Here is a 218016-nt window from a genome sequence, read left to right as displayed (position 1 = left end):
GGTCATATGGCCCTCGTAGCCTTCCTTGTCGGTCGCGGTGACCTTCACGTCAAAACTGCGCGCCTCGGTGGGCGTGCCTGCGATCTTGTTTCCGGTGAGGCTCAAGCCTTCCGGCAGACCTTCAACCTTGTAGGTGTAAGGTGCCGTGCCGCCGCTGACGGACAAGGTGGTCTCGGCATAGACCTGATTGATCTTGCCAGCCGGCAGCGCTTTCGGTGTAATTTCAATCGTGGGCGCGGCAGCAATGACCAGCGTATAGGTCATATGGCCCTCGTGGCCTTCCTTGTCGGTCGCGGTGACCTTCACGTCAAAACTGCCCGCCTCGGTGGGCGTGCCTGTGATGATACCGCTCGTTGCGTCAAGCGTCAGATCGGCCGGCAGCTTGTTCGCAGACCACGTGTAAGCTCCGCTGCCACCTGTGGCTGCAAGCGTGGTTGCAGGATAGGTGACACCGATCCGGCCCGGCGAAAGGCTCGCTGTCGTGATGACCACATCGGCTGGGTCAACATGAACGCCAACATATGCATATTCATTACCAAATACTTTATTTTGGAAGAAGGAAAAAAGGTAATCTCCAGCTTTTGTTGGAGTTCCTTCAATATAACCTAATTTGGAATTATCTGTGCGGTATTTCAAACCCGGAATTTCATCGCAATCATTTTTATAATTACAAGGATACCAAGTAGCACTTCCATGCTCGCCGGGAAGTATTACTTTAGTATTAACTGGTTTCCCAACCTGGAACTTGTAATCATAGTGCTCATTTTGAGCAAAAGAATTTCCAGTTGGAAATAGCAATGCCATGAAAGTTAATGAAATACCAAAAACTGAATGTATTATTTTCCGAAAAATATAATTTTTATTATATAAAAATATGTTTTGTTTTAATTCTTTCGTAAAAAATAATATAAAATTCAAAATTAAAATATCTTTAAAGACCATTTATTCCTCAGTAATAGTAAATTATAATAGAGAAATTTTCGATCTGATCGAATCAGATCGACACTCTAGCTATTTTTTAACGCACATCTTTCCAGAAAACCGTTTCACAATTTTTGTTATGCTCTCTAATTATAAAAAAATAGAAATACTATATGTTATTATATGAATACGGTATTTATTCGATAAAACTACATTACTAAAATTCATTATATATACCAAAAGGTATTTCTCAAACTCCAATAAATTGGATAAGCCACACACATATTTGATCGGACAGCTGGCATAAACAGAAGGACCTAAACACGGGCCTTTGTCTATCGATGTACTAGGAGCCTGAATCAAAAACGACATGTGTGAAAATGGAGATATTCGGGTACTGGAGCGGAGTGTACTTAAAGGTGCGCGAGCACCGGAAAGCAGACAAATCGCCCTTGCAACATAGCCTGGGTGAGCCTTAAGGCTCACCCAGTGCAGAGTGAATTCTTGCAACGGTGCTCCCCCGGAATGGTATTTTTGGGTGCATTTGCAGTGATAATGCTTGCGCACTGCGGTTTTTTGCGTTGTATCCCGAAAACGATATGACAAGAACAACCGTAGTCATTGCGGCAAATGAAATTGAGGGTGCATTTGCGGTCGGCAGGAGCAAGTTCACTCTGTGGGCATAAACCGGGGAAATGTTTCAGGTGACAGTTTCACCGGAAGCGAACTCAGAACAAAACCGGTCGTGACTGAAGCTGGCCGCGCTGAAGCGGCGATCTTTCGTTTTGGTCACGGCGAGAAACAAGGAATGACATTGTGAGTCAGATCGCCTTCTGGGGTGCGGTCGAATTGGGCCTCGTCTTCGCATTTGTAGCCATCGGCGTCTATCTGGCGTTCCGCGTCCTCGATTTCCCCGATCTGACGGTTGACGGTTCGTTTCCGCTGGGCGCTGCCGTAACCGGTGTACTGATTCTGGCGGGAATGAATGCCTGGCTGGCGGCAGCCATCGCCATGGTTGCGGGTGCTGCTGCCGGGCTTGTGACCGCGACGCTGAACGTGCGTTTCAAGATTCTCAATCTTCTCGCCTCCATTCTGACCATGATCGCGCTGTTCTCCGTCAATCTGCGCGTCATGGGGCGTCCGAACATCGCGCTCATCAATCAGGACACCATGCTGACGCCGTTCTTCGGACACGGCATTCCCGAATATTATGTACGTCCGCTGTTCCTTTTCGTGCTGGTCGCCATTGCGGTATTTGTCGTCTGGCGCTTTCTGGAAAGCGATATGGGTCTTGCCATGCGCGCAACCGGCGCCAATCCGAGAATGGCGCGTGCACAGGGCGTTCGCACCGACAGGCAGATCTATCTCGGCATGGCGCTGTCGAACGCACTGGTGGCGCTCGGTGGCTCGCTCTTCGCACAGACCAACGGCTTTGCCGATGTGACCTCCGGCGTCGGCACCATCGTGGTCGGCCTTGCAGCGGTCATCATCGGTGAAACGCTGTTGCGCAGCCGTTTCATTCTGGTGATCCTGATTGGTTGTGTACTCGGCTCGATCATCTATCGTATCGCCATCCAGTTTGCGCTTTCGAATGGTGACGTTCTTGGCCTGCAGGCATCCGATCTCAACATTGCGACCGCCCTTCTCGTTACCTTCGCCCTGATATTGCCGCGCCTGCGTCGCGGAGGAGCATCGGCATGATCGAACTTTCCAATCTCGATGTCGTGTTCGGTCGCGGCACTCCGCTCGAAAAGCAGGTCTTGAACAAGATCAACCTGACCATGGATCAGGGTTCCTTCGTCACGGTCATCGGATCGAACGGCGCAGGCAAATCCACGATGCTGGGTGTTCTTGCAGGCGATATGATCCCCACCGCTGGCAAAGTGGTCATCAGTGGCAAGGATGTGACCCGCAAGCCCACTGCCGAGCGGGCCGGTCTTGTCGCCCGCGTGTTCCAGGACCCGCTGGCAGGCAGCTGCGGTACGCTGTCAATCGAGGAAAACCTCGCGCTGGCTGCTTCGCGCGGCAAGACGCGCGGCCTCACCCACGCGCTCAATTCCAAGCGTCGCGCATGGTTTCGCGAGCGTGTGGCGAGCCTCAATCTGGGGCTGGAAAACCGTATGCAGGACCGCATGGAACTTCTCTCCGGCGGCCAGCGTCAGGCCCTGTCACTGATCATGGCGACGCTTTCCAGTTCGGAAGTACTGCTGCTCGATGAGCATACAGCAGCGCTTGATCCCGGCATGGCCGAGTTCGTGATGGAACTGACCCGGACGCTGATTGCCGAGAATAAGCTGACCGCGCTGATGGTCACCCATTCCATGCGGCAGGCGCTCGATTATGGCGACCGCACGATCATGCTGCATGGCGGCAAGATCCTGCTCGACGTGACCGGCGACAAGCGCAAGACGCTGGGTGTGGAAGACCTCATCGAAATGTTCCGCAAGGTGCGCGGCCAGACGCTCGATGACGATGCGCTGCTGATCGAATAGGAACCTCGTGTTGACGGCGCGCAGCGCAGTATTGCAACCGTTGTTCCGCTGTGCGTCGCCGACTTTTCATTTCTACATAGGCATCTGGTACAAAGATGCCTTGCTGCCAGCCATTATATGAATGGACTCGACGCCGGAAAGCATAAGGCTGGCGGCGGCTTCGGACTTGAAGCCGGACATGGAGCAGATGGGCTATTTGATACGACAGAGCTTATTGTCTATCTCACCTTGGTGATAGTCATGACGCCGGTCGTAAAACCGTTTCTCTGTACACCATTTTGAAAACTGTGATTAAATTGACTGCTATTGCCGACGTAAACGGGTTTTCCGTTAACGGAAAACGTCTTTCTGCTATCCAAGAGAGTTAACATGAATGCGTTAGCGTCAGGCATATCAATAGCAATAGTCCCTCTGGAGCTTGCACCAAAATCCAGAATTGCTTCTGGATACGGCGCCGCTTCATTCTGGGTCTGAAGAGGATCTCCTCCACTTGTCTGAGCCAGAATATTTAACTGCGGCGAACCATCGGCAAGAGAAATCCGCCATTCACTCTCGGGTGAGTTGCTTGCATAAATCCTATTCGTAGAGAGATTGAATTCCGATGTGTCATACAGTTCCGTTAGGCCAGTGTAAGGTATTACGTGTTCTTCGAAGAAATTTAGTCTGGCATTGTCATAGACAGAAAACTCTCCCCCCCAGAAAATATTGCGCCCTGAGAAAGTCAGCTGTGAAGCATCATACATTTCAACCCGTACACTACCATAATCACCGCGCGATCTCGTCTCCATTTGAACATGAGGGTGTTCTAAAACCATCGAACCTTCACGCTGTAGAGTTAAGCTGAAAGAACGCTCACTTCCCAGGCATAATGCGCCACCCGTGCGCTGGGTTAACGCAAAGTGGCCAGACAAAATGCCAAACTCTGTGACTGTGTCGATGAAAGTATCAGGATCGCTTTCGGAGTCAGGCCAGTAAACGTCAGAATTGGTACTCAGAGTTAATGATTTTCCTTCAGCATCCATGATAAATCCAGCGCCGACATTTTTACTGAAATCAGTATCTATTTCTTGATCATCTCCACACGATTGGTCATAAACTTGGGTTTCAAATGGGCTCCACTTGGTATATATTTTCATTATTTCTCTTTCTTTGAAGGAAATTTCATAATTCTTGCTGTTTTACATTAGCCATCAGATAAAAATATTCGGTATGGAATAGGTCACCCGACCGGAATATGATATTGTTCTTAATCTGTCCTAGGCTTCGATAACCATGCAGCACCAAGTCATCCGGCTTATGAGGCGGATGAAAACTATTGCTCAATTTGATCATGGTTTCGAGCTGCTAAGCGTAGCAGCTCGAAATTGGGATGTGGCAAACCCGCAATCGAGGCCGATCTCGGCCTACATTAATCGCAACAGAACTTCGAACAGACTTTAACGCCGAGCGTTTCGAAGTGACTCGACGCTGATTGCCAGCAGACATTGGCGGATGATGGGGATAGCGAGCGCCGCATTTTGGCGGCTTTCGAGAACGGCGCGCTGCAGGCGCTCCATAACGCGCGCAAGGCTTTCGCTAGTCCAGCGGCTTACTGAATTCTCGACCAGTTTCTTACGGTTGAAGAAGATTGGCGGACGAGCCGCAGCCACAACGACGGACGCGCTTTTACGCTCGGTATCGGCAATGTGGCGCAAGGTCTGTACCTGCTGAAACTGGCGCATCGCCGTGTTGAGCAGCAGAAACGGCGCGGTGCCGGATTTCACGACACGGTCGAAGGAGACTTCGAAACGCGGAAGATCGCCAGCCAAAACCGCATCGATCACCTCGTCGGTGGAAAGACCGGCAACATCGCCCACCGCTTCACGCACATCGTCTATATCGATCCGCTCCTTGCCGCGCGCATAGAGGCAGAGCTTTTCGAGTTCACCCCGCGTGGCGAGACGATCACCGCCCAGACTTGCCCGCAGCAGCTGCCGCCCGTCGAGTGTGATCTGCATCTTCCATTCCGCCAGAACGTCATCAATGACACCATCAATACCCCGGCTGTCGTCGGCATAGCAGGGCAAGGCCATACCTGCGGAAGCATTTTCGACAGCGCTGCGCAGACCCGCGCCTTTCTTGAGATCTCCGGCTTCGACCAGAACGAATGTCTCAAGTGGCGGTTCGGTCGCAAGCAGCTTGATCGCTTCCGCCAACTTCTTCTGGCCTGCGGCATTCTTGATCCAGATCAGGCGCTGGCCACCGAACATAGAGATGGTGCGAGCTTCATCGGCGAGTTTCGCCGGGTCGGCTTCGATCTCATCCGCTTCCATGCGAATGACGGCGAACGGGTCGTCCAGCGGCAGTTTGCTTGCTTCGGCAAAACGGCGCGCACGCTCGCTCACCAGCCCCTTGTCGGGGCCGTAAAGCAGCACGACCGGAAACGAACTCGTCGGCCTTGCCAGAAAACTATCGACTTCGTCTGCTTTCTTCTGCGCCATTGCCACTCACTAGCGCAATTCGCTTCCAAACGAAACAGCCACCGGTCGAACTGACGAGCGGCTGCGAAACAAAATGGTTCATAAAGTTACGAGTTATGCTGTGGGAGCGCTGTTTGACTGCGGCCTCTAACTTGAAGCGATGACGGATCATAATTGCCTTTTGACGCGGCGGTGATCCTATCTATCCATGTACTTGTTGGAACGAATAGCGGTGGGCTTTGCAGCCTGACTAAGCCAGTTCTCCGCATCGCGTTACAATATAGGTGTTGTGTTGGTTTGGCTGCTGTAAATGAAAAAGCTCGCCGCAATGAAATGCAACGAGCCTTTATGTTCAAATATTCGTATAATAGATCAGCTCTGAAGCCGGCGGCAAATCTCGTCGAGTTGCTCAAGAGAACTATATCGAATCTTGACCTCACCGCCGCGATCACGATGATTGATCTCAACCTTCATGCCAGTAACATCAGAAAGCAGCTTTTCGAGTGCTTTGGTGTCGGCATCTTTCTCAACAGGTCCTGCTTTACCGGGCTTGGCTTCCGCACCACCGCGTGCTTCCGCCTGCGCAAGCGCTTCCACCTGGCGTACCGACAGACCATCTTTGACAATCCGCTCAGCCAGTGCGGTCGGGTTTTCCATCGTGATGAGACTTCGAGCATGACCTGCCGAAAGCGCACCATCGACAATGAAATCCTGCACGGGTTGCGGCAATTTAAGCAGGCGCAACGTATTGGCGACATGGCTGCGGCTCTTGCCGATCACCTGTGCCAGATCATTCTGCGTATAGTCGTGATTATCGATAAGCTGTTGATATCCCAACGCTTCTTCGACCGCATTCAGGTCGGCGCGCTGCACGTTTTCGATGATCGCGATCTCAAGTGCGACACGATCGTCGACGTCACGAACAATAACCGGGATCGTATCGACACCGGCCCGCTGCGAAGCGCGCCAGCGACGCTCACCAGCAATCAATTCGAACCGGTCCGGCTGCCCTGGTGCCGGTCGCACGACGATCGGCTGTACGACGCCATGTTCCTTGATCGACTGCGCCAGATCCTCCAAGTCACCTTCTGAGAACATGCGACGCGGATTACGCGGATTGCGCGTAACGAATTCAATCGGAACATTCCGTTCGATGGGAACAGGTGCCTTACGCTCTTCGGCAGGGCGGTCGATTTCACCGATCAGCGCCGCTAATCCGCGGCCAAGGCGCTTTTTTGAAGGATCATCATTCATCGTTCGGCTTATTCCTGAATTGTTTCGTCGTCGAATCGATTGGTTTAAGCGGCCTGCAATTGTCGCTCGCGCTGGATAACTTCCGATGCGAGTTGCAAATAGGCCTGACTGCCGGCGCATTTCAAATCGTAGAGAATTGCCGGTTTACCGTGTGATGGTGCTTCCGAGACGCGCACATTACGCGGAATGACAGTACGATAGACCTTCTCACCCATGAAAGCGCGAACATCATCCACCACTTGCGCAGCGAGATTGTTGCGGCTGTCGAACATGGTCAGCACAATACCCTGGATCGAAAGCTCGGCATTGATCGACGACCGCACCTGATCGACCGTCTGCAAAAGCTGGCTCAAGCCTTCCAGGGCAAAGAACTCGCATTGCAGCGGCACCAGAACGGAATCGGCTGCAGCCATGGCGTTCAACGTCAGAAGATTGAGCGACGGTGGGCAATCGACAAGCACATAGGAGAATCGCTCCGACACGGAGGAATCGAACCGCAAAGCATCACGCAAGCGCCGTGTACGATCGGCCGACTGCGCAATTTCCATTTCAATGCCAAGAAGATCCAGCGTCGATGGTACGATATGCAGATTGGGAACATCGGTTGGCATTGCAGCATCAGGAACCGACGATTCCTGCGTCAGCACGTCATAGGAAGACAAAGGCCGGTTGCGGCGATCAATACCCAAACCGGTGCTGGCATTGCCCTGCGGATCGAGATCGACAATCAGTACCGTCTCGCCGATAGCCGCCAATGCCGTAGCCAGATTGATGGCGGTGGTAGTTTTACCCACGCCGCCTTTCTGGTTTGCAATGGTTATGATTCTGGACATTTTGTTCATCACCGTCGCCTTGCTGCTGCCCGCCCCTTCGAAATTTCCAGCCATCAAGCGATTTTGCGCCGAAGATTGGTAATTTCGAGTATGACCGAAGCCTGATCGATAGCACTTTGATGTTGTACCAGATCGAAACTCCAACCGACACGGCTTTCGTCTATCTCACGCTGATAATCCCGACCTTTTTGGAAGAGAGCTTTGGCGCCATTGGTCAGCCACGGCTCCGTCAGACCAAAAAGATCGTTCAGCGACGCCAACGCGCGTGCCGTAACCACTTGTGGTGTTTCAATTTTCTCCCACATCGCTTCAATACGGGCGGAATGGACCCGCGCCGGTACGTGCAAATGTCCCGCTGCAGTGCGCAGGAACGCCGCCTTTTTCCCTGCGCTCTCAATAAGATCGATAACGCCGCCTGGTTGCTCGGCGAGGAAACAGGCCGTCACAATGCCCGGAAATCCGCCGCCAGAACCAATATCCAGCCAGTGTTTGGCGTCACTCGCCAAGGGAAATAGCTGTGCACTATCCAGAATATGACGGGTCCACAACTCGTTCAGAGTAGAGGGGGAGGCAAGATTGATCGCCTTCGACCATTTGCGGAACAAGTCTTCAAAGGCGATCAGGCGGTTCGCTGTTTCACGTGAAACAGCGGGAACGATTGCTTTCAGACTTTCAAAGCGAGTATCGGCGCTCATGCAGCGCCCTGTCCTTCAGACAATTCCGATGCAGCCCGCTGGCGATATCCGAATTTCTTGATCTGTGCGATAAGGAGCGCCAGTGCTGCCGGTGTCATCCCGTCAACGCGCTGCGCCTCGGCAATTGTTTCCGGCTTACGCTGCTTGAGCTTGTGCTTCAACTCATTGGAAAGACCGGATATTCCATCAATGTCCAACCCTGCTGGAATGAGCAGTTGCTCCTCGCGCTCCATCACTGCAATGTCGCTCTTCTGCCGATCCATATAGACGGCATACTGAGCCTCGATCTCCAGCGCTTCCCGCGTTGCCGGATCGACAGCTCCGAGTTCAGGCCAGATCGACTTCAACCGATCCAGATCAATCTCCGGGTAGGACAGAAGATCATAGGCCGAACGGCGCACGCCATCCTGATTGAGACGCAGATCGTAACGGCTGGCCAGATTGGGCGTAATGGTCAGTGACTGTGTCAGTGACCGCGCCTCATCCAACGCTGTTTCCCGCGCTTCAAATCGTTCCTTGCGTGCGTTCCCCAATATACCAAGCTTGTCCGCCAAGGGCGTCAGGCGTTGATCGGCATTATCCGCGCGAAGCGACAGACGGAATTCTGCACGCGATGTAAACATGCGATAAGGTTCGCTGACACCGCGTGACGTCAGATCATCAACCATGACGCCGATATAGGCTTCCGTGCGCTGGATAATGACAGGATCGCCACCAGAAGCTCGACGCGCGGCATTGATGCCCGCGAGCAAGCCTTGTGCGCCCGCTTCTTCATAGCCAGTCGTGCCGTTGATCTGCCCCGCCAGAAACAGACCGGTAACTTTCCGGGTTTCAAGGCTGCGCTTCAACTCACGCGGATCGATGAAATCATATTCAATCGCATATCCGGGCTGCAGCATAGCGGCTTTTTCAAGCCCCGGTATGGTCTTCAATATGTCGAGCTGCACATCTTCCGGAAGCGATGTCGAAATGCCGTTTGGATAAACGGTATCGTCGTCCAGCCCTTCCGGCTCGAGGAATATCTGGTGGCCGTCACGGTCGCCGAACTTGACAATCTTATCTTCCACCGAGGGGCAGTAACGGGGACCAATGCCCTCGATCGAACCAGAATACATAGCCGAACGATGCAGATTGGCCCGAATGACAGCGTGGGTTTCCTGCGTTGTGCGGGTAATGCCACAATCAATCTGCGGTGTGGTGATCCGATCCGTCATGAGAGAGAACGGCACAGGCTCCTCATCGGCGGACTGCATGTCAAGGCTTTGCCAATCAATAGTACGCCCATCCAGTCGTGGCGGCGTGCCTGTTTTGAGACGCCCAAGCGCAAAGCCGAACGAGGTCAGGCGTTCGGAAAGACCAAGCGCTGGCTTTTCGCCCATGCGGCCGGCTGGAATCTTCTTTTCCCCAATATGGATCAACCCATTCAGGAAAGTGCCGGTGGTCAGCACCACAGCGCTACATGACAGGGTCCGCCCATCGGACAAAACAACCCCAGTGATGCGTCCGTGTTCTTCCCGAAGGTCGCGCGCGCCGCCTTCGACAACAAATAGATTGTCCTGAGCCGCGATCATCTTCTGCATTGCAAGCCGATAAAGCTTGCGGTCAGCCTGAGTTCGAGGTCCGCGAACAGCAGGCCCTTTTCGGCGGTTCAGTAGACGAAACTGGATACCGGCTTCATCGGCGACACGCCCCATCAAGCCATCGAGTGCATCGATCTCACGTACAAGATGCCCTTTTCCCAGCCCACCAATGGCAGGGTTGCAGGACATAACGCCAATAGTATCAAAGCGATGTGTTACAAGCGCAGTTCTGGCGCCGGCGCGCGCAGCCGCTGAAGCGGCCTCGCATCCCGCGTGGCCGCCGCCGATCACAATGACATCAAAGACTGTGGCTTCGGTCGAACTCATTTGGTTCATCCTGACGCAACTCGAATCCGTTTCTGAAAGATGTCTCTTTGACACGAATAGGCTTGAAACGGAAGATCAAATTGGTCGTCGACTTGATCAAATCTCGGCGACGAGCCGACTCACGGATGGAGGAGTGAGTCAATCACCTTCGCGAGATTCCACAGATGTTTCACGTGAAACAATTTTCAGGATCAATCGGCCCGTGTTTCACGTGAATCATTTTCCGATGCAGAACTGAGAGAAAATAACGTCCAAAATTTCTTCCACATCGACATCACCAGTAATACGTCCGAGATATTGGGATGCAAGGCGCATGTTCTCTGCGCGGAGTTCAAGCGGAAGGTTTGTACCGTTCATTGCTCTATCGATCTCGGTGACAGTAGATCGCAGAAGGTTGATATGTCTTTGCCGCGTGGGCACGGCATCCTCAATCTGGCCTATCTGTTCTTCCGCGAAATTCTGCAGATTCGTGAGTAATTGGTCCAGTCCTTCGCCAGTTTTTGTTGAAATGCGGTAGGTCCAGCGATCGGCAGATTCAGCATTCAGATCAGCTTTTGTACCGATTTTCCATAAAGCTTCCGGTATTTCGTCGGAAGCGACGGCTATAGGATCGTTCATATCTTCAAGCAGCAGAATCAGATCGGCATCAACCATACGCGCGCGGGCGCGTTCAATCCCGATCTTCTCGACGGAACTATCGGTCTCCCGCAAACCTGCCGTGTCTGTCACGTATACCGGGATACCGCCCAGATCGAGTTTGACCTCCAGAAGATCGCGGGTCGTTCCCGCCTCTTCCGAGATGATCGCTACTTCGCGACCAGCAAGAAAGTTTAGCAGGCTGGATTTACCGGCATTCGGTGCACCAACAATCACGACATGCAGTCCGTCGCGCAACATCGAAGCGCGCTTGCCGCTCGCTATATGGTTCTCGATCTCGCTCTTTAACAGTTCCAGTGACTGCCAGACCTGCTCCGATACGGAACCAGGAACATCGCTTTCATCGGCAAAGTCGAGTTCCGCTTCGATAAAGGCGCGTGCGCGCAACAGACGCTGACGCCATTCCGTATAAAGCTCGCGCTGCGTACCAGAAGCGACCTGCAAAGCAAGCCGCCTCTGTCCCTCGGTTTCTGCGGCGATCAGATCCGCAAAGCCTTCGGCGATCGTCAAGTCCATCTTGCCATTGGAAAAAGCACGTCGCGTAAACTCTCCAGCTTCCGCTATACGGCAACCATGCAGCTCTCCCATTTCCGACAAGAGCTTCTCAACGACTGCTTTGCCGCCATGCAAATGAAATTCGGCGCAATCTTCGCCGGTAAAACTGTTCGGTCCAGGGAAAAAGAGTACAAGTCCTCGGTCGATTGGGTCACCATTTCGGCTACGGAATAGCTTGTAGGCTGCATATCGTGGTGTCGGTATGGAGTCGACTATCGTTTCGAGTACGAATCGAACTTTGGGGCCGGAAATGCGTACCACAGCAACGCCGGATGGCAGACGCCCGCTCGATAAAGCAAAAATCGTATCTTGAAGGGAAGCGATCTCGCTCATTTCATTTCCTGACCTATAATCAATAAGGACGAAAGCAACCAAACGGATGCTGATGGAATGGCATATTCATTCGTGCAGTGAAAGAAAAGCCTTATGACAGAGTTAGACCGCAATCGCCTTGCTGAAGAACCGAGTGCCTATCTGCGCCAGCACGCCAATAATCCTGTTCACTGGCAGCCGTGGGGTAAAGAGGCGTTGGATGCTGCGAAGGAGCTCGACCGGCCCATTCTGCTTTCGGTTGGCTATGCGGCCTGCCACTGGTGTCACGTCATGGCGCATGAGTCCTTTGAAAATCCCGAAGTGGCGGAAGTAATGAATGCCTTGTTTGTCAATGTGAAAGTGGACCGCGAGGAACGGCCCGACCTAGACCAGATATATATGGCAGCGCTTGGAGCGATGGGACAACAGGGCGGCTGGCCGCTCACCATGTTTTTGAGGCCAGATGGCAAGCCCTTCTGGGGAGGAACCTACTTTCCCCCGCACAAGCGCCACAACATGCCCGGCTTTGTCGATGTGCTGCATGCGGTTAATAACCTTTGGAATAAGGATAAAGAAAAAATTAACCATAATGCGCAGGCTGTGTTCGATCATCTCGAAGGCAGGCTGGCAGCGCAGATCGCGCCGGTGGTGAACGAAGTCGAACGATTTGACGAGATTGCGACACGCATCAACAGCCTGATTGATCCGGTCCGGGGCGGAATAGAAGGAGCACCGAAATTCCCCAACGCGCCTTTCATGGACAATCTGTGGCTCTCTTGGCTCTACGGGCGTAATGAGACGCATCGGGACAATTTCCTCCTGTCTCTCAAGGTGATGCTGCAGGGCGGGATTTACGACCATCTGGGTGGTGGGCTTTGCCGCTATTCCACCGATGCCAATTGGCTGGTCCCGCATTTTGAAAAAATGCTCTACGACAATGCTCAATTCATTCGACATGCGAATTACGCTTTCGCCGAAACCGGAAATGATTTGTTTCGTTTACGAATCGAAGAAACTATCGATTGGTTGATCCGTGAAATGCGTTTGCCCGACGGAAGTTTTGCATCCAGCCTCGATGCCGACAGCGAAGGCGAAGAAGGACGGTTTTACGTCTGGAGCGAGCAGGAAATCGATCAGGCGCTTGGCAACGATAGCAAAACCTTCAAGGACTATTACGGCGTCACAGCGGGTGGAAACTGGGAAGGCCAGAACATTCTGAATCGCCTTGATGCCGTCGATGGTGATGCGATCCTGCCGCCATTGATCGAAACATCGCGGCAAAAACTGCTGGCACGTCGTGAATTGCGGGTACGGCCCGGACGCGATGAAAAAGCACTGACCGACTGGAACGGACTTGCTATCCGGGCATTGGCCGAAGCAGGTCGGAGTTTTGGAAGACAGAACTGGATCGACCTCGCGGTTGATGCCTATCGCTCCATAGCGAGCAGTTTTCGTGATGGACGCATCGCACATTGCCGCATGGAAAACTCTCTTCTCTACCCTGCCCTTTCGACCGATTATGCATCGATGATCAACGCAGCTATAGCCCTTTATGAGGCAACGAGCGAATGGGCTTATATCGATGACGCATTGAAACTCAAAAAGGCGCTCGATGACAGCCATCGCGATGGTGCCGGTAATTATCGCCTGTCGGCGCTGGACGCTGATGACGTCATCCTGCACGCTTATGGCAATTATGATGAAGCGATACCGAGCGCGACCAGCCAGATCATCGAAGCACTGACAAGACTGTTTCTGGTGACGGGCAATATCGATCTCTATCAAAGCAATGAGAAGCTGATCGAACAGGCGCTTGGCCGAGCCTTCGCACAGCAATATGGGCAAATTGGAATATTGAATGCGGCCCGTTTTGCAGCTGAACCACTTTCTCTTGTCGTGGCCTCAGACGATAACGCCGAAGAACTTGTTTCGACAGCGAATCGAAATCCAGACCCAAGACGCGTCGACAAGTTCGTGCGGTTCGAGATTGGCAAGACAGTAGAGCTACCGACCGGGGGAACTGCAGAGCCTGAGCATCCATCAGCCTGGTTCTGCAAGGGACATGTCTGTCTGCCGCCTGTCCAGAACGCTGATGCTTTGCGACTGCTCCTCGGCAAGGCATCCTGAAATAAGAAGCGCCGCAACGGTTTCCCGTGCGGCGCTTCTCAAACGGTTTGAACCGAGTAATTTTTACGTATTCATCGAATCGAAGAATTCGGAATTGCTCTTGGTCTGCTTGAGCTTGTCGATAAGGAATTCGATCGCATCGGTCGTGCCCATCGGCGCGAGGATACGGCGCAGAACAAAAATCTTCTGCAGATCGGCGCGCGGTACGAGCAGGTCTTCCTTGCGGGTGCCGGACTTGAGAATGTCCATGGCCGGGAAGATGCGCTTGTCGGCAACCTTACGGTCAAGCACGATTTCCGAGTTACCGGTGCCCTTGAATTCTTCAAAGATCACTTCGTCCATACGGCTGCCCGTATCGATCAGCGCGGTTGCGATGATGGTCAGCGAACCGCCTTCTTCGATATTGCGCGCAGCGCCGAAGAAACGCTTCGGGCGCTGCAATGCATTGGCATCCACACCACCGGTCAGAACCTTGCCGGAAGACGGCACAACCGTGTTGTAAGCGCGGCCCAGACGGGTGATCGAGTCGAGCAGAATCACAACATCGCGACCATGTTCGACAAGGCGCTTGGCCTTTTCGATGACCATTTCAGCCACCTGAACGTGACGCGCTGCCGGTTCATCGAAGGTCGAGGAAATCACTTCGCCCTTCACCGAGCGCTGCATGTCGGTCACTTCTTCCGGACGTTCGTCGATCAGAAGAACGATCAGATAGCATTCTGGATGATTTGCGGTGATCGAATGGGCGATGTTCTGGAGAAGAACAGTCTTACCGGTACGTGGCGGAGCGACGATCAGGCCGCGCTGGCCCTTGCCGAGCGGTGCCACCAGATCGATGACACGCGGCGAAAGATCCTTGGAAGTTGGAACTTCCAGTTCCATCTTGAAGCGCTCATTCGGGTAGAGCGGCGTCAGATTGTCGAAGTGAACCTTGTGCCGGATCTTTTCCGGATCTTCGAAATTGATCGAATTAACCTTGAGCAGCGCGAAATAACGTTCGCCTTCCTTGGGACCGCGGATCGGACCTTCGACCGTATCACCGGTCTTGAGAGAAAAACGACGCAGCTGCGAGGGTGAAATATAAATATCGTCTGGGCCCGGCAGGTAGTTGGCATCAGCAGAGCGCAGGAAGCCAAATCCATCCTGCAGCACCTCAACGACGCCCTCGCCGATAATTTCGACGTCCTGGGCCGCCAGCTTCTTGAGGATCGCGAACATCAGTTCCTGCTTGCGCATGGCGCTCGCGTTTTCGACCTCAAGTGTTTCGGCAAAAGCCAGCAGCTCCACCGGTGTCTTGTTCTTTAGTTCTTGTAGTTTCATTTCCTGCATGGATGAGGAACTCTTTTTAAAATGTAAGGAGAAAATGCAGTTGTTCGGAAAGGTGGCCACCTGAATGTCGTGACCGGCATCGAAGGCCTGCTGTCTTGAAGGGAAGAGGCTTCCTACATACTGACTTGCAGCATGCAGAGCAAGCCTCATGTAGGGATAGCGCGAAATTTCTGCAACAGAAAAATGGCAGAAACCCGGCGAGCGGGTTTCTTTCTCGACACTGTATTCCGATTAAAACGGCTTAACGATCACCAGTATGACGATCAGAATCATCAGAATCGTCGGCACTTCATTGATGATTCGCCAGTGTTTGGCCGAGCGCATATTGCGGTCTTCAGCAAAAAGTCGGGTCGACTTGGCGAGATAGCCGTGCAGGCCGGACATCAGCACGACCAGCAGCAGTTTTGCATGCAGCCAGCCACCCTGGAAACCGAAGATTTCCCAAGCCATCCAGAGACCGGCAATCCAGGTCACGATCATGGCCGGATTGATGATGAAGCGCAGCAACCGTTTCTCCATCACCTTGAAGGTCTCCGATGTTTCGGAACCAGGCTTTGCAGCGCAGTGATAGACGAAGAGGCGCGGCAGATAGAGCATCCCGGCCATCCATGCGATGACGGCAATCACATGCAGCGACTTGATCCAGAGATAGGCGTCGGCTGGATTCACGTGAAACAATGCCCAAACGCCAAGCGCGACCACAACCAGCGAAACAACAGTGCGAATGGCGACTGCCGAGCCGCGATTTTCCGGAGCTGTCTGGCTCATGATTTTCCTCCGCGAATACGGTCGATCATGCGCTGAACATTTTCAATCGGCGCCTGCGGTGTGATTCCGTGACCGAGATTGAAGATCAGCGGACCCTGACCGAGGCGTTCGAGAATGGTGTCCACGCCTTCATCCAGCGCATTGCCGCCTGCTACAACGCGCAGCGGATCGAGATTGCCCTGTATCGCGCCTTCTTCCTGAAGGGCGGCAGCAAAGGAAAAGGGAACAGACCAGTCGAGACCGAGCGCATCCACACCGGTCTTTTCACGATAGCCTGCATAAAGCATTCCTGCCCCTTTCGGGAAGCCGATGATGCGCGCCTCTGGATAAACCGCCCTCACCTTCTGGACGATCCGGGCAACGGGCCGGATGCAGAAACGCTCAAAGCAGTCCTCATCCAAAACGCCCGACCATGAATCGAAAATCTGAACCGCATCAGCACCGGCATCCAGCTGCTCGATAAGATATTCGGCAGAAACATCGGCAAGATCGTTCAGGAGCTTTTCAAAAGCTTCGGGGAAGCGATAGGCGAAAAGACGGGCGGGCGCCTGATCCGGCGTGCCGTGACCGGCAATCATATAGGTCGCAACGGTCCAGGGAGCGCCACAGAAGCCCAGCAGCGTGGTTTCGTCGGGCAACTGCTCGCGCAGCAGCCGAACCGTCTCGTAGACCGGCTCCAGCCTTTTGGCGACACCTTCCGTCTCAAGCCAGAAAATCTCGTCCGCATCAATCGGTGTCATCAAAGGTCCCTTGCCTTCTTCAAAGCGAAGGTCACGTCCAAGGGCGTGGGGAATGACAAGAATATCTGAAAAGAGAATGGCTGCATCAAAGCCAAACCGGCGGATCGGCTGAAGGGTCACTTCGACAGCAAGATCGGGCGAATAGCAGAGATCGAGAAAGCTCCCCGCCTTTTTCCGCGTCTCGCGATATTCGGGAAGATAGCGTCCGGCCTGGCGCATCATCCAGATGGGAGGTGGAAAGACCGTTTCACCGTCAATCACTCTCAAGACTTTGCGCTTCATCTGATTTTTATCCGCCCTGTTGGTTACCTGATCCGGTTTGGTCTGAAGTTATCCAGTCCGGCTCTCATAAAGAAAGGATGATTCAGGAATCTTTTGATTCTTAGAGTCTGTTGGAATCGGGGATTAAGGTCTGTCCCTGTTTTCCCCACAGTTCCGAATTTGCCATGTCATCCTGTGCAATCATTCACCGATAGTCTGACCAAATACAATGAAAACTCAATTCCCTCTTTTAATATAAAGGGTTACCAATTGACGCAGTTCATGAGGATTTGTGGAAAAGCTGGGAATTACGATGGGATTTCGCGTTTTCATGAGTCTTGTCCACACATGTTGATGACCACTCGCCACATGTTCGCCCGCTGTGGATGACTTGCCAAGTTTCCCACGGCCTGCCATGGCTTGTGGAAGACGTTCGGCCTTTACGCACAGCCGTCAACAGGAGGGCAACAAAACTGTGACCAGACCGCTTTCCTACTTTCATCTTCATCTTATTTCTGATGCGACGGGAGAGACTCTCCTCGCGGCGGGTCGTGCGGCAGCGGCGCAATATGCCAATGCGCGTGCCATCGAGCACATCTATCCGCTGATCCGTACCGAAAAGCAGTTGCGCAAGGTTCTTGAGGGCATCGATGCGGAACCCGGCATCGTTCTCTATACGATTGTCGACCAGAAGCTGGCGGCGATCATTGATGAATCCTGCGCGGAAATGGGCGTGCCGAGCGTTTCCGTGCTGGAGCCGGTGCTGAACACGTTTCAATCCTATCTCGGTGCGCCCGCGCATCGCCGCGCCAGCGCACAGCATGTTCTCAATGCCGATTATTTCCGGCGCATCGACGCGCTCAATTTCACAATGGAACATGATGACGGGCAATTGCCTTATGACATTGAGGAAGCCGACGTCATTCTTGTTGGCATTTCACGCACATCCAAGACACCGACAAGCATCTATCTCGCCAATCGTGGCATCAAGGCCACCAATGTTCCGATTGTGCTGGGGATTCCCTTGCCCGAAGTCCTTTTCACGGCGAAGCGTCCATTGATCGTGGGACTGGTCGCGACGGCTGAACGGATTTCGCAAATCCGCCAGAACCGGCCGCTCGGCAATGTGCCGTCGCTGGATACGGGTCTTTATACGGATCGCGTATCGATCTCGGAAGAGCTGGCCTATGCGCGTAATATATGCAACCGAAACGGCTGGCCAATCATTGATGTATCGCGCCGGTCGATCGAGGAAACCGCAGCTGCCATTCTGGCGCTGCTCCGTGCGCATAGCGAAAAGGGATAAACAAGGATTCCTGTCATGACGGACAAACTCGTTCTTGCCTCTAAAAGCCCCTTCCGTTCGGCGTTGCTGAAGAATGCCGGCATAGAGTTTTCAACAGCAAGCGCGGATATCGACGAGCGCGCGGTCGAAGCCCCGCTTTATGAAACGGGCGCTACGCCGGAAGAAGTCGCACAGGTTCTGGCCGAGGCGAAGGCGCTCGACGTAAGCGAGAAGAACCCCGGCGCGGTGGTGATCGGCTGCGATCAGACTCTGTCACTCGGTGACGAGATTTTCCACAAGCCCGCCGATATGGAAGCGGCGCGCCGCCAGCTTCTGAAATTTTCCGGAAAGACCCATCAGCTCAACAGTGCGGTTGTGCTTGTGAAGGACGGCAAAACCCTGTGGCGCCACGTTTCGATTGCCCGCATGACCATGCGCGATCTGGATCCCGGTTTTGTCGGGCGTTATCTCGGTCGTGTGGGGGACGTCGCGCTTTCGAGCGTCGGCGCCTATCAGGTCGAAGGACCGGGCATCCAGCTTTTCGACAAGATCGAAGGCGATTATTTCACGATTATCGGTCTGCCGCTGCTGCCGCTGCTGGCTGAACTGCGGAAGGAAAAACTGATCGATGGCTAAGAAGGCGTTTGTCACCGGCTTTCCGATAAAACATTCGCGGTCGCCGCTGATCCATGGTTTCTGGCTTGATGAACTTGGGATCGACGGTTCTTATGAGGCGATAGAAGTGAAGCCGGAGGATTTCGGCTTCTTTGCTTCGTCGCTTGCCGAAAACGGTTTTGCCGGTGGCAATGTCACCATTCCCCACAAGGAAGCAGCCTATGCTGCGGTGGAAAGTCTGGATGAGGCCGCGAAGGCCATCGGCGCGGTCAACACGCTTTGGCTTGAAAATGGCAGGCTCAATGGCGGCAATACCGATGCCTATGGTTTTGCCGCCAATCTCGATGCATCGGCTTCCGGCTGGGATAATGCCGACAGTGCCCTCGTTCTGGGCGCTGGTGGCGCAAGCCGGGCAATCGCCCACGCGCTGTTGTCGCGCGGCTTTAAGAAAGTCGCCATCGTCAATCGCACGGTGAGTCGGGCGCAAGATCTCGCAACCCATTTCGGACCACGTGTCTCGGCGTATGGCTGGGATGCGGCGCAAAAACTGGTCTCCGACGCCGGATTGATCGTCAACACGACATCGCTTGGCATGAGCGGCCATGACGAGCAGGAAGTATTTCCGCTCGATCTTGGCAAGGCGTCGCGAAAGGCAGTCGCCACCGATATTGTTTATGTACCGCTCAAGACGCCATTTCTGAAAAAGGCCGAAGAAGCAGGTCTGGTGACAGTGGATGGTCTTGGCATGTTGCTGCATCAGGCCGTTCCAGGTTTCGAGCGCTGGTTCGGCAAAAGGCCGCTAGTGACGAAAGCGCTGCGTGAGCATATTCTGGCGGATATGGCAAAGGCTGGCGCTCTATGATCGTGCTCGGATTAACCGGCTCCATCGGAATGGGGAAAACAACGGCGGCGAACATGTTCGCCGAAGCCGGTGTGCCGATCTATAGCGCCGACGACACCGTGCACCAGCTCTATTCCGGTCGCGCGGCCCCGCTGATCGAGGCTGCGTTTCCGGGCACTGTGGAAAACGGTGCGGTCAATCGGGAAAAACTTTCCGCTGCCGTCATCGGAAAGCCCGAAGCCCTGAAGAAACTGGAAGCCATCGTTCATCCGCTTGTGCGTGAGGAAGAAGAAGCCTTTCGCCGCAATGCGGAGCAAGCTGGCGCCGCTCTAGCACTGATCGATATTCCGCTGCTTTTTGAAACCGGCGGCGACAAGCGTGTGGACAAGATAGTGGTTGTCTCAGCCCCTGCCGAGATACAGCACATTCGCGTGCTTGCGCGACCGGGCATGACGGAAGAAAAACTCGATGCCATTCTCGCCCGTCAGACGCCGGATGCGGAAAAGCGTGCGAGAGCCGATTTCATTATCGATACGAGCGGTAGTTTCGACAATCTGCGCCGTCAGATTACCGAAATTGTTGCGGAATTGAGTGGAAAGCCGGCGGTCGCGACAGAATAATCGCGGGCGCTGTGTTACAGCTGTTCGAGATATTTTCCGAGAGGTTCTTCAATGCGTGAAATCGTTTTCGATACGGAAACCACCGGTCTGGAAAGGCTCGAGGACCGTGTGATCGAAATCGGCGGCGTGGAACTGATCAACAAGTTTCCCACAGGCCGCACTTTCCATAAATACATCAACCCGCAGGGGCGTCAGGTTCATCCCGAAGCGCTCGCGGTCCACGGCATCAGCAATGAACAATTGCTGGACAAGCCGACATTCGCGGAAGTTCTGGACGAGTTTCTCGAATTTTTCGACGGGGCCAAGCTGGTGGCACACAATGCCATGTTCGACCTTGGCTTCATCAATGCTGAACTGGCAAGGCTCGGACAGGCTGAAATCCAGTCGGAGCGCATCATCGATACATTGGCGCTTGCCCGCCGCAAGCATCCGATGGGTCCGAATTCACTCGACGCCTTGTGCAAGCGCTACGGCATCGAGAATGGACACCGTACCCTGCACGGGGCATTGCTCGATTCCGAGATTTTGGCCGAAGTCTATATAGAACTGATCGGCGGCAAGCAGACAGCGCTTGGGCTCAGCATGGGCGGTGCTGTCAGCGGCAACAATGCCGGAGAGAGCGGCGCTGCCATCGTTCTTGCCGCGCGCCCGAGGCCGCTTGCTCCACGCATTTCCGATGCGGAGCGCGCTGCTCACGCCGCACTTGTGGACAAGCTGGGCGAAAAAGCCATCTGGAAAAAGTACTGAGTAAGTCTCAGAAGCGGATATGAAAAAAGCCCGGTCGAAACCGGGCTTTTTTGCAGTTAGAGCATTTCCAGCAAAAGTGCGAAGCGGTTTTGCGTCGGATAATGCGTACAAACAAAGAGATAGAGCGATTCCACGGCTCTGCTTTAACTGGAACCGCGCTATCGTCTGAAATGATCAGCTCTTTACAGCGGACTTGGCCTGTTCTTCGGCCATCCGCTGCTGGAACATCTGCGCGAAATCGATCGGGTCGATCATCAGCGGCGGGTAGCCACCGTTGCGCGTTGCGTCGGCAATGATCTGGCGAGCGAACGGGAACAGAAGACGCGGGCATTCGATGAACAGAAGCGGAAGCATGTGCTCCTGCGGGATGCCCTGAATGCGGAACACGCCGCCATAGACGAGCTCGGTGTTGAAAAGGACGTCCTTGCCGTCAACAGCCTTGGCTTCCAGCGTCAGCACAACGTCGAAATCCGTTTCGGAAAGCGGATTGGCGTTTACGTTCACGTTGATGTTGATGGACGGTGCCTTCTCGCGCGGACGCAGCGACAGCGGCGCGCCCGGGCTTTCGAAGGACAGGTCCTTCACATACTGCGCCAGAATGTTGAGGGACGGCTCGGCCGTCGCGCCATTGCCGTTCTTTACTTCGCCCGCGGCCTTATCGCTCATTATCGGTATGCCTTCTATCGGTGATTAAAACTTTTGCGCTTCCAGCGCAGTCTACGCAGACTGCCCCGAAAGGTCGGAATGTTTGGCTAGCATGTGCGCGGGCATGAGGCAAGAAAGGCTTTTTAGGTTAGTATTTGCGTATTCATTGATCTTTACGGTCGTCTTTCCACGGCGAGTTTTCATTCGGCCTGGTGGTATAATCCTCTGGATCGAGATCGATGACATGGTCCTGACGTGGATTTGAACCGGGACGCTGTTGCCCGTAGCCGTCTGAATAGCGCGCGGATGTCGCAACGACCATGCGGCCGCGCATGAATTTTTCCCACATGAAATCACGGATGAACGGAATGAACAGCAGAATGCCGATGGTGCTGCTGACAAAACCGGGCACGATCAGCAGGATTGCTGCCAGAACCAGCATGGCGCCATGCACCATTTCGCGATCCGGCACGCGTCCGGCAGCCGTTTCGGTACGGATACGCTGCAAAAGCCCGATGCCCTGTACGCGCAGCAGAAAGAAACCCAGCATTGCGCTCAGAATAACGAGGCCCAAAGTCGCGAAAACGCCGATCTTGCTGCCGATAATGACGAAACCGGCAATTTCGATGAAAGGCATCGCCAGCATGACGAGAGGGGCGAGAGAGGAGGACACGTAAGTTACGACCTTTGTTGTTTGGTTTCAGCGTTTCAATTTAACCTGAATTGTAACTTTTTCAGGTTCGGAACGAAATTGAAACTGTCTGTCATGCAATATCAAATAGGTATGCATGATCGGGATTTGAATGATGACGTAAGCCGATCTATATGTATGAGATACAAACTAGGGATAAGGAAAGGCGAAATGCCTGATCCTTCAATCAGCGGCAGGCGGCATGGAATTTTTTGATTTTGGCACGATATTCTTCTTCATCGCAGCGGTGATCATCTTTCTCCAGCTGAGGAATGTTCTTGGCCGTCGTACCGGAAGTGAAAAACCGCCCTTCGATCCTTACACATCAGCCCGCAGTGCCGATGCTGCACCGGCAAGCGGTGAGACGGATAATGTCGTCTCTCTGCCACGTCGTCCGGGCGAAAAAGATTTCACCGCCATCGACAAGGCCGCTCCGGTCGGCACGCCGGTCAATGACGGCATGCGCGCGATTTACGCTGCCGATCCTTCGTTCGATCCGGCCGGTTTCGTGGAAGGCGTAAAGATCGCCTATGAAATGATTGTGATGTCCTTTGCCGATGGCGATCGCAAGGTTCTGAAAAATCTGCTTTCCAAGGATGTCTTCGAGGGCTTTGTTTCAGCTATCGACGACCGCGAAACCCGTGGCGAAAGCGTGCGTTCGTCCTTTGTCGGGATCGACAAGGCGGAAATCGCCGGTGCTGAAATGAAGGGGTCGGAAGCGCACGTAACGGTCAATATCGTCAGCCAGATGATTTCATCCACCTTTGACAAGGACGGCAAGCTGATCGACGGTGATCCGGAAAACGTGCTCGAGATCAAGGATCTCTGGACCTTTGCCCGCGACACACGATCGCGTGATCCAAATTGGAAGCTTGTCGCGACTGAAGCGGAAGATTAAGAGAAAACATGTGAATCCGGCCGCGATAGCGCATCCCGAAAAGTGTGAAACGCCTACGCAGGGAAATCAGTCCACTGGACTGATTTCTGATCCTGCTTCGATCGGAAAAGATGCGCGTTTCAAAAAATCAGCGGCCTTTTTGTTTGTGCATAGTTAGACGGATGCGGCGATGAACGACTTGGCGAGGATTTTGCGCCCGGTGGCTTTTTCCGATTGTCCGGGCTGGAACCGGGACGATCAGTCCGCGGCATTCGCTGCGTTTCGCCGTTCTGCCGACTATGCGGCCCACCAGACTTACAAAAGCGGCAGTCTCGGCATCTGTTTCGAAGCGTTGGGGCCGATCTTTGCGGCTGCACGCAGCCTCGACAATCCGGGTGTGGAAGAAGCGCGCGCTTTCTTCGAACAGAATTTTATCCCCTGCCGGATCGTTCCCGATCAGAGCAAAGGCTTTGTGACCGCTTTCTATGAACCGGAGATCGAAGCCTCCCTTGAGGCCGACACCCGGTTCAAGGTGCCCTTCCTGCGCCAGCCCGATGACCTCGTGAAAGTGACAGATGAAAGCCGTCCAATCGGACTTGATCCGTCCTTTGCCTTTGCGCGCCGGACGGAAAACGGCCTTGCCGAATATGACGACCGCCAGACAATCGAGCAGGGAAGTCTTTCCGGGCGTGGGTTGGAAATCGCTTTTGTCGCCGACCGGGTCGATGCCTTTTTCGCGCATGTGCAAGGTGCAGCACGCCTGAAACTGCCCGATGGCGGGTTGCTGCGCATTACATATGCAGCCAAATCCGGCCATCCGTTTACAGGCATCGGCCGCATTCTGGTTGCCAATGGCGAAATCCCGGCTTCAGAAATTTCCATGCAGTCGATCCGACGCTGGCTGGCCGAGCATCCGGATAAGGCCGACGATCTCATCTGGCAGAACCGGTCCTACATTTTCTTCCGGGAAGCTTCTGTGGACGACCCGGATGCCGGACCTATTGCGGCTGCAAAAGTTCCGCTGACCGCCGGGCGTTCGCTTGCTGTCGACAAATTGCTCCACACATTCGGGACGCCGATCTACGCCAGTGCTCCCAATGTCACGGTCTTTGACGGCGAACCCTTTGCACGCCTGATGATCGCGCAGGATACGGGAACGGCCATTGTCGGCCCTGCCCGCGGCGATCTGTTCGCGGGCTCTGGCGACACGGCAGGCGAGATCGCCGGTGGTGTAAAGGACGATGCTGACTTTTATGCGCTGGTGCCGCGCAGGCTTCTGGAGGCTTGAACGGGATGGCGCGTAACACCGACAAGCCGGAAAAGGATTATCTGCGGCCCGAAGACCGCATCCTGTGGGAGACGGTCGCGAAAACCGCAAAGCCGCTGATAAAGCCAAAGGCGAGTGAGGACGAACTTCCCGACTTCAAATCCCTGATGGCGGAAGAAGAAAAACGCCCTGCCAAGGCGAAGGTTCAGCCTGCAGTGGAAGCGAGCAAACCGAAGAAGGGTTTGTCGGCGCTCAGCGAAATGCAGATTCAATCACTCGACAAGCCGACGCATCGAAAGATCGCCAAAGGTCGTGTCGATATTGAAGCCCGCATCGATCTGCACGGTCTCACGCAGGGAGAGGCGCACGGCCTGCTCTACGGATTTCTGGTCAGCGCACATGCACGTGGCCTGCGTCACGTCATGGTTATTACCGGCAAAGGCCGTTCATTCGGCAGCGAAGGGATTTTGCGACAGGCGGTGCCGCACTGGTTTTCCACACCGCTGTTCCGGCTTCTGGTGAGTGCCTATGAGGATGCGGCGCGTCATCATGGCGGGCATGGCGCCCTCTATGTAAGGCTTCGCCGCCAGACGCAAACCATGGCACAGCAAACCGTATTGCCCGGGGGGAGCAGACCGCGATGACGCCATTTGGAATACGCTTGCGCGAGTTGCGGGAAGAACGCGGCGTAACGCAGAAGGATATGGCGGCAGCGCTTCGCGTTTCACCGGCCTATCTGTCAGCGCTGGAACATGGCCGGCGCGGCCAGCCGACCTGGGACCTGCTTCAGCGCATCATCACCTATTTCAATATCATCTGGGACGAAGCGGAAGAGTTGCAGAACCTCGCCGCCGTGTCGCATCCGCGCGTGGTGATCGATACGTCGGGCCTGTCGCCGCAGGCAACAGAACTCGCCAATCTTCTGGCGCGCAATATCCGCATCATCGACCGCGAGACGATCAGGCATCTGAGTGAGGAAATAGAGGCGGCGCGAAAGCGCCGCCGCGGTATCAAGCCTGTTCAAGTTGATTAAAGCGCATCCCGAAAAGTGTGAAACGCCTACGCAGGGAAATCAGTCCACTGGACTGATTTCTGATCCTGCTTCGATCGGAAAAGATGCACGTAGAAACAAATGATCAGAGCGCCGATCTGATCCAATCAGATCGAAACGCGCTCTAGTGGATTGAATTTGACGTTTGATACCCGTCCGATATTAATCCCGTTTCAAACGTCAAATTCGAAAAACCCACTAGAAAAGCGCTTTCAGCTCATCAAGCTTCGAATTGACCAGCCATCCATAGTAGTTTTCCTGCGGTAGCAAAGGTTCCTGACCGTCCGCCTTTCGCTTGGCGTTTTCGTTGGCAAGCGCTCGTGCGCGTGCTTCGGCACCGCCCGTATTATAGAGCGTGGCGGTCAGGCCGGGATTCTTCGAAATGTCGAAGTCGGCGATCTGGCGGTAGGAGTTGATCGACTGTTTCAGCGTCGCCGCAATGTAGGGCAGCGTCAGATCGGGGTCCATGATCGTCTTGTAGACGACATTGCCGTCTTCTGCGTTGAGCTTGGGCAGACCGGAAACGCGGTTCACCATGTCGGACATCTGCAATGCTGTCAGCGGATTGATCTGGCCAAGACCGAATGTCTGCCCGGCATAGAAGGGCTGGAAGAAGACCGCGCTGAAACGATTGTTGGGATAAGCGTTGCCACCGACAGATTTGCCGCGGAAGTTCTTATTCCAGACATTCTCGCGGCAGGACCATAGCGAATAGCTGTCCTTGTGTTTCAGGCAGTCGGCAAATTCCGGCCTCTTGATGAACTGGCCGATGCTTTCACCATTGTAGCCGAAGCTCACGCCCTGGTTCACATAGGACATGGCCTTGACGTAATAGGTCTGCAGCCGGTCATAGACGTCGACATTATAGGTGTGCTCGCCCACAATCGCGCCGACAATATGAATAGGATCGATGCCATAGGCGGCTGCCGTTGAGCGGATCTTGGAACGCAGCGAGGCATCCTTTTTCAGGAGATTGTAGATCTTCTGATACTTCTTCTCGTACGTCGTGCTCAGCTCACGCGTGCGCTTGGCGGATGCGCCGGGAATTGGGGGCTGTTCCGCACTGCGATTGCCCGGAGGCACGACCGTCGCTGCATAGGCGCTCTGGCTGGCAAGGCTGAGGGCCAGGACAAATCCAACAAAAATGCGTCGCGGCTTTGCGCCCATTATTCTGATCATTGTGTGGAAACGGTCCTGATATGGTGAATATTCGGTAAAAGTTGCGGGGAAAATAAAAAACCCCCCGATGCAAGTCGAGGGGTTTTTGCAGTATTTGCGAAAGTGAACTCGCGCCGTGGCTTTATGGCCACTTTTACAAGATGAAGCGCGACAGATCGGTGTTCTTGGCAAGGCTGCCGATCTTGTCCTTTACATAGGCCGCGTCGATGACGAAAGTTGCGCCTGTCTTGTCAGGCGCGGTGTATGAAATTTCATCGAGAACACGTTCCATCACCGTCTGCAACCGGCGCGCACCGATGTTTTCAACCGTCGCATTGAGATCGACAGCGATATCGGCCAGAGCGTCGATGGCGTCATCGGTGATCTCCAGCTTCACCTCTTCCGTTTCCATCAGTGCGATATACTGCTTGATCAGGCTTGCCTCGGTCTCCGTCAGGATGCGGCGGAAATCTTCGCGTGTCAGCGCATTAAGCTCGACACGGATCGGCAGACGGCCCTGTAGTTCCGGCAGAAGATCGGACGGCTTGGATACGTGAAACGCACCGGATGCGATGAACAGCACGTGGTCGGTCTTCACCGGCCCGTATTTGGTCGCAACGGTCGTGCCTTCGACCAGCGGCAGCAGATCGCGTTGCACGCCTTCGCGCGACACACCGGCACCCATACCACCTTCCCGCGATGCGATCTTGTCGATCTCGTCGATGAACACAATGCCTTCGTCTTCGGTGACGCGAAGCGCTTCCTGAACGATCTGGTCCTGATCCAGAAGCTTGTCGGATTCATCATTGATCAGGATCGGATAGGAATCCTTCACCGTGGTCTTGCGCGTCTTGGTGCGCCCGCCCATGGCCTTGCCCAGCATGTCGGACAGGTTCATGACACCGATATTGGCGCCCGGCATGCCCGGAATTTCAAAGCTTGGGCCGGAGCCGGTATCGGCGACCTCGATTTCGATTTCCTTGTCGTCCATTTCGCCATTGCGCAGCTTCTTGCGGAAACTGTCACGCGTGGCGGGGCTGGCGGTCTTGCCGACCAGTGCATCCAGCACGCGTTCTTCGGCATTGAGATGCGCCTTGGCCTTCACATCGTCGCGACGCTTTTCACGGACGAGCGTGATGGCAACTTCGACGAGATCGCGGACGATCTGCTCGACGTCACGGCCGACATAGCCGACTTCGGTGAACTTGGTCGCTTCCACCTTGACGAAAGGCGCACCGGCCAGCTTTGCGAGGCGGCGGGAAATTTCTGTCTTGCCGACGCCGGTCGGTCCGATCATCAGGATGTTTTTCGGCATGACCTCTTCGCGCATCTGGCCTTCGAGCTGCTGGCGGCGCCAGCGATTGCGAAGGGCGATAGCGACCGCGCGCTTGGCGTCGTTCTGGCCGATGATGAAGCGGTCGAGTTCGGAGACGATTTCACGGGGAGAGAAATTACTCATAATTATAACCCACTTTGCCACTGCTTGATGAACTCGAACGGATGCAGCAGCATGATCACGTTGAGCGTAAGATTGTCGCGAATGACGATCAGCGCCAGAACTTCAAAGAACAGCGCGATGGCGACGGTTATTTTCGTTGGCAGTTTGGCTGCGATCAGAAAGCCGATCAGGGCGGCAACCGTGTCGGCAACCGAATTCACGATGCTGTCGCCGAAATAGTCCACCGAGGACGTATTGGCGCGATAGCGTTCGATGATGAAGTTCGAATTCTCGACCAGTTCCCATACGGCTTCGATGCCGACCGCAGCCGCAAGTCTCAAGCCGAGCGGGGCTTTGGGTGCGATGACCGTGAACAGCCAGTAGAACAGAAAGCCATGGATGATATGCGACAGCGTATACCAGTCGGATATATGCTGCGAATTTTCGGTCATCAGCGAACCCGACCATAATTTTATGGTCCCGCATTCGCACATGGCGATCCGCCCGTCGAAGTAAAGCCAGGAGGCTTGCACTGCGAGTATGGCGAGAACGATCAGGGCGCCCAGACCCCAGCGTTGCGCACTCGGTTTTGAGGCCTGCGCGAGCGAACTCATTCTGCGTCCAGGCTTTCCACGATGATATTGTGGTTGGTGTAGATGCAGATATCGGCGGCGATATCCATCGCCTTGCGGGCGATTTCTTCGGCTGACTTGTCCGTATCGACCAGCGCGCGGGCAGCGGCCAGCGCATAATTGCCGCCCGAACCGATGGCCATGACGCCGTGTTCGGGTTCAAGCACGTCGCCGGTGCCCGTCAGCGCCAGCGTTACCTTGCTGTCGGCAACCAGCATCATGGCTTCCAGCTTGCGCAGATAGCGGTCGGTGCGCCAGTCCTTGGCGAGTTCGACCGAAGCGCGCATGAGCTGGTCGGGATATTGCTCCAGCTTCGCTTCGAGGCGTTCCAGAAGGGTGAAGGCGTCTGCGGTGGCTCCGGCGAAACCGGCAATCACATTGCCCTTGCCGATGCGGCGAACCTTTCGCGCATTGCCCTTCATGACGGTATTGCCGAGCGAAACCTGTCCGTCGCCGGCGATAACGACCTTGTTACCCTTGCGCACGGTGACGATGGTCGTGCCGTAAATTGTCGTGGGATGATGTTCGATCATGGATGCTCCTTTGGCGGCACATGCAATCCCGGAAGGCAATTGCAGGTGCCCCTTCATCTATTGAAGAAACAGGTTCCGTCAGCCATTGGCGGATGAATCGTGCTTCGCTGAGAATATTTAAGAACGTACGGACGAATTGCAAATGCCGAATTGCAGCTTGCCAAACCGGCAAAAGGAATTGGCAAACTGGGCAAGCTGTTCTAGAACGCCTCCAAGCTATTGAATGAGGAAAGCTTATGACTGCAGAAAGCACCCGCAAGGCAAGCATCGAGCGCTCGACCAAGGAAACGAGCATTGCCGTTTCCGTCGATCTGGACGGCGTTGGCAAGTTCGACATCACCACCGGTGTCGGCTTCTTCGATCACATGCTGGAGCAGCTTTCCCGACATTCGCTCATCGATATGCGTGTCATGGCCAAGGGCGACCTGCATATTGACGATCACCACACGGTCGAGGACACCGGCATTGCGCTCGGTCAGGCCATTGCCAAAGCATTGGGCGAGCGCCGCGGTATCGTGCGCTATGCCTCAATGGACCTGGCCATGGACGATACGCTGACCGGCGCTGCGGTCGATGTGTCCGGGCGCGCCTTTCTGGTCTGGAACGTCAATTTCACGACATCCAAGATCGGTGCGTTCGATACCGAGCTGGTGCGCGAATTCTTCCAGGCTTTTGCGATGAATGCAGGCATCACGCTCCACATCAACAATCATTATGGTGCCAACAACCACCATATTGCGGAATCGATCTTCAAGGCGGTGGCCAGGGTTCTGCGCGCGGCGCTGGAAACCGATCCGCGCCAGAAGGATGCAATTCCCTCCACCAAGGGTTCGTTAAAGGGATAGGTCCCGAACGGAAGGACAGGTCATGGCGCAATATGTCGTGCTGGAACCGAGGGATAGTAAAGCAATTTCAGGAAAAGTGGACACCGGTTTTCCGTCCGAAATTGCGACTGAAAAAAGCGCTGAAAAGGCCGTCTTCGTGCGCGACGGATTCCATGTACTGGCGCTGGTCTTGCCCTTCGTCTGGCTTCTGACCCAGCGTCTGTGGTTTGAAGCTTTTGCTGTTCTGGGCATTACAATCCTGCTCGGGCTTGTCGGAGCTTACTTTGGCATCGCCGATGCGGTTCCGCTTCTGACCCTGCTGGTATCGCTGTTTGTGGCGCTGGAAGGCGTCAACTGGAAGATCGCCAAGCTCAGGCGTCAGGGTTTTGTCGAAAAAGCGGTCATTGATGCCTCCGATCTGGAAGAAGCAGAGATCCGCTATTTCTACAGCCTCGAAGATGCGGCCCGGCCAGCAACCTCTCTTGCGGACAAGCCTGCTCCGGAATGGGCGCAGCAGCCCCCTCGTCCCACCTATTCCTCATTTGGCTCGACGATCGGGTTTGTCGGCCATCGCGGAGAAAACTGAAAATGCGTGTTGCAATCATCGATTACGGCTCCGGCAATCTGCGCTCGGCCACCAAGGCTTTTGAGCGTGCGGCGCATGAGAGCGGTATCGCGGCAGAAATAGAACTGACGGCGGATGCCGACCGAGTGGCGACGGCTGACCGTATCGTGCTTCCGGGCGTTGGCGCCTACGCCGATTGCCGTCGCGGCCTTCATGCCGTACCGGGCATGGTGGAAGCACTGGAAGATGTGGTTCTGAAGAAGGCGCACCCCTTCCTTGGCATTTGCGTCGGCATGCAGCTCATGTCGGAGCGCGGCCTTGAAAAGGAAGTGACCAAGGGTCTTGGCTGGATTGCGGGCGATGTGCGTGAAATGACACCGTCCGATCCTTCGCTGAAAATTCCGCAGATCGGCTGGAACAGGATTCACGTGAAACATTCTCACCCGGTCTTCGAAGGTATCGAGACCGGCGAGAACGGCTTGCACGCCTATTTCGTGCATTCCTATATGTTCGATGCGAAGAACAAGGCTGACGTGCTGGCCGTTACTGAATATGGCGGCGATGTCACTGCAACGGTTGGCCGCGACAATATGGTGGGAACCCAGTTCCATCCTGAAAAGAGCCAGTTGCTCGGCCTTTCGCTCATTGCCAATTTCCTGAAATGGAAGCCCTGACATTATGATCCTTTTTCCCGCCATCGATTTGAAAGACGGTCAATGCGTGCGCCTGAAGCTCGGCGACATGGATCAGGCAACCGTCTATAATGAAGACCCGGCTGCACAGGCCAAAGCCTTTGAGGATCAGGGCTTTGAATGGCTGCATGTGGTTGATCTCAACGGTGCCTTTGCTGGCGAAAGCGTCAACGGCAAGGCTGTGGAAGCGATCCTGAAAGCCACGAAAAATCCGGTGCAGCTCGGGGGCGGTATCCGCACGCTCCAGCATATCGAGAACTGGCTTTCCAAGGGATTGCGCCGCGTCATTCTTGGTACGGTCGCCGTGCGCGATCCAGCATTGGTGATAGAGGCCTGCAAGGCATTTCCGGGTCGGGTTGCTGTCGGCATCGATGCCAAGGGCGGCTATGTCGCCGTTGAAGGCTGGGCAGAAGCGTCTGAACTGGGCGTGATCGAACTCGCGAAAAAGTTTGAAGGCGCAGGCGTTGCCGCCATCATCTATACCGACATTGATCGCGACGGCGTTCTGGCTGGCATCAACTGGGATTCGACGCTCGGCCTCGCAGATAGCGTTTCCATCCCGGTGATCGCATCGGGCGGCCTCGCCTCGATGGATGACATCAAACGTCTTGCCGCTCCTGATGCCCGCAAGCTGGAAGGCGCGATTTCCGGTCGCGCGCTTTACGATGGCCGCATCGATCCGGCAGAAGCATTATCCCTGTTGAGGGCCGCAGTATGACACTCAAAGCACGCGTAATTCCTTGCCTCGATGTTAAAGACGGCCGCTCCCGCCTGCCCGCAGCGAACAGTCCGGCAAAGGCCGGACAGCGAGGACAGGCAAAACTGAAAAGAGACGCGGCAGATCGAGGACAACCATGCTGAAAGCAAGAGTGATACCGTGCCTCGATGTGAAGGACGGACGCGTCGTCAAGGGTGTGAACTTTGTCGATCTGATCGATGCCGGTGATCCGGTTGAAGCAGCGCGTGCCTATGATGCGGCAGGCGCAGACGAATTGTGCTTCCTCGACATCACGGCGTCTTCGGACAATCGCGAGACAATTTTCGATGTGATCGCCCGTACAGCGGAACAGTGCTTCATGCCGCTCACTGTTGGCGGTGGCGTGCGTCAGGTTGCCGATATTCGCAAGCTGCTTCTGGCCGGTGCAGACAAGGTTTCGATCAACACGGCTGCGGTGAAGAACCCGGAATTTGTTGCAGAAGCTGCTGACAAATTCGGTGACCAGTGCATCGTGGTTGCCATCGACGCCAAGAAGGTTTCGGGCGAAGGTGAAGCCGACCGTTGGGAAATCTTCACCCATGGCGGACGCCAGACAACCGGCATCGACGCGGTGGAGTTTGCGCAGAAGGTGGTGAGCCTCGGCGCTGGTGAAATCCTGCTAACCTCGATGGATCGCGACGGAACCAAGGCCGGTTACGACGTGGCACTGACGCGAGCCGTGGCTGACAGCGTGCGCGTTCCGGTAATCGCTTCGGGTGGTGTCGGCAATCTCGATCACATGGTTGCGGGCATTCGTGACGGTCATGCGACGGCAGTTCTCGCAGCATCCATCTTCCACTTCGGCACCTATACGATTGGCGAGGCCAAACGCTATATGGCCGAAGCTGGCATCCCGATGCGGCTCGATCCGGTCCGTTAAAGAGCAAGATTTAAGGAAATCCGATGACTGAGTTCACACTTTCCGACCTTGAACGCATCGTCGCGGAGCGTGCCGGCATGACGGGCGGCTCGTCTTATACTGCAAGCCTTGTTGCCAAGGGACAGACACGGGCCGCGAAAAAGCTCGGTGAAGAAGCCGTGGAAACGGTCATTGCCGCTGTTGAGGGCAACCGCGCGGAAGTGGTCACTGAAAGCGCTGACCTGCTTTATCATCTGCTGGTGGTTCTCAAGATTGCGGACGTACCACTCAATGAGGTTCTTGCAGAATTGCAACGCCGCACGGCGCAGACTGGTCTTGAGGAAAAGGCCGGTCGTCCGAAAGCATAAATGCAAAGCGAATTGAAAGCTGCTAGTGCAGAATTGGCGTTGAGGGAGAGCAGCGACAATATGTGGGAAAAAGTGGACCAGCTAACGCCGTCGCGTTACTCGCCTTACCGTTTCTTTTCGGCTGAGGAATGGGCGGGCTTTCGCGCCGACACGCCGCTCACTTTGACTTATGACGAGGTCAAACGGCTGCGCTCGCTGGGCGATCCTATCGATCTCGATGAGGTGCGGCGCATCTATCTGTCGCTGTCGCGATTGCTGTCGGCGCATGTGGAGGCAAGCCAGCTTCTGTTCGAGCAGCGCAAGCAGTTCCTCAACATGGAAGAGTCGTTCAAGACACCGTTCATCATCGGCATTGCCGGTTCGGTTGCAGTCGGCAAATCCACGACTGCGCGTATCCTGAAAGAGCTTCTTGCACGCTGGCCATCGAGCCCGAAGGTCGATCTGGTGACGACCGACGGTTTTCTCTACCCCAATGCGGTCCTGCGCGAGCAGAACATGATGGAGCGCAAGGGTTTTCCCGAAAGCTACGATGTCGGTGCGGTCTTGCGCTTTCTGTCAGCGATCAAGGCAGGCATGAGCCAGGTGCGTGCGCCGCTCTATTCGCATCTGAGCTACGACGTATTGCCGGGCGAATATCAGATCGTCGACAAGCCGGATATTCTGATCTTTGAAGGCATCAATGTGCTGCAGGTGCGCGATCTGCCGGAAGACGGCAAGATGGTGCCCTTCGTGTCCGATTTCTTCGACTTCTCGATCTATATCGATGCGGAATCGCAGCTGATTCACAAATGGTATATCGACCGCTTCATGCGGCTGCGGGAGACTGCTTTCGTCAATCCGGAATCCTTCTTCCATCGCTATTCGCAGCTTTCGGAAGATGCGGCGCGTTCGATTGGCGAAGGACTGTGGAACAATATCAACCTGAAGAACCTCAAGGATAATATCCTGCCGACGCGCCCGCGCGCCGATCTGATCCTGCGCAAGGGCAGCGATCACCTGATCGAGGAAGTTGCGCTGAGAAAAATATAAAAGCGGAAGATATAGTAACGACAATGCCGCAAACGTTGCGCATGTATCAAGTGGATGCCTTCACAGACCGCCTGTTTGGTGGCAATCCGGCAGCCGTTCTCATTCTCGACGCGTGGCTGTCCGACCATCTGATGCAGGCAATCGCCAGCGAGAACAATCTGGCGGAAACGGCTTTTGCCTGCCGCGACGGGGATAGCTGGCGTTTGCGCTGGTTCACCCCAACGACGGAAGTCGATTTCTGCGGCCATGCCACGCTGGCGACGGCGCATGTCCTTGCTGCACATTATGATGTTGAAGGGGATATGGATTTTGAAACCCGCGTCGGCCCGATCCGGGTTTCTCGTTCGGGCAGCGGTTATGTCCTCGACATTCCGTGTTTTCCGCCGCAACCATTGGCGGAACTGCCGACCTCCATCGCTCCGCTTTTTGACAGATCGGACGGGAGCCGGTTCTTCCGCAATTTTGAGAACATCTTCGTTGAGGTTGCAGACGAGGCGTCCGTACGCGTTTTCGTCCCTGACTTGCCGCAGATTGCGAAACTGGGACCCGTCGGTCTAGTTGTCACGGCAAAGGGCGTGTCGCATGATTTTGTCTCGCGCTATTTCGTACCTGGCGCGGGCATTCCCGAAGATCCCGTCACCGGGTCGATTCACGCTACGCTTGTACCCTATTGGAGCCGGAAATTGGGAAAGAACCGACTGCATGCACAGCAGGTGTCGGCACGTGGCGGACATCTTCTTTGCGAACTGAAAGACGACCGCGTCCTGCTTGCGGGCAAGGCCGTCACCTTCATGGCGGCGGAAATCTATCTGCCGGATGTTGATGGCGGAGAGTTTCCGCCCCGTGGTTCCTTTTAATCGTAAGAAACCTTGCCGCGGCCCTTCTTGATGTCGGATCGTCCAGACTTGGCCTTGAGGCGGCGTTCGACGGAGCCTTTTGTGGGCCTGGTCTTCTTGCGTGGCGGCGGCGGTGGTTCGGCAGCTTTGGCAATAAGCGCGATCAGCCGTTCGCGCGCGTCCTCGCGGTTGCGCTCCTGGGTGCGGAAACGATTGGCCTCGATCAGAATATCGCCGTCCTTGGTACCTTTCTGTCCGGCAAGCTTGAAGAGCCGTGACAGGATATCTTCCGGCAGGCCTGCTCTCACGGCATGAAAGCGCAGCTGCACGGCAGTCGAAACCTTGTTGACGTTCTGACCGCCCGGCCCGGAGGCACGAATGAAGCTCTCCTCCAGATCGTCTTCACGGATCGTCAGGCGATTGGTGATGCGGATGATGTTCCGGTTCTCTTCCATGACGAGGAGATATACCGCTTTGTATCCCTTATACAAAAGAAAAACCCGGCCTTTCAGCCGGGCTCTCCCTCCTCCTCAGGATGGTAAAAGCATGTCTCCAAAAAGTGGGAACCGGTTTTTGGATAAAGACATGCGTAGAAAAAGCTATTCCGCAGCGATACGGATCGCTGGCGCCGCGTCCTTTACCTCGTGATCGACATGGCTTTCGAATTTTTCGAAATTCGTGACGAACATGTCGACAAGCTTCTTGGCCTGCGCGTCATAGGCAGCCTTGTCGGCCCAGGTCGAGCGCGGATCGAGAATGGACGTGTCCACACCCGGTACGTCGACCGGAACCGCGAAGCCGAAATTCGGATCGATGCGGAATTCGGCTTCGTTCAGCGAACCGTCAAGCGCGGCGGCGAGCAGAGCGCGGGTTGCCTTGATTGGCATGCGCTTGCCGACGCCGTAAGCACCACCGGTCCAGCCGGTATTGACCAGCCAGCAATCGACCTTGTGCTCGGCGATCAGCTTGCGCAGAAGATTGCCATATTCCGACGGATGGCGCGGCATGAACGGTGCGCCGAAACAGGTCGAGAAGGTCGCTTCCGGTTCGGTCACGCCCTTTTCGGTACCGGCGACCTTAGCCGTGTAGCCGGACAGGAAGTGGTACATGGCCTGTGCTGGCGTCAGCTTGGCAATCGGAGGCATTACGCCGAAGGCATCGGCGGTGAGCATGATGATGTTCTTCGGCTGGCCGCCCTTGCCCGACTTCGATGCATTCGGGATGAAATCGAGCGGATAGGCGCAGCGGGTGTTTTCCGTCAGCGAGCCGTCGTCGAAATCCGGCTGGCGGTTCTCATCGAGAACGACATTTTCCAGCACCGTGCCGAAACGCTGCGTCGTCGCGTAGATTTCCGGCTCCGCTTCGGCGGACAGACGGATGGTTTTGGCGTAGCAGCCGCCTTCGAAGTTGAAGATGCCATGTTCGCCCCAGCCATGCTCGTCATCGCCGATCAGCGTACGGGTCGGATCTGCCGAAAGCGTGGTCTTGCCGGTGCCGGACAGGCCGAAGAAGACGGCGGTGTCGCCGTTCGGGCCTTCATTGGCCGAGCAGTGCATCGGCATCACACCCTTCGCAGGCAGGATGTAGTTGAGTGCGGTGAAAACCGACTTCTTCATCTCGCCGGCATAGGACGTGCCGCCGATCAGTACGATCTTGCGGGTCAGGTCGACCGCGATCACGGTTTCAGTGCGCACGCCATAGCGTTCCGGATCCGCCTTGAAGGATGGCAGGTCGATAATCGTCATTTCCGGCACGTAGGAAGCGAGCGCTTCCTGTTCCGGACGGATCAGAAGATTGCGAATGAACAGCGAATGCCAGGCATACTCGGTGATGACGCGGGCATTGATCTTGTTGTCGGCATCGGCGCCGCCGATGAGATCCTGAACGAAAAGCTCCTTGCCCTTCGCATGGTCGATGAAATCGGCATAAAGAAGCTCGAAGGCCTCGCGGCTCATCGGCTTGTTGTTGTCCCACCAGACATGACCTTCCGTGTCGGCATCGCGGACGACGAACTTGTCTTTCGGCGAACGGCCCGTGTGCTGTCCGGTGCGTGCGACAAGCGCACCCTGCGCCGACAGTTCGGCTTCGCCCCGGCGAACGGTTTCCTCATAAAGCCGGGCGGCCCCAAGGTTGTAAAAGACTGCGGAGATTTCCTTCAGTCCTGAAGTGGCAATGGAAGCGGCCGTGTTGTGAATGCCGGTCTCTCTCATGATGTCTCCGCCATATGGTTTGACAATTGATCGGTCTCGTTTCGCGCCTACCAGATTGATCGCGAAACTGAGGATGGCAGTCAGAAACAGATTAATCGTGGCAATTCAAATATTTAATCGATTTAAAATTTTTGAAATTTTTTTAAATCGTTTAATCTATGCGTTATGAGCTGTGAGTTTCGGGGAATGAAGGTCGGGCTGGCATTAACCAAAGCGCGATTCGGAGAGCGTCGTTTCGCGGCTTCTTCCGGTGCTGCCACATTTTGTACCTAATTTGTACTGCACAAGCAGGCACATTATACTAGTATCGATGTGTAATAAGGCGCTCGATCTATAACCCGCCAGTCTCTGGCGGCTGAAAGACGTCACCAGCCGGATATTCCGGTTGGCTTAGTTGAAGGAGAAAGGTTCGCATGAAGGAAGCCTCGGCAACGCAGACAATTGCGCTGGTCGACGACGACCGCAACATCCTGACCTCCGTGTCCATCGCGCTGGAATCGGAAGGCTATCGGGTCGAAACCTACACCGATGGCGCGTCCGCGCTGGACGGTCTGATGGCGCGTCCGCCCAATCTTGCGATCTTCGATATCAAGATGCCGCGCATGGACGGTATGGAGCTTCTGCGCCGTCTGCGCCAGAAATCCGACCTCCCCGTCATCTTCCTCACGTCCAAGGACGACGAGATCGACGAGCTTTTCGGCCTCAAGATGGGCGCGGATGATTTCATCACCAAGCCGTTCTCGCAGCGCCTTCTGGTCGAGCGCGTCAAGGCGGTGCTTCGCCGGGTTGCCGCACGCGATGGCACGGCCAAGCCGACCGGACAGCAGGCCAAATCGCTTGAGCGCGGCCAGCTGGTCATGGATCAGGAGCGTCACACCTGCACCTGGAAGGGCGAGCCGGTAACGCTGACGGTCACTGAGTTCCTGATTCTTCATTCGTTGGCACAGCGTCCGGGCGTCGTGAAAAGCCGTGACGCCCTCATGGATGCGGCTTATGATGAGCAGGTCTATGTGGATGACCGTACCATCGACAGCCATATCAAGCGCCTGCGCAAGAAGTTCAAGGCGGTTGACGACGATTTCGAAATGATCGAAACGCTCTATGGCGTTGGCTATCGCTTCCGCGAGGCTTGATAGATAATTACATATCGCCAGTCCGTAAGGTCTGGCGGTAGTTTAATGAGAGCAGACAGAGCGACATGGTCGCAGAAACCGGGAACGACGGCCTTATCGGCCAGAAATCGGATTTGCGCGAACGCAGGGCCCGGCGGCAGCGCTCGGTGTTCTGGCGTCGCTTCTTTGCGCCCCTGCGCAAGTTTCTTGGCCAATATCTGTTCTCGAGTCTGACGCGCCGTATCCTGTTTCTCAATCTGGCGGCGCTGGCGGTTCTTGTTTCCGGCATTCTCTACATGAATCAGTTCCGTGAGGGGCTGATTGATGCAAAGATCGAAAGCCTGCTGACGCAAGGCAAGATCATTGCAGGCGCCATTTCGGCTTCGGCGACCATCGATACCAATTCTCTGATGATCGACCCGGAAAAGCTTCTGGAGCTTCAGGCCGGGCAAAGCCTGACGCCATCACCGGATTCGCCCGACAATTGGGAATTTCCGATCAATCCGGAAAAAGTTTCTCCCTTGCTGCGCCGGTTGATTTCGCCGACGAGCACGCGGGCGCGCATCTATGATCGCTACGCCAATATGTTGCTCGATTCGCGCGCACTCTATTCACCAAGCTTCCCTTCGGCGGGGCCTGTACTTCGCTACGACCTGCCGCCGATCGAGGAAGAGACGCCGACCATCTGGGAACGGGCCGGGACGTGGATTTCGCATCTGTTCTATGGTGGAGGCCTGCCGGTCTATCAGGAACAGCCGGGCGGTAACGGCCTTGCCTATCCGGAAATCGTCAAGGCGCTGGCCGGTTCGCCGCAAACAGCGCAGCGACGCAATGAAAAGGGCGAGCTGGTCGTCTCGGTTGCCGTCCCGATCCAGCGCTCGCGTGCAATATTGGGTGTACTCCTGCTCTCCACCGAAGGCGACGACATCGACAAGATCGTGCAGGGTGAACGCATGGCGGTTTTCCGCGTGTTCGGCGTCGTTTCTCTGGTCATGGTCATTCTGTCGCTTTTCCTCGCATCGACGATTGCAAGCCCGCTGCGCAAGCTTTCTGCTGCGGCAGACCGCGTTCGCCATGGTGTGAAGAGCCGTGTGGAAATTCCCGATTTCTCCGAACGTCAGGATGAGGTCGGCCATCTTTCCACGTCGATCCGCGAAATGACCGATTCGCTCTATACCCGTATCGAAGCCATCGAAAGCTTTGCCGCCGATGTCAGCCACGAGTTGAAGAACCCCCTCACCTCGCTGCGCAGCGCTGTCGAAACCCTGCCGCTCGCCAAGACCGAAGAATCGCGCAAGCGGCTTCTCGATATCATCCAGCATGACGTTCGCCGCCTCGACCGCCTGATTACCGATATTTCCGACGCTTCGCGTCTCGATGCGGAACTTGCGCGCGAACATATCGACCGCGTCGACATGAAGACGCTTCTGACCAATCTCGTAACGGCAGCGCGCGAAGTGCGGCGCAACAAGGTCGGAACGGAAATCGTCTTCGATACCGGCAAACTGCCTGCCGGAAAGAAGGGTTTCTATGTTGCCGGTCACGATCTGCGTCTCGGTCAGGTGGTGAGCAATCTGATTGAAAATGCCCGTTCTTTCGTGCCGGACGATACAGGCCGCATCGTCGTGTCGCTGAGTGGCGAAGGCAGTCGCTTGCGCGTGCTTGTCGAGGATAATGGTCCAGGCATTCCGATCGAGAATATCGAGCGCATTTTCGAGCGATTCTATACGGACCGTCCGGCCTCAGAGGCTTTCGGCCAGAATTCCGGTCTCGGCCTTTCGATCAGCCGCCAGATCATAGAAGCGCATGGCGGCACGCTGACTGCAGAGAATATTGTCGATCCGGCAAGGCCCGACCAGTTCAAGGGTGCGCGCTTCATCGTCGACCTGCCTGCAAGCCCATGACGCCTGAAGAGGAAAAAAGCGGGCTTCATGCGACCACGCTTCAGGTTCAAGGCCGCGGTGTCATGATCATGGGGCGTTCCGGCGCGGGCAAGACCGAACTTGCGCTGACACTTGTGGAAAGAGCCCTCCTTCGTGGAGAGGTCGCTTCACTGGTCGCTGACGACCGCACATTGCTTCATGTGGAAAGCGGCACGCTGATCGCCAGCGTTCCAGCCGCCCTTGCTGGTGGCGTGGAGATTCGCGGGGCGGGGCTTTTTAAGGTCGCTTTTGCGGAGGCCGTTCCGCTTTATCTCGTCGTCCGGCTTGTGGATCGTGACGAGGCCGAACGCTATCCAAGTGGTGAAATGTGGGAATTCGAGGGCATCTCACTGCCCCGACTTCTTTTGCCGGCTTTGTCGTCGAATGGCGATTCCAACGCGCTTTCACGGGCCATCGAAGCCACCTTGTTCTATGAAAAATGGCCCTCCTCCGAGGGCTGAAACAGGCTTCGTTACGAATCGGCTAATATTTCACAGCGCTGCGGCATTTTGCTTTTTTAGTGGCAGCGTGGAAATTTTTCACTTGCTATCAAGATTTGCGCTGCCAAGATGCACAACTCGCCGGCGCTTTTCCGGCGTGGTTTCAGTGCCATCTGACACTCTGGCGGGGTGATGCGGCGGGCACGCGACGGGAGCTTTTATAGTATGATCGGACTCGTGCTTGTCACGCACGGAAGGTTGGCCGAAGAGTTTTTGCATGCTGTTGAGCATGTAGTCGGGCCGCAAGACAATTTCGAGACCGTTTGCATCGGTGCCGAAGACGATATGGAACAGCGTCGGCGGGATATCGTTGATGCGGTGGAACGCGCCGATAATGGCAGCGGGGTCATCATCCTGACCGATATGTTCGGTGGTACACCGTCCAATCTCGCCATTTCCGTCATGAAGGAAGGCAAGGTCGAAGTCATCGCAGGTGTCAATCTGCCGATGCTTATCAAGCTGTCGAGCGTCCGCATCGGGGGCGACATCAAGACAGCCCTGCGTGAGGCGCAGGATGCGGGGCGCAAATATATTAATGTTGCGAGCCAGGTCCTGACAGGAAAGTAATTCATGCACTCCAGCGTGCCCGTTACCGGTGAATACGAACCCGAAACTGCAGTTTCCCGATCCTTCGAGATCGTCAACAAGCGCGGACTTCATGCCCGCGCTTCGGCCAAGTTCGTGCAACTGGTCGATGGTTACAATGCGCATGTCCGCGTGAGCAAGGACGGCATGACCGTTGGCGGCACGTCGATCATGGGGCTGATGATGCTCGCCGCGTCACCCGGCTGCTGCATCGACGTTAGTGCCTCCGGTGAACAGGCCGATGCCGTGTTGGAAGCCTTGCAGACACTCATCGCCGACAAGTTCGGCGAAGAATGCTGAAGAACAAGACTGTGGCCGCCGTGGGTGATCTCAACGATCCGGTGGCCGTTTTTGATGCAGGGATCGGCAGTTATGCTCTGGTTGAACTGATCAGGCGCAGCCAGCCGCAGCGCGACATCATCTATTTTGCTGATCGGGCCAGTTTCCCCTATGGCGCCAAAAGCCACGATCAGCTGCTTTCCATCATGCGCAGCACGATCCAATACCTCACAAGCCTTGGCGCTCAAACAATTGTCCTTGCTTCCAACGCGCCCTCGGTCATGGTCCTCGACACATTGAAAAGCGAGTTCGCCGTACCGGTTTACGGTGTGGCGCCGCCGGTACGCACTGCCCTTGCGATGAGCCACAGCGGCAAGGTTGCCGTTTTGGGGGTGCGTTCGATGATCGAGAGCGAAGAACTTGCATGTTTTGTCCGAACACAGGCCGATAACCCAGGCGATGTCGCTCTGATCAATGCGTCTGCGATGGTGGAGCTGGTGGAAAACGGCGCTTTTCTTCGGCAACCGGACGAGACCGCGCAAAAGGTCGCCGCATTCTGCGATGACATTGCTGCGAGCCACCCTCATATCGACACGCTGACACTTTCCAGCACCCATCTGCCATGGCTCAGACCGTTTTTCGAAACGGCCCGTCCCGGCTGGCAGTTTCTTGATCCGGCGGATGACGTGATCGCTGCACTCCCGCTACCCGAAGGCGGCTCCGGTCGCACAGTTGCCCTTGTCACGGAAAGCGAAACCTATCCCGTTGCCGAGTTTCGCCACATGCTCGAAATATTGCAGGTCGATCTTCCTTTGACGGTCATCGACCCCGTATTCGACAAACCTGCCTGATATGCACGTATAAAGATTTCTTTATATTGCGTTGTGCTTCTGGCTGTGATCTGCTAGTCAAGGCGGCAGCCGGAGCGCTTTCCCGTGTGGAAAGCCGCCCCATATTGGAATGCAATCCCGGCCGCTGATTACATCTTTATCGAGCTGGAACTGCCTTTTATTGGAGCAAGCGATGACCGCAAGCCAAGATTTTGTCGTCAAGGATCTTAGCCTGGCCGATTGGGGCCGCAAGGAACTCGATATCGCAGAAACCGAAATGCCGGGCCTGATGGCTGCCCGCGAGGAATTCGGCAAGTCGCAGCCGCTGAAGGGCGCACGCATTTCCGGATCGCTGCATATGACGATTCAGACCGCCGTTCTGATCGAAACCCTGCAGGCGCTGGGCGCTGAGGTCCGCTGGGCCTCCTGCAACATTTTCTCGACGCAGGATCATGCGGCTGCCGCGATTGCCGCAACCGGCACGCCGGTTTTCGCCATCAAGGGCGAAACGCTTGAAGAATACTGGACCTATACCGACCAGATCTTCCAGTGGCCGGACGGCGAACCGTCCAATATGATCCTCGACGATGGTGGTGACGCCACCATGTATATCCTCATCGGCGCGCGTGCCGAAGCAGGCGAGGACGTTCTGTCGAAACCCGGTTCGGAAGAAGAGGAAGTGCTTTTCGCGCAGATCAAGAAGCGTATGGCTGCAACGCCGGGCTTCTTCACGCGCCAGCGCGACGCCATCAAGGGCGTGACGGAAGAAACCACCACCGGCGTCAACCGTCTTTACCAGCTGCAGAAGAAGGGCCTCCTGCCCTTCCCGGCCATCAACGTCAATGACAGCGTCACCAAGTCGAAATTCGACAACAAGTACGGCTGCAAGGAATCGCTCGTTGACGGCATTCGTCGCGGCACCGATGTCATGATGGCTGGCAAGGTTGCCGTCGTGTGCGGTTATGGCGATGTCGGCAAAGGCTCTGCCCAGTCGCTCGCCGGCGCAGGCGCACGCGTGAAGGTTACCGAAGTCGATCCGATCTGCGCACTTCAGGCTGCAATGGATGGTTTCGAAGTCGTAACCCTCGACGATGCCGCTTCTACAGCCGATATCATCGTGACCACGACCGGCAACAAAGACGTGATCACCATCGACCATATGCGCAAGTTCAAGGACATGGCGATCGTCGGTAATATCGGTCACTTCGACAACGAAATTCAGGTGGCAGCACTCCGCAACCTGAAATGGACCAATGTGAAGCCGCAGGTCGATCTGATCGAATTCCCGGACGGCAAGCGCATCATCCTGCTTTCTGAAGGCCGCCTGCTCAATCTGGGCAATGCAACTGGCCATCCGAGCTTCGTCATGTCGGCTTCGTTCACCAATCAGGTTCTGGGCCAGATCGAGCTCTTTACCCGCACCGACGCCTACAAGAATGAAGTCTATGTGCTGCCGAAACATCTTGACGAGAAGGTCGCGCGCCTGCATCTCGACAAGCTCGGTGCCAAGCTGACTGTGCTTTCCGAGGAACAGGCTGCCTATATCGGCGTCACTCCACAGGGCCCGTTCAAGTCGGAACACTACAGGTATTAACCATACGTTAAGCATTGCACTACATGTTGAGGCCGGGCGGTTGACAAACTGCCCGGTCTTTCTTTTTGCGTGCAAGATGCTTCACGCGGATTCGCCGGAAGGGTATTGTGTAGGCGAATCAAGGTGTTTGAGCGGGTGTTTGCGTTGTGCGTTTTTTGCCGGTTGTGGCGGGAAGCGACAGGACGATTCATCCCCAGAATACCTCAAAACGCGATGACCATCGTGCACTGTGGCGGCGTGCGTATGGTCAGGCTTTGATGTGTATTGAAGTGTTTTAATACGGCCGGTCTGCCTTCGTGGCGGTTTTCATGGCCGGGTGGCGGAGAAAAGGACAACATGCCAGATTTCGGCGCAACGGGGATTTTGCGGAATGTTTCCGCAATCGTTACTGGCAGGCAATGGCTTCCTGCCGCCCATGTTGCAAAGCCGTTCGCATGGCTTGCTCCGAAAAAAGCCCTGATGAAGGCTTCCGTTTCTCTTTCGACGCTTTTCGCCGCCATGCCTGCCTTCGCACAGGGCGCGGAATCGGCGCGTATCGCCCTGCCCTTCGGCGGTGGCAGTATCGGCGCTTTCGAAGTCATCCAGTTTTCCATGTTCCTAGGTGTGATGGGCGCAGCGCTTCTTTCTGCGGGCTGGCTGATCCGCGAACGATCGCGCGTTGCCGCAGAAAACAAGGAACTGCGTTCCAAATTCGCCGACCTCAATCTGGTCGCCCAGCGCAATGAAGCGCTGCTTAACCTCAAGGATCAGCGCATCGTGGTCTGGGATGGCCATAGCACACGCGCTGAAGTCGTCGGACTGTTGCCAGACGATAGTGCGGCCCCGCAGGATCGCTCCACCTTTCTGGCATTTGGCCGCTGGTTGCGCCCGCAATCGGTCGTGGCGCTTGAGCGCGCCATTGGAATGCTGCGTGAACAGGCACGGTCTTTCGATCTCACGGTTGAAACTGTCAACGGCACTCTGCTCGACGTGCGCGGACGCACATCGGGCGGCTTTGCTGTTGCCCGGTTCCTCAGCCTGCAGGGCGTGCAGGCGGAACGCGCGGCACTGCAGGCGCAGAACCGTGAATTTTCCGAGCGTATCGAGCTTTTCCGGCGTCTTCTCGACCGGATCGACCAGCCGGTATGGACCCGCGACGCCGGTGGTCGCGTCGAATGGGTCAACGCCGCCTATGCGCAGGCAGTCGATATGGCGGATGCGAGCCAGGTCATTTCAGAAGGGCGCGAGCTTTTCGGCGCACAGGCGCGTCAGCGTCTGGAGCGTGATCGCTTTGCCGAGCCTGTCCTGCAGGACCAGCTGACGGCTGTGGTGCACGGTGACCGCCGCCTTTTCAACGTGACGGACGTAAGCGCGGAAACAGGTTCCATCGGCCTCGGTTTCGACCAGACCGAAGTACAGGCGGTGCGCGAAGAACTGAACCGCACCATGAAGAGCCACGCTGAAACGCTCGACCAGCTTTCGACTGCTGTGGCGATTTTCGATCCCGAGATGAAGCTGCAATTCTTCAATCAGGCTTTTGCCAAGCTTTGGTCACTTGATACGGCTTGGCTGGAATCGCAGCCGAGCAATACGCTGATCCTTGACCGCCTGCGTTCGGAAGGCAAACTTCCAGAGCAGCCGGAATGGCGCAAATGGAAGGATTCGGTGCTTTCTGCCTATCGCGCAGTCGAGCCGCAGGAACATATGTGGCATCTGCCGGATACGCGGACGATGCGCGTCGTCGCCAATCCGCATCCGCAAGGCGGTGTGACCTGGTTCTTCGAGAACATGACCGAGAAGTTCGAGCTCGAAGGCCGTTACAACACGCTCATCAAGGTGCAGGGTGAAACGCTCGACCATCTGGCGGAAGCCGTGGCGGTGTTCGGCTCTGATGGCCGCATCCGGCTTTCCAACCCGTCCTTCGCCGATCTTTGGGCGCTGCCGATGCCGCTCATTGTCGAAGGCACGCATATTTCGTCGATTGCCAAGATTTGCGGCGAGCGCGGCGGCAACGGATTGTGGGATGATTTCGTCTCCACCGTCACTGGCTTTCTCGATACGCGTGACGGGCGCATGGGACAGGTGGAGCTGGACGACGGCACCATTCTTTCCTTTGCCGTGGTGCCACTGCCGAAGGGCCAGACCATGCTGACCTTCATCGACGTCACCGACACCGTGCGCGTCGAACGGGCGCTCAAGGAAAAGAACGAGGCGCTGGAACTGGCCGACCAGATCAAGAACGATTTCGTCCAGCACGTTTCCTACGAACTGCGTTCGCCACTCACAAACATCATCGGCTTTACCGAGCTGTTGCAGACACCGACTTTCGGGTCGCTCAACGAGCGCCAGATCGAATATCTCGACCATATCAGCACGTCGTCATCGGTCTTGCTGACCATCGTCAATGATATTCTTGATCTCGCAACGGTCGATGCAGGCATCATGGAATTGGAGGTCGGTGAGGTTTCCGTCGTGGAAGCGATTTCCGCTGCCGCCTCCCGTGTCGGCGAGCGTATGCGCGACCACGATATCGGGCTCGACATCGACATTGCCGACGACGTGGATGTATTCAAGGCCGATGCAAACCGCGTCCGTCAGGTACTTTTCAACCTCCTGTCCAACGCCACCAACTATGCGCCGGAAGGCTCCAGCATCCAGCTGCAGGTGGCGCGCGAGGGGTCGGAAGTGGTCTTTGCCGTCCACGATGACGGTCCCGGCATGCCCGGAGAAGTGCTCGACACGGTTTTCAAACGCTTCCAGTCCTATCCGAATGGAGGTCGCCGTCGTGGTGCCGGCCTCGGACTTGCCATCGTCAAGAGCTTTGTCGAGCTGCATGGCGGGTCGGTCGATATCGATACGGGTTCCGGTCGTGGAACAACGGTCATTTGCCGTTTTCCGTCGGAAACACGTAGCTTCCGCGTCGCTGCCGAATAAGGTAAAGGGTGCCCATGAGCGCCTCACAATCCAGTATCAGCTATTTCTTGCCCGACGAAGCTGCAACACAGCGTTTCGGCGAGGATTTCGCCCTCGCCCTGCAGAAGGGCGATCTTGTCACGCTTTCCGGCGATCTGGGGGCGGGAAAATCCTCGCTTGCCCGCGCTATCATCCGGGCAATTGCTGATGATGAGGGGCTGGATGTCCCAAGCCCGACTTTCACGCTGGTACAAAGTTACGAGACTTTGCGCATTCCTGTTGCCCATGCCGATCTTTACCGTATTTCACACGGCGAAGAACTGGATGAGTTGGGGTTGCCGGAGTTCCTGGAAGATGGCGTGGTGCTGGCCGAATGGCCGGAGCAGGGCGACAGTTTCCTGCCCGAACCGTCGTTTGCCGTCACGCTGAGCCATGAAGGAGCAGGGCGGCGTATTACCGTGTCGGGACCAGCGGCTGCGATCCAGCGGCTGGAACGCTGTCGGATGATCCGCGCATTTCTTGAAAAAAACGACCGGGGAGAGTCCACGCGTCGTTATTTCCAGGGAGATGCTGGTCCACGTAGATATGAACTCATCACAAGTGCCTCTGATGGTGTGGAAGTTCTCATGAACGCGCCAGCGATGCCCTATGATCCGCCACTACGTAATGGCAAGTCCTATCGCCAGCTTGCCCATATTGCAGAGAATATTCAGGCTTTTGTGGCAATTGATGGCTTGCTTGCAAAACATGGTTTTCGCGTGCCGCAAATGCGTGCGGTAGATATTGATGCAGGGCTTTTGATCCTCGAGAATCTCGGAACCGTAGGTGTGCGGGCATCGTCCGGTGAACCTGTCGCCGAACGCTATGAGGCCGCCGGACGCTTTCTGGCGCATCTGCATGGTGTTTCCTGGCCAGACCATGCACCTGTGGCGGGGCATCCCGACCACATCATCGCCGGTTTCGACCGCGATGCGATGATGATCGAGGTCAGCCTGATCGGCCAGTGGTACGCGCCGCGCATGATGGGAAGGCAACTTACAGACGCAGAAAAGCAAGCTTACGAAGCCGCATGGGACCACGTGATCGCCGACATTGCCGATGTTGAGAAGAGCCTGCTCTTGCGCGACTATCATTCGCCCAACCTGTTCTGGTTTCCAGAAGCGGAAGGCAAGGACAAGATCGGCGTCATCGATTTTCAGGATGCGATGATTGGACCGGCAGCCTATGACGTGGCTTCGCTGGCCCTCGATGCGCGCGTGACGATTTCGCCGGAGCTGGAACAGGCTGTGGTCGCTGCCTATTGCGATGAGCGTTGTGCGCTCGGACATGCGTTCGACGAGGCTTTGTTCCGCAAGGCCTATGCGGCCATGGGCGCACAGCGTAACGCCAAGCTGCTCGGTCTTTTCGTGCGGCTCGATGAGCGTGATGGTAAGCCGGATTATCTAAAACATCTGCCACGCATTCATGACTATCTCGGCCGTGTGCTGAAGCATTCGGTCATGGCGCCAGTGGCGGCGTGGTTTGAGGAATTGGGATTGATGCAGCAGGAAGAGACCGCGCAATGAGAATGCCTGAAATGGTCCCGAAGACGGCTATGGTTCTTGCCGCCGGACTTGGCAAGCGCATGCGTCCCATCACCGAAACCATTCCTAAACCGCTGGTCAAGGTGGCGGGCAAGCCCTTGATCGACTGGGGGCTCGATGCGGCGGCGCAGGCGGGCATTGGCATCGCAATCGTCAATGTGCACTATTTAGCCGGCCAACTGGAAGCGCATCTTCGTGACCGCAACGATCTTGAGATCGTGATTTCGGACGAACGCGAAATGCTGCTCGATTCCGCTGGCGGCATCGTGAAGGCGCTGCCGATACTCGGAACAGAACCGTTTGTCATATTGAATGCCGACACATTCTGGGTCGGCGACGAGAAAGCTCCTAATCTGTTGGCGCTCGCTGACGCTTGGGATGCCGACCGAATGGATATTCTCCTGATGACGGCACGTCTCGATCAGGAAACGGGTTATGAAGGCAAGGGTGATTTCGTTGCCGACGAAAACGGGCATCTGCACCGCGCACGGGACATCTCCGGCGAGCCGGTGATCTATGCGGGAGCAGGGATCATCCATCCTCGTATCTTCGCTGGCGCGGAGCCCGGTGTGTCCTCACTCAACCGCTATTTCGACGAAGCGATTGCAGCCGGTCGCCTTTATGGTATGCCAATGACCGGACATTGGCTGACCGTCGGAACGCCGGACGCGATCGGCGAGGCGGAGGCAGCGCTTACCGCATTTGCATGAGGAGGTAGAACGCATGAGCGCACGACAACCCAGAGATGGGAAACAGCGCCTGTTTTCAGTTCCTCCCGGCACGCCCTTTTTGCCCGCCTTTGCCAAGGCGCTTCTGGAAGGGCGGCTGGTCGAAGGTTTCCCCGGTAATCCATCCGATCCGCTGGCATTGGCCAATGCCACCATCTATGTGCCCACGCGTCGCGCAGCGCGCGCATTGCGGTCCATTTTGGTCGATATGAATCCGGCTAAAGAATTTCCAGAAAAAGCGGGAACCGGTATTGCGTCCGGAAATGCGTCGCAAAAAAAGAGCGCTATTTTGCCGACAATAAAGCCGCTCGGCGATGTGGATGAAGATGCAGCTTTCTTCAATGCAGGCTCGTCGGGCGTCTTCGATATCAATCCACCGATCGGTACAGCGGAGCGGCTTCTGCTTCTGGCGCGATTGATCCGTCCTTGGCGGGAATCGCTGCCTTCGCATGTGCGCGCCCTTTTCGGTGTTGACGACGTTTCCGTTCCGGCAACGACTGCCGATGCGATCTGGCTCGCCCGCGATCTGGCAGGGCTGATGGATCAGGTCGAAACTGATGGGGCTAAATGGAGCGAGCTTGCTGGAATTGCTCCGGAAGACCTTGCCGACTGGTGGCAGGTCACGCTCGGCTTTCTCAACATCGTCACCAATCTCTGGCCGGATATTCTGGCGGAACGCAGGCTTTCGAATCCCGCTGCGCATCGCAACGATCTCATCTGGAGCGAAGTGAAGCGGCTGCGCGCCCATCCGCCTGCCGGGCCGGTTATCGTTGCTGGTTCCACCGGTTCCATACCGGCGACGGCGGAACTGATTTCCGCCATTGCGGACTTGCCGAATGGCGCGGTGGTGCTGCCCGGGCTGGATCGCGATCTGGATGATGCAGCCTGGCAGATGCTGGCATCGGCAACCGATAATCCGTCGACCTTCGGTCATCCGCAATTCGGTTTGCGCAAGCTTCTCGATGCAATGCAGACATTGCGTGCGGATGTGGAACATCTGGACGATATGCCTGCCTCGAAACGCCTGCGCGAACGGGTGGTCAGTGAAGCGCTTCGTCCGGCGGAAACGACCGATGCGTGGGGACAGCTTGCACGCGATCCCGATATGCAGCCGAAAGCCTTGCAGGAAGCAGCGCAGACGATCGATCTGATTGAAACCGCGAATGAGCGGGAAGAAGCGCTTACTGTGGCTCTCGTCCTGCGCGACGCGATCAATGATGAAGGCAGAACAGCCGCGCTTGTTACGGCAGACCGCAATCTGGCGCGGCGCGTGGTGGGTGAACTTGCCCGTTTCGGCATCGACGCCGATGATTCCGGCGGGCGGCATCTGCGTGATGTCGAGACCACGACATTGCTACGGCTGCTGGTCGAGACCGTCTTCAACCCGGGCGACCCGGTTGCGTTGCTGGCGCTGGTCAAGCATCCGCTGCTACGGCTGGAAGCTCCCCGCATCGAGCGACGCCTTGCTGCCGAAACCCTGGAACTCATCGCCTTTCGCGGTGGCACGGGCCGCGCATCCGTGCTCGATCTTCCTGCATTTTTCGACCGGCGGCTGGAGGAAAGTGCCGGCCAGCCATGGCAACCGGCATGGCACGACACGGTCACACCGGACATGATCGCCGCTGCCCGAAATCTTTGCGAAAGCCTATCGAACGCGGTGGCACCATTGGCGCCTTTCGTTATCGCTGGACGCAGGACCGAGATCGGTGAAATCGCGCGGGCCACGGTGGAGGCGCTGGAAAATCTTGCTCGGAATGAAAAGGCCAGCATCGCGCCTTTCTATTCCGGTGAACGTGGCGAGCAGCTTGCCATCTTTTTGCGTGGTCTGGTTTCGAACGAAGCCGGGCTCGATTTTGAAGCGTCGGAATGGCCAGCCGTACTGGATGCCCTGATGGCGGGTGAGACGGTGAAGCCGCATCCGGGCGGTCATCCGCGCCTCTTCATCTGGGGTGCGCTGGAAGCGCGCCTGCAAACCATGGACACGGTGGTTATCGGTGGCCTCAACGAGGGGAGCTGGCCCGCACGCACCCGCAACGACCCATTCATGTCACGCCCCATGAAGTCGATGATCGCGCTCGATCCGCCCGAACGCCGCACCGGCCTTGCCGCCCACGATTTCCAGATGGCGCTCGGCATGGACCATGTCGTGCTGACGCGCTCGCAGCGTTCCGACAATGCCCCGACCGTGCCATCGCGCTGGCTTCAACGACTTGAAACAGTGCTGGGTGCGGATGTGACCGCCGAAATGCGCAAGCGCGGGGCTCGATTCATCCAGTGGTCGCGCGAAATCGATCGTGACGAAGATGTGCCTTTCGTGAAGAGACCGCAGCCTGCGCCGCCGGTCCTAGCGCGCCCGAAGCATTTTTCGGTAACGGAAATCGAAACGTTGCGCCGCGATCCCTATGCGATCTTCGCCAAGAAGATATTGAAGCTGCGGCCGCTGGAACCCTTGATCCGCGACCCGGCTGCCGCCGAACGCGGCACTTTGTTCCACGATATTCTGGGCCATTTTACGCAGGAGGCAATCGATCCGCTGGCGCCCGACGCTGCAGAGCGGTTGATGGAGTTGGGGCGCATCCTCTTTGCCGATATGGATCTGCCGACGGAAATAGAGGCCGTTTGGTGGCCACGCTTCACCGCGCTCATTCCGCAGTTTCTGGCTTGGGAACGCGAGCGCGCCTACAATGTCCAGACCCGCTTTGCGGAGATTTCATCCGATAAACGTGAAGTCGAAGGGCTTGGCATTACGCTTTCCGGTCGTGCTGACCGCATCGATCTGATGCGTGACGGGACAGCGGAAATCATCGATTACAAGACCGGATCGACACCATCGCCCAAACAGGCGCATGTGCTGCTGTCGCCGCAGCTGGCGCTGGAAGCCGCACTTCTGGTGCGCGGCGCGTTTCGGGAACTTGGTTCGGTCCGTGCATCCGATCTGACCTATGTGCGTCTCAAGGCGGGCGGCGAGGTGAAGCCGGAATCGATCCTCAAGATCGGACGACCGCCATCGGAAAAAACTGCACCGGCTCTCGGCGAGGAATCCTGGCAGCGACTGGCGCAATTGCTCGTCGAATATCAAAAACCGGAAAAAGGCTACCTGTCACGCGCATTGCCGTTTCGCGAGACGGACCTGACAGGCGATTACGATCATCTGGCGCGAGTACTGGAATGGTCTGCCGGGGGCGATGCTGGCGGGGAGGGCGGTGAATGAAAAAGGCACCCATTATCCCCGAAGAAACGCTACGGGCACAGAGCAACGCGGCAAATCCGGCGGCTTCTGTCTGGGTGTCCGCCAATGCGGGTTCCGGCAAGACCCATGTTCTGACCGAACGTGTTATCCGCCTGCTGCTGGAGGGTACTGATCCTTCCAAGATTCTCTGCCTTACCTACACCAAGGCGGCTGCGGCGGTGATGCAGAACCGCGTGTTCATGCGGCTTTCAGAATGGGCTGTCCTGCCTGACGAAGAACTCGTCGAACGTCTGAAGTCGCTGGAAGGCCGCAGACCGAACGATGCTCGTCTTGCAGCAGCGCGACGGCTGTTCGCGCGTGCGCTCGAAACACCGGGCGGACTTAAAATCCAGACCATCCATGCTTTCTGCGAAGCGATCCTGCACCAGTTCCCGCTTGAGGCGAACATTGCCGGTCATTTCGAGATGATGGATGATTTGATGCAGGCAGCCCTTGTCGGCGAAGCACGGCGCCAACTGCTCGAAACCGCGCATGGCGGCGGCGATATTGATCTCGCAGCGGCCTTTGCTGATGTTCTGCAGGCATCGGGCGAGATGGGGCTTCAATCGCTTCTGGATGAGGCCGTAAGCAGGCGCAATGGCCTGCAGACCTATATCGCCGAACTGGGCGTAACGGCGCATCGCAGCGAAGCTCTGCACCGGGCTTTCCGCTTCGACCCGCGAACCAGCGAAGATGACCTCGTCGCAGATCTCTGGCCGATACCGGAGTTTTCCGACGATGCGCTCGACCTCATCATGTCGATCCAGAAAGGCGCGTCGCGCGCGCAGGATTTTGCGCTGCAGCTTCGGCGTTTCGAAAAGGTGACGAGCCAGCGTGACCGCGAGGCCGTGTTGCGCGCAGCTTTCCTGAAAAGTACGGGCGAGCCGAAATCCGGTTCCTATGTTGGCTCGGCGGCGGTCAAGAAACTTCTGCCGGATTTCGAAGAGGATTTTGACGCGGCAGCCGCGCGTGTCGAACAGGGTCTCGACCGGCTGAAGGAATTGCGTCTGGTGCGGCTCAATCTGGCCGCGCTGACGCTGATCGACAATCTGCTGCAACGCTATCACGACCTGAAGCGTCAGCGCGGCCTGCTCGATTTCGAGGATCTCATTACCCGGACCGTGGCGCTGCTCGCCCGCAACGGGGCAGGGCAGTGGGTTCAGTACAAGCTCGATCGCGGCATCGACCATATTCTGGTCGACGAGGCGCAAGACACCAGCCCCGACCAGTGGCAGGTGATCCGCATGCTGTCGGAAGAGTTTTTCTCCGGCGTCGGCCAACGCAATATCAGCCGCACGCTTTTTGCTGTCGGCGATGAAAAACAGTCGATCTATTCGTTCCAGGGCGCGGTGCCGGAGGATTTCGCGGCGCAGGGGCGGTCCGTCAGTCTTCGCGCCGGAGATGCGGAGCTGAAATTCGAGCGCGTCAGCCTCAATTTCTCGTTCCGATCCGCGCCCGACGTCCTGCAGGCTGTAGACGAGGTTTTTGCGAGAGCCGAGGCCAATCGAGGCCTTGCAGGCGCAACGGTACATGAAGCCATTCGCTCCGATGCGCCGGGCGAGGTGGAAATCTGGGATATGCTGACGCCGGAAGTGGTGGAAGAGCCGGACGACTGGCGCGAGCCGGTCGATCATCTGGCAGCACCTGCTGTCCGGCTGGCGGATCAGATCGCAGCCACTATTCGCCACTGGCTGGATCGCGGCGAACCTATTCCGGGCCAGAACCGGCGGATCATGCCGCGTGACATCATGGTTCTGGTGCGAAAGCGCGACCAGTTCATGCCTGCTTTGTCGCGGGCGCTGAAAAACCTGTCCGTTCCGGTAGCAGGTGCAGACCGCTTGCGGCTCACCAGCCATATCGCCATTCAAGACCTGATGGCACTCGGTCGTTTCGTGCTTCAGCCTTCGGACGATCTTTCGCTGGCATCGGTATTGAAAAGCCCGTTATTCGGCTGGGATGACGACCGGCTGTTCGAGCTTGCCTATCCGCGCGGTTCAAGCCTCACGCTGTTCGAGCGGCTTTATCAGGTCTCGCGCGGCGATGCTGCACTGGCCGAGGTGCACAAGACCTTGAGCCGCTGGCGCAATATGGCCGACACGATGCCGGTGTTCGAATTCTATGCACGGATATTGAGTGCGGACGGTGCGCGGCGAAAACTACTGGCGAGGTTGGGGCCGGAGGCGGGCGATATCATCGACGAATTCCAGAATTATGCGCTTTCCGCCGAGCGTGCCGGTCTGCCCGGCCTGCAAGCCTTCCTTGAAACGCTGGAAGCGGCATCGCCGGAAATCAAGCGTGAACTCGATCAGGGGCGCAATGAAGTGCGCATCATGACTGTCCATGCCGCCAAGGGGCTGGAAGGGGCGGTGGTGTTTCTTGTTGATCCGGGAAGCGCGGTCTGGACTGGCAGTCGTGCGCCAAAGCTCATTCCTTTTGACTTTTCGAATGATAGTCCGTCGGTGAAAGGCTATCTCTGGCAACCGAATGCCGGATACCAGACCGGCTTCACGACCGCTCAGATCGAGGAGCTGAAAACGCGGGCGGAGGAAGAATATCGCCGCCTGCTCTATGTCGGCATGACGCGTGCCGAAGACCGGCTCATCATCTGCGGCTATCGCGGCACGCGTGAAAGCGGCGAAACATGGCATCGCCTTGTCGAGGATGCGTTGGCCACCAAGGCCGAGACATTCGTGCACCCCGTGCTGAATGTTGCCGCAAGACGTTATCGCAACACACCGCGCGGCATGGTCGAGATTGCCGAGCAGGATAGAACCGAAGATCATGCACTGCCATCATTTCCAGATGAATATAGAGAGCCGATAAAGCCGGAAATCGGACTGCCGCGACCGCTGGCGCCGTCCGGCGCTTCTGCGCTGATCGAAGCGGATGAAGAACCGCCGCTCGATACGTTTTCGCCCGTTCTGGGACCGGGCAATGGGACGCCAGCCTTTGCGTTGCGACGCGGCACGGCGATCCATATGCTGCTGCAATATCTGCCGGATGTCCCACAGGATGGGCGTGAAACGCTGGCACGCGACTATCTTGGGCGGATTGCTGCCGACTGGCCGGAAACGGAGCGCCAGATTGCCTGGCAAAGCGTCAGGACCATTCTGGACGATGCCACCTATGCACCGGTCTTTGCGGAAGGCTCGCGCGGGGAAGTTGCCATCATGGGCACGATTGAGCTTGGCGGGCGCGATCATGCCGTGTCCGGTCAGATCGACCGCATCAGTGTTGGCGAGGATTGTGTCCTGATCGTCGACTACAAGACCAATCGACCGCCACCGAAAACCATCGAGGCGGTTCCTTTCGCCTATCGGGCGCAGCTTGCGCTTTATCGCGAGTTGCTGGCCCCGCTCTATCCGGGGCGGATTGTCGAAACGGCGCTTCTGTTCACCGAAGGTCCGTTTTTGATGCCGCTGCCGGATGTGGTTCTGGACGAAGCGCTGCAGTCTCTGAAAGACTCTCAAGGAAAGGTGACGAACCAGAACTTGACGGATGGCAGCAGACGCGCCACATGATATAGCGAATGAAGAGCGGATCGTGTTGTGAGTCTGAAAAGATGTCTGCCGTTCTTGGTGAGAAAAGAGGATAGCCCTATGGCAACCGTTAAGGTCGATAACAGCAATTTTCAGTCGGACGTTCTTCAGTCGAGCGAGCCTGTCGTGGTGGATTTCTGGGCGGAATGGTGCGGTCCCTGCAAGATGATCGCGCCGGCTCTGGACGAAATCGCGACCGAAATGGCCGGTCAGGTCAAGATCGCCAAGGTTAATATCGACGAAAACCCGGAACTGGCTGCCCAGTTCGGCGTGCGTTCGATCCCGACGCTTCTGATGTTCAAGGACGGTGAACTCGCCGCCAATATGGTCGGCGCTGCTCCGAAGAGCCGCCTTGCCGACTGGATCAAGGCTTCAGCTGCATAATAACAGCATCATAAAAATGCAAAACCCGGCCTTCGAGCCGGGTTTTTGTTTGGAGCATTTCCAGCAAAAGTGTGAAGCGGTTTTTGCGCAGGATAATGCGACGAAATAAATACTTGGAGCGGTTCCAGCGACTCTGTTTTACTGGAACCGTTCTAGAATTTGCCGTTAGGCGGGTGGTGTGCCGTTCTCTCTCAAAACTTCACCCGCAAGGTAAAGCGAACCGCCAATCAGGATACGCGGTGGCGCTTCATCCGGGGGCCACGTGCCACGCAGAAGTTTCAACGCGTTGGCAACCGAATGCACAGGCTCTGCCGACAGGTTGGCTTTCTGGGCCGCGACCGCCAGCTCATCATTCGGGATACCCGCATCGCTGGACGGAACAGGCACGGTGAAAACATGCCGTGCCATACCGGCAAAGGCTTCGAAATAGCCGACCGGGTCCTTGGTGTTGATCATGCCGGTGATGAGGAACAGCGGGCGCTCGTTACGCTCTTCAAGATCGCCGAGTGCCTCCGCGATGACTGCGCCGGCGCCCGGGTTATGACCGCCATCAAGCCAGATTTCGGAGGCCGCCGGGGCCAAATCCACGAGCGCACCATGGGTCAGCCGCTGCATACGTGCTGGCCAGTCCACCACCATCAAAGCCTTTTCGACGGCTTTGTCGGTCAGGCTGAAACCAGCCATCTGCACCGCCTCGATTGCCGCTGCGGCATTGGAAATCTGATGGCGTCCGGGCAAGCGCGGCAATGGCAGGTCGATCAGACCGTCCTCGTTCTGGAACACCATGCGACCATGTTCCTCGAAGGCGAGGAAATCCTGCCCGTAGACCGAAACCGGACAGCCAAGACGATCGGCAGTCGAGACGAGAACTTCCCGCGCTGCATCGAAAGGCTGGAAACCGACAACGACCGGACAATCCTTCTTGATGATACCGGCTTTCTCGGCGGCAATCAGCTCCACGCGGTCGCCAAGATAGGCCTGATGGTCGATGGAAACCGGCATGATGAGCGAGACGGCAGGCTCGGCAATGACATTGGTGGCGTCGAAACGTCCACCAAGGCCGACTTCCATAACGACGACATCCGCCGGATGCTCGGAAAAGAGTACGAAAGCCACAGCCGTCAGGATTTCGAAAACGGTGATGTGCTGGCCGCCATTGGCTGCCGCAACGCGCTCTATGGCGTCGGCCAGAACATCGTCGCTGACCAGCCTGCCGCCGCCGGGCGCCGCCAGACGGTAGCGCTCATGCCAGTGGACGAGGTGCGGCGAAGTATGGACGTGAACGTCGAAGCCGCCCGCTTCCAGAAGCGCGCGGCAGAAAGCCGTCGCCGATCCCTTGCCGTTGGTTCCGGCAATATGGATGACCGGCGGCAATTTCAGATGCGGATTGCCGAGCTTTTCCAGAAGACCGCGGATGCGGTCTAATGAAAGATCGAAGCCTTTTGGATGCAACTGCATAAGCCGCTCGATTGCGGCGGCGGCTTTTTCTGTCACGATCAGGCTGCCTTGTCGGTTGCTTCCGTCTTTTCGTGTTCCGGCACGTCGCTATTGCCCGGCTGCCTGGTCATGATCTTGAGAAGGCGCGCAATCGTGTCCTTCAGTTCAAGACGCGAGACGACCATGTCGACCATACCGTGTTCCATGAGATAGTCGGCGCTCTGGAAGCCTTCCGGCAGCTTTTCACGGATCGTCTGTTCGATGACGCGTGGTCCGGCAAAGCCGATCAGTGCGCCGGGTTCGGCAATGTGGATATCGCCCAGCATGGCGTAGGAAGCCGTCACGCCGCCCGTAGTCGGATTGGTCAGAACGACGATATAGGGCAGGCCAGCTTCTTTCAGCATTTCCACAGCAACCGTGGTGCGCGGGAGCTGCATGAGCGACAGGATGCCCTCCTGCATGCGTGCACCGCCCGAGGCCGCGAACAGAACCAGCGGACGCTTCAGCTCAATGGCCTTTTCAAAGCCCTGAATGATCGCTTCGCCGGCTCCCATGCCGAGCGAACCGCCCATGAAGCCGAAATCCTGAACGGTGGCGACAATCGGCAGGCCGTCAATGGTGCCGAGGCCGTTGACGATAGCGTCATCCATGCCTGTGCGGGTGCGATAATCCTTGAGACGATCGATATATTTCTTCTCGTCGCGGAATTTCAGCGGATCGATCGGCACTTTCGGAGCGTCAAGCGTGGTGTATTCGCCATTGTCGAAGAAGAAACGCAGACGATCCTTCGCCTTGATGCGCATGTGATGACCCGAGGACGGGATCACAAACTGGTTGCTCTCAAGGTCCTTGTGAAACACCATTTCACCGGTCGACGGATCCTTGATCCAGAGGTTTTCCGGCATTTCACGACGGCCGAGCATCGAATTGATCTTCGGACGGACGTAGTTGGTGATCCAGTTCATGACGTTTGCTTCCGTTTCTTGTTCTTCGGCAAAGAGCTTCAGCCGCTTAGCACTTTTAAGATGTGCACTAAATGGACGATTTATTGGGCGGCTTCAAGGCGTGTGGCACGCACACTCTCCGCAAGGGCGTGGACAAGTCTGGTTGCAGCGGCGACAGGATCGCCCTTCGCCTTGCCGTTTTCGTCCAGTTCACCGGCAATCGCGTTGACAATCGCCGTGCCGACGACGACGCCATCGGCATGGGTGGCGATGGCTGCTGCCTGCCCCGGCGTCTTGACGCCGAAACCGACACAGATCGGCAGATCGGTGCTCTTCTTGATGTGACGCACAGCTTCACCGACCTTTGCCGTATCGGCAATGGCCGAACCGGTGATGCCGTTCATCGAGACGTAATAGACGAAGCCCGATGAATTATGCAGCACCTTCGGCAAGCGCTTGTCGTCCGTGGTCGGCGTGGTGAGGCGGATAAAATTGATACCCGCCTTCATGGCCGGAATGCAGAGTTCGGCATCCATTTCGGAGGGAAGATCGACGATGATCAGCCCGTCCACGCCGGAAGCCTTGGCATCGGCCAGAAAGCGTTCCACGCCGTAAATATAGATCGGGTTATAATAGCCCATCATGACGATCGGGGTCGTGTCGTCTTCCTTGCGGAATTCTGCTGCCATGTGCAACGTCTTGGCAAGCGTCTGACCGGCGTTGAGGGCGCGCAGGCCAGCGGCCTGAATGGCGGGTCCGTCTGCCATCGGATCGGAGAAGGGCATACCGAGTTCGATCACGTCGGCACCAGCCTTTGGCAAGGCCTTCATCACCTTGAGCGAGGTTTCCAGATCGGGATCGCCACCCATGAAATAGGTAACGAGTGCCGGACGGCCCTCGGCCTTCAGTTCAGCGAATTTGGTGTCGATGCGAGTAGTCATACCGTGCCCCGTGGCAAAGTGCGTGCCAGATAGTCGGCAACGGGCTTGCCCGCCATTGCCGTTTCCATCCATGCACGCCGTTCAAAGTCTATAATTCCGAGTTCCCACACGCAGGCCATCAGCAGCGGCTGTGCGGGCATGAAGTCCACCTCGTCGCCGAGTTCCGACTGCCAGAGGATTTCCGTAGCGATGCCGCCCTCCAGCCACCAGTGCAGCAGCAGCCAGAGGCCCTCCTCGCCCTGATGAAGAACGGCGAAACCGACGCCCAGATGCGGCAATGCGGTGAGCTTTTCAGCGGCAGTTTCGATCTGTCTGCGGGCGAGGCCGACAGCAGCCTCCGCGACAGGATTGGCCGGATCGGCTTCGATGATGTTGAGCTTGATCGTCGCCGGACCGCACGTCGTCAGGCCGTCGAACCATGCGGCACGCGGCTTGTAGGCGGAGATTTCGGCGACGTCATTACCCATGTCAGATGTCCATGCCGAGAAGCTTGCCGACCGTGTGGACATCCTTGTCGCCACGACCGGACAGATTGACGATCATGACCTGATCCTTGCCCATGGTCGGTGCCATTTTCACGGCCTGCGCGATGGCGTGGGCGGATTCGAGGGCAGGGATGATGCCTTCGGTGCGGGTGCAAAGCTGAAATGCATCCAGCGCCTCATCGTCGAGGATCGGCACATAGTCGACGCGCCCGCTGTCTTTCAGCCATGAATGTTCCGGCCCGACGCCCGGATAGTCGAGGCCGGCAGAAACGGAATGACCTTCGAGAATCTGACCGTCATCGTTCTGGAGGAGATAGGTGCGGTTGCCATGCAGAACGCCGGGACGACCTGCGCTCATCGAAGCGCAATGTTCTTCACCGTCGAGACCGCGTCCGCCCGCTTCGACACCGACGATCTTCACCGAGGCGTCGTCAAGGAACGGATGGAACAGACCGATGGCATTGGAACCGCCGCCGACCGCTGCCACGATCACATCCGGCAGGCGTCCTTCCTGTTCCAGAATCTGTTGGCGCGCTTCGTTGCCAATCACCGACTGGAAGTCGCGCACCAGTTCCGGATAGGGATGCGGACCGGCAGCGGTGCCGATCAGGTAATAGGTGTCTTCGACATTCGTCACCCAGTCACGCAGGGCTTCGTTCATCGCATCCTTGAGCGTGCCGTTGCCTGCAGAAACCGGGATCACTTCGGCACCAAGCAGCTTCATGCGGAACACATTCGGCTTCTGACGTTCGACGTCGGTTGCGCCCATATAGACCACGCAGGGCAGGCCGAAACGCGCGGCAACGGTGGCAGAAGCCACGCCATGCTGTCCGGCGCCGGTCTCAGCGATAATGCGGGTCTTGCCCATGCGCTTGGCAAGCAGAATCTGACCAAGGCAATTGTTGATCTTGTGACTGCCTGTGTGATTGAGGTCTTCGCGCTTGAAGTAGATTTTCGCGCCGCCCAAATGCTTGGTCAGGCCTTCGGCATAATAGAGCTTGGAAGGACGACCTGCATAATAGGTGGAAAGCGCGTTCAGCTCCGCCTTGAACTCAGGGTCGTTCTTCGCCGTTTCATAGGCTTCCTGCAATTCAAGGATCAGCGGCATCAGCGTTTCGGCGACGAAGCGTCCGCCGAAAATACCGAACATGCCCTCTTCATCGGGGCCTGTCTTATAGGAATTGGGTGCAACCGGCTTGTTCAACGCTTCCGCTCCGTCAGTTCAGGCTGTCTACAGGGCAACGGCGCGCATCGGCGACAGCCCGGAAAAAATTCTCGATGAGACGCACATCCTTTTCGCCGGGCGCGCGCTCGACGCCGGACGATATATCGATGCCCGGCGCCTGGGTCTTGTGCAGCGCCTCGGCGATATTGTCCGCATTCAATCCACCGGAAAGCATGTAATCGATATCCGCGTCAAGCGCCGCCAGAAGTTCCCAGTCGAATGACACGCCATTGCCGCCGGGCAGCTCAGAGCCCCTTGGCGGTTTGGCATCGAACAGGAAACGGTCGGCTATGCCTTTATAGGCTGCAATCGCGGCAAGGTCGCTGGCTTCGCGCACCGAGAAAGCCTTCATGACCGGCAGGCCATAATGCGCCTTGATGAAGGCCACGCGTTCCGGCGTCTCATGGCCGTGAAGCTGCAGAATATCGGGCTTCACGGTTTTCACGATATCATCCAGCGTTTCATCGTCCGCATCGACTGTAACGGCAACGACAAGCGCACGTCCCTTGACCGCATCGCGCAGGCCTGCCGCTGCCTGCGGGGTTATATGGCGCGGGCTTTTTGGAAAGAAGATGAAACCGATATGCGTCGCACCGCCGTCGAGAGCGGCGGCAACGGCATCAGGGGTTTTAAGCCCGCATATCTTGATATCGAGAACCATGGTTTTCCGTCGCATAAATCCGGGGTCTACTCAAGTTATTCTGTCCATTGTCGACCTATTCGGAGACCGGATGGCCGTCAAAACCCTGTGCGATCAGAAAATCATACGCCTCCATGACCTCAAGGGGAACAGCCTGCGCGATCTGATAGCCCCTGGCGGGATATTCCAGAATGCGTTGAAGATCGCCGGTCATCTCGCTGATAAGCATTTCGACCGGATGATCTGCCGTTGGCTGGTCCTCGAAGGATACGAGCGGCGCGGTGATGCTTGCGCGTGCTTCCGGCCATTGCCGGGCCACGGTCGCCAGAACGCGGCGCTGGGTCTGCGGCTTGGTCACAAGGATGGCGCTGATAGCACCGGGTGCAAGCCGTTCGCGACTGAACCTTATATTTTCGCCAATATTGGTGGCATTGGGTTCGATGGTGATCGCTTCTTCGGGCACGCCGCGCCTGATTGCGATTTCAGCAAAAGCTTCTGCTTCACTTGCCTTGTAGAGCCTGTCCGTCCAGTGACCACTTTTGCCGGTGAATACCAGCCACGTCGCCATGCCGGCCAGAAAGAGATCGGCTGCCCTCTCGGCAACGCGTGGATCGTAGCTGCCAAGCCCGATAATGACATCGGCAGTTTCCAGCGGATCATAGATGCAGTGATAATCCCACAGCACCTTGGCGGCGGTCAGTATGGATGCGGTCATGTGAAGTCGATAGCCTGTAATGCGCTGCCATTGCGCTTCAGCCAAGCCTTGCAGCGCTCCGTATCGGGGCAAAGCTCATGGCAGAGTTTCCAGAATTTCGGCCCATGGTTCATCTCGATGAGATGGGCCACCTCATGGGCAACGAGATAATTGATCACCGGGGCAGGGGCCATGCCGATGCGCCAGGAGAAAGAAAGGATGCCGTCCGAGGTACACGACCCCCAGCGGCTCTTCGTATCCTTGAAGCGCACTGCCTTGGCCTTGCGGCCGACAGCCGCGGTGTGACGGACGACAAGCGCCTCGATCTCGCGCTTCACTTCGCGCTTGATGTGATCGGCAACGCGGCGTGGCAGATGTGCCGGGTCGCCATGGACGAGCAGAATATTGCCTTCGAGAAGCTGTGTGGTGCCGCGCCCGGGCTGATGCACGATCTTGTGTGGCACGCCACGCAAGGGGATTTTGATACCGGCGCGCACGCCTGGCTGGTCGGGCAGTTTTGCAATGCGGCTTTCGATCCAGCCTTCATGGCGGTTGAGGAAGCTCAGCACCTCGCGCTCGGGAAGGCCGGGCGGAACCGTAATGCGCAGTCCCCTGCCGCCTGCTTCGATACGCAGGGTCAGTCGTTTGGCACGCGGATTCTCGAAAACACGTAAGGGAAGTTCGCGTCCGGCGACCGCATGGATACGTTCGCTGCGAACGGTTGTCGTTCCAGCGGATGCCCCTTTACCGCTGATTTGCCGAAGAAAGGATAAGCCCATCGCTTAAGAATAAGCGATTCGCTTAAAAAGCCAGAAAAAATTGCTGTTTTGACCGAAACGGCGCAGCCAAACCGCGCCGTTTCGAGAGATTTCAGGGTGTTATACCTTATCAAAGATCGGTGATGTCGTCCTTGCCGCCTTTCGCGCGCGGGGCAGGCGTCTTCTTCGAGGCCGCACGGCGTTCAGCCATGAAGCGGTCGAATTCTTCCTTGTCGCGAGCGCGGCGAAGTTCTGCAGCATAGGCCTCGAATTCGGCGCGTGCTTCTTCAAGCTTGCGGCGTTCTTCGGCCAGTCGTTCCAGCTCGGCGCGGCGCCAGTCGTCAAAAGCCTCGTTGCCGGTGGTGCTACCGAAGTTGAAGCTTTCGCCCTTGCGGCAGTTGCGGAACGATCCGAACATGGAATCGGTCTTCTCGTTCACGCCACGCTTGAATCCTTCGAGGCGGTCGCCCCAGAGGATATAGGCCAGCATGGCAAGGCCAAGCGGCCAGAACAGGATAAAGCCGAGCACCATCAGCGCAATCGTGGCTGGCGTCCATGCCGGGCGGATCAATGCAGTATTGGTCATGGTCTGCTCCGTCGAAAAGCGCATGCCATTCAACCGTTCGACATCGTCCGGCAACATGCGCAAAACCAAGGCCTGCCAGCCCGCCCTGTGCGGGCATTTTGTTCTGGCGGCTTGACTTCGACGTGGTGAAAAGATTGCGGCTTTTCAAGAATGCAACTTGCGGATTCAGGCCACGCTTCTGCTAACCAATGTGATTAATTCGAAATTTTTTTGCGAAAATGTTCGAGAAAAGTGACGGCAAGCCCGGCGATCAGTGCCCAGAAGGCGGAGCCGACGCCGAAAAATGCCATACCGGAGGCCGTCACGGCAAAGGTTATGGTCGCCGCAAGACGCTCATGTTCATCCTTCAGCGCCAATGACATGGCGTTGATGAACGGGCCTGTCAGGGCAAGCCCGGCAACAAGGGCGATGAGCGTTACCGGTAATACGGCAAAGATTGCGACCAGTGACGCCCCGAAGAGGGCGAACACCACATAGATCGCCGCATAGACCGGACCGGTAAGCCAGCGTTTGGTGTGATCGGGATGTGCATCGGGATTGGTGCAGAGCGCCGCCGAAATCGCGGCCAGATTGGTGGTCGATGCGCCGAAAGGAGCCGTCAGCAGTGAAAACAGGCCGGTTACGCGCAGGCAGGCGCTGGTTGGCGGCTCATAGCCTGAAGCACGCAGCACGGCGAAACCCGGCAGGTTCTGCGAGGCCATGGTCACCAGATAAAGCGGGATCGCGATGCCGATCATCGCACCCATGTGGAACTCTGGCCAGATGAGGGTGAGCGTGGAGATTTCAGGCGCGGGCAGTGCGGGTGAGCGCCCAGTGGCGAGCGCGAAGATCATCCCGATCACCAGAACGGCAATGACGGCGAGCGACGGGTTGAACAGGCGGATAATAAAGAACAGCGCTACCAGCGGCAGGACGAAAACCGGATCGCCAGGCACTGTTTTGGCGGCGGCAATGACGAAACTCAGCAGCACACCTGCAAGCATACCTGATGCGACGGAGGCTGGAATGCGGGAAACAAGCACCGACAATCGGCGGATCAGTCCGGTGGCGACCAGTGCGAGCGCCGTCACGATGAATGCGCCAACCGCTTCCGGCATGGTGAAACCGGCACTGGCGCCGATCAGCGCCAGCCCCGGTGTAGACCAGGCCGCGATGATCGGCATCTTGTAGCGAATGCTGAGCCAGGCGGATGAAGCGGCAATCGCAAGGCAAATCGCCGTCACCCAGCTTGCAGTTTCGGCCTGTGTGGCGCCCAGCACCTGCGCTGCGGCAATGATGAGTGCCAGCGTGCCGCCGAAACCGACAATGGCCGCAACCGCCGAGGAAGCGAAAACCGAAAACCGCATGATTTCGCTCCGTTATGATTTTTCGCCGATGCGTTCCGCCAGACCGGATACGGTGCGGATCAGAAGATCGAGATCCTGCGGTCGCGACAGGCGATGATCCCCGTCGCGCACCAGTGTCAGGGTCACGTCATCGACGGGCAGGTGTTCCACCAGCGTCAGCGCATGCTTGTAGGGAACATCGGGGTCCTGCATGCCTTGCAGGATATGAACTGGACAGCCGGTCTCGATGATACCCTTGAGAACCAGGTTCTTCCGTCCGTCCTCGATCAGCGCACGGGTATAGACATAAGGATTGGGCGAATATTCGGAGGGTTCTTCGAAATAACCCTTTTCCTGAAGGTCGTTTTTCTGCGCGTCGGAAAGTGTTGGCTCCACAAGCACAGCCGTAAAATCCGGAGCAGGTGCGATCAGGACGATCCCGGCAGGCGGGTTCCCTTCCTTCTTGAGCTCCTGCGCCATGCGCAGCGCGATCCAGCCACCCATTGAGGAGCCGACCAGAATCTGCGGACCTTTGGCATATTTGCGATAGACGGCGAGGCTTTCGTTCAGCCAGCGCGAGATGGTGCCTTGATTGAAGTCGCCGCCGGATTCGCCGTGGCCGGAATAATCGAGCCTGAGTGCGCTGTGCCCGGTCTCAGCCGCCCATTCATCGAGGACGACCGCCTTGGTGCCCAGCATGTCGGACCGATAGCCGCCGAGCCAGACCACACCGGGAGATTTGCTTCCGGCTCTGTAACGCAGGGCGATTTTCGCTCCGTCCACGTCGATGAATTCCGGCCCCGCAACGCTCATGACAAATCTCCTCATTTTCCGGGAGTGTTTTTGCATGTTCGCAAAAGAGAGAAAACCCGCATGTGGGGCGAGGCCCTTGAAATGACGGCAAATGTGACCGATATGCCGCTTGTCCGCCGCGAAATGACAACAAAAAGAACGTTTATCACGCGGGGGTGATTTTTCCTGTCAAAGATGCTATTGACTTCGCCGCCCGCTTGACGACATTTCCGCGATCAACTGCGGTTTGATTGGGGATATGCCGTCTGGCAGCGAGTATCCGACCGCATGAGACTTAACAATTCAGGAGATAACGACCATTCGCCGACCCTTCAGAGCGACGCCGGTTCAGAAAGACGGACCGCGCTCCAACCGTGATATCCGGGTTCCCCGGGTTCAGCTTATCGATGCCGAAGGCCAGAACCACGGTGATGTTTCCATTCAGGAAGCTATCGCCATGGCTGAAGAAGCAGGTCTCGATCTCGTCGAGATCGTGCCGAACGCAGAGCCTCCGGTTTGCAAGATCGTCGACCTCGGCAAGCTGAAGTATCAGAATCAGAAAAAGGCCGCCGAAGCGCGCAAGAAGCAGAAAACGGTTGAAATCAAGGAAATCAAGATGCGACCGAACATCGACACCCATGACTATGAGGTGAAGATGAAGGCTGCTCTGCGTTTCTTTGAGGAAGGCGACAAGGTCAAGGTTACCTTGCGTTTCCGTGGACGTGAAATGGCGCACCAGGAACTTGGCATGAAGCTTTTGCAGCGCGTCAAGGAAGACACTGTCGAAATCGCCAAGGTTGAGTCCGAGCCGAAGCTTGAAGGCCGTCAGATGATGATGGTTCTCGCTCCGCGCTGAGCATTTCGAAATGCCTTGGAAAAGCCGCCTTCGGGCGGCTTTTCTTTTGGCTAGGCAAATTGGATCATGGAATCGCAATGAAGACTTTGGGCGAATTGGGTAAATATCAGCAGCGTCGGCGTCTTGCGATCGGCGCCGTCGTGGTGCTTCTGGTCGTGGCGCTGCTTTTTGTCAGCTCGCAATCGACCGGCCATTTTCATGAATATATCGAGGCGTTCGGTCTCAGTCTGATCGTCGCGGCCATCATCGGACGCATGTGGTGCACGCTCTATATCGGCGGACGCAAGAGCGCGGAAATCGTGCAGAGCGGACCGTATTCGGTCACGCGCAATCCACTTTACGTCTTCAGCAGCATCGGCGCGATGGGTATCGGCGCGCAGACCGGCAGCATCATCATTGCGATCGCCTTCGGCGTGCTTTGCTATCTCGCTTTCTCGGTTGTCATCCGGACGGAAGAGAAATTTCTCAAGCAGAATTTCGGCAAGCCTTATGAAGCCTATTGTGCGAGCGTTCCGCGTTTCTTTCCGAAGTTTTCGCTGTTTCGCGACGACAAGGAACTGATCGTCCGGCCTGACCGGATTTATCGCACTTTTCAGGACGGCCTGGTGTTCTTCGTGGCCTATCCGTTTTTCGAGTTCGTGGAATATCTGCAGGACATTCACGTCCTGCCGGTACTTCTGCGGCTTTATTGACGTTCCGGTTGCGATTCAGTCCAATTCGGGCATTGCGTTTTGCGGTCTTTGAGCCTATAAGGCCGCGTTCGAACCGCCCGGCAGGGCATGCCGTGGCGGTTTCGTATGCTTTTCGGGCTTGGTCAGTCCGGAAGTAAAACTAGGTTCCCATCCGCATCAGGCATGACCGGACGCCACGCAAGAGGCGTCGAGTGCCGGAGGCACGAGGGGGATCGCAAAGAAGGAGTAGCAAAATGCCCAAGATGAAGACCAAATCGGCCGCCAAGAAGCGGTTCAAGATCACCGGCACCGGCAAAATCAAGGCCGCAGCTGCTGGTAAGCGTCATGGCATGATCAAGCGTTCGAACAAGTTCATTCGCGATGCACGCGGCACCATGGTTCTCGCCGATGCCGATGCAAAGATCGTGAAGCAGTTCCTGCCGAACGGCCTCTAAGATTAGTCTGAGAAGGAGATCATAACATGGCACGCGTAAAACGCGGCGTTACCGCCCACGCAAAGCACAAGAAGGTTCTGGATCAGGCTGCTGGTTTCCGTGGCCGTCGCAAGAACACCATCCGCACCGCCAAGGCTGCAGTTGACCGTTCGAAGCAGTATGCTTACCGCGACCGCAAGAACCGCAAGCGCTCGTTCCGCGCTCTCTGGATCCAGCGCATCAACGCTGCTGTCCGCGAGCAGGGCCTGACCTATGGCCGTTTCATCGACGGTCTTGCCAAGGCTGGCATCGAGATCGACCGCAAGGTTCTGTCCGACATCGCAATCCACGAACCGGATGCATTCGGTGCGCTGGTTGCATCGGCAAAGAAGGCTCTCGAGTACCTCAAGAACACCGAGACGCCGAACGCTTTTGAAGGCGCTGTCCGCTAAGCCAGCCGCCTTTCCCAAGCAGTATTGATAATTTGGGGACCCGCGCTGGCTCGGCTGGCGCGGGTTTTCTCGTTTTAAGGATTCAAAGCGGGCATGAAGGATGAATCGGGCAAGTTGAGACTGGATCTGGATGCGGATGATCTCCGCAGCCTGCTGGTTCTGCTTGTCCAGAGCCGGGGCAAGCGCATTTCCAGCGCCGTCATCGGTGGTCATCGTGTCTGGATCAAGCGCTACGATGCAGAAAGGCGCCCATTTCCGAAGCGTCTGCACAGCCTCATCTCGCCGCTTCTTCCCTATCCGTTCCTGCGCAGCCCGAAGGATGTTGGAGAAGCAGACATGGCCGACCGCGAAGAGCGCAAGATGAGCGCTTTTCTGCAGGCAGGCTTTCAGGTTCCCAGGATCGTCTACCACCAAGGGGCGGTGATGGTTCTGAGCGATGTCGCGCCGATTATCCAGGACCAGCTTGACCATTTGCGTCGCAATGATCCGCAGGGCCATGATGCACTTCTCGTGCATTGCGCCCGCGCGTTGGGTGAAGCCCATGCTGCCGGGCTCTGCCATGGGCGTCCGCACCCGCGCGATTTCTTCGAGAAAAACGGCGTTGCCGGTTTTCTGGATTTCGAGGAGGAACCGGAAACGGTCATGCCGCTTGCTGCTGCACAGGCGCGCGACGTGTGGCTCCTGTTCTTCCAGATCACGGCGCAGGCGCGTCTTGCCGGGACACCGCAGCAGACATTCGCAGCCTATCGTGCGGTCGCGCCCGCTGACGTGATTCCGGAATTGAAGAAAATTGTCGGCTTCTTCCGATTTACCATCGCGCCGCTGAGGCTGTTCCGCCGCATTTTTCTCGGCGGCGATGGCAGACGGCTTTTGCAGGCGATGGAATTTTTTGACGCCAATCTTGATGCGTCTCACCAATCAGGCCAAAGAGAGTAACGACAACGCTTCTTTGGGCTGCAAAGCGAAATATGTGGAGCGCTGCAGGCGCAACAGGTAACTCAAAACAAGAGGCGTGGAGTGCCGCAGGCACGACAGGGATTTAAACAATGAGTGATCTAGAACAACTTGAACGGCAGATTCTCGAAGACATCGCGGCGGCGGCTGACGAGCCTGCCATTGAAGCCGTGCGTGTCGCCGCTCTTGGCAAGAAGGGCTCAGTTTCGGAAAAGCTGAAGACACTGGGCAGCATGACGCCGGAAGAGCGCCAGGCGCAGGGACCGGCGATCAACGGCTTGAAGAACCGGGTTACCGAAGCGCTGACCGAGCGCAAGACGGAACTGCGCAAGCAAGCGATTGCCGCTCGCCTTGAGCGCGAAAAGGTCGATGTGACGCTGCCGGTGCGTGAAAGCGCTGCATCGCGCGGCCGCATTCATCCGATTTCACAGGTCATCGATGAGATCACCGCAATCTTCGCCGATATGGGTTTCTCGATTGCCGAAGGTCCGGATATCGAAACCGATTATTACAATTTCACGGCTCTGAACTTCCCCGAAGGCCATCCGGCGCGCGAAATGCACGACACCTTCTTCTTCAATGCAGACGAGAAGGGCGAGCGCAAGTTGCTGCGCACGCATACCTCGCCGGTGCAGGTGCACACGATGGAGAAGTTCGCGGCCATCCGTGACAAGGAAGGCCGCGACGAGCCGATCCGCATCGTCATTCCGGGCAAGACCTATCGCATGGATTCCGACGCCACCCATTCGCCGATGTTCCATCAGGTCGAAGGTCTGGTTGTCGATAAGTCGGCCAATGTCGCCAACATGAAGTGGGTGCTGGAAGAGTTCTGCAAATCCTTCTTTGAAGTTCCTTCGGTCAAGATGCGCATGCGTCCGAGCTTCTTCCCGTTCACCGAGCCATCGGTCGAGGTTGATATTCAGTGCGACCGTTCCGGTCCGCATGTGAAGTTCGGCGAAGGCAATGACTGGCTCGAAATTCTGGGCTGCGGCATGGTGCATCCGAATGTGCTGCGCGCTTCCGGCTACGACCCAGACGTCTATCAGGGCTTTGCATGGGGCATGGGCATCGACCGCATCGCCATGCTGAAATATGGCATGCCTGATCTGCGCGCTTTCTTCGACGCTGATGTGCGCTGGATCGAACATTACGGTTTCCGTCCGCTCGACATTCCGACGCTTTTCGGCGGACTGAGCGCGTAAGGACAGGAAGGGACAAGACAAATGAAATTCACGCTTTCCTGGCTCAAGGATCACCTTGAAACCGATGCGACGCTGGAACAAATCGTCGAAAAGCTGACCGATATTGGTCTGGAAGTGGAATCGGTCGACGACCGTGCTGCTTTCAAAGCCTTCAAGATTGCCAAGGTCCTGACAGCTGTTCAACATCCGGATGCCGACAAGCTGCGCGTGCTTTCCGTCGATACGGGCGATGGCAAACCGGTTCAGGTCGTTTGCGGCGCGCCGAATGCACGTGCCGGTCTGGTCGGCGTTCTGGGTCGTCCGGGCGATTATGTGCCGGGTCTCGATGTCACGCTTTCCATCGGCAAGATTCGCGGTGTCGAAAGTTTCGGTATGATGTGTTCCGAGCGCGAGCTGGAGCTTTCCGACGAGCACAATGGCATCATCGACCTCCCGGAAGACGCTCCGGTCGGCACCAGCTTCGCGACTTATGCCGGATTGGACGATGCGGTGATCGAGATTGGCCTGACGCCGAACCGTGCCGATTGCACCGGCATTCATGGCATTGCACGTGATCTTGCTGCTGCTGGTCTAGGCACGCTCAAGAACACGCTGCCGGACGCCGTCAAGGGCGAGGGGGAAACCCCGGTCAAGATCATTCTGGATCAGGATGCCGAGAACCCGTTCTGCACTGGTTTCGCACTGCGCATGGTCAAGGGCGTGAAAAATGGCCCAAGCCCCAAATGGATGCAGCAGCGCCTCAAGGCCATCGGCCTGCGCCCGATCAATGCGCTGGTCGACATCACCAATTATGTGACCTTCGATCAGGGCCGTCCGCTGCACGTCTTCGACGCTGCCAAGGTCAAGGGCAATCTGACGGTGCGTCTGGCAAAGGATGGCGAAACCATTCTCGGCCTCGATCAGCGTGATTATAAGTTCAAGCCGGGCATGTATGTGATTGCCGATGAGAACGGTCCCGAATCGATTGCCGGTATCATGGGCGGCGAGCATTCCGGTTGCGATGAAAACACTGTCGATGTGTTGATCGAATCGGCTCTCTGGGACCCGCGCATGATTGCGCGCACGGGCCGCGAACTCGGCATCGTTACCGATGCGCGCTATCGTTTCGAGCGTGGCGTCGATCCGGAAATGATGGTGCCCGGTGCGGAAATTGCGACCAAGCTGGTGCTGGACCTGTGCGGCGGACAGCCAACAGTTCTCGACGTGGTTGGATATAGCAAGCCTACGCCGCGCGTGATCGATTTCCCGGTATCGGAAGTCAAGCGCCTGACGGGCATCGAGGTTTCCTACGACGCATCCTTCGATATCCTGAAGCGTCTTGGCTTCGGCGTTGAAGGCGACGGCAAGGTTATAAAGGCCACCGTTCCGACGTGGCGTGGCGACGTGGAAGGCAAGGCCGACCTCGTTGAAGAAGTCATGCGCATTCATGGCATCAACCAGATCGACCCGCAGCCGCTGCCGGGGCTTGGCACGGTCAATGGTCGTATTCTGACAACCTTGCAAATCAGAACCCGCCATGCCCGCCGCATGCTCGCTTCGCGCGGCATGATGGAAGCCGTGACCTATTCCTTCATTTCCGACGCGCAAGCCAAAGCTTTTGGTGGTGGCAAGCCGGAACTGAAGCTGGCGAACCCGATTGCCGCCGATATGTCGGACATGCGTCCTTCGCTTCTGCCGGGCCTGTTGGTCGCAGCACAGCGCAATGCGGATCGCGGTTTCGGCGATACGGCACTGTTCGAGGTTTCGGGAATCTATGAAGGCGATACGCCAGACAAGCAGCGTCGCGTGGCGGGTGGCGTGCGCCGCGGTACAGCCAAGGTTGATGGCTCGGGCCGTTTCTGGGCTGGTAATGCGGCTCCCGTCGGCGTCTTCGATGCCAAGGCTGATGCATTGGCAGCACTTGAAGCTGCTGGCGCTCCGGTTGACCGCATCCAGATCGAAGCTGGTGGTCCTGAATGGTTCCATCCGGGTCGTTCGGGCACATTGAAGCTCGGACCGAAGGTCATCTTGGGCTATTTCGGCGAGTTCCATCCGGATACGCTGGAAGCACTCGATGCTTCGGGCGCGCTTTGCGGCTTTGAAGTCTATATTGATGCGGTCCCTGAGCCGAAGGCAAAATCCACGCGCACCAAGCCGGCTTTGAACCTCTCGCAGTTCCAGAGCCTCAAGCGCGATTTTGCGTTTGTGGTGGATGCAGATGTGGAAGCTGGAAATGTAGTGAAGGCAGTTTCGTCGGCTGACAAGAAGCTAATTGTTGGCGTTCAGGTCTTCGATATCTTCACCGGCGCATCGCTGGGTGAAGGCAAGAAGTCGATCGCGGTTGAAGTGCTGCTGCAGCCGCAGGACCGCACATTGACGGATGAAGATCTGGAAGCACTATCGAAGCAGGTAGTGGCCAGTGTGGCCAAGCAGACCGGCGGTGTGCTGCGCGGATAAGCATGAAATGAAAAGCCCGCCATCTGGCGGGCTTTTTTAGAGCATAATCCGACCGGAGTAAAACGAGGATCGATAAGATTATGCTTGTAATAGAAGAAGTTAGAGCGTCGATCTGATCCAGTCAGATCGACGCTCTAATGCAGCTATTCAGCGGCCTGTCTCGTCCTTGCTGGCAGAGCCATCATCGCCATATCGATGATCTTTTGTACCGCGGCGCGCGAATTGCCATCGCGGGCTTCAAAAGAAATGCTCTGCTGGATCATGTGATAGAATTCGGTCATCTGTGCAGTATCGGCATTGGAGGGTAGATCACCTGCCCCTACCGCCTGCTGCAAGCGCTTGGAAAGCCGCTCATGATTTGCGTGTCGGATAGCCTGGAGAAACTCCTTCACAGGCACATTTTCCGGTTTGCACTGGATTGAGCTGACACTGATCATACAGCCGCCCGCCGGGCAGGCGAAAGCGCTGTCTGCGCTCTGTTCCAGCCATTGGCGTAAGCCATCCTGTATGGTGGTTGCATTTTCCAATGCATCGAAAGGAGCGGTGCCGATGGTGCGGCGATAATAGTCGACGGCTTCACGAAACGCCTGCTCCTTGTTGCCGAAGGCGGCATAGAAGCTTGGCGGCGTAATGCCGATGGCGGTCGTGAAGTCGTTGATCTGGGCGCACTCATAGCCTTTGGCCCAGAAAACCTTCATCACCTTGTCCAGCGCTGCATCGCGGTCGAAGCTGCGCGGGCGTCCGCGTGGAACCATTTTTCTCCCTTTCTGTAATCAGCCTTATATAATTCTCTTGACCCTTTCAGGCAAGGCGATATTAATTATGTAGTCTACACTATATAAATAGGATTCGTCCCATGAACGATACGTGCGAATCCGCCCTTGCGGCGGAAGAGGTTTCTGCGTCTTCGCAAAAGGCGCGAGCGATCCCGCTGGTTGTCTATTGCCTCAGCTTAGGCGTGTTCGCGCTCACGACTTCCGAACTCATGATCTCGGGCATGCTGCCTTCACTTCAGGTGGCGTTCGACCGTTCCATCGCCGATATCGGCAATCTCATTTCGCTTTATGCGCTTGGCATGATGATCGGCGGACCGCTGGTCACGATCCTGTTTCTGGCGTTGAAGATCGAGAACAAGCGGGGACTTCTGATTCTGCTTGTATTTTATGCAGCGGCGCAAAGCGTGGCCGCGTCCACAAGCAGTTTTCAAATTCTGCTGATCGCCCGTGTTTTGACCGGTATGGCGGCGGCAACGAGCTTCGGGCTGATGCTTGCCATCACGGCACAGCTCGTCGGACCGGAATTGCGCGGGCGAGCTTCATCGCTGGTCTTTGCCGGTCTTATGCTCTGCACCGTCTTCGGCGTGCCGATAGCGACGGCGATCACCAATGCGTTCGGCTGGCGGGCGAGCTTCTGGGCCATTGTGGTTCTGGTCCTGATCTGCGCCCTTGTCATCGCCTTCAAGATCGAATCGTCGCCCGATACGCCGCAGGCCGATCTGCGCTCTGAACTGAAGGAAATGCGCAAGCCGAAACTCTGGGCCGCCTATGCCACGAGCGCGCTCGTCATCGGTTCGTCTTTCGCGGTCTATAGCTATCTGTCGCCGATCACGGTGGAGCTTGCCGGCTTCTCCGCGATGCAGGTGCCACTGCTGCTTGCCGTCTATGGTGGCGCCAATATCGTCGGCAACTATGTCACCGGTCGCTTTGCCGACCGTCACACGATCCCGACTATCGCCATCGGTCTTGTGTTGATGCTGTCGGCCATGCTGATTTTCGCGCTTTTCGCCGAGCTGAAACTGGCTACGATCCTTGCCATCGTGATGATCGGTCTGACAGGCATAGCACTTAATCCTGCCTTTATCGCGAGGGTGATGCGGATCGCGCATCCGGGCGCGCTGGTGAACGCCATGCATGCATCGGTCATCAATATCGGTCTCGGACTTGGGCCGTGGGTTGGTGGACAGGCAATGGAGGCAGGCTATGGCCTGCATGCACCGCTATGGGTCGGCTTTGCCATGACACTGGCCGGGCTTCTGACGCTTGCACCGCCAGCTCTGCGCAGGATGTAAAAAAGGGAGCCCGACGGGCTCCCCTTTTATTTGGAGCATTTATCAAAGACCGGTCAAAGCAAGCTGCTGTTCGTTGTAACGCTTGCCTGCGATCAGGGCGGGTGCGGATATCTCATCCAGACGCTTGAGATCTTGCTCCGTCAGCACGATGTCCACGGCTTTCACATTGTCTTCCAGATGATGGATCTTGCGGACACCGGGGATCGGCACGATGAAATCGCCCCGGCTCAGCACCCATGCCAGCGCCAATTGCGCGGGCGTGACCTGCTTTTCCTGTGCGATCTCGACGATACGATCCACCTGCCGGTTGTTGGCTTCCAGATTGCCCGGCTGGAAACGTGGCAGCGTCTTGCGGAAATCGTCTTCGGCAAGGTCTGACTGTGAGCGCAATGTGCCGGTCAGCATACCGCGCCCAAGCGGGCTATAGGGTACGAAACCGATACCAAGTTCACGGCAGACTGGCAGCACATTGTCTTCCGGATCGCGTGCCCATAGCGAATACTCGCTTTGCAACGCGGCGATCGGATGGACCGCATGCGCGCGGCGCAAGGTGGTGCTACCTGCTTCCGAAAGACCGATGGCGCGTATCTTTCCCTCATCGATCAGGTCCTTCAAAGTGCCAACCACATCTTCGATCGGCACGGATGGATCGACGCGGTGCTGGTAGAACAGATCGATCACATCAATGCCAAGCCGCTTCAGGGAGGCCTCGGCTACGTCGCGAATATGTTCAGGGCGGCTATCGACACCCTTCATCTGGCCGTCTTCGATCTTGAAGCCGAACTTCGTTGCAATCGTCACCCGTTCACGGAATGGCTTGAGCGCCTTGCCGACGAGTTTCTCATTCTCGAACGGGCCATAGACCTCCGCGGTATCGAAAAATGTCACGCCAAGGTCGACGGCGCGGTGCAGCGTGCGGATTGCATCCTGTTCGTCCTGCCCCCCATAGGCGTGTGTCATTCCCATGCAGCCGAAACCAAGGGCGGAAACGCTCAATTGCTGGCCGAGTTTGCGCTGTTGCATTGTAGTTCCTTTCGAATGGCTGATTGAAAGTACTGAGAATTGTGCGGGAGGATCGGGAGGAGGTTCTGGGTGGACGCGCCTTCAAGCTGCCTGCGCCCAAGCCCGGGATCATGTTGCGAACCATAAAACAGGGTGATCAGTTCGATAATACCGATTTATTTTCACAGCTTGTTCTGTAATTTGTAACAATGAATCGAAGTCAACTGTCACAGCTTGCCGTTCTAGCCGCCGTTGCCGCGCATGGAAGTTTCCGTGGCGCAGCACGGGAACTGGCGATCGCACCTTCAGCCGTCAGCCACGCAGTGGCAACACTGGAGGACAGTCTGGGTGTGCGTCTTCTTGCGCGCACAACGCGCAGCGTTGCCCCGACGGAGGCCGGGAGGCAATTGCTGGAGAGGCTGGCACCGGCGCTTGAGGAGATCAATGCGGCTTTGGGCGCCGCCGTTGATTCGCGAGATCGTCCGTCGGGGGTGTTGCGTATCACGGCGCCTTATGTGGCGGCGCAGCTTGTCATCGCTCCGCGTCTGGGCGAGTTCGCCAGAGCTTATCCCGATATTACACTCGACCTGCGGGTGGAAAATGGCTTCACCGATATCGTGGCGGCGGGCTTCGATGCAGGTGTGCGTCTTGGTGAAAGCCTCGAAGCGGACATGATTGCAACGCGGCTGACCGGGCATGTTCGTGCGGCAATCGTCGCGGCACCGGCTTATTTCAATAACCGTCCAGCTCCCGTCGAACCGCGCGATCTTTTGCAGCACGCATGTATTCGCCATCGCTTTCCGAGCGGGCGAACCTATCGCTGGGAGTTCGAAAAAGCGGGCGAAGTGCAGGAAATCGCCATTGAGGGACCTCTGATTGTCAATGACGACAGGGTTATTCTGGAAGCAGCCCTGAACGGTACGGGGTTTGCTTATCTGTTCGAAGCCTATGTTCACGATGCATTGGCGAATGGACGTCTTGTCCGGGTCCTGGAAGACTGGTGCCAGCCTTTCGCCGGGCTTTATCTCTATTATCCAAGCCGCCGCCAGATGCGCCCGGCCTTGCGCGCATTCATCGACTTTTATCGCCATGGGTCGGGGAGCGGTCAATGAAGGCAACGTCGAACCATTTGCGTCATGCCGGTCTGCCACTCGCACGGCAGCGGGATATCTTTTCACAGATGATTCTGGAAAGCCCGCTGCTGATGGATGCGCTGCATCGGCTGCATGAACTCGGCGGGGAATCATCCAAATTCTGGCTCGTCTCCGGTGCCCTCTACAACACCATCTGGAATCGGCTGACTAGGCGACAGGCTCTGCATGGGATCAAGGATCTCGATATTATCTATTTCGACAGCAGCGATCTCTCCTGGGAGGCAGAGGATGCGGTTATCACCCGCGGGGCTGACGTCTTCCGCGACTTTCCGCTTCCGGTGCAAGTTCGCAATCAGGCGCGGGTGCATCTGTGGTTCGAAAAGCGCTTTGGACAGCCCTATGCACCGCTTCGCTCTGCGACCGAATCGATAGAACGCTATTCGACGATTGCCCATTGTGTGGGTGCGCGGCTGGCAAAAGACGGCGAGGTGACGGAAGATGGGCTGCTCATCCACGCTCCATTCGGCTTTGACGATATTTTTTCATTTCGCATTCGGCCCAATCGTGCCATCGATAACCGCGAAACGCATGAGATCAAGGCAACCCGCGCGCTGAAATTCTGGCCGGAACTGAGAGTTCAGGACTGGGACACGCCGGAATGAGTCCGGTTCTTGCTTTGAATGAAAGAGGGAACAGCATGTTTCGTTGGGGTATCCTTTCAACTGCCAAGATTGGCGTCACGCAGGTAATTCCAGCGCTTTGCGCGTCCGAAAATGGCATTGTTCATGCCATTGCAAGCCGCGACCTGTCGCGGGCACGCGCCGTCGCCGACCGTTTCGGTGCACCGCTGGCATTCGGTTCCTATGAAGAACTTTTGGCCAGCGACGCTATCGACGGCGTCTATATACCGCTGCCGACCTCGCAGCATATCGAATGGAGCCTCAAGGCGGCTGAAGCAGGCAAGCATGTCCTGTGCGAAAAGCCGATTGCACTCAAGGCCGACGATATCGACCAGCTTATTGCCGCGCGTGACAGGCATAAGGTTACGATGGCTGAAGCCTTCATGGTCTATTACCATCCGCAGTGGATCAAGCTGCAGGAACTTCTGGCCGAAGGCGCTATCGGCAGGCTCCGCCATGTGCAGGGCGCTTTTTCCTATTTCAATGTCGATCCGGGCAATATGCGCAACCAGCCGGAACTGGGTGGCGGCGCCCTGCCGGATATTGGCGTCTATCCGACCGTGGTAACCCGTATGGTTACCGGTCAGGAACCGGTGTCGGTTCAGGCGTCGGTCGAATATGATCCGGCCTTCGGCACCGACCGTTATGCCAATGTTTCGGCGCGCTTCGACGGTTTTGACCTGACTTTCTATGTCGCCACGCAACTTGGCACTCGACAAACGATGGTTTTCCATGGCGACAAGGGCTTCATCGAAGTCTATGCGCCGTTCAATACCGGCAAATATGGTCATGGCAGCATCGCGCTTTTCGATGCCGGTCACACGAAGGCGACGGAATGGTCGTTCGGTGACGCCAATCATTATCAGCTTCAGGCCGAGAGTTTTGTGCGTGCTGCGCGTGGCGATAAGGATGCGCGGCTTTTCTCGCTTGAAAACTCGAAGGCGAACCAGAAATTCATCGATGCGATCTACCGAGCGGCAAAAGACGGCAAATCGGCTATGGTATGATGGTCGGCGCGCACTATGTAGTGCAGCGGCGACCCCTATTTTGTACGTCGATAGGTCCCTGTCAGTATTTCCGGGTGCGGAATCTGCCTCAGCTTGGCTGTTGTGACTTGCAGTAAAAAACCGCGTTTCTTATATACGCCTCGCACAGGGCATTGATGTGCGTCTGGAAACCGGTCCGGTATCTGGACAAGCATCGTGAAAAGCGCATTGTGAAACCGATAGGAACCGCCCATGGAACGCTCGGTAGAGGTCTTGGCGGTTTGCTGAATGGAGAGAAATATGGCTAAAGTAATTGGTATCGATCTAGGAACGACCAACTCCTGCGTATCCGTCATGGACGGCAAAAACGCGAAGGTCATCGAAAATGCCGAAGGTGCGCGTACAACCCCTTCGATCGTTGCATTCACGGATAGTGACGAACGTCTTATCGGCCAGCCTGCAAAGCGTCAGGCCGTCACCAATCCGGAAGGTACCATTTTTGCGGTCAAGCGCCTGATCGGCCGCCGCTTTGACGACCCGATGGTTACCAAGGACAAGGACCTTGTCCCATACCAGATCGTCAAGGGCGACAATGGCGATGCCTGGGTTGAAGTCCACGGCAAGAAATATTCCCCGTCGCAGGTTTCTGCGATGATCCTTCAGAAGATGAAGGAAACCGCTGAGTCTTATCTCGGCGAAACGGTTACGCAGGCGGTTATCACCGTCCCGGCCTACTTCAACGACGCTCAGCGCCAGGCAACCAAGGATGCCGGCAAGATCGCCGGTCTTGAAGTGCTGCGTATCATCAACGAGCCGACGGCTGCTGCACTCGCTTACGGTCTGGACAAGAACGAAGGCAAGACCATTGCTGTTTATGACCTTGGCGGCGGTACCTTCGACGTGTCGATCCTCGAAATCGGTGACGGCGTCTTTGAAGTGAAGTCGACCAATGGCGACACCTTCCTCGGCGGTGAAGACTTTGACATGCGTCTGGTCGAATACCTCGTGGCCGAGTTCAAGAAGGAAAGCGGCATCGACCTCAAGAACGACAAGCTCGCTCTGCAGCGCCTCAAGGAAGCTGCCGAAAAGGCCAAGATCGAACTGTCGTCCGCGCAGCAGACCGAAGTCAATCTGCCGTTCATCACGGCCGACCAGACCGGTCCGAAGCATCTTGCCATCAAGCTGTCGCGCGCCAAGTTCGAAAGCCTGGTCGACGATCTCGTCCAGCGCACCATCGAGCCTTGCAAGGCAGCGCTGAAGGATGCCGGTCTCAAGGCTGGCGAAATCGACGAAGTGATTCTGGTCGGCGGCATGACTCGCATGCCGAAGATTCAGGAAGTCGTGAAGGCCTTCTTCGGCAAGGAGCCGCACAAGGGCGTTAATCCTGATGAAGTCGTCGCCATGGGCGCGGCAATTCAGGCAGGCGTTCTGCAGGGCGACGTCAAGGATGTTCTGCTGCTCGACGTGACCCCGCTTTCGCTGGGTATCGAAACGCTGGGCGGCGTGTTCACCCGTCTGATCGAACGCAACACCACGATCCCGACCAAGAAGTCGCAGACCTTCTCCACCGCCGAAGACAACCAGTCGGCCGTGACGATCCGCGTCTTCCAGGGCGAGCGTGAAATGGCTGCCGACAACAAGATGCTCGGCCAGTTCGACCTCGTCGGCATTCCGCCCGCACCGCGTGGCGTGCCGCAGATCGAAGTGACCTTCGACATCGACGCCAACGGTATCGTCAACGTGACGGCCAAGGACAAGGGCACCGGCAAGGAACACCAGATCCGCATCCAGGCATCCGGTGGTTTGAGCGATGCCGACATCGAAAAGATGGTCAAGGACGCCGAGGCGAATGCCGAAGCTGACAAGAAGCGCCGCGACGCCGTGGAAGCCAAGAACCAGGGCGAAAGCCTCGTTCATTCGACCGAAAAGTCGCTGAGCGAATATGGTGACAAGGTTTCGGCTGACGACAAGAAGGCCATTGAGGATGCTCTCGCAAGCCTCAAGACCTCGCTTGAAGGCGACGATGCCGAGGACATCAAAGCCAAGACGCAGACGCTCGCCGAAGCTTCCATGAAACTTGGTCAGGCCATGTATGAGGCCGCTCAGGCTGCTGAAACCGGTTCTGCCGGCGGTAGCGAAGAAGCTGCTTCGAACGACGATGTTGTCGACGCCGATTACGAAGAAATCGACGACGACAAGAAGAAGTCGTAATTTCAGGCTCTATACGCTCAAGCCCGGGGCTCTGCCCCGGGCTTTTGCCAATTTTCGAGATGTTCATATTCGCAGGTTTTGTATAAGCCTGCATATTGGCCGGTATCGGTAGAAAGTACCGATGGAAATATCAGGCAGATCAGCCTCTATTTGAAAAATCGCGCTGGCCTGCATACATCTTGAAAAGCATGAGACGGTTTCGGGCAAAGTGGTGTTGACGCTGAAACCCGGAGTGCTGCTCTGACGCATTGAGTCGGAAGGCGCTTCGATAGATGAACAATTGGAAACGCTGGCCCCTGACAAGTGTTGAACGCTTTGGGGCGTGTCGCACGAATCTGGGGACCGGTTTCGGGATACGATGTCCGTGAAAGCAAAAGGCGCGTTCCTGCCGCCGGGATAACGAACTGATGAAGATCGACTACTACGAAGCTCTGGGTGTTGAAAGAACGGCAGACGATAAGGTGCTGAAAACCGCCTTTCGCAAGCTCGCGATGGAGTACCATCCGGATCGCAATCCGAACAATCCGGAAGCTGAACGCAAGTTCAAGGAAATCGGTGAAGCTTACGAAACGCTGAAGGACCCGCAGAAGCGTGCCGCTTATGACCGGTTCGGCCACGCAGCCTTTGAAAATGGCGGCATGGGCGGCGGCTTCGGCAACGGTTTTGGTGGCTCTGGCGGTTTCGCCGATATCTTCGAAGACATTTTTGGCGAGATGATGGGTGGTGGTCGCCGTCGCTCCAATGGCGGACGCGAACGCGGCGCCGATCTTCGCTACAATATGGAAGTGACGCTGGAAGAAGCCTATGCGGGCAAGACCGCGCAAATCCGCGTTCCAACCTCCATTACCTGCGATGAATGTTCGGGTTCCGGGGCAAAGGCCGGTTCCCAGCCGACCACCTGTACCATGTGTTCAGGTTCGGGCCGCGTTCGCGCTGCCCAGGGCTTTTTCTCGGTGGAACGCACCTGTCCGACCTGTAATGGTCGCGGACAGATGATCAAGGATCCTTGCGGCAAGTGCCATGGTCAGGGCCGCGTCACCCAGGAACGTTCACTGTCGGTCAATATTCCTGCTGGCATTGAGGATGGCACCCGTATCCGTCTTTCCGGTGAAGGCGAGGCCGGTATGCGCGGTGGCCCATCGGGCGATCTCTACATTTTCCTTTCGGTCAAGCCGCATGAGTTCTTCCAGCGCGACGGTTCCGACCTTTATTGCAAGGTGCCGATCTCGATGACGACTGCGGCGCTTGGCGGCCAGTTCGAAGTTTCGACACTCGATGGCACGCAGACAAGGGTCAAGGTTCCGGACGGCACACAGAACGGCAAGCAGTTCCGCCTCAAGGGCAAGGGCATGCCGGTTCTGCGTCAGGCCGCCGTTGGCGATCTTTATATACAGATCGACATTGAGACGCCGCAGAACCTGTCCAAACGCCAGCGTGAACTGCTGGAAGAGTTCGAAAAACTTTCCTCGCAAGAGAACAGCCCGAAATCAGCGGGGTTCTTCTCAAGGATGAAAGAATTCTTTGAAGGTATCGGTGAATAATAAAGGGAGCCTTTTGGCTCCCTTTTTTGTTCTTTTCCTTATTCACGCCTTGCTTAGGGAATTCAAAGCGGCATAAACTTGTCCAATAACGACAATGGGAGCAGCAAGAATGGCAGGACAGCTCGGCAGGAAACTGGCCGCTAAGTTCGATGAGGAGATCCGTTTTTTCAAGGGATGGATAGACGGGCCGAAAGCGGTCGGCGCTATTTTGCCGACGAGTTCCATTACCGCGCGCCGTATGGCGAGCGTCATCGATACCGGTTCCGGTCTTCCGGTTCTGGAACTCGGACCGGGCACGGGCGTGATTACCAAGGCGATCCTGAAACAGGGCGTGAAACCTGCCGACCTCTATTCCATCGAATATTCGCAGGACTTCGTGGATCACTTGAATACGATCTTTCCGGAGGTCAACATCATTCAGGGTGATGCCTTCGATCTCGATAGCGCGTTGGGTGAGAAGAAAGACCAGAAATTCGACTGCATCATCTCTGCGGTGCCGATGCTCAATTTCCCGATGGACAAGCGCATCCAGCTCGTGGAAAGCCTGCTTTCACGCATTCCACACGGACGGCCTCTGATGCAGATCACCTATGGTCCCTTGCCACCGGTTCCAGCCGGTCGCGGCAATTATACGGTCCAGCACTATGATTTCGTGGTGCGCAATGTGCCACCGGCGCAGCTTTGGGTTTATCGCAGCCCTTTGGTCTAGTGGTCTGATTCCGACATTTGCGTCCCTCTGATACAAGCGTCGAGCAAATGTCGGAATCGTAATGACCACTAGTAACTTTATGTATCTAGTGGATTTTTCGAATTTGACGTTTGAAACAGCATCTCATTCAGTCGGGATTCAAACGTCAAATTCAATCCACTAGTTTCGCACGAGGCTTTTCATGACTGCACGTATTCTCGTCTTCGCGGGTTCAGTTCGCATCGGCGCTTTTTCCGGCCATATGGCAGATGCCGCCGAGAAAGAATTACGGGCGCAAGGTGCGCAGGTCACGCGCATCACGCTTGCCGACTATCCGCTGCCGATCATGGATCAGAATCTGGAAAACGAGCATGGCGTTCCCGAGAACGCCATGCGACTCGGTCGCCTGTTTGCCGAACAGGACGGTCTGATGATCTGCTCGCCGGAATATAATGCATCGATCCCGCCGCTTCTGAAAAACACCATCGATTGGGTCAGTCGCATTTCAAGAGACGGAGACAGGCCGTTCAGGCCTTATGCCGGTCTGACTGTCGGCCTCTGTTCCAGCTCCGACGGTATGTTTGCCGGTATGCGTGGACTCTACCACCTGCGCGCCGTTCTGATGAATGTCGGCGTACAGATCGTCACCGAGCAATGCTCGGTCGGTCATGCATCGGTGGCGTTCAATGACGATGGTACGCTGAAAGAAGAACGCAGCGCGAGAATGCTCTCCGCTGTCTGCCGCAGCCTCATCGCACGGGTGGAAGAAGCAAAAAGCTGATTCCGTCTCTTTCGTAACGAGTCTTGTTGTGCGAAGAGAATAAAAATCACCACGGAGACTCTCATGACGACGACAGATTTGCGCGATCAAGCATCCGGGCGCTTGATCGTGGGCCTCGACGTGCCGACCATCGCCGATGCTGAGAAGGCGGTCGAAGAGCTGGGCGACACTGTTTCCTTCTACAAGATCGGCTATCAGCTGGTTTTTGCGGGTGGTCTCGATTTCGCAAAAAGCCTTGTGGCGGCGAAGAAGAAAGTCTTCCTCGACATGAAGCTGCTTGATATCGACAACACCATCGCGAAGGGTGTTGAGAATGTCGCGAAGATGGGTGTTTCCATGCTCACGCTGCATGCCTATCCGAAAGCGATGCGGGCAGCGGTGGAAGCCGCCAAAGGATCAGACCTCTGCCTGCTCGGCGTGACAGTTCTAACCTCAATGGACAATGCCGATCTGCGGGAAGCAGGTTATTCTGACGATGCCGAAACGCTGGTGCTGAAACGCGCCCTTCAGGCGCGTGAGGCTGGTATGGGCGGCATTGTTGCTTCCGCGGTCGAAGCGGCAGCCATCCGTCAGGCGGTCGGCCCGGATATGGCCATCGTCACGCCGGGCATTCGTCCCGCCGGTTCGGAAAAGGGCGACCAGAAACGGGTCATGACCCCTGCGGATGCCTTGAAGGCCGGAGCCAGCCATCTGGTCGTTGCCCGTCCAATTGTCGGCGCGGTTGATCGCAAAGCCGCAGCCCTTGCCATTCTCGACGAAATGCGTTCCGTTGCCTAGAGCATTTCCAGCAAAAGTGCGAAGCGGTTTTGCGCGGGATAATGCGGTAGAAAAGATTGCGAGCTAGTGGAGGAAACAGCATGACTAAAGCCTACTGGATTGCCCGTGTGGATGTCCGTGATCCCGAGCGATACAAGGATTATGTTTCAACGGCGAAACCGGCATTTGAACGTTATGGTGCAAATTTCATCGCTCGTGGCGGCACGGCTGATGCAGTTGAGGGACAAGGTCGCGCCCGCAACGTGATCATCGAATTCGAAACCATGCAGCACGCGCTCGATTGCTATAATTCGCCGGAATATCAGGCGGCGAAGGCGATCCGCCAGACGGTTGCGGATGGTGAAATCGTCATCGTCGAAGGCGTTTAGAGTGCCGATCAGATAGGATCTGATCGGAACTCTAACCTATTATATTTTAAGCATAATCTTATCGATCCTCGTTTCACTTCGGTCGGATTATGCTCTAAATCAAAGGGCCCGCAGGGGCTCTTTTTTATTTGCTGTTTAGAGCCGAACCGGCGGATCGTGCCGTCCGGCAAGCGTCAGATCGAGCAGCAGAACCTTTCCGGCATGGGGATCGGAACGGCGAGCCTCTTCGTCGAGTCCTTCATTGGCACTGGTCACGATCATCACCGTTGCATCCGGTCCGACAAAAGCAGGGCATGATGGCTGGCGGACCGGCAGTGAAATCGAGCGGATCAGGCGGCCTTGCGATGAATAGGCATTGAGCGAACTGCCGCCCCAGCAGGCATTCCACAGCGTGCCGTCCGCATCAACGACCGAGCCATCGACACCGCCTTCTTCGGCCCGGTGGTGGAAGACGCTTTTGTCGGATATCGGTAGGCCGGTCTCAGGATCCGTATCGACCCGCCAGATGATGTTGCGATCCGTGTCGGCGAAATAGGCGATCGTTCCATCGGAAGAAAAGCAGATTGAATTGGTGATCGTGATACCGGAGAAAAGCTTTTTCACCTGGCCTTCGCGATACCACCAGATCGAGCCTGCATCGGTCTCGGCCTTTTTGCCCATCGTGCCAATCCAGAACGATCCTGATGGATGCACGCGCGCATCATTGGAACGGGTAATTTCATTGTCGGCTTCAAGCGGGTGATGAAGGGTCAGTCGCCCATTGGCGCGTTCGCGGATGAACAGCCCATGCTCACTGACGATCAACTGCCGGTCACGGTCGATAACGGCGAGGGCGCTGGCCTTCATGCCAAGCGCATGGACGTGGATTTCACCGCTGTCCCAGTTCTTCTCGATCAGTTTCTGACCGAGAATATCGAACCACCAGACATTTCCGCTCAGTGGATCGTAGCCGGGGCCTTCGCCCAGTTCTGCTACATGGTCGGCAAACAGGGTAGTTTTAACGACGGTCACTTTTTCCTCCCGAGACGCCCGAAGCGATTGCATCCAACATAATCAACGGATGAAAGCTGATCCAGTTCAACTTCAAGCATTGTGAGTGCACAGCCAACGCCCGAGAACGGATTGAGAGAAAGGACTATGTTGCCCAGTCATTCCGTTTTAGATTTCCCGCAACTTCGAATCGCGAGGAAATCATGGCTCTCAAAGTCGCGGTCCAGATGGACCATATCAGCACGGTGAATATTACGGGCGACACCACATTCGCCCTTTCGCTCGAGGCGCAGAAGCGCGGTCATGAGCTTTACCATTATACGCCAGACCGGCTTTCGATGCGCGATGGCGTCGTTTCCGCCCGCTTGGAAAAGATGGAAGTGCGCGACGTCAAGGGCGATCACTATACGCTGGGTGAGCCGATCCGCCGCGACCTGTCGGAAATGGATGTGGTGCTTTTGCGTCAGGACCCGCCCTTCGACATGAACTATATCACCACCACCCATCTTCTGGAGCGGATTCACCCGAAAACACTGGTTGTCAACGATCCGGCATGGGTGCGCAACAGCCCCGAAAAAATCTTTGTGACAGAGTTTCCCGACCTGATGCCGGAAACGCTCATCACCAAGGACCCGCAGGAAGTCATGGATTTCCGTCGCGAGTTCGGCGACATCATTTTGAAGCCGCTTTACGGTAATGGCGGTGCGGGCGTCTTCCATCTGGCCGATGGTGACCGCAACCTGACCTCGCTTCTGGAAATGTTCGGTCAGCTCTTCAAGGAGCCGTTCATTGCACAACGTTATCTGAAGGACGTACGCGCCGGCGACAAGCGCATCATCCTGATTGATGGGGAACCTGTCGGTGCAATCAATCGCGTGCCGTCGGAAACCGATGCCCGTTCCAACATGCATGTCGGCGGGCGTGCGGAACAAAGCAAGCTTACGCCACGTGAACGCGAGATTTGCGAGCGCATTGGCCCATCACTGAAAGAACGTGGTTTCATTCTGGTCGGCATTGATGTGATCGGCGACTACATGACCGAAATCAACGTTACCTCTCCAACTGGTATCCGCGAAATCCAGCGTTTCGACGGGACTAATATAGCAGCCCTGTTCTGGGATGCGGTCGAAGCCAAGCGTTAATTTGTTCTCTTAACGTTCTTGAGTTTACCGCTCGCTCGTGCTTAACTCTCTAAGTTGTATTTGAGTCTTTACTCACTTAAGAGATGTGGTGCGTGGCGAGCGGGGGCACATGGTCGCGCGGGTTGGAACAGTTGCTTTTCAAGGCATAGAAGCTGTGCCTGTCGACGTGCAGGTGATGGTCGCGCCGGGCAAGATGGGCATGTCCATTGTCGGCTTGCCGGACAAAGCCGTGGCAGAAAGCCGGGAGCGGGTGCAAGCGGCGTTGCACGCCTCGGGCCTTTCCATGCCGACCAAACGGGTGACGGTTAATCTGGCACCTGCCGACCTGCCGAAAGAAGGGTCGCATTATGACTTGCCCATTGCTGTCGGGCTTATGGCGGCGATCGGCGCTATCCCGGCGGATGCGATCCAGTCCTATCTCGTTCTGGGTGAATTGTCGCTCGATGGTTCGATAACGCCGGTGGCAGGCGTCCTGCCTGCTGCAATCGGTGCGAACCGGGACGAGAAGGGACTCATCTGCCCTTATGCTTGTGGGCCTGAGGCAGCCTGGGCGGGTGCGGACATTGATATATTGGCTCCGCGCAGCCTGATCGCCCTTGCCAACCATTTTCGCGGCACGCAGGTTCTGACCCGGCCGGAACCATCCATGCGGATTTCCGGTGAAGCGGAACTCGACCTTGCCGATATCAAGGGGCAGGAGACCGCCAAGCGAGCGCTCGAAATCGCCGCTGCAGGCAATCACAATCTGCTGCTCGTCGGACCGCCGGGATCCGGCAAATCCATGCTTGCTCAGCGATTGCCATCCATTCTGCCTCGCCTTTCTCCGCGCGAATTGCTGGACGTATCGATGATCGCCTCGATTGCGGGTGAGCTTTCGGGTGGAAAACTGTCAGATCGCCGTCCGTTCCGCGCGCCGCATCATTCGGCGTCGATGGCGGCAATGGTCGGCGGTGGACTGCGTGCGCGTCCGGGCGAGGTATCGCTTGCGCATAACGGTGTGCTGTTTCTGGACGAGTTTCCGGAATTCTCGCCACAGGTGCTGGATTCCTTGCGTCAGCCACTCGAAACCGGCGAATGTCTCATTGCACGCGTCAATCATCGCACCAGCTATCCAGCGCGCTTTCAACTGATCGCCGCCATGAATCCCTGCCGTTGTGGTATGGCGGGCGAACCCGGTCATGTCTGCGCGCGGGGGCCCCGTTGTCAGGCCGATTATCAGGCGCGTATTTCAGGCCCGCTTCTCGACCGTATAGACTTGCGGGTGGATATGCCTGCCGTCTCTGCCTTCGATCTTATCAAGCCATCCCGGTCGGAAACGAGCGAGACGGTCGCGCAACGCGTCTCCCGCGCTCGTGCGATTCAGACCCAGCGTTATTCAGCGCTCGGTCTGGAACCGTCCCTGACCAATGCCTATTGCTCGGCCAAACTGATCGAACAGGTTGCTGAGCCGGATGCGGCAGGCCTCAAGCTTTTGCGTGACGCAAGCGAGCAGATGCGTTTTTCTGCCCGCGCTTATCATCGCATTCTGAAGGTCGCCCGGACGCTGGCCGATCTGGACGGGAGCGACAAAGTCGGTCGCATTCATTTGGCCAGCGCCATATCCTATCGCATGGGTGCGGAAAGGCTGGTTTCCGTAGCCTGAACATCTTCTACGACGTCATGTTTTCAAGCGTCTTCATCCGATCACGCGATTGCACGCGAATCTCGCCATTGTTGAGAAAGAGGCATGTATCGAACAATGTGAGATCAAGCGGGTTGGGAAGCCGAACATCCTCGATCCCTGGGCACGGCTTTGCCGCTGGATCAAAGGAACGGTCGATTTGCGATATACACAGAATGGTGAGCCTTCGCTTTGAAGCAAATGACCTGAGCGCCGCAATCTGGGTCGACAGGTCGGGCTTTTCCCGCTTCTGATCGAGAATCTGCAGATAATCGACGATCACGACGGTTCCAGCCGAAGCAGCGTCGAGTTTGGCGATCATATAATCCGCGCAGATGGCATCCGAGCAATCGAAACGGAATAGATGCCGGAAGTTATCGCGATCGACGCCGAGTGCCTTGAAGCGTCCGGCGATATCCGTCTCAGTGTATTCAAGCGAAAAGAAAAGGCCGTAATTGCCATCTCGCATGGCCTCAATCATTATATCAAGACTCAACAGGGTTTTCCCATGGCCCGGTCTGGCGCCAATCAGCACCATGCTGCCGGACTTGAGATAGCCATAGATTTCGCGAGCAGAAACGGGAGCGGATGTGTTGTTAACGAGCAGGCTCCAGCTTCTGTAACCCTCCTGCGCGGCAACGCGATCAAGCGCTTCGTGAAGTGGAATATCAGCATCATTTGCCAAACGCTTGGCAAGCCGCTTCAGGTGATAGATAGGTGACGATAACCGCATCGATAAACCTCCTGTGACGAGCTGTCATTGCAGTCCCTCCTTGTGCATGTGCCCGAACAGTTGGTTCGATGATTTCATCTTCCTGCATGAAAAATGCTTTCCCGGACGGAGGGGGGAGGCTTGGAAGCAACCAGAATCGGAGAATAACGCAAATGGTCAGTCTGCGGAACTGCTATGTAGCTTAGACAGTACGATGAGGAAATTTCAGCGTGGCGCTATCGGCTTCCAGTGATGAAGGACGGATTTGTCTTCGCATGAATAACACCAGTAATGGCCCTGAAAGGGCTGATCATACTGGCGGCTGATTGGACGTCCGGCCAGAAAGCAGAGCAGTAGCGTACCGGCACCACCGTGGCCGACAATCGCGATGTCTCCGGAGGCCGGAAATGATTTCACCGCTTCAAAACCTTCCACGATGCGTTGTTGCACATCGATGGCCCGCTCCCAGCCGTGAATACTCGCTTCGGGTGCGGAAAAGAACTGGTCGGCTACAGTCTCGTGTTGTTCGGCGGGCAGGAAGCCAGTGGTGCTTCGGTCGATCTCGTTAAAGCGGCTGTCGGTTAATAGACGGACTCTCAAAATATCCGCTAGAATTTCAGCAGCTTCAGTTGCCTTTGCTTCCGTGCTGGACCAGATCGATGTGATCGATTGCAGTTCAGGCTGGTTGGCAAAGGAGCGCATCCGTTCAATTCCGCGCTCCGACAGGTTCCACGACGGAACAGGCTTTGCGGGATCGATCACGACTTCCGGATGCGAGATAAAGTAGATTTTCTTCATACGCCCCCCAATAGCCGTATCATTGTAAACAACAGGGCGCATTTCGCGCCCTGTTGCCAACCCATTGAGTTCATATTCCGAACGTTACAAGTCCATTCTCATCGATGGCCCAGGCCGGGTTCCATGCAATTTCCCAGGCGTGATCGTCAGGATCGGCGACATAGCCGCGAAAACCACCTTGGCTCGGCGCGTCAGCCGAACGCACCAGTTTGCCACCAGCCCCAACCAACCGGTCCATCAGTGGCACGACATCCGTTTCCAGTTCCACATTATGTGCAAGAGAAAATGCGCCGAGCTGCTGGAGGCCTTTGCGGTTCATATCGGTTTCGAGCGAAGCTTTCAGGAAGGTTCCGAGAACGAAACCGTTCATCTGATAGAAGATGATTTCTTCATTCTCGAAAACAGGTGCCCAGCCGAAACCCTGCGTGTAAAAACGACGTGAGCACTCGAGGTCGGCGATACCAATTGTAATGACGGAGATTTGCTGTTTCATGACCAAGACCTTTTGTTCTCCAATACACCATTGCATCGGAGTGTAAGGTCAAGGGACTCGACGCATTTGCCGAAATGAAAACAATTGCGAAGGCCAGGACCCGCTTTGCAACGGGGATCGGGCTAACCGCACCGACCTCTCCTTTTTAGACCCGGAATGAATAGCACATTCCGGGACGTTTTCAAAAACATATGGGGAAGGTTTTGTGTCAGCGTACCGAACCGACGAGGAGGTTGTCCGGGCCTTCGATGGTGACCCAGCGACCGGTATCGTTGGCTGCTTGACGCTTCAGATAAGTATAATCGGTCTCGTTCCAGCGCATGACTTCATCGGTCAGATTGTCGAGAACGAAATCACCGCGATCCGTGCGAACGGTGAGGACTGCATGACCTTCACCGTCCGGCTTGCGAACGACAGTGATCAGAAGATCGGTGATCGGAATGCCGGCCTTCTGCAATTCACGCTGCTTCAGCAGGACGTAATCTTCGCAGTCGCCAACAGTCGTCGGGTAAGCCCAGTATTCCTCGACGCCATAGATTTCCATGTCGGTCATCGGCTTGATACGTTCATTGACCGAAAGATTGATCTCGACGATGCGCTGCCAGTTTGAATGGTCGAGCTGCAGTGCGCGGGTGTCGCGGCTGGTGATGCCGCATTCCTTGGCTTCGCGCTTGCAGAATTCATAATGTCCAATCGGCTGCGAGGTCAGCTTGCCGGTCTGCATGAAGTCGCCGGAGGCGGCTTCCGCACCAAAGCTTGCCATCAGCAGCGAAACTGCAAAACCGGCGACTGCCATAATCTTTGTGGTCGAGCGAACAACGCAAAACATACTCAACGCCCTTTGGCTCTCGCCAGTTACTCATTTGTTAACGAAACGTTAATGTCTGAAATACTCTGGAGTCAATTCAGTTCACCTTGGGGTCGCCGGACTTCTTAATTAATGGTTAACGCGGGTGGTGCCAAAAATTGCAATTATTGATTGAATTTAGCGGCTGAGCGGAACCGATCAGGCGGTAAAAATCACTCATAATTTTGCCACGGTCCGGGCGCTTGTCTTTTGCCTCGAATAAGCCAATGTTGGTGTCGACCGGATCGTAACGATCCCTTTGCAAAGGCCAAAAGATGACAGGCGCAACGACGCGCAAGGCCACGGCAGACGACATAGATGCGCTCCTGCGCATCGAGGAGCGCTGTTTCGAGACAGACCGGATTTCTCGCCGTTCATTTCGTGCCCTCATCGCACGACCAACCGCAGAAACCATTGTTGCAACAATGGACGGCACGGTCATCGGCTATGCGATGATTCTTTTCCGTCATGGCACCGCGCTTGCGCGACTTTACTCGATAGCCGTCGACCCGGAGGCCAAGGTCAAGGGCGTCGGCTCTCTTCTGTTGCAGGCGGCGGAAACGGCAGCTTACGACCACGACCGTCCGTTGCTGCGGCTGGAAGTGCGCGAGGATAATGAACGCGCCATCGCGCTTTACAAGCGGCACGGCTACCGCCCCATTGGACGCTATCTCGATTACTACGCTGACCATTCGGATGCGCTGCGTTTCGAAAAGACGGTTCGCGGTGACATTTCACCCGTCACGGCCTTTCCCTATTACGAGCAGACGACTGATTTTACCTGCGGTGCAGCCTGCCTGATGATGGTGCTTGCCCGGCACAATCGGGAGACGCAGCTCGACCCCGTGCTGGAAGTCCGCCTTTGGCGCGATGCGACGACGATTTACATGATGTCGGGGCCGGGCGGTTGTGAGCCGTTTGGGCTTGCGGTCGCTGCGCATGAGCGCGGTCTGAAAGCTTCGATCATCGTTTCCATCGAGGACATGCTTTTCCTGCAATCGGTGCGTTCGGAGGAAAAGCGCAAGGTGATGCAACTGGCGCAGACCGATTTCCGCCAGCGTACAGAAGCCTATGCAATTCCGGTGGACTATCGCGGTTTCACGCTGCACGACATTCTGGCTGCCTTGCGCCGTGGGGCGGCAGTGATCGTGCTGATCAGCGGTTATCATATGTTCGGCAAGAAAGTGCCGCACTGGGTGCTCGCCCATGGCGAAGATGGGCGGCATATTCTCATTCATGACCCCTGGGTGGAGGAAGAGCTCGGCGAAACCATTGCCGATGCTGCAAATGTCCCTGTTCCCTTCCACATTTTCGACCGCATCGCACGGTTCGGCAGTGATGGGCTCAGGGCGGCCGTTATTCTGGAAAAAAGGACGGATTGATGACGATCTGCGTCATTCTGGTAGGGCGCCTCTCGGATATCGACAATGGGGCGACGCCGCACAAGGTCATGACCACGCGTGACTATCTCGCGCATCCCGCTCTCTTCAACGGGCAGCTGCGCCCGCGCATCATCAACCTGTCGCGCTCCTACGCCTATCAAAGCCGTGGCTATTACGCTTCGCTTCTGGCTGAAGCGCGGGGGCATCGCATCATCCCCTCTGTGGAAACGATGATCGATCTGTCGGAACGGCGACTTTATGAAAACGCTATTCCCGAACTCGAAGACATGCTGAACAAGGCGCTCGGCAAGCATCCGGAAAGGGCGCCCGAAACAATTCACGTACATTTCGGTCTTGCCGATAATCCCGAATTTGAACGGTTCGGACGGCTGCTCTTCGACTGGTTTCGCGCGCCGTCGCTGGAAGTCACGGTCAAGCCCGGTGAATGGGCGCGAATCCAGAAGATCGGCTTTGCGAATATCACCAAGTTTACCAAGGCACAGAAGGAACGCTTCGAGGACGCACTTGATCGCTATACCCAGCGTGAGTGGCGCGCCGCGCGCCCAAAGGTGCCAGCGCGCTATTCCTTCGCAACGCTGTGCGATCCGAAGGAAGCTATGCCGCCCTCGACCGTTTCAACGCTGAAGCATTGGGCAAGAATCGCAGCCCGGCTTGGGGTGGAAGTGGAACCGATCGGCAAGCGCGATCTGCCGCGACTTGCCAATTATGACGCACTGTTCATCCGCGAGACGACATCGATCTCCAATCACACCTACCGTTTCGCCCGGCGGGCGCAGCAGGAAAACATGCCAGTCATCGATGATCCGATTTCCATGATCCGCTGCACCAACAAGGTTTATCTGCACGAACTGATGCAGGCGAACGACGTGGCGGTTCCGCCGACGGTGATGATTGCGGGTGAGGAGGATCTGGAGCGCGCCGCCGATATGCTCGGCTTTCCGATGGTCATCAAGATACCGGATTCGTCATTTTCGCGCGGCGTGAAGAAGGTGAAGGATTTTGCCGAACTGAAATCGCTCGCCACTTTATGGCTGGAGGACAGTGACCTCCTGCTGGCGCAGAAATACATGCCGACGAAGTTCGACTGGCGTGTTGGCGTTCTCGACGGAAAGCCGCTTTTCATCTGCCAGTACATGATGGCCAAGAACCATTGGCAGATCGTCAAGCACGATACGGGCGGCAAGCCTCTGGAAGGCGGGTTTCGTTCCTATGCGCTGGGCGATGCGCCGCCATTGGTTCTGGAAACCGGGCTACGCGCGGCACGCTGCATCGGCGACGGGCTCTATGGCGTCGATCTGAAGGAAACGGACGATGGCGTGGTGGTGATCGAGGTCAACGACAATCCCAATCTTGAACACGGGATCGAGGATGCCGCCGAAAAGGACGAGGTCTGGATCAAGCTGACCCGCTGGTTCACCGACCGGTTGGACCGGAAATAGGCATCTCACCCAAAAGTGGGAACCGATTTTGGGGCAAGGAAATGCCGAAAACAATTCGATGGAGCATTTCTAACGATCGAACTTAGATCGGAAATGCTCCATATCCAATAGTCGGACGAAATGTCGCCGAAATCAAAGCGGCGTAAAGCAGACCTTGGTGTGTCCCGCGCCGATGAAGCCAAGGCGGCCGGCGGCACCCTTCGACAGGTCGAGGACGCGTCCCTTGATGAACGGGCCGCGATCGTTGATGCGCACGACGAGTGACTTGCCGTTTCTCTGATTGGTAACCTTGACCTTGCTGCCAAGCGGCAGGGTGCGGTGTGCTGCGGTCAGGCCGGCCGGGTTCATACGTTCACCCGAAGCCGTACGGGAAGTGAGGGCGTACCAGGAGGCACCGCCGCATTGCTGTGCTGAAGCCTCGATTGCGGTGGTCGCGAGAAGACCGGTTGCCGCAACGGCGAGCATAGCCATACGGGTCTTGAAAGTCATGCCAGATCCACTAGTTGTTAACGGGGTGTCCCACAGTTGTCGCTGAGAAAGACAATCGCGAACTGGAATCTAAATGTGGCGCTGACGTGGTTTGAATGAGAACATTATGCGATAATTGAATCTATATCGCATCGGGAAAATCATCCTATACTACACGTTGTTTATTTAATCAGATAAACATAACCAAGGAATATTAGGAAAGATTCTGTTTGGTTGCTGTAATACCGTTTACGATTCGTTAGGAATCTGCGGCAGCCTTTGCTGCGCCTTGTTTTCGCGCATTGATTGCAAGAAGAACTGCTTACCCGGACGGAGGTTCGGTGCGATTGCGTTGCAATTTTTATTTGTAGAACAAGTTTTCATCCTGAGTGGCAAAGTTAAGGAAATAAGGCATTTCGGGGGCAAAGCTGCAATTTATGACTGTGTTTTACAATTCCTTACCGGTCTCAAAAAGTTATCCACAGGGGCTGAAAGGCAGTGGGATGACATTTCTTTGACCGCTGTGAACCTGCACGAAAGCGCCAGAATCCTGTTATAAGCGTCCAGATCAGACGATGGAACGCCATGCAGGACCACCCGGAAAAAGACAGGATCGAGACCGCTTCGCCAGCAATTTCGGCGGGTAAGCGGATACTCTATCTTTGCCTCGGCTTCCTTATGCTGGCACTTGGCATCATCGGTGCTTTCCTGCCGGTCATGCCAACAACGATCTTCATCATTTTTGCCGCGTGGTTCTTTGCACGATCATCGCCGAAGCTTGAGGCTCGCCTGCTTGCCGATCAGCGTTTTGGTCCTCTGGTCATAAAATGGCGCGAGCGTGGAGCCATTCCGCCACGTGCAAAGCTTTATGCCTGTCTTGGCATGACGGTCGGGTATGGCCTGTTCTGGTGGGGCGCGAAACCCGGCTGGCTGCTGGCAACATCGGTAACTGTTTTCATGCTCGGCTCGGCTGTTTACGTGCTTTCGCGTCCGAGCGAATAATGGCTTCAACCACACCAGCGATCGCGATAAGAGTGGCCAAAACCACCATGGGAGCCGCCAATGTCCTCGCCTGCCGTCAATCCGCTGATTAATCGCCTTTCCGCGCCGCCCATTCCAGCGGTACAGGCCTGGGCGCGGGATTATGACGGGTCGCGTGGTGCTCTGATTGATTTGTCGCAAGCTGTTCCCGGCTATCCTCCGCATCCAGACATGCTGCACTTTCTCGGCGAGGCAGCCGGATCGGTCGCCTATGCCGGTTACGGTTCGATTGAGGGCGAAAAGGTTCTGCGCGAAGCCTATGCTGCGCATGTCGGACAGCTCTATCGCGCGCAGATCGACGCCTCCAACGTCCATATTACGTCCGGCTGCAATCAGGCCTTTATCGCTGCCATCATGTGTGTGGCGCAAAGTGGCGATAGGGTGCTGACCACCGATCCGTTCTATTTCAACCATCGTTCATCGCTGGAAATGCTCGGCATCGCTTCAGGTTCGGTGCCCTGCCATGCCCAGAATGGTTTCATCCCAAGCGCGGAAGATGTCCGAGCTGTGCTTCGTCCGGGTATTGCGGCGCTGGCGCTTGTTTCCCCGAACAACCCAACTGGGGCGATTTATCCGGCGGGACTGTTATCGGAAATCTATGCTCTCTGCCGCGACAATGGAACATGGCTCATTCTGGACGAGACCTATCGCGATTTTATGGCCGATGCCAATGAACCGCCGCATCGGCTTTTTGACGAGGCGGACTGGCCGTCGCATCTGATCCAGCTTTACAGCTTCTCAAAATCGTTCTGCATTCCGGGGCACCGGCTTGGTGCGATTGTCGCGGGCAAGGCGATGGTCGAGAACGTTGCAAAAGTCATGGACAATCTGCAGATATGCGCAAGCCGCGCGCCACAGATCGCAGTCGCACGCGCCATTGAGCCCTTGATCGGCTGGCGTGACGATAATCGCGGCGAGATTGCAAGGCGTGCCTCTGCATTGCGGTCGGTCATGGCCAATATCGAGGGCTGGCATGTGGAGGCGGTTGGGGCCTACTTCGCCTTCGTCCGTCACCCTTATCCTGATGCCTCATCGGTCGAGGTTGCCGAGCGCCTTGCGAAGTCACTTGGCATCCTCACCTTGCCAGGCCGGTTCTTCGGTGATGGGCAAGAAGCATTTCTGCGCTTTGCCTTCGCCAACGTCGATGTTTCGGGGATTGAAGATCTCGGTGCGCGTTTGCCGCATTTCTAAGAGCATTTCCAGCAGAAGTGCGAAGCGGTTTTGCGTCGGATAATGCATACAAACAAAGAGATAGGTCGGTTCCACGATTCTGTGTTAACCGGAACCGCTCAAGCGCTGAAATCTTTGCCGGTTCAGGGACCGGCAGAACCCCACAAAATCACTGGCAAGCGGCTCTGATACAAACCTGTAACAATAGTGTCATATGAATGTAATATAGAGCGCGTAGAGGGCTAACGACGCCACATCGTCATATGTCTTTTACAACAGGAGCCGCAGCTCATGAACAAGATGATTTCCTCGACCGCAGCGATTGCCATCGCTGCTGTTATGTCGGTTTCCGCCGCTCAGGCGCGCGATCAGATTCAGGTTGCCGGTTCCTCGACCGTTCTGCCTTATGCAAAAATCGTCGCCGAAACGTTCGGCGAAACCTTTCCGAACTTCAAGACACCGGTTGTTGAATCGGGCGGTTCGGGCGCAGGCATCAAAGAATTCTGCAAGGGCGTCGGTGAAAACACCATCGATATCGCCAATGCATCGCGCGCCATGAAGGACTCGGAACTGAAGTCGTGCATCGACGCTGGCGTCAAGGATGTTCAGGAAGTACGCTTCGGCTATGACGGCATCGTCTTCGCGACCGACGCCAAGGGTCCGGATTGGAAGCTGAAGCCGGAAGATGTCTACAAGGCTCTCGCAGCCAAGCTCGTCGTCGACGGCAAGCTGGTCGACAATCCGAACACCAAGTGGAACCAGGTCAACCCGAACCTTCCGGACTGGGACATTGCTGCCTATATCCCAGGCGAAAAGCACGGCACCCGTGAAGTGTTTGAAGAAAAGGTTCTTGCCGACGGCTGCAAGCACTCCGGCGCTCTGGACGAAATCAAGAAGACCGGTCTTGACGACAAGGCTGCCGCTTCCGCCTGTATCGCAGTGCGCAAGGACGGCAAAGCTGTCGACATCGACGGCGATTATGCCGAAACGCTCGCCCGCATCGACTCCAACAAGACCGGCGTTGGTGTATTCGGCCTCTACTTCTTCGAAAACAACGCTGACAAGCTGAAGGTTGCGACCGTCAACGACATCACCCCTTCGGCTGAAACCGTCGCTTCGGGCGAATATCCGGTGTCGCGTCCGCTGTTCTTCTACGTGAAGAAGGCTCACCTTGGCGTTATCCCGGGTCTGAAGGAATATGTTGAGTTCTTCCTGAATGACCAGATGATCGGTCCTGATGGCCCGCTCGCCGAATATGGTCTGGTTCCGGCTCCGGACGCAGAACGTGAAGCACAGCGCGCCGCCTTCACCGAAGGCAAGACGCTGGCTGCGAAGTAAGTTTTAATCTGTGGAACGCGGGGATGATGAATCTCCGCGTTCTTCTCCTTTCGCGCCTTTGCACTATGACAGGCGCATCCACGTGGAACGGCATGGGTGGAAGCTGCACCTAAAACCGTCCGCATTCATCAGGGCAACCGGGGAAATTGAATGTCCTTCTTTCTGGTTCTCGTCAGTATCGTTGCAATCGGGCTGATCGGATTCTTCATAGGCCGCCAGCGTGCCGTTGCACTGGACAAGGCGCAGTCTGCTTCCGCAAAAGCCTCGCCGACCGAGAAAATGCATTCCCGCCCGCATTATCATGGCTGGTGGGTTTTCCTCGTTTCTGCATTGCCTGCGATTCTGTTTCTCGCTGTATGGGCCGTTGGAACGTCGGTCTATCTCGATCACAGCGCGACCGCCCGTCTGCCGGATGCTATCGAGGACGGCTCCTTCACCAATCGCAGCCTGCAGCTTGGCATGGTGCGTGGTCTGGCCAACGGGCTTGACCGGCTGACGCCTGCCGAACTGGAAAGCTTCCCGGCAAACTATCAGGATGCTCGCGCCGTTCTTGCATCCAAGGGCGTGGCGCTCGCGACTGAAGGCCAGGATTACATGGTGCCGATCGCGCTTTACCTGAAAAAGGCAACGGCGCTGACACACACCATCGGTTCGGCTGTTTCCTTGGTGATCGCCATCGCAGGCCTGATCTTCGGCCTTTCCACGATCAGCCGCCGCATGCGTGCACGCAACAATGTCGAGCGGATCGTTCTCTGGGGGCTGATCGCCGCATCCGGTATCGCCATTCTGACGACCGTCGGCATCATCTGCTCGATGCTGTTCCAGACGATCAGTTTCTTCCAGTCAGTCTCGCCGTGGGAGTTCTTCTTCGGCACTGTATGGGACCCGCGCTTTGCCGCCGCCGGCTCGGGTGGTGAGACAGGCCAGTTCGGTCTCATTCCGCTTCTGGCTGGTACACTTTACATCGCCCTTGTGGCCATGCTGTTCGCTGTTCCAGTCGGCTTGTTCTCGGCCATCTACATGGCAGAATATGCGTCGCCCCGAGTGCGCACGATCGTCAAGCCGGTCCTTGAGCTTCTGGCCGGTATTCCCAGCATCGTCTACGGTTTCTTCGCCCTTGTGACAGTCGGACCTTTCCTGCGCGATCTCTCGATTGCCATTGCAGGCGGTCAGGGCTTCATCATGGCGCAGAGCGTTCTGACCGCTGGTCTCGTCATGGGTGTGATGCTGATCCCCTTCGTGTCCTCGCTCTCCGATGACATCATCACAGCCGTGCCGCGGACATTGCGCGACGGTTCGCTTGGTCTTGGCGCAACCCGCTCCGAAACCGTCAAACGTGTTGTCCTTCCTGCCGCTTTGCCCGGAATTGTCGGCGCGCTTCTGATGACCGCATCCCGCGCCATCGGCGAAACCATGATCGTGGTTCTTGCCGCCGGTGTTGCGGCACGCATCAACATCAATCCTTTCGAGGCGATGACCACCATCACGGTGAAAATCGTCAACCAGCTCACCGGCGATCTGGAGTTCAACTCGCCGCAAACGCTGGTGGCCTTTGCACTCGGCATCACGCTTTTCGTCCTGACGCTGATCATGAACATCTTTGCGCTGCATATCGTGCGCAAGTACCGGGAGCAGTACGAATAATGACCGATACGACCTTCAACGCCAGTGGCGCCACGGCACAGCCAACGCGCCGCGATATCGGACTGAAACGCCGCTACGCTGCCGAACGTCGCTTCCGCTATTACGGTATTGCTGCGATCGCCATCGGCGTGTTCTTTCTGTGTGCGCTCCTCTTCTCGGTCTTTTCCAAGGGCTATACAGCCTTCTGGCAGACGACGCTTTATCTGCCGGTCAAGCTTGAAGAAAAGGTGATTGACCCGGGCAACAAGCGCGCGACCGATCCGAATGTGCTGATCACGGCCAATTATCCGCTGCTGGTGCGCAATGCATTGGCCGAAAAACTGGGTGTTGCTGCGACAGACCGTCCGGCAATGCGTGATCTGGGCCGCTTCTATTCCGACGGCGTGCGCATTCAGCTGCGCAAGATGGTGATGGACACTCCATCGCTCATCGGCACGACGCAGACCGTTCCTGTTCTGGCCGGCGCCGACATCGATTCCGCCTTCAAGGGGCAGATCGACCTTTCCGTGCCGGAGACGAGCCGCAAGGTTTCTGACCGTCAGGTGGGCTGGATGAAGATGCTTTCGGAAGAAGGCGTCATGAAGGAGGCCTTCAATACAGGTCTCTTCACCTTCGGTGCCTCCAGCCGTCCGGAAACCTCCGGTCTCGGCGTCGCGCTTGTCGGTTCGCTCTACATGATGCTGATCGTTCTCGGTCTGTCGCTGCCTATCGGCGTCGCCGCTTCGATCTATCTGGAAGAGTTCGCCAAGAAGAACCGTTTCACCGACATGATTGAGGTGAACATCAACAATCTGGCAGCGGTTCCGTCCATCGTGTTCGGTCTGCTCGGGCTTGCTGTCTTCATCAACTTCTTCGGCCTGCCGCGTTCGGCGTCACTGGTCGGTGGTCTGGTGCTGACGCTGATGACGCTTCCCACCATCATCATCGCGACCCGTGCCGCCCTTCGCGCGGTGCCGCCGTCGATCCGCGCTGCGGCCCTCGGTCTTGGTGCATCGAAAACACAGATGGTGTTCCACCACGTCCTGCCGCTTGCCGCACCCGGCATCCTGACGGGAACGATCATCGGCCTTGCCCATGCGCTTGGTGAAACCGCACCGCTTCTTCTCATCGGCATGGTGGCTTTCGTCGCCGACGTGCCGTCCACGCCAATGGATCCAGCGACGGCATTGCCTGTACAAATCTACATGTGGGCGAATGAAGCAGAACGCGCCTTTGTGGAACGCACGTCAGGCGCTATCATCGTCCTGCTTCTGTTCCTTGCCGTGATGAATATTGCAGCAATCATTCTGCGCCGCCGCTTCGAGCGCCGCTGGTAAACGGGAGTCGAAAGCTATGAACCTGATGACTGAACGATCTCTCGAGAAAGCCGTAGGAGAAAAGATGAACGCCAACGCCAATTCCATAAAGATGCGCGGCGACAAGGTTTGCGTATTTTATGGCGAGAAGCAGGCGCTGTTCGACGTCGATCTGGAAATCCAGGAAAAGATGGTCACGGCGCTGATCGGCCCTTCGGGTTGCGGCAAGTCTACCTTCCTGCGTTCGCTTAACCGCATGAACGATACGATCGAAGGCTGCAAGGTCGGTGGCAAGATCACGCTCGACAATGAAGACATCTACGATCCGAAGATCGATGTCGTCGAACTGCGCGCCCGTGTCGGCATGGTGTTCCAGAAGCCGAATCCGTTTCCGAAGTCGATTTATGAAAATGTCGCCTACGGCCCACGCATTCACGGTCTCGCCCGCACCAAGGCCGATCTTGAAGAAATCGTCGTGACGAGCTTGCAGAAGGCGAGCTTGTTCGAGGAAGTGAAGGATCGTTTGCACGATGCGGGCACCGGTCTTTCGGGCGGCCAGCAGCAACGTCTTTGCATCGCACGCGCGATTGCGGTGAGCCCGGAAGTCATTCTCATGGACGAACCGTGCTCGGCGCTCGACCCGATTGCGACCGCGAAGGTGGAGGAGCTGATCGACGAACTGCGCCAGAACTATACGATTGTGATCGTCACGCACTCCATGCAGCAGGCCGCGCGTGTTTCGCAGCGCACCGCCATGTTCCACCTCGGCAATCTGGTCGAAGTGGGTGACACGGAAACCATGTTCACCGCGCCGACCGAAAAGCGCACGCAGGACTACATTACCGGACGCTTCGGCTGATCCGGAACTGCGCTTCAACAGATAGACAGTGCGGCTTCCCCGCAATTTATATTACGAGGTCTACTATGCCGTCTCAGCATACCGTTCGCTCCTACGACGAGGAATTGAAGTTTCTCTCCCATAAGATCGCCGAAATGGGCGGACATGCGGAACGTATGGTCGAGCAGTCGGTCGCCGCTATCGTCAATGCGGACAATGCGCTCGCACAGCGCGTCATCTCCGACGATCTCATTCTCGATGCCAGCGAGCGCGAGATTGACGACAAGGCTGTGATGATTATCGCCAAGCGTCAGCCCATGGCTGTGGACCTGCGCGAGATCATCGGCTCGATCCGCATCTCTGCCGATCTGGAACGCGTGGGCGATCTGGGCAAGAATATCGCCAAACGCGTTGCCGCCGTTTCGGAATCACGCCAGCCGGTAAAGCTTTATCGCGGGCTCGAAACACTCGCCGAGCTGGCGCTGACCCAGCTCAAGGATGTTCTCGACGCCTATGCGTCGCGCTCGGTGCAGCAGATCAATGTCGTTCGCGACCGCGACGACGAGATTGATGCCATGTACACGTCACTGTTCCGCGAGCTGCTGACCTACATGATGGAAGATCCGCGCAATATTTCCGCCTGCACGCATCTTCTGTTCTGCGCAAAGAATATCGAGCGTATCGGCGATCACGCGACCAATATTGCGGAGACCGTCTACTACATCGTGACCGGCCTGCAAATGCCGGCCGAACGACCGAAGGAAGACCTGAGCCACGGTATTGTCGTGGATGAGGCGCGTAAACCCTGAACTACAGCCGACCGGACCACGGTCCGGCGGTTGAAAATGAGTGAATAGCGCGGCGGCACGCGGTCGATTGGGGGGATTGTATCCACCGCCCGCCGAATTTGGATAGGGAAATACTGGATGTCACAGGCACCCAAAATCGCTGTGGTAGAAGACGAAGAGGCGCTGAGCGTTCTTCTTCGCTATAATCTTGAGGCAGAGGGCTACCAGGTCGATACAATGCTGCGCGGCGACGAAGCCGAGATCGCCTTGCGCGAGAACGTACCGGATCTGCTCATTCTGGACTGGATGTTGCCGGGCGTATCGGGCATCGAGCTTTGCCGTCGCTTGCGCCAATGGCCGGAAACCGAACGCCTGCCCATCATCATGCTGACGGCACGTGGCGAGGAAAGCGAACGTGTTCGCGGCCTGAGCGTCGGTGCGGACGACTATGTCGTGAAGCCATTTTCGACGCCGGAACTGCTTGCGCGCGTCAAGGCGATGTTGCGCCGGTCGAATCCGAGCATTCTTTCGCACGTGCTGAAAGTGGGCGATCTGGTTCTCGACCGCCAACAGCATCGTGTCTATCGCAAGGAAAAGGAAGTTCGTCTCGGACCAACGGAATTCCGCCTGCTCGAATATTTCATGATGTCGCCCGGTCGTGTCTTCTCGCGTAGCCAGCTTCTGGATGGCGTTTGGGGACCGGATATCTATGTCGACGACCGCACGGTGGACGTCCATGTCGGACGGCTGCGCAAGGCGATCAATGTCGGTCGTGCGCTCGATCCGATCCGCACCGTTCGGGGTGCGGGTTATTCTTTCGGGTGACCGCTGCGGTCATCTCGGCGTCAGGAATTGAACTTGTCCGACCCGCCACGGTATCCGTGGCGGGTCGTTTTTGTCCAAGACCCAGCTTTGCAAGGTGCGGATCGTGCTCGCCCGATTCGCATTGCAACAACCCGAAACGGGTCTCAAAAGCATAATCTCACGCGATGTTACAAATCTGTTGTCAAAGTTGACAAAGAGCAATGGAACCGGCCTGGAAGCAGAAATTCTGCAGAAGATTTGAAACACCACGAATGTGTATGCAAAAAATGTACAAGCAAAGGCGAATTAAGGCAGCGATATGGCGTGTATTGCGAGACTTTGAATCTCGTTAAATCAATATCTTACCTGAATCGCTAATTCTTGTTAAGGAATTGTTAATATATTTAAAGGGCTTGTAGGCACATTCGCAATCTCGATTCGGAATTGTTTTAGGACTTTTCAGCGGTCTCCAGCATTGTTGGGATTTGACCCGTCGCCTTTTTTTGGCCTAAAAATTCCAAAACCTTGAATTCGATTGAGCGACTGTAGGACGTGTGATTTTGATCTTCGTCCTCTTTGACTTGCACCGCAGTCAGACGTTCGCGCGCATCGTTCCAGATGTGTTCGCCTGAATGGATGACTGGATCAGTTAAGGGTCCTAACATGAGACTGAGCCATTGACGCGCGCCGCGAAGTGGAAATTGCCCGCTCTTATCGGGCTGGTGATTGCGCCTTTCGTGGTGACCGGTTGCACGACAACCGGAACCTCGGGAAAAGCCAATTCGGAAAAGACGGCGGCAAGCCACGTCAAATCCGTCAATGGCGTGAAGACCTACACCTACACCGCACGGGACAAGAATTGCCTTGAACGTGCGATGTTCTTCGAATCCAATCGTTCGAGTTCCGACGGTCTTCTGGCTGTTGGTACGGTCGTCATGAACCGTCTCGCGTCGGGACGTTATCCGGATACGATTTGCGGTGTCGTCGGTCAGAAGAACCAGTTTGCGCCCGGTGTGCTTACCCGCCAGATGAATTCCAAGGCGCTGCCTGATGTTCAGGCCGCTGCTGACGCGGTTCTGAAGGGTGAGCGTCATCCGAAGCTCAAGAATGCCATGTTCTTCCACACGGCGGGTCTGAAGTTCCCTTACAACAATATGCATTACGTGCTCGTAGCCGGTGGAAATTCCTTCTACGAGAAGCGCAATCGCGACGGCTCGCTGCAAAATCCGGTCCCGCAGGAGCCATACAATCTGGCTATGGCCTATTCGCCACAATCGCCTTCCGTTCCACAGGATCCGTCTTATGATGTGACCTTGCCACAGACCGGTCCAGTTCCGGGAACGGAACCGACCGTTCAGGTGGCACTCGCGGAAGCGGCAAAGGCTCAAAGTGTGGAACAGAGTACTGGCGCTGGTCCGCAGGCCCGTGGCGAACGACTGGCACGCCATCGCGGTGTGGCTGCACCTCAGCAGGAACAGCATATGCAGGTGGCCTCCTACCAGCCGCAATTCGATACGACAGCCCCGCAGCCGACATCGCTTGGCTATGCTCCGGCAAGCCAGAAGCAGGCTGACGCCATTGGCGCGCTTCTTCTGTCTCAGGACCGTCCAGAAGCACCGCTATAAGAGGCGATTTTACAATCAGATAATCTGCAACGCCGGTCTGGTTCTACCTGACCGGCGTTTTGATTTTTCTGGCTGATTGTCGTCGCTTTCCGGCGAAAGTTTCAGCGATAGATCGGGCGATAGATCACCATCGGAGTGTCGTAGAAATCGACCTGATCCTGCCAGGCACGCCGGTCAGCTCTGCGATCGAGGTCCAGTCGCATGAGACAGTTGGCGAAAGCGTCAGTTTTGGCCTTGAAGCCATAGCTGCGGCAGGTCTGTTCGTCGGCCGCACGACGTTGTTCAGGTGTCATGGTCACGCAGCCCGCCAGAAGGCCGATAACGCCCAGCAAAATAAGCATTTTCTTATTCATTACTGTCTGCTTTCTCCTGCAACTGACTGCAGAATTACTATACTGCAAAGGCAGGAAAAAAGGTGGTGAAATTATGCCGTCTGATAAACTGTCGGTGATTCCATATCCAAAAAGGTCTTCCACCCATGGCTCATGAACAGCTGAACCCAGTCATCGATCCGGTGAAACTCGAACGTCTCGCGGAAGTCGCCGTTCGCGTTGGTCTGCAATTGCGCGAGGGGCAGGATCTCGTCATTACCGCGCCGGTCGTGGCCTTGCCGCTGGTTCGCCTTATCGCCAAGCATGCTTACAAGGCTGGAGCCGGACTGGTAACACCATTCTTCGCGGATGACGAAATGGCGCTTGCGCGTTACGAGAACGCATCCGACGCAAGTTTCGATCGTGCGGCGAGCTGGCTCTATGAGGGAATGGCGAAGGCCTATTCGGATGGCGCTGCCCGTTTGGCCATTGCAGCTGATAATCCGATGCTGCTCTCCAGCCAGGACCCGGCCAAGGTTTCACGCGCCAACCGGGCCAACTCGAAAGCTTATCAGCCGGCTCTCGAAAAGATTGCCGGTTTCGACATCAACTGGAACATTGTCTCCTATCCCAATCCGGCATGGGCGAAGCTTATGTTTCCGAACGAACCGGCGGACATCGCGACCCGCAAGCTGGCCGATGCGATCTTCGCGGCTTCGCGCGTCGATGTCGATGATCCGGTCGGCGCATGGGCGGCACACAATGCAGCGCTTCGCACCCGCACCCGCTTCCTGAACGGCAAGGCTTATAGCGCCCTGCATTTCAAAGGTCCGAACACCGATCTGACGGTCGGACTTGCCGACGGTCATGAATGGCACGGCGGCGCGTCTACGGCGAAGAATGGGATTACCTGCAATCCGAACATTCCGACGGAAGAAGTGTTCACCACACCTCATGCACTACGGGTCGAGGGCTATGTGACGAGCACCAAGCCTCTGTCGCATCAGGGCACATTGATCGAGGATATCGCGGTTCGCTTTGAAGGTGGACGAATTGTCGAGGCGAAGGCAAGCCGCGGTGAAGAAGTGCTCAACAAGGTGCTGGATACGGATGAAGGTGCCCGTCATCTGGGTGAGGTGGCACTGGTGCCGCATTCCTCGCCGATCTCGCAGAGCGGGCTTTTGTTCTACAACACGTTGTTCGATGAAAATGCCGCAAGCCACATCGCGCTTGGCCAGTGCTATTCCAAGTGCTTTATCGACGGCGCAAAACTGACACCGGAACAGATCAAGGCGCAGGGTGGCAATTCGAGTCTCATCCATATCGACTGGATGATTGGTTCCGGCCAGATCGACGTTGATGGCATCAATGCGGATGGAACCCGAGAGCCAGTGATGCGCAGCGGCGAATGGGCCAACTGATTATCGCGAATAGAAAAGGCCGGGAGTTCCCGGCCTTTTCATTGCATCTGCGAGGTCAGTTCTTTTCCTGAACGTGGGCCTCAAGGAACCACAATGCCTTGTCGAGACCACGGGAAGCGGCGGTAAAAATATCCGCCGTATCGTCGTCACCTGCATCATCCGCATCCTTGATCGACTTGCGCAGAAGATTGGCAACGTCGCCATAACGCTCGATCAGTGCAAGCAGATGATCGTGAACGGCATAGATGTCGGTCGGATAAGGCTTGAGCTTGCTTTCCTTGGCCACGACCTGCGTAGTGCCATAGGCCGTTCCGCCGATCTGCACGGCACGCTCCGCAATCGTGTCGACATGTTCATCAAGATCGGCGCGGAAACCATCGAGCATTTCATGAACGGCGATGAACTGCGGTCCCTTGAGGTTCCAGTGTGCCTGCTTGGTGATGAGGGCAAGATCGATTGTCGCGGCTAGATTTTCGTTGAGCAGCGCGATCATTGTCGTCTTCGTATTGGAAGGAAGATCGTTGCGGGTTGCATGCATCGACTTCTTGGACATTTTATCCTCATATCCTGTTGTTCGATCCGGCTTGGAGCGGCTGGGAGATGTCGCTCATCGTCACGGGTGGGTGTTCCAAACGCAAATGAACCCGCCAGATCATTGTAAGGCTCGATTGCTGAATGGGCCTTGTCGCCGTCAGGACAAAGCAAAAACGTTGCCGCACCCGGTTTTCAAACGCATATCGCCAAGTTTTGTTCCGCGAGAAGGGCTAAAAAACGAAACTGATCCAGCCTTTGGACAAGACTTGGCTTGTCGCGAGGTAAAATCTGATTTACCCGGTTGCGCATGAAGATACTTGCGCTTGATACTGCCGCTTCGTGGTGTTCCGTTGCTGTCTACAATGCCGACGGCGATGTCGTGCTTGCCGATGTGAGCGAAAACATCGGCAAGGGACATGCGGAAGTATTGATGGACTATATCGAACGTGCTGTGACTGAGGCGAAACTGTCGCTCCGCGATATGGATCGGGTAGCGGTCAATATCGGACCGGGATCGTTTACCGGCGTTCGTATCGGTGTCTCGGCAGCACGTGGCTTTGCATTGGCGCTCGACGTTCCTGCCATCGGCATAACGGCGTTCGAAGCGTTGGCTGCGGAAACACAGATACTGTCCCCGGAAAAGCCAATTCTGGTTCTCCTCGACGCGCATCGTGGCGAGATTTATGCGCAATCATTCGATGCAAAAGGGTTGCCGGGCGCGAAGCCGCTGGTTCTGTCGCGAGAGGGAGCGGAGGCTCTTGCTGTTTCTCAAGCGGAAAATACTGTTCTTGCGGGTTCTGCAGCCGCTGCGATCAATGACGTGCTTGGTGGCCGTTTCGAGTTGGGCCCGATAGAGCCAACCGCGAAAATCGGTATCTATGCGCGTCTGGCAAGCTTGCGCCAGCCGGGCGATGCGCCGAAGCCGCTTTACATGCGTGGGCCTGATGCGAAGCCGCAGGTCGGGTTTGCGCTGCCGCGCAAGGCTACCGGAGAATAGCCGATGATGGGCTTGCCGTTTGGGCGTTTCGGTCGCAGACAAATCTCGGTGGAGCCGCTTGGCGTACAGGACAGTCATGCGATTCAGCGTATTCATGCAGTCGCTTTCCATCACGGCTGGAGTTCCGACGATTTCAGATCGCTGATCGCACAGGATACGGTTTTCGGTTTTGTTGCCCGTGCGGAAGGCAAACCGAACGATGCCTGTGGTTTCGTGCTGGCTCGTCTGGTGGCAGGTGAGGCGGAAATCCTGACGATCGCCGTCGCGCGTGATGTGCAACGCCAGGGCGTCGGGCGCGCGCTGATGGATGCCGTGTTGCGCCATCTCTATCAGGAGCGCGCTGAAACGCTTTTTCTGGAAGTGGATGAGGCCAATGTTGCCGCCCAGACGCTTTATCGCCGTCTCGGCTTCCAAAAGGTTGGCGACAGACCCGCTTATTATGAAACCGCCAATGGGCGTTCGGCTGCGCTGATATTGCGCCGCGACCTGAGCCGTACTCCGGCAGGGCCACGATGATCGGAGCAATCCGCATCTTTCTCGTCGTCGCGGCAATGGTCGCATTGAGCCTGTCGCTTATTCCAGTTCAGTATCTGTTGCTTAAGCTGAAGAACAACTGGAAGCGGCGTCTGCCGACCTTTTTCCATCGTATTGCTGCACGCCTGTTCGGTTTTCGCATCAAGACCGTCGGCCAGATGCACGAGGGCCGACCTTTGTTACTCGTCGCCAACCATACTTCGTGGAGCGATATTATTGTTCTGTCGACGGTCGGTCAGGTCTCCTTCATCGCCAAGTCGGAAGTCAGGAAGTGGCCTGTTTTCGGTATGTTCGCCGTTTTGCAGCGCACCGTTTTCGTGGAGCGGGAACGGCGGGGCAAAACGGGTGAACAGACATCCGAAATCGCAAGGCGTCTGGTAACCGACGACGCTATGGTGCTGTTTGCGGAAGGCACGACCTCGGATGGTAATCGCGTCCTGCCGTTCAAGACCGCGCTTTTTGGTGCCGCGCATGCCGCGATCAAGGAAGCCAATGTACCCGAAGTCGTGGTTCAGCCGGTTGCCATTGCCTACACGGGCGTGCATGGCATGGCCATGGGCCGTTATTTCCGCCCGATCGCATCATGGCCGGGCGACGTCGAGCTGATGCCGCACCTGAAAGGTATCTTGCGTGAAGGTGCTATCGACGTTGAAGTGCGTTTTGGCGAGCCGGTCGTCGTAACGGCCAAGACAGACCGCAAGGCGCTGGCTCGCACAATGGAAAACCGTGTGCGCTCGCTCTTGCAAAGTGCGTTGCTGGGGCGCGAGATTCCCGAAGAGTGACAACTGCTCCATCGGGTGTTCAGCCAAGTGTTCAGATTGTCACCTTTCAAAATGGTCACAAAAGCTGTAGATAGCCGCGCATGAGCGACAATATTACCGATCTCGAGCCCACGGCAGAGCGCCCCAATGTGCGCAAGGTTTTCGTGAAAACCTATGGCTGCCAGATGAACGTCTACGATAGCCAGCGCATGGCCGACAGCCTTGCAGCGGAAGGCTATGTTGCGACCGATACGCCGGACGATGCCGATCTGGTTCTGCTCAATACGTGCCACATTCGCGAAAAAGCGTCGGAAAAGCTCTATTCCGCGCTTGGCCGTCTGCGCAAGATGAAGGATGCGCGTGAAGCGAATGGCAAGGAACTGACCATCGGTGTTGCGGGCTGCGTGGCGCAGGCCGAAGGGCAGGAAATCCTGCGCCGGGCGCCGAATGTCGATCTCGTCATCGGTCCGCAGACCTATCATCGCCTGCCCAATGCGCTTGCGCGGGTCCGCAGCGGCGAAAAGGTGGTTGAGACCGAATACGCTCTCGAAGATAAATTCGAACACCTGCCGTCTCCCAAGCGCGAGGAAACCCGCAAGCGCGGTGTTTCTGCCTTCCTCACTGTGCAGGAAGGCTGCGACAAGTTCTGTACCTTCTGCGTGGTTCCCTATACACGCGGCTCGGAAGTTTCGCGCAGCGTGAAGCAGATCGTGGCAGAGGCCGAGCGCCTTGCCGACAGCGGCGTGCGTGAACTCACCCTGCTTGGCCAGAACGTCAATGCCTGGCACGGCGCTGGTGATGATGGTCGCGAATGGGGCTTGGGCGAACTCCTGTTTCGCCTGGCGCGCATTCCGGGCATTGCCCGGCTTCGTTATACGACCAGCCATCCGCGCGACATGGACGACAGCCTGATTGCCGCCCACCGTGATCTGCGCCAGCTGATGCCCTATCTGCATCTGCCGGTACAATCCGGTTCTGACCGCATTCTCAAGGCGATGAACCGTCGTCACAAGGCGGATGAATATGTGCGTCTGATCGAACGCATCCGCGAAGTGAGGCCGGATCTGGCGCTGTCGGGCGATTTTATCGTCGGCTTCCCCGGTGAAACCGATCAGGACTTCGAAGACACGATGCAGCTGGTGCGCGCGGTCAACTACGCGCAGGCCTATTCGTTCAAATATTCGCCTCGCCCCGGCACGCCGGGTGCCGATCTCGACGATCATGTCGAGGAAGCGGTCAAGGATGAGCGTCTTCAGCGCCTTCAGGCTCTCCTGTCCGAACAGCAATATGCATTTCAGGATTCCATGATCGGTCGCGAGATGGATGTGCTGCTTGAAAAGCCGGGTCGTGTCGCAGGCCAGATGGTGGGCCGTTCGCCATGGCTCCTGCCTGTCATCATCGATGACAGCAATGACCGGGTCGGCGACATCATTCATGTGAAAATCACATCCACAGGGACCAATAGCCTTATTGCGCAAAAACTGGCCTGAAGGCATGATGATGTCGAGGCAGAAAATTTCGGCGTATTGAGTCGCTTGCCGGTAATCCTGTCGAGACTTCGATTGCAATGCGTGAACGGTTTGCGTTCACGCATAATCTGGTCTGAAAAGTCGCAACTTTTCAGGATTGTGCTTTAAGGAGATACGGTTGAGCGCTACGGAAAAGCTGAAGTCTGCCAAGCCAACCAATCAAACGCAAAAAAGCCCGACGACCGGGGCCTCGGATATGGCCCACATCGTGCTCACTTTCGACAATAACCGTCTTGCCATCGCGCTTTACGGTCAGTTCGATGAAAATCTGGCCCGTATCGAACAGAAGCTTGGCGTGGATGTCCGCTCCAAGGGAAACCAGCTTTCGATCCGGGGGGAGCCGACCGCAACCGAGCAGGCGCGGCGTGCACTCGATCATCTTTATGAATCGCTGCAGAAAGGCCATGAGCTGACGACGTCGGATGTCGACGGCGCCTTGCGCATGGCAATCGCTGCGGACGACCAGCTGACGCTGCCGACCATGGAAAACAAGGGCAAGCTCTCTGCTGCCCAGATTTCCACGCGCAAAAAGACCATCTTTGCCCGCACGCCGACGCAGGATGCCTATATGCGTGCGCTCGACCGGTCGGAGCTGGTGTTCGGCGTCGGCCCCGCAGGTACCGGCAAGACCTATCTTGCCGTCGCCCATGCGGCGATGCTGCTGGAACGCGGTCTGGTGGAGCGCATCATCCTGTCACGTCCGGCTGTCGAGGCCGGCGAACGACTGGGCTTCCTGCCGGGCGATATGAAGGAAAAGGTCGATCCCTATTTGCGCCCGCTTTACGATGCGCTTTACGACATGATGCCTGCCGAAAAGGTTGAGCGTGCCATTACGGCAGGTGTGATCGAAATCGCGCCGCTTGCCTTCATGCGCGGGCGTACTCTGGCGCATTCTGCGGTCATCCTTGATGAGGCGCAGAACACGACGTCCATGCAGATGAAGATGTTCCTGACCCGCTTGGGCGAGGGGTCGCGCATGATGGTCAATGGCGACCCGAGCCAGATCGATCTTCCGCCGGGCCAGAAATCAGGTCTCGTTGAAGCGCTTCGCGTGCTGGACGATGTCGAAGGCGTCATCAAGGTGCGCTTTACGGAGAAAGACGTTGTTCGTCATCCGCTGGTGGCGGCAATCGTCGGAGCTTACGACCGCGACGGCAAACAGCACGCGCGTTCGGAATGATCTTGCAATTGCCTATTGGAATCACGATTTAAGAAAAGCTGTCTGCCTTTTCGAACGTGTCCCCAAAAGTGGGAACCGCTCTTGGCAGGCAGCTTTCCTGTAACTGAAAGGATGATGCGGCTAGCCAGCACGGAGAGCCGCCGCAGAACGTGTCAAATAACGCGATCCATATCGATATCATGGTTGAAGCTGGCAACTGGCCGGATGAAACCGCCCTTGAAGGGCTCGTCAGAAAGTCGGTCGAGGCCGCCTGGGCCAATCTTGGCCTGAAAAGCGCGGCAAGCGAGCTGAGTGTTGTCTTCGCCGACGATGCCTTGATCCAGACCCTGAATGCAGAATGGCGCGGCAAGGACAAGCCGACCAATGTGTTGTCGTTTCCGGCGTTTCCGGTCAAGGCCGGGGCGCAGCCGGGCCCGATGCTGGGCGACATCATCATCGCGCGCGAAACTGTCGAGCGTGAGGCCCGTGAAGAGGGCAAACCGCTCGAAAACCATCTCGCTCACCTCGTCGTGCATGGCTTTTTGCACCTTTTGGGTTACGATCATGAAACCGATGCGGAAGCGGAGGTTATGGAGGGGCGCGAGCGTGAAATCCTTCATGCTCTTGCCATCCCCGACCCTTATGCTGTATCCGAATAAGACCTTAACAACGATTGACCATGGCTGATCAAACATCGCACCCCCCGTCCGCTGGCGAAAATCGCAGCGAGACTCAAGACGCCGAAGGGCAAAGTACGCAGCGGCCCGTAGTGGCCGAGAAGCGTTCCCTCTTGTCTAATATTTTCCCGTTCATGCGCTCGCGCCAATCATCTTCCCTGCGCGAAGATCTGGCCGATGCCCTTTCCAGCACGGCAAGCGAACAGGATTCAGCATTCTCGCCTGAAGAAAAGGCGATGCTGCATAACATCCTTCGCCTGCGCGAGATTCGCGTCGAAGACGTGATGATCCCGCGCGCCGATGTCGAGGCAGTGGAAATTTCCACACCGCTCTGGGAAGTGCTGGAGCTTTTCGAAAAATCCGGCCATTCGCGTATGCCGGTCTATGCCGAGACGCTGGACGATCCGCGCGGTATGATCCACATCCGTGATGTTCTCAATTACATCACCAAGCAGGCCCGCCAGAAGACCACGCGCCGTAGCAGCGCGCGCAGCAAGGCGACGGCCGAAGACAAGGCCGCCAAATTCGACATGAGCCGGATCGATCTCACCAAGACGATCGGTGAACTCAATCTCATGCGCAAGGTTCTGTTTGTGCCGCCATCCATGATGGCAAGCGGATTGATGGCGCGCATGCAGGCGACCCATATCCAGATGGCGCTGGTCATTGATGAATATGGCGGTACCGACGGTCTGGTTTCACTGGAAGACATTGTCGAAATGGTTGTCGGTGATATCGAAGACGAGCATGACGACGAAGAAATCATGATCGCCGAAGAAGCCGATGGCGTGTTCGTTGTCGATGCGCGCGCCGATCTGGAAGAGCTCGCCGCGAAAATCGGCCCATCCTTCGAAGTCGGCGAACATGGCGAGGATGTCGACACGGTCGGCGGCCTCATCTTTTCGGTCCTGGGGCGTATTCCGGTTCGCGGTGAAGTGGTGCAGGCTATTCCGGGCTATGAATTCCATGTGCTGGAAGTCGATCCGCGCCGGGTGAAGAAAGTGCGTATTGTGCCGCTTTCCGCGGCTGATCGCCGTCGCCAGCAGCGTGCTGTCGTGTCCGCCAAGCCGGGTGACCAGCCTATAGAGGCTGAAACCATAACCGACGCTCCCAAAGAGGCCTGATGATCGAAAGGCTGGCGGGGAAAATCATTCTTTCGAGCGGCTGGCGTCGAGCGTTGGCCGCTTTCCTGAGCGGTGCCTTCGCCACGCTGACCCAGCCGCCCTTCGATGGTTTTGTGGCGGGTTTCGTTTCTTTCCCCATTTTGGTCTGGTTGATTGACGGGGCCATTGCGAAAGCGAATGCCGGCCTGATTCGCCGTCTGTTGCCAGCGGCCATGGTTGGCTGGTGGTTCGGGTTTGGCTATTTCGTTTCCGGACTGTGGTGGATTGGAACGGCGCTGCTGGTTGATGCGGACCAGTTCGCCTGGGCCTTGCCGCTGGCTGTTCTGGGCCTCCCTGCATTTCTGGCTCTATTCTATGCATTTGCAGCCATGGTTGCGCGCATCTTCTGGTCGGACGGCTTGGGGCGTATCTTCGCGCTAGCGTTTGGCTTTGCGCTGGCGGAATGGCTGCGTCTTTTCCTGTTCACCGGTTTTCCGTGGAATGCGATCGGCTATGCCATCATGCCGACGCCGCTGCTGATGCAATCGGTTGCCGTGCTCGGTCTGATCGGGATGAGCGCATTGGCCGTCTTTGTCTTTGCCGCACCGGCTCTGCTGATTGGTGGGCGGTTTGCCAAGACAGGCATTGTTCTCGCCTTGTTGCTGGTGGCAGCGCATGTCGGATTCGGTGCCTGGACGCTTTCAAAAGCGCCGGCAATCGGTGAAGAAAAAGGAGCGCTCGCGGTTCGCATCGTACAGCCGTCTATCGCCCAGACCATGAAGTGGGATAATGCGGAGCGCCGGTCTATCTTCGACAAGCTGGTGTCGCTGACGGGCGAAGTGCCAGCGGAAGGCAAGCCGAAACCCGATGTGGTCATTTGGCCGGAAACGGCTGTTCCCTATATTCTCACCTCGACGCCCGAGGCTCTGTCCCGCATCGGCGAGGTTCTACAGGACGGGCAGATGCTGCTCACCGGTGCCGTTCGTGAAGAGAAGGCATCAGGGGGCGGTGAACCGCGCTATTATAATTCAATTTATACGATTGATGATCGTGGTGTGATTGTCGATGCCGCCGACAAGGTGCACCTCGTCCCCTTTGGCGAGTATCTTCCCTATGAGAGTTTTTTGCGCAGGCTTGGACTTCAGGAAGTGGTGGAGATGCCGGGCGGATTTACCGCCGGTGCGTCGCGTCGGGCGCTGAACGTCAAAGACGGCCAGACCTTTCTGCCACTGATCTGTTACGAAGCCATTTTTCCGGATGAGCTTGGATATACGGGCCAAAAAGCCAGCGCCATCATCAATGTGACAAACGACGCATGGTATGGCGATACGCCGGGTCCGTACCAGCATTTTCGCCAGGCACAGGTTCGCGCGGTGGAGCAAGGGCTCCCCCTCATTCGTGCAGCTAACAATGGTCTTTCAGCTGTCGTTGATGCTTATGGTCGAATCACCGACGGACTTGCACATGACGCTGTCGGGGTCGTTGACGCTTACCTACCGTCATCTCGTGCACCATTTTGGGGCACGCCACATGGCTCACGACAATCTCTGGTAGCGCTGTTAACCTTACTCGTGTTGAGCATGGCTTTCCGACTGCCAATCGGCAGGCGTTTTCATTGACAGACTAATATTGTTACGATGTTATGGCGCGGCGGCGACGGTTTTTGCGGAAAATCGTCAGACTACCTCCCAAAACTTATTGTTATCGCTGTTCAGATGAACAGAGCATGAATGGAAGCTCGCAGCTGCGAGGAGTGACAGTTGTATGATTGAGAATAAAAAGAAGCCCAACCCAATTGACGTGCATGTCGGCAGCCGCATCCGTCTTCGCCGTAACATGCTGGGCCTCAGTCAGGAAAAACTTGGCGAAAGCCTTGGAATTACGTTTCAGCAGATCCAGAAATACGAGAAAGGCACCAACCGCGTCGGTGCAAGCCGCCTTCAGGCGATCTCGGCAATTCTCAATGTCCCGGTTTCCTTCTTTTTTGAAGACGCACCAGGTTCTTCGAACCAGGCCGGTTTTGCGGAAGACAATGAAGCAACCTATGTGGTCGATTTCCTGAATTCCAACGAAGGTGTTCAGCTGACCCGCGCCTTCACGAAAATTTCAGATCCGAAAGTGCGCCGCAAGATCATCGATCTCGTGAAGTCGCTCGCTGCAGACGCTGACTGATTTCATATCTCGAAAAGTGCAGTAAGCGCGGGACATGGACATGTCCCGCCGGTTTTTGCGATTTACAGTGCCTGAACAGGCAGAAAATGCCATCCGGAATGAATTTTCCCGCTGATGCGCTGTCGCAACAAGAATATGCATTGACGGTTTAATCCCAACTTCGCTAACACATTACCGTGCCCGGAACGCTGAAAGCCTGTTCCGGGCGCTACTGTGTTTCCATGGCGGAGATATTCTCCGTTGGATTTTCAAGAGGGGTTACCCGTGTCGCGCAGTTCTTATCTCTTCACCAGCGAATCTGTGTCCGAAGGACATCCGGACAAGGTTTGCGACCGCATCTCCGATGAAATCGTGGACATGATCTATAAGGAAGCGCGCCGCACCGGCGTGGATCCCTGGTCTGTCCGTGTTGCCTGCGAAACGCTTGCCACCACCAATCGGGTGGTCATTGCCGGCGAAGTGCGCGTGCCGGATACGTTCCTGAAGAAGAATAAGGACGGCACTGTCGCCCATGATGCTGCAGGGCATCCGCTGATTAATCCTTCGCGTTTCCGCTCGGCAGCCCGCAAGGCGATCCGGGAAATCGGTTACGAGCAGAACGGTTTCAACTGGAAGACGGTGAAGATCGACGTGCTTCTGCATCCGCAGTCCGCCGATATCGCGCAAGGCGTGGACAACGCCGCCGATCGTCAGGGCGAAGAAGGTGCAGGCGATCAGGGCATCATGTTCGGTTATGCCTGCCGCGAAACCCCCGACCTCATGCCGGCCCCGATCTATTATTCGCACAAGATTCTCGAAAAGCTCTCCGAAGCCCGTCACAAGGGCGAAGGCGACGCAGGCAAACTCGGCCCCGACGCCAAGAGCCAGGTCACAGTGCGCTACGAGAATGGCAAGGCCGCTGAGGTCACGCAGATCGTTCTGTCCACGCAGCATCTGGATGCAAGCTGGGATTCGAAAAAGGTTCGTTCGGTTGTCGAACCCTATATCCGTGATGCGCTCGGCGAGCTTCCGATCGCAGCCACTTGCAACTGGTACATCAATCCGACCGGCAAGTTCGTCATCGGCGGACCGGACGGCGATGCTGGTCTGACTGGCCGCAAGATCATCGTGGATACCTATGGCGGCGCCGCTCCGCATGGCGGCGGTGCATTTTCGGGCAAGGACACGACCAAGGTGGATCGCTCTGCCGCCTATGCCGCGCGCTATCTCGCCAAGAACGTCGTTGCTGCCGGTCTTGCCGACCGCTGCACGATCCAGCTTTCCTATGCCATCGGTGTGGCACAGCCGCTTTCGGTCTATGTCGATCTGCATGGCACGGGCAAGGTAGCCGAATCTGCGGTTGAGGAAGCGCTTCGCGAGGTCATGGACCTGTCGCCGACCGGTATCCGCAAGCATCTCGACCTCAACAAGCCGATCTATGCCAAGACCTCGTCTTACGGTCATTTCGGCCGCAAGCCGGGCCGTGACGGTTCTTTCTCCTGGGAGAAGACGGACCTGACCAAGGCTCTGAAAGCCGCGGTAGCGTAACTTTCCTGGCGGAAAGTTGCATCGCAAGCCGCTTGGCGTTATGTGTCCCGACGATTTTCGAGGAGCGCGGTCTTGGATCGCGCTCTTCTGTTATTGGAGCGCATCCCGAAAAGTGTGAAACGGTTTTCGGGCTAGATGCGCGTCAAAACGAATAAATAGAACACCGATATGATGCCGACGGATAAAATATGACCGAAGAATCTCATCCTCTGCGCGGTGCCGGAAATTTCTTCGGCCGTCGCCACGGCAAGCCATTGCGAAGCCACCAGAAGAACCTGTTCGAGGATCTTCTGCCGCGCCTCAAGGTCAACGTCGAAAGCCCGGCGCCACAGGATCTGCGCACGCTCTTTGAAGCGAAGGTCGATGCAGTTCGTCTGGAAATCGGTTTTGGCGGCGGTGAGCACCTGCACCATGAGACAGGCCGTTATCCGCAAACGGGTTTCATTGGCGTCGAGCCTTTCATCAACGGCATGGCCAAGATGCTGGCGGCATTGGATGGCGAACCTCGATCGAACCTGCGTCTCTACGACGAGGATGCGACGGCGGTTCTGGACTGGCTGCCCGACGCCTCCTTGTCGGGTATCGATCTCTTCTATCCCGACCCATGGCACAAGCGTCGCCACTGGAAGCGCCGTTTTGTCAGCGATGCCAATCTCGACCGCTTCGCCCGTGTCCTGAAACCCGGCGCGAAATTCCGGTTTGCTTCCGACATTGAACATTATGTCAACTGGACGCTCCAGCATTGTCGCCGTCATCCTGCATTCGACTGGCAGGCAGAAGGCCCGTCCGACTGGAACGACGCCTATGAAGGCTGGCCTGGCACGCGCTATGAGGCAAAGGCTTTTCGCGAAGGACGCCGTGCAGCCTATCTGACCTTCACCCGTCGTTGAAGCTACCAGCAGTGAACGGAATGAATCGAACAGCAGAAGCGGTCTTGAAAAAATCCGCTTCCGCTGGTATATAAGTCTCAAATTCTTGGTCGTTTGAACAAGAGTGGGTCCACCCGGTCCCGCTCTTTTTTGTTACTTACGGCTAACTTGAAGGGGCTTTCCGGCCTTTTGAAAGGTTTTTAGGTTGACGGAACAGGTTCAGGAAAACGAAGCAGAAACGCTCGCAGCAGGCGCGGATGAACGCATCATTCGCGAGACGGGTATTGATGCGAAAGTGGCTTCCATCATCGAGCCCGTCATCAATACGCTGGGCTTTCGGTTGGTACGCGTGCGCCTTTCGGGGCTCAATGGCCAGACCTTGCAGATCATGGCCGAACGTCCCGATGGCACGATGACGGTCGATGATTGCGAACTGGTCAGCCGTACGGTTGCCCCGGTTCTCGACGTGGAAGATCCCATCAGTGGAAAATACCATCTGGAGATTTCGTCTCCCGGTATCGACCGCCCGCTGGTTCGCAAGTCGGACTTTGCCGATTGGGCCGGTCACATCGCAAAGGTGGAAACCTCCGTCGTGCACGAAGGCCGCAAGAAATTCCGCGGCCGCATCGTCCTGGGGGATGCGGAATCGGTCGTGATCGAAAGCGACCAGATTTCCTACGGCAGCGAACCTGTCGTGCGCATTCCATTCGATCTGATTTCTGATGCACGCCTCGTGCTGACCGATGACCTGATCCGCGATGCGCTCCGCAAGGACAAGGCCCTGCGCGAAGGCCGCATTCCCGGTGACGACCTCGGTAGCGAAGAAGCGGGCGAGCAGTCCGATGAAACCGCATCGGGCGAAGCTGAAGATAAAGAATAAGTTTCTGGCGTCCGGCATCTAGAGGAGCCGGGTGCGACACCAAGGAGAGTCCAATGGCAGTCAGTGCTAACAGGCTGGAGCTTCTGCAGATCGCCGATGCGGTCGCACGCGAGAAGTCGATCGACCGCGAGATCGTTCTTGCGGCCATGGCCGATGCGATCCAGAAGGCGGCGCGTTCGCGTTACGGCCAGGAAAGCAACATCCGCGCGGACATCAATGCGAAGTCCGGCGAGATCAAGCTGCAGCGTCTGCTCGAAGTCGTCGAGCATGTCGAGGATTACGCGACGCAGATTTCGCTCTTCACCGCGCGCGATCGCAACCCGGACGCACAGGTCGGCGACTTCATCGCCGATCAGCTGCCGCCGATGGATTTCGGCCGTATTGCTGCCCAGTCGGCAAAGCAGGTCATCGTGCAGAAAGTGCGCGAAGCCGAGCGTGACCGCCAGTATGACGAATACAAGGATCGCGTTGGTGAGATCGTCAACGGCACCGTCAAGCGCGTCGAATATGGCAATGTGATTGTCGATCTCGGTCGTGGCGAAGCCATCGTGCGCCGCGATGAGCTGATCCCGCGTGAAGCTTTCCGTTATGGTGACCGCATCCGCGCCTATGTCTACGACGTGCGCCGCGAACAGCGCGGCCCGCAGATTTTCCTGTCGCGTACCCATCCGTCCTTCATGGCGAAGCTCTTCACCATGGAAGTGCCGGAAATCTATGACGGCATCATCGAAATCAAGTCGGTTGCCCGCGATCCGGGTTCCCGCGCCAAGATTGCGGTCGTGTCGCGTGATGCGTCCATCGATCCGGTCGGCGCCTGCGTCGGTATGCGTGGCTCCCGCGTTCAGGCCGTTGTGGGCGAACTGCAGGGTGAAAAGATCGACATCATTCCGTGGTCGCCGGACGCTGCTTCCTTCATCGTCAACGCGCTTCAGCCAGCTGAAGTTGCCAAGGTTGTTCTCGATGAAGATGCTGAACGTATTGAAGTTGTCGTTCCGAATGACCAACTATCACTTGCAATCGGTCGTCGCGGTCAGAACGTGCGCCTTGCTTCCCAGCTCACCGGCTGGGACATTGACATCCTGACGGAAGACGAAGAATCCGAACGTCGCCAGAAGGAATTCACCGAGCGTTCGACGCTCTTCATGGATGCCCTCAACGTTGACGAGATGGTTGGTCAGGTTCTGGCCTCCGAAGGTTTCGCATCTGTTGAAGAACTGGCCTATGTCGAGCCGGGCGAAATCGCTTCCATCGATGGTTTCGATGAGGATACGGCTGGCGAAATCCAGGAACGTGCTCGCGAATATCTGGATCGTATCGAGAGCGAACAGGATGATCGCCGCAAGGAACTGGGCGTCGAAGACGAACTGCGCGAACTGCCGGGTATCACCACGGCAATGCTCGTGGCTGTCGGTGAAGACGGCGTCAAGACGATGGAAGACTTTGCCGGCTATGCCGTCGATGATCTGGTCGGCTGGCGTGAACGCAAGGACGGTGAAACCGTCGCTCATAGCGGTATCTTCTCTTCCTTCGATGTTTCGCGCGTCGATGCGGAACAGATGGTCCTGACTGCGCGTTTGAAGGCAGGATGGATCACGGAAGAAGAACTGGTATCGGCTCAGGAAGAAGAAGCCGAAGTCGGTGAAGAGGAAGCTGCTTCCTAAGAAGCGGCCGGAATAAAAAGAGCCGCATGGCTTCTTACGTCTGGTGTAATTCAGGCGTAAGCTATGCGGCTCTTGCAATTCATCCCTGAAAAATGGTCGTCATTCATTCGAATTGATTGGCCAGTTCAGGTTTCGGACATGTTCCGGGTTGTGGTGGGGCTTATGCTCTGGTACAGCGCCCGCGTTACGTCCGACGTGCGGGCAGACCGCAATATGGCAAGACTGGAGTTCGCGTGGAGCAGGATATGAATGACAGAACCTGTATCGTCACGCGCGAAAGCGGTTCTGCCGATGATCTGATCCGTTTTGTGGCCGGTCCCGACGGTTCCGTGGTGCCGGACTTGAAAAGAACTCTGCCGGGCAGGGGGTGCTGGGTCAAGGCCGAGCGCCGTCTGGTGGATGAAGCAGTCAAGCGCAAGCTTTTTGCGCGGGCGCTGAAGGAAGGTGTAACGCCGCAGGCGGATCTTGGCGCGCTGGTGGACCAGTTGCTGACGAAATCTGCCCTTGGCAGCCTCGCGTTGGCTCGCAAGGCCGGAGCTGTGGTATCTGGCTCGACCAAGGTGGATCAGGCGATCCGCACCGGGACAGCCGCCATGGTGTTGCACGCAAAGGAAGCCGCCGCCGACGGCGTACGCAAGCTCGATCAGGCTCGCCGTGCCGTGGTGCATCTGGATGGTCCGGAAATCCCTTCTTTCACTCTTTTTACGGGGGAAGAAATGGATTTGGCATTTGGGGGCGGAAATGTGATACATGCAGCCGTACTTGAAGGAAAGGCGGCGGCCGGGTTCGTAAAGCGGGCGCTTATGTTGCATCGCTATCGCGGTGAAAGCGCATCGGACCCGGATTAGAGCGCAATTTTGGAGGGGCCTGGCAGACCCCGGATCGGATTGCGCGTTGAGGCGGATGACTGGAGTTTTATCCAACATGACCCGGTCACGTTGGATAAAGCTCGAGTAGAGCGGCCGGAGCCGCGAAGGAAACGGAAACGTAATGAGCGATAAAACGAACGACGACAAGACGCTGAGCGTTAATACGAAGAAGACGCTGACCATGAAGCGGCCGGGCGTCGAGCAGAGCACCGTGCGCCAGAATTTCAGCCACGGCCGCACGAAGGCTGTCGTCGTTGAAACGAAAAAGCGCAAATTCTCGCGGCCTGACGAGAAGCCGGAAGTCGAGGCAGCGGCGCCGAAGCCAGCAGCTCCGGCACCTGCTGCTCCCGCGCCTGCGGCATCTACTCCTGCACCGGCACAAGCCGCGCAGCCTGCACAAGCCGCGCCGGTAGTGCGTGCGCCAGCACCAGCCGCCCCGGCACCGAAGCCAGCAGCCCCTGCTGCTCCGGTAACGAAGCCGCATGTCGCACAGCAGCGCCCGGCACAGCAGCGTCCCGGCGGCCAGCAGGCACAGCGTCCGCGCCCGTCCGACCGCTCCGGCATGGTGTTGAACACGCTGTCGCGCTCCGAAATGGATGCACGTCGCCGTGCGCTCGAAGAAGCGCAGGTCCGTGAAGTTGAGGAACGCGCACGCGCTGTCGAGGAAGCCAAGCGTCGCGCCGAGGAAGATGCCCGCCGCGCCAAGGAGCGTGAAGAATCTGCCCGTCGTCAGGCGGAAGAGGAAGCTCGCCTCAAGGCCGAGGCCGATGCCCGCCGCAAGGCCGAGGAAGAGGCTGCCAAGCGTATGCCGCAGCCGGAAGCCCGTACCGAGCGTCGCGACGATGCGCGCCCGGCACCGCAGGGCAATCGCCCGCAGCAGGCCGGTCGTCCTCAGGGCAATCGTCCGCCGCAAGGTGGCCGTCCGCAGCAGGGTGGTCCGCGCCCGGCTGCGCCAAGCCTTGCCGACGCTGCCCCAATCCCGGGCAAGCCGCTTCCGCAGAGCCAGCTTCGCAAGACTGTCGCATCTGACGATGACGACCGTCGTGGCGGTGGCCTGACTGCTGCCCGTCGCGGTGCTCCGGCCAAGCCGGAAGTTCGCGCGCCAAAAGTGGTCAAGACCGAAGATGATCGCCGTCGTGGCAAGCTGACCATCTCCAGCAATCTTGAGGATGAAGGTCGTTCGCGTTCGCTTTCGGCGATGCGTCGTCGTCAGGAAAAGTTCAAGCGTTCGCAGATGCAGGAAACACGCGAAAAGATTTCGCGTGAAGTGACCATTCCTGAAACCATTACGCTTCAGGAACTTGCGCAGCGCATGACCGAACGTTCGGTCGATATCATCAAGTACCTGATGAAGCAGGGCCAGATGATGAAGCCGGGCGACGTGATCGATGCCGATATGGCGCAGCTCATTGCTGAAGAATTCGGCCATACCGTCAAGCGCGTTGCGGAATCGGACGTTGAAGAAGGCATCTTCGGTGTTGCCGACAACGAGGCTGCGCTGGTTTCCCGTCCTCCGGTCGTGACCATTATGGGTCACGTCGATCACGGCAAGACCTCGCTGCTTGATGCGATCCGTCACGCCAATGTTGTTTCGGGCGAAGCCGGTGGCATCACCCAGCATATCGGTGCTTATCAGGTCGAGCAGAACGGCCAGAAGATCACCTTCATCGATACGCCGGGCCACGCTGCCTTTACTGCAATGCGTGCCCGTGGTGCGCAGGCGACCGACATTGCCATCCTCGTGGTGGCTGCCGATGACAGCGTGATGCCTCAGACGATTGAATCGATCAACCATGCCAAGGCGGCAGGTGTTCCGATCATCGTGGCGATCAACAAGATCGACAAGCCGGCTGCCGATCCGCAGAAGGTTCGTACTGCTCTGTTGCAGCATGACGTCTTTGTGGAATCGATGGGCGGTGAAGTTCTCGACGTCGAAGTGTCGGCCAAGAACAAGCTCAACCTCGACAAACTGCTTGAAGCAATTCTGTTGCAGGCTGAAATTCTTGATCTCAAGGCTGATCCGTCGCGTACGGCTGAAGGCGTTGTCGTCGAAGCCCAGCTCGATCGTGGCCGTGGTTCGGTTGCAACCGTTCTGGTTCAGACGGGTACGCTGCATCCGGGTGACATCCTCGTCGCCGGTAGCGAATGGGGCCGCGTGCGCGCACTGGTCAACGACCGTGGCGAGCATGTGAAGGAAGCCGGTCCTGCGATGCCGGTGGAAGTCCTCGGCCTTCAGGGCACGCCGCAGGCCGGTGACCGCTTTGCCGTGGTTGCCAACGAAGCCAAGGCGCGCGAAATTGCCGAGTACCGTCAGCGTCTGGCACGCGACAAGGCCGTTGCTCGCCAGTCCGGTGCGCGTGGTTCGCTCGAGCAGATGATGAACCAGCTCCAGGTGTCGGGCACGAAGGAATTCCCACTCGTCATCAAGGGCGACGTGCAGGGTTCTATCGAAGCCATCACCAATGCGCTGGACAAGCTCGGCACCGACGAAGTGCGTGCACGTATCGTGCATTCGGGCGCCGGTGGTATCACGGAAAGCGACGTGTCGCTGGCCGAAGCCTCCAACGCTGCGATCATCGGCTTCAACGTCCGCGCCAACAAGCAGGCACGTGACGCAGCTGATCAGCAGGGCATCGAAATCCGCTACTACAACATCATCTATGATTTGATCGATGACGTTAAGGCAGCGATGTCGGGTCTCCTGTCGCCGGAACGCCGCGAAACCTTCCTCGGCAATGCCGAGATTCTCGAAGTCTTCAACATCACCAAGGTCGGCAAGGTTGCCGGTTGCCGTGTCACCGAAGGCAAGGTCGAGCGTGGTGCAGGCGTCCGCCTCATCCGCGACAACGTGGTTATTCACGAAGGTAAGCTCAAGACGCTCAAGCGTTTCAAGGACGAAGTGTCGGAAGTTCCGGCCGGTCAGGAATGCGGTATGGCGTTCGAGAACTACGACGACATTCGCGCAGGCGACGTTATCGAAGCCTTCCGAGTCGAACACGTTTCGCGCACACTTTAAGTACTATCCCGCCGGGCTGCCGAGAGGTGGCCCGGCTTTTCATTATCCGGTCCAGAGGGTCTGACTCCCAGCTGGATTGTGGTAAGTTGCGTATTATTACGCCTGCCAATTTGTAGTCATGTTGTCGGACAGTCCTTCGCGGCTGGATGCCGATTGGCGGCTGTTTATCGAGGATATAGCCATGGCACGTTCTCCAGATCCAAAAGGCTCAGGCGGCCTTTCCCAGCGCCAGCTTCGCGTGGGCGAGCAGGTGCGCCACGCATTGGCGCAGGTGCTTCAACGCGGTGAAATTCGCGACGATCTTATCGCCCACACCGTGATTTCCGTCTCGGAAGTGCGGATGTCGCCCGATCTCAAGATTGCGACCTGTTTCATCACCCCGCTTGGTAACGCCGACACGCAAGCGGTTATCAAGGCGCTGGCTGCAAACGCAAAGTTCATTCGTGGTCGCATGGCGCCAAGCCTCAGCCAGATGAAATACATGCCGGAATTCCGCTTCCGGGCCGATACGAGCTTTGACAATTTTTCCAAGATCGATGCGCTGCTCCGCTCGCCGGAAGTCGCCCGCGATCTTGGGCATGACGATGAAGAAGACCGGGAGGCAGACAAGGCTTCCCGCAATGGAGACGAATAAAGCATGGCAAGACGGGGCAAGAAAAAAGGTCGTCCGATATCCGGCTGGGTTATTTTCGATAAGCCGAAAGGGATGGGATCGACCGAGGCGGTCTCGAAGATCAAGTGGCTGTTCAACGCCGAAAAAGCCGGTCATGCCGGTACGCTTGATCCGCTTGCTTCCGGCATGTTGCCCATAGCGCTGGGTGAGGCCACCAAAACCGTGCCTTATGTCATGGATGGAACCAAGATCTACCGTTTCACGGTAAGCTGGGGCGAGGAACGCTCAACGGACGATCTGGAAGGTGTTGCCACCAAGACCTCGGATAATCGCCCGTCGCGCGCCGATGTCGAGGCATTGCTGCCGAACTACACCGGTGTCATTTCGCAGGTTCCACCGCAGTTTTCCGCCATCAAGATCGATGGCGAGCGCGCTTACGATCTTGCCCGCGAAGGCGAGACGGTCGAGATACCTTCCCGTGAAGTCGAGATTGACCGTCTGGAGATCGTTGGTATTCCGGATGCTGATCGCACCGAGTTCGAGGTCGAATGCTCCAAGGGCACCTATGTGCGCTCTCTCGCACGCGATATGGGCCGGGATCTCGGTTGCTACGGACACATTTCAGAGCTGCGCCGCATCGAAGTTGCGCCGTTCACGGAAGAAGACGCTGTAACACTGGCAGAACTTGAACAGGCTTGGCCGCCGCTTCCGCCCAAGGATGAGGATGGCAATGTCGTCGAACCCGCTCCGCGTCGCGACTTTTCGGCGATTGATGCATTGGTCATCGATACGGGAGCTGCTCTCGATTGTCTGCCGCAGGTGCCGCTTACCGACGATCAGGCGCAACGCGTGCGTCTTGGCAATCCGGTGATCCTGCGCGGACGCGATGCGCCTCTGGAAGCAGACGAAGCCTGTGTCACGACACGCGGAAAACTGCTCGCCATCGGTTACATCGAGCATGGACAGTTCAAACCGAAGCGCGTTTTCACAACGGGCTGACGTTTCGTCAGAAGATCGCGATAAGGCGGCAAATTGAATTGAGACTGGCGTTCCCGCCAATTTTGCACTATATGCCCCTTCATCGATCATGCGTAAAAGCATGTCAGATCGTGTAAATGGCCCGCGCTGGACGACATCCCGGCCCGGGCGTCTGGTTTTCCTCTCATCTAGAAAGGGTGTTACGATGTCGATTACTGCTGAGCGCAAGCAAGCACTTATCAAGGAATACGCCACCAAGGAAGGCGACACCGGTTCTCCTGAAGTACAGGTTGCCGTTCTTTCCGAGCGTATCGCCAACCTCACCGAACACTTCAAGGGCCACAAGAATGACAATCATTCGCGTCGCGGCCTCCTGAAGCTGGTTTCGCAGCGTCGTCGCCTTCTTGACTACGTCAAGGGCATCGACCAGGCACGTTACCAGGCGCTGATCGGCCGTCTCGGCCTGCGCCGCTAACGGTAAAATCGGGCGACGTCTCAAAACGTCGCCCATTTGATTTATTCGGCATTTTGTCGTGCGGATAGCCGCTTACAGATAAAATGCGACACTTGAGCATGTCTCCCAAAAGTGGGAACCGGTTTTGGGACAAAGACATGCGTAAAACCAAACAGATAGAGCGGAAGCGCGAACATATGTGAGTGCATCCGCTCTATCGGGCGAATGCCCGCTGGCATGAAACGACGCACCGGGTGCATTCCGTCATGCCGATGAAGAGCCAAAAGGCTCATGACCTGGACCAGTCATGGGGCAGGATTGCAGGCAGTTCGTGTCAGAGGATATTCGGGAGCGAATGTTCTGACACATAACGAACTTCTCGTTGTCTTGCCCGTGGCCCGTCCGCCAACCGAGGCGATGCCTTCAGGCGCTTTTGCGCGGCATCACCACATGAGGACAAGATATGTTCAATACCCATAAAGTAGAAATCGAATGGGGCGGTCGTCCGCTTACGCTCGAAACCGGCAAGATCGCACGTCAGGCTGACGGTGCAGTTCTCGCAACCTATGGCGAAACCGTTGTCTTGGCGACTGTCGTTTCTGCCAAGGAGCCGAAGCCGGGCCAGGATTTCTTCCCGCTCACTGTCAACTATCAGGAAAAGACCTATGCCGCTGGCAAGATCCCTGGTGGTTACTTCAAGCGTGAAGGCCGTCCGAGCGAAAACGAAACCCTCGTTTCGCGTCTGATCGACCGTCCGATCCGCCCGCTCTTCGTTGATGGCTACAAGAATGACACGCAGGTTGTTCTAACTGTTGTTCAGCACGACCTCGAAAACAACCCCGACGTTCTGTCGATGGTTGCAGCTTCCGCAGCACTGACCATTTCCGGCGTTCCTTTCATGGGTCCGATCGGCGGCGCGCGCGTTGGCTACATCAACGGCGAATACGTCCTGAACCCGAATATCGACGAAATGCCGGAATCGAAGCTCGATCTGGTTGTTGCCGGTACTGCCGACGCAGTGCTGATGGTCGAATCGGAAGCGCAGGAACTTTCCGAAGAGGTCATGCTCGGCGCCGTTGTTTTCGGCCAGAAGGGCTTCCAGCCGGTAATCGACGCGATCATCAAGCTCGCTGAAGTTGCTGCCAAGGAACCACGTGATTTCCAGCCGGAAGATCTGTCGGATCTCGAAGCCAAGGTGCTCGCCGTTATCGAAAACGACCTGCGCGACGCTTACAAGATCACCGAAAAGCAGGCCCGTTACGTTGCTGTTGACGCTGCAAAAGCCAAGGCGAAGGCTCACTTCTTCCCGGAAGGCGTTGAAGAGCCGGAAATGTCGCCTGAGCAGTTCGCGACCATTTTCAAGCATCTGCAGGCCAAGATTGTTCGCTGGAACATTCTGGACACCGGCAGCCGCATTGACGGCCGCGATCTGAAGACCGTTCGTGCAATCGTTTCGGAAGTTGGCCTTCTGCCGCGCACCCACGGTTCGGCGCTGTTCACCCGTGGCGAAACGCAGGCCATCGTTGTTGCCACGCTCGGCACCGGCGAAGACGAGCAGATGATCGATGCCCTGACCGGCACCTACAAAGAATCCTTCATGCTGCATTACAACTTCCCGCCATACTCGGTCGGTGAAACCGGTCGTATGGGTTCGCCAGGCCGTCGTGAAGTTGGTCATGGCAAGCTCGCATGGCGCGCCATCCACCCGATGCTGCCTGCTGCCGACCAGTTCCCTTACACGATCCGTTCGGTTTCCGAGATCACCGAATCCAACGGTTCGTCCTCGATGGCGACTGTTTGCGGCACCTCGCTGGCTCTGATGGACGCAGGCGTTCCGCTCGCACGTCCGGTTGCCGGTATCGCCATGGGCCTGATCAAGGAAGGCGACCGTTATGCTGTCCTGTCCGACATCCTCGGCGACGAAGATCACCTCGGCGACATGGACTTCAAGGTAGCCGGTACTGACAACGGCATCACCGCACTTCAGATGGACATCAAGATCGACGGTATCACCGAAGAGATCATGAAGGTCGCTCTGGAGCAGGCCAAGGGCGGTCGCGTCCACATTCTCGGCGAAATGGCGAAGGCTCTGTCCACGTCGCGTGACGAACTCGGCGAATTCGCTCCGCGCATCGAAGTGATGAACATTCCGACCGACAAGATCCGTGACGTTATCGGTTCGGGCGGCAAGGTTATCCGCGAAATCGTGGAAAAGACCGGCGCCAAGATCAACATCGAAGACGACGGTACGGTGAAGATCGCTTCGTCGAACGGCAAGGAAATCGCAGCCGCCAAGAAGTGGATCCACTCGATTGTTGCCGAACCGGAAGTTGGCGAAATCTACGAAGGTACGGTCGTCAAGACCGCTGACTTTGGCGCTTTCGTAAACTTCTTTGGTCCACGCGATGGTCTGGTTCACATTTCGCAGCTGGCTTCCGACCGCGTTGCCAAGACCACTGACGTGGTCAAGGAAGGCCAGAAGGTCTGGGTCAAGCTCATGGGCTTTGACGAACGTGGCAAGGTTCGCCTGTCGATGAAGGTTGTCGATCAGGAAACCGGCAAGGAAGTTGTTGCTGAAAAGAAGGCAGAAGCCGACGCTGAATAAGCGTTTCTGCTACTGTAAATCAATCGAAAGCGCGCTCTTGTGGCGCGCTTTTTTGTTGCATGGGAATCAATTCAAGACCATGGATGAGTCATGATTACACCGGCACAACAGACACTCTTTCTCCCCTTCGATCAGGACATTCTGGATATGCCCGAAGAGGGGCAATCCTTTCTTGCGTGTGGTCTTTCTGCGGATCGGCGTCTTGAGGACGAATGGAAACAGGCGCTGACCTTCCTGCAGCCTTGGCGCCCCGATTGGCTGGTGCTGGAAAAGGAGGGCTTCAAGACAGTTCCCAGATTGGGCGAGGAGAAGCGTTTTTCCGGCGGGCTACTGCTGCTCGGAAAACATCGCGGGCGCAATGAGGCGTGGTTTGCGGAGCTCCTGGCGCGTGTTGAGCCCGGTGGGTGGATTGCCGTGTCAGGCGACAAGAAGCTCGGCATTGACAGTTTTCGAAAATGGGCCAGCAATATCGCCGAGATCAGCGACCGCATGTCGAAGAACCATGCCGTGGCGTTCTGGTTCAGACGACCAGCCGACCTCACCGATGAATTCATCGCGGCTCTGAAGCCGCTTGCGACCGATATTGACGATGTGTTCCGCACAGAACCCGGCATGTTCTCGCACGGTGTTATCGATAAGGGTTCGGCGCTGCTCGTGCCGCATATGGAAAAGATTGTTTTTGGTAACGTCGCCGATCTTGGCGCCGGTTGGGGCTATCTTGCGGCGCAATGCTTGAAGTTTGCGGATCGCATCAAGTCTATCGATCTCTATGAAGCCGATTATGAGGCGCTGGAAGCGGCGCGCGGCAATCTGGAGCGGCTTGGTGCATCAGTGCCGATCAGCTTCAACTGGTTCGATGTGACGAGTGAAAAGATGGCAGGCATCTACGACACCGTGATTATGAACCCACCGTTCCATGAGGGGCGGGTGACGGATGTTTCGCTTGGTCAGGCGTTCATTGCCGCTGCCGCGTCACGCCTGAAGCCGGGCGGGCGTCTGCTTATGGTCGCAAACCGGCAATTGCCTTATGAGACGACGCTCAAAGGACTGTTCAAGAATGTGACTCTTCTCGAAGAGGCGAACGGTTTCAAAATCTTCGATGCGAAGAAATAAATAAAAAGGCCGCCCAGAAGGCGGCCTTTTTATAAGATGGCTTGGCTTATTCACCGCGCTCCGCGTCAGAGCTTTTCAGCTCTTCAAGCGTCGGCATGGAGACGATGTTGTAGCCGGAATCCACATAATGGACTTCACCGGTGACACCGCTCGAGAGATCAGACAGCAGATAGACCGCCGATTTGCCGACATCATCGATGTCGACGGTACGGCGCAGCGGCGAGTTACGGCGCTGATAGCTGAAGATTGCGCGGGCGTCGCCAATACCGGCACCGGCAAGCGTACGCACCGGACCGGCCGAAATGGCGTTGACGCGGATGCCCTGCGGGCCGTAATCGGCAGCAAGATAACGCACCATGGCTTCAAGCGCGGCCTTGGCAACGCCCATGACGTTATAGTTCGGGATGGTGCGCGTGGAACCGCCATAGGTCAGCGTCAGGATCGAGCCGCCGTCCTTCATGAGTTTTTCAGCGCGCTGTGCCATTTCCGTGAAGGAGTAGGCGGAAATCACCATTGTGCGGCTGAAATTTTCGCGCGTGGTGACGTCTGCGTAGCGACCCTTCAGTTCGGTCTTGTCGGAGAAGCCGATGGCGTGAACGATGAAATCGAGCTTGCCCCACTTCTTTTCGACTTCGGCAAAGACCGCATCGACCGACTCGATATCTTCAACATCGCAAGGCAGTACGAAATCGGAGCCGACCTGTTCGGCCAGCGGCTTTACGCGCTTGCCGAGTGCATCACCTTGATAGGTGAAGGCTAGTTCGGCGCCCTGTGCTGCGAGTTGCTTTGAAATTCCCCAAGCGAGTGAGTGATTATTCGCGACCCCCATGATGAGGCCGCGTTTGCCTTTCATCAAACCTTCCATATTTTCCCTCTCCCTCAGCCCTGATAGCGCTGGAAAACCAGCGTCGCATTGGTGCCGCCAAATCCGAAGGAGTTGGAGAGCACGGTATTGAGCTGAGCGTTGTCAATGCGCTTGCGAACGATAGGCATGTCCGCGAAGGCAGGGTCCAGTTCTTCGATATGTGCGCTTTCGCAAATGAAATTATTGTGCATCATCAGAAGCGAGTAGATCGCTTCCTGCACACCGGTTGCACCGAGCGAGTGGCCGGTCAGCGACTTGGTCGCAGCAATCGGTGGGCAGGCGTCGCCTGAGCCGAAGACCTGACGGATCGCATCGATTTCCGGGGCGTCGCCAGCTGGCGTCGAGGTGGCGTGTGGATTGATATAGTCGATTTTGCCCTCGACGGTCGAAAGGGCCATCTTCATGCAGCGGATCGCGCCTTCGCCGGACGGGGCGACCATGTCGTAACCGTCGGACGTCGCGCCATAGCCGACGATTTCGCCGTAAATCTTGGCGCCGCGGGCCAGTGCGGTTTCGAGGTCTTCCAGCACCAGCACGCCAGCACCGCCAGCAATGACGAAGCCGTCGCGATTCTTGTCATAGGCACGCGATGCAGTGGATGGCGTGTCGTTATACTTGCTCGACATGGCGCCCATGGCGTCGAACAGGACCGAAAGCGTCCAGTCGAGGTCTTCGCAGCCGCCTGCGAACATGCGGTCCTGCTTGCCATACTGGATCATTTCGAACGCATTGCCGATGCAATGGTTGGAAGTCGCGCAGGCCGAAGAAATCGAATAGTTGATGCCCTTGATCTTGAAGAAGGTCGCAAGCGTCGCGGAAGCCGTCGAGCTCATGGCTTTTGGCACGGCAAACGGGCCGACGCGCTTTGGGCCTTTTTCGCGGGTGATGTCGGCAGAATCGACGATGGTGCGGGTCGATGGACCGCCGGAACCCATGATGATGCCGGTGCGGTCGTTGGAGACCTCCTCTTCGGAAAGCCCCGCATCCGCAATGGCCTGATCCATCGCAATATGGTTCCAGGCCGTGCCACGGCCATGGAAGCGCATCGCGCGACGATCGACCAGTGCTTCGACGTCGATATTCGGAGCGCCGTGCACCTGACAACGGAAGCCAAGCTCGGCATATTCCTCAGCGCGGGAGATGCCGGACTTTGCTTCACGCAGCGAAGCCGTGACCTCTTCGGTGTTGTTACCAATCGAGGATACGATCCCCATACCCGTTACGACCACACGCCGCATCGCGTTCTCCTTTACACCTGATCCGTGAGCGACGTGTCCGTCATGCGGACTGCCGCCTGTTCGCGGTTACATAGGTGCGATCTTCGCATGTTTTGAGCGCGGCCGCATGAAAACTGTTCACTTTTTTGCAGTCGCGCTCGTGGATGATGGTGATTGAGGTGCCTTACTGGCCCTCGCTGTCCTTCGACAGGCCGACGCGCAGGTCAGACGCCCGGTAGATGGTTTCGCCATCGGCTTTCAGCCAGCCGTCAGCCGTGCCGAGCACAAGGCGGCCACGCATGACGCGCTTGAAATCGATGCCATATTCGAGAAGCTTGGTATGCGGACGCACCATGCCCTTGAACTTCACTTCACCGGTGGAGAGAGCCATGCCGCGACCCGGCTCGCCGAGCCAGCCGAGGAAGAAACCGGTCAGCTGCCACATGCCATCAAGACCGAGGCAGCCCGGCATGATCGGATTGCCCATGAAATGACACGGGAAATACCAGTCATCGGGGCGCACATCATACTCGGCGCGGATATAGCCCTTGTCGAACTCACCACCGGTTTCGGAAATATCGGTGATGCGATGGACCATCAGCATCGGAGGCAGGGGAAGCTGAGCATTGCCGGGGCCGAACATCTCGCCGCGTGCGCAGGCCAGGAGTTCTTCATACCCATAGCTTGATTTCTGTTCTGCCATTACGCCTCCCTTGAGGTTCATTCTGTATCGACCGGCAATCCGGCCCGGTTGTAGGTTTCACCGGAACATCCCTACCACAGACTGTTTCCGGCAGTAAAATCATGCATTGAGTTATTTGGGGGTTTATCCGAAAAACCGGCCAATTCCCAAGCCTATTGATACTTATTTCGCAACGGCATATATCAATGTCAGTATGCAATGGGCAACAGCCCGTTTGACGATTGATGATTTTGCAACAAGCTTGTGACGGAACCAACGGTGAATATGCAGTCTTCACATACCCACTCGACGGTCTCGATGGAAGAGCAGCTCCGCCGCGCGGGCCTGCGTCCGACGCGGCAGCGCGTTGCGCTTGCGAGCCTGATCTTCGCCCAGGGCGATCGCCATCTGTCTGCAGAAGACCTGCACGAAGAGGCCGTGATGGCCGACGTGCCGGTGTCTCTGGCGACGGTCTACAACACGCTGCACCAGTTCACGGAAGCCGGTATGCTGCGTATCATCGCGGTTGAAGGCTCGAAGACCTATTTCGATACGAATATCTCGGATCACCAGCATTTCTTCCTCGAAGGGGAAAATGTCGTGTTCGATATTCCACACGGCGAAAGAGGCCAGCCTACGGTTGCCAACATGCCGGATGCGCCGCATGGCATGGAAATCGTGAACGTGGATATTATCGTTCGCCTGCGCCGCAAGAGCCAGTAACGAGCGCTCCTTTTAGTTGGACATGAAAAGAAAGCGGCCATGGCCGCTTTTTTGTTGCCTATTGGACCGTATGGGGCTGAAAAGGGATAAAGTTCTGCACCCCCGGCTGAATCGCCTCCCAAGCCTGGCCGGAGCACATTCGAAGGAGATATCATGCGTAAGCTACTTGTCGCCGCGACCATTCTCGCCGTGTTCACCGCTGGCAGCGCCTTTGCAAAGACCATCCGGATCGGAGTGACGCCGGGGCCGCACGCCCAGATCATGGAAAAGGTGAAGGAAGTCGCCGAGAAGAACGGTCTTGAAATCGATATTCAGGAATTCTCGGATTATGTCATCCCGAACATGGCGCTTGCGGATGGCGCACTGGAAGCCAACTCCTTCCAGCATAAGCCCTATCTCGACAATCAGGTTGCCGATCGCGGCTTCGACATTGTGAGCGTTGCCGAGACGGTCAACTTTCCGATGGGGCTGTATTCAAAGAAGCTGAAGAATATTTCGGAGTTGGCCGACGGCGCGACAATTGCGATCCCCAATGATCCGACCAATGGTGGTCGCGCTTTGCTGGTTCTTGCTGAAAACGGCATCATCAAAATCGACCCGGCCAAGGGGCTGAAGGTCAGTACCCTCGATATCGTTGAAAACCCGAAGAACCTCAAATTCGTTGAACTCGATGCGGCACAGCTTCCGCGTTCGATGGAAGACGTCGATGCGGCCGTCATCAACACCAACTATGCCATGGAAGCTGGCTTGAACCCGGCAACCGATCCGCTGGTGCGGGAAGGCGAGAAAGCGCCTTACGTCAATATTCTCGTCGTTCGCACCACCGATAAGGATGCCGACTGGGTGAAAACCCTGATCTCATCCTACCACAGCGATGAAGTGAAGGAATTCATCGCCACGACGTTCAAGGGATCGGTGGCACCTGCCTGGTGATATTCCGAGGTGGAGGCGGGGCGATTTTTCGCCCCGCTCGCTTATCAGCCTTTCAGTTCCATCCGGATGTTGCGAAAGGGAAGGCCTTCATCGTCTTCCGATCGCTGACTGGTTATCTTGAAGCCGAGACGGCTGTAGAAACGACATGCCCGCTCATTGTCGGCATAAACTTCAAGCGATAGCTCGCCTTTCAATGCCAATGCATGGCGGATCAGAATTCGCCCTGTTCCGCAGCCTTGAACGTCAGGATCGACAAACAGCCCGCCGATAAAACTATCGAGCAGGCCGATAAAGCCAATCGGCCTGTCATTGATCGTGGCAACCCATGTTTCTGCCTTCTCGAGATAGACGTCTTCGATGAGTTTGCGCTGGTCTTGAAGCCGATCTCCTCCGAGAAAGGAATGGGCCTCCAGGGAGGCGCGATACCAGATGGACGACAGGGATGGCTTGTCCGACGCCTGATAGGCGCGGATTATCACGTCATGATTTTTCATGGTCTTCCAGAGTTTTGAGTATGCACAAGAGTTCCGCCGTACGGGCGGGTTCAAATCCGTTAAAACGGTCGCGATGAACGTCTGCGCATAAAACTCCTTTGAAACTCAATTCAGAGCGCACTTCGATCTGATTGAATGAGATCGACGCTCTGATCGCAGTATCGGTTCGTGTCTGGCGAAGTCAAGCTTGCCCGGTTCTCTTATCCCACTCCGTGAGACCGAAGTCAGTCGAAGACTTCGCCCGGATAAACACCCCACAGGTCAGATTGCTTGATCCAGCCGCGTACGCCGCCCATGTCCACCCGACACCATTGACCGGTGCACTCACGCACGGTGCCGACTACACCCGGTTCGATTTCGGCAGCAAGTCCCGATGTGTCGGCGGCATCGCGGCGCATATTGATCATCGAACCCTGATTGTTCTTGAGCCAGGGGGCTGTGATGGCAGTTCGCTTTCCGGAAAGCAGCGACTGGTAGACCCAGCCTTCCGTGCCGTCCGCATCGCGGATACGACGCCAGTTGTCATATTCCTGGATGATCTCGACGGGCAGTCCCGCCTTCATGAAAAGCCATGAAACCGCATAGTCGCGCCCCGGACCGATGCGCAGATTGACGCGTGCGGGTTTAAGGCTGACGAAACGTGGCACGGGAAGTCCGCTTGCGCCGACAGTCGTGCCCGCGGGCTCTGCGGCCCGTGCGGCATGCCTGTGTGAAGCGCCAAGCGGCGCCAGAATGAGAAAAAATGCCAGAAAGCCAAGCATGGCTATCCAAAAGCGTTGCGAAAGTACTCTGTACAAACTGCGACCTCTCGCCGTCCTGTCACGACAGCACGGTAGTAGCTTCAGCAGTTTAAGGGGGCTGCGAGGCGACGTTGCCGTCCTGTTTTCAGATCGCACATCCGTCTGTATGGAACAGATCGAAAGCGACCTAATTGTTTGATTTTAAATGTATCTTTTCAGAAAATCGATGTGGATTTTCCAAGAGACACCTGAAGTTTCCGGTTTTTCTTTGTCTTTGCCGCTTCGCCTTGATAGAGATGTTCAGCCGAAGCAATATCCCATATTGCACCGCCTTGGTTAAGGAGGTCTCAACATGAAGCTTCGGTTAACGCATTTTCGGGAAAAGTGGGAGTCGGTTTTCCGCTGGAAATGTGCAGGAAATTTCTTGGAGCGTGCCCCGCCAGTTGGTTACAATACGGGCTGTTCCGGGGGCTTTGCTCAACGATGGGGTGGAGATGTCGAACAAGAAGAAACCGCTGGTCGTTCTTACGCGAAAATTGCCGGACCCAGTGGAAACCCGAATGCGGGAACTGTTTGATGCGCGTCTGAATATAGACGACCACCGCATGAATCAGCCGGAAATCATCGCTGCGATGAAGGAAGCGGACGTTCTGGTGCCTTGCATCACAGATGTCATCGATGCAGCTGCGATCGAACAGGCGGGTCCCAATCTCAAGCTCATCGCAAATTTCGGTAATGGCGTGGATAATATCGACGTCGCGGCCGCCGCAAAGCGTGGAATCACCGTCACCAATACGCCGAATGTCCTGACCGAAGACACGGCGGATATGACCCTGGCACTTTTGCTTTCCGTGCCTAGACGTTTGGTGGAAGGTGCCAATGTGCTGGGCGAGCGCCACGGACAATGGCCAGGCTGGTCTCCGACCTGGATGCTCGGACGGCGCATCTGGGGCAAGCGCCTCGGGATTGTCGGCATGGGACGCATCGGCACGGCTGTCGCCCGCCGCGCCAAGGCTTTCGGGCTTTCCATTCACTATCACAACCGCAAGCGCGTCAACCCTGAAGTCGAGGAAGAACTGGAAGCGACCTATTGGGATAGCCTCGACCAGATGCTGGCCCGGATGGATATCATCTCGGTCAACTGCCCTTCGACGCCTGCCACATTCCATCTGCTGTCCGCACGCCGCATCGCGCTGATGCAACCGACTGCCTATATGGTCAACACAGCACGCGGCCAGATCATTGACGAGAATGCCCTGATCGAGCTGATCGAACAAGGCAAGCTTGCCGGGGCGGGGCTGGATGTTTTCGAGAACGAGCCGGCGGTCAATCCGCGGCTGCTGGCGCTTGCCGAAAAGGGCAAGGTCGTCCTGCTGCCGCATATGGGATCGGCCACCATGGAAGGTCGCATCGATATGGGCGACAAGGTCATCATCAATATCAAGGCTTTTGTCGACGGGCACCGCCCGCCCGATCGCGTATTGCCGAACCGGGTTTAATTTTTCCGGCTCGCGGTCTTCGTTTCTTCGGCGTTTTTGCCGTCAATGAAACGAAGCACCGTATGCGCATAGAGACGCGGATTTTCGACCGGGACGCCGTGCCCGGCATCAGGCAGAATGATCAATTCAGCACCCGGTATCTGACTGGCGATGAACTCCGTATGTTCGCGTGTGATGGCCGTGTCGCGGTCTCCGATCACAATCGCCGTGCGCACGCTGATGCCGGACAAGTCCTCGTCCGTAAAGTTCGGCTCGTTCGCCCACAGCGCGTGGATTTCCTTGTCGATGCTCTCATAGTGGCGCAGTTCCGGTATCGGTTTTCCTTCGGCGCGGGCCTCGGCATAACCGGTATTGCCGTCAGGCGTGACGTTTGCCGCCTGCGCAAACAGGCTTGTCAGCCGTTCAGGATAGCGCATGGCGATGTCGAGGCCGATAATGCCGCCATCGCTCCAGCCGACTAGATCGACCTTGTCGATGTGGAGAAAGTCGAGCAGCGCCACATAGTCGTCGGCCATCAGTCCATAGGTGATCGGATCATCGGTGCGGGTGGAGCGTCCCTGTCCGCGACTGTCGGCAACGATTACGGTGTGGTCGCGCGCAAGGATCGGAAGTTGTGCATCCCATACATGCTGGTCGGACAGGCCGCCGGGAATAAGCAGGATTGGCGAGCCTTCGCCGACGATCCGGTAATACATTTCGATGCCGTTGACTTCTGCAAAGGCGGCAGGCGACGCGGGAATGGTCATGCGTGCAATTCTCTCAGGTGAAACGGTGGATGGAAAAGACAAAACAAAGCCGATCAGCAAAGCGGCTATCGTCAATGTGGTCTTCCCCTTCATGGATCCCCGGTCTCATTTTCAGGGTCTGCGGATAAGCGTCGGCAGATCGTAGAGATAGGCAATGCGCTTGATGGCGTCCTGCAGCGGTTCCAGCGTGACGGTCATCGTATGACCGCTCGCATGGATCAGCATGTCAGGCGAGGCACAGATGGCGACATGGCCCTTCCAGAAAACCAGATCGCCGCGCTTCAAATTCGAATAGGTCGCATCGGGTTCGATGATTTCGCCGAGCGTATCCTGCTGCATGTCGGAATCGCGCAGAACCTTGCGGCCTGTCACCCACATGCACAATTGCACAAGGCCGGAGCAGTCGATGCCGAAGCCTGATGTGCCGCCCCACAGATAAGGCGTATGAAGAAGGGTTTCGGCGACCGCCACATAGTCGGCTGCATGTTCACCGACTGGCGCAAGGTGGCTTGCGATCAGCGCCTCGCCGCTTTCCAGCAGTGCATATTTCGTACCGCGCGTTTCGGCTGCGCCGACGATGCGCACGCGAGAGCCGAGCGACAGTGCCTTGGTGTGCGGGAAACGCAGATCAGAGCCGGGATAGACGAAAGTACGCGGCACAATGACCAGATGTGTTTCGGCGCCAGCAGTCTGCTCCAGCGCGGCAGAGGAGACATAACCCGTATAGCCGTCGCGTTCTGCCTGGACCCACGACCAGCCGTCCATTTCCTCGAAGACACGAACGGGATCGCCGAAAATCATCTGTGTCTGCGGACCGCTATCCATACGCGGTTCAGCGCGCAGATCGACAACGGATGCGGAAACCTGCATTGGTGCTCCGGCGGTAAAACGCGCCGCTTCCACCTGACCGGTCAGCCGTTCGTCGGCGAGGTCGGGGCGATAAGCGTTGAGGCGGCGGTCGAGCATGGTCAAAGTGGTAACTCCCTGGCTTTGGCGATCACCAGATCGCCCAGTCTTTCAACATAAAGTGCACCGGCGACCGTCCTCTTTACTAGCACATTTCGCCGGTCTTTTTCATCACGATGCCGGGAGACGAGTTCAAGCGCTCCCATCGTGTCGAGCGCGCGGGTAATCACCGGCTTGGTGACATTCAGTTTTGCTGCAAGTCCCCGCACAGTATGCGGCGGGGGCTCCAGATAGATGGTCAGGAGAATGGCTGCCTGTCGCGTGGTGAGATCGGGCATCTCATCACGTACCTGTTCCAGCGACAGGGTTCTCAGCAATGTCAGCGCCTGCAACGGCTTCAGCTCAATCGGCATCCGGTTCCACCCAAATGGGGATTGTTTCGGAACCGTTTTATTCAATCCGTTTTCGGCGTTGCAGGCAAGTGGATTCAGCGCGCCGGGTAACGCTCCTTCAAAAGTTGGTAAAGAGCGCGAATGGCTTGCGCTTCGCCGCCGACCGGGGAAGCGGGTTTTTCGACCGGCACCCAACCGAAAATGTCGAAATGCGCCCATGCTTGAGCTTTTTCGACAAATTTGCTGAGGAAGAGCGCAGCCGTGACCGATCCGGCAAAGCCGTCGGTGGTGACATTGTTGATGTCGGCGATCCGTGAGGACAGTTTCTGCGCATAGGGCTTCCAGAGCGGCATGCGCCATAGCGGGTCTGCTGTGGAATCCGCGCTTTGCGCGATGGAAGCAGCAAGTCCGTCATCATGCGTGTAGAATGGCGGCAGGTCGGGACCGAGCGCGACACGTGCCGCGCCCGTCAGCGTTGCCATGTCGATCAGGAGTGCAGGTTCTTCCTCGTCGGCAAGCGCAAGCGCGTCGGCAAGAACCAGTCGGCCTTCGGCATCGGTATTGCCGATTTCGACGGTTAAGCCCTTGCGGCTTTGCAACACGTCACCCGGACGGAAGGCATTACCGGCAATCGAATTCTCTACCGCCGGGATCAATACACGCAGCCGCACCGGCAGTTGCGCGTCCATGATCATGGAGGCGAGGCCCAGCACATTGGCGGCTCCGCCCATGTCCTTCTTCATCAGCAACATGCCGCTTGCCGGTTTGATGTCGAGGCCGCCGGTATCGAAACAGACGCCCTTGCCAACCAGCGTGATTTTCGGGTCGCTTGCCTTGCCCCAGCTAAGATCGATCAGGCGTGGCGCAATAGCGCCAGCACGACCGACCGCATGGATCATCGGAAAATTCTTCTCCAGAAGCGCATCGCCTTCAGTAACGGCAATATCGGCTTTGTACTTGGACGCCAGTTCACGGGCCGCATTTTCGAGAGCATCTGGTCCCATATCGTTGGTCGGCGTGTTGATGAGATCGCGCACCAGCATAACCGCAGCGGCGATGCGGCGGATTTCCGCTTCGTCCACGCCATCGGGCAGAGCGAGGCGGATCGCCTTGCCATTGGCCCTGCGATAACGCGTGAAACTATAAGCGCCCATCAGGAAACCGAGAACGGCAAGGGCCGCCTCATCGACCGCGCCTTCGATATGCCAGTCTCCTTCCGGAAGGTTGCGCGCCAGCTTTCCGGCCAGAAGCTGCGACTGGCTGCCCTTTTCCTCGCTGCCTGTTCCGAAAAGCGCACCCGACACCGATCCGCCTGCGCCGGGGAGGACGAGCACACGTCCGGCTTCGCCGTCAAACCCGTTGGCCCCGGCCCATGCAATTGCATCGGCGGGAAGACCGGCGGTTTCCAGTCCGCCTTTCGGCGTAAACCAGATCGGACGGCTTTGTTCGGATTTTTGGGAAAGAAGTTCGACAGACATGATGCTCTTTCTGACCAGTAAGCGATGTCCGGCAAAAGCGCTGGGATTTTGTCGGAAGTTCATAAAACAAACAGATACCGCGCCTCCCGAAAAGTGTGAAACGGTTTTCGGATAAGATGCGCGCTAAAACAAACAGATAGCGTGATTATTGCCGCGCGGAAACAGAAACCGCAATCGCTATATTAACCAATCGTTAGGGTTAACAGATTATTGATCTAGCAGGAATTGGGCTTGAGGGTGAAAACCAGAGACTAAAGCATGTTGGATGCGCGACACGCTTTAGCAGGAGAGGCGGGATGCTGAATATCGTTCGAAAAGACGTTATCGCAACACGTCTTGGTTTCGCCTGCATTCTTTCAGCATTGGTTCTTTCCGGCTGCACATCCGTCGACCGAACCACGACCGGTTCGGTCCGCCGTGCGGCGACGGTCGCCACTTTCGATCACATGAACGACGCGCAGCTTGCTGCGATGGCCGGGCGGCTCGGGGCGCAATACGAGCGCAATCCGAAGGACCGTCAGACGGCGCTCAACTACGCCAATGTGCTGGCGCGCCTTGGCCGCAACGATCAGGCGCTTGCCGTCATGCGGGCGCTTGCCATTGTCTATCCGAAAGATCAGGCTGTTCTTTCGGCTTATGGCAAGGCGCTTGCGGGTGCAGGCCAGTTTGAAGGCGCACTTGATGCCGTTCGTCGCGCACAGAACCCGGCCTATCCCGACTGGAAACTGGTTTCCGCAGAAGGCGCCATTCTCGACCAGATGGGCAGGAAGGAAGAAGCGCGCGCGACTTATCAGAAGGCGCTGCAGCTTCAGCCGAATGAACCGTCGATCATCTCCAATATGGGGATGTCCTATCTTCTGGCAGGCGATGCACGAACTGCCGAAACCTATTTCAAGCAGGCCGCTGCCGCTCCGGGCGCCGACAGCCGCGTGCGTCAGAACCTCGCGCTGTCAGTCGGTTTGCAAGGCCGCTTTCAGGAGGCGGAAGCGATTGCCGCGCGCGAGATTTCTCCGCAACAGGCCAAGGCCAATACGGATTATCTCCGTTCCATGCTGGCCCAGCAGAACTCCTGGAACATGCTCAAGGACAAGCCGAAGGGCTGAGGCCTCTCTTAGTTTTCGTCATGTCTGAATGAACGGTTGTCAGTTGCCGCCAAACAATCCGCCCTGCGCCGAAATCTGGATGAAGGCCGGGCCGAGGATGACGATAAAGAGTACCGGCAGGAAGAAAACGATCATCGGCACGGTCAGCTTTGGCGGCAGGGCCGCAGCCTTCTTTTCAGCGTCCAGCAGACGTAAATCGCGGCTTTCCTGAGAAAGCGTGCGAAGCGCCTGCGCCACCGGGGTGCCGTAACGCTCGGCTTGAATCAGTGCCTGCGTTACGGACTTCACCGGATCCAGCCCCGTGCGATTGGCGAGGTTTTCATAGGCCTGACGGCGCTCCGGCAGGAAGGAAAGCTCGGCATTGGTCAGCATCAGTTCTTCGGCAAGCTCGACGGATTGAATACCGATTTCATCGGCCACCCGGCGAAAGGCAGCTTCCGTGGACATGCCCGATTCGACGCAGATGAGCATCAGGTCGAGCGCGTCCGGCCATGCGCGACGGATGGATTGCTTGCGCTTGGTTGCCCTGTTGGAGACGTAGAGGTTCGGCGCATAGAAACCGGCATAGCCCGCGAAAATGCAGACGAGCAAACGAACGAAGAAGGTTTGATCGGCAAGCACACCGAGCATGAAAATGTAGATGGCGGCAATCAACATGGCGCCGAAAGGCAGCACAAAGCGCAGAAACAGAAAGATGTTGAGAGGGTTTTGTCCCCGGAAGCCTGCTTGTCTGAGCGAAGCGATCGTCTTTTCGTCGGCAAGCGCGCGCTTGAGATCAAGCCTTTCGACGAATTCGCGGATGCCCTGTTTCTGCTGATGCCGCAGGCTGTTGCGGCGGTCGCTTTCTGCTGCAAGACGGGCACGCTCCCGTGAGCGAATGGCTTCGCGCTCGGTGGCGACCGATTTCATGCGTGATTTGAGTGCGCTGCCGCTCAGAACCGGCATGAGGATCGTTACTACAGTTGCAAAAACCGCAACCGTGATCAAAGCGCCGATGAGAAACTGCGGGTCGGTCAATTTTTGTGTGAGGAGAGAAAACATGTCCGGTGCCTCACATATCGAAATTGATCATATTCTTCATGATGAAGATGCCGGTCAGCATCAAAACGGCTGCAATGCCCAGGAGCATATGGCCGGTGGACGACGTGAAAAGCAGCGTCATATATTGCGGGCTCGTCAGATAGACGAGAACCATAACGATGAAAGGCAGCGCGCCGATGATCGCAGCCGAAGCCTTGGCTTCCATGGAAAGCGCATCGACTTTGGCCTTCATCTTCTTCCGGTCGCGCAGAACCTTTGAAAGATTATTGAGCGCTTCCGAGAGATTGCCGCCTGCCTGTGCCTGTATCTGGATGACGATGGCGAAGAAGTTGGTTTCCGGGCAGGGCATGGAATCGGGCATCTTGCCGACCGCTTCAGGGATTGAAAGGCCGATCTGCTGTGCCTCGACCACCTTCTTGAACTCGCTCTTGACCGGTTCAACTGCCTCACTCGCAATAAGTCTCAGACCGTCATTAAGCGGCAGTCCTGCCCGGGTTGCGCGCACAATGACATCAAGCGCGTTGGGAAATTCTTCAAGGAATTTCTTCAGCCGACGTTTGCGCTTCTGCAGCACGAACCAGCGCGGCAAACCGAAAAAACCGGCAATTGCGATACCTGGCAGGAAAAGCAGCGGCGCGCCGAAAATCAGTGCGATGAATGTTGCGAGAAACGCCGCCACGCCGGAATAGATGTAGAATTTCTGCAAAGTGAGGCTCAGCCCCGCCTGCGCCAGAAGAATGCGCAGGGGCGGATATTTCTGGTTCTTCTCGCGCTGCTTCTGCCGCGCTTCCAGATCCTTGATATTATCCTGCAACTGCTTGCGGCGCTTTTGGATGTCGGCGTTTCTGTCGCGTTCGCTACGCGTTATCGCCCGTTCTGAACCGCTGTTGCGCACGGTTTCAAAGCGCCGTGCTGCGTGGTCCTTCTTGCCGAGCTTTTCATAAAAGAGCGCATAGAACAGAGCCGCGCAGGCGACAACGGCGAGCACGATGAACATCACAATGCTGGCACCGGATCCTGTCATGTGTTTGCCCTTTCCATGCTGTCGAGCACAGAAGCAAGGCGGTTATCCTCATTATAATAGCGGGCGCGTTCCCAGAAGGCAGGTCGCCCGATGCCGGTCGAACTATGGTTGCCAAGAATACGGCCAGAGGCATCTTCTCCCTTGATATCGTAGAGAACGAGATCCTGAGTGGTGATGACGTCGCCTTCCAGCCCCACCACTTCGGTGATGTGGGTAATGCGGCGTGTGCCGTCGCGCAGACGTGCGGCCTGAATGATGATATCGACAGAACCGACGATGATCTCGCGCACGGTCTTTTGTGGCAGCACATAGCCGCCCATGGCGATCATGGCTTCCATACGGTTGAGGCATTCACGCGGACTGTTGGCATGGATCGTGCCCATCGAACCGTCGTGGCCGGTGTTCATGGCCTGCAAAAGATCGAACACTTCGGATCCGCGCACTTCACCGACAATAATGCGTTCGGGACGCATACGCAGACAGTTCTTAACCAGATCGCGCATGGTGACTTCGCCTTCGCCTTCCAGATTGGGCGGGCGGGTTTCCAGACGCACTACGTGCGGCTGCTGCAATTGCAGTTCAGCCGAATCCTCGCAGGTGATGATGCGTTCATGCGTGTCGATATAGCGTGTCAGACAGTTCAGAAGCGTGGTTTTGCCCGAACCGGTGCCGCCGGAAATAATGACATTGCAGCGCACCCGGCTGATGATCTGCAGCAGTTCCGCCCCGGCATTCGATATGGCGCCGAATCGCACCAGCTGGTCGAGTGTCAGCTTGTCCTTGCGGAACTTGCGGATGGTCAGGGTGGGGCCGTCGAGCGACAGCGGTGGCGCGATGACGTTGACGCGCGAGCCGTCGGGCAGGCGCGCATCGCAGATCGGGCTCGATTCGTCGACCCGGCGTCCGACCTGGCTCACGATACGCTGGCAGATGTTCAGAAGCTGCTGGTTATCGCGGAAACGAATGCCGGTTTCCTGCAGCAGACCGTCCACTTCGATATAGGTGCGGCGCGAACCGTTGACCATGATATCGGCGATGTCGTCGCGAGAAAGAAGCGGCTCAAGCGGGCCGTAGCCCAGAACATCGTTGCAGATATCATCGAGCAGTTCCTCCTGCTCGGCAATCGACATGACGAAGTTCTTGATGGCGATGATGTCGTTGACGATGTCGCGGATTTCCTCACGCGCGGCATCCGGCGCCATGCGGGAAAGCTGCGACAGGTCGATCGTGTCGATGAGTGCCGAGAAGACCTGCGATTTGGTGTCGTAATAGCTTTCGGTCTTCTCGCGCCCTTGCGTACCCGTCTGGGTATGGGATTTCGCCGGAGTACTTGGTACGGCTGCCTGCATGCGGGACGGTTGCACGACAGGCTGGGTCGGAGCAGGCATCGCAGCGGAACTGGCAGGTTTCGGCATAGCCGGTCGCGTTCCGCTTTCCGGCTTGTTTCCCGTATCGTTGCCTCTTCTGCCGAACATGATTTCCTGCCGTTACTTGGTCTTGCGTGCAAATTTGCCGAGAAGGCTCGAAATGCTGCTCTTCTTGCGCGGCTGCACATCGGCCCTGCCAGTCACGACATGCGCAATATGGCTGATGGCTTCGGCAATCGGACTTTCCGGATTGGTTTCTGCGATCATCCGGCCGTTGTTGGCTGCATTGCCGAAAAGCTGCGGATCGAAGTCTATAGTCGCGACAGGGTCGATGCCGAGCGGCTCGGCAAAATCTGCAAGCGCAATTTCCGGCCGTTTGGGAATGCCCATCTGGTTGAGGACGAGATGCGGTTTCACATCGTTCGGTCGCAGTTGCGCCAGTGTGTCGAGAAGGTTCTTTGTGTTGCGCAGATTGGCGAGATCGGGTGTTGCAACGATCACGACCTCATCGGCGCGCATCAATGTGGTCCGCGTCCATCCGCTCCAGCCATGTGCCACATCCAGCACAATCAGCGGAGAATTGCGTTGGGCAACATCGATCATTTCGGCAAAGGCGTCTTCGCCGAAATCGAATGTCCGCTCCAGGCTCGAAGGTGCAGCGAGGATTGAAAGGTGATCGTCATATTGAACCAGCAACCGGTCGAGATAGACCTCATCGATCCGCTCCGGCGAGAAAACGGCATCGGCGATGCCGAGCGTCGGGTCCTGATCGAAATTGATGTTTGCTGTGCCAAAGGGCAGGTCCATGTCTGCCAGCACGACATCGTGCCGAAACAGGTCGGAGATCGACCAGGCGACATTGTGGGCGATTGTCGAAGCACCAACGCCACCTTTCGCACCGATAAAGGCGATGGAACGACCCAGCGGTTCTGCACCGGGATCGAGAAAAATCGAGGAAACGATGGCCAGAATGTCTGCGAGCGAGACAGGTGCCACGATATATTCTGAAACGCCGCGCCGCAGCAATTCGCGATAAAGCCAGACCTCGTTGGAATGACCAATCACCATAACTTTTGAACCGGAATCGCATACCTCTGACAATTGCTGCAGTTCTTCTAGCAGCACATTGGGTTCGGACGCCGATTCGACAATGATCAGATTCGGCGTGGAGGCGGTCTGATAAAACTCGGTAGCCGCTGCAATGCCACCCATCATGACTTTCAGATGGGTTTTGGCCATGCGCCGGTCGCCGCCGGCGCGCTCGATTGGAATGGCGACGCTTTCGTTCACGCAGAAGGCCTGGATCGAAATGCGTGGAATGGGGCGCACATTTTCGAGCATGATCGGCGCGCGGCCCGTCTCGGGGCCTTGTTCTTCTTCCGCTGGTTCGAAAGCGAAGTTGCTCATGGCGCCCTCTTAATACTCGGCTTGCTTGCTGCGGGGTTCTTGCCAGTTGTCCGTCTGTGCCGGCGACATTTTCACGTAGCCCTGATCGCCGTTGAGACGTTCGGTCGTGCGGTCCGAATCGATTGGCGACATGACGCGTGGTCCCAGAAGATCGGCCGGATTGGCGATCTGAGCGGCAAGATTGTTCTGCGAGGCACAGCCAAAATTGGCGTAATGCTTGTTTTCAGGCGTGCTGGCGAGATCGTCCGGCCAGCGACCGCACGGCGTCGTGCCCGCCGTCATCGCATAATAGCTGATCCTGATGGGCGCTGCCGCTTCCGGGTTTTCAACGGGATAGTTTTCGATGGCGATGTTGTTTGCCTTGATGCCACCGCGCCGGAGCATAGCCGACACCTCAGTGCTTAACCGATAGGCTGCCGCCTGATTGGAGGTGCCAGAAGGCACCAGCACATAGAGCATGCCTGAGCCACCACGCCGGTAATTGGCAATAGCGCCCTGAACGATGCCACGCTGCATCGGGCTCAGCTTCTGGTCGGCTTGTGCAACCGGAATATCGGTAACCTGCTCCCGTTCCGCAATCGTGATCGGATGATTGGTACGATAATCGTCCGGCAAGGCGCCAACGGTGACATGCTGGCGGTTCGCACAACCCGCGAGAAGAGCCAGCGACAGGGCGACAAGCGCTGGTCGGGCGGAAATCCTGCAAAAGCCTCTGACTGAATATGTCATGATCTGTCCCCGCTCACTTGTAGATATAACCGACGACGCCGTTGTAGCGACCGGGCGGCAGTTTGGTTTCCATCGTGCCGTAAACCCGATTGACCTTGCCAAGGATGTATCCCGCGCCATCGCTGGCCGGATTGAGATTGTCGTCGGGTCGCGCAAGCTGCTGGCGGGCAACGGGGCGTGCCAGATAAGGTGTGACGATCACCACCAGTTCGGATTCGTTGCGGATGAAATCCTTGCTGCGGAACAGCGCGCCGAGGACCGGAATCTTGGTAAGGCCTGGAAAGCCGGAAACCGACTGGCGCACTTCATCGCGGATCAACCCACCGATCATCATGGAACCGCCGGACGGAAGTTCGACCGTTGTATCGGCGACACGCTTGCGCAGCGATAGAACACTTGCGCCAACGCCATCCATCTTGTTGGTGGTGCCTGCGCCTTCTGTCGTCGGCTCAGAGACAGAGGTTCTGATTTTCAGGCTGATGCGTCCCGGCCCCAGCACGGTCGGCATGAATTCGAGACCAATGCCATAGTTGATCTTAGCCAGTTCGTTGGTGCGCTTTCCGTCATCGTCATATTTGACGCTGTTGATGACATTATATTCGCCGCCGACATTGAAGGCCGCTTTTTCCCCGGAGATTGCGGTCAGGGTCGGCTCGGCGAGCGTCTTCATCACGCCTGCCGATTCCATTGCCCGCAGATAGGCGGAAAAATTGCTTGTCGCGAGGCCGAATCCGGTATCGGAAAGGTTGTTGCCAATGGCTCCGGCAATACTCTCGGAAATTCCCCCATAGGAAATGCCGTTCGAAACACCGCTGCCTGCCATATTGACGCCAAGCTGCTTCATGACGGAGCGGCTGACTTCCGCGACGGTGACCTTCAATGTCACCTGATCCTCGCCGACGATAGTCAGCATATTGACGATGGCGCTCGCGCGGCGGTTCCGGTCGGGATTGTTGATAGCAACGCCGCCGCCATCCGTTGGCGCGGACGCAGTCGTGGTGAACTGACCGGTTGTTGCTTCGCCACCGGAAACGAAAAGGCCTGCAAGCTTTGCGGCCTGTGCCGAATCCTGTGGGGTCTGCACCGTTCCGGTCAGCACCACATTGTCGTTGATCAGTTCGACGCGAATATCGGAACCGGGAATGAGGCGCTTCAGCTGGGATGAAATCCCGCTCACATCGCGCTCGATTTCGACATCGATCGATGCGACCTGTTCGCCATTGGGACCGAAAACGAAAATATTGGTCTGTCCGACCTGCTTGCCGAAAAGATAGATGCGTCGCGACGTACGCGTCACCGCATCGGCGATTGTGGGGTTGGAGACGAGAACGTCATAAGCATCCTGCGGAAGATCGAGCACGACCGACTTGTTGAGGCCAAGCTTGATCGTCTGCGAACGCTGCTGGCTGCCCACCTTGACGATGCCGGCCGCCGCCATGGCGGACATATCGGTGAGCGGCAGTGAGAAGGCGGCAAGCGCGCTGGTAAAAATTGCGACTTTTGCGGAATATGGGCGCACGCGTTTTGTCTTTCTCATGAGCGCGGTCCTATTTCTGTAACGCTGCCGGACTTGATGACCTTGACCGTTCCGCTGCGGGTCGGCGAGGAAACCAGATAGTCGGCCTGCTTGATATCCTTGTCCTCGACATCCTGTGTCGAGCGAAGTGCCAGCGTCAGGCGGTCTGCCATCTGCTGGGCGACGGTGATGATTTCGGCCTGTTCCGGCGTGACTTCGAGCGTCGCGGTCTGGCCGACCATGACCTTGCGGCCCTGCTCGTCTTCCTGAATGGCCTGATCGATGGCCAGAACACGCACATTCTGCAACACGGTTTCTGTGGTGAATGGCGTCAGCGATTTATCGCCATTGTCCGGCTTGCGGCGGGTCATGATGACATCGACGAAGTCATTGGGAAGAATGAAGCCGCCTGCCGAGCTTTCGGCATTGATCTGTGTCGCGACGGCGCGCATGCCGGGTGGCAGGATCGACGACATGAAACTCTGTCCCGGACCGATGAGCTTGGTCTTGCGGATCGGTTCGCCCGTGAAGAACTGCAGGCGCACGGTTGCGCCACTCAACTGATTGATGGCGTCGGGTTCGCTTGCGCGGGTGATATAGCCGTCGCTGACAGCTTCGGCGGGCCAGGGCTGCCAGCGCATCTGCGATGTCAGCTCTGCGCCGACACCGAGATTTTCGGTGGCAACCAGCACGTCTTCCAGCTTCATCTGCGGCGTTTCAGGCGCGACGACAACGGGAGCAGGCGGCGGTGCGGCGAGGTTCATGGCGATATAGCCAGCGCCACCTGCCGCAAGAACGGCCACTCCTAAAATGAGCAGTCGAGCTGATTTCATGATGTGCCCCGCGCAAATCCCCACGTCTTGATGACGTGTTCCAAAATTGCACTGGGAATCGTGTAATTATGGTTAATATAATCTTATTCGAATAAAGAAAGATTGGGAGTACACGCGAACGTTGCGCATAAATGCGCTTAAAATGCCCCTGCCATATAGGTTTTCATCGTTTCCCCGACTGGCGACAGTGGAAATGTCCAGAGACCGGCAGCGCCAAGTGCAATGCCGTAGGGAATGCCCACATCCTTGCGGGCGAGCGTTCCCAAGAAGGCATAGCGATCCGCCAGAAGCGGACGGGGGATCATCCTGTAGAGGATGATCGTGAGTGTCAGCACGCCGCCCAGGATCGAAACCATCACAATATAATCCATGAGGCTGGCATTGGGACCGAACCACAAGGCCGTCGCCGCAATGAGCTTGGCGTCACCACCACCCATGGCGCGCAGGCAAAAGAGCGAAAAGGTGATGATGAGTACGATACCGCCGACAGCCAGATGCCAGCCATAGTCTGCGAGGGAAATTCCACAGAACGGTGCGAGCAGGACAAAGCCCAGGGTCAGTCCGATGGAAACGCGGTTGCGGATGGTCATCGAGGTCAAGTCGGTGATCATGGCCGTCACCATTGCCAAAGCAAAGATTGCCGTCATGGCTGCTGCTGTCATTGCCGATGCCCCCGCGTCGCCTGTCATCCCATCATTTGGTCACCGTTTGCACGGAGTTGCGCTTTGATGATTAGCGGTTCGTCGCCTGTTCGAACTGTATGGCCGTGTCATTGAATTTTTCGCCGACATTGCCAGCCACGAGCGCGACGCCGCTGATGATCATTATGGAAACGAGTGTGCCGATCAGCGCATATTCGATTGCTGTCGAACCGGCCCTGTTCTTCATGAAGCGCGTCATCAATGTCGGCATCACATGCTCCTCGCTGTTCCGATTGCGCTGGTTTTTGGGAACGCGCTCTAATTTCGGATAAGCTGAAGCATAAGAGAGAGGAATTGTGGCCCTCTTAACAATCAGGGTTAATGAAGTGTTTCGACGCTTTCCGGATCACTGCAATCGCACGATTGGTTAATCTTTGGCGAATTGTGAACGCGGTCTGCACGGAAGGGTAGCGACTTAATTCTTCCTTCACCAATCCCCTTCATTCTTTGCTCATTATATTGATGGGGTTCCATTCGCTGAGCCCACTATATCTGCGGGGGAATGTCGCGTGACGCGTCGATTGTTTGCTTTGGGTGGCTTCGGCATGGTGTCTGCCATGGGCATTGCTTTCATGACGGTCTTTGCGGCCATACCGGCGTCTGCAGAAGACTACATTGCCCTTGAGACAAGCCAGGCGCGCATCTTGCGGCTCGCGCGGCCAGCCGACAGTGTCGTGATCGGAAATCCGTCGATTGCCGATGCCGTCGTTCAGGATGCACAGACTATTGTTCTGACTGGCAAGGATTTTGGCGTCACCAATATTGTCGTCATGGACAAGCAGGGCGAACCGATCCTCGACCGTGAGCTGGTGGTTTCCCGCAATGCACGCGGCACGACGCGAATTTACCGGCAGGCCGAAGTACAAACGCTTTCCTGTACGCCTTACTGCGAAAAAGCCTCAACGAAGAACGGCTTCGACGACAAGTAACGCTATTCAATCGTGAGTCCCTGTTCCGTTAACACTCTTTCAGGTTGTCCTGTTGTAACGATACTCCCAATCGAATTCATGTGAAGTTGGGTGGGGTTATGACTTTCCGGATTTTGGCGCGTGGCCTTGCAGGGGCGAGCGCGAACTTACGCCGTTTTGCCCGTGCACAACATGGTGTGGCGGCGGTGGAGTTCGCGTTGCTTATCGGTCCGTTCCTGATCATCATCTTTGCGACGATCGAAATCGGTATGAGTTTTGTGGCGCGTCAGGTCATATCCAATGCGACAGAGACTGTTGCACGCCGATTGCAGACGGGGCAGATCAGAGGGGCTCAAATCAGCGAAGGAACCCTGCGCACCGAACTCTGTCAGCAGATGCAGTTTATGGTCGCGCAAGGCTGCCCCAATCTTTCGCTCAATCTGGGAACCTACGAAGGCTTCGACAAGGTTCCGATTGACCAGATTCTCGATGGTGAGGGCAAGCTCACGCGGACAGGTATTATCGGGACCAGTGGAACCTCGACGATCAATCAGCTCAACGTGGTTTATGCTTGGCCCGTGCTGACAAACATCCTTTATCTGATCGAAAATCCACATGCAGCAGGGGGCACCATGCCGCTCTTTGCGACCCTCACCTGGCAGAACGAACCCTTCCCGAACTAAAACAACTGATGTGCGTTCCGAAAATCGCCTCGCACTTTTCGGAATGCATTCTGGAGCGATCGATTGCCATGCGTAATTGTCTTCGAAAATTCCTGAATGATAAACGCGGATTGGGTGCGGTTGAATTCGCACTGATCGCGCCCGCCCTGCTTCTGATTTATCTTGGCTCGGTTGATTTGGCTGACGGGGTCGACACGAACAAGAAAGTGTCGCGCTCGGCGAGCAGCCTCGCTGATCTGGTTGCCCGCCAATTGTCGGTCACGAAGAATGATCTGAACGATATGTTCAACATCAGTCGCGCGTCACTGCTGCCCTATGGTCGGAGCACCCCGAAGATAAGGATCACCGCAATCAGGATTGACGGAACGGCGAGGGCCAGCAACCTGACACCGGAGGTCGATTGGTCCTATGCCAACATTGCGGATTTTGCCGCCAAGAAGGGGGATGTCGGCGATATTCCGTCAAGCCTTCTGGATGAAGGATCGTATTTCATCAAAGTCGACGTCGAACTCGACTACAGGCCGCTCAATGCATGGATTTCCACGAGCATTCCGATGAGCGAAACCTATTATCTGGCGCCCCGCTATACGAACACGCTTCCCTGTACCAATTGCTGAACATCTTGGCATTGCGGACAAAACTGAACATATAAGGGCAAAGCCAATGCATGGCTCTTGTTCAGGATCAGTTTTCTATGCCCGAATTGCCAGAAGTCGAAACGGTTCGCCGTGGTCTGCAGCCCGTCATGGAGGGTGCGACCGTCAGCCAAGTCGAACAACGACGCCCGGACTTGCGCTTTCCCTTTCCCGACCGCTTTGTCGAACGGCTTTCCGGTCGGCGCATTTTGGCGCTTGGACGTCGCGCGAAATATCTGACGATCCATCTCGATGACGGCCTATCCGTCATCAGCCATCTTGGCATGTCGGGTTCGTTTCGCATCGAGACCGATGATGACGGCGGCACGCCCGGCGAATTCCATCATGAGCGCTCCAAACTGAGTGCGCATGACCATGTCGTGTTTCATCTTCTGCGAGCCGATGGCGCTCCGGCCCGTATCGTCTACAACGATCCGCGTCGCTTCGGCTTCATGCTTTTTGCGGAAGAAGGCACGCTCGATAGCCACCCGCTGCTGGCAAGCCTCGGCATAGAGCCGACAGGCAATCTGCTCTCGGGCACCATTCTGGCCGAACTCTTCAAGGGGCGTCGGACGCCGCTCAAGGCGGCGCTGCTCGATCAGCGGCTGATAGCTGGTCTTGGTAATATCTATGTTTGCGAGGCGCTCTGGCGCAGCCAACTGTCGCCCATGCAGACAGCCGGGTCTGTTGCGCAGAATCCCGCAATCATGGAGCAATTGGCTGCCGATATCCGCACAGTTATCGCGGAAGCCATTGCCGCAGGCGGTTCAACCCTCAAGGACTATATTCAGGCAGATGGCGCGCTTGGCTATTTCCAACACTCCTTCTCCGTCTATGGGCGCGAGGGCGAGCCGTGCAAAAACCCTGCCTGCAACGGCATTGTGGAACGGGCGGTTCAGTCGGGACGTTCGACTTTTTTCTGTGCCTCCTGCCAGCAATGAGGCCTTGAAAAAGAAGTGACGCCGGTCCACTTTGCCCGCCAACCAGCGAGAGCGTATCCCGAAAGGTGTGAAACGGTTTTCGGACAAGATGCGCGGTTCAAACCGAAAAGATAGAGCATTTCCCGTGATTCAGGAAAAACAGGAAACGCTTGATCTGTCCGAAGGAGGAGTTCAATCCATGGCCTATGAAACGATCATTGTCGAGACACGTGGCGGCGTCGGCCTCATCCGCCTCAACCGCCCGCAGGCGCTCAATGCCCTGAACCGCAAGGTTCTCGACGAATTGACCGAAGCTCTCGGCGCTTTCGATACGGACGGCAAGATCGGCGCGATCGTTCTCACCGGTTCCGAAAAGGCCTTCGCTGCCGGTGCCGACATCAAGGAAATGCAGCCGATCGATTTCGTGGATGCCTATCTTCAGGACATGTTCGCTGACTGGCAGAAAGTGGATCGGGTCCGCAAGCCGATCATCGCGGCGGTTTCGGGCTATGCGCTGGGCGGCGGCTGCGAACTCGCCATGATGTGCGATTTCATCATCGCGGGCAGCAATGCAAAATTCGGCCAGCCGGAAATCACGCTCGGCGTCATGCCCGGCATGGGCGGCTCGCAGCGTCTCACGCGCTATGTCGGCAAGTCCAAGGCGATGGATATGTGCCTCACCGGGCGCATGATGGACGCGGCGGAAGCAGAACGCAGCGGTCTTGTCTCGCGCGTCGTTGCGCCGGAAGAGCTTCTTGACGAAGCGCTGAAGGCAGCAGAACGCATTGCATCCTTCTCACGTCCGTCTGTGCTGATGGTCAAGGAAGCGGTCAATCGTACCTACGAAATGACGCTGAGCGAAGGACTCCGCTTTGAGCGGCGCCAGTTCCATTCGCTGTTTGCGACGGAAGACCAGAAGGAAGGCATGGCAGCCTTCATCGACAAGCGTACGCCGTCGTTCAAGAATCGCTAAAGCTTGTCTCCCTAAAGTGGGAACCGGTTTCGGGATAAAGACATGCTTGAAAAGACAAATAGATAGAGCAGTTTCAATGACTCGGTTTTAGCTGGAACCGCTCTAATTGATTGGCTGGTGGTCGAGTGACGGCCCTGACAAGAGCATCATGGGAGCCTTCCGGTCGCTTTCGGCGGGCTTTCAGGCCGGGTTTGCGGCTTTTTGATCGAGCTTTGGGGCAGAATCCACGTTGACGCCGCGCCAAAGCTGATCTATAAGCCCGCCACGGATCGGCGGCCCCCAGGGATCTTCAAGGGATTTTCTCGGCTGCCCTAGAGGTTTTGTGCCCGGCGGTTTTTGCCCCTGGCTAGCTGACAGAAAAAAGAGAGGCATTTATGGCCAATACTCCTTCGGCCAAGAAGGCAGTGCGCAAGATCGCTGCCCGCACCGAAATCAACAAGTCCCGCCGTTCGCGCGTTCGTACCTTCGTGCGCAAGCTGGAAGACGCTCTGCTGAGCGGCGACAAGCAGGCTGCAGAAGTCGCATTCAAGGCTGCTGAGCCTGAACTGATGCGCGCTGCTTCCAAGGGCGTGATGCACAAGAATACCGCTTCGCGTAAGGTGTCTCGCCTTGCTCAGCGCGTTAAGGCTCTGAACGCCTAAGCATTCATCCATTTTTATGGATTGTTTTCGAAACCCGGCTCATTGTTAGCCGGGTTTTCTTTTTTGAGCGTTTCTCAGAACACTGGCATTCTTTCATACCACCCTGAATTGTAGAGATTTTTCAATGCCTAGCTGGAATATTTCAGAGGGCGGTTAATCTCGCATGAGGCTATTTAAGTAGTATTTTCAAATGGTTGCGGATTATTATCCACCGTTATCCACAGGCGGGTTTAGGGACTCGGAAGGGGGTTTGAGTCAAGGAATATTTTTAAATTTATTTTTAGGAAGAACATATCAAGATCACCTAAAAATTGCCCCACGAAAACACATTGAATCCAAAGGTGTTATTTCGCTGGCGTCCGATTCCCTACTTTTGTCGAGTCCCCCTGCAAGGGCTTTCAGCAAAAAAATGTGGCTTTCTGAGGCTTGCCCTTTGCTGCGAGGCTTCGCTAAAGTCAGGGCATAAGAGGGGTGGGCCACCGGCCCGGAGTTAGCATCAAATAGCGAGTTTGTCGGCGTGGGCATCACAGCCCGCGGGTGTTATATTCTGGTCGTAAGGTCCTGTTCCTCATGGTTGTTTGCTTACCGTTCGTTAACCGGAATGCCGTTTTAGGCATGTCCCCGACAATTGAATGGTTGTGGCGGATTTCTTTCCGGGCAATCAGCCTCCGGTAAAAGTGTTGTGAGTCGTAAAAAGGTCGCCGGGAAGGAGTATCCGGGTGTTGGTCCTGATGGGACCGTTTGAGTTTGTGTTTGGCCCAGAGCTGTAGAGCCGGGCTTTATGAGTGAGTACCTGCCAGGCCAGACGGATAAAAAATCCGCGGTTCGGACAGGAAAAAATGACAAGCGCCAAAAAACGGCGCGTACGAATGTGAAGGCAGGCGAGACGATGGCAATGATGACCGGCAAATCGACGGCAACGATGGGTGATGATGCACATGCGAACCGTATCCATGGATCTTCTGCTACCGGAAATGAAAAGAGCCTGGTCGAGTTGAGCGGCAATGCAGGCGACGAGGTTTTCGAGCGCCTCACGGCAAAGCTGAAAGCCCGCGTTGGCACCGAGATTTATTCCAGCTGGTTCGGTCGTCTGAAACTCGACGATATCTCCAAGAGCATTGTCCGCCTGTCGGTTCCGACAGCATTTTTGCGCTCCTGGATCAACAATCACTATTCCGAACTGCTGACCGAACTGTGGCAGGAAGAAAACCCGCAAATCCTGAAAGTTGAAGTCGTGGTTCGCGGTGTAAGCCGCGTGGTGCGCAGCGCAGCTCCAGTGGAAGCCTGCGAAGCAGTTGAAACCAAGCCTGCTGTGGCTCCGCGCGAAAAGATGGTGTTTCCAGTTGGGCAGTCGCTCGGTGAAAAGCGCGGTTCCGCAGTCGTTGCAGAATCGGCTTCGGGTTCCGTTCTGGGTTCACCGCTCGACCCGCGCTATACGTTCGACAGCTTTGTCGATGGCGCATCGAATCGCGTGGCCCTTGCCGCCGCTCGCACCATTGCTGAAGCCGGTTCCAGCGCGGTGCGTTTCAATCCGCTTTTCATCCATGCTTCCGTCGGTCTCGGCAAGACGCACCTTCTGCAGGCAATCGCCGCCGCCGCGCTCCAGCGGCAGGAAAAGGCCCGCGTTGTCTATCTGACGGCTGAGTATTTCATGTGGCGCTTTGCCACCGCGATCCGCGACAACAATGCGCTGTCCTTCAAGGAACAGCTGCGCGATATCGACCTCCTCGTCATCGACGACATGCAGTTCCTGCAGGGCAAGTCGATCCAGCACGAGTTCTGCCATCTCCTGAATACACTGCTCGACAGCGCCAAACAGGTCGTTGTCGCTGCCGACCGTGCGCCGTCCGAACTGGAATCGCTCGATGTGCGTGTTCGTTCGCGTCTTCAGGGTGGCGTTGCGCTCGAAGTGGCGGCCCCTGATTACGACATGCGTGTCGAGATGCTGCGCCGCCGTCTCGCCGTCGCGCAGGCAGAAGATTCGAGCCTGAACATTGGTGAAGAGATTCTCTCCCACGTTGCCCGCACGGTCACCGGATCGGGCCGCGAACTGGAAGGTGCTTTCAACCAGCTTCTGTTCCGTCAGTCCTTCGAGCCGAACATCTCCATCGACCGCGTCGATGAGCTGCTCGGTCATCTGACCCGCGTTGGCGAACCGAAGCGTATCCGCATCGAGGAAATCCAGCGCATCGTGGCGCGTCACTACAATGTCTCGAAGCAGGACCTGCTGTCGAACCGCCGCACGCGCACCATCGTCAAGCCGCGTCAGGTGGCAATGTATCTCGCCAAGATGATGACGCCGCGCTCTCTGCCGGAAATCGGCCGCCGCTTCGGCGGACGCGATCATACGACCGTGCTGCACGCCGTGCGCAAGATCGAAGATCTGGTGGGCGCCGACACCAAGCTGGCGCAGGAACTGGAGCTTCTGAAGCGCCTCATCAACGATCAGGCGGCCTGATTACAGTAGCTTCCCCGCCATCAATCGCGGTTATCAACAAAAAGCCCGGGCCCTGTCGCTTTCCGACATGGCGCGGGCTTGCTTTTCTCCTTAAAAATCTGCCACTTTAACGGACCTTCTGGCGCCCCCGGCGCCTTATCGACAGGGGCCGCCTGCCTGCCCGTCAGATGCAGTTGTCCTGTCCCAGCGAGCGAGTGCGTTTGAACATGCGTGTTACCCTAGAGCGATCGAACCTTCTCAAATCTCTCAACCACGTCCATCGCGTCGTGGAGCGTCGCAACACGATACCTATCCTGTCGAATGTGCTTTTGCAGGCCGAGGGCGCAAGCCTCGCACTCAAGGCGACCGACCTTGATCTTGAGGTCAACGAAGCGACAGCCGCCATGGTGGAACAGGCAGGCGCTACGACGGTTCCGGCACATCTTCTTTATGACATCGTCCGCAAGCTGCCGGATGGCGCTGAAGTCATGCTGTCGACCAATCCGGATGGTGGTTCCATTTCGGTCATTTCCGGCAAGTCGTCTTTCCGCCTCCAGTGCCTGCCGCAGTCCGATTTCCCGGAACTGACCGCTGGTGCATTTACCCATTCCTTCCGGATCGAGGCGCAGGCTCTGAAGCGTCTCATTGACCGCACGCAGTTTGCGATTTCGACGGAAGAAACCCGCTATTACCTTAATGGCATTTTCTTTCACGCCATCGAAAGCGACGGCGCCCTGAAGCTGCGCGCTGTCGCGACCGACGGTCACCGTCTGGCGCGCGCCGAACTGGAAGCACCGTCCGGCACGGAAGGCATGCCGGGCATTATCATCCCGCGCAAAACGGTTGCCGAACTGCAGAAGCTGGTCGATGTGCCGGATGTGGTCGTTACTGTTGAACTGTCAGACGCCAAGATTCGCTTCACGGTTGGATCGGTGGTCCTCACCTCGAAGCTGATCGACGGAACCTTCCCGGATTACCAGCGCGTGATTCCGTCTGGCAACGACAAGAAGCTCACCATCGGACGCCAGGAGTTTGCGGCCTCCGTGGATCGCGTTTCGACCATTTCGAGCGAACGTGGCCGCGCGGTCAAGCTTTCGATCGCCGATGGCCAGCTGACGCTCACTGTCAACAATCCCGATTCCGGCAGCGCAACTGACGAGCTTGCGGCGGACTATGACGCCGATCCGCTCGATATCGGGTTCAACTCGAAATACCTGCTCGACATTACGAGCCAGCTTTCGGGTTCGGACGCGGTCTTCATGCTGGCCGATGCAGGTTCGCCGACGCTGGTGCGCGACACCGGCGATGAAGACGTGTTGTACGTGCTGATGCCTATGCGTGTTTAAAGAACAGAAAAGTGAATACGCCTGAGCCTAATCAAAGCCGCCCGGCCCGTGTATCGATCCGGCGGCTCAAGCTTGTGAATTTCCGCAATTATGCGGAACTGTCACTGCCGCTTGGGCCCGGCCATGTCGTGCTGACTGGTGAAAATGGTTCCGGCAAGACCAATCTGATCGAAGCAATTTCCTTTCTGTCGCCGGGACGCGGCCTGCGCCGCGCTGCTTATGACGATGTTGCCCGCACCAACTCGCTTGATGGCTTTGCTATTCATGCGGCGCTCGACTGTATGATTTACGGCGAAGCGGAAGTCGGCACCGGCACAGCAGGCGGCGGCGAGGGGGGGCGCAAGGTTCGTATCAACGGTATTGCGGGTTCCGGTGACGACATGCTCGACTATGCGCGCATCCTTTGGGTGGTGCCGTCGATGGATGGGCTTTTCACCGGAGGCGCTTCTGATCGCCGGCGTTTCCTCGACCGCATGGTGCTTGCTATCGATACCGCCCACGGCAAGCGTGTGCTCGATTACGAAAAAGCGATGCGCAGCCGCAACCGCTTGCTGAACGATGGCAGTAATGACGACCAATGGCTGGATGCGATCGAAAGCCAGATGGCGGAACTGGGCACAGCCATTGCCGCTGCCCGCGCCGAAGCCATGCGCCTGATTGCGGCGATGATTGAACGCCTGCCCGCCGAAGGGCCGTTTCCAAAGGCAGATTGCTTTCTGGAAGGGGCGCTGGAGCAGAGAATCAATGTCGAGGCGGCGCTCGATCTTGAAGAAGATTTCCGCCGTACCCTGCGCGATGGCCGTGCGCGAGACCGAGTGGCAGGCCGCACGCTTGAAGGCCCGCATCGCACCGATCTGATCGTCCAGCACAGACCCAAGTCCATGCCAGCCGCGCTCTGTTCCACGGGCGAACAAAAGGCGCTTTTGATTGGTCTCGTGCTTGCCCATGCCCGACTGACGGCCGAGCTTTCGGGCATGGCTCCGATTCTCCTGCTCGACGAAATCGCCGCACATCTCGATACGGGGCGCCGCGCGGCGCTCTTCGGCATCCTTGATGAGCTTGGCGGACAGGCCTTCATGACCGGCACGGATCGTGCGCTTTTCGAAGCGCTCGAAGGGGAAGCGCAATTCTTTAACGTCTCTGCCGGTCATCTCACCAGACTGTCTGATGCCTGATCCGAGAACCGGTTCCATTTTATGGATCGCGCCGTGAGGCAAAATATCCGCTGACAGCGCCTTGGGAGAGGCATATGTTCGGGGGTATGAATGCACCATCCAGACCATTTTCGTCCGAAGAACTTGAACGCTATGCGCGCCATATCGTGCTGCCAGAAATCGGTGGTCCGGGCCAGCAGAAGCTGAAGGCCGCCCGCGTGCTGATCGTCGGCGCAGGCGGTCTTGGCGCGCCTGTGCTGCAATATCTGGCAGCTGCCGGTGTCGGTACGCTCGGCATTGTCGATGACGACACTGTTTCGCTATCGAACCTGCAACGGCAGGTCATTCACGATACGGAAAGTGTGGGCCAGCCAAAGGTGGAAAGCGCGCTTGCCACCATTGCCCGTATCAATCCGCATGTGACGGTCGAAGGACACCAGTTTCGCCTCGATGCCGGTAACGTAGAAGCGTTGATCGGCAATTATGACGTTCTGGTGGATGGTTCGGACAATTTCACCACGCGCTATATTCTGGCCGATGCTGCTGCAAGGGTGGGACGCCCGCTCGTGACCGGTGCTATGGGCCGTTTCGATGGCACGGTCACCGTGCTGATGCCCTATACGACTGGACCGGATGGCACGCAGAACCCATCTTATCGCGATCTCTTTCCAGAAGCGCCGCCACCTGGAACAGTGCCGACCTGCGCCGAAGCCGGTGTGCTGGGCGTCCTGCCGGGCGTGATCGGCAGCCTGCAGGCGATGGAAGTTATTAAGCTCATCACCGGTATCGGCGAACCCTTGGTGGGCCGTCTGCTGCTTTACAACGCCTTGAATGTTCGCTTCGAAACCATTCGTTATAAGGCACGCAAGAAGGGCTGAGCATGGCATCGACACTAACCCATGAAGAGCGGTCGATAGCCGCCGGGGAACAGGGAGAAGGCGCTGCGATGGCCATGCGCATTGTCGCCGAAACAGCAAGGCTGATGGGCGCGCCGCGCCTTATTCCGGTTGCATCGGCACATATTGACGGTGCGCTTTATCACGGCGATAGCGGAACGCTTTTCGCAGAAAAGCTGGTTGAGGGTGGTGCAAAGGTCAAAGTCCGCTCGACGCTCAATGTCGGCTCTATCGATCTGACGGGCTGCTCGCGTCATCTTTTGCCGGCTCACGAAGCTGATATGGCCAAGCGCATGATGCGCGCCTATATCAAGCTTGGCTGCGAGCCGACCTGGACCTGCGCTCCGTATCAGGCGGGACACAGGCCAGCAAAGGGCACAGATGTCGCCTGGGGTGAATCCAATGCAGTCGTGTTCTGCAATTCGGTTCTGGGTGCGCGTACCAATCGTTATGGCGATTTCCTCGATATTGCCTGTGCGATTGCTGGCCGCGCGCCCGATTATGGTCTGCATCGCAGCGAAAACCGTCGCGCTACGGTGGTGATCGATATTTCAGGGCTGGACCCGGCGTTCCTGTCTTCGGAAGTGGCCTGGCCCATTCTCGGCAATCTGTTTGGTCGCAGTGTTGGCACGAATATCGGTGTCGTTGCAGGCAGTCCCGTCCATCCCGATGAAGACGATCTCAAGGCTTTCGGCGCGGCATCGGCATCGGTTGGAGCAGTCGGTCTGTTCCATGTTGCTGGTGTCACGCCCGAAGCGCCCGATCTTGAAACGGCTTTGCAGCACCAGAAGCCGGAAGGCGTCATCCGCGTCACACGAGAAATGATCGAGGCGACGCGCAAGCGTCTTTCGACAGTCGAGCAGGTCGATCATATCGATGCGGTTGCCATTGGCAGTCCGCATCTTTCGATAACCGAATTCGACCGTCTGGAGCGCGCCATAGCGGAACGCAAGCTCGCGGTGCCGCTTTATGCCTGCACGGGCCGTCATGCACTGGTTGAGCTGGAGAAAGACGGACGCAGGCAGGCGCTTGAAAAAGCAGGCGTCGTGATTGTCGCCGACACATGCGTGGTTGTTACACCAATTTTGCCAGCTAAGGATGATGCCATCCTTATGACGAATTCCGGCAAGTTCGCGCATTATGCACCTGGCAACACCGGCTATGGCGTGCTTTACGGTTCGTTGGAAGAATGCGTGGAAAGCGCGGTTGCGGGCAAACCGGTTTTCGGGAGGCAGGCGGCATGAGCATCGGGGAAAGCACCGTACTCGTTGCAGGAAAAGGGGCAGATGCTGAGGCGCTGGTTCTCTCCGCGCCGATTAGCTTCTGGGGCGGTGTCGATCCGAAGAGCGGGCGGATTGCCGATGTGCGCCATCCAGAACATGGGCAGAGCATCGCCGGGTGTGTGTTGTGCCTGCCCGGAACCATCGGGTCGTCATCGGCAGCAGCCGTTCTTCTGGAGTTGGTCCATAGCGGTCATGCGCCTGCGGCCATTGTCCTGCATGAACCGGATGCGATCCTGCTCCTTGGCCTCATCGTGGCTCGTGAAATGGGGCATGACGTACCCATCGCCGTTGAATTCGACCGCGAGGCGCAAAAGCAACTTGCCGGCCATCGGGTGACGGTCGGCGAGGATGGAGCAATTGGGATTGCTGCCTAATATTGCGTGCTGCGATCTACAATATGCTCCAGCGTCCCGTCCCGCTCGAAGGCTTCGATCTGCCGGATGATCTGCGGCACAAGAGCGGTTGCAGATGAGCTTGCCGCCGCGTGTGGAGTGATCGTCACGCGCGGATGATCCCAGAGCGGGCTGCTGGTCGGCAATGGTTCCTGCGTGAACACGTCAAGCGAAGCTGCCGAAAGAAGCCCGCGGTCGAGTGCGGCCAGAATATCGGCCTCGTTCTGCAGACCGCCTCGTCCGGCATTGATCAGCACCGGCGCGCCGAGAGGCCCGTCGCTCTTCAATTGCGCGAACATCGACATGGAGAGGATGCCCTTTGTGTCGGGCGTCAGCGGCAGCAGACAGACGAAGATGTCAGCCGTCTTGAGGAATTTCCCAAAGCCGTCCTTGCCGTGATAGGTCTGCACGCCATCGATCTCTTGCGGGCGACGGCTCCAGCCGGTGACGTTGAAGCCGAGCAACTTCAGCTTTTCAGCCGCGTCGCGACCCAGCACGCCGAGGCCCATGATGCCGACAGTGACTTCATGAGCAGCAGGCTGGCGGCGATCCTCATGCCAGACGTGATTCTGCTGCTGCTTGCGATAGCGCTGTCCGAGGCGGTGATGATCCAGCACCTGCCAGACGACATATTCTGTCATGCGCATGGTGAGATCGTCGGAGATGATGCGCACCAGTGGTACATCGGGAATCCGGTCATCGCGGAAGACATGATCGACGCCTGCGCCCAGCGAGAAGATCACCTTCAGATTGGGCAGGTTCTCAAGCGAGCCCGGCTTCTGCTTCCAGACAAGCGCATATTTGACGGACGGATCTTTTTCCGTGCGATCCGTCACCACCGGACGATCCGGCGCGTGATCCCGAAACGTCTTCAGCCAGATTTCAGGGTCCCAGTCGGTGATCGCCAAAAGGATGTTGCCCTTGGTTTCGCTCATTGTCGTGCTCCTCCCTCTGTTGCCTCCATCCGGAAGGCCGCCGCCATCAACGCCTTGGTATAGTCGGTCTGCGGGTTGGCGAAAACATCCTTCGCCGCGCCATATTCGACTGCCTTGCCGTTGCGCATCACCAGCACGTCATTTGCCAGCGCCCGCACCACTTTCAGATCGTGGCTGATGAAAAGATAGGCGAGATCATGCTTCTTCTGCAATGCGCGTAACAGATCGACCACCTGCGCCTGCACGCTCATATCGAGCGCGGAGGTCGGTTCGTCCAGCATAACAAATTTCGGGTTCAGCACCATGGCACGTGCAATGGCGACGCGCTGGCGCTGGCCACCTGAAAATTCGTGCGGATAGCGGAAGCGGGTTTCCGGATCGAGATTGACCTCGTTGAGCGCGGCAACAACACGCGCATCGCGTTCGTCTGCCGACAGTTTAGGCTCATGCACCAGAAGCCCTTCGGCGATGATGTCCGCGATGGTCATGCGCGGAGAGAGCGAGCCGAATGGGTCCTGAAACACGATTTGCATCTCGCGGCGCAGCGGGCGCATATCTTTGAAGCTGAACTTAGCTATATCGCGCCCGTCGAACCTGATCTCGCCCTTGGATGAAATCATGCGCGACAGTGCGAGGCCAAGCGTCGTCTTGCCGGAACCCGATTCGCCGACGACGCCGAGCGTCTGTCCGGCGCGTAAGTTTACGTCGATGCCGTCCACCGCCTTCACATGGTCGACGGTCTTGCGCATGAACCCCTTCTTGATCGGGAACCAGACACGGATATCCTTGCCTTCCATCACCGTTTTTGCTGCTGGATCGGCGGCAGGCGGCTCGCCCTTCGGTTCAGCCGCAAGCAGGTGCTTGGTGTAGGGATGCTGCGGGTTTTCGAAAATCTCTTTGGTCGGCCCGGCCTCGACGATCTTGCCCTTGCTCATCACGCAGACCTTGTCGGCGATCTTGCGCACAATGCCGAGGTCGTGGGTGATGAAGAGCATCGACATGCCCTGTGCAGCTTTAAGCTCGGCCAGCAGCTTCAAGATTTGGGCCTGCACGGTGACATCGAGCGCTGTGGTCGGTTCGTCGGCAATCAGCAGCTTCGGCTTGTTGGCAAGCGCCATGGCGATCATGACGCGCTGGCGCTGGCCGCCGGAAAGCTGGTGCGGGAAGGCCGACAGGCGCTTTTCCGGTTCGCGAATGCCGACTTCGTTCAGAAGTTCCAGCGTCCGCGCCCGTGCGGCCTGCTCCCCCATGCCTTGATGCATTTTCAGGATTTCACCGATCTGCCTCTCCACACTGTGCAGCGGATTGAGCGATGTCATCGGCTCCTGAAAGATCATCGTGATGTCGTTGCCGCGCACACGGCGCAGTTCCGGCTCCGAAGCCTTCATCAAATCCTTGCCATTGAAAAGAATTTCTCCGGAAGGATGGCTGGCAGACGGATAAGGCAGCAGCTTCAGGATGGACAGGGCCGAGACGGATTTGCCTGATCCCGATTCGCCGACAAGGGCGACCGTTTCGCCTTCGGCAATGTCGAAGGATACGCGGTCGACGGAAATGCGTTCCTCGCCATTCTGGCGGAATGCGACGGACAGATCGCGAACGGACAGCAGGATATTGTTCCCTGATTCGATCATTGACCCGCTCATTGGCCCACTCATTGAAATGCCTTTCGCGGATCGAAGGCGTCGCGTGTTGCCTCACCGATGAAGATCAGAAGCGACAGCATCAGCGAGATGACCACAAAGCCGGTAATGCCGAGCCAGGGTGCCTGCAGGTTATTCTTGCCTTGTGCGAGCAGTTCGCCCAGCGAAGCTGAACCGGGCGGCAGGCCGAAACCGAGGAAGTCGAGCGAGGTGAGGGTGGTGATCGAGCCGTTCAGGATGAAAGGCAGGAAAGTCAGTGTCGCGACCATGGCGTTGGGCAGGAGATGCCGCCACATGATGGTGCCGTTCTTCACGCCGAGCGCACGCGCCGCGTTCACATATTCGAAGTTTCGCGCTCGCAGAAATTCCGCGCGCACGACGCCGACGAAAGCCACCCATGAAAACAACAACATGATGCCCAGAAGCACCCAGAAGCCGGGCGGCAATATCGCCGCGATAATCAGCAACAGGTAGAGAACCGGGATCGAGGACCAGATTTCGATGAAGCGCTGGAACAGAAGATCGACCCAGCCGCCGAAATAACCCTGAACCGCACCTGCTGTCACACCGATGATAGCGGAGAAGAAGGTGAGAATCAGGCCGAACAGCACCGAAATACGGAAGCCGTAGAGTGCGCGTGCGAATACATCGCGCGCCTGATCGTCGGTGCCGAGCAGATTGAAATTGCCGAAGCGACAATTGGGATCGCTCACGCCTTGCGGATAGCGCTGGCAGCGCTCTTCCGCTGAATAGAGCCAGAACGGTTTGGAAGGCGCGGCTTCCGGTATCTCGTTGTTCACGGTGTTGTAGGAATAGCGGATCGGTGGCCAGATGGCCCAGCCATTGTTGTTGATTTCATCCTGTATCACCGGGTCGCGATAGTCGGTGACGGCATAAAAGCCGCCGAATTTCTCTTCCGGATAATCCACGAAAACCGGCATCAGCAACTCGCCCTTGTAGGAAACGAGAATGGGCCGGTCATTTGCGATGAACTCGGAACAAAGCGCTGCGATGAGCAGGAACAGGAAGATCCACAGCGACCAGTAACCGCGCTTGTTGGCCTTGAAGTTCTGCCAGCGGCGCTTGTTGAGTGGTGAAAGAAACGGACGTTTTACCGGCTTTGCGGTTGGGGTGAGGGTGGTGTCGGTCATCACACGTCCCTCCGGTCGAAGTCGATGCGCGGATCGATCCACGTATAGGTGAGGTCGGACAAAAGGCCGACCAGAAGGCCGATCAGCGAGAAGATGAAGAGATTGGCGAAGACTACCGGATAATCGCGGTTGATGACCGACTGGTAGCCCAGCAGTCCAAGCCCGTCGAGCGAGAAGATGGTTTCGATCAAAAGCGAACCGGTGAAGAAGGCCGAGATGAAGGCGCCCGGAAAACCGGCGATCACGATCAGCATCGCATTGCGGAAGACGTGCCGATAGAGAACCTGATTCTCGGTCAGCCCTTTGGCGCGCGCCGTGGTTACATATTGCTTGCGGATTTCTTCCAGAAACGAATTCTTGGTCAGCAACGTCGTTGTGGCGAAGGCGGAAAGCACGAGTGCAGTCACCGGCAGCACCATATGCCACAGATAGTCGCCGATCTTGCCCCAGAACGACATTTGCGCGAAATCGGGAGAGGTGAGGCCACGCAGCGGGAACCAGTCGAAGAACGAGCCGCCCGCAAACAGCACGATCAGCAGGATCGCAAACAGGAAGCTTGGGATGGCGTAACCGACGATGATGACGGCACTGGTCCAGGTGTCGAAGCGCGAACCATCCTTGATCGCCTTGCGAATGCCGAGCGGAATCGAAATCATGTAGGACAGAAAAGTCAGCCACAGGCCGAGCGAGATTGAAACCGGCATCTTTTCCTTGATGAGGTCGATCACGCTGATATCGCGAAAATAGCTGCGGCCGAAATCGAAGCGCAGATAGTTCCACAGCATCTGGCCGAACCGTTCCAGCGGCGGCTTGTCGAAACCGAACTGCTTTTCCAGATCGGCAATGAATTGCGGGTCGAGCCCCTGCGCGCCGCGATATTTGGAATTGACCGAGCCGCTGTCGACGGCACTTTGCCCGAAATCGCCACCACCGCCGGAAAGGCGGTCGAGAGCGTCGCCGCCCTGGCCTGAAAGCTGCGCAATCACGCGCTCGACCGGACCGCCCGGGGCGAACTGAACCACAGCGAAGGAAATAGCCATGATGCCGAGTATCGTCGGAATCATCAGAAGCAGACGGCGGAGAATATATGCGCCCATCAGCCCGGTTTTCTCCGCAGGTTCAGGTTTATCTTATGGCTTGCCAACAGCTTCTGCCTTTTCATTATAGAGCGTGATTTCGAAAACCGGTTTCGGTTTCGCGAAATCAGGCCTTGATCCACCACAGCGTCTCGACGGGAAAGCCATAATCGGGCTTCGGCTCCTTGAAACCGAACCGGTCCCAATAGGCCGCGAGATGATTCGCTGTCGTCCAATTTGGAATCCAGTCGCGCCGGATACGCAAGTACCGATCGAGCACCTGCATCGTGGCGACGAGTTCTTCGCGCGTCGAAACCTTGCCGATATCTGCAATCAGCGCATCGATCAACGGGTCTTCCGTACCGGGAAGATTATAGCTGCCCGGCACCTTGGCCGATTCGGAACCAAACATCCCGGCAAGCGATTCCTGCGTCGGCGTGGGGCTAAACTGCAACGCCATACCCACCATGTCGAACTGGAAGTCCTGCATCCGTACCTGATACTGGCTTGCATCGACAAGCCGCAGGCTGGCGTCAATGCCGATGGCGCGCAACTTCTGCACATAAGGATTGTAGACCCGGGTGAAGGCTTCGGAATTGGAAAGAATCTCCAGCGCGAATTTCGACCCGTCTTTGTCGTGGAACTGGCCGTTCTTGCGCTCGAAACCCGCTTCCTCCAACAGCTTGATGGCCTGCGCGAACTGCGCGCGGTCGCGGCCTGTTCCGTCCGATACCGGCATTAGCACGGCTTCACTGAAAACCGCATCCGGCAGTTTTCCGCGATAACGTTCAAGAACTTTCAGTTCATCGGGCGTCGGCATGCCGCTCGCCTGAAAATCTGATCCGTTGAAGCACGACTGCGAGCGGGCATAGACCTTGTAGAAAAGGTTCTCATTCGTCCATTCGAAGTCGAAGCAGAGCGCAATTGCTTCGCGCACGCGCGGATCGCGGAACCGTTCGCGGCGCTGGTTCAGCGCCCATGCCTGCATCAGCGGGCGCTTCTCTTTCGGAAAAGTGCGCTTGATGACCTTTCCCTGCTGGATGGCCGGGAAGTCATAGGCCGTCGCCCAGTTCTTGGAGACGGTCTCCTCGCGGTAGTCGATACTGCCTTTCTTGAAGGCTTCGAATTGCGGCTGGCGGTCGCGGAAAAACTCGATACGGATGCGGTCGAAATGATTGAAGCCCTTCTGCACCGGCAGATCTTTCGCCCAATAATCCTCAACGCGCTCATACTCGATGAACTGACCGGCGGCGAAATTGCCGACCTTGTAAGCGCCTGAGCCCAGCACCGGCTCCATGGTCGTGGCTTCGAAATCGCGATCTTTGAACCAGCTTTCCGACAGGATCGGCACGGCCACGGCATCAAGGATGGCGTTCGGTCCGCGCCCTTCGACGAAGCGCATGCGCACTTCTCGGCTGCCGGTTGCCTCCACCTTTTCGACGCCTGCCAGATACTGGCGCAGCGTTGGATGGCCTTTCTGCTTGATGGTCGCATAGGTGAACAGCACGTCTTTCGCCTCAATAGGCGAGCCGTCGTGAAAACGCGCCTCCTTGCGAAGCTTGAAAGTGCAACTGCGGCGATCTTTCGAAAGCGTCGCACTTTCCGCGATGAGACCATAGACAGAATCCGGCTCATCCAGCGCCGAAGCCATCAGCGTATCGAAGGTCAGCTCCATGCGCGGCGGCGCATCACCCTTGAACGTGAAGGTATTGAGCGTATTGAACGTGTCGGTATTCTGGTTCCAGACCCAGCTCGACGGCGCGAAATTGAACGTGCCGCCCTTCGGTGCTTCGGGACTGGCATAGTCGAAATGGGAGAAATCGGGACCGTATTTCAGGTCACCGAAAGTCGAAAGCCCATGCAGCGCTTTGCCTGTCGGAATGTCGGCAAAAGCCCTTGGCGGCAGGAAGGCTGCAACGGCGGCACTTCCCGAAAACCCCAGAAAATGGCGGCGGTTCATGCGAAGGATTGTCATTCTCGCTCCGCCCTCATTCACTGCCGGTTTTGAGCTTGGCTTCCTTCGCAGGGTCTATCCACCAGGAGAACGGGTCAATCCCAAGATAGTCCGGCTGCTTTTCAGGCATTCCGAATTTATTCCAATAGGCCACTTTGATCTTGTCATCATACCATTGCGAGATGACGTAATAGTTCCACAAAAGTGCCCGGTCGAGCGCATGGGTCGAGGCGACCAGCTCTTCACGATCCTTGGCATAGATGACATGGTCGATCAGCTTGTCGATGGCTGGGTTCTTGATACCGGCATAGTTGCGGCTGCCTTTGAAGTCGGCGGCCTTCGAGCCCCACATGTCGCGCTGCTCATTGCCGGGTGAGGCAGTTTGCGGGATGATTGAGGTGACCACATCATAGTCGAAATCATTGACGCGGGCCTGATATTGCGCCGTGTCGACGATACGCACGGTCGCGTTGATGCCGATCTTGCGCAGGCTTGCGGCGAACGGATTGTAAATACGCTCGTCCGTCGGATCCTTGCCGAGAAATTCGATGGTGAACGGATTGCCCTTGGCATCGACGAGCTTGTTGCCCTGCACTGTCCAGCCGGCTTCCGAAAAGAGTTTCAGCGCGGTGCGCAGATTTTCGCGGGTGGCCTGCGGTGTGTCATAGACCGGCAGCTTGAATTCCTTCGTCAGTGCATCAGCAGGAAGCGAATCCTTCACCGTTTCCAGAATGGCCTGTTCCTCGGGCGTCGGCGGGCCGCTCAATTCCAGTTCGTTGCCTGCGAAATAGCTGTTGATGCGCTTGTACTGATTGAAGAACAGCAGGCGGTTCATCGATTCGAAGTCGAAGGCGTAGGTCAGCGCCTGACGGACTTTCGGGTCTTTGAACTTGTCGCGGCGCGTGTTCAGGAAATAGCCCTGCATACGTCCGACGGCGTGATAAGGGAACGAAGCCTTTACGACATCGCCGCGCTGCACGGCTGGAAAATTATACTGTTCAGCCCAGCGCTGGGCACGATTCTCGTTGCGATAATCGTACTGTCCGCCCTTCTTGAAGGCTTCCCAGGTTGCATCCTCGTTGAAATAGTACTCGTAGCGCAGGCGGTCGAAATTATTGCGCCCGACATTGACGCCCAAATCCTTGCCCCAATAGTCATCGACGCGCGCCCAGGTGATGGAGCGTCCGGGCGTCATGCTGTCGATCTTGTAGGCGGAAGAGCCGAGCGGGATTTCAAGCGTCGGACGGGTAATGTCGCGCTGCTTGCCCTGTGCATCCTTGCCTTCCCACCAGTGCTTGGGCAGAACGGCAAGCTGTCCCAGAATCTGCGGCAATTCGCGATTGCCCTTTTGGCTGAAGGTGAATTTCACCTCATGTTCGCCAGTCTTTTCCGCCTTCTCCACGTCGCCATAATATTTGTTGTACATCGGCGACTGCTTCTTCAGCACATCGAACGACCAGATCACGTCATCGACGGTGATCGGCTGGCCATCGTGCCATTTCGCTTTTGGATTGAGCTTGAACTTAACCCAGGAGAAATCATCGGGATATTGCAGGGCTTCAGCAATGAGCGGGTATTGCGTCGATCCCTGATCGAGCGAATCCGTCATCAGCGTGTCGTAGAGAAGACCGCCGCCGAAATCGGACAGGCCAGCGGCTGCGACCCCCTGCACCACAAACGGATTGAGACTGTCGAAGGTGCCAACGGCGACCATGTTCAGCGTGCCGCCTTTCGGCGCATCGGGATTCACATAGTCGTAGTGCTTGAAATCAGCAGGATATTTGGGCTCGCCAAGCAGGCTGGAGGAATATCGCCATTGGGGTTCCGCGTCATTTGCGCGACCAATTGAAACCGTGCTCGCAAGCATGGCCACCGCAAACGCACCCGCCCAAAAAGCTCTCATCCAGCCTCTCCGTTCCTGTTTCGGATATATTCGAACGAGTTTTATGGGTTTTTGCGGAGGAAGAAAGGCATGCGGGCAAGAAATTTAATGCGGGCACGAAAAAAGCCCGGCGAACCGGGCTTTGATCATGTTTCTATCCTGCAGGCTTAATTGGCGGGTGCCGGTTCTGCAGGCTTCTGTTCGCCGCCTTCTGCAGGCTTTTCGCCTTCGGCTGGCTTGGCTTCGCCGCCCTCAGCCGGCTTTGCATCGCCATCAGCGGCAGGTGCCGCATCAGCGGTCGGCAGCGGAGCCGGATTGTCGGACAGTGTGCGCAGATAAGCGATCAGATCAGCGCGTTCATTGTCCTTCTTGTCGCCAGCAAAGCCCATGGCCGTGCCCTTGATGTAGCCCTTCGGCGAGGTCAGGAACTTGTTGAGATGTTCAAAATCCCACTTGTTGCCCGCAGCACCGAACTCCTTCATGGGAGCCGAATAGCCGAAACCTTCAACAGAGGCAGCCGGACGGTTCACGACATCCCACAGATGCGGACCGACCTTGTTGGCGCCACCCTTTTCACCGGTATGGCATGCAGCGCAACGCTTGAAGACGGTTTCACCGCGCGCCGGATCGGCAGACTGCAGCAACGTCGCAATGGAAACTTCTTCCTTGGCCGGTGCAGCGCCCCCTTCACCGGTCGAGGCTTCCGCCGCTTCGATGATAAAGCCCGGCTTTTCGGGCGCAGGCGAGTGAAACAGCGAATCGGACAGGATGCCTGTCGTCATGACAACGAAAACCGTTGCCAGAAAAGCCATGATAAACTTGTTAGTCCGGGTTGAATTCATCGCCGGTCAGCGCTCCCTCTACCAAAACGCTCTCCCCGAGAACGCTCTCCTAGCCGGCATGCAAACCTTCAATAAAGGTCGCAATTCTCTCCCCGGCATCGGGCGGAAACTAGGTCTTTTACCAGGGCGATGCAACACCTATAACGGTAACTAGACCCGTGACTTTTTGACACTTTTGATGCATTTCCAGCGCCTCGAAAGCGGTTTAAAAGACGTCCGCGACCTTATCGATCTCAAGAGGCGATGATGCTTCAGACATTAAAGACACTCACTCTTATCCCGGCACGCATGGCGTCCACGCGGCTGCCGAACAAGCCGCTCGCCGATATTTGCGGCAAGCCGATGATCGTGCATGTGGCCGATCGTGCAGCGGCTGCAAAGCTGGGCCGGACGGTGGTTGCAACCGACAGCGAAGAGATTTTTTCAATCGTTACCGCGCATGGCCACGAAGCCATCATGACGCGCGAGGATCACGAATCCGGCTCCGACCGCATCTATGAAGCATTGATGAAAGTCGATCCGGCGGGCGAGTTTGATGCCGTGGTGAACGTTCAGGGCGACCTGCCGACCATCGATCCCGATATCATCCGCCGTGCGCTTCTGCCGTTGGAAGACGGACCTGCCGACATTGCAACGCTCGGCGTCGAAATCGAGGAAGAGTCGGAGAAGACCAATCCGAGTGTGGTGAAGATCGTCGGCTCCCCGCTTGCCGGCAACAGCCGCCTGCGCGCACTTTATTTCACCCGCGCAACCGCGCCCTACGGTGAAGGCCCGCTTTATCACCATATCGGCCTTTACGCCTATCGCCGCTCAGCGCTTGAACGCTTTGTGAAGCTTGGGCCGTCTCCCTTGGAGAAGCGCGAAAAACTCGAGCAATTGAGGGCTCTTGAAGCCGGAATGCGTATTGATGTGGAACTTGTGAGGACGGTGCCGCTCGGCGTTGATACGCAGGCCGATCTTGACCGCGCGCGCATTCTTGTAGCACAGGGTATCTAACGGGCCACCGATGAGTGGCATTTAAGAAAGCATGGTACGATGAAAACCAACAGGATTTCCTTTCAGGGTGAAGCGGGCGCGAATTCCGATACGGCGTGCCGCAACATGTTTCCCGATATGGAGCCTTTGCCGTGCCCGACTTTCGAGGATGCCTTCAACGCGGTTGAAACCGGCGCTGCCGACCTCGCCATGATCCCGATCGAGAACACTCTGGCCGGTCGCGTCGCCGATATTCATTATCTGCTGCCGCTCGCCGACATGCATATCATTGGCGAATATTTCCTGCCGATCCATTTCCAGCTGATGGTACTTCCGGGCGTCAAGCGCGAGGAAATCAAGACGGTACACAGCCATGTCCATGCGCTTGGCCAGTGCCGCAACGTCATCCGCCAGAATGGCTGGAAGGGCGTCATCGCAGGCGATACGGCGGGAGCGGCTCGCCTCGTCGCCGATATGAAAGACCGTTCCATGGCGGCTTTGGCACCAAGCCTTGCCGCTGAGCTCTATGGTCTCGATATTCTGGAAGAAAATGTCGAGGATTCGGAAGATAACGTGACCCGCTTCGTTGTTCTGTCCAAGAACAAGCAATGGGCACAGCGTCCCGAAAACGGCGAACGCATCGTGACGACTTTTGTCTTCCGCGTGCGCAACGTCCCGGCTGCGCTCTACAAGGCGCTGGGCGGCTTTGCCACCAATGGCATCAACATGACGAAGCTCGAAAGCTATCAGATCGGCGGGCGTTTCATCGCCACGCAGTTCTATGCCGATGTCGAAGGACACCCGGAAGACGCCAATCTGCAGTTCGCGCTGGAAGAATTGCGGTTCTTCACCAAGGAAGTGCGGATTCTCGGCGTCTACAAAGGCAGCGATATCCGAGATACGCATCTGCTGGCAGCAGAATAATCAGCCTGCGTCGTAGACCCAGGCCTTTATCAGATGGGTTGCGATGGCGCCGGACGGTGGCACCCGCAACCCATTTTCATGTGTGCCTTCCAGCATTGTCCGCACTTCGGCCTTCGAGAACCAGCGACCGTCTTCCAATTCCGAACGGTCGATAGTGAAGTCGTCGCTCAAAACCTCGGCATGACAGCCGATCATCAGCGAATAGGGAAACGGCCAGGGCTGGCTCGCATGATAGGCAACGCGACCGATGGAGAGCCCCATTTCCTCGACACTTTCGCGGCGCACGGCGGCCTCGATTGTTTCGCCGTGCTCGATAAAGCCTGCGAGGCAGGAATAGGAACCGGGTGCGAAATGCGGGCTGCGGGCCAGAATGCATTTTTCGCCGCGTACCGGCAGCATAATCGCCACCGGGTCGGTACGCGGGAAATGTTCCGCACCACAGTTCGGGCATTGCCGCTTGGCACCGCCAGCGCGCATGTCGGTTTTTGTACCGCAGCGTCCGCAGAAACGGTGATTGGCATGCCATGCGGTCAGCGCTGCGGCTTGCGCCAGCGCGCCGAGCAGGTCGGCGGATACCAGTCCTTCGGTATAAATGCTGCGATAATCCTGCAGACGGAAAGGCGTTTCCGTCGTCTCGGGGTCGAGCGGTGTCGTCAAAGCGACAAGCGGCGCGCCGTCCTGAAGACCGAGAAAAATCGGCTCGTGAAGATCAGGCGCAAAGTCCTTCGCCTCACCGAGGCGGAACAATGCGCGGGGCGCTTTTTCATCGGCGTAGTCGAGAAGCAGCCGGTTACCGCCAAGCAACATGATTCGCGTTTCGGGAAGTTCCAGCGCTGTGAAGGCAGAGTCATCCTGCCGCTTTTCGGATTGGCGGTCGATCCGGTTGCCGGAAAATCCGACAGATCGGCTCGGTTCGATTTCCGGCAGATCGTAGAGACGGAAAGTCATATCTATCTCGGCATTGTTGGGGGATTTAAAGCGCATCCCGAAAAGTGTGAAACGATTTTCGGAAAAGATACGCGTGAAAGCAAATTAAAGCGCCGTGCGAATGTCGGCGATCAGCTGGCGGGCGTCTTTTTCGTCATAGGTCTCGCGGGTGCCAAAGCCCCAGACAGGGCCGGGCCAGCCCGCATCGCCTTCATTGCGGGCGATCACATGCAGATGCAGCTGCCGAACGATATTGCCGAGCGCGCCCGTATTGATCTTCTGGCAACCCGTCACAGTCTTGAGTGCCTGCGCAACGATGCCCAACTCGAAGGTCAGCATGGTCTGGTCGAGTGGCGTCATGTCATGGATTTCAGCTAGGCCAGGACGGCGCGGCACCAGGATCAACCATGGCCAGCGCCGATCGTTCATCAACCGAAGCTCGCACAGGCCGAGCTTGGCCACGGAAAAAGTGTCGGCATTGAGCCGTTTATCGAGTTCGAATTGTTCCATAGGCCGACATTTACCAGTTTTTTTCGTCCAGCGCTTGCTTTTTGCGTGGCGCCCTCCTTGCTTTTTGCTTCACAATTGACGATATGCAGCGTGGGAGGTTGGTGGTGGACGAGCCACTCGCCAACCGGGTCAGGTCCGGAAGGAAGCAGCCCTAACGAGCCACGGCACGGGTCATCGTGCCAGCCTCCCACCCTTTCTCGCTACGCCGACGACTGTTGATGGGTTGCCTCTTTGGTTGACGCCGCTCATGCGTCCGGTCCAAACTGGCGACTGAGAAAAAGCGGAACAGGAAGAACGGAAGGGTCGCTATGGACACAAAATCCGCCGATGGCGCCTATCGCGTTCTCGCCCGCAAGTATCGCCCCCAGAATTTCAACGACCTTATCGGCCAGGAGCCGATGGTTCGCACGCTCAAGAACGCGTTCGAGACGGGCCGCATTGCGCAGGCCTGGATGCTTACCGGCGTTCGCGGGGTCGGCAAGACCACGACAGCGCGCATTCTGGCGCGTGCGCTCAATTACAAGACCGATACGATCGACCAGCCGACCATCGACCTTTCCGTGCAGGGCGAAAACTGCCAGGCGATCATGGAAGGCCGTCATGTCGATGTGATCGAGATGGATGCCGCCTCGCATACCGGTATCGACGATATCCGCGAGATCATCGAGCAGGTGCGTTACCGCCCGGTTTCGGCGCGCTACAAGGTCTACATCATCGACGAAGTGCACATGCTCTCCAATCAGGCTTTCAACGGCCTGTTGAAGACACTGGAAGAGCCACCGCCGCACGTCAAATTCATCTTTGCCACCACCGAAATCCGAAAAGTTCCGATCACGGTTCTGTCGCGCTGCCAGCGCTTCGACCTGCGCCGTATCGAATCGGGCACGCTGGCGCAGCATCTGCGCCGCATCGCGGAAGCGGAACAGATCGCGGTGGATGATACGTCGCTCGCCATGATCGCACGCGCAGGCGAGGGCTCGGCGCGCGATTCGCTGTCGATCTTCGATCAGGCCATCGCGCATGGTGCGGGTACTGTCACGGCGGAAGCCGTGCGCTCCATGCTGGGCCTTGCCGACCGTGCCCGTATCATCGACCTCTTCGAGATGCTGATGCGTGGCGATGTGGCTGGCGCACTGACGGAATTTCGCGCGCAGTATGATGTCGGTGCCGACCCGTCGGTCGTGCTGACCGATCTTGCCGATTTCAACCATCTCGTGACACGACTGCGTTTCACGCCGGATGTGGCCGAAGACGTGTCCCTGTCGGAAGATGAGCGCGTGCGCGGTCGTGAATTCGCGCAGAAACTTTCTGTCCGTGTGCTGTCGCGCACATGGCAGATGCTGCTCAAGGGCATTGCGGAAGTCGATACGGCGACGAGACCGGTTCAGGCTGCAGAAATGCTTTTGATCCGGCTTGCCCATGCCGCAGATCTGCCGACGCTGGACGAGGCGATTCGCGGTCTCGACAATGGCTCCGTTTCGGCGCCGCGTCCGCAGCCGGGCAATCCGCGGCCGAATGGCGGCGGTGGTGCGCCGGAAGCGCGTTTTGCCGCCGATGCGGTTGGATCGTCTTCGATGGCTCCAGCTTCCGGTGGACCGGCAACAGCCATGCGTATCGTGGAAACACCACCGCAGCCGGTTCAGCCGTCAGCCGCACCGCAGCAGTTTGTCGAGAACACGCCGCAGCCTTCGGTGCCGGTCAACAGCTTGCATGATGTCGTCGCACTTGCCGACAAGCACCGCGACATGCAGTTCAAGATTCTGGTCAAGGGTTGCGTGCGCCTTGCATCCATTGCACCCGGGCGGCTCGAAATCGGCCTGACCGACGATGCGCCGAAATCTCTGCCGAGCGATATTTCGCAACGCCTCCTGAACTGGACCGGCATTCGCTGGGTAGTGACGGTCGCGCGTGACGTGGCCGGGCAGACCATTTCGGAGGCGGAAACCGAGCGACGCGACAATCTGGTGACGGATGCCCGCGCCGATCCCGATGTCGCCGCTATTCTCGCGGCCTTTCCGGGGGCAAAAATCACCGACGTGCGCATTGCCGTACCGGAACAGAATGACGACGAGGACATTGACCTCGATGCCGTGGTGGAAACACCGGGCGCACCGTCTGAAGACGACTGATTTACGGAATGATGGAGTGAACCCATGCGTGACATGATGGGCATGATGAAGCAGGCGAAGGAATTGCAGGCCAAGATGAAGGCCATGCAGGACGAGATCGCCACCATGGAAGCCTCGGCCTCTTCGGGCGGCGGGCTGGTGACGATCACGCTTTCCGGCAAGGGCACCCTGTCGGCGCTGAAAATCGATCCGTCGCTGATGAAGGAAGAAGAGGTGGAAATCCTCGAAGACCTGATCATCGCGGCGCATAACGACGCCAAGGCCAAGCTTGAAGCGGCCATGGCCGAGAAGACGCAGTCGCTCACCGCTGGTCTGCCGATTCCTCCGGGGTTCAAGCTGCCGTTTTAAGTGAGTAGGGCAGTAAGGCATTAGGGCAGTATGTTTTATCTGCCCGAAACGTTGCTGCCTCTGCTTTCCTTATTGTCTTACCGCCCTATTGCCGTATTGCCTTAAAAGATGTCCAAACGAATAGCCGGTCCCGAAATCGAACGTCTTATCCAGCTCCTGGCCCGCGTGCCGGGGCTTGGGCCGCGTTCGGCCCGTCGTGCGGCGCTGCATCTCATCAAGAAGAAAGAAGCGCTTCTGGTGCCGCTTGGTGGCGCCATGCAGGAAGCTGCCGAAAAGGTACGCATCTGTTCTTGTTGCGGCAATGTCGATACGTCCGATCCGTGCACGATCTGCACCGATGAACGTCGCGATCCCACCACTCTTATTGTCGTGGAAGACGTTTCCGATCTCTGGGCGTTGGAGCGGGCAGGCACGATGAATGTGCGCTATCACGTTCTCGGCGGTCGCCTGTCACCGCTCGATGGCATCGGCCCGGACGATCTCAACATCAAAGGACTGGTGGAACGGGTTTCCACGGGTGAGATCAAGGAAGTGATTCTCGCGGTCAACGCTACCGTCGAAGGCCAGACCACGGCGCATTACATCACCGACCAGCTGTCGAGCTTCGACGTTCGTGTCACGCGGCTTGCCCATGGCGTTCCGGTCGGCGGCGAGCTTGATTATCTGGATGAAGGCACGCTTGCTGCCGCCTTGCGGGCAAGAACCACCCTTTAGAACTAATGGAGAAGGCATGGCAGCGGGAAATTGGAAGCATAGCCTGAAGATTGGTCTCGCACTGCTTGCCAGCCTTGCCATTTCTCCCGCCATTGCCGCGCCGTCCAAGGCGCAGATTGAAAGCCAGTATCGCAACTGGCTCGAAAAGGACCTTTGGCCGGAAGCGAAGGCAGCAGGCGTATCGCGCGCCGTGTTCGATCAGGCTTTTGCCGGTGTCTCGATCAACTGGAAGCTGCCAGACCTTGTCATCCCCGGCGAAAAGCCCTCGACACCGAAAGAGCAGAAACAGGCGGAATTCGGTGCACCCGGCAAATATTTCAATGCAAAGACGATGGGCGCGGTCACAAGCGGTGGCAAGGCGCGCTATGGCCAATATGCCAATCTCCTGAAGCGCATCGAACAGAAATACGGTGTTCCGGGGCCGATCCTGCTTGCCGTATGGGGCCGCGAATCCGGCTTCGGTACGGTGAAGATTCCCTACAATGCCTATGAGGTTCTTGGCACCAAGGCTTTTATGGCCACCCGCAAGGACATGTTCCGGAAGGAACTGATTGCTGCGCTCGAAATCGCTTCCAGGGGCTATATCGACGAAGCCGCTATGAAAAGCTCATGGGCGGGTGCACTCGGCCAGCCGCAATTCATGCCGACTTCCTATCTGAAACATGCTGTCGATTTCGACGGTGACGGCAAGCGCGACATCTGGAACTCGGTGCCGGATACGCTCGCCTCCATCGCCAATTATCTGAAGCTGCATGGTTGGCAGAAGGGGCGTGACTGGGGCTTTGAAGTGAGCGTTCCGCAGAACGTATCCTGCTCGCTGGAAGGTCCGGATCAGGGCAAGACGATTGCCGAATGGGCAAAGCTCGGCATTACGCGGGTGAATGGCAAACCGTTTCCGGCCAATGAAATGAAGGGCGAGGGCTTTCTGCTCATGCCCGCTGGTCGCTACGGTCCGGCCTTTGTCGTGAGCCCGAATTTCTACGTGCTCAAAGACTATAATATGAGCGATCTCTACGCGCTCTTCATCGGTCACGTCGGTGATCGTATCGCCTATGGCGCGGGCGATTTCAGCCGTGGATGGGGCGACGTCGGCTCCATGTATCGCTCTGATATCGGCGCAATGCAGAAACGCATGCAGGCGCTGGGCTATGATGTCGGCAAGCCGGACGGTCTGCCCGGCTTCAAGACCCGCCGCTCGATCGGCCTGTGGCAGGCGAAAAACGGCATGGCGTCAACCTGCTTCCCGCAGCCGGAGCTATTACGTCAGATCCGCTGATCCCCGCCACTCAGCAAGTTGGCGAAAGACTGCAGCGCTTTCGTCCTGTAGCGGTCGTTGTGCTGCAGCATGAGAAACTGGCGCTGCGGGAGAGCAAAATCCGCCTTTACCAGAGTTCCGGCAGCAAGATGCGGGGCGGCGACAAGTTCCGATATGGCCGTCACGTAATCACCGGAGCGCACCGCCGAACAGATGGCTTCGTTCGATGGCAGTTCCAGCGCCACATGCAGTCGCGCCGGATTATAACCGGAAGCGCGCATCGCATCCTCGAAAACGCTGCGCGTTCCCGATCCCTGTTCACGCAAGATCCATTTTCCCTCGAAAAGCCGATCCCAGGTGAGTTTGCCGCCCGTACCCCAGTCATGATGGGGGCGCGCCACCAGAATAAGCTGGTCGCTTGCAACCTTGCTGATTGATAGCGACGGCGCCTGCACAGCACCTTCGACGAGGCCAATATCGGCGACGCCTTCCTGTGTCGCCTCGGTAACGCTTTCCGTATTGCCAAGCGTCAGTCGCACGTCGATCAAGGGGTAGGCGGCGTGAAACCGTGCCAGAAAGGACGGCAGCCAATAGCTGGCGATGGTCTGGCTGGCATGAATGGCGAGAATGCCCCGTTTGCCGCCACCAAGTTCCGATAGCATCCGCTCGGCAGAACGGGCGCGCGCAAACGTTGCGCGTGCCTCGTCCAGAAACATGCGCCCGTCACCGGTCAGCTCGATCCGCCGCCCGATGCGGTTGAAGAGCGTCGCTCCGTAGCGATCTTCCATGGTGCGGATGGCCGAACTGACCGCCGAAGGGGTCAGATGCAGGGCTTCCGAGGCTCGCGTGAGGTGCTCACGCTCGGCGACTTCAATGAAAATTCGTAGCTGTTCCAGTGTCATAGCGATGATCGTTCGATTTTTTCAAATGAAATATGCCATATAATGAAATGGATTGAACAGGGAAAAACAGGCATCTAATCGAAAAATAATTCTCATACGAGCATTTCCAGCAAAAGTGCGAAGCGGTTTTGCGCGGGATAATGCGAAAAATGCAGACAGTCAGATTTGAAGTGCTGAAAATGACCTACTCCAAAATCCAGAACATCCTCCCGGGACTTGGCTTGAGCGTCGCCGTTGCTATCGCCGCGATCGGACTCGAAAAAGTCGAGGAACATTATGCAGGGCGCGCCTGGCTCGAAGCGCTGGTGATCGCCATCCTCCTCGGCACGGTCGTGCGGACGTTCCTGCGTCCGGGCAAGCATTTCAACAAGGGCATCGGCTTTTCCGCCAAGCTTCTTCTGGAAATTGCAGTGGTATTGCTTGGCGCGTCGATCAGCGCCAGCGCGGTGGTGGCCGCGGGTTCGGGCCTTATTTTCGGTATTGCAGGCGTCGTGGTGCTGGCTATTACGCTCAGCTACGGGATCGGGCGTTTGCTGAAGCTTCCGCATCGGATGGCCGTGCTGGTCGCCTGCGGGAATTCCATTTGCGGCAATTCCGCTATTGCCGCAACCGCACCGGTTATCGGCGCGGGAAGCGAGGACGTGGCGGCTTCGATCGCCTTTACCGCTATTCTCGGCGTGGTCGTCGTGCTGCTTCTGCCACTGCTGGTGCCGATTCTGGGGCTTTCGCACACGCAATATGGCGTGCTGGCTGGCCTGACCGTTTATGCAGTGCCACAGGTTCTGGCGGCCACTGCGCCGGTCGCGACGATCAGTGTCCAGCTTGGCACGCTGGTGAAACTCGTGCGCGTTCTGATGCTGGGACCGGTTATTCTTGCGCTGGCGCTTCTCGCCGGTAACAAGGATGCGAATGCCAAGCCGGGCTTCTTCCAGCTGGTGCCATGGTTCATCCTCGGCTTCCTTGGCATGATGGCGCTGCATTCGCTGCATCTGATACCGGAAACGATTCTGCCTGGCATTCAATATGCCTCGACCATACTCACCATCATTTCGATGGCGGCCCTTGGCCTCGGCGTCGATATCCGTTCGGTGGCGTCGGCAGGTGGCCGGGTGACACTGACCGCAGTGCTTTCGCTCGTTGCGCTCTGCGCAATCAGCCTTGGCCTGATCCATATGCTCAGCGTTGCATAAAAAGGGCCGGGATGGTTCACATCCCGGCCTTTATTCTCACAAGCGATGGTCAGCTCTTCTTAGCCGCATCAGTCGGCTTTGCGTCGGCTGGTGCATTGGCTGTCTTGCCGGTGTCCTTCTTGTTATCAACGGACATATTGGAGCGGATCGTCACCATATGTTCCGCCTTGATGAGGGTCAGGTTGGCATCGTAATATTTGCCGTTGCCGAGCTGTTCCAGTGCCAGATCGACATCCTTGTCGATGGCAGGCAGATTGGCTGTCGTTTCGGTTATCACCAGATCGACATCCGCGAGTTTCAGCTCATCCTGAGCCTCTTTCTTGCGGCCATGCTGGATATGTTCATTGGCCTTTTTCAGGTGAGCAGCCTTTTCAGGCGTCAGCTTGTAGTCATCGACCACACCGACTTCCATATCGACCGGCAATGTGCCCGACTGAACTTCGGCGACTTCGTCGGCTGGAGCGCCAGCCGCTTTCATCTTGTCGAGCAGGGATGGAGTGTCTTTCTGCGCCTTGTCCAGATCATCCTTGACCGTCGACAGAATGACTTTGGCCTGGTCGGGTGTTCCCTGAAAAATGGCCAGTCGCGCCAGTGTAACGCCGCGCACCGCTGCGAGGCCATCGCCGGAAATGGCATCCAGCTTCTTGATGGCGTCCTGTTGTGCAGCTTTCGTGCTCTCGGTCGCCGGGGCATTCGGCTTTGCTGCACTTTCGGCGAAGCTTGGCACGGCAAAGGAAGCGCTCAGCAGCGCAGTTGAAAGCAGCATTGCGGTCAGGGTGGTGGTTCTGGAAATCATCTTATGCAATCCGTTCAAAAGTAATTCTGTATAGATATTTTGCTATGAATAGGCGGCTTGGAAGCTTTTATCCTCCATGATTAATGCAGAGAAAGCTTTATTAGTTGCCCATCTGCCGAATTGGAGAAGAAGATAATGAATCAATATTGGTCGAGCATGTAAAATTGTGCTGGTTCGTGACCATTTCGTGGCGGAGGAATCACCATAAATTTATTTGATAAAGAAAAAGCCCGCCAGGAGGCGGGCTTTCTCATGTTCGATCGAAGAAGAAAAGATTAGTTCTTTTCCTGCTTCTTCAGAGCGGCACCGAGGATGTCGCCGAGCGAAGCGCCGGAGTCGGACGAACCGTACTGAGCGACAGCTTCTTTTTCTTCAGCGATTTCGAGCGCCTTGATCGAGACCTGCAGCTTGCGGGTCTTCTTGTCGAAAGCGATGACGCGAGCGTCAAGCTTCTGACCGACCGTGAAGCGTTCCGGACGCTGCTCGTCGCGGTCACGCGACAGATCCGAACGCTTGATGAAGCTTTCGAGATCGTGGTCGACGAGACGGACTTCGAGGCCACCGTCGGTAACGGCGGTCACTTCGCAGGTCACAACGGCGTTCTTGCGCAGTTCGCCGGAAGCTGCTGCTTCGCCGACCTTGTCGCCGGAAAGCTGCTTGATGCCGAGCGAGATGCGTTCCTTGTCGATATCGACATCGAGAACGACAGCCTTGACGACTTCACCCTTGTTGTACTCTTCGATGACCTGTTCGCCCGGACGGTTCCAGTCGAGGTCGGAGAGGTGAACCATGCCGTCAACGTCGCCGTCGAGGCCGATGAACAGGCCGAATTCGGTCTTGTTCTTGACTTCACCTTCAACAACGGTACCGACAGGGTACTTCTGGGCAAAGGTCGTCCACGGATTGTCGAGGGTCTGCTTGAGGCCGAGCGAGATACGGCGCTTGACCGGATCAACTTCGAGCACAACGACTTCGACTTCCTGCGTGGTGGAAAGAATCTTGCCCGGATGGACATTCTTCTTGGTCCACGACATTTCGGAAACGTGGATGAGGCCTTCGATGCCCGGCTCGATTTCAACGAACGCACCGTAGTCGGTGATGTTCGTGACGGTGCCGGTGATCTTTTTGCCGATCGGGTACTTCGCGCCGATGCCATCCCAAGGATCGCTCTCGAGCTGCTTCATGCCGAGCGAGATACGATGGGTTTCCTGGTTGATGCGGATGATCTGCACCTTGACCGTCTGGCCGATGGTGAGGATTTCCGACGGATGGTTGACGCGGCGCCATGCCATGTCGGTCACGTGCAGGAGACCGTCGATGCCGCCGAGGTCAACGAACGCACCGTAATCGGTGATGTTCTTGACGACGCCTTCAACGACCTGACCTTCTTCAAGGTTCTGGACGATTTCCGAACGCTGTTCCGCACGGCTCTCTTCAAGAACGGTACGACGCGAGACAACGATGTTGCCGCGACGCTTGTCCATCTTGAGGATTTCGAACGGTTGCGGGACGTGCATGAGCGGGGTGACGTCGCGGATCGGACGAATGTCGACCTGCGAACGCGGCAGGAAGGCAACAGCGCCGTCGAGGTCGACGGTGAAACCACCCTTGACCTGATTGAAGATGACGCCATCGACGCGCTCGCCATTGGCGAACTTCTGCTCGAGCTTGACCCAGCTTTCTTCACGGCGTGCTTTTTCGCGCGACAGGACAGCTTCGCCCAGAGCGTTTTCAATGCGCTCGACGTAAACTTCCACTTCGTCGCCCGGCTTCAGCGTACCGTCTTTGCCCTTTGCGCCGAATTCCTTCAGCGGCACGCGGCCTTCGACCTTCAGACCGGCGTCGATGATCGCCATGTCCTTTTCAATGGCTACGATGCGGCCCTTGACGACATAACCTTCAGCAAGGTCGTTCGTTGCAAAGGATTCCGCCAGCAGCGACTCGAAGTCTGCGAGGGATGGATTGAATTCTGACATGAATACTCCTGGTGCATCCGGAAAATTCATCGGATGCGGCGCCGGGGGTTAGCGTTGCGTTATGCCCGACCTCGGCCCCGTCTTTGCAGACAACCGGCGCGTGGAACGCGAAGTCAGGCTTTCAGTATGAGTGCAGCCTATATAGGTCCGAACTCAAGATAATCCAGCTTTTCGGGGCATAATGAGATCCAAAAAGTCTAAAAACTTGTCGGTTTCATCCCCGATGCTGCGCCAAAGCATGATCGATCAGCTTTTTTGCGGCTAGAAATGCCGCTTCTATACTCATTTCGCTCGTATCTAGCAAGTGCGCGTCTTCAGCGGGTCTGAGGGGAGAATCGATGCGGTTCGTGTCACGCTCGTCGCGTTTCCTGAGGTCGGCCAGTATTTCCGCGAAATCTGCCTTCTCGCCGCGTGCCACGATTTCTTCAAAGCGACGCTCGGCGCGCACTTCCGGCGACGCCGTGACGAAGAGCTTTATGGCTGCATCGGGACAGACGACAGTGCCGATATCGCGCCCGTCAAGCACGCTTGAGGGCAGGGCATTGGCGAAATTGCGCTGCGCTTCGACAAGCGCACGTCTGACCTTCGGCATGACCGCGACCTTCGATGCCGCTTCGCCGATCGCGTGAGCGGAAAGGACCGCCTTGTCCATCTCGCGCAGATCGAGATTGAGCGCGGCGTCAGCCGCCACCGCTTCATCATCGAGCGGCAGCCCCTTGTCGATCAGCGCCTTGGCCACAGCGCGATAGGTCAGTCCCGTATCCAGATGCGGCATGCCGTAGTGAATGGCGATGCGCCGGGCAAGGGTTCCCTTGCCCGAGGCGGCCGGTCCGTCGATAGCGACGATGAACGGCGTCATCGCGCGTCGCTCAGTTCGATCTTGGCGCCCAGTCCCGGCATCATGTCCATGAATTCGGGGAAAGACGTGGCGATCATGGTGCTGTCGTCAACCGTCACCGGCTTTTCCGATGCAAGGCCCATGACGAGGAAGCTCATCGCGATGCGGTGATCGAGATGGGTTGCGACTGTGCCACCGCCCAGTCCCTTGCCGTCGGGACGACCGCGGACCGTCAGCGACATCTCGCCTTCGGTGCAATCGACGCCATTGGCTTCAAGACCGCGTGCAACCGCTGCCAGACGATCCGATTCCTTGACGCGCAGTTCGTCGAGACCGTCCATCACGGTTTCGCCTTCCGCGAAGGACGCGGCGATGGCCAGAACCGGATATTCATCGATCATCGACGGAGCGCGTTCCGGCGGAACGACAACGCCCTTCAGCTTCGAGGCCTTCACGCGCAGATCGGCGACATCCTCGCCGCCGGCAAGACGGGCATTGAGCACTTCGATATCGGCGCCCATTTCCTGCAACGTCAGGATCAGGCCGGTACGGGTCGGGTTCATCAGCACGTTGCGGATGGTAACATCCGAACCTTCGACCAGAAGGGCGGCAACGAGCGGGAAAGCCGTTGACGACGGATCACCCGGTACGTCGATGGTCTGGCCGATAAGCTTGCCCTGTCCGGTGATGCGGATATGGCGCACGCCGTCCTTGTCGGTTTCAACCGAAAGATCGGCGCCAAAGCCCTGCAGCATCTTTTCGGTGTGGTCGCGGGTCATGACCGGTTCGATGACGGTGGTGACGCCCGGCGTGTTGAGACCGGCGAGCAGCACGGCGGATTTGACCTGTGCGGATGCCATCGGCACGCGATAGGTGATCGGATTGGCCGTCTTGGGGCCGATCAGCGTCAGCGGCATGCGGTCGCCTTCGGCTGCTTCCACCTGAACGCCCATTTCACGCAACGGGTTCAGCACGCGACCCATCGGGCGCTTGGAAAGCGAGGCATCGCCGATAAAGGAGGTTCTCATGTCATAGGTGCCGACAAGGCCCATGGTGAGGCGCGCACCGGTTCCGGCATTGCCGAAGTCGAGCGCTGCTTCGGGCTGCAACAGGCAGCCGTTGCCGACGCCATTGATGATCCAGGCATCGCCATCCTTGCGGATTTTCGCGCCCATGGCCTGCATGGCGCGACCGGTATTGATGACGTCTTCGCCTTCCAGAAGGCCGGTGATGCGGGTTTCACCCGATGCAAGGCCGCCGAACATGAAGGAACGATGCGAGATGGATTTGTCACCCGGAATGCGAATTTCGCCCGTAAGTGCCTCCGAGCGGCGGGCGGTTGCTGGTTTCGGGGGTGCAGAATGGGACATGGATTTTTCACAGTCACATTTTTGGCGCGGACACGCGCCGGGATTGAGAGATAAGCCGGGCTTCCCTAGCATAGTAATATTGTGCGGTCATCCGCGAATACGCGGTGCGGATGAAACCCATAATCAGGAGGGAGAGCCAAGAGTCTGCACATCCCTTTGCGTTTGGCTTTGACAAACGCGCCAAATTGCGTTTATGCACCGGACAACAATATAAACGCGCTTAAGACTTGCCCCTTGCCATATGGCTCCATGAACAGCATGGTGAAGGGCTATATGCTTCAAGGCAGGCATTCCGGCGCGATTTTATGAATTTGTGTCCCCGTGCGAATTAACGAGGCTAGACGTGGCAAAAGCTGAACTTGGTACCAAGCGTATCGACCCGGAAACGGGCAAGAAATTTTACGATCTCAATCGCGACCCGATCGTTTCGCCTTACACCGGCATTTCCTATCCGCGTTCCTATTTCGACTCCACGCTTGAAAGCCGCGTTGTCGAAGAGGAAACCGAAGAGGAAGAACTGGATACGGCACTCGAAAAGCCGGAATTCGTCTCTCTCGAGGATGCCGACGACGAAACCAAGGGCAGCGGCGACGACCTGCCGGATATGGACGACGACGATGTCGATCTCGGCGACGACGATGAAGACACCTTCCTCGAAGAAGAGGAAGACGAGGACGACGACATGTCGGGCATTCTCGGCGGCGGCGTCGGCGGTGAAGACGAGGAAGGCTGATCTGTTACACAGATCAAGACCGGATGCTTTTGCGAGGCGACCTTCGGGTCGCCTCGCTGCGTTTGGAGCATATCCCGGATGAGGCTTCGGCGTGATCTGTGAATTATTTTCGACAGATGTGAAAAGAGTTGCGATTTAGCTCTTGATCTTCTGACAAACGCCATTTAATAAGCCGCCACACCGGGCAGCAAGTCCTGCCTGATGCGCCTCGAAAGAGGTCTGATGGGGCCATAGCTCAGCTGGGAGAGCGCCTGCATGGCATGCAGGAGGTCAGCGGTTCGATCCCGCTTGGCTCCACCAAATGTTTCTTCTCAAGTAACCAGAACGGACACCATCATCGGTCGGCACAATGGCTATCGGTGGACAAAGCCTGTCCAAGCGCTATGTCATTTCCCATGACAGAGATGATTTTGGCGACATTCGACTGGGTTCCCAAAATGCCGCGTGGCTTCGTCCGCGATCTTCGCGTGCGCTGGGCGCTGGAAGAAGCCGGATTGCCCTATCGTGTCGAAGGCGTTCCATTCAAGAATCGCGGGCCGGAACACTTCACCCATCAGCCTTTCGGGCAAGTGCCATGGCTGATCGACGGTGATATGTCGGTCTTCGAAAGCGGCGCCATCCTGCTTCATATAGCCGAGAAGAGCGATGCGCTGTTGCCGCCCGATCCGAGGGCACGCAACGAGGTCATACAATGGCTGTTTGCGGCGTTGAACTCGGTCGAAATGGCCGCCTTGCCGCTCGCCCTTTATAAATTCACCGGTGATGAGGAGCAGACACCGGGGCGTCAGCTCATGGACAGCTTCCTTGCCGGTCGGCTGGCGCACATGGAGCAGGCGCTGTCAGGTCGCGAATGGCTGACGGATCAGTTTTCGGTTGCCGATATTCTGATGGCCGACGTATTGCGTCTGGTCGATCATTTCGACGGTCTGGTGCAGCATCCGGTCTGCCGGGCCTATGTCGGGCGCGCGACGGCACGGCCTGCATTCCAGAAGGCCTTTACCGACCAGATGGAACATTTTGCAGCAGCGGACTGACGCTCTCATTGAAATTAGCATGATCGCGCTATTTCACGCTCAAGTTGCACTCGACAATTCCTAAAAAATTGCTAAACAGAAATTGTGTGAAGTAGTTCCAGTGTTTTTAAATGAAAAGAATCCAAGATTTTGATGGGTTGCGATTTTTATTATGTATAGGAATCGCAATCTTCCATTTTTCTTTCCGGGTTCCGGTAAATAATGAGATTTTGAATTCTTTTATATTAACATTTGCTTATTTTACCGACGTCTTTTTTATTGTGTCTGGATTATTTCTGGCGAGGCGACGAAATTATCTCTGGAGCTGGCCGCGTTATGTAGCTTTCGTTGGGAAGCGGCTCGCGCGGATTTATCCGCTGCACGTGGTGACCTTCTCCTGTTTCGCGCTTCTTTCTGTCCTGACAGCAGCGGGAATTCTGCATCCTCTGGTCGAACCCAGCATGAGCTGGCGAGACGGGCTGACCCAGTTACTGCTGATTCATAATTGGGGTTTGGGGCGCACCTTGTCCTACAATTATGTCAGCTGGTCGCTGAGTGCCCTTTTAGCCATGTATCTCGCTTTTCCGCTGTTCGATATGTTGTGCCGTCGTTTCGGGAGCTGGGTTCTCGTCGGTGTGATGGCTGCAGCCGTGGGCGGTGATTATCTGGCGCAACAGCTTGGCGTATTGTCACTCACACGCATTCAATTGTCCGATGCCGGGGTCTTGCGAGCCCTGCCTTCCTTTGTCTTTGGAATGTGGCTTGCTCGCCGGGAACATCCACCGATGCCGGCACCGGCAATCAAGGCATTGCTTGCCACTTGCCTGATTGTCTTTCTGTTCTATCACCCGGCAAACGGGCCGGACGAACCGCACACGCTTGAAGGCCCCTGGCGGCTGGCCTTCCTCTATGCGGGTGTCTATGTGCTTTATGCCGCATCCACTCGGGGCATTTATACACCGCTGCAATGGCGCGGATTCACAAGGCTTTCCCGTTACAGCTTCGGCATCTTCATTCTCCATCCTGCGGTCGGAATGGTTTTCTTCAAAGCTGCTCCGGAACGATGGGGCGAGGCGACGGCAGGCGCGGTCCTGCTCATCGCTGCAGGTGTTCTTGCAAGCGTGTTGACTGCCATTGCCTCTTACCACCTGTTCGAAAATCCCGTTTACCGCTGGCTGGTGAAAAGAATTGACGCATGGGTCAGCAGATCGGAAGGCTCAAGCGGGTTTTCTGGTTCTACGCAAAACGGCCTGCCTGTCTCCCGATAGGCAGGCATCCTCACCGGATCGATCAGGCGGTGCGCGACGTACCGCTGTCCTGCCGCATCAGATAGAGCGATGCGCCGATGATCAGGGCCGCTCCCGGCCAGAAGTTGATGCTTGGCGCTGCTGCAAACACGATCCAGCCGAAGATCACGTTGATCGGCAGTCTCAGGTCATCGAACGGTTGCAGATAGACCGCATCCGCTATCGAATAAGCTGCCGTCTGGAAATATTGGGCGAGAGCTGTGAATGCGCCGATGACGATCAATATGGACCAGATTTCGACGCCCGGCGCGGTGATTGCGGACATGCTTAAGCCGGATGCCAGCCAGAGTGCCGCGTTGATGGGCGTGAGCAGTACCAGCATATAGGCCGAAATGCTGGCGGGCTTTTCGAAACGGGTCAGATATTTGGTCATCACCGAATAGCCCGCCCACAACGCTGCGGCCAGAATCGGCAGGAGCGAATAGACCGTATAGGAATCCGACCAGGGTGCGATGATGATCAGCGCGCCAATAAAGCCGGTGAATGTGGTCAGCAGCCGTGCCGGCGTGACCTTTTCCTGCAGAAAGAGCCGTGCGCACAGGATGACGAAGAATGGCGACGTCATGGACAACGCGACCACCTGCCAGATCGGCACATGGGTCAGCGCATAAATCCAGACCTGTACGCCAGCGGCAGCCAGCGCGACGCGAATGACGTGAAGACCGAAATGCTTGGTACGCAAGGCTCTCGTGCCGTCGCGAATGAGCAGGGGCAAGGTCAGTACCAGCGCGATCACATATTGCCAGAAGGCGATGATGACGGAGGGAATACCGGTACGCGTTCCCGCCCATTGGGTGGCGACATTGACGGCGGCATAGGCCGAACAGGCTGCGACCATCAGCGCTGCTCCGCGTATGGTCGGTTTCAAAGTTGGCGAAGAGGCAAGTTGGCTCAACGGTTTCTTCCTTCGGAGCATTTTGCAGCCAAATGGAAACATTTGACGTCGCATAAATGCGGCAAAACAAATGGACAGAGCGTTCCGCTTCAGGCGGAACTTGCTCTGGCAAGCCTGTTACCTCAGGGTACGGGAAGAAAGACTGCAGGACGAAGACGGCAAGCCGTCCAGCCGAGCATGATTCCAACCTCGTTCTCTCTCATCCGGACTATGACCGTCGGCTTCGGAATTGCACCGAATCTGCTGACCCTGACACGGCAGACGTGTCAGGCGCTCGCGGGCTTCGGACACTTGGTCCGTTACCGCCGGTGGGGAGTTTCGCCCCGCCCTGAGAACTGGATATTTCGTTTGCACCGAAGGACATCAGGATGAACTCCGACGCGGGCTGTAGTTATGTTACGCTTTCCCATAAAGCAAGGTGCAGGCTAGGTTCTGCCTGCCTGTCCGGCAATCACAATTGAGTGCAGGGCAACACAAGGGATGAGCCTTTGATAGCCAAGTCACGGGAAAAGCATGGACGTATCGGAAACTCTCTTTTAGAAACTCGTGTCGGAGTTGATCGGGAGAGGGTCTAATTCCACATGGTTCTGGGAGGAATGATGAGCACCAACGCAGTCCCCACGCAGTTTTCGCATGACCATCCGCTATGGCAACCGGATGCGGGGCGCATCGCCGCCAGCAATCTGGAGCAATTCCGTATTCGCGCAGAACAGCGCACGGGCTTGAGCCTGCCGGATTATACCGCGCTGCATCGCTGGTCGGTCGAGGATCGCGCCGGATTCTGGCAGCTTGTGTGGGATTTCTGCGAGGTTATCGGCGAGCGTGGCAAACCAGCCCTTGTCGATAAAGGCCATATGCGTGACGCAAAATTCTTCCCCGAGGCACGGCTCAACTTTGCCGAAAACCTGTTGCGCCATGAGGGTGGCGAGGAAGCCATCGTCTTTCGCGGTGAGGACAAGATCGAGCGCCGCCTGACATGGGACGATCTTCACGCGCTGGTCTCGAAACTGCAGCAATTCATGCTGGCGGAGGGGGTTCAGCCGGGCGACCGTGTGGCGGGCATGATGCCCAATATGCCGGAGGCGGTGGCCCTGATGTTGGCCGCTTCGTCCATCGGTGCGGTCTGGTCTTCATGCTCACCGGATTTTGGCGTGCAGGGCGTACTCGACCGTTTTGGCCAGATCGAACCGAAGCTTTTCTTCGCCTGCGATGGCTACTGGTATAATGGCAAGCGCATTGACGTTGCCGACAAGATAGCAGAAGTGACGGCAAAGCTGCCGGGGCTGAAACGTGCGGTCATTGTCACCTATCTCGGCGAAGCGGAAGCCGTTGCTGACCGCGCTGAAAAGGGCATTGCGCTTGATGCGGCTCTGGAACCGTTCAAGGCCAAAGACGTCGAGTTCACGCGGCTCCCCTTCGATCATCCGCTTTGTATCCTGTTTTCGTCCGGCACGACGGGCATTCCGAAATGCATCGTGCATCGCGCGGGCGGTGTGCTGTTGCAGCATTTGAAGGAACACCGCCTGCATGCGGATATCCGTGATGGCGACCGTTTCTTCTATTTCACCACTTGTGGCTGGATGATGTGGAACTGGCTGGCTTCCGGCATCGCCTCCGGCGCCACGCTTCTGCTCTATGACGGTTCGCCCTTCTATCCCGATGGCAATGTGCTGTTCGACTATGCCGCCGCCGAGGGCATGACCTATTTCGGCACTTCGGCGAAATTCATCGACGCGGTGCTGAAAGCCGGTCTGAAGCCCGGCGAGACACATAATCTTTCGGCACTGCGCACTGTCTCCTCGACCGGCTCGCCGCTGTCGCCGGAAGGCTTTGCCTTTGTCTATGAAGCGATCAAGCCGGACGTGCATCTCGCCTCCATTTCCGGCGGTACGGATATCGTGTCCTGTTTCGTGCTGGGCGTTCCGACGGAGCCGGTCTGGCTGGGCGAAATTCAGGGCGCGGGCCTTGGCATGGCCGTCGACGTCTGGAACGATGACGGCAAGCCGGTGCGCCGTGAGAAAGGCGAGCTGGTCTGCACGAAGGCATTCCCTTGCATGCCGCTGCAATTCTGGAACGATCCCGAAGGCGCGAAATATCAGGCCGCCTATTTCGAGCGTTTCGACAATATATGGTGCCATGGCGATTTTGCCGAATGGACCGAGCATGACGGCATTGTTATCCATGGTCGTTCGGACGCGACACTCAACCCTGGCGGCGTGCGTATCGGTACGGCAGAAATCTACAATCAGGTCGAGCAGATGCCGGAGATCGCCGAGGCACTCTGCATCGGGCAGGATTGGGATAATGACGTGCGGGTGGTGCTGTTCGTGCGGCTCGCCGAAGGTGTGAGGCTGGACGACGACCTCAAGGCGCGCATCAAAACCAAGATTCGCACCGGCGCCACGCCGCGTCACGTTCCGGCGAAAATCGTTGCTGTCCGGGATATTCCGCGCACCAAGTCGGGAAAAATCGTGGAGCTTGCCGTGCGCGATATCGTGCATGGGCGCGATGTGAAGAATCGCGAGGCGCTGGCAAACCCCGAAGCGCTGGAGCTTTATCGCGATATTGCCGCGCTTCATGAGGATTGATTTGATCACCCTCCAATTGCTTGGAGTTGCCGGGTAACGGACGCAACAAAATTTCGTTATCCGGTAATAAATAGCCACAGAACGCCACGCAAAGCCATTGCCTAATTGGCCGCCACGGGACACTCTGGCCGGAACATAGCCGTCTTGCAAAAGATGGACACCGAGCAGAACTTGTGGAGGACGAGTATGTTTGCATCGGGCATGAATTTCGGTCTTGGCGAGGAGATCGAAGCCCTTCGCGATACGGTGCACCGTTTTGCGGAAAGCCGCATTGCGCCGCTGGCCGCTGAAACCGACCGCAACAATGCATTTCCCATGCGTCTGTGGCGTGAACTGGGTGAGCTTGGCGTACTCGGCATTACGGCGCCCGAAGAATATGGCGGCGCTGGCATGGGCTATCTGGCCCATTGTATCGCGATGGAAGAAATCAGCCGCGCTTCCGCTTCCATCGGTCTCAGCTATGGCGCGCATTCCAATCTCTGCGTCAACCAGATCAAGCGAAACGGTTCTCCCGAGCAGCGCGCGAAATATCTGCCAAAACTTATTTCCGGCGAGCATGTCGGCGCGCTCGCCATGTCCGAGCCGGGCGCGGGGTCCGATGTCGTTTCGATGAAACTTGCCGCCGAGAAACGCGGCGACCGTTACGTTCTCAACGGAAACAAGATGTGGATCACCAACGGCCCGGACGCCGATGTGCTGGTAGTCTATGCCAAGACCGATCCGGCAGCAGGCCCGCGCGGCATCAGCGCCTTCATCGTTGAAAAAGGTTTCAAGGGGTTCTCGACCGCGCAGAAGCTCGACAAGCTTGGCATGCGCGGTTCCAACACCTGCGAACTGGTGTTCGAGGATTGTGAAGTGCCTGCCGAAAACCTGCTCGGGACAGAAGGCAAGGGCGTCAATGTGCTGATGTCCGGTCTTGACTATGAACGCGTGGTGCTGGCGGGTGGTCCGCTCGGCATCATGGCGGCCTGTCTCGATGTCGTGGTGCCCTATGTGCATGAGCGCAAGCAGTTCGACCAGCCGATTGGCGAGTTCCAGCTCATGCAGGGCAAGCTTGCCGACATGTATGTGACCTTCAATGCCTCGCGCGCCTACACCTATGCGGTGGCGGCGGCCTGCGACCGGGGCGAGACGTCGCGCAAGGATGCGGCGGGCTGCATTCTCTATACGGCTGAAAATGCCACGCAGATGGCACTGCAGGCGATCCAGTCTCTCGGCGGCAATGGCTACATCAATGATTATCCGACGGGCCGCCTTTTGCGCGATGCGAAGCTCTATGAGATCGGTGCGGGCACATCGGAAATCCGGCGCATGCTGATCGGACGGGAACTCTTTCAGGAGACCCGTTGATGGCGGTTCTGAAATCGGAAATCTCGACGCGCGGCGCCAGCTTCGAGGCCAACCGCAAGGCGATGCTGGCGGCGATCGACGTGGTGGGTGAAGCTTCCCAGATTGCACTTGATGGCGGTGGTGAGAAAGCGCGCGAACGCCATGTTTCGCGTGGAAAACTGCTTCCTCGCGAGCGCGTGGCGCAATTGCTCGATCCGGGGGCGCCCTTTCTGGAAGTGGGGCTGACGGCAGCCCATGGCATGTATGGCGGCGCGGCTCCTTCGGGCGGGATTATCACCGGCATCGGGCGGGTATCGGGCCGCGACTGCATGATCGTCTGCAACGATGCGACGGTGAAGGGCGGCACCTATTATCCGGTTACGGTGAAAAAGCATCTGCGGGCGCAGGAGATCGCGGGCGAAAATCGCCTGCCCTGCATTTATCTGGTCGATTCCGGTGGGGCCAATCTGCCCAATCAGGATGAGGTGTTCCCGGACCGCGACCATTTCGGACGCATTTTCTATAATCAGGCGCAGATGTCGGCTGCGGGCATTCCGCAGGTCGCCGTGGTCATGGGGTCGTGCACGGCGGGCGGCGCCTATGTGCCCGCCATGAGCGACGAGACGGTGATCGTGCGCAATCAGGGCACGATTTTTCTGGCCGGTCCACCGCTGGTGAAGGCCGCAACCGGCGAAGTGGTGAGCGCGGAAGACCTCGGCGGCGGCGATGTGCACACAAGGCTTTCCGGCGTGGCCGATCATCTGGCCAATGACGACGCCCATGCATTGCAAATCGCGCGCGCCATTGCAGCCAATCTCAACAGCGAGAAGCGTGAGTTTATCCCAAGAGGCGATGGCGCTGCCCCGCTTTATGATCCGGAAGAAATTTTGGGCGTCGTTTCCGCCGATACGCGCATTCCCTATGATGTGCGCGAAGTGATTGCACGACTGGTCGACGGTTCGGATTTCGATGAGTTCAAGGCGCGCTATGGCACCACTTTGGTCTGCGGTTTTGCCAGCGTCTACGGCATGCCGGTCGGGATTATCGCCAATAATGGCGTACTGTTCTCCGAAGCGGCCTTGAAGGGCGCGCATTTCATCGAGCTTTGCTGCCAGCGCAACATTCCGCTGGTGTTTTTGCAGAACATCACCGGCTTCATGGTCGGGCGCAAATATGAAGCGGAGGGTATCGCCAAGCATGGGGCAAAGCTGGTGACGGCGGTGGCGACGGCCAATGTGCCGAAAATCACCATGCTGATCGGCGCTTCCTATGGTGCGGGCAATTACGGCATGGCGGGGCGGGCCTATTCGCCGCGCTTCCTGTGGACCTGGCCGAACAGCCGCATTGCGGTGATGGGCGGCGAACAGGCGGCAGGCGTGCTGGCAACCGTCAAGCGCGACGGGATCGAGCGCACCGGCGGCACATGGTCGGCGGATGAGGAGGCGGAGTTCAAGCGCCCGACGTTGGAGATGTTCGAGCGCCAGAGCCATCCGCTTTATGCCTCGGCGCGGCTTTGGGATGACGGCATCGTCGATCCGCGCAAGAGCCGCGAAGTGCTTGGCTTGTCGCTCTTTGCCACGCTGAATGCGCCGGTCGAGCCGACGCGTTTCGGCTTGTTTAGAATGTAAAAGGGCCGTCAGATGTTCAAAAAGATACTGATTGCCAATCGCGGAGAAATTGCCTGCCGGGTCATTCGCACGGCGCGGGAATTGGGTATTGCCACCGTCGCAATTTATTCCGATGCCGACGCCCAAGCACTCCATGTGGAAATGGCTGACGAGGCGGTGCGCGTCGGCCCTGCCATTTCTGCGCAAAGCTATCTGAATGTCGAGGCGATCATCAAGGCTGCGAAGGAAACCGGCGCAGAGGCGATCCATCCGGGCTACGGTTTTCTCTCCGAAAATGCCGGTTTCGTGGATGCTGTCGAGGCGGCGGGGCTTGTCTTCATCGGCCCATCGGCCAAAGCCATTCGCGCCATGGGGTTGAAGGATGCCGCCAAAGCATTGATGGAGAAGGCAGGCGTGCCTGTCGTTCCGGGCTATCACGGCGATAATCAGGATGGATCCTTCCTCAAAAGCGAGGCGGACCGGATCGGCTATCCCGTGCTCATCAAGGCGCGTGCGGGCGGCGGCGGAAAGGGTATGCGCCGTGTCGATCAGGCCGCTGATTTCGCGGCGGCGCTGGACAGCGCGCGCCGCGAGGCGGAAGCCTCTTTCGGCGATAGCGCTGTGCTGATCGAAAAATACATGACCAAGCCGCGCCATATCGAGGTGCAGGTCTTTGGCGACAGTCATGGCAATGCGGTGCATCTCTTCGAGCGCGATTGTTCGCTGCAGCGCCGCCACCAGAAAGTAATCGAGGAAGCACCTGCGCCCGGCATGACCCCGGAAATGCGCGCCGCCATGGGTGAGGCTGCGGTGAAGGCGGCTTTGGCCATTGGCTATTGCGGCGCGGGCACGGTGGAGTTCATCGCCGATGTTTCGGAAGGGCTACGGCCGGACCGCTTCTTCTTCATGGAAATGAACACCCGCCTGCAGGTTGAGCATCCGGTTACGGAAGCGATCACCGGCCTCGACCTTGTCGAATGGCAATTGCGCGTTGCTTCCGGCGAAGCGCTGCCGAAACGTCAGGACGAACTTTCCATAAACGGCTGGGCTTTCGAGGCGAGGCTTTATGCGGAAGATCCGGCGCGGGATTTTCTGCCTGCAACCGGCAAGCTTGCTCTGTTCGCACCGCCTGAAAATGCACGTGTCGATTCCGGTGTGCGAACCGGCGATACGATCACGCCGTTCTATGATCCGATGATCGCCAAGATCATCGCCCATGGTGCAACGCGCGATGAGGCACTGAACCGGCTTGATGCGAGCCTGAACAAGACCCGGATTGCGGGCCTCGTCACCAATCGCCAATTTTTGTCGGCGCTTTGCAACCTCGAAGCTTTCCGCGCCGGTGATGTCGATACCGGCCTGATTGCACGCGAGACGGCGGCGCTTTTCGCCGATAAGCAGCCTTCGGATATCGCATTTGCGCTGGCTGCACTCGGCGCGCTCGATCTTCTGGACGCGCCAGTGATCGGCGACCCCCAAGGTGATCCATGGTCGAGCCTGCGCGGGTTCCGGCTTTGGGGTGAGGCATCGCGCTCGGTTCTGATCGATCATCATGGCGAGCGCCACACGGTCAGCTTCACGACCATGGGCGACAGGCATTTCGGCTTTGCTTTCGGCACTATCGAAATCCGTTTCCATGAAAACGGGCTGGTTCGCTTTGCTGTCGATGGCCGTGTTTCAGAGGCGTCGGTCGTGCGCATCGGACATGATGTGGCGGTGCAACTCGAAGGTCGCGACACCATATTTCATCATGTGCAGTCTGTTGGCGCGGAAGAGGATGCTTCGAGCGAAAGCCGTATCCTGTCACCGATGCCGGGACTAGTGCGACTGGTTTCCGTCGTGGAGGGGGCAAGCGTCGCCAAGGGCGATCCGCTTGTAACGATGGAAGCGATGAAGATGGAACTGTCACTGACCGCGCCGCGCGACGGCAAGGTTTCGTCCGTAACTGTTGCAGCGGGCGATCAGGTCAATGAAGGCATCCTTCTTGTAGAACTGGAGGAAGAACATGGCTGAACACGTAGAAATCGTTGAAATGGCTGCGCGTGATGGCCTGCAGAATGAAAAGCGGTTTGTGCCGACAGCGGACAAGGTCGCACTGATCGACCGCCTGTCGGATTGCGGCTATGCCCGCATCGAGGCAACGAGTTTCGTCAGCCCGAAATGGGTGCCGCAACTGGCGGATGCCGCAGAAGTCATGGCCGGGATTCGCCGTGCTGATGGCGTGCGCTATTCGGTACTGGTGCCCAACATGAAGGGCTATGAAGCTGCTGCCGCTGCAAATGTTGACGAGATTGCGGTTTTCATTTCCGCCTCGGAAGGCTTTTCGAAAGCCAATATCAATTGCACGATTGCTGAGAGCATCGAGCGGCTGTCGCCGGTCATCGGTGCTGCGATCAATGATGGTCTGGCCATTCGCGGCTATGTGAGCTGCGTCGTGGAATGCCCCTATGATGGGCCGGTGGCCCCGCAAGCGGTTGCCGATGTGACCGAACAGCTCTTCTCGCTCGGCTGTCACGAAGTAAGCCTCGGCGATACGATCGGGCGTGGCACGCCGGACAAGGTGGCAGCCATGCTGGATGCCGTGCTGGCCATTGCGCCTGCGCACAGCCTTGCCGGCCACTATCACGACACGGGCGGGCGGGCCCTCGACAATATCCGCGTCAGTCTGGAGAAGGGCTTGCGCGTGTTCGATGCCTCGGTCGGCGGTCTCGGCGGCTGTCCTTTCGCGCCGGGCGCCAAGGGCAATGTCGATACGGTCTCCGTCGTCGAAATGTTGCATGGATCGGGTTTTGAAACCGGCCTCAATCTGGACAAGCTTAGATCGGCGGCCTTGTTCGCGCAGGCGCTGCGTCAGGACAAAGCCGCATGAAGGCGTTTGAGACGATCCAGATTGCGATAGATCAACGCGGCGTCGCGACACTGACGCTCAACCGTCCGGAGCAGCATAATGCGCTGTCCGGTCGGATGATCGATGAGCTTCTGACGGCGACGCTGCATCTGGCGGATGATGACGCCGTGCGCCTCGTGGTCCTGACCGGCAATGGCACAAGTTTCTGTGCGGGTGGTGATCTGGGATGGATGCAGGAACAGGTCAAAGCCACACGCGCGCAGCGCATTGAGGAAGCGCGCGAGCTCGCCCTCATGCTGAAAGCGCTGCGCGATTTGCCAAAACCGCTGATCGGGCGCATCAACGGGCAGGCCTATGGCGGCGGCGTCGGCCTCATCAGCGTCTGCGATGCGGCCATCGCTGCATCCGGCGCGCGCTTCGGGCTGACGGAGACCAAGCTCGGTCTGATACCGGCCACCATCAGCCCCTATGTGGTAGCGCGCATCGGTCAGGCGAATGCGCTGCGCACATTCACTTCGGCGCGACTGTTCGATGCCGAGGAAGCACGGCGGATCGGGCTGGTGCATGACGTGGTCGAGGCGGAACGTCTCGATGCGGCGGTGGAGGTGGAGATCAAACCCTATTTTGCCACCGCGCCTGCAGCGGTTGCCGCCTCCAAGAGGCTGGTTCATGCGCTGGGCGCGCCGATAGACGAGGCCGTCATCGAAATGACGCTGACCCGTCTTGCCGATACATGGGAAACGCCAGAGGCCGCGGAGGGAATCGCGGCCTTTTTTGCGAAGAAATCACCATCATGGAAGGGAGGGAACTGAACATTTGGGAGGAGCCGATTTTCGTTGTAGTTGCGGGCACTTGGCCCCTTGCAATCGGAAGCCGGAAATGCATTCTTATTACATCATGAAAGCTCGCTCCCGTTCCGGAGCATGATTCCGAAAGGGCAGATGCAATTTCGGATAATATTATGGCTCTGACCTCTTCGAGGCGGCGGTGCGGCGTGCTTTTGGATTGACCCTTTGAGATCATGTGATGAACAAAAGGGAGGGCCCGGCAATTCGGCAGCGCAGACGCGTTGAGATTTGACCGGCAAGGGTTGTCTCGGGGCCGTCGGAGGACGCTGCCCTACAAAGGAGAAAAAGAATGAACCTGAAACTTCTGTCCAGCGTGGCTTTCGCAGCTACACTCGGCTTTGCCAGCGCCGCCTATGCTGACATCACCATCGGCGTCGTTGCACCGCTGACGGGCCCTGTCGCTGCTTTCGGTGACCAGGTGAAGAAGGGCGCGGAAACCGCCGTTGAAGTCATCAACAAGGCTGGCGGCATCAAGGGCGAGAAAGTCGTTCTGAAGTTTGCCGACGATGCCGGTGAACCGAAGCAGGGCGTTTCCGCCGCCAACCAGATCGTTGGCGACGGCATCAAGTTCGTCGTCGGCCCGGTCACGACCGGCGTTGCCATCCCCGTTTCCGACGTCTTCTCGGAAAACGGTGTGCTGATGGTCACCCCGACCGCCACCGGCCCGGATCTGACCGCGCGCAATCTGGAAAACGTGTTCCGCACCTGCGGCCGCGATGACCAGCAGGCTGAAGTCATGGCCGATTATGTCCTGAAGAACTTCAAGGACAAGAAGGTCGCCGTGATCCATGACAAGGGTGCCTATGGCAAGGGTCTGGCCGACGCTTTCAAGGCGGCGATCAACAAGGGCGGCATCACGGAAGTCCATTACGATTCGGTCACGCCGGGCGACAAGGATTTCAGCGCGCTCGTCACCAAGCTCAAATCTGCTGGCACTGACGTCGTCTATTTCGGCGGCTACCATGCCGAAGGCGGCCTCCTGTCGCGTCAGCTGCATGACGCTGGCATGCAGGCACTGGTGCTCGGCGGCGAAGGTCTGTCCAACACCGAATATTGGGCAATCGGCGGCACCAACGCACAGGGCACGCTCTTCACCAACGCCAAGGACGCCACCAAGAACCCGGCTTCCAAGGATGCTATCGAAGCGCTCAAGGCCAAGGGTATCCCGGCTGAAGCCTTCACCATGAACGCCTATGCCGCTGTGGAAGTCATCAAGGCCGGCATCGAACGCGCCGATTCGACCGATGATTCTGCTGCCGTCGCCAAGGCTCTGCATGATGGCAAGCCTATCGAAACCGCTATCGGCACGCTGACCTATGGCGCAAACGGCGACCTTAGCTCGCCAAGCTTCGACATCTTCAAGTGGGATGACGGCAAGATCGTCGGCCTCGAATAAAATTGTCGTGGTTAGAATAAAGAACGCCGGGGTTATCCCCGGCGTTTTGCATTTGTGGAGCTGAAAACCGTCAGGAACCGGTATAGCCGAGTTCCGCCTCGATGGCTTCGAAGGTCTTTTCCATCGCGTAGGTCGGGCTGAGCGGAAAACCGAAATGTCCGTAGGCGATGGACATCTGCCGCTCGGCCTTGCCTTCGCTACCCTTCGCGACGGCTGCCACATAGAGCGCTGCAGCGAGACCGGTGCGGTCGGCGCCGGATTTGCAATGGATGAGCACCGGCTTTTCCGCATTCTGCATCAGGGCGATTAGCTGTCTCGTCTGTGCAGGGGTCAACTCCCGCCTTGACGACATTTCGAAATCGGCATGCTTGATGCCGAGCGTTTTCGCGGTTGCGATCTCTTCATCATACCATTTCGAGCCCGGCTCCGGGCCGCGCAGATTGATGATGGTTTTGATGCCATAAAGCTTCTGCAGGGATGCGATGCGCGCAGGATCAGGCTGGTTCGAGCGATAGGCCTGTCCGTCGATGATGGTGTGGACGTTGCCCTTATATTGCAGCGTGTACAGATAACCACCCATGACGCTTGAGCCGACGAGCAGTCCCAGCCCGGCCATCCGGGCATAAGTAAAGGACCAATCGACATATTTCCGAAAGAACGACATAGGGGCCTCATCTGAACGAAAGCAAATAATAAAATATAGCGAGTTGAAAATTTCTTCTTGGTTTTCGCGGAAAATATACTAGGATTTGGACTTAATCTTGTCCGAAAAACAAGGTTTTCAATTTTCTGTTTAAGTTATTTTTGAAATGCATTCCGCAGGTTCTTGCGGAAAATTTTTGGAGCAAGCGTCTGCGTCAGTTTGTGGTGTCAGTAAATCGCGTTGGTTTTTCGTGGCTTAAGCTTCGGTTAACCATGACTGTTTAATCTATGACCATGTGCTGGGGCAGATAGCGGAGCAGGTTTATGCAGCGCTACAGATTTGACGACAAGAGAATTCTGATCGAGGCGATTGTTGAGTTGCTCAACAGGGGCGTAGAGCCCGACGAACTCGATCTTGTACTGAGCCGGATTGGTCCGGTCGATCTCGACTTGATGCGGCAATGCCTGATCGAGGTGTGGAATTACAACCACCCCGATGTGGCGGAAACGCCGATGGCGGCCTGACGACAGGTTCTGCAGCCCTTTGGGCGCAAAGCTTCAGACGTCGGAAACGGATATTACAAGCGTCGATCTGCGGAAGCGGGATGAACGCGGACTACATGGGGCGTGATCAGGCGCCCACGCAAGAATACGGCAGTTTCAGGCAACGGTTTGTGGGTCGAAACTGTCGGGGCAGGGCCGGGTTGAACCGGTTTTGGAGCAATCTGGCCGCTGCCCGCAATGTCATATTCCTGAAACGCAGACGGGTTATATCCATATGCGTATCGGGGATTCACTTGGGATCGTGACCACGGATGTACTGGCGCAACTCAGGTGAAAGCGGAAGGTCGGGTTCAACCCGGCCTTTTTCGTTTTTGGCGTATTTTCCGGAAAGAATGACGTGTCCGTGCCGGGAACCGGTCCACGGGATTGGCTTCTCATCTCGCTTCGATGCGTTGAATAATGCGACGAAACAAATACTTGCAGCGGTTCAGCGACTCCGTTTTTAACTGGAACCGTTGAGTACTGCCGTCAGGCGAGTTCCAGTGCGAGGCCGCACGGAATTGCGAAATGGCTTTCGGTGCGGTTCCGTTTCAGCGACGCCTGACAGGAGGCATTTTCCCCGCTCGATAAATACCGTATGAAAGAGGTTGCCTGCTGCCATTTCTGGAGGCCGCGCGATCTCATTTTCAATCACGGAAACCGTTCATGATACGCCATATCGTTCTCGTCAAATTCAGGTCCGAACTCGGAGCCGCGCAGATCGAAGAGAAGCTGCAGGCCGTTGTGGCCCTCAAGGACAAGATCGGCGGCATCCTGTCCATTACGGCTGGCGAAAACAACAGTCCGGAAAATCTCGAAAAGGGTTTCCGGCACGGTTTTGTTGTCGATTTCACGGATAGCGCGGCGCGGGATGCCTATCTTCCGCATCCTGAACACGCGAAGGTCGGCAAAAGCCTCGTCGAAGCCGCTGAAGGTGGCATCGAGGGCATATTGGTTTTCGACTACGCGTTCTAGAGAACCAGTCCACCAACCCCCATGCGGGAAAGATCGTCGGCGGAAAGTGTGATCCCCGCCATCAGACGATCCAGCACCCAGTCGAGGCTGTTTTCGCGGGCGCTGCGGGCCGATCCGGGGGCGGCGACAATATATTTGCCGTCATGCCTGCCCAGGACCAGCAGATTGCCCGGATCGACCGGCATGCCGATGCGCAGGATTTCACCGCCTGACATGCGGATCGACTGCGGCACGATATCTGCCTCGTCGGCAACCGCCGATGCGCTGAAGATCACGATAATATCGCAGGCCCGGCTCACTTCCGCGATTGCCGCTGTCAGCGCAACCTGATCGTGCGCGACGCGCTTTTCGCAAACAAGTGTCCCGCCATTCCGAGCAGTCCGCTTTCCCATCAGTTCGCGGGTCTTCTCAAGAACCGTTTCGCGTATCGAGGGAAGGCGCGACTGGATCAGCCCGATCCGCGCGCCGTTGAAGGGATGGACGCGCAGCGCAGGCCGTGCATCGAGGCCGATGTCCCGCAAAAGGGTCCCCGGCACAGCAAAAGGAATGATCTTGACTGTGGCTACCATCTGTCCGGTTTCCACCCGCACATGATTGCGCAGCGTCGCGATGGAAATGCGCGCATCATGCGCATTGACTGCATCAATACGGTCGGCATCTACCAAAAATACGCCATTCTTCCGGGCGTGCAGATTGACCCGTCCGGTTGTGGGGCTGCCGATCTCCACTTCGCCGGAAATAAGCATACGTCCGATGGCAAGTGCGGCCTCATCCTCGCCGATATCGCCCTTTTCCAGGCGCGCAGCCAGAACCGAGCTGATACCCGCTTCCTGCAACAGGGCAAGATTGAGGGCATCGAGAACTGTGCCTTTGCGTAAAGTGAGCGCACCTGCCGTCATAGCATAGCCGAGAATTGCACCTTCGGCTTCATCAAGCGGCATTTCGGCAAATATCATTTCTATCCCCAATTCCCTCGCGCATTTTCAATAAGCATACACAGCGCGGAAGATAAACCGTCTCTGCGCCCCGGGGTTATTTTGCCGAAGATCGTGCCGCCACAAAACCTCGGACATGGATCGGAGCGGCTGTCCGAAAACCGTTTAACACTTTCCGGGATGCGCGCAATTCGCGTCAAATTCGGTAAATTCCCATCACGATCCCGTTTATTCATGGGGTAGATGGCGGTTTTCATCTTGCAAACCCTTTCCTTTGGGCCTATTCGCTCCGCCGCACCTGACAACTGGCGACCCATTCAGACCGCCGGTCAGGACATCGATCCCTTGAGAGGGCCGATGGATTTATTGCATTTATGCATTGCCCAAAACATGGCCCGCATCAGCGATCTGGCCGGATTGTTCAGACAAAATGCCCGCTTTTGGGCGCGACATTACGATCCAGCACAATTTTCGTCAGGCACGTGACAAACGGGATTATTCGTTATAACGGTACTTTTGGAAATTTCAGAATTTACCGAAAACTAGGAAATGACGCATGCGCCGGAGATGACACTCCGCGCGCAGGATGGAAAGACAAATGAAACACGGCACCCCCCGGACGATCGTTTCGTTCGCCGTCTTGGCCCTCACGGCGTTTCTCGCAGGCTGCGAGAACCAGGTCCTGCTTTCCCCGAAAGGGGAAATCGGCATGGCAGAACGCGATCTCATGCTTTTTGCGACCGGCATCATGCTGCTCGTCGTGCTTCCCGTCATCTTCATGACGCTTTACTTCGCATGGAAGTACCGCGCCTCGAATGAGAAGGCGGATTACCAGCCCGACTGGCACCACTCGACCAAGATCGAGCTTGCCGTCTGGCTCATCCCGTTGGCGATCATCGTCGTTCTGGGCTCCGTGACCTGGGTCGCCACCCACAAGCTTGATCCGTACCGCCCGCTGGAATCGAATGCAAAGCCGATCAATGTCGAAGTCGTTGCGCTCGACTGGAAATGGCTTTTCATCTATCCGGACCAGGGCATCGCCACCGTCAATGAAATGGCAATGCCGGTCGATGTGCCGGTCAACTTCAAGCTGACCTCCAGCAACATCATGAATTCCTTCTTCATCCCGCAGCTCGGCAGTCAGGTTTACACCATGCCGAGCATGCAGACGAAGCTGCATCTGATTGCCAATCATGCTGGCGAGTTCGACGGTATCTCCGCCAACTATAGCGGTCAGGGTTTTGCCCAGATGCGCTTCAAGGCGCATGCCTACAATCAGGCCGACTTCGACAAGTGGGTTGCCGATGTGAAGGCCAAGGCGAATGGCGAAGAGCTGAGCCGCGACCGTTACGCCTCGCTGGTTCAGCCGAGCGAGAAGGTTCCGCCGCAGTTCTTCACCTATAATGACCAGGCGCTGTTCCACAACATCGTGAACCGCTGCTGGGACGGCAAGTCCGTCTGCCTCGACGATGAAATGCATCGTCAACAGATGATCCGCGAAGCGCGCGCCAATCTGCGCAAGTCTTCGCCTGTCGATTTCAGCCAGTGGGCGAGCGACATCATCTGCGCAGTCCAGCCGCAGCGCCTCTCGCAGCTCGAAAACTGATGTGCCGATCGGTCCGTGATCTCGCAGGAGGTCACGGCCATCCGCATTCAATCCTTTGTTTCACGCGGTTCCGGAAAGATGGCCGTCTTGCGCCGTCCCGGAATTGCTAAAATCGAAGCGTGATAAAAAATGTTCGGAAAACTTACGCTCGAAGCGATACCCTATCACGAGCCAATCATCATGGTCACTTTGGCCGCGGTGGCTGGCGGGGCGCTCGCTATTCTTGCAGCCATTACCTACTACCGCAAATGGGCTCCGCTCTGGAACGACTGGCTGACGTCCGTCGACCACAAGCGCATTGGCGTGATGTATATCATTCTGGCACTCGTGATGCTGTTCCGCGGCTTCTCGGACGCCGTCATGATGCGCGCCCAGCAGGCAATCGCCTCCGGCGCCAATGAAGGCTTCCTGCCGCCGCACCACTACGACCAGATCTTCACCGCCCATGGCGTGATCATGATCTTCTTCGTGGCGATGCCCTTCATCGTCGGCCTGATGAACTTCGCCGTGCCGCTTCAGATCGGCGCGCGCGACGTGGCTTTCCCGTACCTCAACTCGCTCAGCTTCTGGCTGACGGTTGCCGGTGCGATCCTCATCAACATCTCGCTCGGTGTCGGCGAATTCGCCAAGACCGGCTGGCTGGCCTATCCGCCGCTTTCCGGCAAGGAGTTCAGCCCGGATGTCGGGGTGGATTATTATATCTGGGCCTTGCAGATTTCCGGTATGGGTACGCTGCTTTCGGGCGTGAACCTGATCACCACCATCATCAAGATGCGCGCGCCCGGCATGGGCATGATGCAGGTTCCGGTCTTCACCTGGACCGCGCTCTGCTCGAACGTGCTGATCGTCGCAGCCTTCCCGATCCTCACCGTCACGCTGGCCCTGCTTTCGCTGGACCGCTATCTGGATTTCCACTTCTTCACCAATGATGCCGGTGGCAATCCGATGATGTATGTGAACCTCATCTGGATCTGGGGTCACCCGGAAGTCTACATTCTGGTTCTGCCGTGCTTCGGCATCTTCTCGGAAATCGTGGCAACCTTCTCCGGCAAGCGCCTGTTCGGCTACAAGTCGATGGTTTACGCCACTGTGGCCATCACGGTTCTGTCGTTCCTGGTCTGGGTCCACCACTTCTTCACCATGGGTGGCGGTGCCAACGTCAACGCCTTCTTCGGCGTGGCAACCATGATCATTTCGATCCCGACAGGGGCGAAGGTCTTCAACTGGCTCTTCACCATGTATAAGGGCCGCGTTCGCATGGAAACGCCGGTCATGTGGACCATCGGCTTCATGTGCACCTTCGTTGTCGGCGGCATGACGGGCGTTCTGCTCGCAGTTCCGCCAGCAGACTTCGTGCTGCACAACTCGGTGTTCCTGATCGCCCACTTCCACAATGTGATCATCTCGGGCGTGCTGTTCGGCTGCTTTGCCGGTCTCGTTTACTGGTGGCCGAAGGCTTTCGGCTTCAAGCTGAATGAGCGTCTGGGCAAGAACGCATTCTGGTGCTGGCTCGTCGGCTTCATCCTGGCCTTCATGCCGCTCTACGTGCTCGGCCTGATGGGCATGACCCGTCGTCTGAACCACACCGAAAACCCGGCATGGCACATCTACCTCATCATTGCCGCCATCGGCGTTGCGATCATCCTTTGCGGTATCGTGTTCCAGGTTCTGCAGATCGCAGTTTCGATCCGCGACCGCGAAAAGCTGCGCGACAACAATGGCGACAGCTGGGGTACGGGCCGTACGCTGGAATGGTCGCTGGCTTCGCCGCCTGCCTTCTACAACTTCGCCGAAGTTCCGCATGTGCGCGATCATGACGGCTGGTGGGACATGAAGCAGAACGGCTATGTGCGCCGCACCGAAAAGTTCGCGCGCATCCACATGCCGAAGAACACCGGCACCGGCTTCATCATCGGCATTCTGAACATTCCGCTCGGCTTTGCCCTGGTGTGGCACATCTGGTGGCTGGCAATCGCCTCCGCCGTCGCTGTGCTGGCCGTTGCCATCGCTCACTCCTTCAATAATGACAGAGACTTTTACGTCTCGGCCGAAGAGGTGCAGGAAGTCGAAGACCTCCGTACCCGGCAACTGACTGCTCAGGAGGCCTGATTCCGATGAGCGCAAGCATTTCAACCACCGCTCCGTTCACGGGCGGGAATGAGCACCCCGCTCATGAGGACCATCACGATGCAGGGTCGACCACGCTGGTCGGCTTCTGGATCTACCTGATGAGCGACTGCGTCCTCTTTTCGGGCCTGTTTGCAACCTATGCCGTTCTGGCGCATCAGTTTGCGGGCGGTCCGACCGGCCGTGAACTGTTCGATCTGAACTTTGTTCTGATCGAAACCATGCTCCTGCTGGTGTCGTCGCTGACCTATGGTCTGGCCACGCTTTCGATGTTCAAGAAGAACCGTGCCGGCCTTCTGTTCTGGCTGGGCGTAACCTTCCTGCTGGGCGCTGCCTTCCTCGCGATGGAAGTCTATGAGTTCAATCACCTGATCCATGAAGGTGCAGGTCCGGGCCGCAGCGCGTTCCTCTCGGCCTTCTTTGCGCTGGTGGGAACCCACGGTCTTCACATCACGTCGGGCCTGATCTGGATTCTGGTGCTTTCAGCCCAGCTTCTGCGTGACGGTCTGACGGAAAAGAACCAGACGCGCGTGATGTGCCTCAGCCTCTTCTGGCACTTCCTGGATATTATCTGGATCGGCGTCTTTACCCTTGTCTATCTGTTGGGTGTACTGTGATGAGCTCTGCACACGAAACACATGACCACGGCGCGAGCCATGGCAGCCTGAAGACCTATCTGATCGGCTTCGTGCTGGCAGTTGTTCTCACCGTCGTTCCATTCATGCTGGCCATGAACGGCTACTTCACGCCGGGAACAACCGCAGCCATTGTGCTCGGTATCGCCGTCGTCCAGATTTTGGTGCATCTGGTTTACTTCCTGCACCTCGATCCGAAGTCGGAAGGCGGCTGGAATATTCTGGCACTCATCTTCACGGTCATCATTCTGGCTATCGTTCTTGCCGGCTCCATCTGGGTCATGCATCACCTCGATACCAATATGATGCCGATGTACATGTCGCCGGAAGACGTGCGCAATCTGCCGTAATACCAGGTCTCGTTGAGTTTGACTCATCGAGACTTGTTAAGCCCGTGCGGCGATAGAGCATTTTCAGGGCGCGGATAGCGCAAGCATCTTAGCGCCCTGCTATGAAAGGCTCGTCAAACACATTCCCTGCACCACAACGCTGCAGGGAATGCATCTGTGAGCCTCGCAAAACAACTGGCCTGACGGCCCGTGATCGCGGCTTTATCCTCCCTCTCTCCCCCCAAAGCCGCGTGGCGTCCCGGTTCCCTCCGGGACGCCTTTCTTTTTGACTGTCCGTCAAAGAGGTGAGAGTAACATTTCCTGTAAAATTTTAATCAACTTGCTGTAAGTGCGACGTTGTATTTTGTAAAATAAAGATGATTGCAATCAATATTGAAGTGTAGAAAATAATAATATACGCCCTAAATTTACCATTATTGCGCATGTTGTTTGCATATTGTACTATATCAACATAGATTAGCTCGTGTTTGATACTTATTGCGTCTCTGTTCGATCGCTAATCTGGAGAAGATGCGATGTCTTTATTTAAGGGAATGCTTACTAATAATCGTATTCTTGGTGCGGCTGTTATTGCTGCAACCCTGTTCACGCCCGCTATTGCTTCCGCTGCAACAGCCTATGTCTCGGCTTCGGTCAATGTCCGTTCGGGCCCCGGTTCCAATTACGGACGGCTTGCCGCGCTCCCCGCCGGTGCGACGGTCAATGCCGGTTCCTGCCGCAATGGCTGGTGCCAGATCTATAACGGGAGCCGTGTCGGCTGGGTCTCGGCGCGTTATGTGCGTTTCGGCGCCTATAGCGGCCCCGCCTATGCCGCACCGTCCAGCACCACGGTGATCGTTAATAATGACGGTTACGATGACGGCTTCGGCCTCGGACTTGGTATCGGCTGGGCGACCGGCGGCTATTGGGGTCCCGGCTGGGGCGGTGGTTGGGGTCCAGGCTGGCGCGGCGGACCGAACTACGTCAATGGCTGCATTGGCCGCAATTGCCAGTCCAATCGCGGCGGCTGGAATCCGCGCTGGGGCCATGGCCCGCGCTGGAACGGCGGCGGCAACTGGGGCGGCCGTGGATGGCCGCAGGGCCAGATTCGTCGCAACTGGGGTCCCGGTCCGGTGATGTCTCCGACCCGCTTTGGTGGTTTCAACCGCGGCTTTGGCGGCGGTGGTATGGGCGGTGGCGGTTTCCATTTCGGAAATATGCGCCCGATGCACGCTGGCCGCTGACGGCATCCGGTGTGTTTGTGCCAGAACTTATTTTGATCAGGTCGTTCTCCCTCCTCCCAATGGCCTGATGGACAGCTCGCCGGCAGCACCCCGCCGGCGAGCTGTTACAATTTTCTGATCGCGCCCTGCAATCACTGCGGAATGCGAGCACAAAGCGCTTCAATCTGCGCGGGAAGTTGCAATGGTGTGGTAACGTTAATACTCCATTGACTGAAATGGTCCATATCTAGCGTTGTTGCTTGGACTTCCGTTCTCCCTATGGTAATCCCTGAATCGTCCTGGGCTTGGGGGTAATGAACGGGACGCCGCCAGGCGACCGCATAGACAGGAACCGGACAGTAGCGCGTATGACTTGGAGTAACAGGACGATACAGGGAAGGGGCATCGCCGTGCTTTTGCTGGCGGCTCAATTTTCCTCTTTCATCGTGTCGCCTGCTTTGGCGTTCGAGATCTTTGGTGTTCGTCTGTGGGGCGAGGACAAGAAGGAAGATCCTGACATCATCGACCCGAAGACCTACTCCGTCGAGGTCACGACCACGGGCGACCGCAAGAATGCGGACGGCACGGAAGCCGATCTGAAATCCACCATTGAAGGCGCTTCCGGTCTCGTTTCGGATGCCGAGAGACCAGCTTCGGGCTCCGCCGGACTGCTGGCCAAGGCGCGCGGCGATTATCGCCGCATTCTGGCCGCACTCTATGGCGAAGGCCGCTATGGCGGTACGATTTCTATTCAAGTTGATGGTCGCGAGGCGAACGACATTCCGCCCGACGCGGAAATCCCCAATGATGCGAAGGTCGCGATTTCGGTTGACCCCGGCCCGCAATTTCTGTTCTCGCGCACGGCTATTTCCAATATTGCGCCACCGCCGGTCGACAAGCGCGATCACGTGCAGTCGCCCGAAGATGCGGGCTTCGCGCCGGGACAGGTGGCGCGTTCGGGCACGGTCATCAAGGCGGAGCGCCTTGCCGTTGAGGCGTGGCGCCAGCAAGGCTATGCCAAGGCGCGGGTTACCGATGAGGATATCGTCGCGGACCATGCCGACAACCGGGTTTCCGCCAATGTTTCGCTCGATCCCGGCCAGAAGGCGCATTATGGCCCGGTCAGCGTCGTTGGAATCGCGCGCATGGACCCGCAATTCGTGGCCTGGATGACCGGGCTGAAAGAAGGCCAGGAATACGATCCCGACGATATCGAGAAAGCCAAAAAGCGTCTCGGTCGTATGGAAGTGTTCCGCGCCATGAGCTTCGAGGAAGCCGAAAAGATCGAGCCGGACGGCAGCCTGCCGATGACGCTCAACGTACAGGAGCGCAAGCCGCGCCGCTTCGGCTTCGGTGCCGAATATTCGACCATCGATGGTTTCGGCCTGACCGGCTACTGGATGCACCGCAACCTGTTCGGACGCGGCGAACGCCTGCGTTTCGACGCCAAGGTCAGCGGTATCGGCGGCACGCAGGACAATTCCTTCGATCCGAAGAACTTTACCTATCTTCTGGGTACGAGCTTCACGAAGCCGGGCGTCTATACACCGGATACGGATTTTGTCGCATCACTTGATGCCAAGCGCGAAGTGCTGGATCCTTATACCGAAACATCGGTCAATGCGAAGACCGGCTTCACGCAGATATTCAGCGACGAGCTGTCAGGCGCGCTCTATGCCAAGGCGAGCCAGGGTCATTTCGACGATGACGTCTTCGGCTCGCGCAGCTTCACGACGGCGGGTCTTGAGGGCAATCTTCTTTATGACAGCCGCAACAACAAGCCGGATCCGAGTTCGGGCTTCTATCTGGAAGGCAATATCCAGCCCTTCTACGAATTCCAGTACGGCAATTTCGCCACCCGTTTCACAGCCGAAGGCCGCACCTATTACGGCTTTGGTGAAAAGGATCGCGTGATCCTCGCAGGCCGTCTCAAGTTCGGTTCGATCGTCGGCGCGTCCATTGAGGACCTGCCGCCGAGCCAGCTCTTCCTGGCAGGTGGCGGCGGCTCGGTTCGCGGCTATGGTTATCGCAATATCGGCGTCAGCGCGGGCAATGGCGAGATCATCGGCGGGCGCTCGCTTGTCGAGGCCAATGGCGAAGTGCGCACCCGCATCACCGATTCCATCGGCGCGGTGGCATTCGTCGATGCCGGTTATGTGGGCGAAAAATCGTTCCCCGATTTCTCGGAACAGATGCGTGTCGGCGTCGGTGGCGGTCTGCGCTATCTGACCGGTCTCGGACCGATCCGCCTTGATGTCGCCGTTCCGCTCAACCGCCGCTCGGGTGACCCGAGCTATGGCTTGTACGTAGGTATAGGACAGGCGTTTTGACCAGATTTCTCGCAATCATCGCCTTCGTCGCTTTCGCCGTCACGGCAGTCATCTTCGGCTGGCCGGAACAGCAGAAGCAGTTGCAGGCTCAAGCTCAAGTTCCCGCTCAGGCTCAGGATCAGGCCTCTGGACAGGAACAGGCAGAAGCACCAGCAGAAGAAGAGAAATCCTATTTCCTGTCTTTCGTGGAAAGCCAGCTTTCCGCGCCGAACCGCCGCATTTCCATTTCCGGCATCAGCGGCGTTCTGTCTTCGGAAGCAACCGTCGGCTCAATCACCATTGCTGACCGCGAAGGCGTCTGGCTGCGCATCGAGAATGCCAAGCTGAACTGGAGCCGTACCGCACTTCTTGTTGGCCGTCTCAGCATCCAGTCGCTTGCTGCCGAGCGTATCGACATCATTCGCAAGCCGTTGCCTGACAACAGCCTGCCGTCGCCTGAATCGTCCACGTTCAGCCTGCCGGAACTGCCGATTTCAATCAGTCTCGACCAGCTCGCCATTGCGCGCCTGCATTTCGGGCCGGATATTTTCGGTCTCGAATCGGAAGTTTCTGCCAATGGCAGCCTGTCGCTTGCCGATGGTTCGCTCGATTCAAATTTCGACATCAAGCGTCTCGACGGTCCCGGCGGAAATTTTGCCCTTCGCGCGGCCTATGCCAATTCTGACCAGAAGGTCGATCTCGACCTTAAAGTCTCGGAACCGGCTAACGGCATCGTCGCCAACCTGTTGAACATCGATGGTCGTCCTCCGGTCGATCTTACTTTGAAAGGCGCCGGTCCGCTTGACGAGTTGAAGGTCGATCTTGCGCTCGACACCAACGGTAGCCGCACGTTGACAGGCGAATTCGCGCTCAACCGGCAAGGTCAGGCGCCCGATGGCGGACGTGTTTTCTCTGCCCGTTTCAACGGTCCGATCGCGGTTCTTGTACCGCCTGTATTCCGCGATTTCTTCGGTGCCGAAACCGTACTGTCGGCGGATGGCTTCCTGAAGGATGCAGGCGGCTTCCGCCTTGATGATCTGGCGCTGAACAGCGCTGCCTTGAAACTGAAGGCTTCTGCCGAAACCGGCAATGACCGCTTCCTGAACAAGCTGCGCATCGATGCCTCCATTGCCGATGAGAGCAAGGGCCGCGTCCTCCTGCCGGTCAAGGGCGCTGAAACCTATATCGACAATGCAAAGTTCCAGGTCGCTTACGGTGATCGCCCGACCAATGACTGGACGGGAACGCTTGCCATTGCCGGTCTCAAGAACGCAACGATTTCCGCCGACAGCATCGCGCTCGATATGGGCGGCGTTGCCGAGAACCTGAGCGATGCCGCCAATCGCCATATCACCTTCAAGGTCAATGGCGGGATGGATGGCATTTCGGCAGAACGGGCGGAAATTGCCGAGGCGCTTGGCAGCAAGATTGCGCTCGCCATCGATGGCGCATGGCGCGCCGGCTCGCCGGTCGAGCTGGCGCAAGCCAATATTGCCGGTAACGGTCTCAGCCTCGATCTCAAGGGTAATATCGACGACTTTGCCTTCAATGGCGATATCGCCGCCAAGATTGCAAGCCTTGCGCCGTTCGGCGCTCTGGCTGACCGTGACCTTGCAGGCAGCATCGATGTCAACGCCAAGGGCATTGTTCGCCCGGTTAGCGGTGCATTCCAGCTCGACCTTAACGGCACAGCACAGAACATGCGCACCGGCACGGAAGCAGTCGACCGCATTCTCGATGGTGCCGTCAATCTCAGCGGCGCGCTTGGCCGCAGCAGCGAAGGGTTTTCGGCGCGTGATTTCCGTATCGGCAATGAGCTGAGCGAAATCACTGCCAATGGTTCCTTTGCATCCGACAAGGCAAGTTTCGACTTCGGCGTCATGCTGTCCGATCTGAAGCTTCTTTCCGATCAGGCATCGGGGCGGATGACCGTCAAGGGCAGTGCGCGCGGCGACGACAAGCTGATCGCGCTGGCGCTGCGCGCCGATGCGCCGGAGGGCACTCTGGCCGGTCGCAAGCTTTCCGAAGGCGGTCTCGATTTCAATGCCATGCTCGATGGAAATGCAAAGACAGGTGCTGCCCTTTCCGGCAAGCTTGCTGGCAGTGCATTCCTTAATGGCCAGCGTGTTGATCTTGGAACGCTCATCGACATCGTCAATGACGAGAAGCGTCTGACCGACCTCGTCTTCAATGCAGGCGGTGCGCATCTTTCGGGCAATGTCACCCAGACCGCGAAAGGTCTCCTGACCGGCGCGCTGAAGCTCGATGCGCCGGATATTTCCACGGCAGCAGCCCTGGCGCTGGCGGAGGCGACCGGTGCGGCCAATGCTGATATCACGCTCGACGCCAATGACGGTCGCCAGAATGCATCGGTCACTGCCAATGCCAAGGACATCAAGGTCAATGGCAATCGTATCACCTCGGCTGATATTGCCCTGACGGCAAAGGACCTGTTCGGCGTGCCGGTGGTGGACGGCAATGCTGCGGCGCGCGACATAATGGTCGGCACTTTCGGCATCGACAGCTTCGATGCCAAGGCCAATGCGACCGGGTCGAAAACCGATTTCACTGCCAATACCAAGTTGAAAATCGGCACAGTCGCCAGCGCTGCCGGTTCGCTTGAGCCGAAAAATGGCGGTTTTGAACTGGGACTGGTTTCGGCCCATGTGAAGCAGGGCACACTCAGCGCCAACCTGGCCGCGCCCGCCACCATTTCCATGAAGGGCGAGGAAATCTCCTTCGGGGATATCATCATCAATACGGGCGCAGATGCCAGCGCGGGGCAGGTCAAGGT

Annotated in this window: 202 protein-coding genes, 1 tRNA gene, 1 other RNA gene and 1 riboswitch (1 of these 205 running past the window's edge); of the genes, 129 read left to right on the top strand and 75 right to left on the bottom strand. The window is 57.0% G+C overall.

Annotated elements, in window-relative coordinates:
- On the bottom strand, window positions 1-942 hold a 942-nt coding region (locus AC1RHM_RS18840; protein ID WP_492332608.1), incomplete at its 3' end, for an Ig domain-containing protein.
- Between the two features lie 795 nt (window positions 943-1737).
- Between AC1RHM_RS18840 and AC1RHM_RS18835 the strand changes: the two genes are divergently transcribed.
- Window positions 1738-2622, top strand: a complete 885-nt coding sequence (locus AC1RHM_RS18835) for an ABC transporter permease (protein ID WP_010657640.1) — start codon at window positions 1738-1740, stop codon at window positions 2620-2622.
- The gene (locus tag AC1RHM_RS18830; protein ID WP_492332607.1) at window positions 2619-3413 is read left to right on the top strand and encodes an ABC transporter ATP-binding protein; all 795 of its coding nucleotides are present in this window, start codon (window positions 2619-2621) and stop codon (window positions 3411-3413) included. The genes AC1RHM_RS18835 and AC1RHM_RS18830 overlap by 4 nt, the downstream gene beginning before the upstream one ends.
- 218 nt (window positions 3414-3631) lie before the next feature.
- On the opposite strand, the gene AC1RHM_RS18825 is transcribed toward AC1RHM_RS18830, so the two are convergent.
- The 7 genes from AC1RHM_RS18825 to mnmE form a co-directional block, all read right to left on the bottom strand.
- Entirely contained in the window at window positions 3632-4549 is a 918-nt protein-coding gene (locus AC1RHM_RS18825) for a hypothetical protein (protein WP_010657642.1), read from the bottom strand.
- A gap of 300 nt (window positions 4550-4849) precedes the next feature.
- Complete coding sequence (gene holA / locus AC1RHM_RS18820; protein ID WP_010657643.1) at window positions 4850-5893, bottom strand: DNA polymerase III subunit delta; 1044 nt, start codon at window positions 5891-5893, stop codon at window positions 4850-4852.
- A 351-nt stretch (window positions 5894-6244) separates the two neighbouring features.
- Window positions 6245-7126 carry a ParB/RepB/Spo0J family partition protein gene (locus AC1RHM_RS18815; RefSeq protein ID WP_010657644.1) on the bottom strand — a complete coding sequence of 294 codons (882 nt, stop codon included), beginning with the start codon at window positions 7124-7126 and terminating at the stop codon, window positions 6245-6247.
- Between the two features lie 44 nt (window positions 7127-7170).
- The gene (locus AC1RHM_RS18810) at window positions 7171-7968 is read right to left on the bottom strand and encodes a ParA family protein (RefSeq protein WP_010657645.1); all 798 of its coding nucleotides are present in this window, start codon (window positions 7966-7968) and stop codon (window positions 7171-7173) included.
- Window positions 7969-8012: 44 nt separating this feature from the next.
- Window positions 8013-8654 (bottom strand): 16S rRNA (guanine(527)-N(7))-methyltransferase RsmG, encoded by a 642-nt coding sequence (rsmG, locus tag AC1RHM_RS18805; protein ID WP_010657646.1) that lies wholly within the window; start codon window positions 8652-8654, stop codon window positions 8013-8015.
- Complete coding sequence (gene mnmG / locus AC1RHM_RS18800; protein WP_010657647.1) at window positions 8651-10561, bottom strand: tRNA uridine-5-carboxymethylaminomethyl(34) synthesis enzyme MnmG; 1911 nt, start codon at window positions 10559-10561, stop codon at window positions 8651-8653. Before mnmG ends, rsmG begins: the two co-directional genes overlap by 4 nt.
- A 216-nt stretch (window positions 10562-10777) precedes the next feature.
- Window positions 10778-12106 carry a tRNA uridine-5-carboxymethylaminomethyl(34) synthesis GTPase MnmE gene (gene mnmE / locus AC1RHM_RS18795; RefSeq protein WP_010657648.1) on the bottom strand — a complete coding sequence of 443 codons (1329 nt, stop codon included), beginning with the start codon at window positions 12104-12106 and terminating at the stop codon, window positions 10778-10780.
- Window positions 12107-12199: 93 nt separating this feature from the next.
- Here mnmE and AC1RHM_RS18790 point away from each other — a divergent pair, with 93 nt between their 5' ends.
- Entirely contained in the window at window positions 12200-14212 is a 2013-nt protein-coding gene (locus AC1RHM_RS18790; RefSeq protein WP_010657649.1) for a thioredoxin domain-containing protein, read from the top strand.
- 63 nt (window positions 14213-14275) lie between these two features.
- Here AC1RHM_RS18790 and rho read toward each other — a convergent pair whose 3' ends face one another.
- From rho to hemE, 3 genes are all read right to left on the bottom strand, one after another.
- Window positions 14276-15541: a transcription termination factor Rho gene (rho, locus tag AC1RHM_RS18785; RefSeq protein WP_012091070.1), complete on the bottom strand. Its 1266-nt coding sequence runs from the start codon at window positions 15539-15541 to the stop codon at window positions 14276-14278.
- 231 nt (window positions 15542-15772) lie between these two features.
- Window positions 15773-16309 (bottom strand): protoporphyrinogen oxidase HemJ, encoded by a 537-nt coding sequence (gene hemJ, locus AC1RHM_RS18780; protein WP_010657651.1) that lies wholly within the window; start codon window positions 16307-16309, stop codon window positions 15773-15775.
- Window positions 16306-17331, bottom strand: a complete 1026-nt coding sequence (hemE, locus tag AC1RHM_RS18775; RefSeq protein WP_010657652.1) for a uroporphyrinogen decarboxylase — start codon at window positions 17329-17331, stop codon at window positions 16306-16308. Before hemE ends, hemJ begins: the two co-directional genes overlap by 4 nt.
- 454 nt (window positions 17332-17785) lie before the next feature.
- Here hemE and AC1RHM_RS18770 point away from each other — a divergent pair, with 454 nt between their 5' ends.
- Genes AC1RHM_RS18770 through dnaQ form a run of 5 tightly spaced genes read left to right on the top strand, consistent with a single transcriptional unit; the run spans window position 17786 to window position 21418 of the window.
- Window positions 17786-18616, top strand: a complete 831-nt coding sequence (locus tag AC1RHM_RS18770) for a pyruvate, water dikinase regulatory protein (protein ID WP_010657653.1) — start codon at window positions 17786-17788, stop codon at window positions 18614-18616.
- Window positions 18617-18631: 15 nt separating this feature from the next.
- On the top strand, window positions 18632-19231 hold the full coding sequence (locus tag AC1RHM_RS18765; protein ID WP_010657654.1) for a Maf-like protein: 600 nt from the start codon (window positions 18632-18634) through the stop codon (window positions 19229-19231).
- Window positions 19224-20072: a shikimate dehydrogenase gene (locus tag AC1RHM_RS18760; RefSeq protein WP_010657655.1), complete on the top strand. Its 849-nt coding sequence runs from the start codon at window positions 19224-19226 to the stop codon at window positions 20070-20072. The genes AC1RHM_RS18765 and AC1RHM_RS18760 overlap by 8 nt, the downstream gene beginning before the upstream one ends.
- Entirely contained in the window at window positions 20069-20671 is a 603-nt protein-coding gene (gene coaE, locus AC1RHM_RS18755; RefSeq protein WP_010657656.1) for a dephospho-CoA kinase, read from the top strand. Before AC1RHM_RS18760 ends, coaE begins: the two co-directional genes overlap by 4 nt.
- A gap of 51 nt (window positions 20672-20722) precedes the next feature.
- On the top strand, window positions 20723-21418 hold the full coding sequence (gene dnaQ / locus AC1RHM_RS18750; RefSeq protein ID WP_010657657.1) for a DNA polymerase III subunit epsilon: 696 nt from the start codon (window positions 20723-20725) through the stop codon (window positions 21416-21418).
- Window positions 21419-21592: 174 nt separating this feature from the next.
- On the opposite strand, the gene secB is transcribed toward dnaQ, so the two are convergent.
- A complete protein-coding gene (gene secB / locus AC1RHM_RS18745) occupies window positions 21593-22084 on the bottom strand; it encodes a protein-export chaperone SecB (protein WP_010657658.1) in 492 nt (163 codons plus the stop codon).
- 142 nt (window positions 22085-22226) lie between these two features.
- A complete protein-coding gene (locus AC1RHM_RS18740) occupies window positions 22227-22736 on the bottom strand; it encodes an FxsA family protein (RefSeq protein WP_010657659.1) in 510 nt (169 codons plus the stop codon).
- Between the two features lie 220 nt (window positions 22737-22956).
- Here AC1RHM_RS18740 and AC1RHM_RS18735 point away from each other — a divergent pair, with 220 nt between their 5' ends.
- From AC1RHM_RS18735 to AC1RHM_RS18720, 4 genes are all read left to right on the top strand, one after another.
- Complete coding sequence (locus tag AC1RHM_RS18735) at window positions 22957-23652, top strand: Tim44/TimA family putative adaptor protein (protein WP_010657660.1); 696 nt, start codon at window positions 22957-22959, stop codon at window positions 23650-23652.
- Between the two features lie 169 nt (window positions 23653-23821).
- A complete protein-coding gene (gene mltA / locus AC1RHM_RS18730; protein ID WP_010657661.1) occupies window positions 23822-24919 on the top strand; it encodes a murein transglycosylase A in 1098 nt (365 codons plus the stop codon).
- A 5-nt stretch (window positions 24920-24924) separates the two neighbouring features.
- Complete coding sequence (locus AC1RHM_RS18725) at window positions 24925-25542, top strand: Smr/MutS family protein (protein WP_010657662.1); 618 nt, start codon at window positions 24925-24927, stop codon at window positions 25540-25542.
- Complete coding sequence (locus tag AC1RHM_RS18720; protein ID WP_010657663.1) at window positions 25539-25931, top strand: helix-turn-helix transcriptional regulator; 393 nt, start codon at window positions 25539-25541, stop codon at window positions 25929-25931. Before AC1RHM_RS18725 ends, AC1RHM_RS18720 begins: the two co-directional genes overlap by 4 nt.
- A 216-nt stretch (window positions 25932-26147) precedes the next feature.
- Here the strand turns inward: AC1RHM_RS18720 and AC1RHM_RS18715 are convergent, their stop codons facing one another.
- The 4 genes from AC1RHM_RS18715 to hslV all read right to left on the bottom strand — a co-directional run bounded on the left by AC1RHM_RS18715 (window position 26148) and on the right by hslV (window position 29710).
- On the bottom strand, window positions 26148-27128 hold the full coding sequence (locus tag AC1RHM_RS18715; RefSeq protein ID WP_012091062.1) for a DUF1402 family protein: 981 nt from the start codon (window positions 27126-27128) through the stop codon (window positions 26148-26150).
- A gap of 133 nt (window positions 27129-27261) precedes the next feature.
- Complete coding sequence (gene hslU / locus AC1RHM_RS18710; RefSeq protein ID WP_010657665.1) at window positions 27262-28566, bottom strand: ATP-dependent protease ATPase subunit HslU; 1305 nt, start codon at window positions 28564-28566, stop codon at window positions 27262-27264.
- Between the two features lie 2 nt (window positions 28567-28568).
- Window positions 28569-29159: a DUF2585 domain-containing protein gene (locus tag AC1RHM_RS18705; RefSeq protein WP_010657666.1), complete on the bottom strand. Its 591-nt coding sequence runs from the start codon at window positions 29157-29159 to the stop codon at window positions 28569-28571.
- Window positions 29156-29710, bottom strand: coding sequence for an ATP-dependent protease subunit HslV (gene hslV / locus AC1RHM_RS18700; protein WP_010657667.1), 555 nt, complete (start codon window positions 29708-29710; stop codon window positions 29156-29158). The genes AC1RHM_RS18705 and hslV overlap by 4 nt, the downstream gene beginning before the upstream one ends.
- Window positions 29711-29946: 236 nt before the next feature.
- Here hslV and hisB point away from each other — a divergent pair, with 236 nt between their 5' ends.
- From hisB to AC1RHM_RS18660, 8 genes are all read left to right on the top strand, one after another.
- Window positions 29947-30555, top strand: a complete 609-nt coding sequence (gene hisB / locus AC1RHM_RS18695; RefSeq protein WP_151576403.1) for an imidazoleglycerol-phosphate dehydratase HisB — start codon at window positions 29947-29949, stop codon at window positions 30553-30555.
- 22 nt (window positions 30556-30577) lie between these two features.
- Window positions 30578-31120: a DUF2628 domain-containing protein gene (locus tag AC1RHM_RS18690; protein WP_010657669.1), complete on the top strand. Its 543-nt coding sequence runs from the start codon at window positions 30578-30580 to the stop codon at window positions 31118-31120.
- A 2-nt stretch (window positions 31121-31122) separates the two neighbouring features.
- Complete coding sequence (gene hisH, locus AC1RHM_RS18685) at window positions 31123-31773, top strand: imidazole glycerol phosphate synthase subunit HisH (protein ID WP_012091059.1); 651 nt, start codon at window positions 31123-31125, stop codon at window positions 31771-31773.
- Between the two features lie 4 nt (window positions 31774-31777).
- Window positions 31778-32509, top strand: a complete 732-nt coding sequence (gene hisA, locus AC1RHM_RS18680; RefSeq protein WP_010657671.1) for a 1-(5-phosphoribosyl)-5-[(5-phosphoribosylamino)methylideneamino]imidazole-4-carboxamide isomerase — start codon at window positions 31778-31780, stop codon at window positions 32507-32509.
- Window positions 32510-32645: 136 nt separating this feature from the next.
- Window positions 32646-33428 (top strand): imidazole glycerol phosphate synthase subunit HisF, encoded by a 783-nt coding sequence (hisF, locus tag AC1RHM_RS18675; protein ID WP_010657672.1) that lies wholly within the window; start codon window positions 32646-32648, stop codon window positions 33426-33428.
- A gap of 23 nt (window positions 33429-33451) precedes the next feature.
- Window positions 33452-33775, top strand: coding sequence for a phosphoribosyl-ATP diphosphatase (locus tag AC1RHM_RS18670; protein ID WP_010657673.1), 324 nt, complete (start codon window positions 33452-33454; stop codon window positions 33773-33775).
- A 60-nt stretch (window positions 33776-33835) separates the two neighbouring features.
- On the top strand, window positions 33836-34804 hold the full coding sequence (gene coaA / locus AC1RHM_RS18665; RefSeq protein WP_010657674.1) for a type I pantothenate kinase: 969 nt from the start codon (window positions 33836-33838) through the stop codon (window positions 34802-34804).
- A 23-nt stretch (window positions 34805-34827) separates the two neighbouring features.
- Window positions 34828-35661, top strand: a complete 834-nt coding sequence (locus AC1RHM_RS18660; protein ID WP_010657675.1) for a PhzF family phenazine biosynthesis protein — start codon at window positions 34828-34830, stop codon at window positions 35659-35661.
- Here AC1RHM_RS18660 and arfB read toward each other — a convergent pair.
- Window positions 35658-36095 carry an alternative ribosome rescue aminoacyl-tRNA hydrolase ArfB gene (gene arfB, locus AC1RHM_RS18655; RefSeq protein WP_010657676.1) on the bottom strand — a complete coding sequence of 146 codons (438 nt, stop codon included), beginning with the start codon at window positions 36093-36095 and terminating at the stop codon, window positions 35658-35660. The two genes, AC1RHM_RS18660 and arfB, sit on opposite strands and share 4 nt — an antisense overlap.
- Window positions 36096-36239: 144 nt before the next feature.
- Window positions 36240-37850 (bottom strand): phosphoenolpyruvate carboxykinase, encoded by a 1611-nt coding sequence (locus AC1RHM_RS18650; RefSeq protein ID WP_010657677.1) that lies wholly within the window; start codon window positions 37848-37850, stop codon window positions 36240-36242.
- Window positions 37851-38263: 413 nt separating this feature from the next.
- Between AC1RHM_RS18650 and AC1RHM_RS18645 the strand changes: the two genes are divergently transcribed.
- The 13 genes from AC1RHM_RS18645 (at window position 38264) to trxA (ending at window position 57027) form a co-directional block, all read left to right on the top strand.
- Window positions 38264-38983, top strand: coding sequence for a response regulator transcription factor (locus AC1RHM_RS18645; RefSeq protein ID WP_006468074.1), 720 nt, complete (start codon window positions 38264-38266; stop codon window positions 38981-38983).
- 65 nt (window positions 38984-39048) lie between these two features.
- Window positions 39049-40866, top strand: a complete 1818-nt coding sequence (locus AC1RHM_RS18640) for a stimulus-sensing domain-containing protein (protein ID WP_010657678.1) — start codon at window positions 39049-39051, stop codon at window positions 40864-40866.
- The gene (locus AC1RHM_RS18635; protein ID WP_010657679.1) at window positions 40863-41345 is read left to right on the top strand and encodes an HPr kinase/phosphorylase; all 483 of its coding nucleotides are present in this window, start codon (window positions 40863-40865) and stop codon (window positions 41343-41345) included. The genes AC1RHM_RS18640 and AC1RHM_RS18635 overlap by 4 nt, the downstream gene beginning before the upstream one ends.
- A gap of 204 nt (window positions 41346-41549) precedes the next feature.
- Window positions 41550-41951 (top strand): PTS sugar transporter subunit IIA, encoded by a 402-nt coding sequence (locus AC1RHM_RS18630; protein ID WP_006472522.1) that lies wholly within the window; start codon window positions 41550-41552, stop codon window positions 41949-41951.
- Between the two features lie 3 nt (window positions 41952-41954).
- The gene (locus AC1RHM_RS18625; protein ID WP_010657680.1) at window positions 41955-42269 is read left to right on the top strand and encodes an HPr family phosphocarrier protein; all 315 of its coding nucleotides are present in this window, start codon (window positions 41955-41957) and stop codon (window positions 42267-42269) included.
- Window positions 42263-43099 (top strand): glutamate racemase, encoded by an 837-nt coding sequence (locus tag AC1RHM_RS18620; RefSeq protein ID WP_010657681.1) that lies wholly within the window; start codon window positions 42263-42265, stop codon window positions 43097-43099. Before AC1RHM_RS18625 ends, AC1RHM_RS18620 begins: the two co-directional genes overlap by 7 nt.
- Before the next feature lie 172 nt (window positions 43100-43271).
- On the top strand, window positions 43272-44672 hold the full coding sequence (gene ahcY / locus AC1RHM_RS18615) for an adenosylhomocysteinase (RefSeq protein WP_010657682.1): 1401 nt from the start codon (window positions 43272-43274) through the stop codon (window positions 44670-44672).
- 459 nt (window positions 44673-45131) lie between these two features.
- The gene (locus AC1RHM_RS18610) at window positions 45132-47585 is read left to right on the top strand and encodes a sensor histidine kinase (RefSeq protein ID WP_226622508.1); all 2454 of its coding nucleotides are present in this window, start codon (window positions 45132-45134) and stop codon (window positions 47583-47585) included.
- A gap of 14 nt (window positions 47586-47599) precedes the next feature.
- Window positions 47600-49129: a tRNA (adenosine(37)-N6)-threonylcarbamoyltransferase complex ATPase subunit type 1 TsaE gene (gene tsaE / locus AC1RHM_RS18605; protein WP_492332606.1), complete on the top strand. Its 1530-nt coding sequence runs from the start codon at window positions 47600-47602 to the stop codon at window positions 49127-49129.
- Window positions 49126-49857, top strand: a complete 732-nt coding sequence (locus AC1RHM_RS18600) for a nucleotidyltransferase family protein (RefSeq protein WP_010657685.1) — start codon at window positions 49126-49128, stop codon at window positions 49855-49857. Before tsaE ends, AC1RHM_RS18600 begins: the two co-directional genes overlap by 4 nt.
- A gap of 13 nt (window positions 49858-49870) precedes the next feature.
- Entirely contained in the window at window positions 49871-53086 is a 3216-nt protein-coding gene (gene addB / locus AC1RHM_RS18595; protein ID WP_010657686.1) for a double-strand break repair protein AddB, read from the top strand.
- Window positions 53083-56625: a double-strand break repair helicase AddA gene (gene addA, locus AC1RHM_RS18590; RefSeq protein WP_010657687.1), complete on the top strand. Its 3543-nt coding sequence runs from the start codon at window positions 53083-53085 to the stop codon at window positions 56623-56625. The genes addB and addA overlap by 4 nt, the downstream gene beginning before the upstream one ends.
- A gap of 78 nt (window positions 56626-56703) precedes the next feature.
- Window positions 56704-57027, top strand: coding sequence for a thioredoxin (trxA, locus tag AC1RHM_RS18585; protein ID WP_006473274.1), 324 nt, complete (start codon window positions 56704-56706; stop codon window positions 57025-57027).
- Between the two features lie 165 nt (window positions 57028-57192).
- On the opposite strand, the gene AC1RHM_RS18580 is transcribed toward trxA, so the two are convergent.
- From AC1RHM_RS18580 to AC1RHM_RS18530, 11 genes are all read right to left on the bottom strand, one after another.
- Window positions 57193-58485, bottom strand: a complete 1293-nt coding sequence (locus AC1RHM_RS18580) for a bifunctional folylpolyglutamate synthase/dihydrofolate synthase (RefSeq protein ID WP_029375814.1) — start codon at window positions 58483-58485, stop codon at window positions 57193-57195.
- Between the two features lie 38 nt (window positions 58486-58523).
- Complete coding sequence (accD, locus tag AC1RHM_RS18575; protein ID WP_010657689.1) at window positions 58524-59429, bottom strand: acetyl-CoA carboxylase, carboxyltransferase subunit beta; 906 nt, start codon at window positions 59427-59429, stop codon at window positions 58524-58526.
- An 80-nt stretch (window positions 59430-59509) separates the two neighbouring features.
- Window positions 59510-60349 carry a tryptophan synthase subunit alpha gene (gene trpA, locus AC1RHM_RS18570; RefSeq protein ID WP_010657690.1) on the bottom strand — a complete coding sequence of 280 codons (840 nt, stop codon included), beginning with the start codon at window positions 60347-60349 and terminating at the stop codon, window positions 59510-59512.
- Entirely contained in the window at window positions 60346-60816 is a 471-nt protein-coding gene (locus AC1RHM_RS18565; protein WP_010657691.1) for a hypothetical protein, read from the bottom strand. Before AC1RHM_RS18565 ends, trpA begins: the two co-directional genes overlap by 4 nt.
- A gap of 1 nt (window position 60817) precedes the next feature.
- Entirely contained in the window at window positions 60818-62038 is a 1221-nt protein-coding gene (trpB, locus tag AC1RHM_RS18560; RefSeq protein ID WP_010657692.1) for a tryptophan synthase subunit beta, read from the bottom strand.
- A 13-nt stretch (window positions 62039-62051) separates the two neighbouring features.
- On the bottom strand, window positions 62052-62720 hold the full coding sequence (locus AC1RHM_RS18555) for a phosphoribosylanthranilate isomerase (protein ID WP_010657693.1): 669 nt from the start codon (window positions 62718-62720) through the stop codon (window positions 62052-62054).
- A gap of 55 nt (window positions 62721-62775) precedes the next feature.
- Window positions 62776-63414: a YdcF family protein gene (locus AC1RHM_RS18550; RefSeq protein ID WP_010657694.1), complete on the bottom strand. Its 639-nt coding sequence runs from the start codon at window positions 63412-63414 to the stop codon at window positions 62776-62778.
- Window positions 63411-64172, bottom strand: coding sequence for a M48 family metallopeptidase (locus AC1RHM_RS18545; protein WP_010657695.1), 762 nt, complete (start codon window positions 64170-64172; stop codon window positions 63411-63413). Before AC1RHM_RS18545 ends, AC1RHM_RS18550 begins: the two co-directional genes overlap by 4 nt.
- A 109-nt stretch (window positions 64173-64281) precedes the next feature.
- Window positions 64282-64737, bottom strand: a complete 456-nt coding sequence (locus AC1RHM_RS18540; protein ID WP_010657696.1) for a DUF2852 domain-containing protein — start codon at window positions 64735-64737, stop codon at window positions 64282-64284.
- 194 nt (window positions 64738-64931) lie between these two features.
- Window positions 64932-66083, bottom strand: a complete 1152-nt coding sequence (locus tag AC1RHM_RS18535; RefSeq protein WP_010657697.1) for a benzoate/H(+) symporter BenE family transporter — start codon at window positions 66081-66083, stop codon at window positions 64932-64934.
- 12 nt (window positions 66084-66095) lie between these two features.
- Complete coding sequence (locus AC1RHM_RS18530) at window positions 66096-66875, bottom strand: alpha/beta hydrolase (protein ID WP_010657698.1); 780 nt, start codon at window positions 66873-66875, stop codon at window positions 66096-66098.
- Between the two features lie 298 nt (window positions 66876-67173).
- On the opposite strand from AC1RHM_RS18530, the gene infC reads away from it, so the two are divergent.
- From infC to pheT, 7 genes are all read left to right on the top strand, one after another.
- On the top strand, window positions 67174-67710 hold the full coding sequence (gene infC, locus AC1RHM_RS18525) for a translation initiation factor IF-3 (RefSeq protein WP_012091035.1): 537 nt from the start codon (window positions 67174-67176) through the stop codon (window positions 67708-67710).
- A gap of 77 nt (window positions 67711-67787) precedes the next feature.
- Window positions 67788-68402 carry a methyltransferase family protein gene (locus AC1RHM_RS18520; protein WP_010657701.1) on the top strand — a complete coding sequence of 205 codons (615 nt, stop codon included), beginning with the start codon at window positions 67788-67790 and terminating at the stop codon, window positions 68400-68402.
- Between the two features lie 233 nt (window positions 68403-68635).
- The gene (gene rpmI / locus AC1RHM_RS18515; RefSeq protein WP_006473268.1) at window positions 68636-68836 is read left to right on the top strand and encodes a 50S ribosomal protein L35; all 201 of its coding nucleotides are present in this window, start codon (window positions 68636-68638) and stop codon (window positions 68834-68836) included.
- A gap of 26 nt (window positions 68837-68862) precedes the next feature.
- Entirely contained in the window at window positions 68863-69267 is a 405-nt protein-coding gene (gene rplT / locus AC1RHM_RS18510; protein WP_006468099.1) for a 50S ribosomal protein L20, read from the top strand.
- Window positions 69268-69360: 93 nt separating this feature from the next.
- The gene (locus tag AC1RHM_RS18505) at window positions 69361-70203 is read left to right on the top strand and encodes a BUD32 family EKC/KEOPS complex subunit (RefSeq protein ID WP_492332605.1); all 843 of its coding nucleotides are present in this window, start codon (window positions 69361-69363) and stop codon (window positions 70201-70203) included.
- A 110-nt stretch (window positions 70204-70313) separates the two neighbouring features.
- Window positions 70314-71423, top strand: coding sequence for a phenylalanine--tRNA ligase subunit alpha (gene pheS, locus AC1RHM_RS18500; RefSeq protein WP_010657703.1), 1110 nt, complete (start codon window positions 70314-70316; stop codon window positions 71421-71423).
- Between the two features lie 21 nt (window positions 71424-71444).
- Window positions 71445-73859, top strand: coding sequence for a phenylalanine--tRNA ligase subunit beta (gene pheT / locus AC1RHM_RS18495; RefSeq protein ID WP_010657704.1), 2415 nt, complete (start codon window positions 71445-71447; stop codon window positions 73857-73859).
- Window positions 73860-74002: 143 nt separating this feature from the next.
- On the opposite strand, the gene AC1RHM_RS18490 is transcribed toward pheT, so the two are convergent.
- Window positions 74003-74614, bottom strand: a complete 612-nt coding sequence (locus tag AC1RHM_RS18490) for a TetR/AcrR family transcriptional regulator (RefSeq protein ID WP_010657705.1) — start codon at window positions 74612-74614, stop codon at window positions 74003-74005.
- A 101-nt stretch (window positions 74615-74715) separates the two neighbouring features.
- Here AC1RHM_RS18490 and AC1RHM_RS18485 point away from each other — a divergent pair, with 101 nt between their 5' ends.
- Window positions 74716-75927 carry an MFS transporter gene (locus tag AC1RHM_RS18485; RefSeq protein ID WP_010657706.1) on the top strand — a complete coding sequence of 404 codons (1212 nt, stop codon included), beginning with the start codon at window positions 74716-74718 and terminating at the stop codon, window positions 75925-75927.
- Window positions 75928-75969: 42 nt separating this feature from the next.
- On the opposite strand, the gene AC1RHM_RS18480 is transcribed toward AC1RHM_RS18485, so the two are convergent.
- Window positions 75970-76950, bottom strand: a complete 981-nt coding sequence (locus tag AC1RHM_RS18480) for an aldo/keto reductase (RefSeq protein WP_010657707.1) — start codon at window positions 76948-76950, stop codon at window positions 75970-75972.
- Window positions 76951-77138: 188 nt separating this feature from the next.
- Between AC1RHM_RS18480 and AC1RHM_RS18475 the strand changes: the two genes are divergently transcribed.
- From AC1RHM_RS18475 to AC1RHM_RS18435, 9 genes are all read left to right on the top strand, one after another.
- Window positions 77139-78041: a LysR family transcriptional regulator gene (locus tag AC1RHM_RS18475; protein ID WP_010657708.1), complete on the top strand. Its 903-nt coding sequence runs from the start codon at window positions 77139-77141 to the stop codon at window positions 78039-78041.
- On the top strand, window positions 78038-78685 hold the full coding sequence (locus tag AC1RHM_RS18470; RefSeq protein ID WP_010657709.1) for a nucleotidyltransferase family protein: 648 nt from the start codon (window positions 78038-78040) through the stop codon (window positions 78683-78685). The genes AC1RHM_RS18475 and AC1RHM_RS18470 overlap by 4 nt, the downstream gene beginning before the upstream one ends.
- Before the next feature lie 35 nt (window positions 78686-78720).
- The gene (locus tag AC1RHM_RS18465) at window positions 78721-79710 is read left to right on the top strand and encodes a Gfo/Idh/MocA family protein (RefSeq protein ID WP_010657710.1); all 990 of its coding nucleotides are present in this window, start codon (window positions 78721-78723) and stop codon (window positions 79708-79710) included.
- A 279-nt stretch (window positions 79711-79989) separates the two neighbouring features.
- On the top strand, window positions 79990-81900 hold the full coding sequence (dnaK, locus tag AC1RHM_RS18460) for a molecular chaperone DnaK (protein WP_010657711.1): 1911 nt from the start codon (window positions 79990-79992) through the stop codon (window positions 81898-81900).
- A 407-nt stretch (window positions 81901-82307) separates the two neighbouring features.
- Entirely contained in the window at window positions 82308-83441 is a 1134-nt protein-coding gene (gene dnaJ, locus AC1RHM_RS18455; RefSeq protein WP_010657712.1) for a molecular chaperone DnaJ, read from the top strand.
- 109 nt (window positions 83442-83550) lie between these two features.
- Window positions 83551-84150, top strand: coding sequence for a phospholipid N-methyltransferase PmtA (pmtA, locus tag AC1RHM_RS18450; protein WP_010657713.1), 600 nt, complete (start codon window positions 83551-83553; stop codon window positions 84148-84150).
- A 181-nt stretch (window positions 84151-84331) separates the two neighbouring features.
- Window positions 84332-84910, top strand: a complete 579-nt coding sequence (locus AC1RHM_RS18445) for an NADPH-dependent FMN reductase (protein ID WP_010657714.1) — start codon at window positions 84332-84334, stop codon at window positions 84908-84910.
- A gap of 63 nt (window positions 84911-84973) precedes the next feature.
- Complete coding sequence (gene pyrF / locus AC1RHM_RS18440) at window positions 84974-85687, top strand: orotidine-5'-phosphate decarboxylase (RefSeq protein WP_010657715.1); 714 nt, start codon at window positions 84974-84976, stop codon at window positions 85685-85687.
- Between the two features lie 80 nt (window positions 85688-85767).
- The gene (locus tag AC1RHM_RS18435) at window positions 85768-86055 is read left to right on the top strand and encodes a DUF1330 domain-containing protein (RefSeq protein WP_010657716.1); all 288 of its coding nucleotides are present in this window, start codon (window positions 85768-85770) and stop codon (window positions 86053-86055) included.
- Between the two features lie 135 nt (window positions 86056-86190).
- On the opposite strand, the gene AC1RHM_RS18430 is transcribed toward AC1RHM_RS18435, so the two are convergent.
- Window positions 86191-87066, bottom strand: coding sequence for an SMP-30/gluconolactonase/LRE family protein (locus AC1RHM_RS18430; RefSeq protein WP_010657717.1), 876 nt, complete (start codon window positions 87064-87066; stop codon window positions 86191-86193).
- Between the two features lie 182 nt (window positions 87067-87248).
- Here AC1RHM_RS18430 and gshB point away from each other — a divergent pair, with 182 nt between their 5' ends.
- Complete coding sequence (gshB, locus tag AC1RHM_RS18425; RefSeq protein WP_010657718.1) at window positions 87249-88187, top strand: glutathione synthase; 939 nt, start codon at window positions 87249-87251, stop codon at window positions 88185-88187.
- Between the two features lie 109 nt (window positions 88188-88296).
- Complete coding sequence (locus tag AC1RHM_RS18420) at window positions 88297-89829, top strand: YifB family Mg chelatase-like AAA ATPase (protein ID WP_036578834.1); 1533 nt, start codon at window positions 88297-88299, stop codon at window positions 89827-89829.
- 7 nt (window positions 89830-89836) lie between these two features.
- Here the strand turns inward: AC1RHM_RS18420 and AC1RHM_RS18415 are convergent, their stop codons facing one another.
- The 4 genes from AC1RHM_RS18415 to AC1RHM_RS18400 form a co-directional block, all read right to left on the bottom strand.
- Window positions 89837-90580: a DNA helicase gene (locus AC1RHM_RS18415; RefSeq protein ID WP_010657741.1), complete on the bottom strand. Its 744-nt coding sequence runs from the start codon at window positions 90578-90580 to the stop codon at window positions 89837-89839.
- A gap of 204 nt (window positions 90581-90784) precedes the next feature.
- Window positions 90785-91357: a histidine phosphatase family protein gene (locus tag AC1RHM_RS18410; RefSeq protein WP_029375820.1), complete on the bottom strand. Its 573-nt coding sequence runs from the start codon at window positions 91355-91357 to the stop codon at window positions 90785-90787.
- Between the two features lie 70 nt (window positions 91358-91427).
- Complete coding sequence (locus AC1RHM_RS18405; protein WP_151576406.1) at window positions 91428-91850, bottom strand: VOC family protein; 423 nt, start codon at window positions 91848-91850, stop codon at window positions 91428-91430.
- 208 nt (window positions 91851-92058) lie between these two features.
- Entirely contained in the window at window positions 92059-92679 is a 621-nt protein-coding gene (locus tag AC1RHM_RS18400) for a transglutaminase-like cysteine peptidase (protein WP_010657744.1), read from the bottom strand.
- A 293-nt stretch (window positions 92680-92972) separates the two neighbouring features.
- On the opposite strand from AC1RHM_RS18400, the gene AC1RHM_RS18395 reads away from it, so the two are divergent.
- Both AC1RHM_RS18395 and AC1RHM_RS18390 read left to right on the top strand, forming a co-directional pair.
- Entirely contained in the window at window positions 92973-94079 is a 1107-nt protein-coding gene (locus AC1RHM_RS18395; RefSeq protein WP_010657745.1) for a peptidase C39 family protein, read from the top strand.
- A complete protein-coding gene (locus AC1RHM_RS18390; protein ID WP_036578832.1) occupies window positions 94079-95539 on the top strand; it encodes a RimK family ATP-grasp domain-containing protein in 1461 nt (486 codons plus the stop codon). Before AC1RHM_RS18395 ends, AC1RHM_RS18390 begins: the two co-directional genes overlap by 1 nt.
- A gap of 132 nt (window positions 95540-95671) precedes the next feature.
- Here the strand turns inward: AC1RHM_RS18390 and AC1RHM_RS18385 are convergent, their stop codons facing one another.
- Window positions 95672-96028, bottom strand: a complete 357-nt coding sequence (locus AC1RHM_RS18385) for a septal ring lytic transglycosylase RlpA family protein (protein WP_010657747.1) — start codon at window positions 96026-96028, stop codon at window positions 95672-95674.
- A 564-nt stretch (window positions 96029-96592) separates the two neighbouring features.
- Here AC1RHM_RS18385 and AC1RHM_RS18380 point away from each other — a divergent pair.
- The 9 genes from AC1RHM_RS18380 to AC1RHM_RS18340 all read left to right on the top strand — a co-directional run bounded on the left by AC1RHM_RS18380 (window position 96593) and on the right by AC1RHM_RS18340 (window position 106550).
- Window positions 96593-97009 carry a YbaN family protein gene (locus AC1RHM_RS18380; protein WP_010657749.1) on the top strand — a complete coding sequence of 139 codons (417 nt, stop codon included), beginning with the start codon at window positions 96593-96595 and terminating at the stop codon, window positions 97007-97009.
- A gap of 60 nt (window positions 97010-97069) precedes the next feature.
- Window positions 97070-98239 (top strand): aminotransferase, encoded by a 1170-nt coding sequence (locus AC1RHM_RS18375; RefSeq protein WP_010657750.1) that lies wholly within the window; start codon window positions 97070-97072, stop codon window positions 98237-98239.
- A 270-nt stretch (window positions 98240-98509) separates the two neighbouring features.
- Window positions 98510-99556, top strand: coding sequence for a PstS family phosphate ABC transporter substrate-binding protein (locus tag AC1RHM_RS18370; protein ID WP_010657751.1), 1047 nt, complete (start codon window positions 98510-98512; stop codon window positions 99554-99556).
- 150 nt (window positions 99557-99706) lie between these two features.
- Window positions 99707-101200, top strand: a complete 1494-nt coding sequence (gene pstC / locus AC1RHM_RS18365) for a phosphate ABC transporter permease subunit PstC (protein WP_010657752.1) — start codon at window positions 99707-99709, stop codon at window positions 101198-101200.
- Window positions 101200-102516: a phosphate ABC transporter permease PstA gene (pstA, locus tag AC1RHM_RS18360; protein ID WP_010657753.1), complete on the top strand. Its 1317-nt coding sequence runs from the start codon at window positions 101200-101202 to the stop codon at window positions 102514-102516. Before pstC ends, pstA begins: the two co-directional genes overlap by 1 nt.
- Before the next feature lie 64 nt (window positions 102517-102580).
- The gene (gene pstB, locus AC1RHM_RS18355; protein WP_010657754.1) at window positions 102581-103354 is read left to right on the top strand and encodes a phosphate ABC transporter ATP-binding protein PstB; all 774 of its coding nucleotides are present in this window, start codon (window positions 102581-102583) and stop codon (window positions 103352-103354) included.
- 65 nt (window positions 103355-103419) lie between these two features.
- On the top strand, window positions 103420-104142 hold the full coding sequence (phoU, locus tag AC1RHM_RS18350; RefSeq protein WP_010657755.1) for a phosphate signaling complex protein PhoU: 723 nt from the start codon (window positions 103420-103422) through the stop codon (window positions 104140-104142).
- Window positions 104143-104259: 117 nt separating this feature from the next.
- Entirely contained in the window at window positions 104260-104946 is a 687-nt protein-coding gene (gene phoB / locus AC1RHM_RS18345) for a phosphate regulon transcriptional regulator PhoB (RefSeq protein ID WP_006468130.1), read from the top strand.
- Window positions 104947-105602: 656 nt separating this feature from the next.
- Complete coding sequence (locus AC1RHM_RS18340; protein WP_010657757.1) at window positions 105603-106550, top strand: cell wall hydrolase; 948 nt, start codon at window positions 105603-105605, stop codon at window positions 106548-106550.
- Between the two features lie 101 nt (window positions 106551-106651).
- Here AC1RHM_RS18340 and AC1RHM_RS18335 read toward each other — a convergent pair whose 3' ends face one another.
- On the bottom strand, window positions 106652-106903 hold the full coding sequence (locus AC1RHM_RS18335; protein WP_010657758.1) for a hypothetical protein: 252 nt from the start codon (window positions 106901-106903) through the stop codon (window positions 106652-106654).
- A 125-nt stretch (window positions 106904-107028) separates the two neighbouring features.
- On the opposite strand from AC1RHM_RS18335, the gene AC1RHM_RS18330 reads away from it, so the two are divergent.
- Entirely contained in the window at window positions 107029-108282 is a 1254-nt protein-coding gene (locus AC1RHM_RS18330) for an aminopeptidase (protein ID WP_010657759.1), read from the top strand.
- Window positions 108283-108337: 55 nt separating this feature from the next.
- Here AC1RHM_RS18330 and dps read toward each other — a convergent pair whose 3' ends face one another.
- A complete protein-coding gene (dps, locus tag AC1RHM_RS18325) occupies window positions 108338-108835 on the bottom strand; it encodes a DNA starvation/stationary phase protection protein Dps (RefSeq protein WP_010657760.1) in 498 nt (165 codons plus the stop codon).
- Window positions 108836-109123: 288 nt separating this feature from the next.
- On the opposite strand from dps, the gene tsaB reads away from it, so the two are divergent.
- The 20 genes from tsaB to AC1RHM_RS18225 all read left to right on the top strand — a co-directional run bounded on the left by tsaB (window position 109124) and on the right by AC1RHM_RS18225 (window position 132333).
- Window positions 109124-109813, top strand: a complete 690-nt coding sequence (gene tsaB / locus AC1RHM_RS18320; protein WP_010657761.1) for a tRNA (adenosine(37)-N6)-threonylcarbamoyltransferase complex dimerization subunit type 1 TsaB — start codon at window positions 109124-109126, stop codon at window positions 109811-109813.
- A 3-nt stretch (window positions 109814-109816) separates the two neighbouring features.
- Window positions 109817-110329 carry a ribosomal protein S18-alanine N-acetyltransferase gene (gene rimI, locus AC1RHM_RS18315; RefSeq protein WP_010657762.1) on the top strand — a complete coding sequence of 171 codons (513 nt, stop codon included), beginning with the start codon at window positions 109817-109819 and terminating at the stop codon, window positions 110327-110329.
- Window positions 110326-111129, top strand: a complete 804-nt coding sequence (gene olsA, locus AC1RHM_RS18310; RefSeq protein WP_010657763.1) for a lyso-ornithine lipid O-acyltransferase — start codon at window positions 110326-110328, stop codon at window positions 111127-111129. The genes rimI and olsA overlap by 4 nt, the downstream gene beginning before the upstream one ends.
- A gap of 80 nt (window positions 111130-111209) precedes the next feature.
- Window positions 111210-112598 carry a tRNA (N6-isopentenyl adenosine(37)-C2)-methylthiotransferase MiaB gene (miaB, locus tag AC1RHM_RS18305; RefSeq protein ID WP_010657764.1) on the top strand — a complete coding sequence of 463 codons (1389 nt, stop codon included), beginning with the start codon at window positions 111210-111212 and terminating at the stop codon, window positions 112596-112598.
- Between the two features lie 157 nt (window positions 112599-112755).
- Window positions 112756-113817 carry a PhoH family protein gene (locus AC1RHM_RS18300; protein ID WP_029375821.1) on the top strand — a complete coding sequence of 354 codons (1062 nt, stop codon included), beginning with the start codon at window positions 112756-112758 and terminating at the stop codon, window positions 113815-113817.
- Window positions 113818-113966: 149 nt separating this feature from the next.
- A complete protein-coding gene (gene ybeY, locus AC1RHM_RS18295; protein ID WP_010657766.1) occupies window positions 113967-114455 on the top strand; it encodes an rRNA maturation RNase YbeY in 489 nt (162 codons plus the stop codon).
- Between the two features lie 20 nt (window positions 114456-114475).
- Window positions 114476-115597, top strand: coding sequence for a hemolysin family protein (locus AC1RHM_RS18290; protein ID WP_029375823.1), 1122 nt, complete (start codon window positions 114476-114478; stop codon window positions 115595-115597).
- Window positions 115597-117195 (top strand): apolipoprotein N-acyltransferase, encoded by a 1599-nt coding sequence (gene lnt, locus AC1RHM_RS18285; RefSeq protein ID WP_010657768.1) that lies wholly within the window; start codon window positions 115597-115599, stop codon window positions 117193-117195. Before AC1RHM_RS18290 ends, lnt begins: the two co-directional genes overlap by 1 nt.
- 145 nt (window positions 117196-117340) lie before the next feature.
- Window positions 117341-117748 carry a helix-turn-helix domain-containing protein gene (locus AC1RHM_RS18280; RefSeq protein ID WP_010657769.1) on the top strand — a complete coding sequence of 136 codons (408 nt, stop codon included), beginning with the start codon at window positions 117341-117343 and terminating at the stop codon, window positions 117746-117748.
- Between the two features lie 264 nt (window positions 117749-118012).
- Window positions 118013-119275, top strand: coding sequence for a methionine adenosyltransferase (gene metK, locus AC1RHM_RS18275; RefSeq protein WP_010657770.1), 1263 nt, complete (start codon window positions 118013-118015; stop codon window positions 119273-119275).
- A gap of 188 nt (window positions 119276-119463) precedes the next feature.
- Complete coding sequence (gene trmB / locus AC1RHM_RS18270) at window positions 119464-120165, top strand: tRNA (guanine(46)-N(7))-methyltransferase TrmB (RefSeq protein WP_010657771.1); 702 nt, start codon at window positions 119464-119466, stop codon at window positions 120163-120165.
- Between the two features lie 184 nt (window positions 120166-120349).
- Window positions 120350-121024 (top strand): ribosome maturation factor RimP, encoded by a 675-nt coding sequence (gene rimP, locus AC1RHM_RS18265; protein ID WP_010657772.1) that lies wholly within the window; start codon window positions 120350-120352, stop codon window positions 121022-121024.
- 53 nt (window positions 121025-121077) lie between these two features.
- Window positions 121078-122685, top strand: a complete 1608-nt coding sequence (nusA, locus tag AC1RHM_RS18260; RefSeq protein WP_010657773.1) for a transcription termination factor NusA — start codon at window positions 121078-121080, stop codon at window positions 122683-122685.
- 233 nt (window positions 122686-122918) lie between these two features.
- The gene (locus tag AC1RHM_RS18255) at window positions 122919-123533 is read left to right on the top strand and encodes an RNA-binding protein (protein ID WP_226622371.1); all 615 of its coding nucleotides are present in this window, start codon (window positions 122919-122921) and stop codon (window positions 123531-123533) included.
- A 142-nt stretch (window positions 123534-123675) separates the two neighbouring features.
- Window positions 123676-126570: a translation initiation factor IF-2 gene (infB, locus tag AC1RHM_RS18250; protein WP_010657776.1), complete on the top strand. Its 2895-nt coding sequence runs from the start codon at window positions 123676-123678 to the stop codon at window positions 126568-126570.
- 181 nt (window positions 126571-126751) lie between these two features.
- Entirely contained in the window at window positions 126752-127204 is a 453-nt protein-coding gene (gene rbfA, locus AC1RHM_RS18245) for a 30S ribosome-binding factor RbfA (protein ID WP_010657777.1), read from the top strand.
- Window positions 127205-127207: 3 nt separating this feature from the next.
- Window positions 127208-128182 (top strand): tRNA pseudouridine(55) synthase TruB, encoded by a 975-nt coding sequence (gene truB / locus AC1RHM_RS18240; RefSeq protein WP_010657778.1) that lies wholly within the window; start codon window positions 127208-127210, stop codon window positions 128180-128182.
- A 184-nt stretch (window positions 128183-128366) separates the two neighbouring features.
- Window positions 128367-128636: a 30S ribosomal protein S15 gene (rpsO, locus tag AC1RHM_RS18235; RefSeq protein ID WP_010657779.1), complete on the top strand. Its 270-nt coding sequence runs from the start codon at window positions 128367-128369 to the stop codon at window positions 128634-128636.
- Between the two features lie 442 nt (window positions 128637-129078).
- On the top strand, window positions 129079-131220 hold the full coding sequence (gene pnp / locus AC1RHM_RS18230; protein WP_010657780.1) for a polyribonucleotide nucleotidyltransferase: 2142 nt from the start codon (window positions 129079-129081) through the stop codon (window positions 131218-131220).
- A 90-nt stretch (window positions 131221-131310) separates the two neighbouring features.
- A complete protein-coding gene (locus AC1RHM_RS18225; protein ID WP_010657781.1) occupies window positions 131311-132333 on the top strand; it encodes a class I SAM-dependent methyltransferase in 1023 nt (340 codons plus the stop codon).
- Window positions 132334-132379: 46 nt separating this feature from the next.
- Here AC1RHM_RS18225 and fabI read toward each other — a convergent pair whose 3' ends face one another.
- The 3 genes from fabI to fabA all read right to left on the bottom strand — a co-directional run bounded on the left by fabI (window position 132380) and on the right by fabA (window position 135118).
- Window positions 132380-133198, bottom strand: coding sequence for an enoyl-ACP reductase FabI (gene fabI / locus AC1RHM_RS18220; RefSeq protein WP_010657782.1), 819 nt, complete (start codon window positions 133196-133198; stop codon window positions 132380-132382).
- A 14-nt stretch (window positions 133199-133212) separates the two neighbouring features.
- A complete protein-coding gene (gene fabB / locus AC1RHM_RS18215) occupies window positions 133213-134436 on the bottom strand; it encodes a beta-ketoacyl-ACP synthase I (protein ID WP_010657783.1) in 1224 nt (407 codons plus the stop codon).
- Window positions 134437-134599: 163 nt separating this feature from the next.
- Window positions 134600-135118: a 3-hydroxyacyl-[acyl-carrier-protein] dehydratase FabA gene (gene fabA, locus AC1RHM_RS18210; protein ID WP_010657784.1), complete on the bottom strand. Its 519-nt coding sequence runs from the start codon at window positions 135116-135118 to the stop codon at window positions 134600-134602.
- A gap of 264 nt (window positions 135119-135382) precedes the next feature.
- Between fabA and irrA the strand changes: the two genes are divergently transcribed.
- Both irrA and AC1RHM_RS18200 read left to right on the top strand, forming a co-directional pair.
- A complete protein-coding gene (gene irrA / locus AC1RHM_RS18205) occupies window positions 135383-135820 on the top strand; it encodes an iron response transcriptional regulator IrrA (protein ID WP_012090985.1) in 438 nt (145 codons plus the stop codon).
- A 153-nt stretch (window positions 135821-135973) separates the two neighbouring features.
- Window positions 135974-136753 (top strand): MetQ/NlpA family ABC transporter substrate-binding protein, encoded by a 780-nt coding sequence (locus tag AC1RHM_RS18200; protein ID WP_010657786.1) that lies wholly within the window; start codon window positions 135974-135976, stop codon window positions 136751-136753.
- A gap of 44 nt (window positions 136754-136797) precedes the next feature.
- Here the strand turns inward: AC1RHM_RS18200 and AC1RHM_RS18195 are convergent, their stop codons facing one another.
- Entirely contained in the window at window positions 136798-137247 is a 450-nt protein-coding gene (locus AC1RHM_RS18195; protein WP_010657787.1) for a GNAT family N-acetyltransferase, read from the bottom strand.
- 224 nt (window positions 137248-137471) lie between these two features.
- Window positions 137472-138044, bottom strand: a complete 573-nt coding sequence (locus AC1RHM_RS18190; RefSeq protein ID WP_029375824.1) for an SH3 domain-containing protein — start codon at window positions 138042-138044, stop codon at window positions 137472-137474.
- Between the two features lie 437 nt (window positions 138045-138481).
- Here AC1RHM_RS18190 and AC1RHM_RS18185 point away from each other — a divergent pair, with 437 nt between their 5' ends.
- Window positions 138482-139486 (top strand): 2-hydroxyacid dehydrogenase, encoded by a 1005-nt coding sequence (locus tag AC1RHM_RS18185; RefSeq protein WP_010657789.1) that lies wholly within the window; start codon window positions 138482-138484, stop codon window positions 139484-139486.
- Here AC1RHM_RS18185 and AC1RHM_RS18180 read toward each other — a convergent pair.
- The 4 genes from AC1RHM_RS18180 to AC1RHM_RS18165 form a co-directional block, all read right to left on the bottom strand.
- Window positions 139483-140325 carry an alpha/beta fold hydrolase gene (locus AC1RHM_RS18180; RefSeq protein ID WP_010657790.1) on the bottom strand — a complete coding sequence of 281 codons (843 nt, stop codon included), beginning with the start codon at window positions 140323-140325 and terminating at the stop codon, window positions 139483-139485. The two genes, AC1RHM_RS18185 and AC1RHM_RS18180, sit on opposite strands and share 4 nt — an antisense overlap.
- Window positions 140326-140343: 18 nt before the next feature.
- Entirely contained in the window at window positions 140344-141198 is an 855-nt protein-coding gene (locus tag AC1RHM_RS18175; protein WP_181152400.1) for a C40 family peptidase, read from the bottom strand.
- Window positions 141199-141200: 2 nt separating this feature from the next.
- Window positions 141201-141551, bottom strand: a complete 351-nt coding sequence (locus AC1RHM_RS18170) for a MarR family transcriptional regulator (protein WP_010657792.1) — start codon at window positions 141549-141551, stop codon at window positions 141201-141203.
- A 74-nt stretch (window positions 141552-141625) separates the two neighbouring features.
- The gene (locus AC1RHM_RS18165; protein ID WP_010657793.1) at window positions 141626-143008 is read right to left on the bottom strand and encodes a leucyl aminopeptidase family protein; all 1383 of its coding nucleotides are present in this window, start codon (window positions 143006-143008) and stop codon (window positions 141626-141628) included.
- 296 nt (window positions 143009-143304) lie between these two features.
- Between AC1RHM_RS18165 and AC1RHM_RS18160 the strand changes: the two genes are divergently transcribed.
- Window positions 143305-144111 (top strand): tetratricopeptide repeat protein, encoded by an 807-nt coding sequence (locus AC1RHM_RS18160; RefSeq protein WP_010657794.1) that lies wholly within the window; start codon window positions 143305-143307, stop codon window positions 144109-144111.
- 39 nt (window positions 144112-144150) lie between these two features.
- Here AC1RHM_RS18160 and AC1RHM_RS18155 read toward each other — a convergent pair whose 3' ends face one another.
- The 9 genes from AC1RHM_RS18155 to AC1RHM_RS18115 form a co-directional block, all read right to left on the bottom strand.
- Window positions 144151-145152, bottom strand: a complete 1002-nt coding sequence (locus AC1RHM_RS18155; RefSeq protein WP_010657795.1) for a type II secretion system F family protein — start codon at window positions 145150-145152, stop codon at window positions 144151-144153.
- 10 nt (window positions 145153-145162) lie between these two features.
- A complete protein-coding gene (locus AC1RHM_RS18150) occupies window positions 145163-146176 on the bottom strand; it encodes a type II secretion system F family protein (protein WP_010657796.1) in 1014 nt (337 codons plus the stop codon).
- A complete protein-coding gene (locus tag AC1RHM_RS18145) occupies window positions 146173-147651 on the bottom strand; it encodes a TadA family conjugal transfer-associated ATPase (RefSeq protein WP_010657797.1) in 1479 nt (492 codons plus the stop codon). Before AC1RHM_RS18145 ends, AC1RHM_RS18150 begins: the two co-directional genes overlap by 4 nt.
- A 12-nt stretch (window positions 147652-147663) precedes the next feature.
- Window positions 147664-148950 carry a CpaE/TadZ family protein gene (locus AC1RHM_RS18140; protein WP_010657798.1) on the bottom strand — a complete coding sequence of 429 codons (1287 nt, stop codon included), beginning with the start codon at window positions 148948-148950 and terminating at the stop codon, window positions 147664-147666.
- A 9-nt stretch (window positions 148951-148959) separates the two neighbouring features.
- On the bottom strand, window positions 148960-149679 hold the full coding sequence (locus AC1RHM_RS18135; protein WP_010657799.1) for a CpaD family pilus assembly protein: 720 nt from the start codon (window positions 149677-149679) through the stop codon (window positions 148960-148962).
- A 13-nt stretch (window positions 149680-149692) separates the two neighbouring features.
- The gene (locus AC1RHM_RS18130; protein WP_010657800.1) at window positions 149693-151216 is read right to left on the bottom strand and encodes a type II and III secretion system protein family protein; all 1524 of its coding nucleotides are present in this window, start codon (window positions 151214-151216) and stop codon (window positions 149693-149695) included.
- Window positions 151213-152028 carry a Flp pilus assembly protein CpaB gene (cpaB, locus tag AC1RHM_RS18125; protein ID WP_010657801.1) on the bottom strand — a complete coding sequence of 272 codons (816 nt, stop codon included), beginning with the start codon at window positions 152026-152028 and terminating at the stop codon, window positions 151213-151215. The genes AC1RHM_RS18130 and cpaB overlap by 4 nt, the downstream gene beginning before the upstream one ends.
- A gap of 137 nt (window positions 152029-152165) precedes the next feature.
- Window positions 152166-152690, bottom strand: a complete 525-nt coding sequence (locus AC1RHM_RS18120) for an A24 family peptidase (RefSeq protein WP_012090972.1) — start codon at window positions 152688-152690, stop codon at window positions 152166-152168.
- A 70-nt stretch (window positions 152691-152760) separates the two neighbouring features.
- Entirely contained in the window at window positions 152761-152940 is a 180-nt protein-coding gene (locus AC1RHM_RS18115; protein ID WP_010657803.1) for a Flp family type IVb pilin, read from the bottom strand.
- A 298-nt stretch (window positions 152941-153238) separates the two neighbouring features.
- On the opposite strand from AC1RHM_RS18115, the gene AC1RHM_RS18110 reads away from it, so the two are divergent.
- From AC1RHM_RS18110 to AC1RHM_RS18055, 12 genes are all read left to right on the top strand, one after another.
- The gene (locus tag AC1RHM_RS18110; protein ID WP_029375825.1) at window positions 153239-153658 is read left to right on the top strand and encodes a pilus assembly protein N-terminal domain-containing protein; all 420 of its coding nucleotides are present in this window, start codon (window positions 153239-153241) and stop codon (window positions 153656-153658) included.
- Between the two features lie 98 nt (window positions 153659-153756).
- Complete coding sequence (locus AC1RHM_RS18105; RefSeq protein ID WP_010657805.1) at window positions 153757-154320, top strand: TadE/TadG family type IV pilus assembly protein; 564 nt, start codon at window positions 153757-153759, stop codon at window positions 154318-154320.
- Window positions 154321-154388: 68 nt separating this feature from the next.
- Window positions 154389-154937: a TadE/TadG family type IV pilus assembly protein gene (locus AC1RHM_RS18100; protein WP_029375826.1), complete on the top strand. Its 549-nt coding sequence runs from the start codon at window positions 154389-154391 to the stop codon at window positions 154935-154937.
- 77 nt (window positions 154938-155014) lie between these two features.
- Window positions 155015-155896 carry a bifunctional DNA-formamidopyrimidine glycosylase/DNA-(apurinic or apyrimidinic site) lyase gene (gene mutM, locus AC1RHM_RS18095; protein ID WP_010657807.1) on the top strand — a complete coding sequence of 294 codons (882 nt, stop codon included), beginning with the start codon at window positions 155015-155017 and terminating at the stop codon, window positions 155894-155896.
- A 178-nt stretch (window positions 155897-156074) separates the two neighbouring features.
- A complete protein-coding gene (locus AC1RHM_RS18090) occupies window positions 156075-156848 on the top strand; it encodes an enoyl-CoA hydratase (RefSeq protein WP_010657808.1) in 774 nt (257 codons plus the stop codon).
- Between the two features lie 374 nt (window positions 156849-157222).
- On the top strand, window positions 157223-157489 hold the full coding sequence (gene rpsT, locus AC1RHM_RS18085; protein ID WP_010657809.1) for a 30S ribosomal protein S20: 267 nt from the start codon (window positions 157223-157225) through the stop codon (window positions 157487-157489).
- Window positions 157490-158384: 895 nt separating this feature from the next.
- Complete coding sequence (gene dnaA, locus AC1RHM_RS18080; protein ID WP_011982245.1) at window positions 158385-159947, top strand: chromosomal replication initiator protein DnaA; 1563 nt, start codon at window positions 158385-158387, stop codon at window positions 159945-159947.
- A gap of 206 nt (window positions 159948-160153) precedes the next feature.
- Window positions 160154-161272: a DNA polymerase III subunit beta gene (dnaN, locus tag AC1RHM_RS18075; protein WP_010657811.1), complete on the top strand. Its 1119-nt coding sequence runs from the start codon at window positions 160154-160156 to the stop codon at window positions 161270-161272.
- Between the two features lie 11 nt (window positions 161273-161283).
- Window positions 161284-162447: a DNA replication/repair protein RecF gene (recF, locus tag AC1RHM_RS18070; protein WP_010657812.1), complete on the top strand. Its 1164-nt coding sequence runs from the start codon at window positions 161284-161286 to the stop codon at window positions 162445-162447.
- Window positions 162448-162521: 74 nt separating this feature from the next.
- Window positions 162522-163304 carry a molybdopterin-synthase adenylyltransferase MoeB gene (locus tag AC1RHM_RS18065; RefSeq protein WP_010657813.1) on the top strand — a complete coding sequence of 261 codons (783 nt, stop codon included), beginning with the start codon at window positions 162522-162524 and terminating at the stop codon, window positions 163302-163304.
- Window positions 163305-163306: 2 nt separating this feature from the next.
- Window positions 163307-164566: an aconitase X gene (locus AC1RHM_RS18060; protein ID WP_029375828.1), complete on the top strand. Its 1260-nt coding sequence runs from the start codon at window positions 163307-163309 to the stop codon at window positions 164564-164566.
- The gene (locus tag AC1RHM_RS18055) at window positions 164563-164979 is read left to right on the top strand and encodes an aconitase X swivel domain-containing protein (protein ID WP_010657815.1); all 417 of its coding nucleotides are present in this window, start codon (window positions 164563-164565) and stop codon (window positions 164977-164979) included. Before AC1RHM_RS18060 ends, AC1RHM_RS18055 begins: the two co-directional genes overlap by 4 nt.
- On the opposite strand, the gene AC1RHM_RS18050 is transcribed toward AC1RHM_RS18055, so the two are convergent.
- From AC1RHM_RS18050 to AC1RHM_RS18020, 7 genes are all read right to left on the bottom strand, one after another.
- On the bottom strand, window positions 164976-165932 hold the full coding sequence (locus AC1RHM_RS18050; RefSeq protein WP_010657816.1) for a 2-hydroxyacid dehydrogenase: 957 nt from the start codon (window positions 165930-165932) through the stop codon (window positions 164976-164978). The two genes, AC1RHM_RS18055 and AC1RHM_RS18050, sit on opposite strands and share 4 nt — an antisense overlap.
- Window positions 165929-167590 (bottom strand): ABC transporter ATP-binding protein, encoded by a 1662-nt coding sequence (locus AC1RHM_RS18045; RefSeq protein ID WP_050897417.1) that lies wholly within the window; start codon window positions 167588-167590, stop codon window positions 165929-165931. Before AC1RHM_RS18045 ends, AC1RHM_RS18050 begins: the two co-directional genes overlap by 4 nt.
- A complete protein-coding gene (locus AC1RHM_RS18040) occupies window positions 167587-168726 on the bottom strand; it encodes an ABC transporter permease (RefSeq protein WP_010657818.1) in 1140 nt (379 codons plus the stop codon). The genes AC1RHM_RS18045 and AC1RHM_RS18040 overlap by 4 nt, the downstream gene beginning before the upstream one ends.
- On the bottom strand, window positions 168726-169823 hold the full coding sequence (locus tag AC1RHM_RS18035; RefSeq protein ID WP_010657819.1) for a microcin C ABC transporter permease YejB: 1098 nt from the start codon (window positions 169821-169823) through the stop codon (window positions 168726-168728). The genes AC1RHM_RS18040 and AC1RHM_RS18035 overlap by 1 nt, the downstream gene beginning before the upstream one ends.
- Before the next feature lie 106 nt (window positions 169824-169929).
- Entirely contained in the window at window positions 169930-171777 is a 1848-nt protein-coding gene (locus AC1RHM_RS18030; RefSeq protein ID WP_010657820.1) for an extracellular solute-binding protein, read from the bottom strand.
- 13 nt (window positions 171778-171790) lie between these two features.
- Window positions 171791-173659, bottom strand: a complete 1869-nt coding sequence (locus AC1RHM_RS18025) for an extracellular solute-binding protein (RefSeq protein WP_010657821.1) — start codon at window positions 173657-173659, stop codon at window positions 171791-171793.
- Between the two features lie 146 nt (window positions 173660-173805).
- The gene (locus AC1RHM_RS18020; RefSeq protein ID WP_029375830.1) at window positions 173806-174480 is read right to left on the bottom strand and encodes a c-type cytochrome; all 675 of its coding nucleotides are present in this window, start codon (window positions 174478-174480) and stop codon (window positions 173806-173808) included.
- Window positions 174481-174726: 246 nt separating this feature from the next.
- On the opposite strand from AC1RHM_RS18020, the gene AC1RHM_RS18015 reads away from it, so the two are divergent.
- Together AC1RHM_RS18015 and AC1RHM_RS18010 are read left to right on the top strand one after the other, a co-directional pair.
- Window positions 174727-175476, top strand: coding sequence for a 3-deoxy-manno-octulosonate cytidylyltransferase (locus AC1RHM_RS18015; protein WP_010657824.1), 750 nt, complete (start codon window positions 174727-174729; stop codon window positions 175474-175476).
- A 39-nt stretch (window positions 175477-175515) separates the two neighbouring features.
- Complete coding sequence (locus tag AC1RHM_RS18010; RefSeq protein ID WP_010657825.1) at window positions 175516-176379, top strand: prephenate dehydratase; 864 nt, start codon at window positions 175516-175518, stop codon at window positions 176377-176379.
- Here AC1RHM_RS18010 and nudC read toward each other — a convergent pair whose 3' ends face one another.
- Window positions 176380-177327 carry an NAD(+) diphosphatase gene (gene nudC / locus AC1RHM_RS18005; RefSeq protein ID WP_010657826.1) on the bottom strand — a complete coding sequence of 316 codons (948 nt, stop codon included), beginning with the start codon at window positions 177325-177327 and terminating at the stop codon, window positions 176380-176382.
- 84 nt (window positions 177328-177411) lie between these two features.
- The gene (locus AC1RHM_RS18000; protein ID WP_010657827.1) at window positions 177412-177816 is read right to left on the bottom strand and encodes an HIT domain-containing protein; all 405 of its coding nucleotides are present in this window, start codon (window positions 177814-177816) and stop codon (window positions 177412-177414) included.
- Between the two features lie 93 nt (window positions 177817-177909).
- Here AC1RHM_RS18000 and ffs point away from each other — a divergent pair.
- From ffs to AC1RHM_RS17975, 5 genes are all read left to right on the top strand, one after another.
- Window positions 177910-178007: signal recognition particle sRNA small type (gene ffs / locus AC1RHM_RS17995), an RNA gene on the top strand.
- A 117-nt stretch (window positions 178008-178124) separates the two neighbouring features.
- Window positions 178125-179945: a DNA polymerase III subunit gamma/tau gene (locus tag AC1RHM_RS17990; protein WP_010657828.1), complete on the top strand. Its 1821-nt coding sequence runs from the start codon at window positions 178125-178127 to the stop codon at window positions 179943-179945.
- A 24-nt stretch (window positions 179946-179969) separates the two neighbouring features.
- Window positions 179970-180293, top strand: coding sequence for a YbaB/EbfC family nucleoid-associated protein (locus AC1RHM_RS17985; protein WP_010657829.1), 324 nt, complete (start codon window positions 179970-179972; stop codon window positions 180291-180293).
- 108 nt (window positions 180294-180401) lie between these two features.
- Complete coding sequence (gene recR / locus AC1RHM_RS17980) at window positions 180402-181007, top strand: recombination mediator RecR (protein WP_010657830.1); 606 nt, start codon at window positions 180402-180404, stop codon at window positions 181005-181007.
- Window positions 181008-181023: 16 nt separating this feature from the next.
- Window positions 181024-182283, top strand: a complete 1260-nt coding sequence (locus AC1RHM_RS17975) for a lytic murein transglycosylase (protein WP_010657831.1) — start codon at window positions 181024-181026, stop codon at window positions 182281-182283.
- Here AC1RHM_RS17975 and AC1RHM_RS17970 read toward each other — a convergent pair.
- Window positions 182271-183164, bottom strand: a complete 894-nt coding sequence (locus AC1RHM_RS17970; RefSeq protein ID WP_010657832.1) for a LysR family transcriptional regulator — start codon at window positions 183162-183164, stop codon at window positions 182271-182273. The genes AC1RHM_RS17975 and AC1RHM_RS17970 overlap by 13 nt on opposite strands.
- A 179-nt stretch (window positions 183165-183343) precedes the next feature.
- Here AC1RHM_RS17970 and AC1RHM_RS17965 point away from each other — a divergent pair, with 179 nt between their 5' ends.
- Window positions 183344-184354, top strand: a complete 1011-nt coding sequence (locus AC1RHM_RS17965) for a YeiH family protein (protein ID WP_010657833.1) — start codon at window positions 183344-183346, stop codon at window positions 184352-184354.
- A 49-nt stretch (window positions 184355-184403) separates the two neighbouring features.
- Here AC1RHM_RS17965 and AC1RHM_RS17960 read toward each other — a convergent pair whose 3' ends face one another.
- The 4 genes from AC1RHM_RS17960 to aroA all read right to left on the bottom strand — a co-directional run bounded on the left by AC1RHM_RS17960 (window position 184404) and on the right by aroA (window position 189334).
- A complete protein-coding gene (locus AC1RHM_RS17960; RefSeq protein WP_010657834.1) occupies window positions 184404-185150 on the bottom strand; it encodes a YfdX family protein in 747 nt (248 codons plus the stop codon).
- A gap of 275 nt (window positions 185151-185425) precedes the next feature.
- Window positions 185426-187126, bottom strand: coding sequence for a 30S ribosomal protein S1 (rpsA, locus tag AC1RHM_RS17955; protein ID WP_010657835.1), 1701 nt, complete (start codon window positions 187124-187126; stop codon window positions 185426-185428).
- Window positions 187127-187340: 214 nt separating this feature from the next.
- Window positions 187341-187985, bottom strand: a complete 645-nt coding sequence (gene cmk, locus AC1RHM_RS17950; RefSeq protein ID WP_010657836.1) for a (d)CMP kinase — start codon at window positions 187983-187985, stop codon at window positions 187341-187343.
- A complete protein-coding gene (aroA, locus tag AC1RHM_RS17945; RefSeq protein ID WP_010657837.1) occupies window positions 187982-189334 on the bottom strand; it encodes a 3-phosphoshikimate 1-carboxyvinyltransferase in 1353 nt (450 codons plus the stop codon). Before aroA ends, cmk begins: the two co-directional genes overlap by 4 nt.
- A 343-nt stretch (window positions 189335-189677) precedes the next feature.
- On the opposite strand from aroA, the gene AC1RHM_RS17940 reads away from it, so the two are divergent.
- The 4 genes from AC1RHM_RS17940 to AC1RHM_RS17925 all read left to right on the top strand — a co-directional run bounded on the left by AC1RHM_RS17940 (window position 189678) and on the right by AC1RHM_RS17925 (window position 192348).
- Window positions 189678-190067, top strand: a complete 390-nt coding sequence (locus AC1RHM_RS17940; protein ID WP_010657838.1) for a TIGR02300 family protein — start codon at window positions 189678-189680, stop codon at window positions 190065-190067.
- A gap of 224 nt (window positions 190068-190291) precedes the next feature.
- Window positions 190292-190367: transfer RNA gene (locus AC1RHM_RS17935), tRNA-Ala, on the top strand.
- Between the two features lie 95 nt (window positions 190368-190462).
- Window positions 190463-191101, top strand: a complete 639-nt coding sequence (locus AC1RHM_RS17930) for a glutathione S-transferase family protein (RefSeq protein WP_010657839.1) — start codon at window positions 190463-190465, stop codon at window positions 191099-191101.
- A gap of 110 nt (window positions 191102-191211) precedes the next feature.
- Window positions 191212-192348, top strand: coding sequence for an acyltransferase family protein (locus AC1RHM_RS17925; protein WP_029375832.1), 1137 nt, complete (start codon window positions 191212-191214; stop codon window positions 192346-192348).
- 22 nt (window positions 192349-192370) lie between these two features.
- On the opposite strand, the gene AC1RHM_RS17920 is transcribed toward AC1RHM_RS17925, so the two are convergent.
- A complete protein-coding gene (locus AC1RHM_RS17920) occupies window positions 192371-193282 on the bottom strand; it encodes a DMT family transporter (RefSeq protein WP_255461650.1) in 912 nt (303 codons plus the stop codon).
- A 187-nt stretch (window positions 193283-193469) separates the two neighbouring features.
- Window positions 193470-193622: riboswitch (FMN riboswitch) on the bottom strand.
- A 259-nt stretch (window positions 193623-193881) separates the two neighbouring features.
- On the opposite strand from AC1RHM_RS17920, the gene AC1RHM_RS17915 reads away from it, so the two are divergent.
- The 7 genes from AC1RHM_RS17915 (at window position 193882) to AC1RHM_RS17885 (ending at window position 203898) form a co-directional block, all read left to right on the top strand.
- The gene (locus AC1RHM_RS17915; RefSeq protein WP_010657842.1) at window positions 193882-195870 is read left to right on the top strand and encodes an acetoacetate--CoA ligase; all 1989 of its coding nucleotides are present in this window, start codon (window positions 193882-193884) and stop codon (window positions 195868-195870) included.
- Between the two features lie 201 nt (window positions 195871-196071).
- Window positions 196072-197220, top strand: coding sequence for an isovaleryl-CoA dehydrogenase (locus AC1RHM_RS17910; protein WP_029375834.1), 1149 nt, complete (start codon window positions 196072-196074; stop codon window positions 197218-197220).
- Entirely contained in the window at window positions 197220-198827 is a 1608-nt protein-coding gene (locus AC1RHM_RS17905) for a carboxyl transferase domain-containing protein (RefSeq protein ID WP_010657844.1), read from the top strand. Before AC1RHM_RS17910 ends, AC1RHM_RS17905 begins: the two co-directional genes overlap by 1 nt.
- A gap of 12 nt (window positions 198828-198839) precedes the next feature.
- A complete protein-coding gene (locus AC1RHM_RS17900) occupies window positions 198840-200819 on the top strand; it encodes an acetyl/propionyl/methylcrotonyl-CoA carboxylase subunit alpha (protein WP_010657845.1) in 1980 nt (659 codons plus the stop codon).
- Window positions 200812-201675, top strand: coding sequence for a hydroxymethylglutaryl-CoA lyase (locus AC1RHM_RS17895; protein WP_010657846.1), 864 nt, complete (start codon window positions 200812-200814; stop codon window positions 201673-201675). The genes AC1RHM_RS17900 and AC1RHM_RS17895 overlap by 8 nt, the downstream gene beginning before the upstream one ends.
- Entirely contained in the window at window positions 201672-202466 is a 795-nt protein-coding gene (locus tag AC1RHM_RS17890; RefSeq protein ID WP_010657847.1) for a crotonase/enoyl-CoA hydratase family protein, read from the top strand. The genes AC1RHM_RS17895 and AC1RHM_RS17890 overlap by 4 nt, the downstream gene beginning before the upstream one ends.
- Before the next feature lie 325 nt (window positions 202467-202791).
- Window positions 202792-203898 carry a branched-chain amino acid ABC transporter substrate-binding protein gene (locus tag AC1RHM_RS17885; protein ID WP_010657848.1) on the top strand — a complete coding sequence of 369 codons (1107 nt, stop codon included), beginning with the start codon at window positions 202792-202794 and terminating at the stop codon, window positions 203896-203898.
- Window positions 203899-203968: 70 nt separating this feature from the next.
- Here AC1RHM_RS17885 and AC1RHM_RS17880 read toward each other — a convergent pair whose 3' ends face one another.
- The gene (locus AC1RHM_RS17880) at window positions 203969-204562 is read right to left on the bottom strand and encodes a tyrosine-protein phosphatase (RefSeq protein WP_010657849.1); all 594 of its coding nucleotides are present in this window, start codon (window positions 204560-204562) and stop codon (window positions 203969-203971) included.
- A 302-nt stretch (window positions 204563-204864) separates the two neighbouring features.
- Between AC1RHM_RS17880 and AC1RHM_RS17875 the strand changes: the two genes are divergently transcribed.
- Entirely contained in the window at window positions 204865-205065 is a 201-nt protein-coding gene (locus tag AC1RHM_RS17875; protein WP_010657850.1) for a hypothetical protein, read from the top strand.
- Between the two features lie 684 nt (window positions 205066-205749).
- Window positions 205750-206058: a Dabb family protein gene (locus tag AC1RHM_RS17870; protein ID WP_010657851.1), complete on the top strand. Its 309-nt coding sequence runs from the start codon at window positions 205750-205752 to the stop codon at window positions 206056-206058.
- Here AC1RHM_RS17870 and AC1RHM_RS17865 read toward each other — a convergent pair.
- Window positions 206055-207014, bottom strand: a complete 960-nt coding sequence (locus AC1RHM_RS17865) for a molybdopterin-binding protein (protein WP_010657852.1) — start codon at window positions 207012-207014, stop codon at window positions 206055-206057. The genes AC1RHM_RS17870 and AC1RHM_RS17865 overlap by 4 nt on opposite strands.
- 222 nt (window positions 207015-207236) lie before the next feature.
- Between AC1RHM_RS17865 and AC1RHM_RS17860 the strand changes: the two genes are divergently transcribed.
- From AC1RHM_RS17860 to AC1RHM_RS17825, 8 genes are all read left to right on the top strand, one after another.
- Window positions 207237-207479, top strand: a complete 243-nt coding sequence (locus tag AC1RHM_RS17860) for a hypothetical protein (protein ID WP_011982282.1) — start codon at window positions 207237-207239, stop codon at window positions 207477-207479.
- Window positions 207480-207591: 112 nt separating this feature from the next.
- Complete coding sequence (gene cyoA, locus AC1RHM_RS17855; protein WP_010657853.1) at window positions 207592-208599, top strand: ubiquinol oxidase subunit II; 1008 nt, start codon at window positions 207592-207594, stop codon at window positions 208597-208599.
- Window positions 208600-208728: 129 nt separating this feature from the next.
- The gene (gene cyoB, locus AC1RHM_RS17850) at window positions 208729-210708 is read left to right on the top strand and encodes a cytochrome o ubiquinol oxidase subunit I (protein ID WP_010657854.1); all 1980 of its coding nucleotides are present in this window, start codon (window positions 208729-208731) and stop codon (window positions 210706-210708) included.
- A 5-nt stretch (window positions 210709-210713) separates the two neighbouring features.
- Window positions 210714-211343, top strand: coding sequence for a cytochrome o ubiquinol oxidase subunit III (cyoC, locus tag AC1RHM_RS17845; protein ID WP_010657855.1), 630 nt, complete (start codon window positions 210714-210716; stop codon window positions 211341-211343).
- Complete coding sequence (locus tag AC1RHM_RS17840) at window positions 211343-211711, top strand: cytochrome o ubiquinol oxidase subunit IV (protein ID WP_010657856.1); 369 nt, start codon at window positions 211343-211345, stop codon at window positions 211709-211711. Before cyoC ends, AC1RHM_RS17840 begins: the two co-directional genes overlap by 1 nt.
- A gap of 515 nt (window positions 211712-212226) precedes the next feature.
- Window positions 212227-212934, top strand: a complete 708-nt coding sequence (locus AC1RHM_RS17835; RefSeq protein ID WP_011982285.1) for an SH3 domain-containing protein — start codon at window positions 212227-212229, stop codon at window positions 212932-212934.
- 347 nt (window positions 212935-213281) lie between these two features.
- A complete protein-coding gene (locus AC1RHM_RS17830; protein ID WP_432475145.1) occupies window positions 213282-215243 on the top strand; it encodes an autotransporter assembly complex protein TamA in 1962 nt (653 codons plus the stop codon).
- Window positions 215240-218016: the 5' portion of a translocation/assembly module TamB domain-containing protein gene (locus AC1RHM_RS17825; RefSeq protein WP_029375835.1), read on the top strand. Its footprint extends 1960 nt past the window's final position; the window shows 2777 of its 4737 coding nt (coding positions 1-2777); the start codon lies at window positions 215240-215242; its stop codon lies off the right edge, out of view. The genes AC1RHM_RS17830 and AC1RHM_RS17825 overlap by 4 nt, the downstream gene beginning before the upstream one ends.

The organism is Brucella sp. GW823-FHT04E01 (assembly GCF_058796175.1).
The sequence above is the reverse complement of the archived record's forward strand: the minus strand, read 5'-3'. Positions and strand labels throughout refer to the sequence as shown.

What these genes read in the sequence shown, in the direction of transcription:
- AC1RHM_RS18830 (WP_492332607.1), top strand. Translation starts at nt 2,619, where the DNA reads ATGATCGAACTTTCCAATCTCGATGTCGTGTTCGGTCGCGGCACTCCG.
- AC1RHM_RS18825 (WP_010657642.1), bottom strand. Translation starts at nt 4,549, where the DNA reads ATGAAAATATATACCAAGTGGAGCCCATTTGAAACCCAAGTTTATGAC.
- holA (WP_010657643.1), bottom strand. Translation starts at nt 5,893, where the DNA reads ATGGCGCAGAAGAAAGCAGACGAAGTCGATAGTTTTCTGGCAAGGCCG.
- AC1RHM_RS18815 (WP_010657644.1), bottom strand. Translation starts at nt 7,126, where the DNA reads ATGAATGATGATCCTTCAAAAAAGCGCCTTGGCCGCGGATTAGCGGCG.
- AC1RHM_RS18810 (WP_010657645.1), bottom strand. Translation starts at nt 7,968, where the DNA reads ATGAACAAAATGTCCAGAATCATAACCATTGCAAACCAGAAAGGCGGC.
- rsmG (WP_010657646.1), bottom strand. Translation starts at nt 8,654, where the DNA reads ATGAGCGCCGATACTCGCTTTGAAAGTCTGAAAGCAATCGTTCCCGCT.
- mnmG (WP_010657647.1), bottom strand. Translation starts at nt 10,561, where the DNA reads ATGAGTTCGACCGAAGCCACAGTCTTTGATGTCATTGTGATCGGCGGC.
- mnmE (WP_010657648.1), bottom strand. Translation starts at nt 12,106, where the DNA reads ATGAGCGAGATCGCTTCCCTTCAAGATACGATTTTTGCTTTATCGAGC.
- AC1RHM_RS18790 (WP_010657649.1), top strand. Translation starts at nt 12,200, where the DNA reads ATGACAGAGTTAGACCGCAATCGCCTTGCTGAAGAACCGAGTGCCTAT.
- rho (WP_012091070.1), bottom strand. Translation starts at nt 15,541, where the DNA reads ATGCAGGAAATGAAACTACAAGAACTAAAGAACAAGACACCGGTGGAG.
- hemJ (WP_010657651.1), bottom strand. Translation starts at nt 16,309, where the DNA reads ATGAGCCAGACAGCTCCGGAAAATCGCGGCTCGGCAGTCGCCATTCGC.
- hemE (WP_010657652.1), bottom strand. Translation starts at nt 17,331, where the DNA reads ATGAAGCGCAAAGTCTTGAGAGTGATTGACGGTGAAACGGTCTTTCCA.
- AC1RHM_RS18765 (WP_010657654.1), top strand. Translation starts at nt 18,632, where the DNA reads ATGACGGACAAACTCGTTCTTGCCTCTAAAAGCCCCTTCCGTTCGGCG.
- AC1RHM_RS18760 (WP_010657655.1), top strand. Translation starts at nt 19,224, where the DNA reads ATGGCTAAGAAGGCGTTTGTCACCGGCTTTCCGATAAAACATTCGCGG.
- coaE (WP_010657656.1), top strand. Translation starts at nt 20,069, where the DNA reads ATGATCGTGCTCGGATTAACCGGCTCCATCGGAATGGGGAAAACAACG.
- dnaQ (WP_010657657.1), top strand. Translation starts at nt 20,723, where the DNA reads ATGCGTGAAATCGTTTTCGATACGGAAACCACCGGTCTGGAAAGGCTC.
- secB (WP_010657658.1), bottom strand. Translation starts at nt 22,084, where the DNA reads ATGAGCGATAAGGCCGCGGGCGAAGTAAAGAACGGCAATGGCGCGACG.
- AC1RHM_RS18735 (WP_010657660.1), top strand. Translation starts at nt 22,957, where the DNA reads ATGGAATTTTTTGATTTTGGCACGATATTCTTCTTCATCGCAGCGGTG.
- mltA (WP_010657661.1), top strand. Translation starts at nt 23,822, where the DNA reads ATGAACGACTTGGCGAGGATTTTGCGCCCGGTGGCTTTTTCCGATTGT.
- AC1RHM_RS18725 (WP_010657662.1), top strand. Translation starts at nt 24,925, where the DNA reads ATGGCGCGTAACACCGACAAGCCGGAAAAGGATTATCTGCGGCCCGAA.
- AC1RHM_RS18720 (WP_010657663.1), top strand. Translation starts at nt 25,539, where the DNA reads ATGACGCCATTTGGAATACGCTTGCGCGAGTTGCGGGAAGAACGCGGC.
- AC1RHM_RS18715 (WP_012091062.1), bottom strand. Translation starts at nt 27,128, where the DNA reads ATGATCAGAATAATGGGCGCAAAGCCGCGACGCATTTTTGTTGGATTT.
- hslU (WP_010657665.1), bottom strand. Translation starts at nt 28,566, where the DNA reads ATGAGTAATTTCTCTCCCCGTGAAATCGTCTCCGAACTCGACCGCTTC.
- AC1RHM_RS18705 (WP_010657666.1), bottom strand. Translation starts at nt 29,159, where the DNA reads ATGAGTTCGCTCGCGCAGGCCTCAAAACCGAGTGCGCAACGCTGGGGT.
- hslV (WP_010657667.1), bottom strand. Translation starts at nt 29,710, where the DNA reads ATGATCGAACATCATCCCACGACAATTTACGGCACGACCATCGTCACC.
- hisB (WP_151576403.1), top strand. Translation starts at nt 29,947, where the DNA reads ATGACTGCAGAAAGCACCCGCAAGGCAAGCATCGAGCGCTCGACCAAG.
- AC1RHM_RS18690 (WP_010657669.1), top strand. Translation starts at nt 30,578, where the DNA reads ATGGCGCAATATGTCGTGCTGGAACCGAGGGATAGTAAAGCAATTTCA.
- hisH (WP_012091059.1), top strand. Translation starts at nt 31,123, where the DNA reads ATGCGTGTTGCAATCATCGATTACGGCTCCGGCAATCTGCGCTCGGCC.
- hisA (WP_010657671.1), top strand. Translation starts at nt 31,778, where the DNA reads ATGATCCTTTTTCCCGCCATCGATTTGAAAGACGGTCAATGCGTGCGC.
- hisF (WP_010657672.1), top strand. Translation starts at nt 32,646, where the DNA reads ATGCTGAAAGCAAGAGTGATACCGTGCCTCGATGTGAAGGACGGACGC.
- AC1RHM_RS18670 (WP_010657673.1), top strand. Translation starts at nt 33,452, where the DNA reads ATGACTGAGTTCACACTTTCCGACCTTGAACGCATCGTCGCGGAGCGT.
- coaA (WP_010657674.1), top strand. Translation starts at nt 33,836, where the DNA reads ATGTGGGAAAAAGTGGACCAGCTAACGCCGTCGCGTTACTCGCCTTAC.
- AC1RHM_RS18660 (WP_010657675.1), top strand. Translation starts at nt 34,828, where the DNA reads ATGCCGCAAACGTTGCGCATGTATCAAGTGGATGCCTTCACAGACCGC.
- arfB (WP_010657676.1), bottom strand. Translation starts at nt 36,095, where the DNA reads ATGGAAGAGAACCGGAACATCATCCGCATCACCAATCGCCTGACGATC.
- AC1RHM_RS18650 (WP_010657677.1), bottom strand. Translation starts at nt 37,850, where the DNA reads ATGAGAGAGACCGGCATTCACAACACGGCCGCTTCCATTGCCACTTCA.
- AC1RHM_RS18645 (WP_006468074.1), top strand. Translation starts at nt 38,264, where the DNA reads ATGAAGGAAGCCTCGGCAACGCAGACAATTGCGCTGGTCGACGACGAC.
- AC1RHM_RS18640 (WP_010657678.1), top strand. Translation starts at nt 39,049, where the DNA reads ATGGTCGCAGAAACCGGGAACGACGGCCTTATCGGCCAGAAATCGGAT.
- AC1RHM_RS18635 (WP_010657679.1), top strand. Translation starts at nt 40,863, where the DNA reads ATGACGCCTGAAGAGGAAAAAAGCGGGCTTCATGCGACCACGCTTCAG.
- AC1RHM_RS18630 (WP_006472522.1), top strand. Translation starts at nt 41,550, where the DNA reads ATGATCGGACTCGTGCTTGTCACGCACGGAAGGTTGGCCGAAGAGTTT.
- AC1RHM_RS18625 (WP_010657680.1), top strand. Translation starts at nt 41,955, where the DNA reads ATGCACTCCAGCGTGCCCGTTACCGGTGAATACGAACCCGAAACTGCA.
- AC1RHM_RS18620 (WP_010657681.1), top strand. Translation starts at nt 42,263, where the DNA reads ATGCTGAAGAACAAGACTGTGGCCGCCGTGGGTGATCTCAACGATCCG.
- ahcY (WP_010657682.1), top strand. Translation starts at nt 43,272, where the DNA reads ATGACCGCAAGCCAAGATTTTGTCGTCAAGGATCTTAGCCTGGCCGAT.
- AC1RHM_RS18610 (WP_226622508.1), top strand. Translation starts at nt 45,132, where the DNA reads ATGAAGGCTTCCGTTTCTCTTTCGACGCTTTTCGCCGCCATGCCTGCC.
- tsaE (WP_492332606.1), top strand. Translation starts at nt 47,600, where the DNA reads ATGAGCGCCTCACAATCCAGTATCAGCTATTTCTTGCCCGACGAAGCT.
- AC1RHM_RS18600 (WP_010657685.1), top strand. Translation starts at nt 49,126, where the DNA reads ATGAGAATGCCTGAAATGGTCCCGAAGACGGCTATGGTTCTTGCCGCC.
- addB (WP_010657686.1), top strand. Translation starts at nt 49,871, where the DNA reads ATGAGCGCACGACAACCCAGAGATGGGAAACAGCGCCTGTTTTCAGTT.
- addA (WP_010657687.1), top strand. Translation starts at nt 53,083, where the DNA reads ATGAAAAAGGCACCCATTATCCCCGAAGAAACGCTACGGGCACAGAGC.
- trxA (WP_006473274.1), top strand. Translation starts at nt 56,704, where the DNA reads ATGGCAACCGTTAAGGTCGATAACAGCAATTTTCAGTCGGACGTTCTT.
- AC1RHM_RS18580 (WP_029375814.1), bottom strand. Translation starts at nt 58,485, where the DNA reads ATGCAGTTGCATCCAAAAGGCTTCGATCTTTCATTAGACCGCATCCGC.
- accD (WP_010657689.1), bottom strand. Translation starts at nt 59,429, where the DNA reads ATGAACTGGATCACCAACTACGTCCGTCCGAAGATCAATTCGATGCTC.
- trpA (WP_010657690.1), bottom strand. Translation starts at nt 60,349, where the DNA reads ATGACTACTCGCATCGACACCAAATTCGCTGAACTGAAGGCCGAGGGC.
- AC1RHM_RS18565 (WP_010657691.1), bottom strand. Translation starts at nt 60,816, where the DNA reads ATGGGTAATGACGTCGCCGAAATCTCCGCCTACAAGCCGCGTGCCGCA.
- AC1RHM_RS18555 (WP_010657693.1), bottom strand. Translation starts at nt 62,720, where the DNA reads ATGGTTCTCGATATCAAGATATGCGGGCTTAAAACCCCTGATGCCGTT.
- AC1RHM_RS18550 (WP_010657694.1), bottom strand. Translation starts at nt 63,414, where the DNA reads ATGACCGCATCCATACTGACCGCCGCCAAGGTGCTGTGGGATTATCAC.
- AC1RHM_RS18545 (WP_010657695.1), bottom strand. Translation starts at nt 64,172, where the DNA reads ATGGGCTTATCCTTTCTTCGGCAAATCAGCGGTAAAGGGGCATCCGCT.
- AC1RHM_RS18540 (WP_010657696.1), bottom strand. Translation starts at nt 64,737, where the DNA reads ATGACCAATACTGCATTGATCCGCCCGGCATGGACGCCAGCCACGATT.
- AC1RHM_RS18535 (WP_010657697.1), bottom strand. Translation starts at nt 66,083, where the DNA reads ATGCGGTTTTCGGTTTTCGCTTCCTCGGCGGTTGCGGCCATTGTCGGT.
- AC1RHM_RS18530 (WP_010657698.1), bottom strand. Translation starts at nt 66,875, where the DNA reads ATGAGCGTTGCGGGGCCGGAATTCATCGACGTGGACGGAGCGAAAATC.
- AC1RHM_RS18520 (WP_010657701.1), top strand. Translation starts at nt 67,788, where the DNA reads ATGAAGACTTTGGGCGAATTGGGTAAATATCAGCAGCGTCGGCGTCTT.
- rpmI (WP_006473268.1), top strand. Translation starts at nt 68,636, where the DNA reads ATGCCCAAGATGAAGACCAAATCGGCCGCCAAGAAGCGGTTCAAGATC.
- rplT (WP_006468099.1), top strand. Translation starts at nt 68,863, where the DNA reads ATGGCACGCGTAAAACGCGGCGTTACCGCCCACGCAAAGCACAAGAAG.
- AC1RHM_RS18505 (WP_492332605.1), top strand. Translation starts at nt 69,361, where the DNA reads ATGAAGGATGAATCGGGCAAGTTGAGACTGGATCTGGATGCGGATGAT.
- pheS (WP_010657703.1), top strand. Translation starts at nt 70,314, where the DNA reads ATGAGTGATCTAGAACAACTTGAACGGCAGATTCTCGAAGACATCGCG.
- pheT (WP_010657704.1), top strand. Translation starts at nt 71,445, where the DNA reads ATGAAATTCACGCTTTCCTGGCTCAAGGATCACCTTGAAACCGATGCG.
- AC1RHM_RS18490 (WP_010657705.1), bottom strand. Translation starts at nt 74,614, where the DNA reads ATGGTTCCACGCGGACGCCCGCGCAGCTTCGACCGCGATGCAGCGCTG.
- AC1RHM_RS18485 (WP_010657706.1), top strand. Translation starts at nt 74,716, where the DNA reads ATGAACGATACGTGCGAATCCGCCCTTGCGGCGGAAGAGGTTTCTGCG.
- AC1RHM_RS18480 (WP_010657707.1), bottom strand. Translation starts at nt 76,950, where the DNA reads ATGCAACAGCGCAAACTCGGCCAGCAATTGAGCGTTTCCGCCCTTGGT.
- AC1RHM_RS18475 (WP_010657708.1), top strand. Translation starts at nt 77,139, where the DNA reads ATGAATCGAAGTCAACTGTCACAGCTTGCCGTTCTAGCCGCCGTTGCC.
- AC1RHM_RS18470 (WP_010657709.1), top strand. Translation starts at nt 78,038, where the DNA reads ATGAAGGCAACGTCGAACCATTTGCGTCATGCCGGTCTGCCACTCGCA.
- AC1RHM_RS18465 (WP_010657710.1), top strand. Translation starts at nt 78,721, where the DNA reads ATGTTTCGTTGGGGTATCCTTTCAACTGCCAAGATTGGCGTCACGCAG.
- dnaK (WP_010657711.1), top strand. Translation starts at nt 79,990, where the DNA reads ATGGCTAAAGTAATTGGTATCGATCTAGGAACGACCAACTCCTGCGTA.
- dnaJ (WP_010657712.1), top strand. Translation starts at nt 82,308, where the DNA reads ATGAAGATCGACTACTACGAAGCTCTGGGTGTTGAAAGAACGGCAGAC.
- pmtA (WP_010657713.1), top strand. Translation starts at nt 83,551, where the DNA reads ATGGCAGGACAGCTCGGCAGGAAACTGGCCGCTAAGTTCGATGAGGAG.
- AC1RHM_RS18445 (WP_010657714.1), top strand. Translation starts at nt 84,332, where the DNA reads ATGACTGCACGTATTCTCGTCTTCGCGGGTTCAGTTCGCATCGGCGCT.
- pyrF (WP_010657715.1), top strand. Translation starts at nt 84,974, where the DNA reads ATGACGACGACAGATTTGCGCGATCAAGCATCCGGGCGCTTGATCGTG.
- AC1RHM_RS18435 (WP_010657716.1), top strand. Translation starts at nt 85,768, where the DNA reads ATGACTAAAGCCTACTGGATTGCCCGTGTGGATGTCCGTGATCCCGAG.
- gshB (WP_010657718.1), top strand. Translation starts at nt 87,249, where the DNA reads ATGGCTCTCAAAGTCGCGGTCCAGATGGACCATATCAGCACGGTGAAT.
- AC1RHM_RS18420 (WP_036578834.1), top strand. Translation starts at nt 88,297, where the DNA reads ATGGTCGCGCGGGTTGGAACAGTTGCTTTTCAAGGCATAGAAGCTGTG.
- AC1RHM_RS18415 (WP_010657741.1), bottom strand. Translation starts at nt 90,580, where the DNA reads ATGCGGTTATCGTCACCTATCTATCACCTGAAGCGGCTTGCCAAGCGT.
- AC1RHM_RS18410 (WP_029375820.1), bottom strand. Translation starts at nt 91,357, where the DNA reads ATGAAGAAAATCTACTTTATCTCGCATCCGGAAGTCGTGATCGATCCC.
- AC1RHM_RS18405 (WP_151576406.1), bottom strand. Translation starts at nt 91,850, where the DNA reads ATGAAACAGCAAATCTCCGTCATTACAATTGGTATCGCCGACCTCGAG.
- AC1RHM_RS18400 (WP_010657744.1), bottom strand. Translation starts at nt 92,679, where the DNA reads ATGTTTTGCGTTGTTCGCTCGACCACAAAGATTATGGCAGTCGCCGGT.
- AC1RHM_RS18395 (WP_010657745.1), top strand. Translation starts at nt 92,973, where the DNA reads ATGACAGGCGCAACGACGCGCAAGGCCACGGCAGACGACATAGATGCG.
- AC1RHM_RS18390 (WP_036578832.1), top strand. Translation starts at nt 94,079, where the DNA reads ATGACGATCTGCGTCATTCTGGTAGGGCGCCTCTCGGATATCGACAAT.
- AC1RHM_RS18385 (WP_010657747.1), bottom strand. Translation starts at nt 96,028, where the DNA reads ATGACTTTCAAGACCCGTATGGCTATGCTCGCCGTTGCGGCAACCGGT.
- AC1RHM_RS18380 (WP_010657749.1), top strand. Translation starts at nt 96,593, where the DNA reads ATGCAGGACCACCCGGAAAAAGACAGGATCGAGACCGCTTCGCCAGCA.
- AC1RHM_RS18375 (WP_010657750.1), top strand. Translation starts at nt 97,070, where the DNA reads ATGTCCTCGCCTGCCGTCAATCCGCTGATTAATCGCCTTTCCGCGCCG.
- AC1RHM_RS18370 (WP_010657751.1), top strand. Translation starts at nt 98,510, where the DNA reads ATGAACAAGATGATTTCCTCGACCGCAGCGATTGCCATCGCTGCTGTT.
- pstC (WP_010657752.1), top strand. Translation starts at nt 99,707, where the DNA reads ATGTCCTTCTTTCTGGTTCTCGTCAGTATCGTTGCAATCGGGCTGATC.
- pstA (WP_010657753.1), top strand. Translation starts at nt 101,200, where the DNA reads ATGACCGATACGACCTTCAACGCCAGTGGCGCCACGGCACAGCCAACG.
- pstB (WP_010657754.1), top strand. Translation starts at nt 102,581, where the DNA reads ATGAACGCCAACGCCAATTCCATAAAGATGCGCGGCGACAAGGTTTGC.
- phoU (WP_010657755.1), top strand. Translation starts at nt 103,420, where the DNA reads ATGCCGTCTCAGCATACCGTTCGCTCCTACGACGAGGAATTGAAGTTT.
- phoB (WP_006468130.1), top strand. Translation starts at nt 104,260, where the DNA reads ATGTCACAGGCACCCAAAATCGCTGTGGTAGAAGACGAAGAGGCGCTG.
- AC1RHM_RS18335 (WP_010657758.1), bottom strand. Translation starts at nt 106,903, where the DNA reads ATGAATAAGAAAATGCTTATTTTGCTGGGCGTTATCGGCCTTCTGGCG.
- AC1RHM_RS18330 (WP_010657759.1), top strand. Translation starts at nt 107,029, where the DNA reads ATGGCTCATGAACAGCTGAACCCAGTCATCGATCCGGTGAAACTCGAA.
- dps (WP_010657760.1), bottom strand. Translation starts at nt 108,835, where the DNA reads ATGTCCAAGAAGTCGATGCATGCAACCCGCAACGATCTTCCTTCCAAT.
- tsaB (WP_010657761.1), top strand. Translation starts at nt 109,124, where the DNA reads ATGAAGATACTTGCGCTTGATACTGCCGCTTCGTGGTGTTCCGTTGCT.
- rimI (WP_010657762.1), top strand. Translation starts at nt 109,817, where the DNA reads ATGATGGGCTTGCCGTTTGGGCGTTTCGGTCGCAGACAAATCTCGGTG.
- olsA (WP_010657763.1), top strand. Translation starts at nt 110,326, where the DNA reads ATGATCGGAGCAATCCGCATCTTTCTCGTCGTCGCGGCAATGGTCGCA.
- miaB (WP_010657764.1), top strand. Translation starts at nt 111,210, where the DNA reads ATGAGCGACAATATTACCGATCTCGAGCCCACGGCAGAGCGCCCCAAT.
- AC1RHM_RS18290 (WP_029375823.1), top strand. Translation starts at nt 114,476, where the DNA reads ATGGCTGATCAAACATCGCACCCCCCGTCCGCTGGCGAAAATCGCAGC.
- lnt (WP_010657768.1), top strand. Translation starts at nt 115,597, where the DNA reads ATGATCGAAAGGCTGGCGGGGAAAATCATTCTTTCGAGCGGCTGGCGT.
- AC1RHM_RS18280 (WP_010657769.1), top strand. Translation starts at nt 117,341, where the DNA reads ATGATTGAGAATAAAAAGAAGCCCAACCCAATTGACGTGCATGTCGGC.
- trmB (WP_010657771.1), top strand. Translation starts at nt 119,464, where the DNA reads ATGACCGAAGAATCTCATCCTCTGCGCGGTGCCGGAAATTTCTTCGGC.
- nusA (WP_010657773.1), top strand. Translation starts at nt 121,078, where the DNA reads ATGGCAGTCAGTGCTAACAGGCTGGAGCTTCTGCAGATCGCCGATGCG.
- infB (WP_010657776.1), top strand. Translation starts at nt 123,676, where the DNA reads ATGAGCGATAAAACGAACGACGACAAGACGCTGAGCGTTAATACGAAG.
- rbfA (WP_010657777.1), top strand. Translation starts at nt 126,752, where the DNA reads ATGGCACGTTCTCCAGATCCAAAAGGCTCAGGCGGCCTTTCCCAGCGC.
- truB (WP_010657778.1), top strand. Translation starts at nt 127,208, where the DNA reads ATGGCAAGACGGGGCAAGAAAAAAGGTCGTCCGATATCCGGCTGGGTT.
- rpsO (WP_010657779.1), top strand. Translation starts at nt 128,367, where the DNA reads ATGTCGATTACTGCTGAGCGCAAGCAAGCACTTATCAAGGAATACGCC.
- pnp (WP_010657780.1), top strand. Translation starts at nt 129,079, where the DNA reads ATGTTCAATACCCATAAAGTAGAAATCGAATGGGGCGGTCGTCCGCTT.
- AC1RHM_RS18225 (WP_010657781.1), top strand. Translation starts at nt 131,311, where the DNA reads ATGATTACACCGGCACAACAGACACTCTTTCTCCCCTTCGATCAGGAC.
- fabI (WP_010657782.1), bottom strand. Translation starts at nt 133,198, where the DNA reads ATGGAAGGTTTGATGAAAGGCAAACGCGGCCTCATCATGGGGGTCGCG.
- fabB (WP_010657783.1), bottom strand. Translation starts at nt 134,436, where the DNA reads ATGCGGCGTGTGGTCGTAACGGGTATGGGGATCGTATCCTCGATTGGT.
- fabA (WP_010657784.1), bottom strand. Translation starts at nt 135,118, where the DNA reads ATGGCAGAACAGAAATCAAGCTATGGGTATGAAGAACTCCTGGCCTGC.
- irrA (WP_012090985.1), top strand. Translation starts at nt 135,383, where the DNA reads ATGCAGTCTTCACATACCCACTCGACGGTCTCGATGGAAGAGCAGCTC.
- AC1RHM_RS18200 (WP_010657786.1), top strand. Translation starts at nt 135,974, where the DNA reads ATGCGTAAGCTACTTGTCGCCGCGACCATTCTCGCCGTGTTCACCGCT.
- AC1RHM_RS18195 (WP_010657787.1), bottom strand. Translation starts at nt 137,247, where the DNA reads ATGAAAAATCATGACGTGATAATCCGCGCCTATCAGGCGTCGGACAAG.
- AC1RHM_RS18185 (WP_010657789.1), top strand. Translation starts at nt 138,482, where the DNA reads ATGTCGAACAAGAAGAAACCGCTGGTCGTTCTTACGCGAAAATTGCCG.
- AC1RHM_RS18180 (WP_010657790.1), bottom strand. Translation starts at nt 140,325, where the DNA reads ATGAAGGGGAAGACCACATTGACGATAGCCGCTTTGCTGATCGGCTTT.
- AC1RHM_RS18175 (WP_181152400.1), bottom strand. Translation starts at nt 141,198, where the DNA reads ATGCTCGACCGCCGCCTCAACGCTTATCGCCCCGACCTCGCCGACGAA.
- AC1RHM_RS18170 (WP_010657792.1), bottom strand. Translation starts at nt 141,551, where the DNA reads ATGCCGATTGAGCTGAAGCCGTTGCAGGCGCTGACATTGCTGAGAACC.
- AC1RHM_RS18165 (WP_010657793.1), bottom strand. Translation starts at nt 143,008, where the DNA reads ATGTCTGTCGAACTTCTTTCCCAAAAATCCGAACAAAGCCGTCCGATC.
- AC1RHM_RS18160 (WP_010657794.1), top strand. Translation starts at nt 143,305, where the DNA reads ATGCTGAATATCGTTCGAAAAGACGTTATCGCAACACGTCTTGGTTTC.
- AC1RHM_RS18155 (WP_010657795.1), bottom strand. Translation starts at nt 145,152, where the DNA reads ATGTTTTCTCTCCTCACACAAAAATTGACCGACCCGCAGTTTCTCATC.
- AC1RHM_RS18150 (WP_010657796.1), bottom strand. Translation starts at nt 146,176, where the DNA reads ATGACAGGATCCGGTGCCAGCATTGTGATGTTCATCGTGCTCGCCGTT.
- AC1RHM_RS18145 (WP_010657797.1), bottom strand. Translation starts at nt 147,651, where the DNA reads ATGTTCGGCAGAAGAGGCAACGATACGGGAAACAAGCCGGAAAGCGGA.
- AC1RHM_RS18140 (WP_010657798.1), bottom strand. Translation starts at nt 148,950, where the DNA reads ATGAGCAACTTCGCTTTCGAACCAGCGGAAGAAGAACAAGGCCCCGAG.
- AC1RHM_RS18135 (WP_010657799.1), bottom strand. Translation starts at nt 149,679, where the DNA reads ATGACATATTCAGTCAGAGGCTTTTGCAGGATTTCCGCCCGACCAGCG.
- AC1RHM_RS18130 (WP_010657800.1), bottom strand. Translation starts at nt 151,216, where the DNA reads ATGAGAAAGACAAAACGCGTGCGCCCATATTCCGCAAAAGTCGCAATT.
- cpaB (WP_010657801.1), bottom strand. Translation starts at nt 152,028, where the DNA reads ATGAAATCAGCTCGACTGCTCATTTTAGGAGTGGCCGTTCTTGCGGCA.
- AC1RHM_RS18120 (WP_012090972.1), bottom strand. Translation starts at nt 152,690, where the DNA reads ATGACAGCAGCAGCCATGACGGCAATCTTTGCTTTGGCAATGGTGACG.
- AC1RHM_RS18115 (WP_010657803.1), bottom strand. Translation starts at nt 152,940, where the DNA reads ATGCCGACATTGATGACGCGCTTCATGAAGAACAGGGCCGGTTCGACA.
- AC1RHM_RS18105 (WP_010657805.1), top strand. Translation starts at nt 153,757, where the DNA reads ATGACTTTCCGGATTTTGGCGCGTGGCCTTGCAGGGGCGAGCGCGAAC.
- AC1RHM_RS18100 (WP_029375826.1), top strand. Translation starts at nt 154,389, where the DNA reads ATGCGTAATTGTCTTCGAAAATTCCTGAATGATAAACGCGGATTGGGT.
- mutM (WP_010657807.1), top strand. Translation starts at nt 155,015, where the DNA reads ATGCCCGAATTGCCAGAAGTCGAAACGGTTCGCCGTGGTCTGCAGCCC.
- AC1RHM_RS18090 (WP_010657808.1), top strand. Translation starts at nt 156,075, where the DNA reads ATGGCCTATGAAACGATCATTGTCGAGACACGTGGCGGCGTCGGCCTC.
- rpsT (WP_010657809.1), top strand. Translation starts at nt 157,223, where the DNA reads ATGGCCAATACTCCTTCGGCCAAGAAGGCAGTGCGCAAGATCGCTGCC.
- dnaA (WP_011982245.1), top strand. Translation starts at nt 158,385, where the DNA reads ATGATGACCGGCAAATCGACGGCAACGATGGGTGATGATGCACATGCG.
- dnaN (WP_010657811.1), top strand. Translation starts at nt 160,154, where the DNA reads ATGCGTGTTACCCTAGAGCGATCGAACCTTCTCAAATCTCTCAACCAC.
- AC1RHM_RS18065 (WP_010657813.1), top strand. Translation starts at nt 162,522, where the DNA reads ATGTTCGGGGGTATGAATGCACCATCCAGACCATTTTCGTCCGAAGAA.
- AC1RHM_RS18060 (WP_029375828.1), top strand. Translation starts at nt 163,307, where the DNA reads ATGGCATCGACACTAACCCATGAAGAGCGGTCGATAGCCGCCGGGGAA.
- AC1RHM_RS18055 (WP_010657815.1), top strand. Translation starts at nt 164,563, where the DNA reads ATGAGCATCGGGGAAAGCACCGTACTCGTTGCAGGAAAAGGGGCAGAT.
- AC1RHM_RS18050 (WP_010657816.1), bottom strand. Translation starts at nt 165,932, where the DNA reads ATGAGCGAAACCAAGGGCAACATCCTTTTGGCGATCACCGACTGGGAC.
- AC1RHM_RS18045 (WP_050897417.1), bottom strand. Translation starts at nt 167,590, where the DNA reads ATGAGTGGGCCAATGAGCGGGTCAATGATCGAATCAGGGAACAATATC.
- AC1RHM_RS18040 (WP_010657818.1), bottom strand. Translation starts at nt 168,726, where the DNA reads ATGACCGACACCACCCTCACCCCAACCGCAAAGCCGGTAAAACGTCCG.
- AC1RHM_RS18035 (WP_010657819.1), bottom strand. Translation starts at nt 169,823, where the DNA reads ATGGGCGCATATATTCTCCGCCGTCTGCTTCTGATGATTCCGACGATA.
- AC1RHM_RS18030 (WP_010657820.1), bottom strand. Translation starts at nt 171,777, where the DNA reads ATGACAATCCTTCGCATGAACCGCCGCCATTTTCTGGGGTTTTCGGGA.
- AC1RHM_RS18025 (WP_010657821.1), bottom strand. Translation starts at nt 173,659, where the DNA reads ATGAGAGCTTTTTGGGCGGGTGCGTTTGCGGTGGCCATGCTTGCGAGC.
- AC1RHM_RS18020 (WP_029375830.1), bottom strand. Translation starts at nt 174,480, where the DNA reads ATGAATTCAACCCGGACTAACAAGTTTATCATGGCTTTTCTGGCAACG.
- AC1RHM_RS18015 (WP_010657824.1), top strand. Translation starts at nt 174,727, where the DNA reads ATGCTTCAGACATTAAAGACACTCACTCTTATCCCGGCACGCATGGCG.
- AC1RHM_RS18010 (WP_010657825.1), top strand. Translation starts at nt 175,516, where the DNA reads ATGAAAACCAACAGGATTTCCTTTCAGGGTGAAGCGGGCGCGAATTCC.
- nudC (WP_010657826.1), bottom strand. Translation starts at nt 177,327, where the DNA reads ATGACTTTCCGTCTCTACGATCTGCCGGAAATCGAACCGAGCCGATCT.
- AC1RHM_RS18000 (WP_010657827.1), bottom strand. Translation starts at nt 177,816, where the DNA reads ATGGAACAATTCGAACTCGATAAACGGCTCAATGCCGACACTTTTTCC.
- AC1RHM_RS17990 (WP_010657828.1), top strand. Translation starts at nt 178,125, where the DNA reads ATGGACACAAAATCCGCCGATGGCGCCTATCGCGTTCTCGCCCGCAAG.
- AC1RHM_RS17985 (WP_010657829.1), top strand. Translation starts at nt 179,970, where the DNA reads ATGCGTGACATGATGGGCATGATGAAGCAGGCGAAGGAATTGCAGGCC.
- recR (WP_010657830.1), top strand. Translation starts at nt 180,402, where the DNA reads ATGTCCAAACGAATAGCCGGTCCCGAAATCGAACGTCTTATCCAGCTC.
- AC1RHM_RS17975 (WP_010657831.1), top strand. Translation starts at nt 181,024, where the DNA reads ATGGCAGCGGGAAATTGGAAGCATAGCCTGAAGATTGGTCTCGCACTG.
- AC1RHM_RS17970 (WP_010657832.1), bottom strand. Translation starts at nt 183,164, where the DNA reads ATGACACTGGAACAGCTACGAATTTTCATTGAAGTCGCCGAGCGTGAG.
- AC1RHM_RS17965 (WP_010657833.1), top strand. Translation starts at nt 183,344, where the DNA reads ATGACCTACTCCAAAATCCAGAACATCCTCCCGGGACTTGGCTTGAGC.
- AC1RHM_RS17960 (WP_010657834.1), bottom strand. Translation starts at nt 185,150, where the DNA reads ATGATTTCCAGAACCACCACCCTGACCGCAATGCTGCTTTCAACTGCG.
- rpsA (WP_010657835.1), bottom strand. Translation starts at nt 187,126, where the DNA reads ATGTCAGAATTCAATCCATCCCTCGCAGACTTCGAGTCGCTGCTGGCG.
- cmk (WP_010657836.1), bottom strand. Translation starts at nt 187,985, where the DNA reads ATGACGCCGTTCATCGTCGCTATCGACGGACCGGCCGCCTCGGGCAAG.
- aroA (WP_010657837.1), bottom strand. Translation starts at nt 189,334, where the DNA reads ATGTCCCATTCTGCACCCCCGAAACCAGCAACCGCCCGCCGCTCGGAG.
- AC1RHM_RS17930 (WP_010657839.1), top strand. Translation starts at nt 190,463, where the DNA reads ATGACAGAGATGATTTTGGCGACATTCGACTGGGTTCCCAAAATGCCG.
- AC1RHM_RS17925 (WP_029375832.1), top strand. Translation starts at nt 191,212, where the DNA reads ATGAAAAGAATCCAAGATTTTGATGGGTTGCGATTTTTATTATGTATA.
- AC1RHM_RS17915 (WP_010657842.1), top strand. Translation starts at nt 193,882, where the DNA reads ATGAGCACCAACGCAGTCCCCACGCAGTTTTCGCATGACCATCCGCTA.
- AC1RHM_RS17910 (WP_029375834.1), top strand. Translation starts at nt 196,072, where the DNA reads ATGAATTTCGGTCTTGGCGAGGAGATCGAAGCCCTTCGCGATACGGTG.
- AC1RHM_RS17905 (WP_010657844.1), top strand. Translation starts at nt 197,220, where the DNA reads ATGGCGGTTCTGAAATCGGAAATCTCGACGCGCGGCGCCAGCTTCGAG.
- AC1RHM_RS17900 (WP_010657845.1), top strand. Translation starts at nt 198,840, where the DNA reads ATGTTCAAAAAGATACTGATTGCCAATCGCGGAGAAATTGCCTGCCGG.
- AC1RHM_RS17895 (WP_010657846.1), top strand. Translation starts at nt 200,812, where the DNA reads ATGGCTGAACACGTAGAAATCGTTGAAATGGCTGCGCGTGATGGCCTG.
- AC1RHM_RS17890 (WP_010657847.1), top strand. Translation starts at nt 201,672, where the DNA reads ATGAAGGCGTTTGAGACGATCCAGATTGCGATAGATCAACGCGGCGTC.
- AC1RHM_RS17885 (WP_010657848.1), top strand. Translation starts at nt 202,792, where the DNA reads ATGAACCTGAAACTTCTGTCCAGCGTGGCTTTCGCAGCTACACTCGGC.
- AC1RHM_RS17880 (WP_010657849.1), bottom strand. Translation starts at nt 204,562, where the DNA reads ATGTCGTTCTTTCGGAAATATGTCGATTGGTCCTTTACTTATGCCCGG.
- AC1RHM_RS17875 (WP_010657850.1), top strand. Translation starts at nt 204,865, where the DNA reads ATGCAGCGCTACAGATTTGACGACAAGAGAATTCTGATCGAGGCGATT.
- AC1RHM_RS17870 (WP_010657851.1), top strand. Translation starts at nt 205,750, where the DNA reads ATGATACGCCATATCGTTCTCGTCAAATTCAGGTCCGAACTCGGAGCC.
- AC1RHM_RS17865 (WP_010657852.1), bottom strand. Translation starts at nt 207,014, where the DNA reads ATGATATTTGCCGAAATGCCGCTTGATGAAGCCGAAGGTGCAATTCTC.
- AC1RHM_RS17860 (WP_011982282.1), top strand. Translation starts at nt 207,237, where the DNA reads ATGGCGGTTTTCATCTTGCAAACCCTTTCCTTTGGGCCTATTCGCTCC.
- cyoA (WP_010657853.1), top strand. Translation starts at nt 207,592, where the DNA reads ATGAAACACGGCACCCCCCGGACGATCGTTTCGTTCGCCGTCTTGGCC.
- cyoB (WP_010657854.1), top strand. Translation starts at nt 208,729, where the DNA reads ATGTTCGGAAAACTTACGCTCGAAGCGATACCCTATCACGAGCCAATC.
- cyoC (WP_010657855.1), top strand. Translation starts at nt 210,714, where the DNA reads ATGAGCGCAAGCATTTCAACCACCGCTCCGTTCACGGGCGGGAATGAG.
- AC1RHM_RS17840 (WP_010657856.1), top strand. Translation starts at nt 211,343, where the DNA reads ATGAGCTCTGCACACGAAACACATGACCACGGCGCGAGCCATGGCAGC.
- AC1RHM_RS17835 (WP_011982285.1), top strand. Translation starts at nt 212,227, where the DNA reads ATGTCTTTATTTAAGGGAATGCTTACTAATAATCGTATTCTTGGTGCG.
- AC1RHM_RS17830 (WP_432475145.1), top strand. Translation starts at nt 213,282, where the DNA reads ATGACTTGGAGTAACAGGACGATACAGGGAAGGGGCATCGCCGTGCTT.